At 69.6% G+C, this 230686-nt stretch carries 192 protein-coding genes, 1 tRNA gene and 2 pseudogenes (2 of these 195 only partly in view); 104 read left to right on the top strand and 91 right to left on the bottom strand.

Annotated features, from left to right (window positions below; translation table 11 throughout):
- The 6 genes from Ssi02_RS16625 to Ssi02_RS16600 form a co-directional block, all read right to left on the bottom strand.
- A protein-coding gene (locus Ssi02_RS16625; protein WP_204026430.1) for a helix-turn-helix domain-containing protein crosses the window boundary here: on the bottom strand, window positions 1-1809 show its 5' portion. The gene continues 120 nt to the left of window position 1, outside the view; the window shows 1809 of its 1929 coding nt (coding positions 1-1809); the start codon lies at window positions 1807-1809; the stop codon falls past the left edge of the window.
- A gap of 26 nt (window positions 1810-1835) precedes the next feature.
- Window positions 1836-3227 (bottom strand): class II fumarate hydratase, encoded by a 1392-nt coding sequence (locus Ssi02_RS16620; RefSeq protein ID WP_204026429.1) that lies wholly within the window; start codon window positions 3225-3227, stop codon window positions 1836-1838.
- Between the two features lie 158 nt (window positions 3228-3385).
- Complete coding sequence (locus tag Ssi02_RS39325) at window positions 3386-4990, bottom strand: serine/threonine-protein kinase (RefSeq protein WP_204026428.1); 1605 nt, start codon at window positions 4988-4990, stop codon at window positions 3386-3388.
- A gap of 34 nt (window positions 4991-5024) precedes the next feature.
- Window positions 5025-6194 carry a serine/threonine-protein kinase gene (locus Ssi02_RS16610; RefSeq protein WP_204026426.1) on the bottom strand — a complete coding sequence of 390 codons (1170 nt, stop codon included), beginning with the start codon at window positions 6192-6194 and terminating at the stop codon, window positions 5025-5027.
- Between the two features lie 70 nt (window positions 6195-6264).
- On the bottom strand, window positions 6265-6873 hold the full coding sequence (locus Ssi02_RS16605; RefSeq protein WP_204026425.1) for a superoxide dismutase: 609 nt from the start codon (window positions 6871-6873) through the stop codon (window positions 6265-6267).
- A gap of 630 nt (window positions 6874-7503) precedes the next feature.
- Complete coding sequence (locus Ssi02_RS16600; protein ID WP_204026424.1) at window positions 7504-9162, bottom strand: fumarate hydratase; 1659 nt, start codon at window positions 9160-9162, stop codon at window positions 7504-7506.
- Window positions 9163-9405: 243 nt separating this feature from the next.
- Here Ssi02_RS16600 and Ssi02_RS39320 point away from each other — a divergent pair, with 243 nt between their 5' ends.
- On the top strand, window positions 9406-9531 hold the full coding sequence (locus Ssi02_RS39320; RefSeq protein ID WP_275410692.1) for a hypothetical protein: 126 nt from the start codon (window positions 9406-9408) through the stop codon (window positions 9529-9531).
- Window positions 9532-9537: 6 nt separating this feature from the next.
- Here the strand turns inward: Ssi02_RS39320 and Ssi02_RS16595 are convergent, their stop codons facing one another.
- On the bottom strand, window positions 9538-10551 hold the full coding sequence (locus Ssi02_RS16595; RefSeq protein WP_204026423.1) for a DMT family transporter: 1014 nt from the start codon (window positions 10549-10551) through the stop codon (window positions 9538-9540).
- A gap of 55 nt (window positions 10552-10606) precedes the next feature.
- Between Ssi02_RS16595 and pdxR the strand changes: the two genes are divergently transcribed.
- Window positions 10607-11986 (top strand): MocR-like pyridoxine biosynthesis transcription factor PdxR, encoded by a 1380-nt coding sequence (pdxR, locus tag Ssi02_RS16590; RefSeq protein ID WP_239128968.1) that lies wholly within the window; start codon window positions 10607-10609, stop codon window positions 11984-11986.
- A 307-nt stretch (window positions 11987-12293) separates the two neighbouring features.
- Here the strand turns inward: pdxR and Ssi02_RS16585 are convergent, their stop codons facing one another.
- On the bottom strand, window positions 12294-13127 hold the full coding sequence (locus Ssi02_RS16585; protein WP_204026422.1) for an ABC transporter permease: 834 nt from the start codon (window positions 13125-13127) through the stop codon (window positions 12294-12296).
- Complete coding sequence (locus Ssi02_RS16580) at window positions 13124-14041, bottom strand: ABC transporter ATP-binding protein (protein WP_204026421.1); 918 nt, start codon at window positions 14039-14041, stop codon at window positions 13124-13126. Before Ssi02_RS16580 ends, Ssi02_RS16585 begins: the two co-directional genes overlap by 4 nt.
- Before the next feature lie 103 nt (window positions 14042-14144).
- On the opposite strand from Ssi02_RS16580, the gene Ssi02_RS16575 reads away from it, so the two are divergent.
- Complete coding sequence (locus Ssi02_RS16575) at window positions 14145-14750, top strand: DUF1707 SHOCT-like domain-containing protein (RefSeq protein WP_239128967.1); 606 nt, start codon at window positions 14145-14147, stop codon at window positions 14748-14750.
- Between the two features lie 56 nt (window positions 14751-14806).
- Here Ssi02_RS16575 and glpX read toward each other — a convergent pair whose 3' ends face one another.
- Window positions 14807-15841 (bottom strand): class II fructose-bisphosphatase, encoded by a 1035-nt coding sequence (glpX, locus tag Ssi02_RS16570; RefSeq protein ID WP_204026647.1) that lies wholly within the window; start codon window positions 15839-15841, stop codon window positions 14807-14809.
- Window positions 15842-15936: 95 nt separating this feature from the next.
- On the opposite strand from glpX, the gene Ssi02_RS16565 reads away from it, so the two are divergent.
- Complete coding sequence (locus tag Ssi02_RS16565) at window positions 15937-16548, top strand: TetR/AcrR family transcriptional regulator (protein WP_204026420.1); 612 nt, start codon at window positions 15937-15939, stop codon at window positions 16546-16548.
- Window positions 16549-16678: 130 nt separating this feature from the next.
- Window positions 16679-17212 carry a DUF4245 domain-containing protein gene (locus tag Ssi02_RS16560; RefSeq protein ID WP_204026419.1) on the top strand — a complete coding sequence of 178 codons (534 nt, stop codon included), beginning with the start codon at window positions 16679-16681 and terminating at the stop codon, window positions 17210-17212.
- A 94-nt stretch (window positions 17213-17306) separates the two neighbouring features.
- On the opposite strand, the gene Ssi02_RS16555 is transcribed toward Ssi02_RS16560, so the two are convergent.
- From Ssi02_RS16555 to Ssi02_RS16545, 3 genes are all read right to left on the bottom strand, one after another.
- Complete coding sequence (locus Ssi02_RS16555; RefSeq protein WP_204026418.1) at window positions 17307-17555, bottom strand: exodeoxyribonuclease VII small subunit; 249 nt, start codon at window positions 17553-17555, stop codon at window positions 17307-17309.
- A gap of 323 nt (window positions 17556-17878) precedes the next feature.
- The gene (xseA, locus tag Ssi02_RS16550; protein ID WP_204026416.1) at window positions 17879-19099 is read right to left on the bottom strand and encodes an exodeoxyribonuclease VII large subunit; all 1221 of its coding nucleotides are present in this window, start codon (window positions 19097-19099) and stop codon (window positions 17879-17881) included.
- Between the two features lie 26 nt (window positions 19100-19125).
- Entirely contained in the window at window positions 19126-20676 is a 1551-nt protein-coding gene (locus Ssi02_RS16545) for a DUF8129 domain-containing protein (RefSeq protein ID WP_204026415.1), read from the bottom strand.
- Window positions 20677-20788: 112 nt separating this feature from the next.
- On the opposite strand from Ssi02_RS16545, the gene Ssi02_RS16540 reads away from it, so the two are divergent.
- A complete protein-coding gene (locus Ssi02_RS16540; RefSeq protein ID WP_204026414.1) occupies window positions 20789-21754 on the top strand; it encodes a 4-hydroxy-3-methylbut-2-enyl diphosphate reductase in 966 nt (321 codons plus the stop codon).
- A 429-nt stretch (window positions 21755-22183) separates the two neighbouring features.
- Here the strand turns inward: Ssi02_RS16540 and Ssi02_RS16535 are convergent, their stop codons facing one another.
- The gene (locus Ssi02_RS16535; protein WP_204026413.1) at window positions 22184-22846 is read right to left on the bottom strand and encodes a DUF6542 domain-containing protein; all 663 of its coding nucleotides are present in this window, start codon (window positions 22844-22846) and stop codon (window positions 22184-22186) included.
- A gap of 61 nt (window positions 22847-22907) precedes the next feature.
- Window positions 22908-24209: a DNA recombination protein RmuC gene (locus tag Ssi02_RS16530; protein WP_204026412.1), complete on the bottom strand. Its 1302-nt coding sequence runs from the start codon at window positions 24207-24209 to the stop codon at window positions 22908-22910.
- Window positions 24210-24325: 116 nt separating this feature from the next.
- Here Ssi02_RS16530 and Ssi02_RS16525 point away from each other — a divergent pair, with 116 nt between their 5' ends.
- Together Ssi02_RS16525 and ychF are read left to right on the top strand one after the other, a co-directional pair.
- Window positions 24326-25108: a hypothetical protein gene (locus tag Ssi02_RS16525; protein ID WP_204026411.1), complete on the top strand. Its 783-nt coding sequence runs from the start codon at window positions 24326-24328 to the stop codon at window positions 25106-25108.
- Between the two features lie 51 nt (window positions 25109-25159).
- Window positions 25160-26248 (top strand): redox-regulated ATPase YchF, encoded by a 1089-nt coding sequence (gene ychF, locus Ssi02_RS16520; protein ID WP_204026410.1) that lies wholly within the window; start codon window positions 25160-25162, stop codon window positions 26246-26248.
- Window positions 26249-26350: 102 nt separating this feature from the next.
- Here ychF and Ssi02_RS16515 read toward each other — a convergent pair whose 3' ends face one another.
- Window positions 26351-27319, bottom strand: coding sequence for a zinc-dependent alcohol dehydrogenase family protein (locus Ssi02_RS16515; RefSeq protein WP_239128965.1), 969 nt, complete (start codon window positions 27317-27319; stop codon window positions 26351-26353).
- A 241-nt stretch (window positions 27320-27560) separates the two neighbouring features.
- Between Ssi02_RS16515 and Ssi02_RS16510 the strand changes: the two genes are divergently transcribed.
- From Ssi02_RS16510 to Ssi02_RS16470, 9 genes are all read left to right on the top strand, one after another.
- On the top strand, window positions 27561-28649 hold the full coding sequence (locus tag Ssi02_RS16510) for a helix-turn-helix domain-containing protein (RefSeq protein ID WP_239128964.1): 1089 nt from the start codon (window positions 27561-27563) through the stop codon (window positions 28647-28649).
- A 975-nt stretch (window positions 28650-29624) separates the two neighbouring features.
- Complete coding sequence (locus tag Ssi02_RS16505; protein ID WP_239128963.1) at window positions 29625-30443, top strand: conjugal transfer protein; 819 nt, start codon at window positions 29625-29627, stop codon at window positions 30441-30443.
- 211 nt (window positions 30444-30654) lie between these two features.
- Window positions 30655-30957, top strand: coding sequence for a hypothetical protein (locus Ssi02_RS16500; RefSeq protein WP_239128962.1), 303 nt, complete (start codon window positions 30655-30657; stop codon window positions 30955-30957).
- A gap of 53 nt (window positions 30958-31010) precedes the next feature.
- Window positions 31011-34355, top strand: coding sequence for a TcpE family conjugal transfer membrane protein (locus Ssi02_RS39315; RefSeq protein WP_204026404.1), 3345 nt, complete (start codon window positions 31011-31013; stop codon window positions 34353-34355).
- Between the two features lie 61 nt (window positions 34356-34416).
- The gene (locus Ssi02_RS16490) at window positions 34417-36906 is read left to right on the top strand and encodes an ATP-binding protein (protein WP_204026403.1); all 2490 of its coding nucleotides are present in this window, start codon (window positions 34417-34419) and stop codon (window positions 36904-36906) included.
- The gene (locus Ssi02_RS39310; RefSeq protein ID WP_204026402.1) at window positions 36906-39392 is read left to right on the top strand and encodes a type IV secretion system protein; all 2487 of its coding nucleotides are present in this window, start codon (window positions 36906-36908) and stop codon (window positions 39390-39392) included. Before Ssi02_RS16490 ends, Ssi02_RS39310 begins: the two co-directional genes overlap by 1 nt.
- Window positions 39393-39395: 3 nt before the next feature.
- Window positions 39396-40049, top strand: coding sequence for a hypothetical protein (locus Ssi02_RS16480; protein ID WP_204026401.1), 654 nt, complete (start codon window positions 39396-39398; stop codon window positions 40047-40049).
- The gene (locus tag Ssi02_RS16475; protein WP_239128961.1) at window positions 40046-41131 is read left to right on the top strand and encodes a C40 family peptidase; all 1086 of its coding nucleotides are present in this window, start codon (window positions 40046-40048) and stop codon (window positions 41129-41131) included. The genes Ssi02_RS16480 and Ssi02_RS16475 overlap by 4 nt, the downstream gene beginning before the upstream one ends.
- A gap of 75 nt (window positions 41132-41206) precedes the next feature.
- Window positions 41207-41623, top strand: a complete 417-nt coding sequence (locus tag Ssi02_RS16470; protein ID WP_204026399.1) for a (deoxy)nucleoside triphosphate pyrophosphohydrolase — start codon at window positions 41207-41209, stop codon at window positions 41621-41623.
- Between the two features lie 281 nt (window positions 41624-41904).
- Here the strand turns inward: Ssi02_RS16470 and Ssi02_RS16465 are convergent, their stop codons facing one another.
- Window positions 41905-42432 (bottom strand): hypothetical protein, encoded by a 528-nt coding sequence (locus tag Ssi02_RS16465; protein ID WP_204026398.1) that lies wholly within the window; start codon window positions 42430-42432, stop codon window positions 41905-41907.
- Between the two features lie 739 nt (window positions 42433-43171).
- On the opposite strand from Ssi02_RS16465, the gene Ssi02_RS16460 reads away from it, so the two are divergent.
- On the top strand, window positions 43172-44377 hold the full coding sequence (locus Ssi02_RS16460; RefSeq protein WP_204026397.1) for a hypothetical protein: 1206 nt from the start codon (window positions 43172-43174) through the stop codon (window positions 44375-44377).
- Between the two features lie 91 nt (window positions 44378-44468).
- Here Ssi02_RS16460 and Ssi02_RS16455 read toward each other — a convergent pair whose 3' ends face one another.
- The 4 genes from Ssi02_RS16455 to Ssi02_RS16440 form a co-directional block, all read right to left on the bottom strand.
- Window positions 44469-45233 carry a succinate dehydrogenase/fumarate reductase iron-sulfur subunit gene (locus tag Ssi02_RS16455; protein WP_204026395.1) on the bottom strand — a complete coding sequence of 255 codons (765 nt, stop codon included), beginning with the start codon at window positions 45231-45233 and terminating at the stop codon, window positions 44469-44471.
- Complete coding sequence (locus Ssi02_RS16450) at window positions 45230-47128, bottom strand: fumarate reductase/succinate dehydrogenase flavoprotein subunit (protein ID WP_204026393.1); 1899 nt, start codon at window positions 47126-47128, stop codon at window positions 45230-45232. Before Ssi02_RS16450 ends, Ssi02_RS16455 begins: the two co-directional genes overlap by 4 nt.
- A 28-nt stretch (window positions 47129-47156) precedes the next feature.
- Window positions 47157-47960: a succinate dehydrogenase subunit SdhC gene (sdhC, locus tag Ssi02_RS16445; protein ID WP_204026391.1), complete on the bottom strand. Its 804-nt coding sequence runs from the start codon at window positions 47958-47960 to the stop codon at window positions 47157-47159.
- Window positions 47961-48342: 382 nt separating this feature from the next.
- A complete protein-coding gene (locus Ssi02_RS16440; RefSeq protein WP_204026643.1) occupies window positions 48343-49290 on the bottom strand; it encodes a LysR family transcriptional regulator in 948 nt (315 codons plus the stop codon).
- A gap of 252 nt (window positions 49291-49542) precedes the next feature.
- On the opposite strand from Ssi02_RS16440, the gene Ssi02_RS16435 reads away from it, so the two are divergent.
- The 5 genes from Ssi02_RS16435 to Ssi02_RS16415 all read left to right on the top strand — a co-directional run bounded on the left by Ssi02_RS16435 (window position 49543) and on the right by Ssi02_RS16415 (window position 56725).
- The gene (locus Ssi02_RS16435) at window positions 49543-50301 is read left to right on the top strand and encodes a succinate dehydrogenase cytochrome b subunit (protein ID WP_239128960.1); all 759 of its coding nucleotides are present in this window, start codon (window positions 49543-49545) and stop codon (window positions 50299-50301) included.
- Complete coding sequence (locus Ssi02_RS16430; RefSeq protein ID WP_204026638.1) at window positions 50301-52229, top strand: fumarate reductase/succinate dehydrogenase flavoprotein subunit; 1929 nt, start codon at window positions 50301-50303, stop codon at window positions 52227-52229. The genes Ssi02_RS16435 and Ssi02_RS16430 overlap by 1 nt, the downstream gene beginning before the upstream one ends.
- Before the next feature lie 5 nt (window positions 52230-52234).
- On the top strand, window positions 52235-52969 hold the full coding sequence (locus tag Ssi02_RS16425; protein WP_204026636.1) for a succinate dehydrogenase/fumarate reductase iron-sulfur subunit: 735 nt from the start codon (window positions 52235-52237) through the stop codon (window positions 52967-52969).
- Window positions 52970-53252: 283 nt separating this feature from the next.
- The gene (locus Ssi02_RS16420; RefSeq protein WP_204026389.1) at window positions 53253-54941 is read left to right on the top strand and encodes an ABC transporter ATP-binding protein; all 1689 of its coding nucleotides are present in this window, start codon (window positions 53253-53255) and stop codon (window positions 54939-54941) included.
- Window positions 54942-54943: 2 nt separating this feature from the next.
- Window positions 54944-56725: an ABC transporter ATP-binding protein gene (locus Ssi02_RS16415; RefSeq protein ID WP_204026388.1), complete on the top strand. Its 1782-nt coding sequence runs from the start codon at window positions 54944-54946 to the stop codon at window positions 56723-56725.
- Here Ssi02_RS16415 and Ssi02_RS16410 read toward each other — a convergent pair.
- Entirely contained in the window at window positions 56722-58791 is a 2070-nt protein-coding gene (locus tag Ssi02_RS16410; RefSeq protein WP_204026387.1) for a S9 family peptidase, read from the bottom strand. The two genes, Ssi02_RS16415 and Ssi02_RS16410, sit on opposite strands and share 4 nt — an antisense overlap.
- Window positions 58792-58838: 47 nt before the next feature.
- On the opposite strand from Ssi02_RS16410, the gene mshB reads away from it, so the two are divergent.
- The 3 genes from mshB to Ssi02_RS16395 are packed head-to-tail and all read left to right on the top strand — an operon-like array spanning window position 58839 to window position 60832.
- Window positions 58839-59738: an N-acetyl-1-D-myo-inositol-2-amino-2-deoxy-alpha-D-glucopyranoside deacetylase gene (gene mshB, locus Ssi02_RS16405; protein WP_204026386.1), complete on the top strand. Its 900-nt coding sequence runs from the start codon at window positions 58839-58841 to the stop codon at window positions 59736-59738.
- 11 nt (window positions 59739-59749) lie between these two features.
- Window positions 59750-60217, top strand: coding sequence for a DUF6113 family protein (locus Ssi02_RS16400; protein ID WP_204026385.1), 468 nt, complete (start codon window positions 59750-59752; stop codon window positions 60215-60217).
- A gap of 12 nt (window positions 60218-60229) precedes the next feature.
- Window positions 60230-60832, top strand: coding sequence for a flavin reductase family protein (locus tag Ssi02_RS16395; RefSeq protein WP_239128959.1), 603 nt, complete (start codon window positions 60230-60232; stop codon window positions 60830-60832).
- A gap of 7 nt (window positions 60833-60839) precedes the next feature.
- Here Ssi02_RS16395 and Ssi02_RS16390 read toward each other — a convergent pair whose 3' ends face one another.
- Window positions 60840-61769 carry a hypothetical protein gene (locus Ssi02_RS16390; RefSeq protein WP_204026384.1) on the bottom strand — a complete coding sequence of 310 codons (930 nt, stop codon included), beginning with the start codon at window positions 61767-61769 and terminating at the stop codon, window positions 60840-60842.
- A gap of 177 nt (window positions 61770-61946) precedes the next feature.
- Here Ssi02_RS16390 and Ssi02_RS16385 point away from each other — a divergent pair, with 177 nt between their 5' ends.
- Entirely contained in the window at window positions 61947-62408 is a 462-nt protein-coding gene (locus Ssi02_RS16385) for a hypothetical protein (RefSeq protein ID WP_204026382.1), read from the top strand.
- Between the two features lie 240 nt (window positions 62409-62648).
- Here the strand turns inward: Ssi02_RS16385 and Ssi02_RS16380 are convergent, their stop codons facing one another.
- The 4 genes from Ssi02_RS16380 to Ssi02_RS16365 form a co-directional block, all read right to left on the bottom strand.
- Window positions 62649-65510 carry a penicillin acylase family protein gene (locus Ssi02_RS16380; RefSeq protein ID WP_204026381.1) on the bottom strand — a complete coding sequence of 954 codons (2862 nt, stop codon included), beginning with the start codon at window positions 65508-65510 and terminating at the stop codon, window positions 62649-62651.
- Window positions 65511-65844: 334 nt separating this feature from the next.
- Entirely contained in the window at window positions 65845-68229 is a 2385-nt protein-coding gene (locus Ssi02_RS16375; RefSeq protein WP_204026380.1) for an ATP-binding protein, read from the bottom strand.
- Between the two features lie 36 nt (window positions 68230-68265).
- On the bottom strand, window positions 68266-68877 hold the full coding sequence (locus Ssi02_RS16370) for a DUF6879 family protein (protein ID WP_204026379.1): 612 nt from the start codon (window positions 68875-68877) through the stop codon (window positions 68266-68268).
- Window positions 68870-69139: a hypothetical protein gene (locus Ssi02_RS16365; protein WP_204026378.1), complete on the bottom strand. Its 270-nt coding sequence runs from the start codon at window positions 69137-69139 to the stop codon at window positions 68870-68872. Before Ssi02_RS16365 ends, Ssi02_RS16370 begins: the two co-directional genes overlap by 8 nt.
- 386 nt (window positions 69140-69525) lie before the next feature.
- Between Ssi02_RS16365 and rraA the strand changes: the two genes are divergently transcribed.
- The 4 genes from rraA to Ssi02_RS16345 all read left to right on the top strand — a co-directional run bounded on the left by rraA (window position 69526) and on the right by Ssi02_RS16345 (window position 73498).
- Window positions 69526-70008, top strand: a complete 483-nt coding sequence (rraA, locus tag Ssi02_RS16360; protein WP_204026377.1) for a ribonuclease E activity regulator RraA — start codon at window positions 69526-69528, stop codon at window positions 70006-70008.
- A 143-nt stretch (window positions 70009-70151) separates the two neighbouring features.
- Window positions 70152-70421, top strand: a complete 270-nt coding sequence (locus Ssi02_RS16355; RefSeq protein WP_204026376.1) for a hypothetical protein — start codon at window positions 70152-70154, stop codon at window positions 70419-70421.
- Entirely contained in the window at window positions 70414-71028 is a 615-nt protein-coding gene (locus Ssi02_RS16350; protein WP_204026374.1) for a DUF6879 family protein, read from the top strand. The genes Ssi02_RS16355 and Ssi02_RS16350 overlap by 8 nt, the downstream gene beginning before the upstream one ends.
- Before the next feature lie 28 nt (window positions 71029-71056).
- Window positions 71057-73498 (top strand): ATP-binding protein, encoded by a 2442-nt coding sequence (locus Ssi02_RS16345; protein WP_204026373.1) that lies wholly within the window; start codon window positions 71057-71059, stop codon window positions 73496-73498.
- Window positions 73499-73517: 19 nt separating this feature from the next.
- On the opposite strand, the gene Ssi02_RS16340 is transcribed toward Ssi02_RS16345, so the two are convergent.
- From Ssi02_RS16340 to Ssi02_RS16310, 7 genes are all read right to left on the bottom strand, one after another.
- The gene (locus Ssi02_RS16340) at window positions 73518-74864 is read right to left on the bottom strand and encodes a Fic family protein (protein WP_204026372.1); all 1347 of its coding nucleotides are present in this window, start codon (window positions 74862-74864) and stop codon (window positions 73518-73520) included.
- 392 nt (window positions 74865-75256) lie between these two features.
- Complete coding sequence (locus tag Ssi02_RS16335; RefSeq protein WP_204026371.1) at window positions 75257-77101, bottom strand: sigma factor-like helix-turn-helix DNA-binding protein; 1845 nt, start codon at window positions 77099-77101, stop codon at window positions 75257-75259.
- 49 nt (window positions 77102-77150) lie between these two features.
- Window positions 77151-79226, bottom strand: a complete 2076-nt coding sequence (locus tag Ssi02_RS16330; RefSeq protein ID WP_204026370.1) for a UvrD-helicase domain-containing protein — start codon at window positions 79224-79226, stop codon at window positions 77151-77153.
- A 14-nt stretch (window positions 79227-79240) separates the two neighbouring features.
- Window positions 79241-82105 carry a hypothetical protein gene (locus Ssi02_RS16325; RefSeq protein WP_204026369.1) on the bottom strand — a complete coding sequence of 955 codons (2865 nt, stop codon included), beginning with the start codon at window positions 82103-82105 and terminating at the stop codon, window positions 79241-79243.
- 147 nt (window positions 82106-82252) lie between these two features.
- Complete coding sequence (locus Ssi02_RS16320; protein WP_204026368.1) at window positions 82253-83035, bottom strand: class I SAM-dependent methyltransferase; 783 nt, start codon at window positions 83033-83035, stop codon at window positions 82253-82255.
- Between the two features lie 152 nt (window positions 83036-83187).
- Window positions 83188-84264, bottom strand: coding sequence for an ABC transporter substrate-binding protein (locus Ssi02_RS16315; protein WP_239128958.1), 1077 nt, complete (start codon window positions 84262-84264; stop codon window positions 83188-83190).
- Between the two features lie 70 nt (window positions 84265-84334).
- The gene (locus Ssi02_RS16310) at window positions 84335-84556 is read right to left on the bottom strand and encodes a hypothetical protein (RefSeq protein WP_239128957.1); all 222 of its coding nucleotides are present in this window, start codon (window positions 84554-84556) and stop codon (window positions 84335-84337) included.
- A gap of 107 nt (window positions 84557-84663) precedes the next feature.
- Between Ssi02_RS16310 and fdxA the strand changes: the two genes are divergently transcribed.
- The 3 genes from fdxA (at window position 84664) to Ssi02_RS16295 (ending at window position 86978) form a co-directional block, all read left to right on the top strand.
- Window positions 84664-84987, top strand: coding sequence for a ferredoxin (fdxA, locus tag Ssi02_RS16305; protein ID WP_204026367.1), 324 nt, complete (start codon window positions 84664-84666; stop codon window positions 84985-84987).
- A 228-nt stretch (window positions 84988-85215) separates the two neighbouring features.
- Window positions 85216-86298, top strand: coding sequence for a succinyldiaminopimelate transaminase (gene dapC / locus Ssi02_RS16300; RefSeq protein ID WP_204026621.1), 1083 nt, complete (start codon window positions 85216-85218; stop codon window positions 86296-86298).
- Window positions 86299-86309: 11 nt separating this feature from the next.
- Window positions 86310-86978, top strand: coding sequence for a DUF4178 domain-containing protein (locus Ssi02_RS16295; RefSeq protein ID WP_204026365.1), 669 nt, complete (start codon window positions 86310-86312; stop codon window positions 86976-86978).
- A 75-nt stretch (window positions 86979-87053) separates the two neighbouring features.
- On the opposite strand, the gene Ssi02_RS16290 is transcribed toward Ssi02_RS16295, so the two are convergent.
- Complete coding sequence (locus Ssi02_RS16290) at window positions 87054-87884, bottom strand: hypothetical protein (protein WP_239128956.1); 831 nt, start codon at window positions 87882-87884, stop codon at window positions 87054-87056.
- Between the two features lie 142 nt (window positions 87885-88026).
- Between Ssi02_RS16290 and Ssi02_RS16285 the strand changes: the two genes are divergently transcribed.
- From Ssi02_RS16285 to Ssi02_RS16270, 4 genes are all read left to right on the top strand, one after another.
- A complete protein-coding gene (locus Ssi02_RS16285) occupies window positions 88027-88863 on the top strand; it encodes a 2,3,4,5-tetrahydropyridine-2,6-dicarboxylate N-succinyltransferase (RefSeq protein ID WP_204026619.1) in 837 nt (278 codons plus the stop codon).
- 292 nt (window positions 88864-89155) lie between these two features.
- Window positions 89156-90211 (top strand): succinyl-diaminopimelate desuccinylase, encoded by a 1056-nt coding sequence (gene dapE / locus Ssi02_RS16280; RefSeq protein WP_204026361.1) that lies wholly within the window; start codon window positions 89156-89158, stop codon window positions 90209-90211.
- Between the two features lie 307 nt (window positions 90212-90518).
- Window positions 90519-91295: an LOG family protein gene (locus Ssi02_RS16275; protein WP_204026359.1), complete on the top strand. Its 777-nt coding sequence runs from the start codon at window positions 90519-90521 to the stop codon at window positions 91293-91295.
- 122 nt (window positions 91296-91417) lie between these two features.
- Window positions 91418-92002, top strand: a complete 585-nt coding sequence (locus Ssi02_RS16270; RefSeq protein ID WP_204026356.1) for an LOG family protein — start codon at window positions 91418-91420, stop codon at window positions 92000-92002.
- Window positions 92003-92363: 361 nt separating this feature from the next.
- Here Ssi02_RS16270 and Ssi02_RS16265 read toward each other — a convergent pair whose 3' ends face one another.
- Window positions 92364-92669, bottom strand: coding sequence for a hypothetical protein (locus tag Ssi02_RS16265; RefSeq protein ID WP_204026354.1), 306 nt, complete (start codon window positions 92667-92669; stop codon window positions 92364-92366).
- 102 nt (window positions 92670-92771) lie between these two features.
- Between Ssi02_RS16265 and Ssi02_RS16260 the strand changes: the two genes are divergently transcribed.
- Both Ssi02_RS16260 and Ssi02_RS16255 read left to right on the top strand, forming a co-directional pair.
- The gene (locus Ssi02_RS16260; protein ID WP_204026352.1) at window positions 92772-93578 is read left to right on the top strand and encodes a prolipoprotein diacylglyceryl transferase; all 807 of its coding nucleotides are present in this window, start codon (window positions 92772-92774) and stop codon (window positions 93576-93578) included.
- Window positions 93575-94147, top strand: coding sequence for a DNA-3-methyladenine glycosylase I (locus Ssi02_RS16255; protein ID WP_204026350.1), 573 nt, complete (start codon window positions 93575-93577; stop codon window positions 94145-94147). The genes Ssi02_RS16260 and Ssi02_RS16255 overlap by 4 nt, the downstream gene beginning before the upstream one ends.
- Window positions 94148-94235: 88 nt before the next feature.
- Here the strand turns inward: Ssi02_RS16255 and Ssi02_RS16250 are convergent, their stop codons facing one another.
- Window positions 94236-94775 carry a dihydrofolate reductase family protein gene (locus Ssi02_RS16250; RefSeq protein WP_204026348.1) on the bottom strand — a complete coding sequence of 180 codons (540 nt, stop codon included), beginning with the start codon at window positions 94773-94775 and terminating at the stop codon, window positions 94236-94238.
- 21 nt (window positions 94776-94796) lie between these two features.
- Entirely contained in the window at window positions 94797-95543 is a 747-nt protein-coding gene (locus Ssi02_RS16245; protein ID WP_204026346.1) for an SRPBCC family protein, read from the bottom strand.
- Window positions 95544-96541: 998 nt separating this feature from the next.
- Between Ssi02_RS16245 and Ssi02_RS16240 the strand changes: the two genes are divergently transcribed.
- Both Ssi02_RS16240 and Ssi02_RS16235 read left to right on the top strand, forming a co-directional pair.
- The gene (locus Ssi02_RS16240; protein WP_204026344.1) at window positions 96542-96709 is read left to right on the top strand and encodes a DUF3117 domain-containing protein; all 168 of its coding nucleotides are present in this window, start codon (window positions 96542-96544) and stop codon (window positions 96707-96709) included.
- A 267-nt stretch (window positions 96710-96976) separates the two neighbouring features.
- The gene (locus Ssi02_RS16235; RefSeq protein WP_204026342.1) at window positions 96977-98443 is read left to right on the top strand and encodes a leucyl aminopeptidase family protein; all 1467 of its coding nucleotides are present in this window, start codon (window positions 96977-96979) and stop codon (window positions 98441-98443) included.
- 544 nt (window positions 98444-98987) lie between these two features.
- Here the strand turns inward: Ssi02_RS16235 and Ssi02_RS16230 are convergent.
- Window positions 98988-99635 carry an O-methyltransferase gene (locus Ssi02_RS16230; protein ID WP_204026340.1) on the bottom strand — a complete coding sequence of 216 codons (648 nt, stop codon included), beginning with the start codon at window positions 99633-99635 and terminating at the stop codon, window positions 98988-98990.
- 163 nt (window positions 99636-99798) lie between these two features.
- Between Ssi02_RS16230 and sigE the strand changes: the two genes are divergently transcribed.
- From sigE to Ssi02_RS16205, 5 genes are all read left to right on the top strand, one after another.
- Window positions 99799-100428 carry an RNA polymerase sigma factor SigE gene (gene sigE / locus Ssi02_RS16225; protein ID WP_204026338.1) on the top strand — a complete coding sequence of 210 codons (630 nt, stop codon included), beginning with the start codon at window positions 99799-99801 and terminating at the stop codon, window positions 100426-100428.
- 2 nt (window positions 100429-100430) lie between these two features.
- Window positions 100431-101003 (top strand): anti-sigma factor family protein, encoded by a 573-nt coding sequence (locus Ssi02_RS16220; protein WP_204026336.1) that lies wholly within the window; start codon window positions 100431-100433, stop codon window positions 101001-101003.
- The gene (locus Ssi02_RS16215) at window positions 101000-102034 is read left to right on the top strand and encodes a sigma-E factor regulatory protein RseB domain-containing protein (protein WP_204026335.1); all 1035 of its coding nucleotides are present in this window, start codon (window positions 101000-101002) and stop codon (window positions 102032-102034) included. The genes Ssi02_RS16220 and Ssi02_RS16215 overlap by 4 nt, the downstream gene beginning before the upstream one ends.
- Window positions 102035-102151: 117 nt before the next feature.
- Window positions 102152-103678, top strand: coding sequence for a S1C family serine protease (locus Ssi02_RS16210; RefSeq protein WP_204026334.1), 1527 nt, complete (start codon window positions 102152-102154; stop codon window positions 103676-103678).
- 1009 nt (window positions 103679-104687) lie between these two features.
- Window positions 104688-105059, top strand: coding sequence for a sec-independent translocase (locus tag Ssi02_RS16205; RefSeq protein WP_239128955.1), 372 nt, complete (start codon window positions 104688-104690; stop codon window positions 105057-105059).
- 120 nt (window positions 105060-105179) lie between these two features.
- Here the strand turns inward: Ssi02_RS16205 and Ssi02_RS16200 are convergent, their stop codons facing one another.
- The 4 genes from Ssi02_RS16200 to Ssi02_RS16185 all read right to left on the bottom strand — a co-directional run bounded on the left by Ssi02_RS16200 (window position 105180) and on the right by Ssi02_RS16185 (window position 108568).
- A complete protein-coding gene (locus Ssi02_RS16200; protein WP_204026333.1) occupies window positions 105180-106322 on the bottom strand; it encodes an Mrp/NBP35 family ATP-binding protein in 1143 nt (380 codons plus the stop codon).
- Between the two features lie 147 nt (window positions 106323-106469).
- Window positions 106470-106871 carry a hypothetical protein gene (locus Ssi02_RS16195; RefSeq protein ID WP_204026332.1) on the bottom strand — a complete coding sequence of 134 codons (402 nt, stop codon included), beginning with the start codon at window positions 106869-106871 and terminating at the stop codon, window positions 106470-106472.
- A 13-nt stretch (window positions 106872-106884) separates the two neighbouring features.
- Window positions 106885-107355 (bottom strand): DUF1003 domain-containing protein, encoded by a 471-nt coding sequence (locus Ssi02_RS16190; protein WP_204026331.1) that lies wholly within the window; start codon window positions 107353-107355, stop codon window positions 106885-106887.
- A complete protein-coding gene (locus Ssi02_RS16185) occupies window positions 107348-108568 on the bottom strand; it encodes a magnesium transporter MgtE N-terminal domain-containing protein (protein WP_239128954.1) in 1221 nt (406 codons plus the stop codon). Before Ssi02_RS16185 ends, Ssi02_RS16190 begins: the two co-directional genes overlap by 8 nt.
- Before the next feature lie 158 nt (window positions 108569-108726).
- Here Ssi02_RS16185 and Ssi02_RS16180 point away from each other — a divergent pair, with 158 nt between their 5' ends.
- Both Ssi02_RS16180 and Ssi02_RS16175 read left to right on the top strand, forming a co-directional pair.
- Window positions 108727-109689, top strand: coding sequence for an EamA family transporter (locus tag Ssi02_RS16180; protein WP_204026330.1), 963 nt, complete (start codon window positions 108727-108729; stop codon window positions 109687-109689).
- Between the two features lie 460 nt (window positions 109690-110149).
- Window positions 110150-110479 (top strand): hypothetical protein, encoded by a 330-nt coding sequence (locus Ssi02_RS16175; protein WP_204026328.1) that lies wholly within the window; start codon window positions 110150-110152, stop codon window positions 110477-110479.
- A 16-nt stretch (window positions 110480-110495) separates the two neighbouring features.
- Here the strand turns inward: Ssi02_RS16175 and Ssi02_RS16170 are convergent, their stop codons facing one another.
- Together Ssi02_RS16170 and Ssi02_RS16165 are read right to left on the bottom strand one after the other, a co-directional pair.
- Complete coding sequence (locus Ssi02_RS16170) at window positions 110496-110939, bottom strand: hypothetical protein (protein WP_239128953.1); 444 nt, start codon at window positions 110937-110939, stop codon at window positions 110496-110498.
- Window positions 110915-111484: a biotin transporter BioY gene (locus tag Ssi02_RS16165; RefSeq protein WP_204026326.1), complete on the bottom strand. Its 570-nt coding sequence runs from the start codon at window positions 111482-111484 to the stop codon at window positions 110915-110917. The genes Ssi02_RS16170 and Ssi02_RS16165 overlap by 25 nt, the downstream gene beginning before the upstream one ends.
- A gap of 142 nt (window positions 111485-111626) precedes the next feature.
- On the opposite strand from Ssi02_RS16165, the gene Ssi02_RS16160 reads away from it, so the two are divergent.
- The 3 genes from Ssi02_RS16160 (at window position 111627) to Ssi02_RS16150 (ending at window position 116985) form a co-directional block, all read left to right on the top strand.
- The gene (locus tag Ssi02_RS16160) at window positions 111627-112568 is read left to right on the top strand and encodes an HpcH/HpaI aldolase/citrate lyase family protein (protein WP_204026324.1); all 942 of its coding nucleotides are present in this window, start codon (window positions 111627-111629) and stop codon (window positions 112566-112568) included.
- 48 nt (window positions 112569-112616) lie between these two features.
- Window positions 112617-113675, top strand: a complete 1059-nt coding sequence (locus Ssi02_RS16155) for a CPBP family intramembrane glutamic endopeptidase (protein WP_204026322.1) — start codon at window positions 112617-112619, stop codon at window positions 113673-113675.
- Between the two features lie 559 nt (window positions 113676-114234).
- Window positions 114235-116985 carry a hypothetical protein gene (locus Ssi02_RS16150; protein ID WP_204026320.1) on the top strand — a complete coding sequence of 917 codons (2751 nt, stop codon included), beginning with the start codon at window positions 114235-114237 and terminating at the stop codon, window positions 116983-116985.
- On the opposite strand, the gene Ssi02_RS16145 is transcribed toward Ssi02_RS16150, so the two are convergent.
- The gene (locus tag Ssi02_RS16145; RefSeq protein WP_204026318.1) at window positions 116949-117377 is read right to left on the bottom strand and encodes an NUDIX hydrolase; all 429 of its coding nucleotides are present in this window, start codon (window positions 117375-117377) and stop codon (window positions 116949-116951) included. The two genes, Ssi02_RS16150 and Ssi02_RS16145, sit on opposite strands and share 37 nt — an antisense overlap.
- A gap of 72 nt (window positions 117378-117449) precedes the next feature.
- Between Ssi02_RS16145 and Ssi02_RS16140 the strand changes: the two genes are divergently transcribed.
- Both Ssi02_RS16140 and Ssi02_RS16135 read left to right on the top strand, forming a co-directional pair.
- Window positions 117450-118091: a DUF6758 family protein gene (locus Ssi02_RS16140; RefSeq protein WP_204026316.1), complete on the top strand. Its 642-nt coding sequence runs from the start codon at window positions 117450-117452 to the stop codon at window positions 118089-118091.
- Window positions 118092-118157: 66 nt separating this feature from the next.
- Entirely contained in the window at window positions 118158-118871 is a 714-nt protein-coding gene (locus Ssi02_RS16135) for an MBL fold metallo-hydrolase (protein ID WP_204026314.1), read from the top strand.
- Between the two features lie 96 nt (window positions 118872-118967).
- Here the strand turns inward: Ssi02_RS16135 and Ssi02_RS16130 are convergent, their stop codons facing one another.
- Both Ssi02_RS16130 and Ssi02_RS16125 read right to left on the bottom strand, forming a co-directional pair.
- Window positions 118968-119840, bottom strand: a complete 873-nt coding sequence (locus tag Ssi02_RS16130; RefSeq protein ID WP_204026312.1) for an alpha/beta fold hydrolase — start codon at window positions 119838-119840, stop codon at window positions 118968-118970.
- 245 nt (window positions 119841-120085) lie between these two features.
- Window positions 120086-121795, bottom strand: a complete 1710-nt coding sequence (locus Ssi02_RS16125) for a DEAD/DEAH box helicase (RefSeq protein ID WP_239128952.1) — start codon at window positions 121793-121795, stop codon at window positions 120086-120088.
- 402 nt (window positions 121796-122197) lie between these two features.
- Here Ssi02_RS16125 and Ssi02_RS16120 point away from each other — a divergent pair, with 402 nt between their 5' ends.
- Both Ssi02_RS16120 and Ssi02_RS16115 read left to right on the top strand, forming a co-directional pair.
- Window positions 122198-122863 (top strand): ferritin-like fold-containing protein, encoded by a 666-nt coding sequence (locus Ssi02_RS16120; RefSeq protein WP_204026308.1) that lies wholly within the window; start codon window positions 122198-122200, stop codon window positions 122861-122863.
- A 383-nt stretch (window positions 122864-123246) separates the two neighbouring features.
- A complete protein-coding gene (locus tag Ssi02_RS16115; RefSeq protein WP_204026306.1) occupies window positions 123247-123507 on the top strand; it encodes a hypothetical protein in 261 nt (86 codons plus the stop codon).
- A gap of 12 nt (window positions 123508-123519) precedes the next feature.
- Here Ssi02_RS16115 and Ssi02_RS16110 read toward each other — a convergent pair whose 3' ends face one another.
- The 5 genes from Ssi02_RS16110 to ligD (Ssi02_RS16090) form a co-directional block, all read right to left on the bottom strand.
- Complete coding sequence (locus tag Ssi02_RS16110) at window positions 123520-123750, bottom strand: DUF3107 domain-containing protein (RefSeq protein ID WP_204026305.1); 231 nt, start codon at window positions 123748-123750, stop codon at window positions 123520-123522.
- A gap of 300 nt (window positions 123751-124050) precedes the next feature.
- Complete coding sequence (locus Ssi02_RS16105) at window positions 124051-124677, bottom strand: TetR/AcrR family transcriptional regulator (protein ID WP_239128951.1); 627 nt, start codon at window positions 124675-124677, stop codon at window positions 124051-124053.
- A gap of 64 nt (window positions 124678-124741) precedes the next feature.
- Window positions 124742-124957 (bottom strand): Rv3202a family protein, encoded by a 216-nt coding sequence (locus tag Ssi02_RS16100; RefSeq protein ID WP_239128950.1) that lies wholly within the window; start codon window positions 124955-124957, stop codon window positions 124742-124744.
- Between the two features lie 154 nt (window positions 124958-125111).
- Window positions 125112-125981 (bottom strand): non-homologous end-joining DNA ligase, encoded by an 870-nt coding sequence (gene ligD / locus Ssi02_RS16095; protein WP_204026675.1) that lies wholly within the window; start codon window positions 125979-125981, stop codon window positions 125112-125114.
- Between the two features lie 20 nt (window positions 125982-126001).
- The gene (gene ligD, locus Ssi02_RS16090) at window positions 126002-126952 is read right to left on the bottom strand and encodes a non-homologous end-joining DNA ligase (protein ID WP_239128949.1); all 951 of its coding nucleotides are present in this window, start codon (window positions 126950-126952) and stop codon (window positions 126002-126004) included.
- Window positions 126953-127180: 228 nt separating this feature from the next.
- Between ligD (Ssi02_RS16090) and ku the strand changes: the two genes are divergently transcribed.
- From ku to Ssi02_RS16020, 14 genes are all read left to right on the top strand, one after another.
- A complete protein-coding gene (ku, locus tag Ssi02_RS16085; protein ID WP_204026303.1) occupies window positions 127181-128101 on the top strand; it encodes a non-homologous end joining protein Ku in 921 nt (306 codons plus the stop codon).
- A 486-nt stretch (window positions 128102-128587) separates the two neighbouring features.
- Window positions 128588-129127: a hypothetical protein gene (locus tag Ssi02_RS16080; RefSeq protein ID WP_204026302.1), complete on the top strand. Its 540-nt coding sequence runs from the start codon at window positions 128588-128590 to the stop codon at window positions 129125-129127.
- A gap of 443 nt (window positions 129128-129570) precedes the next feature.
- Window positions 129571-130476, top strand: coding sequence for an alpha/beta fold hydrolase (locus tag Ssi02_RS16075; RefSeq protein WP_239128948.1), 906 nt, complete (start codon window positions 129571-129573; stop codon window positions 130474-130476).
- A gap of 207 nt (window positions 130477-130683) precedes the next feature.
- Window positions 130684-131865, top strand: coding sequence for an adenylyltransferase/sulfurtransferase MoeZ (gene moeZ, locus Ssi02_RS16070; RefSeq protein ID WP_204026300.1), 1182 nt, complete (start codon window positions 130684-130686; stop codon window positions 131863-131865).
- Between the two features lie 148 nt (window positions 131866-132013).
- A complete protein-coding gene (locus Ssi02_RS16065) occupies window positions 132014-132754 on the top strand; it encodes a hypothetical protein (protein ID WP_239128947.1) in 741 nt (246 codons plus the stop codon).
- A 32-nt stretch (window positions 132755-132786) separates the two neighbouring features.
- Window positions 132787-134070 carry a S8 family serine peptidase gene (locus Ssi02_RS16060; protein ID WP_204026299.1) on the top strand — a complete coding sequence of 428 codons (1284 nt, stop codon included), beginning with the start codon at window positions 132787-132789 and terminating at the stop codon, window positions 134068-134070.
- 67 nt (window positions 134071-134137) lie between these two features.
- Window positions 134138-135112 (top strand): hypothetical protein, encoded by a 975-nt coding sequence (locus tag Ssi02_RS16055; RefSeq protein ID WP_204026298.1) that lies wholly within the window; start codon window positions 134138-134140, stop codon window positions 135110-135112.
- Window positions 135106-136293: a S8 family serine peptidase gene (locus tag Ssi02_RS16050; RefSeq protein WP_204026296.1), complete on the top strand. Its 1188-nt coding sequence runs from the start codon at window positions 135106-135108 to the stop codon at window positions 136291-136293. Before Ssi02_RS16055 ends, Ssi02_RS16050 begins: the two co-directional genes overlap by 7 nt.
- Before the next feature lie 289 nt (window positions 136294-136582).
- Window positions 136583-136954 carry a hypothetical protein gene (locus Ssi02_RS16045; RefSeq protein ID WP_204026294.1) on the top strand — a complete coding sequence of 124 codons (372 nt, stop codon included), beginning with the start codon at window positions 136583-136585 and terminating at the stop codon, window positions 136952-136954.
- A gap of 12 nt (window positions 136955-136966) precedes the next feature.
- A complete protein-coding gene (locus Ssi02_RS16040; RefSeq protein WP_204026292.1) occupies window positions 136967-137266 on the top strand; it encodes an MGMT family protein in 300 nt (99 codons plus the stop codon).
- A 302-nt stretch (window positions 137267-137568) separates the two neighbouring features.
- Window positions 137569-140526 (top strand): CDP-glycerol glycerophosphotransferase family protein, encoded by a 2958-nt coding sequence (locus Ssi02_RS16035; protein ID WP_239128946.1) that lies wholly within the window; start codon window positions 137569-137571, stop codon window positions 140524-140526.
- Between the two features lie 219 nt (window positions 140527-140745).
- Window positions 140746-142191 carry a beta-N-acetylhexosaminidase gene (locus tag Ssi02_RS16030; protein WP_204026290.1) on the top strand — a complete coding sequence of 482 codons (1446 nt, stop codon included), beginning with the start codon at window positions 140746-140748 and terminating at the stop codon, window positions 142189-142191.
- An 85-nt stretch (window positions 142192-142276) separates the two neighbouring features.
- The gene (locus tag Ssi02_RS16025; protein WP_239128945.1) at window positions 142277-145426 is read left to right on the top strand and encodes an ATP-dependent helicase; all 3150 of its coding nucleotides are present in this window, start codon (window positions 142277-142279) and stop codon (window positions 145424-145426) included.
- Window positions 145427-145508: 82 nt separating this feature from the next.
- Entirely contained in the window at window positions 145509-148790 is a 3282-nt protein-coding gene (locus tag Ssi02_RS16020; protein WP_204026288.1) for an ATP-dependent helicase, read from the top strand.
- A gap of 4 nt (window positions 148791-148794) precedes the next feature.
- Here Ssi02_RS16020 and Ssi02_RS16015 read toward each other — a convergent pair whose 3' ends face one another.
- The 4 genes from Ssi02_RS16015 to Ssi02_RS16000 are packed head-to-tail and all read right to left on the bottom strand — an operon-like array spanning window position 148795 to window position 154350.
- Window positions 148795-149892, bottom strand: a complete 1098-nt coding sequence (locus Ssi02_RS16015) for an alanine racemase (RefSeq protein ID WP_239128944.1) — start codon at window positions 149890-149892, stop codon at window positions 148795-148797.
- Window positions 149889-151487 carry an IucA/IucC family protein gene (locus Ssi02_RS16010; protein WP_204026287.1) on the bottom strand — a complete coding sequence of 533 codons (1599 nt, stop codon included), beginning with the start codon at window positions 151485-151487 and terminating at the stop codon, window positions 149889-149891. Before Ssi02_RS16010 ends, Ssi02_RS16015 begins: the two co-directional genes overlap by 4 nt.
- Before the next feature lie 47 nt (window positions 151488-151534).
- Entirely contained in the window at window positions 151535-153193 is a 1659-nt protein-coding gene (locus tag Ssi02_RS16005) for an IucA/IucC family protein (RefSeq protein ID WP_204026286.1), read from the bottom strand.
- Window positions 153190-154350, bottom strand: a complete 1161-nt coding sequence (locus Ssi02_RS16000; protein WP_239128986.1) for an ATP-grasp domain-containing protein — start codon at window positions 154348-154350, stop codon at window positions 153190-153192. Before Ssi02_RS16000 ends, Ssi02_RS16005 begins: the two co-directional genes overlap by 4 nt.
- A 130-nt stretch (window positions 154351-154480) precedes the next feature.
- Between Ssi02_RS16000 and nudC the strand changes: the two genes are divergently transcribed.
- Complete coding sequence (nudC, locus tag Ssi02_RS15995; protein WP_239128943.1) at window positions 154481-155461, top strand: NAD(+) diphosphatase; 981 nt, start codon at window positions 154481-154483, stop codon at window positions 155459-155461.
- A gap of 7 nt (window positions 155462-155468) precedes the next feature.
- On the opposite strand, the gene Ssi02_RS15990 is transcribed toward nudC, so the two are convergent.
- Window positions 155469-156329 carry a L,D-transpeptidase family protein gene (locus Ssi02_RS15990; RefSeq protein WP_204026283.1) on the bottom strand — a complete coding sequence of 287 codons (861 nt, stop codon included), beginning with the start codon at window positions 156327-156329 and terminating at the stop codon, window positions 155469-155471.
- Window positions 156330-156654: 325 nt separating this feature from the next.
- On the opposite strand from Ssi02_RS15990, the pseudogene Ssi02_RS39810 reads away from it, so the two are divergent.
- Window positions 156655-157059, top strand: a pseudogene (locus Ssi02_RS39810) (SdrD B-like domain-containing protein); the annotation flags it as partial.
- Window positions 157060-157125: 66 nt separating this feature from the next.
- Here the strand turns inward: Ssi02_RS39810 and Ssi02_RS39305 are convergent.
- From Ssi02_RS39305 to Ssi02_RS15975, 3 genes are all read right to left on the bottom strand, one after another.
- Window positions 157126-157656 (bottom strand): hypothetical protein, encoded by a 531-nt coding sequence (locus Ssi02_RS39305; RefSeq protein WP_275410688.1) that lies wholly within the window; start codon window positions 157654-157656, stop codon window positions 157126-157128.
- Window positions 157657-158033: 377 nt separating this feature from the next.
- The gene (locus Ssi02_RS15980; RefSeq protein WP_204026281.1) at window positions 158034-158285 is read right to left on the bottom strand and encodes a mycoredoxin; all 252 of its coding nucleotides are present in this window, start codon (window positions 158283-158285) and stop codon (window positions 158034-158036) included.
- Window positions 158286-158382: 97 nt separating this feature from the next.
- Window positions 158383-159324: an alpha/beta hydrolase gene (locus tag Ssi02_RS15975; RefSeq protein ID WP_239128941.1), complete on the bottom strand. Its 942-nt coding sequence runs from the start codon at window positions 159322-159324 to the stop codon at window positions 158383-158385.
- A gap of 193 nt (window positions 159325-159517) precedes the next feature.
- Between Ssi02_RS15975 and Ssi02_RS15970 the strand changes: the two genes are divergently transcribed.
- From Ssi02_RS15970 to Ssi02_RS15955, 4 genes are all read left to right on the top strand, one after another.
- Complete coding sequence (locus Ssi02_RS15970) at window positions 159518-161572, top strand: ATP-dependent DNA helicase UvrD2 (protein WP_204026279.1); 2055 nt, start codon at window positions 159518-159520, stop codon at window positions 161570-161572.
- On the top strand, window positions 161569-162441 hold the full coding sequence (locus Ssi02_RS15965; protein WP_239128940.1) for an acyl-CoA thioesterase: 873 nt from the start codon (window positions 161569-161571) through the stop codon (window positions 162439-162441). Before Ssi02_RS15970 ends, Ssi02_RS15965 begins: the two co-directional genes overlap by 4 nt.
- Before the next feature lie 108 nt (window positions 162442-162549).
- Entirely contained in the window at window positions 162550-163074 is a 525-nt protein-coding gene (locus Ssi02_RS15960; RefSeq protein ID WP_204026275.1) for a hypothetical protein, read from the top strand.
- Window positions 163075-163206: 132 nt separating this feature from the next.
- Window positions 163207-163476 carry a WhiB family transcriptional regulator gene (locus Ssi02_RS15955; protein ID WP_204026273.1) on the top strand — a complete coding sequence of 90 codons (270 nt, stop codon included), beginning with the start codon at window positions 163207-163209 and terminating at the stop codon, window positions 163474-163476.
- A gap of 471 nt (window positions 163477-163947) precedes the next feature.
- Here Ssi02_RS15955 and Ssi02_RS15950 read toward each other — a convergent pair whose 3' ends face one another.
- From Ssi02_RS15950 to Ssi02_RS15940, 3 genes are all read right to left on the bottom strand, one after another.
- Window positions 163948-165096 carry a Fic family protein gene (locus tag Ssi02_RS15950; protein WP_204026272.1) on the bottom strand — a complete coding sequence of 383 codons (1149 nt, stop codon included), beginning with the start codon at window positions 165094-165096 and terminating at the stop codon, window positions 163948-163950.
- Between the two features lie 134 nt (window positions 165097-165230).
- Window positions 165231-166547 (bottom strand): ABC1 kinase family protein, encoded by a 1317-nt coding sequence (locus tag Ssi02_RS15945; RefSeq protein WP_445009406.1) that lies wholly within the window; start codon window positions 166545-166547, stop codon window positions 165231-165233.
- A 158-nt stretch (window positions 166548-166705) separates the two neighbouring features.
- Window positions 166706-167761 (bottom strand): ThiF family adenylyltransferase, encoded by a 1056-nt coding sequence (locus Ssi02_RS15940; protein ID WP_204026270.1) that lies wholly within the window; start codon window positions 167759-167761, stop codon window positions 166706-166708.
- A gap of 412 nt (window positions 167762-168173) precedes the next feature.
- Between Ssi02_RS15940 and Ssi02_RS15935 the strand changes: the two genes are divergently transcribed.
- From Ssi02_RS15935 to Ssi02_RS15925, 3 genes are all read left to right on the top strand, one after another.
- Window positions 168174-168695 (top strand): M48 metallopeptidase family protein, encoded by a 522-nt coding sequence (locus tag Ssi02_RS15935; protein ID WP_204026269.1) that lies wholly within the window; start codon window positions 168174-168176, stop codon window positions 168693-168695.
- Window positions 168696-169270: 575 nt separating this feature from the next.
- Window positions 169271-169408 carry a hypothetical protein gene (locus tag Ssi02_RS15930; protein WP_204026268.1) on the top strand — a complete coding sequence of 46 codons (138 nt, stop codon included), beginning with the start codon at window positions 169271-169273 and terminating at the stop codon, window positions 169406-169408.
- A gap of 4 nt (window positions 169409-169412) precedes the next feature.
- Entirely contained in the window at window positions 169413-170162 is a 750-nt protein-coding gene (locus Ssi02_RS15925) for a hypothetical protein (RefSeq protein WP_239128939.1), read from the top strand.
- Between the two features lie 16 nt (window positions 170163-170178).
- On the opposite strand, the gene Ssi02_RS15920 is transcribed toward Ssi02_RS15925, so the two are convergent.
- The 4 genes from Ssi02_RS15920 to Ssi02_RS15905 all read right to left on the bottom strand — a co-directional run bounded on the left by Ssi02_RS15920 (window position 170179) and on the right by Ssi02_RS15905 (window position 173373).
- A complete protein-coding gene (locus Ssi02_RS15920) occupies window positions 170179-170385 on the bottom strand; it encodes a hypothetical protein (RefSeq protein ID WP_204026267.1) in 207 nt (68 codons plus the stop codon).
- A gap of 29 nt (window positions 170386-170414) precedes the next feature.
- Window positions 170415-171407, bottom strand: a complete 993-nt coding sequence (locus Ssi02_RS15915; protein ID WP_239128938.1) for an endonuclease/exonuclease/phosphatase family protein — start codon at window positions 171405-171407, stop codon at window positions 170415-170417.
- 95 nt (window positions 171408-171502) lie between these two features.
- Window positions 171503-172066 (bottom strand): NUDIX hydrolase, encoded by a 564-nt coding sequence (locus Ssi02_RS15910; RefSeq protein ID WP_204026593.1) that lies wholly within the window; start codon window positions 172064-172066, stop codon window positions 171503-171505.
- Window positions 172067-172068: 2 nt separating this feature from the next.
- Window positions 172069-173373 carry a zinc-dependent metalloprotease gene (locus Ssi02_RS15905; protein ID WP_239128937.1) on the bottom strand — a complete coding sequence of 435 codons (1305 nt, stop codon included), beginning with the start codon at window positions 173371-173373 and terminating at the stop codon, window positions 172069-172071.
- Window positions 173374-173452: 79 nt separating this feature from the next.
- Here Ssi02_RS15905 and Ssi02_RS15900 point away from each other — a divergent pair, with 79 nt between their 5' ends.
- The 6 genes from Ssi02_RS15900 (at window position 173453) to Ssi02_RS15875 (ending at window position 179934) form a co-directional block, all read left to right on the top strand.
- The gene (locus Ssi02_RS15900) at window positions 173453-174526 is read left to right on the top strand and encodes an NAD-dependent epimerase/dehydratase family protein (protein WP_204026589.1); all 1074 of its coding nucleotides are present in this window, start codon (window positions 173453-173455) and stop codon (window positions 174524-174526) included.
- A 9-nt stretch (window positions 174527-174535) separates the two neighbouring features.
- Complete coding sequence (locus tag Ssi02_RS15895) at window positions 174536-174961, top strand: molybdenum cofactor biosynthesis protein MoaE (protein WP_204026265.1); 426 nt, start codon at window positions 174536-174538, stop codon at window positions 174959-174961.
- Between the two features lie 29 nt (window positions 174962-174990).
- Window positions 174991-176037 carry a YlbL family protein gene (locus tag Ssi02_RS15890; protein WP_204026263.1) on the top strand — a complete coding sequence of 349 codons (1047 nt, stop codon included), beginning with the start codon at window positions 174991-174993 and terminating at the stop codon, window positions 176035-176037.
- Between the two features lie 252 nt (window positions 176038-176289).
- Complete coding sequence (locus Ssi02_RS15885) at window positions 176290-179184, top strand: UPF0182 family membrane protein (RefSeq protein ID WP_204026261.1); 2895 nt, start codon at window positions 176290-176292, stop codon at window positions 179182-179184.
- A gap of 56 nt (window positions 179185-179240) precedes the next feature.
- Window positions 179241-179317 (top strand) — tRNA-Met (locus Ssi02_RS15880).
- A gap of 314 nt (window positions 179318-179631) precedes the next feature.
- The gene (locus Ssi02_RS15875; RefSeq protein ID WP_204026259.1) at window positions 179632-179934 is read left to right on the top strand and encodes a hypothetical protein; all 303 of its coding nucleotides are present in this window, start codon (window positions 179632-179634) and stop codon (window positions 179932-179934) included.
- Window positions 179935-180226: 292 nt separating this feature from the next.
- Here the strand turns inward: Ssi02_RS15875 and Ssi02_RS15870 are convergent, their stop codons facing one another.
- Entirely contained in the window at window positions 180227-180454 is a 228-nt protein-coding gene (locus Ssi02_RS15870) for an MbtH family protein (protein WP_204026257.1), read from the bottom strand.
- Here Ssi02_RS15870 and Ssi02_RS39805 point away from each other — a divergent pair.
- On the top strand, window positions 180380-180844 hold the full coding sequence (locus Ssi02_RS39805) for an adenylyl-sulfate kinase (protein ID WP_373870143.1): 465 nt from the start codon (window positions 180380-180382) through the stop codon (window positions 180842-180844). The two genes, Ssi02_RS15870 and Ssi02_RS39805, sit on opposite strands and share 75 nt — an antisense overlap.
- Window positions 180802-180894, top strand: a pseudogene (locus Ssi02_RS39800) (adenylyl-sulfate kinase); the annotation flags it as partial. The gene Ssi02_RS39805 and the pseudogene Ssi02_RS39800, both read left to right, overlap by 43 nt.
- A 142-nt stretch (window positions 180895-181036) precedes the next feature.
- Here the strand turns inward: Ssi02_RS39800 and Ssi02_RS39300 are convergent.
- Window positions 181037-181162 carry a hypothetical protein gene (locus Ssi02_RS39300; protein ID WP_275410686.1) on the bottom strand — a complete coding sequence of 42 codons (126 nt, stop codon included), beginning with the start codon at window positions 181160-181162 and terminating at the stop codon, window positions 181037-181039.
- A gap of 74 nt (window positions 181163-181236) precedes the next feature.
- Between Ssi02_RS39300 and Ssi02_RS15855 the strand changes: the two genes are divergently transcribed.
- Entirely contained in the window at window positions 181237-181647 is a 411-nt protein-coding gene (locus Ssi02_RS15855; protein WP_204026251.1) for a DUF6027 family protein, read from the top strand.
- 19 nt (window positions 181648-181666) lie between these two features.
- On the opposite strand, the gene Ssi02_RS15850 is transcribed toward Ssi02_RS15855, so the two are convergent.
- The 7 genes from Ssi02_RS15850 to Ssi02_RS15820 are packed head-to-tail and all read right to left on the bottom strand — an operon-like array spanning window position 181667 to window position 189650.
- Window positions 181667-182557, bottom strand: coding sequence for a dimethylarginine dimethylaminohydrolase family protein (locus tag Ssi02_RS15850; protein ID WP_204026249.1), 891 nt, complete (start codon window positions 182555-182557; stop codon window positions 181667-181669).
- 37 nt (window positions 182558-182594) lie between these two features.
- A complete protein-coding gene (locus Ssi02_RS15845) occupies window positions 182595-183848 on the bottom strand; it encodes a sulfotransferase family protein (RefSeq protein ID WP_204026247.1) in 1254 nt (417 codons plus the stop codon).
- Complete coding sequence (locus Ssi02_RS15840; protein ID WP_204026245.1) at window positions 183841-185772, bottom strand: methyltransferase domain-containing protein; 1932 nt, start codon at window positions 185770-185772, stop codon at window positions 183841-183843. Before Ssi02_RS15840 ends, Ssi02_RS15845 begins: the two co-directional genes overlap by 8 nt.
- The gene (locus Ssi02_RS15835) at window positions 185769-186221 is read right to left on the bottom strand and encodes a rubrerythrin family protein (protein ID WP_204026243.1); all 453 of its coding nucleotides are present in this window, start codon (window positions 186219-186221) and stop codon (window positions 185769-185771) included. Before Ssi02_RS15835 ends, Ssi02_RS15840 begins: the two co-directional genes overlap by 4 nt.
- 1 nt (window position 186222) lies before the next feature.
- Window positions 186223-186966: a class I SAM-dependent methyltransferase gene (locus Ssi02_RS15830; protein WP_204026241.1), complete on the bottom strand. Its 744-nt coding sequence runs from the start codon at window positions 186964-186966 to the stop codon at window positions 186223-186225.
- Window positions 186963-187982, bottom strand: coding sequence for a sulfotransferase family protein (locus Ssi02_RS15825; protein ID WP_204026239.1), 1020 nt, complete (start codon window positions 187980-187982; stop codon window positions 186963-186965). Before Ssi02_RS15825 ends, Ssi02_RS15830 begins: the two co-directional genes overlap by 4 nt.
- A 3-nt stretch (window positions 187983-187985) precedes the next feature.
- Window positions 187986-189650: a B12-binding domain-containing radical SAM protein gene (locus Ssi02_RS15820; RefSeq protein ID WP_204026238.1), complete on the bottom strand. Its 1665-nt coding sequence runs from the start codon at window positions 189648-189650 to the stop codon at window positions 187986-187988.
- 173 nt (window positions 189651-189823) lie between these two features.
- Here Ssi02_RS15820 and Ssi02_RS15815 point away from each other — a divergent pair, with 173 nt between their 5' ends.
- Together Ssi02_RS15815 and Ssi02_RS15810 are read left to right on the top strand one after the other, a co-directional pair.
- Window positions 189824-190978 (top strand): sulfatase, encoded by a 1155-nt coding sequence (locus Ssi02_RS15815; RefSeq protein ID WP_204026237.1) that lies wholly within the window; start codon window positions 189824-189826, stop codon window positions 190976-190978.
- Complete coding sequence (locus tag Ssi02_RS15810; protein WP_204026234.1) at window positions 190975-192330, top strand: MFS transporter; 1356 nt, start codon at window positions 190975-190977, stop codon at window positions 192328-192330. Before Ssi02_RS15815 ends, Ssi02_RS15810 begins: the two co-directional genes overlap by 4 nt.
- Here Ssi02_RS15810 and Ssi02_RS15805 read toward each other — a convergent pair.
- Window positions 192238-193227, bottom strand: a complete 990-nt coding sequence (locus Ssi02_RS15805; RefSeq protein ID WP_204026233.1) for a ParB/RepB/Spo0J family partition protein — start codon at window positions 193225-193227, stop codon at window positions 192238-192240. The genes Ssi02_RS15810 and Ssi02_RS15805 overlap by 93 nt on opposite strands.
- A gap of 288 nt (window positions 193228-193515) precedes the next feature.
- On the opposite strand from Ssi02_RS15805, the gene Ssi02_RS15800 reads away from it, so the two are divergent.
- From Ssi02_RS15800 to Ssi02_RS15770, 7 genes are all read left to right on the top strand, one after another.
- Entirely contained in the window at window positions 193516-195201 is a 1686-nt protein-coding gene (locus Ssi02_RS15800; protein ID WP_204026232.1) for a non-ribosomal peptide synthetase, read from the top strand.
- The gene (locus Ssi02_RS15795; RefSeq protein WP_204026220.1) at window positions 195198-196466 is read left to right on the top strand and encodes an FAD-dependent oxidoreductase; all 1269 of its coding nucleotides are present in this window, start codon (window positions 195198-195200) and stop codon (window positions 196464-196466) included. The genes Ssi02_RS15800 and Ssi02_RS15795 overlap by 4 nt, the downstream gene beginning before the upstream one ends.
- Window positions 196460-197032, top strand: a complete 573-nt coding sequence (locus Ssi02_RS15790) for a DUF6875 domain-containing protein (RefSeq protein ID WP_204026218.1) — start codon at window positions 196460-196462, stop codon at window positions 197030-197032. Before Ssi02_RS15795 ends, Ssi02_RS15790 begins: the two co-directional genes overlap by 7 nt.
- Entirely contained in the window at window positions 197029-204300 is a 7272-nt protein-coding gene (locus Ssi02_RS15785; RefSeq protein WP_204026216.1) for a non-ribosomal peptide synthetase, read from the top strand. The genes Ssi02_RS15790 and Ssi02_RS15785 overlap by 4 nt, the downstream gene beginning before the upstream one ends.
- Before the next feature lie 77 nt (window positions 204301-204377).
- Window positions 204378-205280, top strand: a complete 903-nt coding sequence (locus Ssi02_RS15780) for a methyltransferase (protein WP_204026208.1) — start codon at window positions 204378-204380, stop codon at window positions 205278-205280.
- A complete protein-coding gene (locus tag Ssi02_RS15775; RefSeq protein WP_204026206.1) occupies window positions 205277-206404 on the top strand; it encodes a cytochrome P450 family protein in 1128 nt (375 codons plus the stop codon). The genes Ssi02_RS15780 and Ssi02_RS15775 overlap by 4 nt, the downstream gene beginning before the upstream one ends.
- A 520-nt stretch (window positions 206405-206924) precedes the next feature.
- Window positions 206925-207218 (top strand): hypothetical protein, encoded by a 294-nt coding sequence (locus tag Ssi02_RS15770; RefSeq protein WP_204026204.1) that lies wholly within the window; start codon window positions 206925-206927, stop codon window positions 207216-207218.
- Window positions 207219-207391: 173 nt separating this feature from the next.
- Here Ssi02_RS15770 and Ssi02_RS15765 read toward each other — a convergent pair whose 3' ends face one another.
- The 4 genes from Ssi02_RS15765 to Ssi02_RS15750 all read right to left on the bottom strand — a co-directional run bounded on the left by Ssi02_RS15765 (window position 207392) and on the right by Ssi02_RS15750 (window position 209896).
- Window positions 207392-208066, bottom strand: a complete 675-nt coding sequence (locus tag Ssi02_RS15765) for a FadR/GntR family transcriptional regulator (RefSeq protein WP_204026202.1) — start codon at window positions 208064-208066, stop codon at window positions 207392-207394.
- A 287-nt stretch (window positions 208067-208353) separates the two neighbouring features.
- A complete protein-coding gene (locus Ssi02_RS15760; RefSeq protein WP_204026201.1) occupies window positions 208354-208710 on the bottom strand; it encodes an ArsC/Spx/MgsR family protein in 357 nt (118 codons plus the stop codon).
- Window positions 208711-208899: 189 nt separating this feature from the next.
- Entirely contained in the window at window positions 208900-209322 is a 423-nt protein-coding gene (locus tag Ssi02_RS15755; RefSeq protein WP_204026200.1) for a hypothetical protein, read from the bottom strand.
- A 52-nt stretch (window positions 209323-209374) separates the two neighbouring features.
- Window positions 209375-209896, bottom strand: a complete 522-nt coding sequence (locus tag Ssi02_RS15750; RefSeq protein ID WP_204026198.1) for a DUF2231 domain-containing protein — start codon at window positions 209894-209896, stop codon at window positions 209375-209377.
- A 119-nt stretch (window positions 209897-210015) separates the two neighbouring features.
- On the opposite strand from Ssi02_RS15750, the gene Ssi02_RS15745 reads away from it, so the two are divergent.
- The 3 genes from Ssi02_RS15745 to Ssi02_RS15735 all read left to right on the top strand — a co-directional run bounded on the left by Ssi02_RS15745 (window position 210016) and on the right by Ssi02_RS15735 (window position 212376).
- Complete coding sequence (locus Ssi02_RS15745) at window positions 210016-210759, top strand: helix-turn-helix transcriptional regulator (RefSeq protein WP_204026197.1); 744 nt, start codon at window positions 210016-210018, stop codon at window positions 210757-210759.
- A gap of 142 nt (window positions 210760-210901) precedes the next feature.
- On the top strand, window positions 210902-212167 hold the full coding sequence (locus tag Ssi02_RS15740; protein ID WP_204026196.1) for a hypothetical protein: 1266 nt from the start codon (window positions 210902-210904) through the stop codon (window positions 212165-212167).
- Between the two features lie 8 nt (window positions 212168-212175).
- Window positions 212176-212376, top strand: a complete 201-nt coding sequence (locus Ssi02_RS15735) for a hypothetical protein (RefSeq protein WP_204026195.1) — start codon at window positions 212176-212178, stop codon at window positions 212374-212376.
- Window positions 212377-212435: 59 nt separating this feature from the next.
- Here Ssi02_RS15735 and Ssi02_RS15730 read toward each other — a convergent pair whose 3' ends face one another.
- From Ssi02_RS15730 to Ssi02_RS15700, 7 genes are all read right to left on the bottom strand, one after another.
- Window positions 212436-214445: a ligand-binding sensor domain-containing protein gene (locus tag Ssi02_RS15730; protein WP_204026194.1), complete on the bottom strand. Its 2010-nt coding sequence runs from the start codon at window positions 214443-214445 to the stop codon at window positions 212436-212438.
- A gap of 360 nt (window positions 214446-214805) precedes the next feature.
- On the bottom strand, window positions 214806-215960 hold the full coding sequence (locus Ssi02_RS15725; RefSeq protein ID WP_204026193.1) for a DegT/DnrJ/EryC1/StrS family aminotransferase: 1155 nt from the start codon (window positions 215958-215960) through the stop codon (window positions 214806-214808).
- Window positions 215961-215980: 20 nt separating this feature from the next.
- Window positions 215981-216709, bottom strand: a complete 729-nt coding sequence (locus Ssi02_RS15720; RefSeq protein ID WP_204026192.1) for an amidohydrolase family protein — start codon at window positions 216707-216709, stop codon at window positions 215981-215983.
- Window positions 216706-217383: an amidohydrolase family protein gene (locus Ssi02_RS15715; protein WP_204026191.1), complete on the bottom strand. Its 678-nt coding sequence runs from the start codon at window positions 217381-217383 to the stop codon at window positions 216706-216708. The genes Ssi02_RS15720 and Ssi02_RS15715 overlap by 4 nt, the downstream gene beginning before the upstream one ends.
- Before the next feature lie 8 nt (window positions 217384-217391).
- Window positions 217392-218261 (bottom strand): carbohydrate ABC transporter permease, encoded by an 870-nt coding sequence (locus tag Ssi02_RS15710; protein ID WP_204026190.1) that lies wholly within the window; start codon window positions 218259-218261, stop codon window positions 217392-217394.
- Entirely contained in the window at window positions 218258-219124 is an 867-nt protein-coding gene (locus tag Ssi02_RS15705; RefSeq protein ID WP_204026188.1) for a carbohydrate ABC transporter permease, read from the bottom strand. The genes Ssi02_RS15710 and Ssi02_RS15705 overlap by 4 nt, the downstream gene beginning before the upstream one ends.
- Window positions 219125-219183: 59 nt before the next feature.
- On the bottom strand, window positions 219184-220956 hold the full coding sequence (locus tag Ssi02_RS15700; protein ID WP_204026187.1) for an ABC transporter substrate-binding protein: 1773 nt from the start codon (window positions 220954-220956) through the stop codon (window positions 219184-219186).
- A gap of 47 nt (window positions 220957-221003) precedes the next feature.
- Here Ssi02_RS15700 and Ssi02_RS15695 point away from each other — a divergent pair, with 47 nt between their 5' ends.
- Window positions 221004-222209, top strand: a complete 1206-nt coding sequence (locus tag Ssi02_RS15695) for a response regulator (protein WP_239128936.1) — start codon at window positions 221004-221006, stop codon at window positions 222207-222209.
- Here Ssi02_RS15695 and Ssi02_RS15690 read toward each other — a convergent pair.
- On the bottom strand, window positions 222206-223261 hold the full coding sequence (locus tag Ssi02_RS15690; RefSeq protein ID WP_204026186.1) for a dihydrodipicolinate synthase family protein: 1056 nt from the start codon (window positions 223259-223261) through the stop codon (window positions 222206-222208). The two genes, Ssi02_RS15695 and Ssi02_RS15690, sit on opposite strands and share 4 nt — an antisense overlap.
- Window positions 223262-223283: 22 nt before the next feature.
- Window positions 223284-223568, bottom strand: coding sequence for a hypothetical protein (locus Ssi02_RS15685; protein ID WP_204026185.1), 285 nt, complete (start codon window positions 223566-223568; stop codon window positions 223284-223286).
- Between the two features lie 174 nt (window positions 223569-223742).
- Here Ssi02_RS15685 and Ssi02_RS15680 point away from each other — a divergent pair, with 174 nt between their 5' ends.
- From Ssi02_RS15680 to Ssi02_RS15670, 3 genes are all read left to right on the top strand, one after another.
- Window positions 223743-226520, top strand: coding sequence for a helix-turn-helix transcriptional regulator (locus Ssi02_RS15680; protein WP_239128985.1), 2778 nt, complete (start codon window positions 223743-223745; stop codon window positions 226518-226520).
- A 136-nt stretch (window positions 226521-226656) separates the two neighbouring features.
- On the top strand, window positions 226657-227358 hold the full coding sequence (locus Ssi02_RS15675; RefSeq protein WP_204026183.1) for an alpha/beta hydrolase: 702 nt from the start codon (window positions 226657-226659) through the stop codon (window positions 227356-227358).
- Between the two features lie 44 nt (window positions 227359-227402).
- Window positions 227403-230686, top strand: the 5' portion of a protein-coding gene (locus Ssi02_RS15670; RefSeq protein WP_204026180.1) for an endonuclease/exonuclease/phosphatase family protein. 397 nt of this gene lie beyond the right edge of the window; only the first 3284 of its 3681 coding nucleotides appear in the window; it begins with the start codon at window positions 227403-227405; its stop codon lies off the right edge, out of view.

Here is a 230686-nt window from a genome sequence, read left to right as displayed (position 1 = left end):
CTGGCTGACGGTGTTCACGTGAATGTGGAGGGTTTCGGCGGTTCGGGTCAGTGAGCCGCCGGAGGCGAAATACGCCGACAGTGTGTTCACCAAGGACGTGCCCCGGCGGCGGTCGTAGTCGATCACTGGCCCTAGGAGCCCGGCGATGTACCCTCCCACGTCCCGCTGTTCCCCCATAAGAAGTCCCACGAAGCCGAGGTCGGCGGCTGCGGCGCCGTCGCCGGGGCGGCCGAGGGACAGGAGGGCGTCGGCGCAGCGGCGGGCTTCGCGATATGCCGGGGCGACGTCGGTGGGGGTGTGGACGATCTGTGAGGCGCCTGCGGTGGCCGGCTTGCCGAGGGAGGCGCTCAGATCGGCTGCTAGGCGTTTTGCGGTGAGGGTGCCCTCTGTATGTGGACTTGTGCCGTACGTCGTTCTAGTGGCCCTTTGAGGCGCGGGAAGGAGGAGGATTACCTCTTCGTCACGTGCCGTAGCGAGTCCTCCCGCCACAGTGGCTGTCGAAGCGGCCCAGAACGCCGCCCGTTCCCGGGATCCGTCGTGCCGGGCGACGATCACCAGGTGTGGTGCGCACAGATCGACCCGGAGGCGGCGGGCACGCTCTTGCAGGCCGGCCGAGCCGGGGCGGGAGATCAAGTCGTCGAGCAGTTCGCCGCGCACCCGCCCCTCGGCCTCGGCCACGTTTCGCCGGGACAACAGCAGGAGGGCGGTGACCAGGGCCGCCCTTTCCAAGATCAGCAGGCGGTCGTCGGGCTCGACCCCGCCGGAGCCCGGTTCGGCATCCACCCCCTCAAGCACCAGCGTGCACACCGGATCGCCGTCGACCTCCACGGAAGCCACCAAAAGCCCGCTGTGCCGTACGGCACGGCCAAGGGAACGGGCCTCATGCGCGGCCTGGCCGACCGCCGGGCTCCACGCTTCGTCGCCGTGCAGGGTGACGCCGCCCCCGTCGAAAACGGTGAGACCTCCGCCGAGCACCTGGGTGACCACGGCCGCGACATCCGCGACGCCACCACCTCGCAGCACCAGCGCGGCCATGCGATCGTGGGCCACCCCGGCCCGCTCAACGGCAGCGCTCTGCGACCGTATGCGCTGGTTGGCCGCCTCAAGTTCGGTCAGGGCCGTGCGGGTCTCCGCCAGCAGCCGCGCGTTGTCGATCGCCACCGCGGCGTGGGCGGCGAGGGAGCCGAGCAGCGCGACCTCCTCCGGTGCGAAGGGCCGGGGTGCCCGGTCGGCGGCGAGCAATACGCCGATGACCTCACCGCCGAGCCGGAGCGGCACGCCCAGGATCGCGACAAGACCCTCCTCCCGCACGGCCCGATCGATGTCGGTCGTGTGCAGGAAGCCCCCGTCGGCGAAGTAGTCGGGTGTCGCGTACGGCGTGCCCGCCTGGGCGACCAGGCCGCCGAGGCCGTCGCCCATGGCCAGGCGGAGTGAGCGGAAGCGGGCGGAGACGGAGCCGTCAGTGACCCGGACGTAGGTGTCGCCGCGTTCGGGGTCGCGAAGTGCGAGGGTGGCGGTGTCGGTGGAGAGGAGCCGGCGGGCGCGGCGCACGATGGCCTCAAGCACGTCGTCGAGGTCGCGCAGTCCCGCGAGGTCACCGGCCGAGTCGTAAAGGGCGGAGAGTTCGGCTTCGCGGCGGGCACGGCGGCGTAGCAGGGCCCGCACTTTCAGGGCCTCGACTTTGGCGCGTTCCAGCCGGGCGAGGATGCCGGGGTCGGCGCCGGCGGCGCGGGCGGCGAGCAGCGGTTCCTCGAACTCCACAGCGCCGGCCTCCCTGGCCAGCAGTTCGAGGAACACGTGCTCTGTCACGCCGACATTGTGCCGACACGGTGTCCTTACTTCGGAGGCCGGGTCATGGCCAAGACGTCGAGGAGCTCGTCGAGCTGGGCTTCGGTGAGGGTGCCATTGGCGATGTGGCCGCGTTCGACGACGACGTCGCGGATGGTTTTCCGCTCGGCCAGCGCCTGTTTCGCGATTTTCGCGGCTTCCTCGTAGCCCACGTACCGGTTGAGCGGGGTGACGATGGACGGCGAGGATTCGGCGTACTGCCGCAAACGTTCGACGTTGGCCGTGATGCCGCTGACGCACCGGTCAGCGAGCAGGCGCGAGGCGTTCGCGAGCAGCCGGATGGACTCCAGGATGTTGCGCCCGATGACCGGCAGCATGACGTTGAGCTCGAAGTTGCCCGAGGCGCCGGCGAAGGCGATGGTGGCGTCGTTGCCGATGACCTGGGCGGCGACCATGCCGACGGCTTCGGGCACGACCGGGTTGACCTTGCCCGGCATGATCGACGAACCGGGCTGGAGGTCGGGCAGGTTGATCTCGCCGAGTCCGGCGGTGGGGCCGGAGCCCATCCAGCGCAGGTCGTTGGCGATCTTGTTGAGGGAGACGGCGGCGACGCGGAGTTGCCCTGAGAGTTCGACGATCGCGTCCCGCGCGCTCTGCGCCTCGAAGTGGTCGGCCGCCTCGGTGAAGGGCAGGCCGGTGGCCTCGCGGAGTTTCTCGATGACGGCGGCGGCGAATCCGGGTGGAGTGTTCACGCCCGTGCCGACGGCGGTGCCGCCGAGGGGGAGTACGGTCACCCGGGTCAACGCCGACCTCACCCTGGCCACGGCGTGGTCGATCTGCGTGGCGTAGCCGCCGAACTCCTGCCCCAGCGTCACGGGCGTGGCGTCCATGAGGTGGGTGCGCCCGGCTTTGACGACCTCGGCGAACTCTGCGGACTTCATCCGCAGTTCGTGCGCCAGGTGTTCGAACGAGGGGATCAGGTGGTAGACGGTCTCGGTCGTGGCCGCGATGTGGATGGTCGTGGGGAAGACGTCGTTGGACGACTGGGAGGCGTTGACGTGGTCGTTGGGGTGGACCGGCCGGCCGAGGCGCTCCTCGGCGAGCGTGGCGATCACCTCGTTGGCGTTCATGTTGGACGAGGTGCCCGAACCCGTCTGGAAGACGTCAAGCGGGAACTCCTCGTCGTGTTCGTTCTCGGCCACGTCGGTGGCGGCCTGCGCGATGGCCTCCGCGAGGTCGGGGGCGATCACGCCGAGCTCGCCGTTCACCTCGGCGGCGAGGGCTTTGACCAGGCCGAGCGCGGCTATATGGGCGGGTTCGAGACCACGTCCGGAGATGGGGAAGTTCTCGATGGCCCGTTGCGTCTGGGCACGCCACTTGGCGGACGCGGGGACTTCGACCTCACCCATTGAGTCACGTTCAATTCGGAAGTCCGTCATGTTGTCCACTCTGCATCACGGCGGTTATCCGAGCTCACGGGTGTCTGTGCCTAAGGTGAGGACCTTTTGACTGGGAACCCCAGGTGCCGCTCACCCTCACCGGCCCGGCGGCCTTCATCGGGTCACGAGTGTGGTGAGCGGCGCCGCTCAAAAGAGGTTCACAGGGATGACGCCACCATGATGACGATCAGTGCGAGCGCGAGTATGCCGACGCCCACCAGGAGGATCTTGCCGATCCTGCCGCCCTCCGGCTTCCCGCCGGTGTCCGGGGCGCCGCCGCGCCCCATGCCGAAGAGGTCCGCGTCCAGGCCGTCCTCGTCACGCCGTTCCGGGGTGCCGTACGGCGCAGCCGGGTCGGCCGGATAGCCCGCGCCGCCGCCGGGCGGGCGGTGGTCGCGGGGGACGCGGCCCCTTCGGGGCGGGCCGCCCGGGTTGAGGGGGGCGACCAGGTGGCCCAGGTGTCCGTCATGGCCGGAGGAGCCGTCGTGGTCGTGTGTGTCGGGGCCGTCCGGGTGCCACAAGCCGGGGGCGGAGCCGTTGGGGGAGTGGCTCTCGGGTGGTTCGGGCGGTTCGGGGTGCCGGGACGGAGGGGGGTAGCCGGGCAGGGGACGTCTGGCGGGCCGGGCGACCATCACCGTGCGGTTCGGGTCGATGCCTTCGTCGTCTATCGGGGGTTGTCCCGCCACGGGGATGGGAGGCGCCGGGGGAGGCGGGACATGTCCGGGCCGCCGGGCGCCGGCGGCCGGCGCCTGCGGTGCGCCGGGGTGGGAGGCGGGCCGCTGGGCGGGCACATCGGGGTGCTGCTGCCGGCTCGCGCTGTGCCGTACCTGGTCGTGACGGGCCTGCTCCTGCCACGCGCTTTCGCGGCGTGGTGGTTGCGGCCAGCCGCCCCGGTCGTGGTCGTCCAGGTCGGCCTCGGGGCCGGGGAAGACCGGGATCTCGCTCGTCGGGGTGTCTGCCACCGAGCGCAGCATGGCAGCCGCCCTGCCGGGGCCGATCCGGGCGAGGTGGTCCTTGTCCAGCAGCCCGTCGAGGACCTGGCGCAGGGGGCCGGCCTGGGTGGGCGGATCGGCGTCCTCGGTCATCAGCGCGGTGAGGGTGGCGGCGACGGTGGCGCGCTCGTAGGCGGGGCGGCCCTCGACGGCGAAGTACAACGTCGCGCCGAGGGACCACAGGTCCGATTCGGGGCCGGTGTAGTCACCTCTGGCGCGTTCCGGCGCGGTGTAGCCGGGGGAGCCGATCACCATGCCGGTTTTGGTGAGATTGCTGTCCCCCTCGGCCTTGGCGATGCCGAAGTCGGTGAGGACGACGCGCCCGGTCCGGGTGAGTAGCACGTTGCCGGGTTTGACGTCGCGGTGCAGGATGCCCTGCGCGTGGGCGGCGCGCAGCGCGCTGAGCAGGTCGGAGCCGATCTCGGCCACCAGTCGCGGCGGCAGCGGCCCCTCCTCGTCGATGATGTGCTCCAGGGAGCGGCCCTCGACCAGCTCCATGATGATCCAGGGGCTGCTGAGTTCGACGATCGCGTCATACACCGTGGCGACCGACGGGTGGGTCACCCGGGCGGCGCTGCGACCCTCGCGGATCATGCGCTCCCGGAGTTCGTCCCGTTGGTCTTCGTTGAGACCGGGATCTTGGCGGATCTCTTTGATGGCGACCTCACGCCCGAGCGAATGATCGTGGGCACGCCACACCGTTCCCATCGTTCCTCGGCCGATTGGCGCGATCAGCTCGTAGCGGCCAGCGAGCATGCGCGATTCCGGCATAGTAAAACGATAGCGATTGACCTTGCTTTTTGCTTTACCCGCGCTTGCGAAGTTCACGCGGCCAAAGGCTGCGAGGGAGCAGCGTCTGGATCACGGGTGCCAAAAAACGGATGAAAGGTCGGGCAGCGGGCCGAGGATCCGGTTTGCGGTGAACGCCCTCACTCGGCCGGCGGTGTCCACGGGGAATCCCCGCCGCCGACCGCTCCGCCGCCGGTGGCGGGGGTGGAGTGGCCGGAGCCGTGGGCGCCGGTCTGCCCGCCTGCGGCTTGGCGTCCGCCCGGTGCAGCCCCCGATGGGCGGGGCGGCGCGTGAACGAGGGTACGGAGATCGCGGTCGACGTGCGCACCGACTTGCGCGCGGCCTGCGCCAGCGGCTCCTCCGCCGACCCGCCCGCCGCCACACGCGCCAGCATCAGCGAGGCGCGGGCCCCGTCGACCCGGGTCTCCGGATCGATCCGCAGCAGAGCGCGCAACACCGGAGCCAGCGGGCCGGCCTTGTCCATGGGGATCGGCGCACCACTCGTCAAGGCGGCCAGTGCGGCGGCAGCCGTACGGCGCCCGGACAGGCCCCGGCCCTCGACGGCGGTGTAGAGCGTCGCGCCGAGCGACCACAGGTCGCCGGCGGGGCTTGCTTTGGCGCCGAGCACCCGCTCTGGAGCGATATAACCCGCGGACCCAATAACGATGCCCGCCTGAGTAATGGAAGTGTCACCTTCCAGTGCGGCGAGCCCGAAGTCGGTCAGCACCGCGCGTTCCTCGACGACAAGCACATTGCTGGGCTTCACGTCACGGTGCAGGATGCCTTTCGCGTGCACGGCGCGCAGCGCGCCGATGATCTGCCGCCCGATCTCCGCCACCCGGCGCGGCGGCAGGGCGCCGTCGTCGCGGATCATCTGCTCAAGGGAACGTGCCTGGAGCAGCTCCATCACGATCCACGGCCGGTCGTCCTCGGTCACGACGTCGTAGACGTGGATGACCGAGGGATGGGCGACCATGGTGGTCGCCCGCCCCTCACGCTCGGTCCGAGCACAGAGCTCGGCGCGGAGCTCCTCGTCGAGAACGGCGGGCAGCCGCACTTCCTTGACAGCGACATCGCGGTCGAGACGCTCATCGCGTGCCCGCCACACGGTGCCCATGCCGCCGCGGCCGACCGGCTCGATAAGCCGGTAGCGCGCGGCGAGAAGATATCCGGAGGGCGCACGCATGGGTGGCAGCTTACCGATTTGCGTAATGCGACCTGTAGAGACAGGGCCGATAATTTGTCGAGTTCTTCGGTCAGCGGGGTTGACTGGTGGCGTCAGCAAATCGCCTCTGTACGTCGTTCCAGTTCACGAGACCCCACAGCTTCTCGACGTAGTCCGGGCGCACGTTGCGGTATTGCAGGTAGTAGGCGTGCTCCCAGGCGTCGAACACGAGCAATGGCGTCGTGTTCATGCCGACGTTGCCGTGGTGGTCGTAGACCTGCTCAACGATAAGCCTACGGCCGAGCGGTTCCCACGCCAGGATCCCCCAGCCGGAGCCCTGGACACTCGCTGTGGCGGTGCTCAGTTGCCTCTGGAAAGCCTCGAAGCCGCCGAAGTGATCGTCAATGGCCGCCCGCAACTCCCCGTCGGGGCGGTCTCCGCCGTCTGGGGAGAGGTTCTCCCAGAAGATCGAATGCAGGACGTGCCCCGACAGGTTGAAGGCGAACGTCTTCTCCAGTCCGACCAGGCCACCGAAATCCTGCTTGTCCCGGGCCTCGGCCAGCCGGTCCAGCGTGTCGTTGGCCCCCTTCACGTAGGCGGCGTGGTGCTTGGCGTGGTGGAGCTCCAGGATCTCCCCGGTGATGGCGGGCTCCAGGGCCGCGTAGTCGTAGGGCATGTCAGGGAGTGCGTAGGTACCCATGGGTCAACCTCCTCGTTGATCGCTTCCGACCCTATTGCAACCAGTTTGCAGGTGCATCAGCCTTGCGTCCTAGGACCATCAACGAGTGGTCAGAGATCTACCTGGGGGGTAATTGCGAGTAGTTCGCAACTGCTGCATGATGGCAGGTGTCAGTTTGGTCTCCGGGGCCTCCCGCGCCGCCATCACCACGGGTGAACGACACGGGAGGCCCAGGTGTGCATCTCCTGGTGCCGACTGTCTTCCCTGGCAGTTGCTGTTTTCCTTGGCTTCTGCCGTACGCGGGGGCGCTCTGGGAGAGGACAGGGGACCGCCGGGCGGGTGCGGATCGCGTCGCGTCCGGACCAGGGCTGATCAACGCCCCAAAATGGGGCGGCCCGAGACCTCTAAGGAGGCTCGGGCCAAAGTGAGTGTGCTACGACCGGCTGTCCGCGAGCGGCAGCCTAGGGTGGGCTGTCTGGAACGGGCCGTCTAGGACCGGCGGTCGTAAGACCGGCTGCCTAAGACCGGCTCCCCGGGCCACGCCAACGCCACCACGACCGCTACCAGCACCCGCGACGCCACCCAGCCGGCGAGCGGGCGGCATGTGAAGCCGGCTGAGTGGAGAGGCGAAGATCGCAGGAGCAAGGTCTGCTACGACCGGCGGCGGCCGATGGTCAGGGCGGGGCCGGTCGTGTCGGTGAAGAAGTCGTTGCCCTTGTCGTCGACGACGATGAAGGCGGGGAAGTCCTCGACTTCGATCTTCCAGACGGCTTCCATCCCCAGTTCCTGATATTCGAGGACCTCGACCTTCTTGATGCAGTCCTGCGCGAGCCGGGCGGCCGGGCCGCCGATGGAGCCCAGGTAGAACCCGCCGAACTTCTCACACGCCTCGGTCACCTGGCGGCTGCGGTTGCCCTTGGCCAGCATGACGAGGGAACCGCCCGCCGCCTGGAACCTCTCGACGTAGGAGTCCATGCGTCCCGCCGTGGTGGGCCCGAAGGAGCCGGAGGCGTAGCCTTCGGGGGTCTTGGCGGGGCCGGCGTAGTAAACGGCGTGGTCGCGCAGGTAGCCGGGCAGGTCGCCGCCCTCGTCCAGGAGTTCGGCGATCTTGGCGTGGGCGATGTCGCGGGCGACGACGAGGGGGCCGGTGAGGCTGAGGCGGGTCTTGACCGGATATTTCGTGAGCTCGGCAAGGATCTCGCTCATGGGCCGGTTGAGGTCGACGTTGAGGACGTCGTCCGACAGGTGTTCGTCGGTGGTCTCGGGCAGGAACTGCGCCGGGTCGGTCTCCAGCCTCTCAAGGAACACCCCTTCCGGCGTGATCTTGGCGAGGGCCTGCCGGTCGGCGCTGCAGGAGACCGCGATGGCCACCGGGCAGGACGCGCCGTGCCGGGGCAGCCGGATGACCCGAACGTCGTGGCAGAAGTATTTGCCGCCGAACTGCGCCCCGATGCCAAGCTTCTGCGTCAGCTCGAACACCTTGGCCTCGAACTCGACGTCACGGAAGCCGTGCCCGTTGGGCGACCCTTCGGTGGGGAGCTCGTCCAGGTAGCGGGCCGAGGCGTATTTCGCCGTCTTAAGGGCGAACTCCGCGCTGGTGCCGCCCACGACGACGGCGAGGTGATAGGGCGGGCAGGCGGCGGTGCCGAGGGAGCGGATCTTCTCCTCCAGGAACGCCAGCAGCCGCTTCTCGTTGAGCACCGCCTTGGTCTCCTGGTAGAGGAAGGACTTGTTGGCGCTGCCGCCGCCCTTGGCCATGAAGAGCAGCTTGTATTCGTCCGCGTGCCCCTGGGGGTCCTCGGCGTAAAGCTCGATCTGAGCCGGCAGGTTGTTGCCGGTGTTCTTCTCCTCCCACATGGTCAGCGGCGCCATCTGCGAGTAGCGCAGGTTGAGCCGGGTGTAGGCGTCGTAGACGCCCTGCGAGATGTGCTCGGCGTCCCTGCCGTCGGTCAGCACGTGCCGCCCGCGCTTGCCCATCACGATCGCGGTGCCGGTGTCCTGGCACATGGGCAGCACGCCGCCGGCGGAGATGGAGGCGTTCTTCAGGAGGTCGAGCGCGACGAAGCGGTCGTTGCCGCTCGCCTCCGGGTCGTCAATGATCTTGCGAAGCTGAGCGAGATGCGATGAGCGCAGGAAGTGGGAAATGTCGTGAATTGCGGTCTCGGTCAGCAGCCGCAAGGCTTCGGGGTCGACCTCCAGGAACCTGCGGCCCGCCGCCTCGACGATCCGCACCCCCTCCGAGGTGACCAGGCGATATTCGGTCTCGTCGGGCCCAGTGGGAAGCAGGTCGGTGTAGTCGAACTCGGGCATCGTCATTGATCCTCTGATTCAAGCGCGCGGTCGCCGGCGCCGCCCGCCACTCGACCGGGCAGCATCCAGTAGAGGGTACGACTGAGCCCGATCGATCCCGACTCTTGGGGGAACAGTGACGTCCAGCATCCCCATCGGAGCCGAATTTCCCTGAGTAACCGCGATAGAGCACGAGTAACCGTCATAGAGTGGGACATAAGCCCCAATCCATGACATTCGATTCAGGTCGAGAGAGGGGAAGTCATGGACGCAGGCATGTGGGTCATGATCGGCCTCGGGATAGTCATCATCCTCGCCCTCGGCATAGGCCTGGTGGCGATCGTCCTGAAGGGCATCAGCGGCCCCGACCGACAGTGGCCGGTTCGCTGATCGCCGTCATCGCCGCGAGTCCGCACTCAGGGACGAGGCGGTCGCCGGCACCCGCGGTGGGCGCGTCCCAGCGTCCTCCGCCGGGCTTTCCTGTGCTTTGAGCCCGATCACGATCCCCGCCACGACGAGTACGGCACCGCCCCATTCGCCGATCGTCGGCATCCCAAGCCCGACCACCATGGCCGTGATCATCGTCCCGATCGGGATCAGCCCCGCGAACAATCCCGCTTTCCCCGTACCCAGGCGCTGCAACGCGGAGTACCACAGCAAGAACGCGAACACCGTGACAAGGATGCTGATGTACCCGAACCCCAGTACTTCCGAGACCGTCGGCATCCGCATCATCGCGGTCCCGTGCGCGACCCAGCCGATGATCAGGAACATCGGTACGGCGAGAGCCGTCGCGTAGGCCGAGGTCCGGATCGGCCCCAGCTTGGGCAGCAGTGTCACGGCAAGCAGCGAGAAACTCACCTCGCAGATCAGCGTCGTGACCGCCCAGGCCAGCGCGATCGGGCCACCGGTGCCCAGCCCGGTGGCCACGACCGTGCCCGCCCCCACCGCGCTCGCCCCGAGCAGCAGCCGCGGCGACGGCCTCCTGCCGCTCGCGAGCGCCAGCATGAGCGGTGTGGCCCCGAGGAGCGTGCCGACCAGCGTCGCGCCGCCATACCTGGCCGCCTCCACGATGCTCACGCTGAACAGGACCAGCCCAAGCGTCGTCAACGCCACGAGCAGGCCAAGCTCACGAAGCGTGAGCCGTACGAAAGGCAGGCGCATCACCATGCAGACCACGAACAGCACCGCGGCGCCCGCCGCGTAACGCAGCGCTTGGCCCCCGTAGACGGGAAACTCCTTGATCAGATCGGAGACGGGTGCGAGGGTGCCCACCAGGAACATAGCGGTCGCGGCACCCGCGACGGAAAGACCTCGTCCGCCCGGGACGGCGCGGGCAGGGGCCGGCGCGGCGTCGGGCAGCCTGGAGTCGAGGGCAGCTGTGGTGCACCCCGGTGCGGCTCCGTTCATAAGGGGAATGCTAGGAAGCCAATGGCTCACATATCTGGTCCAATGGGAACGAAGAATGGGGGACCAATTGGCCGATCTCCACCTATTGCTCAACCGCACGGCGGGCAACATGGCCGGGCAGATCGCCCGCGAACTCCGCGACGCGATCCGGCACGGCAGGCTTGTCGCGGATGTGCGGCTGCCCGCCAGCCGTGAGCTCGCCAAGGACCTCGGCGTGTCGCGCGGTGTGGTGGTCGAGGCGTATGAGCAGCTTGTGGCAGAAGGGTTTCTGGTGTCCAAGGTCGGCGCCGGCACCTTTGTCGCGGCGGCCGCCGTCACCGTCGGTGCTCAGCCGGACTTCCCGCAACACACCCGGCTGGCTTCGCCGTACAGACCCACCTCGCCGGAGTTCGCCGCCTTCCCCCGGGAACGGTGGCTTTCCTCGGTCAGACATGTGCTCACCACGATGCCGGCCGAGGCGTTCGACTATCCCGACCCCGCCGGTGTGCTCGAACTCCGCGAGGAGATCGCCGCCTACCTCGGCCGGGTGCGCGCCGCCGACGTCACCCCGATGACCGTCGTCATCGTGGGCGGCGTCGTGCAGGGGCTCAGCCTCACCCTGCGCACCCTCGGCCCCGGCGCGCTCCTCGCCGTCGAGGACCCCTCCAGCGACCGCCAGGGGCTCGTCATCGGCGCCGCCGGGGTCAAAACCGTGCCCGTGCCCGTCGACGACGAGGGCATCGACGTCAACGCCCTCCGCGGCACCGGCGCGGACGCCGTGCTCGTCACCCCCGCCCACCAATATCCGACCGGCGTCGTGTTGTCCCCGGCGCGCCGCACCGCCCTGGCCGCCTGGGCCGCCGACACCGGCGCGATAATCATCGAGGACGACTACAACGCGGAGTTCCGTTTCGACCGCGACCCCGTCGGCTGCCTTCAGGGTCTCGCCCCCGGCAACGTGGTGCTGGCCGGCTCGGTCAGCAAGGCCCTCGCCCCCGGCCTGCGCCTCGGCTGGATCGTGGCGCCGCCCCGCCTGGCCCGCGCCGTGCGCCGCGCCCGCGGCCTGCTCGACCTCGGCTCACCCGTCATCGAGCAATATGCGCTCGCCCACTTCATCGCCACCGGTGCCTACGACAGGCACCTGCGGCGCATGCGCCGCGAATATCGGGCACGCCGCGACGCGCTGATCGCCGCCCTCGGCCGTCACCTGCCGCAGGTGCGGGTGCGCGGCGTGCCGGCCGGCATGCACGTGTGCCTGGAGCTCCCCGCGGACTGGGACGAGGACGCCGCCGTCGAGGCCACCATCGCCGCCGGCCTGCCCGCCGAACGCCTCGCCCCCATGCGCACCCGCCACGGACCCCCGGCCCTGGTCGTCGGCTTCGCCCGGCTGCCGCCGCGCCGCGCCGACGAGGTCGTGTCGGCCCTGGCGCTGCGGCTGCTCCCCGGCCGCGGATAACCCGCAGAACGCGGCCGGGCGGCAGCTCAGCCGATCGAGCCCGCCATCGCCGCCGGGCCCTCCGGTCCCGACCGGACCCCGGCTCAGTCGATCGAGGCCGCCACCGGACCTCTTGCCCCCATCGCACCGGCCACGGCCCTTCGGCCACGGCCGTCGGCTTCGCCTGGCTGCCGCGCCGACGAGGTCGTGTCGGCCTTGGCGCTGCGGCTGCTTCCCGGTTGCGGATAACCCGCGGAGCGGGGCGCGGCCGGGCCGCGGGCTCAGCCGATCGAGGCCGCTACCGCTCCCGGACCCTCCGGCCCCGGCCTCAGTCGATGAGGCGGGCGCGCATCTTCCACACCGCGAGGCCCCACAGGAAGGCCGTGTAGGCGATCAGGACCCCCACATGGGTCAGGTCGTGCACGCCGAGTTTGCCGAAGACCGAGTCGCGCACCAGCTCCACGCAGTGGTAGAGCGGGTTGAACCACGCCGCCGTGGACGCCCACGCGGGAAGCTGGTCGACCGGGAAGAATGTGCCCGCGACCAGGAACAGCGGCGTCATCACCCCGGTGATGATGTAGTCGAACGTGTTGATCGAAGGCACGATCGCCGACACCCAGATGCCGAACAGGCTGAAGAGCAACCCGGTGAGGAAGCCGATGAACGGCACCAGCAGCATGCCCCAGCTCGGGTCCAGCCCGAACGCGATGCCGACGAGCAGCGGCGCGCAGCCGTAGACCCCCGCCTTGGCCGCGAGCCACGACGCCTCGGCGGTCACGAGCTCGCGCACGTCGACGGGGGCGGCGAGCATCGCGTCGTAGGTGCGCTGGAAACTGCGGCGGATGAAGGTGTTGAACATGCCGCCGAAGGCGCCGATGAACAACACCGCCGTGGCTACCACGCCGGTCGCGACGAACTCGCGGTATTCGTAGCCGTAGACGGTGCCGATGATCGAACCGAAGCCATATCCGAAGGCCAAAAGATAGATCGTCGGCTCGACGACGGAGGCGAACGAGGTCGAGGGCCAGTAGCGGCGATAAAGCGCGAGCTCACGCCGCCACACCCCGCGCACGGGCGCCCACTCGAACGCCCTCACCCGCGGCGCGGACTCCTCCCCGCGGGCGGCCCCGGCGGCCTCGGCAATCGTCTCCCCGGTGCTCATTCCACCGTCTCCCCCGTGAGGACCACGAACACGTCTTCCAAAGTGGGCGCCCTGCGCACGTTGGGCGGGCCGAGCCGGGCCCGCTGCTCCTCGGTCAGCTGCTCGGACTTGAGCACCGACACTGAGGGCCCCGTGCGCCGCGTCGACAAGCCGAGGCCCTTGGCCAGCGACTCAAGCTCCGCCAGCCGCTCCGACGGCGCGAAGTGCTCCTGCACCTCCTCACCCGCGTGCTCCTTGATCAGCTCGCCGGGGGTGCCCCTGGCCACCACCTTGCCGTGCGACATCAGCGCGCACTCGTCGGCGAGCCGCTCGGCCTCCTCGATGTAGTGCGTCGACATGAGCGTCGTCACGCCGTCCTCCCGCAGGCGGGAGATCAGCGACCAGAGCTCCTGCCGGATCTGCGGGTCGAGGCCCACGGTCGGCTCGTCGAGCAGCACCAGCCGCGGCGAGTGCACGAGACCCCGGGCGATCAGCAGGCGGCGGCGCATGCCGCCCGACAACTTGCTCACCCGGGTGCCCGCGCGATCGGTGAGCTGCGCGATGCCCATCGCCCGGCGCACCGCCGCCTCACGCTCACCTTTGGCCACGCGGTAGAGGTGCGCGAACACCGCCAGGTTGTCGCGCACCGTCAGATCCTCATCGAGGTTGTCCATCTGCGGCACGACGCCCATCAGCGCACGCACCTGCTTGGATTGGGCGGGCATCGGCAGGCCCAGCATCCGGATCTCACCCGCGTCGGCCCGCGACTGCCCCGTCAGCAGCCGCATCGTCGTCGATTTTCCCGCTCCGTTGGGGCCGAGCAGGCCCAGGCAGATGCCGTCGGGCACCACGAGGTCAAGCCCGTCGACCGCCGTGATCTCGCCATAGCGTTTGACCGCGCCGCGGATGAAGATCGCCGGGGCAAGGTTCGTCATGGCCCAACCATAGGATTCGACACCGACAGAACTCCACGACGTTTTCTCCGCCCCGGCGTTCTACTCTCGTAGAGTGGATGGTTTTCTGCAGGGGCGTGGCTTCGTGCCCTCTTTCTCCGGCGGCGCGCCGCGTCCCGACCAGTTGCGCGCGGCCGACTCCGACCGGGAGCTGATCGTGACCGTCCTCCGCGACTCCACGGCGGACGGGCGGCTCACCATGCGCGAGTTCGAGGAACGCACCGAGCTCGCCTTCCGCGCCCGCACCCTCGGCGAGCTCAACCGGCTCGTCGCCGACCTGCTGCCGCCCGAGTCGCAGCCGCTGCGCACCGACACGCGGCCTGCCATGGCGTTCTTCCGGTCCGAGCGCAAGGAGGGCCGCTGGATCGTCCCGCCGCACTATTCCGCGACCGCCATCTGCGCCAACGTCACCCTCGACCTGCGGGAGGCGGTGCTCCAGACCGACCACATCCGCGTCCAGGTCACGATCCTCGGTGGCTCGCTCACGTTGCTCGTGCCGAAGGGGGTGCGGGTCATCATGCCGGCTTCCGCCGTACTCGGCAGCAAGAAGAGCAACGTCAAGACCGGCGACGCGGGCGACGCGCCGACCATCGAGATCGCGGGGTTCATCGCGATGGGGTCGATCCATGCGAAGACCCCGAAGACCCCGAGGCCGCCGGGAGGTTGGCGGCTGCGCCGCCTGTTGCGGTGATGATCCCGGCGGGGGTGGTTCGCGGCGGACCGGCGGCCTGGGGGAAGCCGGGAACGTCAGATCGCGCTGTCGAAGTTGATCGCGCTGTAGGCCCTTAGCTTGGTGAGCTGATGCTCGCTCTTGATGTGCCGGATCGTGCCCGACCGGCCCCTCATGACCAGCGAATTGGTGACCGCGTTGCCACCGCGGAACCGCACGCCCTCCATCAGCTCGCCCTCGGTGATGCCCGTCGCCGCGAAGAACACGTCGTCGGACGTCACGAGGTCGTCGGTGGTGAGCACCCGGTCCAGCTCAAGCCCGGCGTCGAGGGCGCGGCGGCGCTCGTCGTCGTTCTGCGGCCACAGGCGGCCCTGGATCACACCGCCCAGGCACTTGAGCGCACACGCGGCGATGATGCCCTCCGGCGTGCCGCCGATGCCGAGCATCAGATCCACACCGGTGCCCGCCCGGGCGGCCATGATCGCGCCCGCGACGTCGCCGTCGGTGATGAACTTGATGCGCGCCCCGGTGTTCCTGATCTCCTTCACGATCGACTCGTGGCGCGGCCGGTCGAGGATCACCACCGTCACGTCGGACGGCGAAGCACCCTTGGCCCGCGCCACCGCCCGCACGTTGTCGGCCACCGGCGCCTCGATGTCCACCGCGTCGGCGGCCTCCGGGCCGGTCACCAGCTTCTCCATGTAGAAGACCGCGGACGGGTCGTACATGGAGCCGCGCTCACTCACGGCGATCACAGAAATGGCGTTCGTCATGCCCATCGCCGTCAAGCGGGTGCCGTCGATCGGGTCGACCGCCACATCGCACTCCGGACCACTGCCGTCGCCGATGCGCTCACCGTTGAAGAGCATGGGCGCGTTGTCCTTCTCGCCCTCACCGATCACCACAACGCCGTTCATGGACACCGTGTTGATCAACTGGCGCATGGCGTTGACGGCCGCGCCGTCGGCGCCGTTCTTGTCACCCCGGCCCACCCACCGGGCCGCGGCCATCGCCGCCGCCTCGGTGACACGCACAAGCTCAAGAGCCAGGTTGCGATCGGGCGCGCGGGCGCCTGTAGCGAGGGCGGCTGGAACAGAGGTCTGATCGTACATTTGATCGGACATGGTTACGGACCCCTCTCATGGACTACTGCCACGATCGTAGTCAGCCCCCTTTCACCGATCTGAGGGAGGATAATGTGCCCACCATGAGCAGTGACGCGGGACGGTCGGTGACAGGCGTGACAGTTCGCACCTCTGAGCGGGGCGCGGCTACACGCACCGCGCTCTTGGAAGCGGCGCGGGAGATCTTCGTCACGAACGGTTTCGCCGAGGCTGGAGTGACCGATGTGGTCGCCCGGGCGGGAGCCAGCGTCGGAAGTCTTTACCATCACTTTTCCGGCAAAGCCGATCTCTACTTGACGCTGTTCGAAGAGTTTCAGGCCCGCCAGACCCAGCGCACCAAGCAGGCCGTGCACACCGCACGCGCCGCCGGTGAGAGCGACCCGATGCGGCAGTTCATCGCCGGCGCCCGCGCCTACCTCGAGGGCTGCCTCGCCGAACGCGACCTCGCCGCACTCTTCCTGCGCGGCGACGGTCCCCCTGGCTTCGAGGTCACCATGCGCGACCGCATGCGGCAGTGGGCCAAGCGCAACGCGGCGCTGTTCGAGGGGGACGAGGGGGCGCTGGTGGTCGTCATCACCGGAGCCCTGGCCGCCGCCACCTCGGAGGTGGTGCTGATGGGGGACGAGGAGACGGCGCGCAAGATGGCGGAGGACATCCTCGCCATCATCGGGCAGATCCGGCGCCCAGGGGCGTGATGTCCGTCGGTCATGTTCGATCTACGGCTTTCTGGATCGAATTTGCCGTCGGAGGTCTCGTCGCAGGTGAGGCGCCCGATCCGCCGCCCGGGGGGCCGACCGGGCCTGTGAGCGGGTAATCTCGGCATTCGTGCAGCGCTTCACCCAGGGATTTTACGGATACGTCGTCGCCGTCGCCGTGTGCTTCGGCCTGGTCGGCATTTTCCTGCTCATCGCGCCACAGAGCCGTGAGGAGCACATCCCCCGGGTCGACTACTCGATGGACATCGCCAACCTGGGCCGCGCCGCCCCCTACACCGTGTGGGCCCCGTCGGCGCCCACCGCCAACTGGGTGCCGACCAGCTCCCGGATGACCACCGAGAAGGGCACCCACACCTGGCGCCTCGGCTTCGCCACCGCCAAGAGGGCCCACGCCATGCTGGTGCAGAGCGACGAGAAGCCGGCCGACAAGTTCGCGAGCCGCCTGGCCAACAGCGAGGCCGTCGTCGGCAAACGCGACATCGCCGGTGCCACTTGGGAAGAGCGCTTCCGCAAGGACAAGGACCAGCGCAGCCTCGTGCGTTTCCTGCCCGACGCGACCCTGATTGTCACGGGCACGGCGGACTGGGACGAGCTCAGCACGCTGGCGGCATCCCTCAAGCAGCAACCCAAACCCACTACATAGCCGGCCGTTTGGCCCGCTCAGTGTGAGTCGAACCCGCGAAGACGGGCAGCCACACGGGCGGAAGTGGTCACGTGGGGGCAGAAGGACGGGGGCGTCAGAAGGGGGAGTCGCCCTCTTCCTCGTCCTCTGACAAGTCCGACCTGCGCGCCATGGCCGCCGCCAGCTTCACCCGGGCGCCCTGGAGCCACTCCTCGCACACCGCCGCGAGCCGCTCCCCCCGCTCCCACAGCTCGATCGACTGCTCCAGCGTGAGCCCACCCGCCTCAAGCCGGCGGACCACGTCGGCCAGCTCTTCTCGCGCCTTCTCGTAGGAGGGCGTCGCCGCCTCTTCTGCTGCTGCCACACACCCACCCTAGGCCCTGACGCCCCTCCGGGAGACGCACCCGCCAAGGTCCGGAGCCGGGTCGCACACCCGGGGTACGGCGAAGCACACGCGAGCGGGCGCCCTCACGAGGTGACCTTGGCCGGCGGAGGGGCGGTGCCGGTTTCCGCGACGCTCCTGCGAGGGGGTGCTTGTACGGCGAAGCCCACACGACCTTCGCGGCGGCCGGCTGTGACGAGGCCAATGGTGCGAGGGTGGCGGCGGGTCATATGTGCGACGGCACGCTCGCGAGAAGACCTTGAGCCAGGGCGGCGCGGGCGGGCCATGGGGGCTTCTGCCGTAATTCAGCTGGAAGGTTCGGGGTCGGCTTCGGCGCGGACCGGCAGGCGGCCGTCGGTGAAGCGGAGGGTGAGGGGGTCGCCTGGGGCGACGTCGGCGGCGTGGCGGATGACCTCGCCGTCGGGGCGCTGGGCGATGGCGTAGCCGCGTTCGAGGGTGGCGGCGGGTGACAGGGCGATGAGGCGGGCGCGGATGTGCTGGAGGTCGTCCCCGGCGCGGTCGAGGGAGCCGCTGAGGCAGCGGCGGGCGCGGTCGCGGAGCTGGTCGGTCTGCTCGGCGCGGCGTTCGATCTCGCGGACGGGGTCGGCGAGGGAGGGGCGGGAGCGCATGGAGGCGAGCCAGGCGCGTTCGCGCTCGACCCAGCCGCCGACTACGCGCCGCCCACGATCACGAAGCTGGCGGATCAGCACGAGCTGCTCGCCGACATCGGGGACGACCTTCTTGGCCGCGTCCGTGGGAGTCGAGGCCCGGAGATCGGCCACGAGGTCCAGGATCGGGCTGTCCTGCTCATGGCCGATCGCGCTCACGACCGGGGTGCGGCAGGCCGCGACGGTGCGCACAAGCGACTCGTCCGAGAACGGAAGAAGATCCTCAAGCGACCCCCCACCCCGCGCCACGATGATCACGTCGATGTCGCGGTCGGCGTCGAGCTTGCGGAGCGCCTCGGTGACTTCGCCCACGGCGTATGGCCCCTGTACGGCCACCTGCTCGACCTTGAACCGCACCGCCGGCCAGCGGCGCCGCGCGTTCTCCAGCACGTCGCGCTCGGCCGCCGAGTCGCGGCCGCAGATCAGCCCGATGGCGCCGGGAAGGAACGGCAGCCGCCGCTTGCGATCGGCGTTGAACAACCCTTCGGACGCGAGGAGCCGCCGGAGCCGCTCCAGCCGGGCGAGCAGCTCACCCACCCCGACCGGCCGGATCTCCAACGCCGTGAACGCGAACGACCCACGGTTGACCCAGAAGTCGGGTTTGGCGTGGACCACCACTCTGGCCCCGTCCACCGGACGGGGCACGCTGGCCTCATAGACACCCCGAGGGCATGTGACCCGCGCCGACACGTTGGCGACCGGGTCGCGCAACGTCACGAACACCGTGCCGCCGCGAGCGGTCAGCTCGGTGATCTGCCCTTCCACCCAGACTGTGCCGAGCTTGCCGATCCACCCGGCCACCATCTGAAGCACCGTGCGGACCGGCAACGGCTGTTCCGGCGAGGTTTTCGCGCTCATGGGGGGAGCCTATGGGGCGCGGCGGACTATTCTCCGGCTTCCAGCTTGGCGAGCCGGTTTTCGTACATCTTCACGACGGCCTCCCGATCGGTCGTCGCCCGCTCGTAGGCGAGCAGCGCCTGGATCTGCTCGACCGACTGGCTGCGCAACCGCCCCCGGAGGGAGGCGATCGTCAGGTCGGCGTATCCGGGCATCGGCTCGGCCGGTACGGCGGGAGCCGCGGCGGCGTCCGCCGCCTGGGCGGTGTCGTTCACGGTGTCGGCCGTGGCCTGAGCGGCCGTGCCGGTGGCGCTCACGGCCTCCTCGGCCTGCGTGGGAGCCGCGGCGGGCGTCGCCTCCTCAACCTCGGGAGCTGCGGCCTCGGGAGCGGCGGTGGCGGCCTTCCCGGGGGCACGCGTCTTCGGAGCGGTGTCCGTGGCGGCCTTGCGGGTGCTGGCGCGCTTCTTGGGCGCGGCAGGTGCCTCGGCGGCGGCCTCGACTGTTTCCGCTGCGGGCTTGGCCGTGGTCTTACGGGTGGCGCGCTTCTTGGCCGGGGCCTCGGCGGCGGCCTCAACCGTCTCCTCAGCGGGCTTCGCCGCAGCCTTCCCGGGCGCACGCTTCTTGGGCGCGGCGGGAGCCTCCACGGCGGCCTCAGCGGTCTCCACGGTGGCCTCCGCGGGTGCCGCGGACGTCTCCTCGGCGGTCTTCCTGGGCGCACGCTTCTTGGGCGCCTCGGCGGCGGGCTCGGCGGCCTTGGCCGTGGTCTTGCGGGTGGTGGTGCGCTTCTTGGGCGCGGCCGGTGCCTCCACGGTGGCCTCGGCGGTCTCCACGGTGGCCTCCGCGGGTGCCGCGGCCGTCGTCTCGTCCGCGGGCTTCGTGGAGGTCTTCCTGGTCGCGCGCTTCTTGGTCGCCTCGGCGACGGTCTCGCCGTCCTTGACAGCCTTTTCCGCCTCGTCCGCCTTTTCGGCTTCGCCGTCCTTGGCGGCCTCGGGCGTGCTGGGAATGGTCGTGGCCGTGACGGCGGTGGACACCTCGGCGGCCCCCTTGGTCCCTGCCCCGTTGGCCCCATTAGCGCCGTTGGCTCCGTTGGGCTGTGCCAGCTCGGGCTCGGCTGCGACCGGCTCGGCGGCCTTGGCGGGCTTGAAGATGACCGGCTCGGGGCGGCTCGCCGGAGCGCCGTTGGAGTCGGGGCCGCCGCCCTCCGGCGTGCGCGGAGCGAAGATCACCGGTGCGCGGCGGGCGGGCTCAGAACCCTCCGCCTCCTTGGCGTCGGTCTTGGCGCCTTCGGCGGTGTCCGCGGACGTGTCCTTCTTGGCCTGCTCTTCCTCTTCCTCCTGCCCCGCTATGCGCTTGAGCGTCGAGCGGACGACGCGGTCGCCGAGCAGGATCGCCTCTTCGACTCCGGTCGTGACGGTCTGGATCACCTGGGCGGGCAGGTCGGCGGGGGACTCCTTGGTGTCCTGCGGTGCCTGCGTCGCCGTGGTGTCATCGGGCTTGGCGGCCTTCTCGGCCTCTTTCGTGTCCTTGGACTCCTCTCGACCTGAGAGGGCGTCGCGGAAGGACTTTGCGATGGAACGGACGAAGTCCGTAAGTGACATGCCGACTCCCTGGGAGGTCAGGTATTGGATGTTAAGTCTGGCAAGACTGAATGGCTCCGAGTGCGTGGCCGCGCGCGTGGTGCCCTTCGTCGTTCCACGTAGCATAGGAAACATGACTGCTGCGGTGACCCCGACGACCCGACGCGTTCTCGTCGCGAAGCCTCGAGGCTATTGCGCAGGAGTGGACCGGGCGGTCCTCGCCGTCGAACAGGCGCTCGAACGTTATGGAGCGCCGATCTATGTGCGCAAGCAGATTGTGCACAACACCCACGTGGTCAAGACCCTCGAAGCCAAGGGTGCGATCTTCGTGGAAGAGACCGCTGAAGTGCCAGAAGGCGCGATCGTGGTGTTCTCCGCCCACGGCGTGTCGCCCGCCGTGCACCAGGAGGCGGCCGACCGCAGGCTGCGCACCATCGACGCGACCTGTCCACTCGTCACCAAGGTCCACAAGGAGGCAAAAAGGTTTGCCTCCAATGACTACGACATCCTGCTGATCGGTCACGAAGGCCACGAAGAGGTGGAAGGCACCGCCGGCGAGGCCCCGGAGCACATCCAGCTCGTCGACGGCCTCGAAGGCGTGCAGGGGGTGCAGGTCCGCGACCCCAACCGTGTGGTGTGGTTGTCCCAGACCACCCTGTCCGTCGACGAGACCATCGAAACGGTCGACAGACTGCGGGAGCGTTTCCCCAACCTCATGAACCCGCCCAGCGACGACATCTGCTACGCCACCCAAAACCGGCAGGTCGCCGTGAAGGAGATCGCCCAGGAGTCCGAGCTCTTCCTCGTGGTCGGCTCCGACAACTCCTCCAACTCCAAGCGCATGGTCGAGGTAGCCTTGGCCGCCGGCGCCAAGGCCGCCTACCTGGTCGACGACGCGAGCTTCATCCGCGACGAGTGGTTCGAGGCCGTCACCACCGTCGGCCTCAGCAGCGGCGCCTCAGTCCCCGAGGAACTGGTCCAAGGCGTCCTCACCCACCTGGCCGCCCGCGGCTACACCGACGTGACCGAGGTGGAGTCCATGGCCGAAAAAGTCCACTTCGCCCTCCCCCACGAACTCCGCCGCGACCTCCGCTCCTAACCCCCACACCCCTCCGGCCCGGCGCACCCCGCCGGGCCTCCTCATTTCCCCCACCCTCGCTGGTCGGCCAGAGCGGAGCGGGCCGGCCTGCTTTGCAGGGTCTCTCGCCCGTCGCGGTGCTCGGACAGGACCGGGCAGGATGCTCAGGGCTCGCCGCGAGTCCCCAGCCTCCCCGCTCCCGCCTCCCAGCTATGTCCGTCTATCTCGTGCTCCGTGGGTCTCGTGCCCTCGTCCCCCTGCAGCCGCTGGTGTGGTGTCAGGCGGTTGGAGTCGGCCGGCCTGCTTTGCGGGGCTTCTCCCCGCAGCGGTACTCGGACAGGACCGGGCAGGTGTTCGAGGCTCGCCGTCGGCTTGTCGGTCCCTCGTCGCCGGGCAATCTGGGGTTCCGCTGTGCCGCGGGCCGGCTGTGGCAGCGTGGTGCCTTGGGGGTCAGGGTTTGGGGGAGTCCGTCTCGCGGGTTGTGCCGTACACCCTGGGTTCGAAGTAGCCCTCTGGTTCGGGCATGAACTCGACCTTGTTGCGGCGTTTGCCCTTGTTGCGGGTGTCCTTGGCCTTTGGAGAGGGAGGTTCTTTGCCGGGCTGCGGACCGGACTGCGGACCGGGCTGGGGGTCGGGGTGCGGGCTGGGCTGAGGGGTGAGCTGGGCGGTAGCTGCAGGGGTTGGGCGGGGGGCTTGGAGTTCGTCGCGGAGGGTGCGGACGTTGTCGCGGAGGCCGCGGCGCCAGGCGACCGCGAGGACTACGGCGGAGCCGGCGAACAGCCAAGGGGCGCCGCTCGACAACGTGGTGAACATGCCGAGGGCGAAGGTCTGGAGCACGGAACCGCTGCCGAGGGCGCGGACGGCCTCGGCGGCCACGGCGGCGACGAGGAACACCAGTGGCGGCGTGACGACGAGCGACAGCAGGTCGCGCCGGTTGAGCAGCAGGACGCCGATCAGGCAGGCGGACACGAACGATATCCCGGTGAGGACGGCCACGCCCGTCCACGACGTGAGGGTGTGCCCGGCCAGCGACACCAGCAGGATGAACACGATGGATCCCCGGGCGGTCAGCTTGACGCGGGCAGGCCGTGCCGGCTGAGTGCCCCCGCTCATCCTGGCCCCCTTCGCCTGTGTCTCGCCGCTTCCATCGTCGCGCACGCCGCGGCGGTGCACGTCATGACGGGTCGCCCGCCAATTTACCGTTGACGCGCGACATCAGAGGTGAGCTTGGGTTCTCTTCCTGAATCAGTTCGGGGGAGGCCAGAGCGCGCGGGAGTTCCTCCACGAGGTTCGGCGTGTCCAGTTTGCTGTCAACGACCCCTAGGTCGTGGAGTTTGCGTGCCGTCACCAGGACTCGGCTTTCAAGTGATCCGACTGTCTTGTTGTAGTTTTCGACGGCGCGGTTGAGTGATCTCCCCAGTTGTTCGACATTGCGGCCGAGGCTGCCGAGGCGTTCGTAGAGTTCCCGCCCGAGTTCGAACACCACGCGTGCGTTGTCGCTGAGCGCGGCCTGCTGCCAGGCGTATTGCGCGGTGCGGAGCATGGTGATCAGCGTGGTCGGGGTGGCGATGTGCACACGCCGGCCCATCGCGTGCTCAAGCAGCGCCGGGTCGCGTTCCAGGGCGGGAGCGAGGAACGCCTCGCCGGGGATGAAGAGCACCACGAACTCAGGGGCCGGGGAGAACGCCTGCCAATACGCCTTCGCCGCGAGCCGGTCGACGTGCTCGCGCACGTGCCTGGCGTGTGCGTCGAGGCGGGCGGACTGCACCTCCGGCTCCCCGGCTTCTGCCGCCTCCAGGTAGGCGGCGAGCGAGACCTTGGAGTCCACGACGATGTTCTTGCCTCCGGCGAGCCGTACGACCATGTCGGGCCGTTGCGTGCCCTCCGCGGTCGCCGCCGTCGCCTGCTCGTCGAAGTCGCAGTGGCGCTGCATGCCGGCGATCTCGGCCACGCGGCGCAGTTGGAGCTCACCCCAGCGGCCCCGCGCCTCCGGTCGCTGCAACGCCCGGACCAGGGCGGTGGTCTGGTCTTTCAGTTCTCCTGCGCTGTGCCGTACGAACTCCATCTGCTTGGCGAGCTCGGCCCGCGCGGCGCGCTGGCCCGACTCGGTGTCGCGGAGCTGGTTCTCGATCTTGTCGAGGGCGGTGCGGAGGGGCTCGATCATGTGCTCGACGGCCTGCCGGCGCTGGTCGAGGTCGCCTGCCGCCTCGGCGCGGGTGGCGGCGAGGCGGGATTCGGCGAGTTCCAGGAACCGGAGGTTGTTGACGTCGAGCGCGCGGGTGGAGATCGCCTGGAAACGGTCGGTGAGCTGCTCCTCGACATATGCGAGTTTCTCCTCGGCGGCCTTGGCGCGGGCCTCGGCTTCGGCGACGCGGGCCGCGGCAGCCGCGCCGTGCGACTTGCCGATCGCGTAGCCGATCGCGAGGCCGGCCGCCAGGCCCACGGCGAGCTGGAAAGCGAGTGCCATGACGTCCACAAGGCGCATGATTTCAGGGCCGATGGGCGCTCGCCTCGCCCGACACGCGTCCGGCATCGACCGGGGATATCGCATTCCGCTTGTGTGCAGCAGGCATTGTCACGCAAGGTGTTGATGTGAACACGGGGAGCGGCTTTCATCCTAGGCCGGCGCTGTCCCTCGGGTTGGCGGTGGCGGTGTCCCTCGCCGTGGTGACCGCGGGCGTCGTCGTGATCGTCACGCGGGTCGTGGAGGAGCAGCGGCGCGGCGGCCAGGCCGCGGCCACGGTCCGCCCGAGTGCCACGTCGTGGGAGGCGGGGGCGTGCGTGCGCCGCGAGCCCGGCACGTTCGTCCTCGCCTCGTGCGCCGGCGCCGCGGGCACGGTGACGCGTGTCGTCGAGGGTTCGCCCGCCCAGTGCCCGCCCAACACCGATGAGTTCGCCGCCGTCCGCGGCAGCCGTACGGCGTGCCTGCGCAACCTGAGCCCCCCGCACCCGGGCGATCCCGGCGGCGGGGGCGGGGTGTTGCGGAGCGGCGACTGCGTGGACGCCGGCGGCGGGGAGCGGCCGTGCACAAGCGGCACGTGGTACGGCAAAGCCCTAGCGGTCACGATAAGTCCGGAAAAATGCCCTTCGGCGACGGTGGAGACGATCGCTGTGGGGCGGGACGCCCTGGTCTGCCTCGGTCCGGGCGGCCGGGTGCTCGGCCGCGGCCACTGCCTGGCCAAGCCCAACGTTCGCCTCGTGGCCAGGTCGGCGCTCCGCAAGGTGGCCTGCACCTCCTCGGACGCGTGGGCGCGGGTGGTGGATTTTGCGGTCTCCCATGAGAAATGTCGGCAAGAATCGGACCACTACCTGCGTGTGAGCGATCACCGCACTCTCCGGCCTGTGACCTGTCTACGCCGATTGTCGGCCCGCTGACACGGTGTCCGGGGAGCGGGCAGTGCGCCCGGCCCTCTAAACTCGGCCTACGTGAGCCTGAGCATCGGCATCGTCGGCCTGCCCAACGTTGGCAAGTCCACGCTTTTCAACGCGCTGACCAAGAGCGGCAACGCCCTCGCGGCGAACTACCCGTTCGCCACCATCGAGCCCAACGTGGGCATCGTCGGTGTTCCCGACGCGCGCCTGGACAAGCTCGCTGAGATCTTTGGCTCCGCCCGGATCCTGCCCGCCAAGGTGGAGTTCGTGGACATCGCCGGCCTCGTCCGGGGAGCGTCAGAAGGGCAGGGGCGCGGCAACCAGTTCCTCGCCAACATCCGCGAGACCGACGCGATCTGCCAGGTCATCCGGGTCTTCAACGACCCCGACGTCACCCACGTCGACGGCGACGTGTCGCCCCAGCGCGACATCGAGACGATCAACACCGAGTTGATCCTCGCCGACCTCCAGACCCTGGAGAAGGCCCTCCCGCGCCTCGCCAAGGAAGCCAAGTTCAACAAGGACCGCAAGTTCGCCCTCGACGCGGCCGAAGCCGCCGTCAAGGTGCTCGACGGCGGCACCACGCTTTACGCCGGCGCCAAGGCCGCCGGCATCGACCCCGCCGACCTGCGCGAGCTTCACCTGCTGACGGCCAAGCCGTTCCTCTACGTCTTCAACCTCGACGCCGACGAACTCGTCGACGCCGACCTGCGCGCCAAACTCTCCGCCATCGTCGCCCCCGCGGAGGCCGTCTTCCTCGACGCCAAGATCGAGTCCGAGCTCGTCGAACTGTCCGACGAGGAGGCGCTGGAGCTCCTCCAGTCCGTCGGCCAGGAGGAGTCCGGCCTGTCGCAGCTCGCCCGCGTCGGCTTCGAGACCCTCGGCCTGCAGACCTACCTCACCGCCGGCCCCAAAGAGGCCCGCGCCTGGACCATCCGCAAGTCCGCCACCGCCCCCGAGGCCGCCGGCGTCATCCACACCGACTTCCAGCGCGGCTTCATCAAGGCCGAGGTCGTCTCCTTCACCGACCTCGTCGAAGCCGGCTCCCTCGCCGCCGCCCGCTCCGCGGGCAAGGCCCGCATCGAGGGCAAGGACTACGTCATGCGCGACGGCGACGTGGTGGAGTTCCGCTTCAACGTGTGACCTGGTCGGGCACGGCGTGAGCGGGGCTTTTGCCGTACTCGAGAGGTGGTCGGGTTCTGGTTCGGGTACGGCGTGAGCCGGGCTTTTGCCGTACTCCGGATGTCAGATCTGTGGCGTGATGACGGTGACGCCGGGCACGGTGCCCATCGTGGAGAGCGCCGTGGGAGCGGCGGCCAGCTCGATGGTCGAGGTGATCAGGCGGTCCGGGCGGAGTGTGCCCGCCTCGATCATGGCCATCATGGGCGGGTAGGCGTGGGCCGCCATGCCGTGGCTGCCGAGGATCTCCAGCTCGTGGGCCAGCACCAGCCCCAGTGGCACCTCGGGGTCGCCCAGGGGCAGCAGACCCACCTGCACATGCCGCCCACGCCGCCGGAGACACCTCACCGAGGCCGCCATGGTGACCGGGCTCCCCAGGGCGTCCAGCGACACGTGAGCCCCACCCCCGGTGGCGTCCCGGATCGCCTCGACCGTCGGGGCGTTCAGGCAGACTGCCGCTCCGAGCTCCCCGGCGAGCACCAGCGCCTCCGGGGACACGTCGATCGCCACCACCCTGGCCCCGCACGCGACCGCGATCATCACCGCGGACAACCCCACCCCGCCGCACCCGTGCACGGCGACCCACTCACCCGGCCGGACCCGCCCCTGAACCACCACCGCCCTGAACGCCGTCGCGAACCGGCACCCAAGACTCGCCGCGGTGCCGTAGGCCATGGTGGCCGGGAGAGCGACAAGATTGACGTCCGCGTGATGAAGCAACACATACTCCGCGAACGACCCCCAGTAGGTGAACCCCGGCTGCTCTTGCCGCTCACACACCTGCTGATCGCCCTGCGCACACATCGCACACCGCCCGCAGGCACTCACAAACGGCACGGTCACCCGATCCCCAGGCTCCCAGTTCCGCACCAACGCCCCCGCGGCCACCACCTCCCCGGCCAGCTCATGCCCCGGCACGTGCGGCACCCGGATGTCGGGATCGTGGCCCATCCACCCGTGCCAGTCACTACGACACAGCCCCGTGGCCTCCACCCTGACCACCACCCCGTCCTCGGTAGGCGCGGGATCAGGCACTTCAACAACCTCAGGCACCTGCCCAAACCGCTCAAACATCACCGCACGCATACCAACACCTCTCCTCTCAAACTGAGAGATTCCCGCTAGCGCTGATTCCTGACCTTGTAGTGGAGAAAGCCGATAGCGAGGGCTCAAGCTGGGTCGCTGTCAGCGCGCGCCCAGGAAAGTTGTGCTCCCGGAACCCCGTAGGTGGAGCGAGCTCGGCCTTCTGGTGCTCCGCACCATCAGGGACAGCCCTGTGTCCTCGCAGGAGACGATGTACGACGGGGTCATCTTGGCGGTTGAGCAAAGTTATCCCGGGTGCGCTGACAGTCTGTCCACTCACTGGCGGGTGTGCGATTATCGCACCATGACCACCCTCGACTGGAGTGAGATCGGGGAAAGGGTCCGTGAAGCGCGGTTGACCATGCGGATGTCGCAAGAGCAGCTTGCGCAGAAAACCGATCTTGATCGAACCATGATCAGCAAGATTGAGGCCGGTTCAAGGCGGCTTGATGCGCTGGAGCTTGTCCGACTGTCCCGTGCGCTTGATATGCCTATGGGGCACTTCCTCAACACGCCGCCGGCGGTGATGTCACATCGCACGCCACTGGCTGAGGACACGGTGACGAACTCTGCCCAGATCTCCTATCGCCTCGACAGTTCACTGGCCGCATGGATTCGTGAGATCGGCATGCTCGTATCACTGGGCACACTCGACCTGAAGCCGATTAAGCGATACCCGCACAAGGTCGACGGGCCCTCGGCCGCGGCGGAGGCTGCCAGATGGCTAAGAGGTGACCTTGGTTTGGGGGCCTCTGCCATAGACTCCATGGCCGGGCTCAGCGAGCGGTGCGGTCAATATGTCCTTGTGACCGATCTTCCGGGGGACGGAGCCTCGGCTGTCGACGGTGATATAGCGGCAGCCGTTGTGAGCCTCAGTGGCCTTCCGGGTCGGCGGCGCAGCACTGCGGCTCACGAACTGGGGCACTTAATACTCGGCGATGAATATTCAACAGATGCAGGAGTCAACGCTTCCCGGTCTGAACGAGAAGCGATGATAGATGCTTTCGCGGCGGAGCTCCTCTTGCCTGTGGAAGTCGTTCGCCGGGCCCGAGAGGCGAATGCGTCGAGCCGATCGATTCTCGTCAGGCTCGCAGCTGAATACCGCACTTCTTGGACTCTTGTTCTGCGACAGGCTCGTGCGGCAGGGTTGATAACCGCAGGCGAAGAAAAAAGCTTCGTCCGAATACGCCGACCTATGCAGAGTTCAGAGACTCCCTGGGATGGACCCCTCTGCCCGACCTCGGCGCCATCCGTGTGCCTCCGAGCTTTGCACACGCCGTAATGGAGGCATATCGACAGGGGCGGATCGCGGGTAACCGAGCCCTGGAGTTGATGCACGGTCAGCTTCAGAGTTTGGCGGATCTGCCCAGGATCGAAGAAGACGATGCTCCATGAGTGTGGCCGGGCAGAGCAACTCGTTGCCCCGGCTCATAGCCGATGCCATGGTCATTCATCATTTCGCCAAGGCGGACCGCCTCGATGTCCTTGGGACTAATGTTGCCACGCTGTACACCACGGCTTGCCGAATGTGTTTTTCGGCCTTGCCTTATAAGGGGCTTCGCCGGTCTGGGGCCGTCAATATGATCACCTTGGTCGGGCGTGGTCGCTCTTCCGCGTCGGGGTCCGGCTGCTGCGGGCTCTTGGAGATCGCCTGACGTGACGCATGGGGTCGGCTCCGCTCCGGAGGGGAGTCGGGTGGGCACGCTGTGTGTGGGGTTTTGGTTGGGGGAAATGTCGTAAACGTGCCCATTTGGGCGGTAAATGCGCTATTGGGTGGGTTGTGGGGGGATGGGCAGAATAGTGTGGCTATCCGGTAAGCGCTCAGTGGCTTCTTGGTAATGGCGACACGGGTTGGCCTGCGGTAATGCGAGCCTGCCGGATGCTGCTCGGAGGTGGGTGGTTCGCTATGTGGACGGTGTTTGCCCCTAGGAGAGGATGCCTGCAGCATGGGCGTGGCTTTCCTGGAACAATTGGCAGGGCCGATAGGGTGATTACTTCACCACGGATCAGCCGGGTCAAGGTGTAGGGCGAGGTCGCGCCAAGCCGGGGGATCGGCGCGAGCGGAGGCGTGATGGCTCGAAGGTCAACTGTCCAGCACGACTCTCGGGTGGCTGGGGACTCTGACCTACCAGCATTTTCAGACTTGTCGGACCTCGACCGGTCGTCCAAGCGAGGCAGAGGCGCCTCGCGCAGGGGCGGTTGGTCCGGTGGCGGCGGGCGATGGTTCGTGTGGGCCGGGCGGGCCGTGTTGTGGGCGTTGATCATCGTAGTGGTGGTCAACGGGGTCCGCGCACCGTTCGAGCGGCTGACCCAGGGGAGCGCCCCCGCCGGGGTGGTGCCAGAGGCGCAGCCGAAGTTCCCGGTGGCGAAGGCCGAGGCGTTCGCCGTTCAGTTCGCTCAGGTCTATCTGAACTTCGATGGGGCAAAGCCCGACGTGCGGGCCGGCCGCCTCGCGGCCTATCTTCCCGATGGGGCTCCGACGCAGTTCGGCTGGGACGGCCTCGGCAAAATGGAGGCCGGTGCCATTCAGCCTTACGAAACGAAGGTTACCGACGACCGCAATGCAGTGGTGGTTCTGCTCTTCCAGTCAGGCAATCGACGCATGATGCTTTCCGTGCCGGTTTTCGCCTCGGGTGGCGGGCTGGTGGTGCCGGAATATCCGGCCGTGCTCCCGGCCCCCGCCAAGGCTGCGTTCCCCTCGCCGCCTGAGGAGAGCAGGGATGAGGCGACGGAAGTAGAGCTGCGTCCTCAGCTTCAAGGCTTCTTCGAGAAATACGCGGAGGGTGATCCTGTCGATCTGCAGCGCTTCGTCGCGGCGGATGTGAGGTTGGAGAGCTTTGACAGTGCCTTCGACTTCGTCTCGCTCGACAAGGTGCATGTGCCCCCGGGAGGCAATGTCCGTAAGGTCCGGGTGGAGGTGACCTGGAGTGTGCCGTCGGCGGGTGCTCAGACGAATCCGGAGGCTCCCGCGGCATCGGAGGGCAAGCTCGAGCAGGCTTACGACCTGATCGTCGAGAAGCAAAGTGACAAGTGGTACATCAAGGAGATCAGCGGTGCTAGCCGGACCCTGGGGTGAGCTGTGAGCCATCGAGCTGTGAGCCACCACTGCCCGGTCGAGTTTTTCCCTCCTTTTCCACGGCGGCACTCGGTTGAGGCGGGCCGGTGCGGCATCCGGCTCTCCTCACCGGAAGGCGATCACCGGGTTCCCCGCCAGGGTGACCGTGTTTCCCGCCGGGGTGAAAGGCGCTCACCGTGGCTGATCGAACCCCCCAGGAGGAGCTGATTTCATGCTGAAGACCGTCTTGATGCAGTCGGTTGACGTGGTCAACGCCGCTGCGGCAGCCGCCTCGCCGACCCCTGTGCCGACGGGCATCAACACCGAGGGGCTGGCCAACCTGCTCCGCAGTGTCTTCGCTCCGCTCTTCCTTGTGATCGTGTCGCTGGTCGCCCTCTTCTTCCTCTTCACACGGGAGATCACGAGATTTGTCCAGTTCATCCTTTTGGCCATCGCGATCGGTGTGATCTTTTATGCGCCCAACATCATCGAGGTGACCGCCAGGGCCATCGCGGGCGCGCTGGGGATCAGGTGATGGTTGAGATCTTCCCAGAGCGGTGATTGAACGAGGGGTGGAGAGGAGGGCGAGTGGATCTCCCCACATATACCAACATCTGGCGAATCGAGAAGCGTCTCTACAAGCTGTACGACCTGCGGCTTCCCATGCCCCTTCCGATCGTCTGGATCGGCGTGTTCGTGGGTGTGCTGGCCCCGTGGTCACTCCTGCTCTGGCTGATCGGCATCAGCTTTGAGGCCCCCTGGCATGTGCTCTACCTTGTGCCGCCGGGAGTCGTCACCTGGCTTTCCACCCGGCCGGTCATCGAAAGCAAGCGCCTCACCGAGCTCATCCAGTCCTACGTCCGCTACTTGAGCGAACCCCGCACCTGGTGCCGCATGACCCCGCTCTCCGAGCCGTCGGAGATCACGCTGACCGGCCGCGTGTGGCGCACCGAGCCGGCCCGCGTGAAGGCCCGTCACGCTCTGGCCAAGGACAAAGCCAAGGACAAGGCCAAGTCGAAGGCCAAGGCCAAGGACAAGGCGAAGACGCCCAAGCGGGAGGCCGCCCCCGCTCCGGGCCGGGTCCGTCCCGCTGTGGCCGCCGCGGCAGCCGCCGCGACCCGGGCCCCCCTGACGGACACGACCTCGTGGACGGCCCCCGCACTGCCGCCCACCTCCGCCAAGGGCAAGGACACCTCCCAGGCCACCGGCGACCTGGTCGCCCACGGCATGCCCCCGGCCACGACCGGCTCCGAGCCCGCACGAGGCGGCCGTAGAAGGCGCGACCCGTGGGCGACACCCGAGAGGACCCGCCGCCCGGCGGACGACCGCACACGGGCACCACGCCACGCGGGAAGCCTCCCGGGCCCGTCGGCGCCACCCGCGCCGGCGACCCCCCAGGGTGTGTACGGCGAAGCCGTGCAAAACCCGGCCCCCGCACTTGAGACGCCGACCCCTGTCGTGCCGGCCGCGAGCCCGGAGACAGTCTCCCTCCCACCGGTCACGGAGATCTCCAAGGCGTCCACGCCATCCGTGCGGCCTGTTGTCCCGGAGGCCTCCTCCCCTCCCACCGCCGTCCCGGTCCTTCCCGAGGCGCTCGCGCCGTCTGCGCTCCCGTCTGTTTCCGAGACGCCCACTCTGTCTGCGCTCCCGTCTGTTTCCGAAGCGCCCGGTCCGTCCGTGCTTCCGACTGTCTCCAAGGTGCCGCCGTCCTCGTCGGCCCCGGACGCGATCCCCGTCCTCCCGACGATCACCCCCGTCGCGGCGGAGGCGACGCCCGGGACGGCGGACGAGTCACAGGCGAACACCGACGCGCCATCACCATCCCCCGCACCCGCCACACGCAAGAGCCCCGGCAAGGGGACATCCGGCGCGCGCAAGCCGACCTTCTCCGACCTGTCCCGAGCACTGGACGCGACACCGAAGGCGACCCCCGCCGAGCCGGCCTCGCCCTCCGGCGAACCCGCCGACGAACCTGCGCACCTCCAAGCGGCGGCAGCCGACGCACCGGTGGCGGCGCGGGCGGCGACGCCTGAAGATCCGGCAGCCGAGTCCCGGCAGACAACCGAGTCCCTGCGGGAAGCCAAGCCGGAAGCCACGCAAGTGGTGACACCCGACAAGCCGGTGGAGGTGGCGGCGTCAGCCGAGGCCGAGCCCCCGGCCGCGGACGTCGCCGTTCCGCACGAGAGCCGCCCGCACAAGGACCGCCCGCACAAGGACCGCCCGCACAAGGACCGCCCGGAGAAGGAGCACCCGACCGACGAGCACCCGACCGACGAGCACCCGACCGACGAGCACTCGGCCGACGAACCCCCGGCCGAGGTCAAGGCGGTCACGGCAACGCACGAGGAGCACCCGGCCGACGAACCTCCGGCCGGGGCTGTCGAAGTGACGCCCGAGGCGCCCACCGCCCCCACGCGACCGGATGCCCCGACCCCCCACGAAGTGCCCGGCACCTTCTCCTACCGCTTCACCGAGCCGGCGGCCTCGCCCGCCGTGGTGGAACCCTTCACCCCCTCCACCGACGCCCAAGGCACCAACACCCCCGAAACCCCCAAACCCGAGACCCCCCACCACCCCACCCCCGCCGCCGCAAGCCACGAGCCCCCCACCAAAGCCGAGCCCCCCGTAAAAACCGAGGCCTCCGGCCAGGCCCCAATAGGAGCCGAAGCCCTGCGAAGGCTCCGACGCCTGGCCGCCACCGCGGACCCCGCCACCCCGGTAGAGGCGGAACGGGCCCCGGTGCCAGTGGAGCTGCCAAGAGCGGTCACCGACAGGTGGACACAGTCCCGCGAAAAGGGCCCGGAGAGTCCACACTCCAACGACCCCAAGGCAACCCGCCGAAACGACCCCGACGAACCCCAAGAGCGGACCGACACACCCGCACTGCCCCCGGTGTCGATCCGGGCCGTCCCGTCGGCCCAGGCCCGCCAGGAGGGCGCCGTGTTGCCCCCGGTCCCGGGGCCGCGGGCGTCGGACGGCGAAGAGGAGCCGCGTACGACGCGTGTCCGCCGGGTCGAGTCCGTGGTGGGCCGCGACCCCTCGGGTGGCTGGCGCCGGTTGGCGCAGGTGGTCATCGGGACCGGCGGCAGCCGTACGGACGGCTCGGAGGTCGACGAGGCGCGGACGCGGGGCGCGTTCGCGGGCAGCCGCCGGATCGTGGTGCTCGGGTGCACGGGCGGTGCGGGGCAGACGACGACGGCGCTCATGCTGGGGCACACGTTCGCCCGTTTCCGGGACGAGCGCATCCTGGCGGTCGACGCGAACACCGGCGCCAACAGCCTCTCCACCAAGATCAAGCCGGAGTCGCCTGAGACGTTGTCGTCGTTGCTGAGCGGCATCGACCAGGTCGGCGGCTACCTGAGTGTGCGCAACTACACCAGCCGGTGCCCTTCGGGGCTTGAGGTGGTGGGGGCGGACACCGACGCGGCCGCGGCGCAGCGCCTGGCGGACCGCACGTTGTTCTCCGATCAGCGCCTGGGCCAGGCGATGGGCGTGCTGGACAACCACTTCAAGCTGATGATCGTGGATCCGGCGGCGGCCCTCGCGGCGCGGGTCCTGCCGTACGCCGATCAGTTGGTGCTGGTCGTGCCGGCGAACGAGGACGCGGCGGAGGCCGTGGCGATGACCTACGAGTGGCTGGACGGCCACGGCAGCGGGGATCTGCGGCGCAGAGCGGTCTTGGTGGTGAACGGCGTGAGTCGCCGCAGCATGCCGGACGTCGAGCAGGCGGAGGCGGTGGCGAGTGGACGCTGCCGGGCGATCGTGCGGGTGCCCTGGGAGGATGACCTTGCCCCGGGTGGCGCGCCGGTGGTCGATCCGGCACGTTTGCGGGCCGCGAGCCGCAGGGCCTATCTCGCGCTCGCGGGCGTCGTGACGGCCGGCTTCGGCGGCCCGCAGAGGGTACGGCACAGCGAGGAGGAAGTGGCGCAGTGAGCCTTATTCGTCCCGTGCACCTCTCCCCAGGTGCAAGTGCGGGAGACACGGTGAATTCTCGGTGAGCAGGGCGTCGCGGGCGCGGAGTCGTCTGGCGGTGCGGTACTTCGACGACCGTGTTCTCCTCACCGACTCCGCAGCATGGGCATATTTCAGACTTCCCACGGTCAGCTATGAGTTTGTCACCCCGGAGGAGAGAGAGGCCCTCGCCACCAATGTGACGATCGCGCTCGCCGCGATCCGCATGACGGACGCGGAGGTGCACCTGCGGGTGGCGCACCGCACCTACCCGGCGGCCGACTGGGCGCTCGCGCTCAACGCGACCTCCGACGAGGGGGCGGGCTGGCGCGACTACCTGGAGGAGATGTACAGCCACGTCTGGGCGAAGGACTTCTGGAGCAAGGAGGTCTACCTCGGCGTGCGCCTAGGCCCGCGCGGCGCGAGAGCCCAGCTCGGCAACGGCGTGTTGTCGCAGTTGTTTGGCTTCTACCAGCGCAGCGAGAAGGCCCTCGGCATCGAGGACGACCACGTGCCGGACAGCGAGATCAGCCGCTGGACCGAGCACGCGGAGCGCCTCGGCCGCGCACTGGCGGGGAGCGCGCTATACGCACGCCACGCGACCTCCAATGAGATCGCCTGGTTGTTCCAGCACGCCGCCACCGGTTCGCTCAGCGATCCGCCGTCGTCGGCGAGCCCGAAGCGCCGGTGGGGCAAGGGCGAGATCGAGACCCTGGTCGAGGGCACGATCCACAACGGCAGGTCGCTGCTCAAGATCGAGCAGCCGGCGGGTGACTCCTTCGTGGCGCACATGTCGTTCGCGCGTTTCCCCGACCTGATGCCGTTCCCCGACGGCGAACCCTGGGTGCACTTCGCCGACCAGCTCCCCTTCCCGGTCGAGCTGTCCTCGCGGATGCGCCTGATCCCCCCGGTGAAGGCCAGCAAGGACGTCGCACGCAAACTCGCCCACGCCCGCGACATGGACATCCACATCCGCGAGGCCGGGGCCGAGGCCCCGATCGCGCTGGCCGAGCAGATCGACGCGGCCCGCATGCTCGAGCACGGCATCACCAAGGAGCGCCTGCCGTTCGTGTACGGCTGGCATCGGCTGAGCGTGACCGCGCCCACGGAGGAGATCTGCATCCAGCGGGTCGAGGCCGTGGTGGAGCACTACCGCGACATCGGCATCGACATCGTGAACTCGACCGGCGACCAGTTCTCGCTGTTCTGCGAGGCGCTGCCGGGCGAGGGGCTGCGCGTCAACGCCTACGCGCAGCGCCAGCCGCTCCGCACGATCGCCGGCGGCATGTCGACGGCCACGGTGGACCTCGGCGACCGCACCGAGGACGGCGGCTCGGGCTGGCTCGGGCCGTACATCGGGGAGACCCTGGGGCGTGCCCGCAGCATCGTGCACTTCGACCCGCTGGTGGCGGCGGCGCGCAACCGGCCGACCGCCATCGCGATCACCGGCGAGCCCGGCGGCGGCAAGACGACGCTGGCGCTGCTGCTGATGTACCAAATGGCCATGCGCGGCGTCACGATCGCGGTGATCGACCCGAAGGGCGACGCGGAGTCCCTGGTCAAGCTCTTGCAGAGCCGGAACCGCAGGGCGCGCATCATCCCGCTGGGGTCGGCCGCGCCGGGGTTGCTAGACCCGTTCTCCTTCGGTGACGACATCGCGACGAAGAAGACGATGGCCACCGAGACACTCCGCCTGCTGCTGCCGCGCATGTCGGAGGAGCGCGAGTCGGCCATGATCCAGGCGGTGGCCGCCGTGTCCAACGGCACCGACCCGTCGCTCGGCAAGGTGGTCGACCACCTGGAGCAGACCGAGGATCCCGCGTCGAAGAACCTCGGCGCGGTGCTGCGTTCGATGTCGGAGATGCATCTCGCCCGGCTCTGCTTCGACGCCTCGGGCGGCGACCAGATCGACACCGAGGGGTGGACGACGGTGTTCACGCTCGGCGGGCTCACGCTGCCCGACGTGTCGACGGGGCGCGACGACTATTCATACGAGCAGCGGCTTTCGGTGGCGCTGCTCTATCTCGTCTCGCAGTTCGCGCGGCGACTCATGAACGGCCTCGACCGGAGGGCGCCGAAGGCGATCTTCCTGGACGAGGCGTGGGCGATCACTTCCACCCCTGAGGGGGCGAAGCTCGTCCCGGAGGTCAGCCGGATGGGCCGTTCGCGGAACACCGCGCTGGTGCTTGTGTCACAGAACGCGGGGGACCTGCTCAACGAGCAGGTGACGAACTGTCTGTCATCGGTGTTCGCGTTCCGGTCGACCGAGCGTGTCGAGGTCGACCACGTGATGTCGCTGCTCGGTGTCGATGCCTCGGAGGAGCACAAAGCGGTGCTCCGTTCCCTGGGTAACGGCGAGTGCATATTTAGGGATCTGGACGGCAGAGCTGGCCGAATTGGCGTAGATCTCATATCGCCTGAGCTGCTCGATTGGCTCGACACGAACCCGACGCACGACAAACCCAGCGACAGCGGGCATGATCTTCACAGGGGTGTGGGTAGGACGGGGTCGGCGGCGCAGGAGGTGCGGTAATGACGGTCCCTCCGCAGGGACGGCGGCGCAAACGCGGACGACTCCGCAAGCGCATCGCTCTCATACTCGTGGCATTTGTCGGCGTTCTGGCGCTGCCGTTGATCCTCGGATCGACGCCCGCAGCCGCCGGACCATGTGATCTTTCCCCTGAGCTCGCTCCAGAGGTCGTGGGCAACAGCATGGACGGTCTGATCCGTCCACCGCTGCCCGACGAATCCAGAGTGCGGGTGGCCGGTGAGGGGCTACCCGCCAACACGGGCACCGGCACAGTCGGTGGCAACCTGCCCGTGCCGGAACCCGCGACCAACTACGAGCGGTACGGCATGAGCGGCATGTTCTGGCACACCTACGAGCTAGGGTGCAGCGACATAGCCGCCGTGATCGGCAACTCGTGGGCCAACGCCATCTTCGAGGGCGCCAAGGCCATCGACCGGCTCACCATCACGACCTATCAGGCGGCCACCACCGAAGGGCCGCTCCAGTCCATCAAGGACATGGTTGACGGTGTCATCACCAACCTCGCCTCGGCGTTGTATTGGCCGTATCTCCGGCCCGTCATCATCCTCGGCGCGGTCTGGCTGGCGTGGTACGGCCTGATCCGCAAACGCGCCACCACAACGACCGAGGGTGTCGTGTGGATGGTGCTCGCGGTGACGGTGGCGGTGTGGTTCCTCAGCCGGCCCGGCGACTTCACCGGCATGGGCAAGGTCGTCACTGACAAGACCGGCGAGGTCATCAACTCGGCCTTCGCCAACCTGCCCGGCGCGAGCGGCACCGCCTGCATGCCCCTGAAGGGGGGCAAGGAGCCCACCGAGGGATACGGCAAAGCCGGCACGTCGGCCGTCGAGCAGAACGCCGACGCGTTGTGGTGCACCCTGGTGGCCAAGCCGTGGCTCGCCGGGTTGCTCGGCACCGCCGACTCCGACTCCAGACTGGTGCAGGAGTTCGGCCACCGGGTGCTCGACGCCCAGGCCATCGACCGGCAGGAGCAAGGGCAGCAGAGTCCCAACAGCAGTGCCCACCAGGCCCGCTACGAGGACGAGGTCGCCAGCAAGCTGCGGGACACGCCGGCCTTCTTCATCTTCCAGGGCAAGGACTGGACCAGCCGGCTCGGCATCTCCATCGGCGCCTTCATGGCCGCGATGGTCGCGGGACTCCTGATCTTCCTGGTGGCGGTGACGCTGCTCGTACTCAAGATCGGATTCCTGCTACTGCTGGTGCTCGGGCCGATCTTCCTGCTCATCGGTGTGCATCCGGGAACCGGGCGCATCATCGCGATGCGCTGGATCGAGATGCTGATCGGCACACTGCTCCGGCAGGCGGTGCTGGCGCTGGTGCTCAGTGTGCTCGTCTACGGCTACATGCTGATCATGTCGACGGCCCTGTCGTGGGGCATGCAGCTGCTGTTCATGGCGCTGATGACGATCGCGGTGTTCTTCTACCGGCGTCCGTTCCAGCACCTGTTCGCCAGGATGGACGGCCACTCGATCGCCACGCGCATGCTGGGTGAGGCGGCCACGTCGCCGATGCTCAGCCGCGCCGCCAACGTGCTGCCTCCCGTCGCGGCGGCCCGCGTCGGGCGCTGGGGCATGCGCAAGGCCGAGCCCCTCGTCCAGGCCGCCGCCATGGGCGGCAGCGCGGGCGCGGCGGCAGGGGCGGTGGCGCAGGGCAGGGTCCGCGGCGAGGACGCCCAGGGCACGACGCCTTCCGGCGCCCGTGTGCCCGTCGGGGTGCAGCCGGCCCCGCTCGACACCGACGCCACAGGCGGCGCCAAGCGTAAGCTCGGCGCGCGGGGCGCGGCGCCCGCCCGCACGGGAGCGGCGCCGCCGCTCAACCTGTCGGGCACACGCCCCGGCCCGGCCAGGTCGGCGGGAGCGTCCGGCCCCTCGGTCGGCACTCCCGGCGGCGGTGGCGGCTCGGGCAGCCCGTCGGGCGGCGCTCTGGGCGGGTGGTTCGGCGGCAGGTCGGCAGGCGGATGGGCGCCCGTGGGCGGCTCGTCGGGCACCTCCTCCCGCGCTCCCCGGTCGGGCTCCTCCGGCTCCAGCGGAGGCGGCGGGGGTGGGGGCCGCGGCGGCGGCCTGTTCGGCGGCTCGGGCGGATCGCGCGCCTCGGGTGGTTCCCGCGGCTCCGGCGGTTCTGGCGGCTCCGGCGGGGCGAGGGTGCCCCGGGCTCGGGGTGAGCGCACGAGCGGCGGTGGCGCGTTGTTCGGCGGTGGATCCTCCGGTTCCTCGTCGGGTTCGCGCGGCTCCGGCGGCGGCAGCCTGTTCGGCGGCGGTTCCAGCCGATCCGGTGGAGGCGGCCGTTCCGGCGGGTCCGGTGGCGGGTCGAACGGGTCACGCCGTTCGGAGGCGCCGCCACTCTGGCTCGGCCGTACCGAATCGTCGTCCGGGCGTGAGGGCGGCAGTGGTCGCAGTGGTGGCGGCGGTGGCGGCGGCGAGCCGCCGGTGCCGTTCTGGCTTCGCCCGTCGAGCTCTGACAGGGACTGATACGTGTCACAGGTAGGTGGCGGGCGCAGGGGGCTCGCGTTCGCCGGACTGGTCGCGGTGCTCGCGGCGGTGGGCATCTTCCTGACGCTCGGCCCGAGCGACGAGGGAGGCACGGCGGAGCCCGTCGGTGCGAGCCAGGCCGACGGCGAAAGCGACAGGCGTGAGGAGGGCACGGGCGCGCTGCCGCCCGTGCCCCGCCCGACGGGAAGCCTCGCGCCGTTCGACATCTACTCCTATCTGCCGATGAGCAAGGAGGAGCTGGCCGCCGCGGCCGATGTGGCCGAACGTTTCGTTGAGGAGCACGGCACCTACAAGCACGACGAGGACCCGGTGGCGCGGGCCCGCCGCGTGTCCGCCTACGCCACGGGTGAGCTGGGCGGCCTGCTCACCCGCACCATCACCGCGCCGGGCACCGTCGAGCGTGACCGCGCCGACCAGATCGTGGCCAAGGCCGACGCGAAGCTCAAGGAGATCCGCAAGGTCGACCGCACCTCGGTGATCCTCGTGGTGCGCAGCATGCAGAACATCGAGAGCAAGAACGGCCCCGCCGACCGGGCGGAGGAATACGCCGTGACGCTGACCCAGGTCGGCGCCGAATGGCGGGTCTTCGACCTGCAACCCGCAGGCGACGGCCAGGAGGGAGACAACGAGCATTGACCCCCCGGGTGCGCATCGCCCTCCTCGTGGGCCTGGCCGGGTTGCTTCTGCTGACCGTGATCGTCGCCCCGATGATCATGATCACCGTGCCTTCCTTCTTCAACACCACCTCCGGGCCCGACTGCGGCGAGGTCGACCTGAACCCCGGCGACGACGAGTCGGAGGCGGCGGGGACCGACATCCCCTCGGACTACATGGAGCTCTACCGCAAGCACGGCAAGGACATCGGTGTGCCGTGGAATGTGCTGGCCGCGGTGGGCAAACGTGAGACCGACCACGGGCGCTCCACGCTGAGAGGCGTGAGCAGCGGCACGAACTACGCCGGGGCCGCCGGTCCCATGCAGTTCCTCATCAGCACGTGGGGCGGCAAGTCCAAGATCAAGATTCCGTCGACCTTCAACGGCTACGCCTCCGACGGCGACGGCGACGGGTGGGCCGACGTCTACAACCCGGCGGACGCGATCCTCGGCGCGGCCAAGATGCTCAAGCGCAACGGCGCTCCGGAGAATGTGCGGCGGGCCCTGTTCGTCTACAACCGGGCCTGGTGGTACGTCGACCAAGTGCTGGAGATCGCCAAGCGTTACGCGAAGGACGGGCAGATCAAGACGCCGCCCGAGGCCGACGAGAGCTGCGACGACCCGCTGGTGGCGGCGGCGCCGAACGACGTGGTCCGCAAGATCCTCGACTACGCGCTGGCTCAGCGCGGCAAGCCGTACATCTGGGGCGGCACCGGGCCGGACGGCTACGACTGCTCGGGCATCATCTACATGGCCTACCGGCAGGCGGGGTTGTCGATCCCGCGCACGACTTTTGTGCAGTGGCCTTTCGGCATACGTGTTGAGGCCGGTGCGGAACAGCCGGGAGACCTGGTGTTCTTCGACGCCGGGCCGGGCACCGGGCCAAACAATCCCGGCCATGTGGGAATGGTCGTCTCGCCCGGCAAAATGATTGAGGCGCGGTGCACCCTGTGTGGCCCCATCAAGGTGACGACATACAGGAATAGGGCCAAGATTATGGGCTACACCCGGCCGCTCGCTCACCCCGATGTTGTGGAGCAGCTCAAACGGATCCAGCAGGGCTGACACAATCGGGCGCAAGGTCGGCCGCGAGCGGCGCGCTTAGACGCCGCTCGCGCCAATTCCGGGGGAGGATGCTCCATGCTCACCGACGTGCTCGTGGTCGGAGCCGCCATCGTCGAGGACGGACGCCTGCTCGCCGCCCAGCGGGCCGAGCCGCCCGAGCTGGCGGGCGGGTGGGAGTTCCCCGGCGGCAAGGTCGACCCCGGCGAGCACGAGGCCGACGCGCTCGTGCGCGAGTGCGTCGAGGAGCTCGGCGTGCACGTCCGCCTCGGCCGCCGCGTCGGCGGCGACTGGCCTCTCGGCAAGGGCTACATCATGCGGGTGTGGCTGGCCGAGATCGTCTCGGGGGTGCCGGAGGCTAAGGAGCACCTCGACCTTCGCTGGCTCACGGCGGACGAGCTGTACGGCGTGCCGTGGTTGCCGGCCGACCTGCCCATTGTGCGGGCTGTGGAAGATTTCCTCCGCGAGGGTTATTCCCGTCGTGGGGTGACATAACGATTACTGACAGTTGTTGACGCGAGTCCGTATCGGGGGAACGGAGAAGCGTGGTGACCGACTGGTGGGCTCGCGCCCGGCTGGCATCGGTGTGTGGCGTCGGCGTGCTGACCCTCACCTCGGGAGGTGGTGCGGTCCACGCCGTGGCGAACGCGGGGGCGGAGCCGACACCGGGGGTGTTTGTGTATGGCGCTCCGGCGTCTTCGGCCTTTTCGGGGCTGGGCTCTCCGGTGCCTTCCGCCACGGGCTCTTCTGCAGGTGAGCTTCCTGCCGGCGTGCCTTCACGGGAGGCCCGTTCGGGGGAACCCGGGTGTGCGTGGGTGCCGAGGCGTGAGCGGAGGGTCTCGGAGGGTGTCGCCGGGTGGTGCTCGCCGGTCGTCGGCGACCTCGGGGGCGCTGCGGGCGCGCGCCGGGTGCACGGCGGGACGAGTTCGGGTGGCCGGGCGGGGGGCTCCGAGCCGGTCGATCCGGCGGGAGCCGGCGCGGACCTGACCGCGAGCGGGGCGCGTGTGCCGCAGGCGGCCGCCGGGCTTCGCCCGGGTGTGGAGCGGCAGGTGGGCGCGGCACCTCGGCCCACCGCGGTGGACGCCTCGGCCGGGCCGCCGGGGAACGGTCCGCAGGGGAGTGCGCGGGAGCCGGGCGGATCGGTGGGGCCGGCTGGGGAGGCGGGATCTGGAGCGGCTCTCGGGTTCGGGGTCGGCGGCGAGGGCGTCGGGGGCTCCGCCGGTGCGGGGGTCGGCGGGGGAGTGCGGCCGGGTTCGGCGGGGGTGGTGATCGCTCCGGGTGTTGCGGGGGGTGTGCCGGGTCATGTGGGGTCCACGCCGGGGGCGGGGAGTGCGAGCGGCCAGGCAGGGGTGAGGCCGGGAGGCGAGATCGGGGCCACGCGAGACAGCCGGCCGGCCGATCGGGCTCATGCCGTACCTGATGCGGCGTCCAATGCAGCGGCACCTAAGCCAGTGGCACCTAACCCGGCGCCACCTAACCCGGCGCCACCTAATGCGGCGGCACCCAATGCGGCGGCTCCGGCTCCCGCCGCGCAGGTGCCGGGTGCTCTGCCTCCGGGTGCACAAGTGCCGGGTGCCGTTCCGCCGGGGGCAGATATCGGGGCGGGGCTGAGTCCCGAAGGCATGGCCGGCATGTTGGGTTTCGGGGAGCCCGCGGTGCGGTTGCCGGAGGCCACTCCGGGGCCGGATCTCGGTGTGTCCGGCCGGGAGCCGCTGGGGGCGCCCTGGCCGAGGGCGGTCGCGATCGGGAAGAGGCAGGTCAGAGCAGAGCCGGAGAGGCCGTTGACTGGTGTGGTGGGGTGGTTGTTCGCGGTGGGGGCGGTCGGCGGGTTGACCGGGCTTCTGTGGGCGCAGAGTGTGATTCGACGACGTCATACATTGACCAGGATCTGACCCGAAGCGTCAGCCACCTGCACAAAGTTCGCGTTGTCACGTCACAATCAGCCGATGAAACGCCTGGTGTAGTGAATACAGGGGTTTACTGTTACTTTTGCCCGCATAGAATTTCCTCTGACTTACCACGGGGATATCGCGGAGGGCACCGGTGGCGGCACTCGCACGATCCAGGGCCATATCGGCGGCGGCCTTGTCCCTGGGCCTCGCCGGTCTTGTGACGCTCGCGGCCGCGCCGCTGATGAGTGGGGACACGAGCCTCGCCGCCGCGTCGGTGCAGGCGTCAGAGATCCCGGGGGGTGAACCCGGCGCCAGCGGCGACCCCGGTGCCAGCGGTGATCCGGAGCCCGTGGAGACCGTCACCGTCACCCGCACCCCGGGCCAGCCCCCGGAGGAACCGACCGGCACCGCGACCGCCACGGTGACGAAGACCATCACCGCCACGCCCAAGCGTCCGCGGACGACCGCTCCGAGCACGGCACCCACGCCGCAGACGAGTGCCACGCCGCAGGCACCGGCCCCGCAGCCGCCGCAGCAGCAGATCCAGCCTCCGCCTGTCACGACTCCGTCCGCGACCCCGGAGGACTCCGCCCCGCAGTTGGCGTTCCCCACGGCGGGCGACCCGAGCGCCGCCCCGACGACGACTCCAACGGACACATTCCAGGGCATGGAGGAGGCGTCCGACGAGTCGGTGCAGATGGAATTGCGCGAGGCGTCGCCGGAATACAACCAGACGAGGCTCAGCCGCATGCTGGGCATCCCCGCGCTGATCCTGGTGTTGCTCGCGTTGTTCGGTGTGCTCATCTTCGAGGGGCATCTTCGCCGCATGGCGCACGCCGCGGCGGTCCGCAAGGTGGGTCCGCGCAGGCCCGTTCCGCCCATGGGCGGCTATCCGTCCTATCCGGCGGGTCCGGGTTATGCGACCTCCGCCTACCAGGGCGGTCCGGCATATGCCCCGATCATTAGCTTCGTCCCGGTCCAGGCTTACCCGGCCTATCCCCAGCCCGGCGTCTATCCCGGGGATCCGGGCAGGCAGGGGCACGGCATGATGTACGACCCGTCGACCGGCTATCTGATCGACCCCGCCACCGGCCAGGCCTACGACGCCACCACCGGCACCCCTGTCGTCCACCCCGGCGCCCCGCAGACCGCCGCCCCCACCTTCCCGGGCGTCCAGCCACCGCCGGCCCCGCAGACCGTTCCCCAGCCGCCTGTGGGCACAACTGAGCCGCCGGCGAAGAGCCCGGCCCCTCCGGTGGACGACGACACCACAGCGGTCCACCCCACGGTGGAGGAGAAGCGCCGCCGCTTCGGCTTCGGCAAGAAGGACCCGAAGGACCCGAAGGGCAAGAAGTAGTACGCCCCTAGTACGGCGGAGTCCACGTCCGGGCTCCGCCGTACTCATGTCACCACGGGCCGGGATCCCGGCCCGTGCTGGAACGTGAGGCTCAGCCCGTCTTGCTCGACGAGCGCTTGAAGATCTTGTTACCCAGCCACACCAGCGGGTCGTATTTGCGGTCGACGACCCGCTCCTTCATCGGGATCAACGCGTTGTCGGTGATCTTGATGTGCTCTGGGCAGACCTCGGTGCAGCACTTGGTGATGTTGCAGTAACCGAGACCGTGGTCCTCCTGCGCCATGTCCTTGCGGTCGGCCACGTCGTAGGGGTGCATGTCGAGCTCGGCGATCCGCATGAGGAAACGCGGCCCGGCGAACGACTGCTTGTTCTCGTCGTGGTCACGGATGACGTGGCAGACGTTGTTGCACATGAAGCACTCGATGCACTTGCGGAACTCCTGGGACCGCTCTACGTCGATCTGCTGCATGCGGTATTCCCCGGGCTTCACGTCCTTGGGCGGCGTGAAGGAGGGGATCTGCCGCGCCTTCTCGTAGTTGAAGGAAACGTCGGTGACGAGGTCCTTGATGACGGGGAAGGTGCGCATCGGCGTGACCGTGATGACCTCGTCCTCGCTGAAGGTCGACATCCGGGTCATGCAACTGAGGCGCGGCTTGCCGTTGATCTCGACCGAACACGAGCCGCACTTGCCGGCCTTGCAGTTCCATCGGACGGCGAGGTCGGGCGCCTGGGTGGCCTGGAGCCTGTGGATGATGTCGAGCACGACCTCACCCTCGTTCACCTCGACGGTGAAGTCCTCCAGTTTGCCCTCGCCGCTTTCGCCGCGCCAGACGCGGAATTTCGCCTTGTAACTCATGACGCCTCCTTGGCCACCGCGTCGAAGTCGGCCAGCTCTTCCTCGGTCAGATACTTCTTCAGCTCGTCCCGGTCGAACAGCACGATGAGGTCGTCGCGCATGGCCGGCTGAACCTGCTCCTCGACGGTGACGTCCTGGCCGTCCTCCGACGCCGAGCAGACGAGCAGCTTACGCCGCCAGTCCGGCGACATCACCGGGAAGTCGTCGCGGGTGTGGCCGCCCCGGCTCTCCTCGCGGATGAGGGCGGCGCGGGCGACGCACTCGGACACGAGCAGCATGTTGCGCAGGTCGAGGGCGAGGTGCCAGCCGGGGTTGTAGATCCGTCCGCCGGCCGCGCCGACGTTCTTGGCCCGGGCGCGGAGCTTCCCGACCACGCCGAGCGCCTCGGAGACCTCGCGGGAGGTCCGGATGATGCCGACCAGCTCGTTCATGCTGCGCTGGAGCTCCTGGTGGAGCTCGTAGGGGTTCTCGCCGGTGCGCTCCAGCGGCGCGAGGGCCTCCTGGCGGGCCGCCTCCACCGCCTCGTCGGAGATCTTGGGCCGGGTGGCCAGGCGGTCGACGTAGGCCGCGGCTCCGGCTCCGGCGCGGCGGCCGAAGACGAGCAGGTCCGACAGCGAGTTGCCGCCGAGGCGGTTGGAGCCGTGCATGCCGCCGGAGACCTCACCCGCCGCGAACAGGCCGGGGACGGCGGCGGCCCCGGTGTCGGCCTCGACCTCGACGCCGCCCATGATGTAGTGGCAGGTGGGGCCGACCTGCATGGGCTCCTTGGTGATGTCGACGTCGGCCAGCTCCTTGAACTGGTGGTGCATCGACGGCAGCCGCCTGACGATCTCGGCGGCGGGCAGCCGGGTCGAGACGTCGAGGAACACCCCGCCCTGCGGGGATCCGCGGCCGGCCTTCACCTCGGAGTTGATGGCACGCGCCACCTCATCGCGAGGCAGCAGCTCCGGAGGGCGCCGGTTGTTGGCCTGGTCGGTATACCAGCGGTCGCCCTCCTCCTCGGTGGTCGCGTATTTGTCCTTGAACACCTCGGGGATGTAGTCGAACATGAAGCGCTTGCCCTCGGAGTTGCGCAGCACCCCGCCGTCTCCACGCACCGACTCGGTGACGAGGATCCCGCGAACGGACGGGGGCCAGACCATCCCGGTGGGGTGGAACTGGATGAACTCCATGTTGATGAGCTTGGCTCCGGCCAGCAGCGCCAGCGCGTGCCCGTCACCGGTGTATTCCCACGAGTTGGAGGTGACCACGTAGGACTTGCCGATGCCGCCGGTGGCCAGCACGACGGCGGGGGCCTCGAAGACGACCAGGGTGCCGTTCTCCCGCCAGTAGCCGAAGGCGCCCGCGATGGCGTCGCCGTCCTTCAGCAGCCGCGTGACGGTGAACTCCGCGAAGACCTTGATATAGGCCTCGGGGTCGCCCGTGCGCTCGGCGTCCTCCTGCTGGAGCGCGACCACGCGCTGCTGGAGGGTGCGGATCAGCTCCAGGCCGGTGCGGTCGCCGACATGGGCCAGACGGGGATATTCGTGGCCGCCGAAGTTGCGCTGGCTGATCTTGCCGTCTTTGGTGCGGTCGAAGAGCGCGCCCCACGCCTCAAGCTCCCACACGCGGTCGGGTGACTCCTTGGCGTGCAGCTCGGCCATGCGCCAGTTGTTGAGGAACTTGCCGCCGCGCATGGTGTCCCGGAAGTGCACCTTCCAGTTGTCGTCGCTGTTGACGTTGCCCATGGCGGCCGCCGCGCCGCCCTCGGCCATGACCGTGTGGGCCTTGCCGAACAGCGACTTGCACAGGATGGCGGTGCGCTTGCCCTGCTGACGCGCCTCGATGGCGGCTCTGAGGCCGGCGCCGCCCGCGCCGATCACGACTACGTCGAATTGTTGGCGTTCGATTTCCATGACTATCCAGGGTTCCTATGTGGACGGCTTAGAAGAATTGGATGTCGGTGATGACGCCCTTGGCCACGAGCCGCACGTAGAGGTCGGCGATCATGACGGAGAACATCGACACCCAGGCCAGTTGCTGGTGTTTGGCGTTGAGCTTGGACACCCAGGTCCACGCCTTGTAGCGCAGCGGATGGCGCGAGAAGTGGTTAAGCCGCCCGGCGGTGATGTGCCGGCAGGAGTGGCAGGACAGGGTGTAGAGCACGATGAGCACGGCGTTGATCACCAGGATCAGCGTGCCGAGCCCCATGTGACCCCACTCGCCGTGCTTGTCGCGGAAGGCGATGACCGCGTCGTAGCTCAGCACGGCGCCGATGACGATGGCGCCGTAGAAGAAGTAGCGGTGGACGTTCTGGATGATCAGCGGGAAGCGCGTCTCGCCGGAGTACTTCTTGTGCGGCTCGGCCACGGCGCACGCGGGCGGCGAGAGCCAGAACGACCGGTAGTACGACTTGCGGTAGTAGTAACAGGTGAGACGGAAGCCGGCGGGCAGCCCGAGGATGAGGATGCCGGGCGGCAACGTGAACCAGTCGCCGAAGGGGGCGAAGCCCAGGAAGCGTGCGCCTTCAGGGCAGGACGTGGCCAGGCAGGGCGACGAGAAGGGCGCGACGTAGGGTTCGACGAAGTAGCTGGGGTCGAAGATCGCCCAAAAACCGTACACAACGAACAACGCCAGCGCGGCGAAGGTGAAGGCCGGAGCCAGCCACCATCGGTCGGTGCGCAGCGTACGTACCTTGAGTTGTGCTCGTTGTCGCCTGACCGAGTTGTCGGTCGTCATCTGGGACATCAGAGACTTCTCCACCTCCCACGGACCCCGCTCGCCAGAGGGTCCGGGTCGTTAGCGGGTGCCGCGCGGGCTGGATCTGGACGCCTCCAGCAGGCGCGGTCGCGCTCGTCATCCGGTAGCACGTGGAGCCTTGTGCAGGGTGCACGTGTCACTCTGCCCATGGTCGCACTGCGCTCCGTACACGCGATTAGTGGGGGATACGTTACGGTGACGGCACCCCGGTATGTGAGCGCGGTCACTCACTCTTTCCCTCACTGGGTGTGATTCCTATCACGTCAGAGCGTGGACCGGGGCATAACCGGCATTCGCAATGAAACGGAAATCTCACCCCAACCTCGCGCCCCACTGGGAGCGTGGGCGCTTCCCGGCAGCTCAGACGCGGTTACCGGCGCTTCGCCGCCGTGATGAGCTCGACCCCCGCCGGCAGACTCTGCTCATGGGCCGCCTCGGCCAGGTAGAACACCAGCGTCGCCCGGAACGCCTGCGCGGCGCGCGTCGGCTCCACGTCCTTGCGGTGCGCCAGCGCGACCGTGCGCCGCAGCCCCGGCGGCATCAGCGGCGTGCCCGTCAGCCCGGGCCGCCCGTCCAGCACCATCGACGGCACCACCGCCACGCCGAGCCCCGCCTCCACGAAGCGCAGCACCGCGTCCATCTCGCCGCCCTCGACCGCGAACCGCGGCTCGAACCCCGCCTGACGGCACGCACTGAGCGTCGCCTCCCGCAGGTCGTAGCCCCGGCGGAACATCACCATCGGCCGCCCGCGCAACTCGTCGATCCTCATGTACGGCTTGCGCACCCGGCCCCTGGCGTGTGACGGGGAGGCCACCACGAGGTGCTCGCGCAGGATCTCCTCGGTCACCAGGGCCGGGTCGTCCCCCTGGAGCGGCAGGATGATCAGCGCCAGGTCGAGCTGCCCCCGGGCCAGCGCCCGCACCAGGTCGCGCGACCCGCCCTCCTCGACGAGCAACTCGATGCCCGGATAGTCGCGGTGGAACCTCGCCAGCGCGTCGGCCAGCAGCCCCGCGCAGAGCGACGGCGTCGCCCCGAGCCGCACCCGGCCGCGCCGCAGCCCGGCCAGCTCGCCGACCTCGCGGCGCGCGGTGTCGGCGTCGGCCAGCATGCGCCTGGCCAGGGGGAGCAGTGCCTCACCCGCCGGGGTCAGCGTCACGTTGCCCCGCGCCCGGCTGAACAATGGTGCCCCGAGCTCGGTCTCCAGCGCCTTGATCTGCTTGCTCAGCGACGGCTGTGCGACCCGCATACGCTCGGCAGCCTGAGTGAAATGCCGGGTTTCTGCCACGGTGACGAAGTAGGCGAGTTGCTGGAGCTGCACACTTCCATAGCGTACGGCTATCGCCAAGATCAATATCCGGCGCCCCAGGCATGAAGCCATCTGGTCGTGGGACCGGCACCCCAAGGTCGCATACTCGACGAACACGAGGTCAGGGCTGTGAGATTGGTCGCAAAAGCGGCACTTGATGAGGGCTGAGCGCCCGCGAAACCACAGATCATAGCTCGCAGCTATGGAAACGAGACTCGTGATGACTTGGACGGTCAGATTTCCGCATACCTAGCGTTAACCACTGTGACCGCGACGATCGACCGGGGATCGGCCACCAGCCTGGTGCGCCCTCCCGCAGCGTCAAGCCCCAAGCCGGCAACGAAGAAACCCTCCCGATTCACCACCAGCAACGGCAAGAAGGCCGTCATGGCCGTGACCGGGGCCGTCATGGTGCTCTTCCTGGTCGGCCACGTGCTCGGCAACCTGAAGATGTTCTCGGGCCCCCAGGCGTTCAACGACTACGCCGAGTGGCTCCGCACGGTGGGTGAGCCCGCCGTGCCGCGCCGCACGGTGCTGACGCTCGTCGAGGTCGTGCTGGCCGCCGCCGTGATCCTGCACATGTGGTCGGCGATCTCGCTGGCCCGGCGGGCGAACAAGGCGCGGCCCGTTAAGTACGCCGCCAAGCGGAAGAACCAGGCGTCCGGCTACGCCACGCACACCATGCGCTTCGGCGGCCTCATCATCGTGCTGTTCCTCGTCTGGCACCTGCTCGACCTCACCTTCGCGGTGGTCAACCCCGCGGGCCCGGCGGGCCTGCCGTACGACCGCATGGTGCAGGGCTTCGCGCTTGAGCGCTGGTGGGTGACCGTCTTCTACGCCCTGTCTGTGATCATGCTCGGCCTGCACCTCAGGCACGGTCTGTGGAGCGCCTTCCAGACGCTCGGCGTCGGCAACGCACGTGCACGGCAGGGCCTTTCTGCGGGCGCCGCCGTCTTCTCCCTGCTCCTCGTGGCCGGGTTCCTCGCGGTCCCGTTCGCGGTGATGATCGGAGTCTTGAAGTGATGCACTACACCGTCGGCGAGCCGATCCAGGACGCGAAAGCCCCTGAGGGCCCCGTCGAGGAGCGCTGGGACAAGCGGCGTTTCGCCGCCAAGCTCGTCAACCCCGCCAACAAGCGCAAACTCCGCGTCATCGTGATCGGCACCGGCCTCGCGGGCGGTTCGGCCGCCGCGACCCTCGGTGAGCTCGGCTACCAGGTCACGTCCTTCTGCTACCAGGACTCCCCGCGCCGCGCCCACTCCATCGCCGCCCAGGGCGGCATCAACGCGGCCAAGAACTACCGGGGCGACGGCGACTCGATCTACCGGCTGTTCTACGACACGGTCAAGGGCGGCGACTTCCGCTCACGCGAGTCCAACGTCTACCGCCTCGCCCAGGTCAGCGTGAACATCATTGACCAGGCCGTCGCGCAGGGCGTGCCGTTCGCCCGGGAATACGGCGGCCTGCTCGACACCCGCTCCTTCGGCGGCGCCCAGGTGTCCCGCACCTTCTACGCCAGAGGCCAGACGGGCCAGCAGCTCCTGCTCGGCGCCTACCAGGCCCTGGAGCGCCAGATCGCGGCCGGCACGGTCACCATGCACACCCGCCACGAGATGCTCGACGTCATCGTCAGCGGCGGGCGGGCCCGCGGCGTCGTCGTGCGCGACATGGTCACCGGCGAGATCGAGACCCACCTCGCCGACGCCGTCGTGCTCGCCAGCGGCGGCTACGGCAACGTGTTCTTCCTCTCCACCAACGCCAAGGGCTGCAACACCACCGCCATCTGGCGCGCCCACCGCCGCGGCGCCTACTTCGGGAACCCCTGCTACACGCAGATCCACCCGACCTGCATCCCCGTCAGCGGCGAATACCAGTCCAAGCTGACCCTGATGTCGGAGTCGCTACGCAACGACGGCCGCGTATGGGTGCCGAAGACCAAGGGCGACAGCCGTCCGGCCCATGAGATCCCCGAGGTCGAGCGCGACTACTACCTGGAGCGCATCTACCCGTCCTTCGGCAACCTCGTGCCCCGCGACATCGCCTCCCGCGCCGCCAAGAACGTCTGCGACGAGGGCCGCGGCGTCGGCCCCGGCGGCCTCGGCGTCTACCTCGACTTCGCCGACGCGATCCGCCGCCTCGGCCGGGACGCGGTGGAGAAGAAGTACGGCAACCTCTTCGAGATGTATGAGCGCATCACCGGGGAGAACCCCTACGAGCAGCCGATGCGCATCTACCCCGCCGTGCACTACACGATGGGCGGCCTTTGGGTCGACTACGACCTCCAGTCGACCGTCCCCGGCCTGTTCGTGATCGGCGAGGCCAACTTCTCCGACCACGGCGCGAACCGCCTCGGCGCCTCGGCCCTCATGCAGGGCCTGGCCGACGGCTACTTCGTGCTGCCCACCACGGTCGGCGACTACCTCGCGGGCGCCGGCGACTTCGGCGACATCGCGCAGGAGGACATCGAAGAGGCCGTGGGCCAGGTGCAGGACAAGATCGACAGACTGCTGTCCGTGCAGGGTGACCGTACGGCGGACTCCTTCCACCGCGAGCTCGGCAAGATCATGTGGGACTACTGCGGCATGGAGCGCTCCGAGGAGAGCCTGCGCAAAGCCCTGGAGCTGATCCCCGAGCTCAAGAAGGAGTTCTGGGCGCGGGTCAAGGTCTCCGGCGTCAACGAGGAGCTCAACCAGGCGCTGGAGCGTGCCGGGCGGGTGGCCGACTTCTTCGAGCTGGCCGAGCTCATGTGCCTGGACGCCCTGCACCGCACCGAGTCCTGCGGCGGCCACTTCCGCGCCGAGTCCCAGACCGAGGAGGGCGAGGCCCTGCGCGACGACGACGCCTTCGCCTACGTCGCCGCCTGGGAGTGGAACCCTGACGGCACCCCGGTGCTGCACAAGGAAACGCTCGAGTACGAATACGTGAAGATGACCCAGCGGAGCTACAAGTGAGCACCATGAACCTGACGCTGCGCGTCTGGCGCCAGAAGGGCCCGGAGGACAAGGGCCGGATGGTGACCTACAAGGTCGTCGACGTCTCGCCGGACATGTCCTTCCTGGAGATGCTCGACGTGCTGAACGACCGGCTCATCGTCGAGGGCGACGAGCCGATCGCGTTCGACCACGACTGCCGTGAGGGCATCTGCGGCATGTGCGGCATGGTGATCAACGGCGTGCCGCACGGCGAGCAGCGGGCCACCACGACCTGCCAGCTCCACATGCGCCACTTCAACGACGGCGACACCATCACCATCGAGCCCTGGCGCGCCGCGGCCTTCCCGGTCGTCAAGGACCTGGTGGTCGACCGTACGTCGTTCGACCGCATCATCCAGGCCGGCGGCTTCATCTCGGTGCCGGCGGGCTCGGCCCCCGACGCCCACAGCCTGCCCGTGCAGAAGGACGCGGCGGACGCCGCCTTCGACGCCGCCACCTGCATCGGCTGCGGCGCCTGCGTCGCGGCCTGCCCGAACGGCTCGGCCTCGCTGTTCACCGCCGCCAAGATCACCCACCTGGGCCTCCTGCCGCAGGGCCAGCCGGAACGCGACTCCCGCGCCAAGGCCATGGTCGAGCAGATGGACGCCGAGGGCTTCGGCGGCTGCACCAACACCGGCGAATGCACGGCGGTCTGCCCGAAGGGCATCCCGCTGTCCACGATCGCCCGGATGAACCGCGACTACCTGTCGGCCAAGTAGTCCACCACGTGATCCCCAGGCCGGAGGAGCCCACCGCGCGGGGCCCCCTCCGGCCTCGTTTTTCGCGGGAGTTCTACGGCGCCCGTACGGCGGGAGCCCGCCCAGCGCCGTGCCGCGAGCGCCGGCCACGCCGTCCCGCAGGGGCTCCGAGGCTCCCTCCGGCTCCCCGTGGCGCCCTGTCGCCGCGCCGTCACCGCGCCGCAAAGGTGACTCCAAGACGCTGTTTCGCCGCCCCGAAAAGCATTTGCCGGTAAAAGGGGGGATTTGCCAGCCTGGAGAGGCTATGCGCTCCCTACCCGAGGCCGATCCCGGCACCCCAGACCTCAGAAGCCCAAGCAGATATCTCCTGTGGAACGTCCGCCGCCAGGCGAGACCGCTCACAATCGGGATCCTCCTCGCCATCCTGTGGTACCTCGCTCAGGCATTCGTCCCCGCCGTCATCGGCAACGGCATCGACGCGATCACCGCCAAGGACCTCGACGCCCTCCTGATCTGGGGCGCCGTGCTCTTGGCCCTCGGCGTCGTCCAGGCGGTCAGCGGCGTCATACGCCACCGCTACGCGGTCTTCAACTGGCTCGCCGCGGCCTACCGCACCGTCCAGCTGACGACCCGGCACGCCACGAGGCTGGGGGCGACGCTGCCGAAGCGGCTCTCCACGGGGGAGACCGTCAGCGTCGGCACCTCCGACATCGCCTACATCGGCAGCGCCTTCGACATCCTCCTGCGGGCCTCGGGCTCGATCGTGGCGATCATCACCGTCACCGTCATCCTGCTGGTCACCTCGCCCGCCCTCGGCCTGCTGGTGCTGATCGGCGTGCCGATCATGGTGGTCGCCGTCGGCCCGCTGCTCAAACCCCTCCACAAGCGCCAGAACGCCCAGCGGGAGCTTCAAGGCGACCTCGCCACCCGCGCCGCCGACATCGTCGCCGGCCTGCGCGTGCTGCGCGGCGTCGGCGGCGAACCCGTCTTCTCCGCCCGCTACCAAGAGGAGTCCCAGCGGGTGCGGGCGGCGGGCGTCCGGGTCGCCAAGGTGGAGTCGTTCATGGAGGGCGCGCAGGTGCTGCTGCCCGGCCTGCTGATCGCCACCGTGACCGGCGTCGGCGCCACCCTCGCCCTGGGCGGCTCGATCACCGCCGGGCAGCTCGTCGCGTTCTACGGCTACGCGCTCTTCCTCATCGCCCCGCTGCGCACCCTCACCGAGGCCGCCGACGCCATCACCAAGGGCCACGTCGCCGCCCGCCGCATCGTGAACATCCTGTCCATCGAGCCTGAGATCAAGGGCGGCGCCGGGACGGAGGCCGGGGGAGAGCTGGTCGACACCGAGTCGGGCGTCGCCGTACAGCCCGGCATGTTCACCGCGCTCGTGACCGATACGCCCGAGGAGGCCATCGCCGTCGCCGACCGCCTCGGCCGCTACACCGAGGGCGACGTGCGCTTCGGCGGCACGCCCCTCGCCGACCTGGCGCCGGCGGAGGTGCGCCGCCGCATCCTGGTGGCGGACAACAACGCCAGGCTGTTCGCCGGCCGCCTGCGCGACGAGCTCGACATCACCGGTGAGGCCGACGACGAGAAGGTACGGCTGGCGCTGCGCGCGGCCTGCGCCGAGGACATCGTGGACGCCCTCCCCGGCGGACTCGCCTCCCACGTAGCCGAGTCGGGCCGGGAGTTCTCCGGCGGCCAGCAGCAGCGGCTCCGGCTCGCCCGCGCCCTCCTCGCCGACCCCGAGGTGCTGATCCTCGTCGAGCCCACCAGCGCCGTCGACGCCCACAGCGAGGCCCGCATCGCCGAGCGGCTCGCCGCCGCCAGGAAGGGCCGCACCACGCTGGTGTGCACGACCAGTCCACTCGTGCTGGGCCGTACCGACCGTGTGCTTCATCTGGCGGACGGAGTGGTCCGCGCGGAGGGCACCCACCACGAGCTGTTGTCGCGAGACGCCGGATATCGGGCGACCGTGACCCGAGGGGAGAATTGATCATGAGCGGGCGGAGCCTGCCGGTCGCCGACCAGGCCCAGGTGCGTGCCTACGCGCGGCGACTGATGCTCAAATATCCGAAGGAGCTGACCTACGCCCTCGGCATGCACGCCCTGGCCGCCGTGGCGGGGCTCGCCTCGCCGCCGCTGCTCGGGCGGCTCGTCGAGGGCGTGGAGCGGCGTGGCGGCGTCGACGTGCCGCTCATCGTGCTCGCCATCGTCGGCTTCCTCGTGGCGCAGGGCGTGCTGGTGAAGCTCGCGATCTTCGCCTCGTCGCGGCTCGGCGAGAAGGTGCTGGCCGAGCTGCGCGAGGAGTTCGTCGACCGCGTCCTGTCCCTGCCGCTGTCCACCGTCGAGCGCGCGGGCTCGGGCGACCTGATCACCCGCACCTCGCGCGACGTGTCGGCCTTGCAGCGCAGCGTGCGCCAGGCCGTGCCCGAGACCCTGATCGCGATGGTGACCTGCGTCTTCGCCGTCGGTGCCCTGCTGATCGTGGGGCCGCTGCTGGCCCTGCCCAGCCTGATCGCGGTCCCGCTGCTCTGGGTATCGACCCGCTGGTATCTCAAGCGGGCCAGGGACGGCTACCTGAGGGAGAACGCCGCCTACGCCGACATGACCGAGGGGCTCGCCGAGACCGTGGAGGGCGCCCGCACGATCGAGGCCCTCGGCCTCCAGCGGCGCAGGCACCAGCGGGTCGACGACGACATCAGCCGCTCCTACACCGCCGAGCGTTACACCCTGCGCCTGCGCACGGTGTGGTTCCCCAGCATCGAGGTCGGCTACGTCATCCCCGTGGTGGCCACGCTGGTCGCCGGCGGCGTCTTCTACATCCAGGGCTGGGCCGCGCTGTGGCAGGTCACCGCCGCCACCCTCTACATCCAGCTCCTCATCGACCCGCTCGACCGGCTCCTGTCGTGGATCGACGAACTGCAGGTCGGCGGCGCGGCCATGTCCCGGCTCCTCGGCGTGGCCAACGTGCCGGACGACCGGGTGCCGGGCGACGCCGTACCCCGCGGTGAGGAGATCGTGGCGACCGGGGTCAGGTTCGCCTACCGCGAGGGGCACGACGTGCTGCACGACGTGTCGCTGACCATCGCGCCCGGCGAGCGCATCGCGATGGTGGGGCCCTCCGGCGCCGGCAAGTCGACCCTCGGGCGGCTGCTCGCCGGCATCCACGGACCCCGCGAGGGGGCGGTCACCCTGGGCGGGGTGCCCCTCGTCGACCTGCCGCTCGACGAGCTCCGCGGCCACGTCGCCCTCGTCACCCAGGAACACCACGTGTTCCGCGGCACCCTGCGCGACAACGTGCTGATCGCCCGGCCCGAGGCCGACGACGAGGCGGTGATCCGGGCGCTGTCCGCCGTGGAGGCATGGGAGTGGGTCGAGGCGCTGCCCGGCGGGCTCGACACGGTCGTCGGCTCCGGCGGAGAGATCGTCTCACCGGCCCAGGCGCAGCAGCTCGCCCTCGCCCGGCTCGTGCTCGCCGACCCGCACACGCTCGTGCTCGACGAGGCCACCTCGCTCATCGACCCGAAGGCGGCCCGGCACCTGGAGCGTTCGCTCGCGGCGGTGCTGGAGGGCCGCACGGTGATCGCCATCGCGCACCGGCTCTACACGGCCCACGACGCCGACCGCGTCGCCGTCGTCGAGGACGGGCGCATCACCGAGCTCGGCTCCCACGACGAGCTCGTCGCCGCGGGCGGGTCCTACGCGGCCCTCTGGGAGAGCTGGCACGGCGCCGGGACCGAGCGGGCCCCGGCGCCGAGGGAGCCGGCCGCGAGCTAGCTCATGCCCAGCGTGCGCTTCAGGAACTCCACCTGGAGCAGGAGGAGGTTTTCCGCCACGACCTCCTGCGGGGTCATGTGGGTGACGCCCGACAGCGGTAGCACCGTGTGCGGGCGGCCCGCGGCCATGAGCGCCGACGACAACTTCAGGGTGTGGGCGGCCACCACGTTGTCGTCGGCCAGGCCGTGGATCAGCAGCAGCGGCCGGTCGAGCTTGCCGGCGTCGTCGAACAACGACGACTGATCGTAGATGTGCGGCCGGGCCTTGGGGTCGCCGAGGTAGCGCTCGGTGTAAGCCGTGTCGTACAACCGCCACTCGGTCACCGGCGCCCCCGCGACCGCGCTGTGGAAGACGTCGGGCCTGCGGAGCACGGCCAGAGCGGCGAGATAGCCGCCGAACGACCAGCCCCGGATCCCGACCCGCGTGAGGTCCAGGTCGCCCGGGAACTGCTTGGCCACGCCGGCGAGCGCGTCGACCTGGTCGTCGAGGATCGGCCCCGCGAGGTCGTCCAGGATCTCCCGCTCGAACGCCGGGCCCCGGCCCGGGGTGCCCCTGCCGTCCACGACGACCACGGCGAAGCCCTGCTCGGCGAACCACTGGCTGGTCAGGTAGGCGCTGCGCGCCGTCAGCACACGCTGAGCGTGCGGGCCGCCGTACGGATCCATGAGCACCGGCAACCTCGCCGAGCCCGGCTCGTGCCACGAGGGGAACACCACGGCGGTCGACAGATCCCGTGCGCCCGCCCGCAGGAGCGAGACCCGCAGGTCCAGCCCCGGCCGCTCGGCCAGGTTGGGAATGGTGACCGGCGGGTGCCCCGGGCGGACGACCTTGACGGTGGCGCCGTCGCTCTCCATGTCCTGCGAGGTGATCACGGTGACCCCGGCGCAGCGGGTGCCGGAGTAGACGCCGGGCTCCGGCGTGATCGGGCTGATCACGCCGGCGGCCCAGGTCCAGAGCTGGACTGAGGCCGGGTCGCCGCCGCTGGCCCGGAACAACACGGTGTCGTCGTCGATGTCGAGCACGGCGCGCACCTGGAGCGTCGGCGGGGTGACCGGCCGATCGCCGATGAACAGGCGGTGCCCGCCCTCGGCGGGCGCGATCCACACGAGTGTGCCGTCCGACAGGCGCGCCGGAGTGCCGGACCCGAGCTCCACCCAGGCCTCGTCGGTCTCCTCCCGGATCTGCGTCGAGGCCCCCGTCACCGGGTCGACCTCAAGCAGCCGCAGCGAGCGCTGATCCCGGGAGAGCGTCACGATCGCCAGGCCGTGGAGGTCCCACAGCGCCTCCACCAGGTATTCCTGGCTGTACGGCACAGCCACCCTGTCCCCGGCGAGGTTCATGACGAACAGCTCGACCCTGGCGTTGGCGGTGCCGGCCGCCGGATAGTGGTGTTCGACCGGCTCCCGCTCGGGGTGCGTCGGGTCGGCGATGAACCACCGCTGCACCGGCGCCACGTCGACCCGCGCCACCAGCAGCGCGTCGCTCGACGGCGACCACCAAAAGCCGCGTGAGCGGTCGAGTTCCTCGGCCGCGATGAAGTCGGCCAGGCCGTAGGCCACCGTGGTGGTCTCGGGGTGGGCGAGCGCGGTGTCGGCGCCGCTGCCGAGGTCGAGCACACGCAGCGCGCCGCCGCACACATAGGCGATCCGGGTGCCGTCGGGCGACAGGCGCGGCTCAACCGCCGGGCCCGGGGTGGCGATGTGGCGCACCTCGCCCGAGGCGATCTCCGCCACATAGAGCCCGCCGGCCAGCGCGAAGGCCGCCCGTCTCACCGCCCCGTCGACCGAGTAGGCGACAATGCCGCCGGCCCCCTCTCTGGCCCGCTCGCGCCTGGCGCGCTCCTCGGGCGGGAGGTTCTCCTCATCCACGTTGAGGGCGCGCGGGTCGGCGATCAGCCGCTCGGTCGCGGTTATGAGATCGAACTCCCACAGGCAGGTCACCGGATCGGTGCCGCCTCGGGAGCGCAGGAAGACGACGCGGGTGGCGTCGACGATGGTGATACCTCTGGGGACCCCTAGGGAGAATCTGCGGGTCTTGGCCTGTAGACGCGGGAAGCTCTCACCCATAGTCCCCCATCCTGCCAGTGATTTGCGGGAACGTTAGGCTCAGCCGTATGAATGACCGGCGTTTGCTGCTTGTGCATGCTCACCCCGACGACGAGGCCATTGGCACCGGGGCGACCATGGCGAAATATGCGGCGGAAGGTGCCCACGTCACGCTTGTCACCTGCACGCTTGGTGAGGAGGGTGAGGTCATTCCGGAAGACCTCGGCCACCTCGCGGCCGACCGGGAGGACAGGCTCGGCGAATATCGCATCGACGAGCTGGCCAAGGCGTGCGAGGCCCTCGGCGTCACCGACCACCGCTTCCTCGGCGGCCCGGGGCGCTGGCGCGACTCCGGGATGATGGGCGTCGCCTCCAACGAGCACCCGAAGGCGTTCTGGCAGGCCGACCTCGACGAGGCCGCAGGAGAGCTGGTCAAGGTCATTCGCGAGGTGCGGCCCCAGGTGCTCGTGACCTACGACGAGAACGGCTTCTACGGCCACCCCGACCACATCCAGGCCTACCGCGTGGCGTGGCGCGCCGCCGACCTCGCCGCCGACCCCGCCCACGGCGAGGGCGAGCCTTGGCGCGTCGCCAAGTTCTACTTCACCGCCATACCCAAGTCCGTCCTGCGCCGCACCGCCGAGGCCATGCGCGAGGCAGGCACCGAGTTCTTCCCCGGCGACGTCGACGAACTGCCCTTCGGCAGCACCGACGACGAGATCACCACCGAGATCGACGCCCGCCCCTACGTGGGCGCCAAACTCGACGCCATGCGGGCCCACGCGACCCAGATCAGCGTCGACGCCCCGTGGTTCGCCCTGTCCAACAACATCGGGCAGGAGGCGCTCGGGGTCGAGCATTACATACTCAAGACCGGCCGCCGAGGCGGTGCCGTACCCGGCGCCCCCATCGAAGCGGGTGGACTGGGCGAACCTCGTGAATCCGATCTTTTCGCGGGCATCAACTAGCCTCGATGTCTATGAGTGAGACTCCCCTGGTCCCCACCCCCGAGGTGGAGCCCGAGCCCAGGGGCCCCAGGATCCCGCCGCCGATCCTGACCGGCATGCTCCACGGCACCCTCATCGTGCTGGGACTCGTCGTCGGCACGATCGGCGCGTTCGGACAACACTGGTATTTCGGGAACGACCTTCCCGTCGCCGCCGTCGTCTGCCTGATCGTGCTGTTCGCCGTCGTCAACGGCATGGGGCGGCTCGCCCAAAGCCGCGTCGCGGCCATCACGACCGCCCTCGGCTGGGTCGTCGTCACCACGGTCCTGCTCACCGAGCCACCCGGCAGGGACCTGGTCTTCGTCGACGACCTCGCCGGCCGCGTCTACCTTTTCGGGGGCTTCGCGGTTATGGTGCTCGCGGTGCTCCTCGTGCCGTCGAACGCCGCGGCTGCCGGATCCTGGCTGCTGCGCAGCCACCTCCCCGGGTCACCTCGATAGGCGGGTCCGTCCATGCGCAGTTCCGATCAGCGCCCGTCCCCCCGCCGCCCGCACCTGCCCGCCTGGTCGCACGAGCAGCCGCTCGAATGGATGCTCTGGCCCCCGCCCGCCGTCTCCCACGCGCGGGTCGAACAGGAACTCGCCCAGGACGCCTTCCGCCGCGTCGTCGGCCGCTTCGCCACCGGCGTCACCGTGATCACCACCCGCCTCGACGGCGTCGACCATGCGATGACGGTCAACTCGTTCACATCGGTGTCGCTGGACCCGCTGCTTGTGCTCTTCTGCCCCGATCGGCGGTCGAGGTTCCACGACGTGGTGCTCAAGGCGGGGGTGTGGGGGGTGTCGGTGCTCGCCGACACGATGGAGTCGGCGTCGTCGGAGTTCGCCCGGCGCGGGCGTGATCTTTCCCGGCCACTCGAAGGGTATGGCTACCGCCGCGGTTCTCTGGGCGTCGCGCTCTTGGACGGGGCCGTGGCCACACTGGCGTGCCGCACCAGCGCGGTCCACGACGGAGGCGACCATTCGATCGTGGTCGGCTCCGTCGTGGAGATGCACTCGGGGGCTGCGGAGACGAGCCCTTTGCTTTACTACGAGGGCCGCTACCGGAGGCTTTGAGGGGGAATCAGCCCGGCCACTGGGACAGGGGGTCTTCCTCCTCGATCGGCTCCTCGGTGTTGCTCGGGGGCACCCAGCCGTCCCGGACGTCGGCCTTGTTGCCGCCGTGGGAGGAGCAGCTCCCCCCGATCCCGCCCGATTTGCTGAGCTTGCCGTCGCTGCAGACGACGATGTGGCCCGTGCCGTTGTTGAAGTTGGGGATGCACTCGAAGATCCCGCTGTCACACAGACCGGCAGGGGCGGAGGTGACGAGGTTGCCGGGCGATGCGCAGTAGTGCAGGCCCCAGTTGTTGTCCGGCGCGCCGCAGCGGTCCGGGTTGGCCGTGGGGCGGGTCGTGGCGCCCGGCGTGGCCGTCACCGTGACCGTCGCGGTGACCGTCGGGCCGGGGGTGGGGGCCGGGGTGGTCGTGACCGTGACCCTCGGGGTGGCGGTGACCGTGGTGGTCACCGTGGGCGTCGCCGTCACGGTCGCGGTGACCGTGGGCAGCGGCAGCACCGTGACCACGTGCCGCCCGCTCTTGCGGTAGGAGCCCTTGCCCAGCTTGGGGGTCGTGCTGAGGGTCTGGCCGCTCGCCACGATCAGGTCGGCCGACTGGGTGCGGCAGGAGTCGCCGCGGCAGACGCGCTGCCGCACATTGAACTTGGCGCTCGACCGCGTCTTGACCTTGACCTGGAGGTAGGACGAGCCGCTCTTCTTAATAATCTTGGTGGTGGCCGTGTAGGAGGGGGTGGCCGCAGGAGTGGCGGTGGGGGCCGGCGTCGGCGTGGGGGTCTGAAGACGCAGGTCACCCGCCTGGCCGGGTTCGTTGACGATGGATCCGGCGGATCTGAGCGTGAGAGAGTCGGAGTCGCCTGCGGGGGTCTGGAGGAGTATGAGGCCGCCGACAGCACCGAGCGCGATAAAACACACCAGGGCCGCCACGATGATCGATCTCATGAGCAGGGGGATGCCATTCATGATCGGGGGCGTCGAAAGGGACAGTTGTTCCGGTAATTATCTCGGCATGACCGACATGGTCAACCGCGACGTGAGATTTCTGGTCACGACCTGGTATCGCACTACATCCCCGTGGGGATAGGGAAAACGGGGGTATTCCGCCGGTGAGGAGCGCACATGGCACCCGGTGAGAGCACGCGCTGGACGACGGCCCGCCGCGTGATCAACTACGTCAACTTGAGCACCCCGCTGGGTCTGCTCGTCAGCGTGATCGGGGGTGCCCGCCGCACTCCCGGCCCCGACGGGCTGATCCTGGCGGTCGGCTATCGCTACGGCTTTCCCATAGCGAGGGCGTTCACCATCGGCAACGTCGTGCTGACCAAGCACGACCTCGCCCTCCTTTCCCGCAGCGACCTCCTGCGTCACGAGGACAGGCACGCCACGCAATACGCGTTCTGCCTGGGGGTGCTGATGTTGCCGATGTACGTCACCGGGCTCGCGGTGTCCTACGCCGCCTGTGGCGATCACTGGAGCTGGAATCCCTTCGAGCGGCTCGCCGGTCTGGACGACGGCGGCTATGTGCGACGACCTCCTTGGTGGCGTAGACCGCGCAGGAAGGGGCGGCGGGGGCGAGCCTGAGGCCCCAGCCAACCTCGGCCTGCGCCGGCCACCTTTCCCGGTCCTTTGAGGATCTTTCCCGGTCCTTTGAGGATCCCCCCGGCCGGCGCCACTCGTGAGGCGCCGGTTGCGGAGAGGAGACGCGGTGACCAGGCGCCGGCACGGCTGGGGAGCTGTTCCCATGCTCGATGAGCGCAAGTCTTCCGCCCCACCCCGCAACCCGCATTCCGCATGTGCGGTTTCAGGACCGGGGGGTCGTTTTCAGCCCGGGGACAGGGTGAGCGTGTGGGTCGCGGCTGCTCGGATCGACTCCTCTCGGGCGAGCATGGGGGTGGTCTCCCCGTTCGCCCACAAGGGGGCCTGATCCCAGTAGTTGTCGTGGAAAGCGTGGCCTGAGGCGCCTGTGAGGTTGATCCAGCGGGATTTGTCGGCGTCCGCGAGGTCCACCACCATGCGCATCGACGGCACCGCGGTGACCTCGTAGCCCTCCTGCACGTCCCAGCTCACCGCGTTGACCGCGTCCCTGCTGCCGGGGGCGGCGATCGGGCCGCGGTTGAACAGCCACTCGACCGGGGCGATCCCCGACTTGCCCAGGCTCTCGTTGACCAAGGTCAGGGTGTGGAGGTCACTCCAGCGCCACCGTTTGGGATTGTCACCGAGGCGCTCCCGCAGCTCGCCGTAGGCCAGAGCCAGGCTCCGGCGGAGGATGTCATCCCTGCGCTCGACGATGGGGGTGCGCGAGTCATCCCAGAACGGATCCGCCGGCTCGGCCAGCATCCTCCGCACGACCTCGAACCACCGGCTGCCGCCCTCGGGCCGCGCGCCCTCGGGAAGATCGTCGTTGAACGTCTCGACGAGCAGGTGCCGCCACACCGCGTTGAAGTAGGCCGCGGGGGCCGAGTCGGCGTCCTGCGAGAAGTCCCAGGTGCGCAGCAGCTCGCGGGCCTCCTGGCTCGGACCGGCCAGGGGGATCTTCATCAGCTCGGGCCGCAGCACCGCGGCCATGCCGTTGGCGCTGTCCTGCTGGATGCGGCTCATCTCCGCCGCATCGATCTTGCCCGTCTTCACGGACCCCTTCAGGCGGTCGAGGATGCGTTGCGAGCGGTAACCGTACGACCAGTCCTTCGTCAGCAGCGGCGGGTATTTCGCCGGGTCGATGACCGCGTTGTTGGCGGTGACGATGTAGCCCTCGGGGGGATTGAACACGCTGGGGAGGTCGCCAAAGGGGATGGTGCCGGTCCACTCGTATTCACCGGTCCATCCGGGAACGGGCCACCTGCCGTCGCCCTTCGCCCGGACGGGGATCACTCCCGGCGCCTGGTAACCGATGTTGCCCTCGATGTCGGCATAAATCAGGTTTTGTGAGGGGACGGCGAACTGGGACGCCGCCGTGCGGAACTCCGCCCAGTCGCGGGCCGCGTTGAGGGTGAAGATCGCATCCGCCGACGTGCCCGGCTGAAGCGCCGTCCAGCGCATCGACACCGCGTCCGCCGTCTCGCCGGCGGCCTTGCCCCCGCCGTCCTGCGCGCGGCCCGTGGCACGGTGCACCTCGGACATGATCGGCCCGTTGCCCGTCTCCCGCACCGTCACCTTGACCGCGTCGCCCCCCGCGACCTTGATCTCCTCCTCGCGTGTCGTCAGCGGCCGCCACTGCCCGCGATAGAGGTAGGTGTCGTCACGCACCTTCTCCAGGTAGAGGTCCGCGACATCCGGGGCGAGGTTCGTGAACCCCCACGCGATCCGGTCGTTCTGCCCGATCATCACACCGGGCAGACCCGCGAACGAGAACCCCGTCACATCGAACGGGCACGCTCCAGAGCGAGTGCGGCAGTGCAGGCCGACTTGATACCAGACCGAGGGCATCGACGCCCCGAGGTGCGGGTCGTTCGCCAGCAGCGGCTTGCCCGACGCCGTGTGCCGCCCGCTCACCACCCACGAGTTCGACCCGAGCCCCTCCCGTTCGCCGCGGCCGATCAGATCGGGCACCGACCGCATCGCCGCCGCCACCCGCGCCAGCGCCGCCCCGGTCTGTGCCTCCTCCGGCGACGGCGTGGCCTCTTCCGTAGTGGTCTGTGCGCCTGCGTCATCGCTCGGCTCCGCCGTAGCCGGCGACGGCTGGGCCTTCTCGCCCGCCGGCTCCGGGGCCGGCCGCTCGACCTTCGACGCCTCCCCATCGGCAGCCGCCCGCGGAGCCGTGGCTCCGCCGTACGGCGCGCCGGGTCGTGCCCCTCCGGCCACCGCCGTGTCTGGCGACACCTGCCCCGCCCGCGCGTCGCGCGTGCCTCCTTCGCCGCTTTCCCGGCTGCCCCTCATGTCACGCGCCTTGGTGCCCTCCCGGTCCTTGTCCCGCCCCTCGACGTCCCGCGCCTCGGTGTTCTGGTCGAAACCGCCACCGCTGATGCCGCCTCTGGTGACGATCGGCGCGTGCCTGTCGTATGGATAATCCGGCCATAGCGCCTCCACCCGCTCCTTGGACAACCCCGCCGCGGCCGTCGCCCGCTCGACCTCGTCCTCCACATTGGAGCGCAGATCCCAGGCCATCGCCTTCAACCAGGCCAGCGAGTCGACCGCGGTCCAAACGGCGGGCTCGTAATCCGGGACGGTGGCCATCAGCACGGCGTATTCGAGGCCGCGCTCGGTGGCCCCGCCGTTGTCGGCGAGCCAGGCGTTCACACCCTTGGCGTAGGCGTCGAGGTAGCGCCGCGTCGACTCGCTCAACATGGGGAGCTCCTTCTCCGCCACCCTGCGCCAGCCCATCGTCCGGATGACCTTGTCCTCGGTCAGCGTCGCCTTGCCGAACAGCTCGGACAGCCGGCCGGCCGTGACGTGCCGGCGGAAATCCATCTCCCAGAACCGGTCCTGAGCGTGCACATAGCCTTGCGCCATAAACAGGTCTTCCGACGTATCCGCATAAATATGTGGAATGCCGAATTTATCCCGATAAATCGTGACCTTTCCGGTGAGGCCCTTCACCGTAAGCGTGCCGTCCACCTGCGGGAACGATCTCTGCACCGCCCAGACCGCCGCCCCCGCGAAGACCAACGCCAGCACAAGGAGAACGCTGACGATCCGCGCCACCCAGCGCCACGGCCGCGGCAACCGTGCGAACAGCTTGAGCCTCACACAACCTCCCCGGAGAACCCACTCCAGCCCACGCCGCGCCCCTTCGGCCAACCACCCGACAAAGGCGACTCCGGAGCGTGAAGAAGATTCGCTTGATGTACCCGACCAAGTTTGACAGCCCTCAGCAGTCCATCAACTCGGGAAACCCCCACGATTCCCGGCTGCAAGGTACGCATCCCCACTACGCCGAGAGCGGACTCCCCTCTCGCCGGTTCCGGGCAAATCCCCCTTATGGCCTCACGACGAGACCCCACGGTCGCCCAAAGGGCGCACGGATGGGCCCGCTTGACCATCCCCGCGCGTGCCTACCTGGCCGGACGGCCGGCAGGAATTCTCAGAAGAGGCCTGTGGAACGAATCCTGTCCCGGAGCCGATTCGCCCGTGGGTCGTCGAACTCGGCTACCAATGCCATCGCCTCACGCCACAGGGGCTCGGCCTCGCCTTCAGCTCCGATGGCTTGCAGAGCGTCGGCCAGATGGTTCAACACGACGGCCGTATTCCAGCTGTCTCCGAGCTCGCGGAAGACCTTGAGCGCCACCTTGTGAAACCCGGCCGCCTCCTCATGGCGGTCAAGCCGCTGGTAGACCTCACCTGTCGCGTCAAGGGCCCATGCCTCTCGACCGCGGTCGCCGATCCCCCGCTGGTGCGCGGCGGCGCGTTGGCAACAGATCAGGGCCTCGGAAAATTCGCCGAGATCCATGTGCACTCGGCTTTGCTCAAGCAGCCAATGCGCCTCCCACGCGGGATTGCGCTGTTCTTGGTCGATCCGGATCGCCTCTTCGATCAGCACGCTCGCCTTGCGCGGCTCCCGCAGACCGCGATGCGCATGGCTGAGACCTCGCAGGGCGTCGCCCACGTAAGCGGGGAGGTCAAGCCGCCGCAGGATCTCCAGAGCCCGATGAAGCCGGCCGAGGGCCTCATGGAATTGATCCCGTTCAAGGTAGACGTTGGCGGAGTTGTTGCACGACATCGCCACCCAGTAGTCACTGCCGAGCTCAACGGCAATGGCGTGCACCTGCTCGAACAGCAACAATGCCCGGTCGAGTTCACGACCGCGCAGGTGAGCGAGCCCGATGGCATTGGTGGAGGTTATCTCGCCGAGCCGGTCTCCGAGATCGCGATAGATGGCGAGTGCCGCCGTCTGGAAGCCGATCCCCTCACTCCTTCTCGAGGACTGAAGACGGGCTTTGCCGAGACTCTCGAGAATCCTCGCCTCTCCCCGGCGATCGTCTGTGCGACGGACCGCCTCCAGGGCGATGGTGCTGGTCCCGATCCAGTCCTCGAACTGATTGCGGTTGGCGTAAACAGGAAACAACGCCGCGGAAAGGTGCCAGGCCAGCTCATCCATATCTGTGCGTGCCGCTGCGGAGACAGCGGCACGCAGATTGCCTGCCTCCTGCCTGAACCAGTGCTCCGCCTCCTCACGGTCTGCGAAACCGAGCGCTTTATCACTCCCCTCGACACCGTGGAGCGGAAAACTCGCACCCTCCGGCGCCAAGAGCGAAGCGGCGGCCTTGACCGTGTGGAGATACCAGGTCAATATGCGCCGCACTCCGGCCCGGCAGGTTTCAAGGGACTCTTCGGCATGGGCCTGATCTGTGGCGAACAGCCGGAGCAGGTCGTGGAACTGATAGCGGTCGGGCTGGGACTGTTCCAGCAGATGTGCACCGACGAGGTCGTCGAGCAGCCGCCGGGTGCGCCCGACCGGCAGGTCGCCGAGCACCGCGGCCGCACGGGAGCTGAACTCGGAGCCGGGATGCAGGCCAAGAAGTCGGAAGAGCCGGCTGGTGTCATCAGACAACGCACGGTAAGACCACGCGAAAACGGTGCGAACCGCATCGGACTCATCGTCGTCTCCCGCTGTCAGCGCGTCCCAAAGCCCCGATTCATCCCGTAGGTCCTCGACCAGGTTTCGCATCGGGGTCCAGGGACGAGCGAGAGCGCGTTCGGCCGCGATGCGCAGAGCGAGCGGCAGGCGGGCGCAAAGACCGGCCAGCTCTTCGAGCTCGCCGGTCTCGTCCGCCGACCGGTGGCCCGCAGTTGCGCGCCGCAGCAATTCAACGGCTTGCTGGTCGGTCAATAGAGCGAGCGGCAGTCGATATGCACCGTCGCGGGCCACCAGCCCGGACAGCCGGCCGCGACTGGTGATCAAAACCATGCACCCGGCGACGCCCGGTAGCAGCGGTCTGACCTGGCCGACGGTCGCGGCGTTGTCCAGCACAATCAACACGCGCCGCCCCGCCAAACGGGAGCGATAGAGCGCCGCCCTCGGTTCGAGACCGGACGGGATGGAGCCGGCGGGGACGCCTAGTGCACGAAGGAAATAATCCAGCACTTCTCCGGCGGTGGCCGGCTCTCCAGGATCGTAGCCGCGAAGATTCGCATACAGCTGCCCGTCGGGAAAACTCTCCGCCACCCGGTGTGCCCAATGAACCGCGAGCGAGGTCTTGCCCACGCCGGCCGTGCCCGCGATGACACACGTGACGGCTGCCCTCGAACCCGGCTCGCTGCCTGAGAGAATCAGGTCGAGATATTCGATCCCCTCGGTTCGATTGACGAATCCACGCACGTCGGCAGGCAGTTGCCGCGGAGGATCCTGTTTATCCCGGCCTGCCCTATGAAAGTGGACACCGCCGCTTATCCGGCCGGCTTGAACCACCTCATGTGCTTGTCCTGAGAGGTCGTTCTGGGATTCAGCGCCTTTGCCCTGGTCGGACATCTCACTCAATCGTTCCCGTAAGTCACCGCCGTCGCCCTATTCCTCTTCAACGGGACGCAGTCCGGCGACCTCCCGTTGGAAGTAGCTGTCGAGTTCCTCGCCGTCTCCGTATAGCCGCTCAATGAAGTCCGCCCAGAATCGGATGTCCGTTGGATCCGTGGATTTCATCGCACCTTCCGCCAGGCCGCTGCTCCCGTAGATCACTTGATAAACGACCTGGGTTCCCAGAACGACGATCTCGGGAAGAGGGGCGTGCCTCTCGAACCGGCTGATCGCACCTCCGGTTACGACACGGATCCTCTCACCGTATTCATGGCGGATGAGCAGCGAGTTCAGCTCCCATATCAAGTACGCGCTGAAGGGCACCTCCACGATGCGCACACGGCGGAACTCGAATCCGTGCTCCAGGACGCGCCGCTGATAGTCCTTGACCTGAGCACGCCCCTCCTCCAGCAGCTTCAAGGCGCATGGCCAGTCCCCCTGGGAGGAGGCCTCCCAACTGGGATTGTTCAGTTCTCTGAAGGTCTGTCGGCGTTCCAGCTTCCAGCAACCGGTGCTGTCGGTCTGCCAGAAGTAGTGGTAGTAGTCGGCGATGTAATCATCTAGGCCCAGCCGGTGGCCTGGAAAGACAGGCAGAATTTCACTCATCTGATATATCCGGTTTTGCGGCCTTGAGCATGACGCCGGGAATGACGACGAGCCGTTCGTCGAGGCCGACCTTCACCCCGGCAGGTAGCCTGCTGGTGTAGTTTGTCGTCAGATCTCGACCGATGATGGCGATATCGCCGTTGTCCAGCTCCCATATGTCGGGACATGTAGGGCCATCGTTGGTCTGGTCGAGTTCAAGCGCTGATTTTCCTAGTCGACGTTTGAACGACGCCGCCGGATCCGCTTCCCAAAGACTTGGCATCATACACATCCCTTCGTGGGAGAATAGTCCCAGAGGTTCACTAGGTCAATGCTCTCCAAAAGTTTAACCTATATGCGCGAAGGGAAAAGCTCGCTGCCTGATACGATTTCCTTACTCGTAAGGCAGGCCAGGGCAGGCCCCTGACTGAAGTCGCAAGTTCGTGAGGGTGCCGTAACCTTCGGTCAGGGTCGATTAAGTATCCTCCGAAACCGTAGCAAGATCTCAACGTGAGGGCATGGACTTCAGATGATCTCTATTGTCCGCCCCCCGAAAGCAGGAGCCCGAGCTCGGCAGGTCGTGTTTTGTGAGCAGCCGGCACCTGCCACGTTGCTCAAACCGGCGGGGTCAGGGTCACCTTCGCCCTACTCTTGGGCAGAATCCCTCTCATGGACTTCACGACGGCCGACCTCATCGACAAGTACGGTGACGCCCTGTCGAGCTGCGTCACTCAGTTCCGCTCGTTCGGCACACGCGACCGCTTCAGCGGCCAGGTCGCCACCATCCGCTGCCTCGAAGACAACGCCCTGGTCAAACAGATCCTTGCCACCCCCGGCAACGCGCGCGTCCTGGTCGTCGACGGTGGCGCCTCCTTGCGCACCGCCCTCATGGGCGACCTCATCGCCGCCTCCGCCGTCGGGAACAACTGGTCCGGCGTCGTCGTCAACGGCGCCGTCCGCGACACCGTCGCCCTCTCCACCCTCGACCTCGGCATCAAGGCCCTCGGCTCAAACCCCCGCAAAAGCACCAAGACCGGCACCGGCGAAGTAGACATCCCCGTCTCCTTCGGCGACACCACCTTCACCCCCGGCGCCTGGCTCTACAGCGACGAAGACGGCATCGTCGTAAGCCCGGAACCACTGGAGGATTAGTCGATTTATCTACGATTGTCACCGATTGCGGGATCAGGTAGTTATAGCTCACGAGGCGGCAACTTTCTGCTAACCGGGGAAATCCATTCCTCTTTGTCGTGATAGATTGCCGCCACCGAGAAGAGTGGCGAGGGGAGCGCCGCATGAGCATTCCTTGGCGCGCCGATCCAACGGCCTCGCTCTCGAGGCGGCTCGGCGACACTCCTGCCGCGCTTGGACACACCGGCAACGACGATGAGTGCCCCGATATCTGGGAGCTGGATAACGGGGATATCGTTGTTGTCGGTCAAGATCTCACCGGTGCCTATGCCTCCCGCCTCCCCGCGGACCTGAAGATCGCCGAAGGGGAGAGTCTGGTAGTGATCCCACGCTCCACGTTCGTCTCCGCAAAGGCAGACCTCCCCGATGACTGACCTCCTTGAGGGTTTTTCCGGCGAGCGGCTCGAAAGAGCCGTCTACAGGGCGGAGTTCAGGACCGAATACCAGCGGCTCTACGACGACGAGTCATGGAAACTCGAGCGCCGGCAGTCGTTCGCGGAACCGGGAGTGCCGAGTTGGGAGGCGTTCGACGCCGGTGACTGGCAGACCGCGCTCCGGCTCATCGCAGAGGGAAGAAACAGGCTCGAAGAATATTTCGGCGAGCATGCGAATCGAGGCGTGGCGTCCTATCGGGTGCGCGTCGTCGAGTGGCCGTTGACGCCTTACCTCCAGTGGGAACTGCATCTGCTCAACCTCAGGGCGGAGTGCGGAGAGCGCATTCACATTGTGACCGTCGACCAGACGGCTGACCGAGAGACGTCGGGGCCGTTTCCGGAAATCATCACCCTGGGCGCCAAGACGATGTATCGAATTCACTACACCGCACAAGGCGTTGGTGACGGATCCACACGCTTCACCGATCCCCTGCTGATCGAGCGCTGCCGGCATGTCATCAAGTCCCTGCACGAACAAGGCGAGGACATCCGCTCCTACTTCGCTCGCGAAGTAGCCGGACTCGCCCCTCCGGCCGTGAAGTCGTGATCGCTCACCCGGAACCGGAGGGCTGGACGTGCAGGGCCAGGAACCGGCCCCCACGCCGGATCCCCCGTCCGGCGACTCGCAGTCGATCCTGTCCGGCAATGCGTCAGACGTCGTCCAGGCGAGAGATGTCTACGGTGGGGTGCACTTTCAACAGGCCGCCCGCCAGGCACCGCGGATACCCCGCGAGCTTCCCCGAGACGTGCGGGGCTTCGTCAACCGCGGACACGAACTCACGCGCCTGGAGGCGACGCTCGACGATCACGAGCACGAAGGATCCGCGGTTACCATCGCGGTGATCGTCGGCACCGCCGGGGTCGGCAAGACTTCACTCGCACTTCACTGGGCACATCGCGCCAAGGAGCGGTTTCCCGACGGACAGCTCTACGTCAACCTCAGGGGCTATGATCCCGGCCCTCCCCTGGAAGCCGCATACGTGCTCGAACGTTTCCTGCGAGCACTCGGTGTCGAACCGGCCGCGATTCCCAGCGACCTCGACGACAGGTCGGCCCTCTATCGATCCCTGCTGGCCGGCCGCCGCCTGCTGGTGGTCTTGGACAACGCCGTGACCGCAGGCCAGATCCGTCCTCTCCTCCCGGGCGCCGCCGGATGCCTGGTTCTGATCACCAGCCGCAACAGGTTGTCGGCACTTGTCGCCCGCGACGGCGCGGAACGCCTGACACTCGGCATTCTGCCGGAACAAGACGCCATCGCGCTGCTGCGCCGGGTCACCGACGCCTACCGCGGCGGCGACGACCCGGACTCGCTCGCCGAACTCTCCCGGCTTTGTGCGGGCCTGCCGCTCGCCCTGCGGATCGCAGCCGAGCGGGCGGCGAGTCGTCCGTGGATGCCGCTCAGCGAACTGATCGCTGATCTCCGCGACGAATCCGGCCTGTGGGAGGCGTTGACGGTCGTCGACGGCGAGGAAGCCGATGCCGTGCGTGGAGTGTTCGCCTGGTCCTATCGGGCGCTGCCGGAAGAGGCCGCCCGGCTGTTCCGCACGCTCGGAGTCCACCCGGGAGCCGACTTCAGCACAGCTGCCGCAGCCGCCGTGGCCGGAACGGACGAGGTCCGCGTGCGCCCCACTTTGGATCTCCTGGCCGGGGCACACCTCGTTGAGCAGCATCGACCCGGCCGCTATCAGTTCCATGATCTGTTGCGTGCCTATGCCATCGACCAGATCGAGCGCGAGGAGACCGCGGCAAGTCGCCGCGTGATCGAGCAGCGGTTGTATTCCTGGTATACGCTGGGCGCCGCCGCGGCCCGGGCCCACATCGTGCCGGGGCCGGCTCCGATCCGCCTGAGCGATGCCGCCGACGAGCCGAGGCCACCGGCCTTCCCCGACTACGACGCCGCGATGGCCTGGTACGAAGCGGAGCGCAGCAACCTCGTCGACGTCGTGAGATCCGCCTTCGACACCGGGCACCATGCGACGGTGTGGCGACTCTCCGCCGTCCTCAAAGAGATCTACGCGCGCCTCAACGAGTTTCAGCACTGGTTCGAGGTCGGGCAGCGCGGCCTCGACGCCGCACGCCTCCTCGGGGATCGGTACGGCGAAGCCGAGAACCTCGACGGCCTCGCCATGGCCTACACACAGGCTCAGCGTTCAGACAAGGCGATCGAGTACGCCGAAGCAGCCTTGGCCGTCTACCGCGAGCTCGGTGACCGTCAGGGTGAGGCGAGATCCCGCAACCGGCTGGGACTGGTTCACCTCCGTGCACATCGCCTGCGTGAGGCCCAAACGCATTTCACGGCGAGCGCGGCGATATATGCAGAGCTCAACGAGCCAGGACGGGAGGCCGTGGTCTCCGGCAACCTCGGCCAGGTGCACGCCGAACTCGGCGAACACGAACTCGCCGCCACAATGCTGGAGGCCGCCCTCGCTTCCTACCGCTCCCAGGGCAACGCCGGAAGCGAGGGCAACGCCCTACGCCTGATCAGCATGAATCTCCGCAGAGCCGGCCGACCGGCCGAGGCTCTGCCGTACATCGAAGACGCCATCGCCATTGCCCAAGCGCATAGAAACCAGATGTGGGAAGGTTTCTGGCTGATTGAACTCGGAGAGGTCCAGTGCGCAGCAGGCCGGTTCCCCGAGGCTCTGATCTCCTGCCAACGTTCAGCCGTCATCCAGCGCACCATCGGGGACCGCACTCGTGAAGCCCTCGCCTGGAGCGGCACCGGCCGGGCCTATCAGGGAATGGAGCGCCACTCCGAGGCCGCCGACTTCCACCGTCGCGCGGCGGCGGTCCACCGCGACATCGGCCACCAATGGTTCCTCGCCCTCGCACTGGGAGACCTGGCCGCCGCTTTGCATGCCCTGGGAGCAGAGGAGGAAGCGGCGCGGCACGGTCGTGAAGCACTGGGCATCCTCTCGCGTTTCGACGACCCCGAGTCCATGCGCCGACAGGAGGCGATCAAAGCTCTACTGCCTCCGGCTCCTGGCTCTACAGCGACGAGGACGGCATCGTCATAAGCCCGCAATCACCGGAGGATTAACCGATTTCCGGGTGGGTGCCGCTGAACATTCTGACCTTCTCTGCGAGATTCGCTCTGGGGCGGTAGACGAATTTCTTGCCCATGCGGCTTTTCTCCAGGAAACCATTGCCCTCAAGCTCCAAAAGGTCCTGCCGGGCCGTCTCCGCGGACACGCGGTGCGAGGTTCGGTGGGACTGGACGGAGTAGCTCGCGCCGGGGTTCTTGAGGGCGTCGCCGAGCAGTGCGAGCTGCCGGTGATTGAAATGGCCGGCTTCGTTGTGCAGCTTCCCGGTCAGCTCGCGGACCTCGGTGACCTTCCGGGCGAGGTAGGTGTGGAGTTCATCGATTGCGGTGCGCAGGACCCGCAGATGGAAGAGAATGAAATAGGTGAGATCGTTGTCGTCGGTCTCGGTCCGGAGAAAGGCGCGGCCGTATTTCGCGGGCGCTCTGCCGATGATGCTGGATATGGAGATGAACTCCGTTAGCCAATATCCGTGGTGCAGCATCGACCAATAGAAAAGCAGCCGCGCCGTCCGCCCGTTTCCGTCCTCGAAAGGATGTTCATAAGCCAGCATGAAATGGATGACGATCGCCCGGACCGCGCACGGAAGATACGGTCCGCTGTCCATGGTGTTGGCGAATCTGCACAGCTGCTCAATGCGTTCGGGCAGCACCTCGGCCGGCGGCGGCCGGTAAAGGAGGTTTCCCTCGGTGTCGTAGACGCCGACACGCTCCTCGTGCGGGAGTTGGAACCTTCCGGCGCTCGCCGGGTTGTCCAAGGTCCCTTCGGTGGCGATGCGCTGGATCTGGCAGATGATCTCCGGGGTGAGTGGTTCGGAGCGGATCTCGCTTACGAACTCCATGGCCCGGAAGTTGTTCAGGATCATGCGCTCGCTCTTGTCGCGAGGTTCGCGCCCCGACCTGATCATCGCTTGAGCGACACGCTTGTCGGTCCTTGCGCCCTCCAGCTGGCTGGAGGTGACCGCCTCCTCGATCAGTGAGTTGACGAGGTATTGGTCCCGCACGGCGGGGTTGGCCACGTCTTCCCCCAGGCCGATGCCGCCGCCCGTTTGTGTGCTGACGAACTCGTTATCCCGCAGCACCTCGTCGGGGAGACAGTAGAAGAATGGCCTGCCCGCGGTGTCCGCGAGGGGGATGCGCCGGCTGTCGGCGAGCCGGGCCGCCTTGATGACCGCCCACCATTCTTCTCGTGACAACTCCTGTGGAGGTTTCCGATATCGGGTGTCCTCCCAATGGTGATAGGGCGTCCCATGGTCGTGACCCGCCAGAATGGCCAGCACTCGCGGGTCGCTGAGCCGTTGAAGCACCTCGGCGGTCGGGGGTGGCACCTGTGGGGTTCGCATCTGGCCTCGAGTTTCGTGCGCTCGGCGGGGACCACCATCCAGGCGATCTCCCAGTTTGCTCCCAGGTTCTCCCAGTTCTGGGAGTTGGGGCTGTCGACCTAGTAAAACACGAGATGGCGACTGTGGGCTGAGCCTGCTCACAGTTTGCTCCCAGGTTCTCCCAGTTCTGGGAGTTGGAAGATCGCCTTGGGAGGATTCGGTGACACGCCAGGTCAGCGGGGTGGGGCGCCACTGCTCCCAGTCTGTTCCCAGCTTCTCCCAGTTGGGTGATCGCCCCGGAGAAGTGCCAGGTCAGCGTGGGTGGACGCTGGTGCTCCCAGTTTGCTCCCAGATTCTCCCAATCCTGGGAGTTGGGAGTTCGCAGGAGAGGCGAACCGCGGTGACCGTGCCTGTTACACCCCGAGGAAGCCGAGGATGTCTCGGTCGCCGCGTTCGCGGAGTCTGGCGATGATGTCCTCTCGGGGGGCGGTCTCGGGGAGGCCGATGCGGGCGCCGATGAGGCGGTAGCCTTCGGCTTCCGAGGCGACGGGGGCGGTGTAGCCGATGAGGTGGAGGGCGCGGTTGACCGGGGGCATGGCGGGGGGTGCGGCGGGGAGGTAGCGGGTGAGGAGTTCGCCGCCGTCGGAGACGGTGAGGAAGACGTGGTCGCCCTCGGCCGCGTTGGACTCGGAGAGGATGTTGCGGATCGACCCCATGGTGGGCTGGTTATGCCAGCTGATGACCACGTCGCCGGAGGGGGCGGAGCCAGTGAGCTGGCCGCCGGGGGCCATACCGAGGTAGGCGGCGAAGCCGGTGGGCAGGGGGGAGCCGGAGCCGCGGAGGTGTTCGGCGTTGACGTCGACGCGGTGCCACCAGCGGCCGTCGCGGCTGCGGAAGCAGCGCCGGGTCTCCGAGACGTCCTTGCGCGGCTGGTAGGCGCCGTTGCCGTCGGAGCCTGCGACGCGCACCCAGCCGCGCTGGGTGCGTTCGAAGCCGGGGCCGCCGGCGTAGGCGCGCACGGAGCTTTCGCTGACGTCGTAGCGGGAGGTCAGGTTGGCGACGATCGTGGAGACCGACGCCTCGCCGCCGGCCCGCTCGATCTCCCGGACGATCATTTCCCGGATGCCGAGATATTCCTCGCCGCCCCACCGGGTCAGTCCGTACTTGTTCCGGTCGACCCGCAGGAACCGGTCGTCGGCGGTGAGCTGGTTGCGGATGCCGACGAGGCTGTAGTCCTCGCCGATGCGCTCCTGGATCTCCTCGGGGGTCAGGGCGCTCCCGGTGACGGCGAGCACCGCTTCGGCCTTCTCGTTGACGCTGCGCGGCCAGGCGACCACGTGTTCTTCGAGGAGGCGCAGCTGGGGCACGGCGGCGATCCAGCGCTCGGCGACGTCTTCGCGCACGCCGAGCTGGGCGACCACGGTGACGGCTTCCGGGAGGGGCCGGGGCCCGTCGGTGAAGAGCTGCCGGGTCTTCTCCCGCAGCTCGTCGGCGCCGCCGGTGACGAGCCAGCCGTCGACCTGCTCATAGCCGGTCAGCAGCGTGCGCACGAACCGCCACGCGGGGATGGTGAGTGTGGTGAGCTCGGTGCGGTGCCACGGCACGGCGGCGGCGAGGTCGTCGGCCGGTACGGCGGAGCCAAGGCGCCCCCGCAGCCAGGAGACGTGGGCGACGAGCGGGGCGGCGTCGGGCCCGCCGAGCCATTCGTCGACGTGTTCACGCAGGTCACGTTCGATCTGCCGGATGCGTTCCCGGGTGACGGAGAACCTCTGGGCGAGTTCGTCGAGCGTGGCCCGCTGCGAGGCGTACAGTCGGTCTCTCGCGATGGCCCGCTGGCGCTCGTCGAGCCCTTCGAAGACCTCGTCGATGACCTCCGGCAGCGGCCGTTCGGGCCGTGACGGTGGCAGGGGCACGGCCGAGCGTTCCTCGGCGGGGATCAGCAGCCGTTCGATGACGCCGCTGAAGAGCTTGTGCACGGTGTCTCTGCCGAGCCCGTCGGCGGTGCGGGTGCTTTCCACCGGGTCGGTGAACCTGAGGAGCGGAAGCACGTCCCCCAATATCAAGTGGCCCCAGGACGCGAGGGTGAGGTCGGCGAGCCGCGCGGCCACGTCGGATGCGCCGAGGGTGGCGCAGGCGCGGTCGAGCGGGATCGCCTGCCACCACGCCTCGGGGAGGCGTGGATCGTTGGCGATGGGCGCGATCTGGCCGGGGGATGTCCAGCGCAGGGGCGGCGCGATGTCGCTCAGACTCAGGTTCATTGGGGTCCAACCGGCAAAAGGGAAGATATCCGCAGTTCAGACTATGTGATCAGGGTGGCAGGAAGGGGCTCGCCCTCCCTGAGTAGGACACGTAAAGCAGTTCGTAGGCACGTGTGCACGCCACGTAAAGCAACCCACGCTCACGCTGGAGATCGTGGGCGCGTGCCGTGGGGTCCTCGCCCGCGGGGGTGAGCGCGCCGGGGGCGGGCACCACACCGTCCGCCACGCCGATCACCGCCACCCGCCGGAACTCCAGCCCCTTCATACCGTGCAGTGTGGTCACCCTAACCGCGAGCCCCGCGGTGCGCAGTGCCGTACGCGCGTCACGCACCAGGTCGGTCGTGCGAGCCGCGACTGCGATCTGGTCGGGTTCCACGTCTTCACCCAGCCAGGTGGTGATGTGGGTGACAAGTCCGTTGAGCTCGGATTCAAGGGAGTCGTACGCCCGCACCACGGGCCGGGCACCCGGCCGCGTGGCGCGATAGCCGTACATCTCCTGCACGCCCTCCACCAGGCCGTCCACCGGCCCCCCGCCGCGCAGCCGCACCCCGAACGACAGGATCTCCTGCGGCAGCCGGTGGGACGCGTGCAGCCGGCGCGGCACCGCGCTGATGCCCACCGCGCTCAGCGTCACCCGCGTGTCGAAGATCCGCTGGTGCGGGTCGCCCACGATGAACAGGTCGTTGGAGGCCCTCGGCACCGCGGCCCGCAGCAGCCGCCACTGCGCCGGGTGCAAATCCTGCGCCTCGTCCACCACGATGTGCCGGTACGGCTCCCGCCTCGGCCCCGTCTCGTCAAGCAGATCGCCGGTCGACCGGCCGAGCAGCGCAGACGCCTCCGCGGCCAGTTGCAGCAGGGTGCGTCGGCCCGACTCCCGCAGCCTGGTCATCACGTAGGTGATGGCCTTCCACACCGCCTCACGTTCGGCCCCGGAAAGCTCCACGCTGCGCCCGAACCGCTCGGCGTTGCGATATTCATCCAAGGTCTGGAGGTTCTGGGCGAGAACCACCTGCTCCCACTCGCGCATCAGGAACGCCGCGCCGTGGGACGTGCCCGACAGCTCGCCGGCCTCCTGCCACAACTCGGCCAGTTCGGCGTTGCCCGCCAGCGTCGGCTGCCGGCCCTCGGCCTCGGCGACGATCCGCTGCGCCAGCCGGTCGACGTTGCCGACCTCCACCCGCTTGCGCACCACGTCGTCGTCGATCAGCAGGTCGAGCCGGGCGGACAGGTCGCTGCTGAGCCGCTGCGAGAACGACACCAGCAACACCGCCCCGGCCCCCTGCCGCGCCAGATGCGCGGCCCGGTGCAGCGCGACGAGCGTCTTGCCCGTGCCGGCGCCGCCCGTGACGAGCACCGGCCGGTCGTAGCGGTCGGTGCGGGCCAGACGATGTTGCTGCGGATACAGGAACGTGCACCAAAGCGGGCGGGTCAGCACCCGGTCCAGCTCGTGCCGGTCGGGGGTGAACATCGCCCGGTCGGGGCTGCGGCGCAGCGCCGCGTGCAGATCGTCGGGGGCGATCGGCCCCGGCACGACCGCCGCGGTGCGGCACGACGCCAGCTCACGCCAGGCGTCGGCCAGCGTGCCGCCCCGCGCCAGCACCGCCAGCGGCAGGAACTGCGTGCGCGGGATCAGCGGCTCGATCGCCTCCAGCGCGATCTCGGTGGCGACCAGCCGTACCAGCGGCAGGAACTGCGGGTCGATCCCCACCGACAGCAGATCGGCGTCGCAGACATGCGACAGCAGCCGCGACTCGGTCGTCTCGGCGGCGCGGTGCAAAGCGGGCTCGATGCGTTCCAGCGCCTCGGCGTCCCACAGCTCCACCACGCCGATCTCCAGGTTCACCCCCACCCGGAACCTCTGCGCGAACAACCACGCCTCGGCGTCGGGAAGCACCGCGAGCAACCAGTACACATCCCGCTGCCGCACCACCACACCGCGGTGCCGGTCCGCCAGGCGCAGGGTGGCCATACGGTCGTCCCTGGCGCCCCGCACACGTTCGGCGTGCGGGGCGGCCGCCATCGACGCGAGAAACCGTCTCACCGCCACGACCACGTCGCGGCGCACGGAATCGGCCAGGGTCGCGAGGTCCCTGGGGAACTCCGGTGCGATGGCTAAACGTGGCACGTGGGCGACCTCGCTCAGGCCAGTAGGGACAGCAGGTCGCGGTCCCCACGTTCACGCAGCCGGGACATGAGGTCGGGCACGGTCACCTGACCCGACATGCCGATTCTGGTCGCTATCACCCTTGCCGCCTGCTCAATCGTGCCACCCGGAGCCGTATACCCCACCAGGCGCAGTGCCTTTGTCAGCGGGTCCACCCCCGGTCCCGCCGCCGCCAGATGCCGGGCGCGCAACACGCCCTCCTCCGACAACGTCAGGAACAGGTGACCCCCCTCCTTCGCGCCGACGTCCGTCAGCAGCGGCAGCACCGACTCGATCGCCGGACCCGAGATCCAGCTCAACGTGACGTCGCCCGCCGCGCTCCGCACCGTCCTCCGCTCATCCGGTGCAAGCCCCAGATAAGCCGCGAAACCACTCGGCAGCGAACACTCAGCGTTCTTCAGGTGGTCCACCGTCACATCCACCCGCAACCACCAGCGTCCGTCCGGCTGCCGGAAACACCGCCTGGTCGCCGACACGTCCTTCAACGCCCGCACCGGCGCCGCCGCGGGAGCCGGGGACTGCGGCGTCTGCTCAGCCTCGCCCTGGCCGCCCTCGTCCCGTCCCTCCTGCTGCTGCGGAGGAGTGCCGTTGCGATCCGGCGGCGTGATCCGCAGCTGCGGAACGTTCTCCAGCCACTCCTTCGCCAGATCGGGGTGGATGCCGAGCGACACCACAAGCTCCAGCGCCTTGCTCACCGTGGGCGGCCGCTCCGAGCCGATGATCAGCTCCCGGGTGCGCTCCTGCAACTCCGCCAGATCGCCGTCCACCACCCAGCCGTCGATCAGGCGATAACCAGGCAGCGTCGCCAGCACGAACTGCCACGCCGGCACATCCAGCGCGTGCAACTCCTTGCCGTGCCACTCCGCCAGCGCCAGCAACCGCGCCTTCGGCGCCGCCTTCCCCAGCTGCTTCTGCGTCTCGGCCGCATGCGCCCGGTACGGCGTGGCCTCGTCACTGACGAGCCACTTCTTCAACCGCACCCGCATGTCGGCTTCGATTTCCTCTATGTCGGCCGCCGACACCGCGAACAACTTCGCCAGCTCATCGGACGACGACGGCGCGTCGGTGAACACCCGGTTCTGCGCCACCGCCCAGCTCTTGTCGTCCAGCCCCGCGAAAGACGCCTCGATCAGAGCGTGCAGGTCGATCTTCAACCCGCCCTGATCACCCGTCGTCGAGGCGAAACCGTCCTCCCGCCGTTTCGGCGCCGGCGTGAACGGCAGGAACGGCGTCCCCGCCTTCGCCGCCGGCTCCGGGACGGGCGGCCCCGCAGGCATCGGCGCCGCGGGCCCACTCGCCCGCTCCGCCTCCTGCCCGGCGGCGTCCTGTCCCGCAGCCGGCTCGGCGGGCGGCAACGGCTCCAACGGCTCCGCCAGCGGCACACCACCGTGCGGCCCGTTCTCCTCGGCCTCCGCGTCGCCGTCCTTGCCGTCCTTGCTGTTCTTGCTTTCCTCGGTCCCGCTGCCGCCGCCCTTGGCGTCGTTCTCCTCCGCCTTGCCCGCGCTCTCCGCAGAGGCTTCTGCGGCGCTGCCCTCGGCGTTGTTTTCCGCGGCACTGTTCTCTACGGCACTGCCTTCTTCGGCCTTGCCGTCTGCCGCGCTGCCTGTTGCGGGGTTGGTCTCTTCGGCGCTGCCGTCTGCGGCGCTGCTTTCCGCAGCACCGCCCTTTGCAGCACCGCCCTTTGCAGCACCGTCCTTTGCGGCACCGTCCTTTATGGCACTGTCTTTTACGGCACTGTCTTTTACGGCGCTGCCTTCAAGCGCGCCCGCCCGCTCCGCCGGAGGTTCGCCGGCGGTTTCCGCGGGTGGGGTGGCCGGGCTCCGCTCGGAGGCATCGTCGGCCTGGTCGGCATTCGGCGGGGTGCCCTGGGCGGAATCAGCAGCCCGCTCCTCACCCTCCGCTTCGGCGCTGCCCTTTCCGTCACTGCGCTTTCCGTCACTGCCCTTTTCGGCGCCGCTCGCTTCCGTGCCGCTCGCTTCCGTGCCGCTCGCTTCTGTGCCGCTCGCTTTTGTGCCGCCCGATTCGGTGTCACCCGATGTGGCGTCGTCCGGCTCAAGGATGTCCTGCTTCTGGGCGGCCTGACCCGGCTCCGGCTCGTCGGCACCCGCTGAAGCGGGCTCCGCCGCACCCTGCTCGGATGCCTTGTCCTTCCTCCCGACCTCCGAGGGGGAAGGTGTGTCCTGCGCCGGCTCGGCCGAGTCTTTGGCGGGGGAGTCGGCCTCGGCCTCTGCCGCGTCCGGTTGCCCCAGCGCGGCCTGGGCGGAGGCGGCGAGCGCCGAAGTGGCCTGGGCCAGCACGGCCTGCGCCGGCGAGCTCCGCACCTCGGCGCCCGGTTTGTCGGACTCCTGCTTGTCGGTCCCCTGCACCTCTTCCCGGGACGCGGCCTGCTCCTCCGCCTCACGCGCCGGCGGGGCCGAGGCCGGGGTGCCCGCCTGAGCCGGCGCCAGCCGTGCGAGAACCCCGGTGAACAAGGCTCGCAGCACCGGGCGGGCGTGGACAAACGGCTGGTCGAGGAGTTCGCGGCCGGTGAGGGCGAGCAGGCCCGGGAACGAGCCGGCGCGGTCGAGGGCGATCGAGACCTGTGGGTTGTCCAGGTCGTCGGGGTCCAGCACGTGTAGCGCGGGCAGGATGTCGCCGACGGCGGCGGCGGGCCACTGATCGACGGCGAGGTCGGTCAGCAGGTCGCCGAGGGCCTCCGGGCCGACCGTGTGGAGCAGCCGGGAGATCGGTGTGCTGCGCCACCAGGCCGGGGGCAGGTCGGGCCACTCCCTGAGCCGGGGGATGACGGCCGCGTCGCTCCATCGGAGCGGCGGTACGAGGTCACTGAGGCAGAAGTTCATCTCTCTGTTCCCTCTCCGGCTGAGTCACCGTTCACCAGCCTTTCGCCTCTCATGGCCCAAGCCTCGCCATACTGTCCTGTGCTGCTACAGACGGGAACCACGGAACAGACCATAGTCTGGCAAATCGCCCCCATGTGTTGGGCCCTGTTAGCGGCGAACGGCAGCGAATCGCAGCCGAACGTAGTCGGCCATCCAGCCGTTCTCCGTGCGGAGCGCGGGGGCGGCCAGTTCGTTGACCCGGCGCAGCAGCGGCTCGACCTGGTCGGCCGGCGCCTTGGTGAGCTGCTCCGCGGCGAACATCCGCACCCAGTCTGCGGCGCCTCCGGGGCACTCGTTCAAAGGTGTCGGACGTTCGAAGTGTTCGAGGAGTCGCACCACAAAGCCCTCCTTCTCCAGCCGGAGCGAATATTCGGCCGGGGTGGGGAAGTACCACGGGAACTCCGGTTCGCCGAGGCCGTGTTCCCGCCAGGCGGTCGCCAGGGCGGCCCGGAGTTCGGCGCAGTTGCCCGCTCCGCCCATCTCGGCGATGAAACGCCCGCCGGGCCTGAGCGCCTCGCGCACGTTGGCGATCACCATGTCGGGGTCGCGGCTCATCCAGTGAAGGGCGGCGTTGGAGAAGACCGCGTCGTACTGCTGGGCCACGCTGAAGTCGTGCCCGTCGCCCACGATGAAGTCCAGCCCGGGGTAATGCGCTAGGGCCTTCTCGATCATCATGGCGGAGCCGTCGATGCCGAGCACCTCCGCGCCCCGCGAGTGGATCTCGGCGGTGAGCACCCCGGTGCCGCAGCCGAGATCCAGGATGCGTTCGCCGGGTTGGGGGTCGAGCAGGTCGACCAGCGGGGCGCCGAGGGCGGAGACATAGCCGAACGAGCTGTCGTAGGTCCTTGCGTTCCACCGCGTCGTTGTCGGGGTGACGTAGCGCAAGACCATCAGCTCACAATCTTCGGCAAGGTGCCTCAAGACTCCATGGAGATGACACTTTAGAGCCTGGATGTGCCCATGACATATCTATCCCACTCCCCGCATCACCTGCCCAAGCGCATGGTAGGTGTACTAATAGCCAGGATTCTCACAGATTCGCCTCAACCCAGGGTCTTGGCCCAGGAGCGGTGCAAGTAGGACTTGGCCTCGTCCGTCTGCGGAACGGTGAGGATCACCGGCTTGCCCAGAGCCGCCGGGAGCCTGTCCGCGGCCTCCTGGTCGACCGTGCCCTTCATCAGCAGCGCCTCCATCCTCGCCGGACGTGCGAAGCCCTTGAGGAACAGGTTCTGCCCCCGGTCGGAGAACAGGAACTCCTGCCACAGCCGGGCCGCCGCCGGATGCGGCGCCTTGCGGTTGACGGCCTGCACGTAATAAGACCCGAGCACCGCGTCGCGCGGAATCGTCACCTTCCACGCCCCGGGCTCCTTGGCCGCCCGCGCGGAGTTCAGATAATCCCAGTCGAGCACGGCGGTGGCCTGGCCCTTCGGGTCGGCGAGGTTGCCGGCCTGCTTCAGTTTGCCGAAGAACTCCACCCCGCGGGCCGCCTCCGGCCGTCCGGCCGACAACGACGTGGCCATCACCCCGCTGAACGCCGCCACGGTCTCCCGCGGATCTCCGGGCAAGGCGACGGTGTAACCGGGTTTGAGCAGGTCGGCGAAGGTCGTCGGCGGCTGCACCTTGCGCGAGTCATAGCCGATCGAGATGTAGCCCCCGTAAGCCGCATACCAGGCGCCGCCCGGCTCTTTGAGGTCGTCCGGGATGTCCTGCCACCCGAGCACCTTGTAAGGCGCGAAGAGCTCAGAATTGGCCACCGCCGCGTCCAGCGTCAGGTCGAGCACGTCGGGCGCCTGAGCGCCGCCCCGCTTGACGGCCTCGATCTCTCTCTGGCTGTTGCCGCCCGGATCCAGCTGGCTGACCTTGATGCCGTATTCGTTGGCGAAGATGTCGATGATCTCGCCGTAGTTGACCCAGTCGCGCGGCAGCGCCGCGACGTTGAGCACACCCTCCTTCTTGGCCGCCTCGATGAGGCGATCCATCGTGGAGAAGCCCGCGGCGAGCGACGCCCCCTGCGGATTGGGCGGCGGATAGACCCGCTCATCGGCCGAGCCGCACCCGGAGAGCACGCCGGACAGGACCACGCAGCCTAGGGTCGTTGCGAGAATGTTACGTACGGTCACCCTAAGAATACTGCGCGCAGTCAATCCTCGCGTCGAGGAGGCGCGGCCGTCGCCCGCGCCGCAGATTGTCTCAGCGCGGGACCACGACCTTGGCCGCCACCAGGGATTTTTCCGAGATTTCCGCGACGGTGCCGTCACGGCGGACAATGGTGAGTGTGCCGTCCGTCCACGAGATCAGAGTGCCCACGACGTCGCGGAAACCGCCCTGGTCGGCGCGTCGCACGGTCACTCGTTTGCCGACGTCGGAGGGTGTGATGGCCACCGCCAGGCGCGCTCCGAACCGAGGAGTCACCGACTTCGCCCCCCTGCTGTTTCAGACATTTGCTTGGCACGGCAATACTAGGCATAGCAACCCGCGATCGAAGTCGTGCCAAGGTGCGGAGAAAGAAGGAGCCCGAGGTGACCTACGTCATCGCGCAGCCTTGCGTTGATGTCCTAGACAAGGCATGCATCGAAGAATGCCCCGTCGATTGCATCTACGAGGGCAACCGCATGCTCTACATCCACCCCGACGAGTGCGTGGACTGCGGTGCGTGCGAGCCGGTCTGCCCGGTAGAGGCGATCTTCTATGAGGACGATCTACCCGACCAGTGGAAGGACTACTACAAGGCGAACGTCGAGTTCTTCGACGAGCTCGGCTCACCCGGTGGTGCCTCCAAGGTTGGCAAGATCGAGAGCGACCACCCCGTGGTCGCCGCAGCGCCGCCGGGTGGGGAACACTGACCCCGATTTCACCATCCCGTGACCCTCGGGTGGGCCGAGCCGGGAGTCGCCTCCCCTGGCCGGGCTGTCCACTTCCATAGGGACGCGTAGACGGTTGAGAATGTCCGAGCCTGCCCTCACCCCGGGCAGGGAGCCCCTTCACCGGGGTCTCGGGGCCGGCCATGTCGACGTGCCTGAAGCCTGAGGCGGCCAAGCCCTCGACCACATGACGATCACGTGAGGACGCAGATGGTAAGCGCGCTGCCCGACTTCCCCTGGGACCGGCTTGTGCCGTACAAGAAGCTCGCGGAGTCGCATCCCGACGGGATCGTGGACCTCTCGGTGGGCACTCCGGTCGATCCGGTGCCCGATGTGGTCAGGAAGGCGCTCGCCAACGCGTCGAACAGTCCCGGTTATCCGACGACCCACGGCACCGACACGGTGCGGCGGGCCGCGGCGGGGTGGCTGCACAGGCAGCATGGGGTTGCTGTGGACCCGGTCGACGTTCTGCCGACGATCGGGTCCAAGGAACTGGTCGCCTGGTTGCCCACGCTGCTCGGCGTGGGCTCAGGCGACCGGGTCGTCTTTCCCGAGCTGGCCTACCCGACCTACGACGTCGGGGCGAGGCTCGCCGGGGCTTCGCCGTACGCGACGGACGGCCTCGTGAGCCTCGGGCCGGAGCGGGTGCCGCTCGTGTGGGTCAACTCGCCGTCCAACCCGACCGGCCGGGTGCTCGGCGTGCCCCACCTGCGCAAGGTCGTGGACTGGGCGCGGGAGCACGGGGCGGTCGTGGCGTCCGACGAGTGCTACATCGGGCTCGGGTTCGAGGAGCAGCCGGTGTCGGTGCTCCACCCGGAGGTGTGCGGCGGCTCCCACGATGGCCTGCTCGCCGTGCATTCCCTGTCGAAGAGGTCCAACCTCGCCGGATATCGCGCGGCGTTCGTCACCGGCGATCCGGCGCTGATCCGCCGGCTCCTGGAGGTCCGCAAGCACGCCGGCATGATGGTGCCGGCGCCCGTCCAGGCCGCCATGGCCGCGGCGCTCGGCGACGACGAGCACGCCGACCGCCAGCGCGATCTATACGCAGCGCGGCGGGCCGCGCTTCGGCCGCTGCTGGAGGCCGCCGGCTGGACGATCGAGCACTCCACCGCCGGGCTCTATCTCTGGGCCACCAACGGCACCGGCTGCTGGGACCAGGTGCGGTGGCTCGCCGAACGCGGCATCCTCGTCGCACCGGGCGATTTCTACGGCGAAGCCGGGAAGAACCACGTCCGGATCGGCGTCACCGCCACGGACGAGCGCATCGCCGCTGCTGCCGGCCGGCTCCAGTAAGGTGCCGCGCCATGACCTCGGCGGTCGTCCTCGCTCTCAGCATCGCTCTGCTCCTGCTTCTCCTCATCGCGTTCTTCGCGACGAGACAGAGAGACCGGCGTAAGCCGCCGCTTCCCACGGCGCCGGGCCCGCCAGACCCACCCGCTCCCGACACGCCCGCCCCTCCGCTCGCCGCGCCCACCGGGCGCGCCGGGCAGGTCGGCACCGACTATTTCGACCCCCGCACCATCAAGGTGGGGGACACCATCGACTGCCAGGGCATCCGCGCGCGGGTGCCCGGCGCCATGCACCTGTCCTGGCAGGGGCGGCAGTGGACCGAGTTGCTGCTCGACGACGGCACGCCGAGGTCCCAGTGGTTGTCCATCGAGGTGCGGCCGGGTTTATTGGAGGCGGACCCTCCTCACCTGGAGGTCCTCCTGTGGACGTCCGTGCCCACCCAGGGCATGATCCCCGCCAAGAGCACATTGGTCATGGAGGGGGTTGAGTTCTCCCCGGCCGACCGGGGGACGATCGCCTTCAAATCCGAGGGCAGGACGGGCTACCCGGATCGGGGGCTGCTCGACTTCGCCGACTACCGCGCCGCCGACGGGCGGCTGTTGTCGTTTGACCGGGTTCAGGGGGAGGCGTGGGCGGCGGCCTATGCCGAGCCGCTGCCTCCCGGGTCGATCGAACGTGTCTGAGGGCTTCCGGCACACCTCGTTCCAGGGCGCTGGGGCCCTTTGGTGTGCCGGGGGTTTTGGTCTGGCCCGGCGGTGTCAGGCCGCAGGGGCCGGGCGGTTAAGGATCACATGCCGTGTCGTGGCGCCGTCGTCTTCCTGCCACCCCTCGAAGCCGGCGTCCGCCGCCCAGGCGCGGCCGTCGTAACGCACGCCCCGCAACCCGTAGTCACGAGCATGGGCCACCGACCAGGCCGCCACGAGCCACCCGCGCCGGGTGGAGGAGGCCGTGATCTTGTCGCCGCTCACCGGAGTGTCGCCGAGCGCGCGCCGCAGCTCGCGGCTCGCCGCCTCCACCCGGGGCTTTTTGACCTTGCTCTCGTCCTTGGGCGGGGGAGTCCAGCACTGCAGCGCCGCCGGCACCCGGCCGGTGAAGGCCGCGGCCATGATCTTGGCGTCGTTCTCGTGCTGGGCGTAAAGCGAACCGTCGGCCGACCGCTGCACCTCCTGCGCGGCGATGTGGAGCGGGATCCGCTGGTAGTTCTTCACCTTGACGAGGCCCTCGAAGAACTTGTCCGTCGAGTAGACGACGTCGAGGAGCTGCTTTTGCGTGCCCCACCCCATCGAGGGGCGCTGCTGGAAGACCCCGACGGAGTCCCGGTCGCCGAACGGGATGTTCAGCAGCTTCGACTCCTGGATCCCGGTCGCGTATGCGATCACCACCGCCCGCTCGGGCAGCCGGCGGCGCTCGGCAACCGCGGCGATCGTCGCCGCCACGACGGCCTGGTCGACGTCCATTTCCAGGTCACCTTGTGGAGTGGCAATCTTGCAGTGTGCTCCCTGCGCTAGTGGAGTCGCCCGCTTGAGCAGCGAGTAGACCCCCCATGTGATGGCCACCCCCAGCACCAAGACGACGATCGCAATTGTCAAAACCCCTTTGGAGAAGTGCCTTCGCACGACAGAGAACCTACCCGCCCACACCCCCAGCACGTGCATTCTGGAACGTTCCTCTGGTCGGTATGCGCCGACGCGGGGCATGAAGATCATCCCCGTACGGCTAAGCTCCCAGGCCATGACCCAGAGCTATTCCAGCCCGCTGCCCGCCGTCATCGACGAGCTGTGGGAGCGCCGCGCGGAGCTGTCGCCTGCCGACGCGGAAGCACGGGGCGCCATCGTCGGCGCCGTCGACCTTCTCGACACCGGGAAGGGCAGGGTCGCCTTCGTCGACGAGGCCACCGATGAGGTCGTCGTGGACGAGCGCGCCAAGCGTGCCATCCTGCTCGGCTTCCGCGTCCTCGGCATGTCGCGGTCCCAGGTCGGGGACTTCCAGCACAACGACCGCATCCCGCTCAAGACCACCTTCGAGGGTGTGCGCGTCGTGCCCGGCGCCATCGCCCGCTGGGGCTCCTACCTCGCCCCCGGCGTGGTGCTCATGCCCTCGTACACCAACATCGGCGCCTACGTGGACTCCGGCACCATGGTCGACACCTGGGCGACCGTCGGCTCCTGCGCCCAGATCGGGAAGAACGTCCACCTGTCGGGCGGCGTCGGCATCGGCGGCGTGCTCGAACCCCCGAACGCCGTGCCCGTCGTCGTCGAGGACGACGCCTTCATCGGCTCCCGCTGCATGGTCGTCGACGGCGCCCGCGTGCGCAAGGGCGCCAAACTGGGCGCCGGCGTGGTGCTGACCGCCAGCACCCGCGTCTACGACGTGCAGACCGGCGAGGAACTCCCGCGCGGCGAGGCCCCCGCCTGGTCGGTGTGCGTCGAGGGCACCAAGGTCAAGTCCTTCCCGGGCGGCGACTTCGGCATGCGCTGCATGCTGGTCCTCAAGCGCCTCGAAGAGGGCGAGCAGCACGACAAGCTCAAACTCAACGAGATCCTCCGCGAACACGGCGCCAACGCCTGACCCACCCGGTCCTGCGGCTCCCACGGCTTCACGGCTTTCACGGCGCCGCCTGGCATCCTGTGCGGCGACGCCTTGCCCATGGGCCTGTACGGCGGCGCCATGCCGTGGCCTGTACGGCGAAGCCCCCGCCCTGCAGTCGCTCCTCAGGCATAAGGCGGGCCTTCGGGGCGACACGTCTCGGTGGATGTTCCGTACGTGCAAGGGGGTTTGGCCGGGGGGACAAAAGGAGCAGGTGGAGGGTGTTGGGCGCGTTCGAAGGGCTGTGGGGAGTGGGGGGATAGGCTCGTGTTCCATGTGGTTGGATCTCACGCAGGACGTCGGCGAGTTGACGGCCCGCATCGTGGACATCGAGTCGGTCAGTGGTGACGAGCGTGCGCTGGCCGACGCCGTTGAGGGAGCGCTTCGCCCGCTGGCGCATCTGACTGTGCGGCGTGACGGTGACGCCATCGTGGCGAGCACATACGCGGGCAGGGCCGAGCGTGTGGTGATCGCGGGCCATCTGGACACGGTGCCGATCGCCGGCAATCTGCCGAGCCGGGTGGAGGGCGACCTGCTCTACGGCTGCGGCACCGCCGACATGAAGAGCGGTGTCGCCGTGGCGCTGAAGCTCGCCGCCGCCGTCACCTCGCCTCGTGTCGACGTGACCTATGTCTTCTACGACTGCGAGGAGGTCGAGGCCGAGCGCAACGGTCTCGGCCGGCTCAGCCGCAACCACCCGGAGTGGCTGGTGGCCGACTTCGCGGTGCTCATGGAGCCGACCGACGGCGTCATCGAGGGCGGGTGCCAGGGCACCCTGCGGGCCGAGGTGAGGACCGGCGGCAAGCGTGCCCACAGTGCCCGGTCGTGGTTCGGGGTGAACGCCATCCACGGCATCCAGCCGATCCTTGAGACGCTCAACTCCTACGAGCCGCGCCGCCCGATCGTCGACGGACTGGAGTTCCGTGAGGGGCTCTCCGCCGTCGGGGTGCGCGGCGGGGTGGCGGGCAATGTGATCCCCGATGAGTGTGTGGTCACGGTGAACTATCGTTTCGCCCCCGACCGCGACCTCGGCGACGCCCAGGAGCACGTGCGCAAGATCTTCGACGGGTTCGACGTGGTCTTCACCGACGGATCGCCGGGTGCCCGCCCGGGGCTCACGCATCCGGCGGCCTCGGCCTTCACCGCCGCCGTGGGCGGCACTCCCCGCGCGAAGTACGGATGGACGGACGTGTCGCGGTTTTCGGCGGTCGGTGTGCCTGCCGTCAACTATGGCCCCGGCGACCCGAACTTCGCCCACCAGCGGGACGAGCACGTGCGGCTGAGCCAGATCGCCGAGTGTGAGCAGGCGATGCTGGCCTGGCTTGCCTGAGGCGAGACCTGCCTGAGGCGAGACCTGCCTGAGGCGAGACCTCCTGTTGCGCAAGCGCTGTTGCGAAAGCACTGTTGTCTCAGCGCTGTTGTGTCAGCACGGTTGTGTCAGCGCTGTTGCGTCAGCACCGCAGACAAACGAAAGTGGCTTTCCTCGCCGGCCATTTGGCGGGGAAAGCCACTTTCAGTCCCGAGCAGCACCCTCGTCTCTTAGACGCGGCCCTGTTCACTAGTGGTTCCCCTGGTCCACCGAGTTTTTCAAGATTCTTTTTGTCGTCGGTATGCCAAAGGGGGCTACCGTGTGCCCCATGAGACAGAGTCGTCCAGAACGCCGCCAAGGTCCTTCACTACGCAGAGGTGACCTGGTTCCCGAATCCACCTATGACCAGCGGCTACTCGACCGCCGGGGCCCGGCCGACTGGTTGCACATGGACCCGTGGCGGGTCATGCGGATTCAGGCGGAGTTCGTCGAAGGCTTCGGGCAGCTCGCCGAGTTGCCGCAGGCCGTCACCGTGTTCGGCTCGGCCCGCAGCCGTGAGGGCACCCCCGGCTACGCGCTCGGCGTCCGGCTGGGCCGGGCCCTGGCCGAGGCGGGTTACGCGGTCATCACCGGCGGCGGCCCCGGCTGCATGGAGGCCGCCAACCGCGGTGCCAGGGAGGCCGGCGGAGTCTCGGTGGGGCTCGGCATCGAGTTGCCGTTCGAGCAGGGCATCAACGACTACGTGGACCTCGGGATCGAGTTCCGCTACTTCTTCGTGCGGAAGACCATGTTCGTCAAGTACGCCTCCGGCTTCGTCAGCCTGCCAGGGGGGTTCGGCACGCTGGACGAGCTGTTCGAGGCGCTGACGCTTGTGCAGACCGGCAAGGTCACCTCGTTCCCCGTGGTGCTGATGGGGACGGAATACTGGGGCGGCCTGCTCGGCTGGATCCGCTCCACGCTGCTGTCCGAGGGCATGATCTCCGAGAAGGACCTGGACCTGATCCAGATGACCGACGACGTGGACGAGGCGGTCGCCATGATCGCCCGAGCCGACGGCACGCGCGACGTGCGCGAGCTCGCCGAGGAGGGCGCCGTCGACATCTAGCCGTCGGCTTCGCGCACCCTGTCCTCCCTCCTCGATCAGGCTTGGCGGCCCTTCCTCCTTGATCGGGCTAAGCGGCTAAGTATGGTGAATCCACTCCATCGGCCTGACTTGGGAGCGTGCCCGTGTTCATCTGCGTCTACTGTGCCTCCAGCCAGCGGATCGACCAGCGTTATCTGGACCTCGCCACGCAGACCGGCACCGAGATCGCACGACGCGGGCACCATCTGGTGAGCGGGGGCGCCAAGATCTCGTGCATGGGCGCCGTGGCCCGTGCCGTACGCGCCGCCGGCGGGCGCACGGTCGGGGTGATCCCCGAGGTCCTACGCGACGTGGAGATCGCAGACGAGGACTCCGACGAGCTCATCATCACCGCCGACATGCGGGAACGTAAGGGTGTCATGGATGCCAGGTCCGACGCCTTCCTCGTGCTGCCCGGCGGCATCGGCACGCTGGAGGAGCTGTTTGAGATCTGGACGGCGCGCGTGCTCGGCCTGCACGCACGCCCTCTGGTGGTGCTGGACCCGTGGGGGCTCTACCGGCCGCTGCGGGAGCTCATCGAGGGGATGTACGACCAGGGCTTCACCCGGCCGCACGTCTTTGACGCGATCTCGTGGACGACAAGTGTCGCCGAGGCCCTCGACCACATCGAAAGCCGGCCCCAGGCGGTCAGCCCCAGCACGGAAGAGCTGGCCGAGCGCGTCGACTGACGGCCCCGGGCTCGCGGCCCCAGGTTTGGGGGCTCAGGCGAGGCCGCGGCGGGTCATCGACGGCGGTTCGCCGCCCGGCCAGGGCGTGACTGACGGCCCCGGGCGCCCGGCCCCAGGCGCGCGGGCTCAGGCTCGCGGCCCCAGGCTTGCGGGCTCAGGTTTGCGGGCTCAGGCTCGCGGCCCCGGGGTTCGCGGGCTCAGGCGAGGCCGCGGCGGGTCATCGACGGCGGTTCGCCGCCCGGCCAGGGCGTGACTGACGGCCCCGGGTGCCCGGCCCCAGGCGCGCGGGCTCAGGTTCGCGGCCCCAGGCTTGCGGGCTCAGGTTTGCGGGCTCAGGCTCGCGGCCCCGGGGTTCGCGGGCTCAGGCGAGGCCGCGGCGGGTCACCGCCGGCGGGCGCCGCCCGGCCAGGGAGTCGGTCATGTCGAGCGCCTGGCGCACCGCGTCCGGCCGTGCCGTACGGAAAATCCTCGCGCCCAGCCACGCGCACACCGAGGCGGCGGCGAGCTCGGCGGCCTCACCTGCCGTGTCGCCCCCGCCGAGCAGCGCAGCAGGGGTGACGAGGACGGTGTGACCGTCGCGCACCAAGGTCTCGATCTCGTCGACGGAACGCGCCTCGACCCACGCCGGGTCACGGGGGGCATCCAGAGTGAGCACCACGGGCGTCATAGCCCTCGATGTTATGCCTTGCTCTCCGCGATGCGTCCGGTGCGGTAGGTGATCTGACGGGGTCCGAGACCGGCTGAGTCTGAATTGTGGCACGATGCCCTTGTGGTCGTTGTCCTCGTACTCGCCGCCTTGGCCGTGCTGGCCTGTGTCGTGCTCGTCGCGCAGGGCCGAGCCGGGGAGCTGACCGAGTTCGCCCCGGACGTGCCGCCGGTCGACCTGCCCGAGGCCAAGCGCCTCGCCCCCGTCGACTTCATGGCACTGCGTCTGCCGGTCAGTCTGGTGGGCTATCACACCCAGAGTGTGGACGAGACGCTGCACCGCGCCGCCGCCGCCATCGGCGAGCGAGACACCAAGATCGCGGTGCTGGAGCAGCGCATCGCCGAGCTTCTGTCGACTCGGCTGCGCAACCGCCAGGAGATCCACGCCCGGCCCGGAACCGACCCCCGCACCATGCACGAGCCCACGATCCCGGCCCGCGAGAACGGGACCCTGCGCGAGCTCGGCGGGCCCGTGGGAGCGGAGAAGCCGAAGGACGCGGTCACTACTGAGGTGACGGAGGAGCTGGCGGGCCCGGCTGCCGTCCCTGCGGACAAGAAGGTCGCGGGCTCGGAGGACGCGGTCACTGTCGAGGGGACGAAAGAGCCGGCGGCTCCGGCAGCCGTCCCCGTGGACAAGAAGGACGCGGTCACTTCTGAGGTGACGGAGGAGTTGGCGGCTCCGGCCGCCCTTCCTGCGGACAAAAAGATCGCAGGCTCCGCGGACAAGCCGATCGAGGACAAGCCGGCCGCCGTCCCTGCGGAGGAGAAGGCAGCCGAGCCGGTCGAAAAGGACGCTTCCTCAGAGGACAAGGACCCGGAGGCCAAGGCCCCGGAGGACGACAAGCCAGGCGATTCGGAGCCGAAGCGGTGACCGAGCTTCGCCGTTGCGGATGGGTGACCTCGGCTCCCGACTACCTGGCCTATCACGACGACGAATGGGGACGCCCGGTCCGCGGAGACGACCGGGTGTTCGAACGGCTCACCCTGGAGGCGTTCCAATCAGGTCTGTCCTGGTTGACTATCCTCCGCAAGCGGGAGAACTTCCGTAAGGCCTTCGACGGCTTCTCCATCGCGGCGGTCGCGGAGTACGGCGAAGCCGACGTGGAGCGCCTGCTGACCGACACCGGCATCGTGCGCAACCGAGCCAAGATCGAAGCAGCTGTGGCCAACGCCAGGGTGGCTCTTGAGGTGTCCGGCGGTCTGTCGGCGCTGGTGTGGGCGCACGCCGACCTCACCGCGCCGATGCCGAAGACCCTCGCCGACGTGCCCGCCGTCACCCCCGGATCCAAGGCGCTGGCCAAGGAGCTCAAGAGGCACGGGTTCAGGTTCGTCGGCCCCACCACGGCCTACGCCCTCATGCAGGCGATCGGCCTCGTCAACGACCACCTGGCCGACTGCTGGGTGCGGGAGACGGTCGACGGGCTCCGCCTGCCCACGTGAACGCCGGGGCGGTCGACGGGCTTCGCCTGGTCATGTGAACGCCCTGTGTGATGCGGCCGGGCGACCGCACCACATGCGGCGCTCCACGTTATGAATCCGCCCGCTGATACGTCAGGTAGAGCACACCGCTGCCGAAGATCTGCGAGTCGGTCAGGCGCAGCGGCACCTGTGAGCCTTCCTCGAAGAGCCGCTTGCCGGTGCCGACCACGATCGGGTGCACCAGCAGGTGCAGCTCGTCGAGCAGCCCCTCCCGCAGCAACGAGGCGACGAGTGTGCCGCTGCCGGTCGCGCTGATGTTCTGGCCGGGCTGCTCCTTGAGCCGGGTCAGCTCCTTGGCGACGTCGCCGCTGATCAGCGTCGAGTTCTGCCAGTCGAGCGAATTGAGGGTGTTGGACACGACGTATTTCTGGGTGCCGTTCATGTGGCCGGCGATCTCGTCGGTCGAGGTGGGCCAGTATGCCGCGAACTCCTCATATGTGTGACGTCCCAGGAGCATGGCGTCGCTGTCCTTCATCATGTTCTGGACGGCGTTGCCCATGTCATCGTCGAAGTAGGGGAAGTGCCACTGGTCAGGGGCCTCCACCACGCCGTCGAGCGAGATGAAGAGTCCACTCACGATCTTTCTCATCTGACTTTCTCCTTTTACCTCTCAAGCGGACAGACGGGCCAGCCATGCCCGCCATGCCTGCTCGGCTTCCTTGCGGTCCACGCTCTCGGCGAAGACATGGTGCGTGACGACCATCGGGCCGTCGAACCCCCGCACAAAGCGGTACAGCGCATCGTGCGTCCGGATCCCGATCGCATCCCGGTTGACGAAGTCCACGACGCCGTCGATCTCCGGCAGGCCGTCCGGCGCGACCCGCGTCCGGTCACCGACCGCCGGCTCGGCGGCCAGCCCAAGCGCCTCCGGCAGCCGCTCGAACACCGCCACGGCGTACGGCACAGCCGGAGCCGACACCGTGATCGGCGTGGCGGTGCGCCCGGCGAAGTGGGTGAGATACGCGACGAGCGTGGCGAAGTACATCGCGCCGCCTATGCGCATCGCCTCGAACTCGGCCTCCCAGTCGTCGCCGGGGAGGAACCCGTTGGTCACCAGCCGCAGCGTCGTGCCGGACCGCTCGCGCCCCTCGATGAAGAACTGGAAGGCGATGAACCGCCCGTCAGGACTCTCGTCACCGCGGAAGGCGAACCGCCGCAGCGGCTCCCACTCGGTGATCGTCGACTCCATGACGTAACCCCCCAGGTCTGTGCGGACGGCACCGCCCTCGCCCGGGTCCAGCTCGGTGCGTCCCATGAACCAGGAGTCATAGCCCGGTCCGGTGGCGATGGCCTCCCATACCTGCTCCGGGGTCGCGTCGACCTCGACCTCGTCGTATTGCTCCCACTCGCGACCCACGTTGGGCACCCCTTCGTCTCAGGCGCGTGGATCCGCACAACCGGGTGGACGGCGACTGTGATCCGATGCGGCGTCGAACATGCGGCCTAGCCTCTCACCGACAATTTCAGTTGTCAAGAAAATCGAAGTTGTCGGAGGCTTGGTGCGGATGACGTGCGCTTATGTCGTGGTGAGGGGGTTCTGCCCCCTCCTGTCTCCCGGTGTTCTCCTGTGTCCCCGAGCACCCGCTCGGCGGGTCGGTGAGGGTGTTCAGGGCGGTTGCCGGGTTCCGGACAGGAGGTCGCCATCCCCGGGCGCAGGCCTCCTGCCGTACCCGCTCGACGAGGGTGCGATACAGGTCCAGCGCCCCCTCGGCAGCACGTACCTGTGGGACTCCTGTGAAAGCTGGGGAATAGGTGGCGGTGCCGACTGTGTTGGACGTTCGAAACATCCGTGGGCGTGGTGGGGCCGGCCTGGCGGCTCCTGCGGACCCGGTCTTGCGTGGCTGTGCCCTACCCCGGAAAGGCGGGTTCCTCCGGCGTGATCCTGCCGCCGCGCTCGCGGGCTTTGGAGGGGCAATGTGAGGTCAAATCATCCTTATGAAAGGGTAAATTCTTTCCCCGCTCACCCTTGCTTCCCGTCGTGCTCGGGAAGGCGGCTCTTGGTCTCGTTCGCGCTCAATGACCCCCTCGCGGTGAGTCCGGGTCATGCGCCTCAGGCGAACTCCGGACACGTGCCGAACGCCTTTGCGAAGCGGGACGGGCCCGCGTGGGCATGCGCTCGCCTGGATGAGTTTGCGCTGATCAGAGCCGGGTTCCGGGTCGTTGACGCGGGACGGTCAAGTGCCGGGTCAGGGCCGGGGCGAGCGGGTCGTGTCCGCATTCCGGGAGGAGATCGTTACCCGGAAGTGGCTCCGAGGCGGGATAATAGGACATCACAGAAGACGTGAATGCGTCGGCCACCCGTTGGGGCGGTCGGGGATCGCAACCGCGGAGTCCAATGCAGGAAGGGATACACGCATGGCGGCGATGAAGCCACGGACCGGCGATGGTCCGCTGGAGGTCACCAAGGAAGGCCGAGGCATTGTCATGCGGGTCCCTCTGGAAGGTGGCGGCCGGCTCGTCGTCGAGTTGTCCGCCGACGAGGCTCGCGACCTCGGAGACGCGTTGAAGAACGTAGTGGGCTGACGGGGGACGTCCCCGCGAGGTCGGTCCTGCAAACGCAGGCTTCAGACGGCCCCGGACGCATGTCGCCGTAGGAGCGGCATTTGCGCCGGGGCCATCGCGTTGCCAGGGCAAGCCCACGGAACGATTCCGCTCCGACGTCGATCGTTCGTTAAAGGCGAAGTAGGTCCTTGACTGGGGGAACTGGCCAGAGTCAGCGCGGTACGCCAGACTCGCGAACCGGACGAATTGCGCTCATGCCGCGCCCCCCGGAATACGCAAGGAGAAGACGTGCCACTGGACACCTCGGTCACCGTACGCTCTCACGCGAGTGACGGCGCACAGTTGCTGGCCATACCCTTCGGCCGCGACCTGTTGCCCGACGCCCCCGACCTACCCGTGCCCGTGGCCGGGTTGCTGGCCTACCACGAGGCCAAAGGCGAGGCGGGAGAGATTGTCGAGGTGCCCGTGGTGCGCGGCGAGAGCGTGGGGCGCGTGTTGCTCTACGGGGTCGGCGACGCCGGGGCCGCCGCGTTGCGCCGCGCCGGGGCGGCGGTCGCGCGGGCGGCCAAGGGCCGTCCCTCCTTGAGCGTGGTGCTGCCCGACGGGGAGGTCGCGGCCTTCGTCGAAGGTGTCCTTCTCGCCAGTTACACGTTCACTATGGGGTCCGCGCCGTCCAAGGCCGTCGCCGCGGTCGAGTTCGCCGTGTCCGCGGGCGAGGCGCCCGCCGGGGAGGAGGCCAAGGTCTCCGGCTCGATCGAGTCTGCCGTGCGCAGGGGGGAGATCCTCGCCCGCGCCGTCGCCGTGGCCAGGGACCTCGCCAACACGCCAGGCTCCGTGAAAAGCCCCGTCTGGCTCGCCGAGCGCGCCGCCGAACAAGGGCTCCCCACCGTCGTCTGGGACGTGGAGAGGCTGCGTGACGAGGGCTTCGGCGGCATTCTCGCCGTGGGCGGGGGATCGGCATATGAGCCGCGGCTGATCCAGATGACCTACGAGCCCGACGACCACGACGGCACGGCGCTCCGGCACATCGTGCTCGTCGGCAAGGGCATCACCTTCGACAGTGGTGGCCTGTCACTCAAGCCCACAGACGCCATGAAGCTCCAGAAGACCGACATGGCGGGCGGCGGAGTCGTGATCGCGGTCATGGGCGCGCTGCGCGAGCTGGGCGTCAAGGCCAAGGTCACCGGCCTGGTCGCCGCCGCGGAGAACATGCCGTCCGGCAGCGCCATGCGGCCAGGCGACATCATCACCCACTACGGCGGACGCACCGTCGAGGTGCGCAACACCGACGCCGAAGGCCGCCTCGTCCTGGCCGACGCCCTCGCCTACGCCGACGCCGCCCTCGACCCCGACGTGGTGATCGACCTCGCCACTCTCACCGGCGCCGTGACCGTCGCCCTGGGCCGCGACGTCTGCGCCTACTTCTCCTCCGACGACACCCTCGCCGACGATCTCGCCGCCGCCGGCCGCACCGCCGGCGACCCCCTGTGGCTCATGCCGCTCGTCGAGGACTATCGGCCCGCGCTCAAATCCGACGTCGCCGACCTCGCCAACCTGGAGACCGCCAACACCTACGGCGCCCAGGTGGTGACCGCCGCCCTGTTCCTCCGCGAGTTCGTCGGTCAGCGCCCCTGGGCCCACCTCGACATCGCCGGCGTCGGCCGCAGCACCGTCGACGCGGGCCTTAACGCCAAGGGCGCGACCGGCTTCGGAGTGCGTCTCCTTCTCCAATGGCTGACCACCGACCCCTCCTGACCCCGCCGTCCGGGAGAAGGGCCTGAGACGACCCTGGGAGAAGCAAGCAGGGCCTGGCCACCGGGTGACCCCACCGGCCAGGCCTTCCGCTTTCCTGCGGCACTCGGGGCTCGACGGTCATGCTTTCCGATCGGCTGCTCTCCAGGCCACTGCCGTACCTGCGGATGTGGCGGGTTCCAGGGCCGACCTCGGTGACGCCGGTACGGCAAAGCCGATCTCGGCCCGGGAGCAAAGCTTTTCGGGGACCGGCCTGAGGCGCCGTGGCCCCGTTGGGGCGTCAAGGCACGGAAAGCGGCGCGCAAGGCACGGGAAATGGCGTTCACAGCCATGGGGTCTCGTGATGGGAGGCGTGCGCGGCGCTAGGCGTCGGTGCCGGGGAAAGTGTGTCCGCGGCCGGCCGCGGGCCGGCGGCTCGCGATCAGATTTCCGGCCAGATGTCCGGACGCCCACGGGGCTTCGCGATCAGGAACCCGGTCGCGAGGGTTCGCGATCGGGCGCCAGGAGCGGCGCCCGATCGGTGGGGGCCTCAGGTTCGGTGGGGGCCTCAGGCGAGTTTGATGGCCGCCAGGAGGCCGTCGCCGAGAGGGATGAGGAGTGGCCGGAGGCGCTCCTCGCTCTGCACGAGGCGGCCGACCTCGCGGAGGGCGACGGTGTCGGGGTCGCGCTGGGTGGGGTCGGGCACGCGGTGGCGCCAGAGGGCGTTGTCGAAGGCGACAATGCCCCCGACGCGCAGGAGGCGCACGGCCTCGGCCAGATAGTCGGCGTATTCCAGCTTGGCGCCGTCGCAGAAGACGAGGTCGTAGCTGCCGTCGGCGAGGCGGGGCAGCACGTCCAGGGCGCGGCCGGCGATGAGGCGGGTGCGGCCGCCGGAGAATCCTGCGGCGCCGAAGACCTGGCGGGCCATGCGCTGGTGCTCGGGCTCGACGTCGACGCTGGTGAGCTGGCCGTCGGGGCGCATGCCGCGCAGGAGCCAGAGGCCGGAGACACCGCAGCCGGTGCCGATCTCCACGACCGCCTTGGCGTTGATCGCGGTGGCGAGGAAGCAGAGTGCGGCTCCGCCGCCGGGCCGGATGGGCATCGCGCCGAGTTCCTCCCCTCGGGCGCGAGCGGTTATGAGGATCTCGTCCTCATGGTGAAAATCCTCGGCATAGGCCAGAGTGGCCTCCACCGGACTGGTCGGCGTCGCGGTCATCGGCCTCTCCTCCCACCCTTGTGCTGACCGGTCACTGGCTCGAAGCCTAGGGGAGTCAACCAGGATCGGGAACTCATGTCACCCCCGGTGCGTTGCACGGTTTAAGCGGCCTTTGCCGCCCCAGTGGGTAGTGAGTACGCACGGAGGGACGAAACCAGGCACTATGGCGGTAGCGGTGGTCCCGGAGAGAGGAGTGCTGGTGGACGAGCCCGACCACCAGGCGGATGCTCCCTTGTCTGAATGGACGCCTCCCAGTTGGGAGGATGTCGTTCGGACGCATTCGGCTCGTGTGTATCGGCTGGCCTATCGGCTGACCGGCAACGTGCACGACGCCGAAGACCTCACACAAGAGGTGTTTGTCCGGGTTTTCCGGTCGTTGTCGAACTACCAGCCCGGCACGTTCGAGGGTTGGCTGCACCGGATCACCACCAACCTTTTCCTCGACATGGCGCGGCGCAGGCAGCGCATCCGTTTCGAGGGACTCGCGGACGACGCGGCCGAGCGGCTGCGCGGGCGCGAGCCGTCTCCCGCCCAGGTCTATGACGACGCTCATCTTGAGGCCGATATTCAAGCGGCGCTCGATGCTCTGGCGCCTGAATTCCGAGCGGCTGTTGTGCTGTGTGACATCGAGGGCCTCTCCTACGAGGAGATCGCGGCCACGCTCGGTGTCAAGCTGGGCACGGTCCGCAGCCGGATCCACCGTGGCCGCGCGCAGCTCAGGGAGGCGCTGGACCACCGGGCACCCCGGAGCGAGCCACTCCCCCCGACCATGACACGTGGGGAGGAAGTGTAGATATGAGCCATCTTGGAGAGCGCGTTTCCGCGCTCGTCGACGGCGAACTGAACCACCACGAGCGCGAGCGCGCGCTCGCCCACCTGACTTTCTGCGCCGACTGCAGGTCGGAGGTCGAGGCCATGCGCGCCCTCAAGGGGCGGCTGCGCGCCTTGCCGGGGCCGTCGATGCCGACCGACCTGACCATGTCGCTTCTTCGTATGGGTGAGCCGGGTGGCCCATTGCCGCCCAGGATGCGTCCCTTTCCAGATGGGAGCTCCCAAGAGAAGTCCGCACCTGCCTTTGGCGGGGTTTCGCTACCGGGGCCCTATAGTTTCGCGCCCGTGGACAACCGGCCGCGGCGGGGCGTCGGGTTCGGACTGACCGGTCCGGGGCGTGGGCAGCGAAGCAGCACTAGACGCAAAGTGGGATATGTCGCGGCAGGTGTCGCTTCAGCGGCCGTCGCGATCGGCACGCTCTTCGTTGTCGGAGGTTCCGACCCGAAGCCCGTGGTCCCGCCGGTTGAGATGTTCAAGCAGCAGCACAACACCACGGTTCCCTACGGAACGCCTGCTTCTGCCGTTCCTCGGCCGTGAGCCGCCTGCCCACCGCCGCCGTCGCCTCGGCGGCGGTCCTGCTCCTGGTGCTCGCGGTGACGGGTGGTTCCGCCCACGCGGCCGCGCCCGACGACAATGAGACCGACGACAGCGGCCTGGCCCTGCTCCGCCAGGCCGCAGGCGCGGCACGCGCCGAGTCCTACTACGGCACGCAGTTCGTGACCTCGTGGAGCCCGCACGGGTCGGTCTCGTCGCTGATCGAGATCACGAGCACGCCGGGGCTCGGCATGACCGTCCGGCCGACGGTGACCGACCCCGAGGCCTCCGGCACCCTCGAACGCGTCGATCCGGCCTCTCCTGCGGGCGGCCTGGTCGCCCCGCAGGACGAGATGATCGACGTTATGGCCCGCAACTACCAGGTGGTGGCGGCGGGCGGCGGCCAGGTCTGCGGGCGGCCCAGCAGCGTCGTGCATGTGGTGCGCCCCGGCGGCGCCGACGCCGCGCGCTACTGGATCGACGATGCCAGCGGCGTCATCCTGCGCCGCGAGATCCTCGACGGCCGGGGGCGCCTGGCCAGCGCGAGCGCTTTCATCGACTTCCGGTCCACGGCCGCCGCGCCCAAGATCGCCGCGGCCACGGACACCTCCGTCTACGCGGCCCCCGACGTTCTCGCGCTCCAGGCGAAAGGCTGGACCTTCCCCAGCGTGCTCCCCGGCAGGCTTGAGCTCTTCTCCGCGTCCGAAGCCGAGGGCGGCTACCTCCGCCTCGGCTACTCCGACGGATTGTCGGTCATCTCGGTCTTCGTCCAGCCCGGCACCCTCGACGAGGAGGGACTGGGGGGCTGGCGCTCCGAACGCCGCGGTGGGCATACGATCTGGGTTCGAGACTCGGTCGAGCAGGAGTTGATCTGGGCGAGTGGAGGTCATGTCTACACCGTCTTCACCGACGCGCCGGCGGACATGGTCGACGCCGCGGTCGCCGCGCTGCCTCATGATCCCGAGCCCGGGGTGTGGGAGAGGCTCGGGCGCGGAGCCCAAGCCGTTTTCGCCTGGGTCAACCCCTTCGAGTAAGTCGGCCCCCTCGCCTCGGGGCGGGCTCTCGGCTTTACATCTCTCGTATGGCCAAGCCGAGAAAATAGCATCGCTCCGACAGGAGCTGCCGCGCGTGAGACAAGGGGTGATCTATACATGACCGACGACAGGCGTGCCCAAGAGCCCGAGCAGGGGCAGGGCCGCACTCCGTCGGCCCCCGAGGAGACGTCGCCTCCCGACGCGCGGCCGGATTTCCTGCCCGCCGACGAGACCTTCCAGACGCGCCCGCAGGAGGGCGCACAGCGGCCCGCCGACCCTTGGGAGACGACCACCGTCGAGGAGGCCGGCCCGCCCGCGCCCGCGCGTGACACGGCGGCGTTCGCCTCCCCTTCGGGACCTTACGGCCCGCCCGCCGGCGGCTATCCGCAGCCCTCGCCGCCGCCCGGCTCTCCGCCGCCTCCCGCGCAGGCATACGGCATGGGGCCCGGCTGGGCGCCGCCGCCTCCGCCCGCCGCCACCCCCATCGGGGCCCGGCCGCCGGAGCAGCCGCGGGGGCCGCGCACCGGATTCATCGTGGTGCTGACCCTCGTCGTCGCGCTCCTGTCCTCGATCGCCGGCAGCGTCGGCACCCACCTGCTGTCGCGTGGCAGCGGCGGCGCGAGCGGCTCCGACCCGGCCTACCGGCTCGACCCGCCCCCCTCGGGCGCCACCGGCCGCGCCCCCGACTCCGTCGCGGGCATCGCGGCCCGGGTGCTGCCGAGCGTGGTCTCCCTCCAGGTGAAGGGCGCCAGTGAGGCCGGCACCGGCTCCGGCCTGGTGATCAAGGGTGGTTATGTCCTGACCAACAACCACGTGGTCGCCTCCGCCCAGGGGGGCGGCGAGATTCAGGTGGTGTTCCACAACCGCAAGACGACGGGCGCCCGCATCGTCGGGTTCGACGCCGGCTCCGACCTCGCCGTGGTCAAGCCCGACGAGGTGTTCGGCGTGCCCGAGCTGACCCTAGGCAACTCCGACCAGGTCGTCGTCGGCGACCCCGTGATCGCAGTCGGCTCGCCCCTCGGCCTCACCGGCACCGTCACCCAGGGCATCGTCAGCTCCCTCAACCGCCCGGTCACCGCGGGCGAGGACTCCGGCTCCGCCGACCCCAGCTACATCAACGCCATCCAGACCGACGCCGCGATCAACCCCGGCAACTCGGGCGGGCCGCTCGTCAACGCCGGCGGGCAGGTGATCGGCGTCAACTCCGCCATCGCCACCCTCGGCCGCTCCGTCACCGGCCAGGGCGGCAGCATCGGCCTCGGCTTCGCCATCCCCGCCAACCACGCCCGCCGGGTCGCCGAAGAGCTGATCACCACGGGCGTCGCCAAGCGGTCCCGCATCGGCGTCGTGCTCGACCCCGAATACCGCGGCCAGGGCGTGCGCATCGACTCCGAGCCCCGCGCCGGCACCCAGCCGATCACCCCCGGCGGCCCCGCCGACAAGGCTGGCCTCAAGCCCGGCGACGTCATCCTTGAGATCAACAGCCTGACCCTGCAGAGCAGCGACGAACTCATCGCCCTGATCCGCAGCAAGGCCCCCGGCGAGAAGCTCACCGTCAAATACCGCCGCGCCGGCCAGGAAGGCAACACAACAATCACCGTAGAGGCAGGCACGGTCCCCACCCCCCGCCCCCGCCCCTCCTGAACAATCCCCACCCGACGGGCCCCGCCTTCCAACCCCCACGGTTGAAAGCCGGGGCCCAACACGTTGTACGGCAGGCGCCCGACCGGCCTCCCGGCGGCTCGGTGGCCTGCGGCTCACGGGTCTTGCGGTTCCGGGAGCCTGCAGCCTCCGCCAGGCGCATGCCCGCCCGCCTTGCGGGTCGGAGGGGACCGGTCTCGGGTTGTACGGCTTGCGCCCACTTGGCCTGTCGAAGGCTTCGGAGGCCCGCGGCCTCCGCCAGGAGCATGCCCGCCCGCCTCCCGGCCTGGCTCCTCCATCGAGCGCATGTCCGCCTGCCCTCTGGTCCGGCTCCGCCATCAGGCGCATCCCGCCGCCCCGTGGCCTGGGGGGGACCGGTTTGGGGCGTACAGCTTGCGCCCGGTGGGCGCACCGGCGTCCCAGGGCCTCCGCCAGGCCCATATCCGCCTGCCCTCTGGTCCGGCTTCGCCATCAGGCGCATCCCGCCGCTCTGCGGCCCGGAGGGGACCGGTCTCGGGGTTCGGGGACCTACGCCTCCGCCAAGCGCATCCCGTCCGGCGCCTGGCCCGGAGGGGACCGGTCTCGGGTTGTACAGCTTGCGTCCGGTGGGTGCACCCGGCGGTGCGGTAGGGGGCTCCGAGCTACCCAGCGACCGGTCCTGCAAGGTTTGTGTGGCACACGCTCGACTGGTCCTAGGCGACTGGGCGGAGGTGGCCAAGAGCGTCAGGCGGGCCGTTTCATCCCCGGTGGGCGCCGCCGGGTTTTACCTGGTTGGAGATCGGGAGTTCGGCGTGTGCCTGGGGTGACGAGGGGGGGTGGGAGGGGCTCCCGGTTGGACGGTGCTGCCTCAGGGGACCGTGCCGTACCGGGTGTTCGCGGCGGGCTGAGGGGCCGGGGTGGGGTGGCGGGTTTGCGTGGGTGCGTCTGTCCTGTTGGGGCGTTAGTCTGAATCCGATGGGGGGGCTGTGTGTCCTCAGGCCACCTCGGCGACTAGTGGCGGTAGGAGAACGCGGTGTTGAACCTCGGTTTGTTGGAGATCGGGGCGCTGGTGATCATCGCGCTCTTGGTCTTCGGGCCGGAGAAGCTGCCCGAGGCCGCCGCGCAGGCGGGGAAGGGTCTGCGCAAGCTGCGGCGTATGGCGATGTCGGCCAAGGACGACCTGCGGTCCGGCCTGGGGCCGGAGTTCGCGGATTTCGACCCTTCCGACCTCAACCCCAAGAACTTCGTGCGCAAGCACCTGCTGACCGACATTGAGGACGACTTCCGCACCACGTCCACGTCGACTCCTCCGTACGATCCGCCCTATACGCCGTCATATGCCCTCTCAGGCGCTGATGACCTCGACTATGGGCAAGTGCCTCCCTACGACCCTGAGGCCACCTGAGCGGCGCTCTGAGCCGCGCCACAAGCGTCAAAGCACGAAGCGCGAAGCACGAAGCAAGGCCCGAGCCGGACGGCTCGGGCCTTGCTTCATGACAGGGCTTGATAGGCGCGGCGGAGGGGATCAGCCCCGGCCGGTGGGGGCCAGGCCGAGCTGCATGCCCTTGAGGCTGCTGGACCGCCTGCTCAGCCCCTCGGCGATGCGGCGCAACTCGGCCGCCGCGGGAGCGTCGGGGTCGGTCAGCACGAGCGGTTTGCCCTCGTCGCCGCCTTCGCGCAGGCGCATGTCGATCGGCACCTGGCCGAGCAGCGGCACCCGGGTGCCTAGCGTGCGGGTCAGCGCGTCGGCGACCGTCTGGCCGCCGCCCTCGCCGAAGACCGAGATGCGCTCGTCGCAGTGGGGGCAGGGGAGCCAGGCCATGTTCTCGATCACGCCGGCGATCTGCTGGTGGGTCTGCGCCGCGATCGAGCCCGCCCGCTCCGCCACCTCGGCGGATGCCATCTGCGGCGTCGTCACGACCAGGATCTCCGCCGTCGGCATGCGCTGCGCCACGGAGATCGCGATGTCGCCGGTGCCCGGCGGCAGGTCCATCAGCAGGATGTCCAGATCGCCCCAGTAGACGTCAGCGAGGAACTGGTGCAGCGCACGGTCCAGCATCGGGCCACGCCACACCACGGCGCTGTTGCCCTCCGGCTTGAACATGCCCACCGAGATGACCTTGATGTCGTGCGCCACCGGCGGCATGATCATGTCTTCGACCTTGGTCGGCCGCTCCGACACGCCGAGCATGCGGGGCACCGAGTGGCCGTAGATGTCGGCGTCGACCACACCGACCTTGAGGCCGTCGGCGGCCATCGCCGCGGCCAGGTTGACCGTGACCGACGACTTGCCGACGCCGCCCTTGCCGCTCGCCACCGCGAACACGCGGGTCAGCGAGCCGGGCTTGGCGAACGGGATCTCCTTCTCGGGGCCGCGGTTGCCACGCAGCTTCGTCTGGAGGGTCTTGCGTTGCTCGGTGCTCATGACGTCGAGCTCGACCTGCACGCCCGCCACACCGCCGACTCTGGTGACGGCTTCGGTGACGTCGCGGGTGATCCTGTCACGCATCGGACAGCCGGCGACCGTGAGGTAGATCCCTACACGCACCAACCCGTCGGGGGTGATGTCAACGCTCTTGACCATGTCAAGCTCAGTGATCGGCCGACGGATCTCGGGGTCATTGACCGTTGCGAGCGCGGCTGTCACCTGTTCCGGGGAAGGTGCCATGAGTCCATGGTATGAACCCAGAGGAGGTATGCCGAATCCGCATCCGGTCCATGCTCTCGGAAACCGTACGGCGGAAGCCGTCCCCGTGGCCTGTGCCCCCGCATCGGCCCCCAGGTGGCGGGGCGGGAACCGATACGGTACGGCTTGTTACAGATTGTCGGCGTAGACGTAAAGATCCCAGCCGAACTCGTCAAAGTACGGACTTGCCCAGCGTGTCGCGTCCCGGCCGATCGAGGTGCCGTTGATGTAGCCGGTGCCCCTGCCGCTGTTGAACTCGGTCACCCCAGAGCCACCGTTCAAGCCCGCCGTGAGCCGGCAGTTGACGACGATCCGGTCGTCGTTGAAGACCGAGGTGCGGCCTCGGCAGGAATGCCGGCGATTGCCGGGGTAAGGGCTCAGGGCGGGATATCCGATTACGGTTATGTCCTGAGCCGGAGGCCGCCCGGTCCGGAATCCGTTACCGCCCACGACGTCGACCAGTCGACGTCCTGCCGCATTGTTGTCGGTCTTGGCGAAGCCAACATTCCGCAGCGGATCGGAGTTGTCCACAGCGCGTCGGGCGTCACGGGGTGCGGTCTTCGCGTTCCTCGGTGAGGCGTTGGAGTTCGGAGCGGATGAAGTCGCGGGTGGCGACCTCGCTCAGGGCCAGGCGGAGGCCGGCGATCTCCCGGGTGAGGTATTCGATCTCGGCCCGGTTGCGGTCGGCCGCCGTGCGGTCCTGTTCGTAGGTAACGCGGTCGCGGTCGGCCTGGCGGTTCTGGGCCAGGAGGATCAGGGGGGCCGCGTAGGAGGCCTGGAGGGACAGGACCAGGGTCAGGAAGATGAACGGATACGGGTCGAAGCGCAGGAGCTCGGGGGCGAGGCTGTTCCACACGACCCACAGGAAGATCATCCCGGTCATATAGACGAGGAACCGCGCCGTGCCGAGGAAGCGTGCGATGCGTTCGGAGAGCTGGCCGAAGGCTTCGGGGTCGTAGTGGGGGCCGACGAGGGTGCGGCGGGCGGCGCGGGGTTGGTCGAGACGTTCAGCCACGGTGGATGCCTCCGCCGCGTTCGCGCCAGTCGGCGGGGAGCAGGTGGTCGAGCACGTCGTCGACGGTGACGGCGCCGAGGAGGCGGCCGAGTTCGTCGACCACGGGGACGGCCATGAGGTTGTAGTTCGCGAGCGCGACGGCGACTTCGGAGAGGACGAACTCCGGGCGGATGGGGTCGACGGATTCGTCGAGGACGCGCCCGAGAAGTGTGGAGGGAGGGTCGCGCAGGAGGCGCTGGAAGTGGGCGACGCCGAGGTAGGTGCCGCTGGGGGTCTCGGTGGGCGGCCTGGTGACGTAGACCTGGGCGGCGATGGAGGGGGTGAGGTCGCGCTGGCGGATGTGGGCGAGGGCGTCGGCGACGGTGGCGGTGGGCGGGAAGATGACGGGTTCGCTGGTCATCATGCCGCCCGCGGTGTTCTCGTCGTAGGTGAGGAGGCGGCGCAGGGGGGCGGCCTCGCTGGGCTCCATCAGGGCCAGGAGGGCTTCGGCCTGGTGACCGGGGAGGTCCTGGAGGAGGTCGGCGGCGTCGTCGGGGTCCATGGCCTCGAGGACGTCCGCGGCGCGTTCGGGGGAGAGCCGGCCGACGATGTCGATCTGGTCGCGCTCCGGCATCTCCTCGAGGACGTCGGCGAGGCGCTCGTCGTCGAGGGCGAGAGCGACCTCGGAGCGGCGTTTGTCGGGCAGGGAGTGCAGGGCGCTGGCGAGGTCGGCGGCGCGCAGGGACTCGAAGGCGGCGATGAGGGCGGCGGCGTCCTGGTCGGCCTGGATTACGCCGAAGCCGGCGACCTCGTGCCAGTCGAGCACGCGTGTCTCGCCGCGGCGCCGGAAGCCGCGCCCGGCCTTGATCACGGCGACCTTGGTGAGTTGCCAGTCGGACGGGCGGACCTGCTCCATGGCCAGGTCGTGCACTCTCATCCGCTTGCCCCCTGTTTCTCCGGACACCTCGACCTCCAGGTCGAGCATTTCCCCGATCACGAGTGTCTCGGTGGCGCGTAGCTCGAACCTTCGCATGTTGATCGCGCCGCTGAAGATGAGTGAACCGGCTTCGATGCTCCGTACCCGGGTGATCGGAAGGAACACCCTTCTGCGAGGTTGCACCTCGACGACGAAGCCGTGAACAGGTGGGGGCACCCTGCCGCGCAGGGCGACGACGACGTCGCGGACACGCCCGATCTGGTCTCCGGCCGGGTCGAAGACCGGAGTCCCGGGCAACCGAGCTACGAAGATCCTCACATTCGCAGGGTAATCGGACAGCCGCTCCAGGCCACCCCCTGGCCCCCGATCTCACCGGCTGATACCGCATTGCTGGCATTCGACCACCTGTGACAGCATCAAAGCTGATAAATGCTCATTACGGGAGACGTGGGTTGATGCTTGGTGTCGCCGGCCGGAGGGGCGGGCTCGCCGTCGCCCTCGTGTCCGTGGTCTGCTTCTCGTTGTCCGGCCCGACGGCGAAGTTCCTCGGCGCGGCGGGCTTCGCCCCGCTGGAAGCCGTGTGGATGCGCATGGCGGCGGCCGGGCTGATCCTCATGGCGGCCCTGGCGGTCTTCCGGCCGCGCGCACTCCGCATACCCCGCAAGAGCCTCCCGCATTTCGCCCTCTACGCCGCCGTGGCGGTGGCCGGCATGCAGGCGCTCTTCTTCCTCGCCCTCACCCGGCTTCCGGTCGGGGTGACACTCCTGATCGAGTACACCTCGCCGGTGGCCGTCGTGTTCTGGGTGCGTTTCGTGAGGAAGGTACGGCTACCGCTCGCCGCGTTCGCCGGGGCCCTCATCGCCGTGGCAGGGCTCGCGATCGTGGTGGAGGTGTGGGCCGGGCTGAAGATCGACGCCCTGGGATTGTTGCTCGCGCTGGGGGCCGCCGCCTGCTGCGCCGGATATTTCCTGCTCAGCGATAGCTTCGCGGATGAGATCGACCCCTTCGGCCTCGTCGCCTGGGGCCTGATCGGGGCGGCGACGGTCCTGATCCCGATCTCCCAGCCGTGGAACATCCCCTGGGAGCGGCTCGGCGGCACCGCCACCGTGGGCACCACGACCCTGCCGGCGCTCGTCCCCTTCGCGGCGCTGGTGCTCGGCGCGACCGTCATCGCCTACCTGACCAGCATCGTCGCCCTCCGCCGCCTCTCGGCCGCGGTCGGCTCCACGGTCGCCTCCCTCGAGGTGATCGCGGGCTCCCTCGCCGCCTTCGTCCTCCTCGGCGAGGCCCTCGGCCTCCACCAGATCCTCGGCGGTCTCATCGTCCTGGCCGGCGCCCTCATCGCCCAGACCGCCGTCGTACGGCCGAGCCCGGTGACGGCGCCCCCCGTGCCGGAGATGGCCGGCGCCCCCACCTGAGAAGGCCCCGCCCCGCTGGAGACGGCCGTGCCTTCACCTGAGAGCGCCCCGCCGTGCCGGACCACGCCCCTGAACGACACCTCCTGAAAGCACGCCATAGTTTTCGGCAATGGGCTCCGTCTCAACGGGGGAGACACGAGGAGCCCATTTGTGAGACCCGACGACGAGACCGCGTTCACGGAGTTCGTGGTGGCGCGGTCCGACAGCCTCTTAAGGCTGGCCTACGTGCTGACCGGTGATCAGCACGAGGCCGAGGACCTGCTGCAGACGGCGCTGGCCAAGACGGCCACCCGCTGGAGAGGAATCCGCGGCAACCCCGAGGCGTCGCGGCGCGCGCCCGGCCCGCCGACCCGCTGGTGCTGGCCAGAGGGGCGATCCGCCGAGGGAGAACACGCCGCCGTGCGACATGGCTGGCCGCCGTGCTGCCGCCGCGTCAGTGGCGGTCGCGGTGCCGGTCGGCTTGTCGGAGGCGCCAACCGACGCCGTGACCACGCGGGACCCGCTCTCCACGATCGTGCTGCCGGACAACACACCCGAACAGGAGGCGTTCATCAAGGAGTGCATGCCGCGTGGCGGGCCGGAACACAGCATGGAGTCCAAATGGGTGCGAGAGCACGGCAAGCGGGAGGACTTCCGGGAACTGGTCAGCATCGGTGAAGGACACCTCAAACTGGCGCTGGCGGGCAGCGTGAAGGGGTTCGTCTTCTGCTCGGGGTGGGATCCCAGGCAGCGTGAGCGGCCGACGTTCTCCGTGTGGGGGGCACAGCCGGAGGGCCGGGCCGAGACCTGAACGGTCCGGCGACGCGCTAAGAGGCGGGCGTCAGCCGTACCACCGTGACGGTCGCCGCCCAGCGATCGGTCAGGGTGGCGGCGTCTGGGGCGTTGAGGCGGTCCTTGGCGAGGGCGGCGACGGCCTCGGGGGCCGTGGCCTGGTCGACCACCTCGACGGCGGCGTCGAACTCGGTGAGCGCCGAGCCGTTGTCCTTGCTGCGCAGGGTCACCCGCACCCTGGCCGCCTCGGCGAGGCCGGGCAGGGGCTGCTCGGCGCCGCCGCACACGACGTAGATCGCGCCGTCGTGCCACGTGTGCCAGGCGAGCCTGGGCCGGGTGGAGCCCGGCAGGGAGATCCACAGGACGCTCGACTTCTTGGCGCCCTCTTCGATCACGATCACAAGACAAATGTACGGCTCGCGCCACGGGGGCACGAGCCGTACATCGGCCGGCGTCAGCGCCGGCCGGCGAGCTTCCACGCGAGGGGGAGCACTCCCGCGGCGACAAGGATCTTGAGGGTGTCGGCCAGGAGGAAGGGCACCATGCCGTCCGCGATGGCGCCGCCGAGGTCGGATCCGGTGGCGACCATCAGCCACGGCACACCCGCGGCGTAGATGAGCAGGGTGCCGAGCGCCATCGTGGCGATGGTGCGCAGCGGGGTGCGGTCGCCTCCGCGCTGGGAAAGCGCTCCCACGACGCTGGCGGCCAGGATGAAGCCGACGACGTATCCGAGGGTGGCGTTGCCGCCCTCGGGGGCGAGCCACGGCACGCCGAGCTGGCCGAGGACGAGGTAGAGCGACATGCCGAGGAAGGCCCGGGGGAAACCGAGGGCGGCGCCGGCGAACAGGGCGGCGAAGGTCTGGAGTGTGACCGGGACGGGGGTTCCCGGGATGAGGAAGCTGACCTGCGCGGCCGCGCCGGTGAGGAGGGCGGCGCCGACGACGAGGATCGCGTCGCGGACGCGGCTCCCGGGCAGGAGGTCGGACAGTACGGCGGTTTTGCCGACTGCGGAGATGTTGGCCATGGTGTTCTCCATTCGTACTTCGTGTCCATTCTCCGGATGGGGTCGAGACGAGTCGTAAGAGGTCGACGCCAACAACGGAGGCCTTGCTTTGTGGGGGATCCCCATAGAGGCCGAGCCGGTAGGGGGCCAGTAGCGTGGGGGCATGCGTTCCCGACGGTCGTGTCTCGCGGTGCCCGGCAGCAATCCCCGTTTCCTCGCCAAGGCCCAGGGCCTGGCCGCCGACGAGGTCTTTCTGGATCTTGAGGACTCGGTTGCCCCCCTCGCCAAGGAGGACGCGCGCAAGAACGTCGTGGCAGCCCTGCGCGAGGGCGACTGGTCGGGCAAGACTGTGGTGGTGCGGGTCAACGACGTGACCACGCCGTGGGCCTACCGCGATGTGATCGAGGTCGTGGAGGGCGCGGGCGACCGGCTGCACTGCGTCATGCTGCCCAAGGTGCAGGACCCCTCCGCGGTGACGTGGCTCGACACTCTGCTCACGCAGATCGAGCGGGCCGTGGGCCTGCCGGTGGGCCGCATCGGGATCGAGGCGCAGATCGAGAACGCCAAGGGCCTGGTGCGCATCGACGACATCGCGGCCTCGTCGCCGCGCTTGGAGACGCTGGTGTTCGGCCCGGCCGACTTCATGGCGTCGATCAACATGCGCACGCTGGTCGTGGGGGAGCAGCCGCCCGGATACACCGAGGGCGACGCCTATCACTACATCCTGATGCGCATTCTCATGGCCGCCCGCAGTCACGACCTGCAGGCCGTCGACGGACCTTACCTCCAGATCCACGACGTCGACGGCTTCAGGCGGGTGGCGGGCCGGGCGGCGGCGCTGGGGTTCGACGGCAAGTGGGTGCTGCATCCGGGGCAGATCGAGGCCGCCAACGAGGTGTTCTCCCCGTCGCAGGAGGACTACGATCACGCCGAGCTGGTGCTCGACGCTTACGACTACTACACGACGATCGAACGGCGAGGCGCCGTCATGCTGGGCGACGAGATGATCGACGAGGCGTCGCGCAAGATGGCTCTCGTCGTCGCCGCCAAGGGGCGGGCCGCGGGGCTCGCCAGGACCGGTTCCTTTACGCCGCCCACCGCCTGACCTGCGGGTACGGCATGAGCATGAGGGGCAAAGCTGGACAATAGGGGCATGGACGGGTCGAATCAGCACTGGCAGCCCCCCGGGACGGACCCCGCCCAGCCGCCGCAGGCGCACGGGCAGAGTCCCGCACAAGGGCACTATGTGTACGGCGGGCCACACGGGCCCGTGCCGTACCCGAACTATCCGCCCGCGACGCGCGGTCCGTGGGCTCTGGCGCCGGCCTCGGGCACGCGGTTCGATCACATGGCGCGAAACGCCGTGAACACCTGGTGGCGGCCGCTGGTGGGCTCGCTGCTCGTGGCGGTCGGGTTCCTGGCCGTCGGGGTGTCGGTGATCATGGTGGGCAGCGTGGTGGCCGTGATAGCCGGGGTGCCGGTGGCCGCGACCTCCGGCCGGCTCTTCGGGGACCCCCTGTTCGAGCTCACCGTGAGCCTGCTCTCGCTGGCGCTGGTGCTCCCCGTGGTCTATCTGGTGGCGTGGGCCGTGCAGCGCCGGCCACCGGGCACATTGTCGTCGGTGGCCGGCCGGGTGCGCTGGCGCTGGCTGGGCATCTGCGTGCTGATCGCGGTGGTGGCCCAGGTCCTGGGGCAGGTGGCGTCGGTGGCCGCGCTCGCCCTGTCCGGGCACAGCACATCGGGCGTTTTCGGCTGGGTGGGATGGGAGAGCTTCCTGCCGGCCATCCTCGTGGTGCTGCTGATCGTGCCGTTCCAGGCCGCCGCCGAGGAATACGCGTTGCGCGGGTGGCTGATTCAGGCCTTCGGGGCGGTGTTGCGCACCCCGTGGCCGGGCATCCTGGTGGGGGCGGTCATTTTCGCCTCGCTGCACGGCTACACCGACTGGGGTGTGGTGGACGTGCTGCTGTTCGGTGCGCTGATGGGGTGGCTCGCGGTCCGCACGGGTGGCCTGGAGGCTCCAATCGCGTTGCACGTGGTGAACAATGTGATGGCCTTCGGGGTGAGTGCGGCGGCCGGCACGCTGGAGAACGCCCTGATCCAGGGTTCTGTGCCCTGGCAGTACTTTGTCGGGACATTTGTGCAGCTCAGTGTGTTTGCACTGCTCGTCTGCCGGTTCGCGGTCCGTAGGGGCGTTCCCACGCTTTCTGGGTAAATACAGCAAATCTCCCTAGAGAGGTCTCGCCAATATCCGCTCGGGCATGCTGCTCTGGATGCAGGACAGTTACGCCCCCTCGTTACGTTCCCGGTGCCGACACCCCGCTTTGAGTACTGTCCCCCAGGGGAGAGGAGATGTGATCGTTTCCAGCACTTGGGGTACTCGTGAGCCGATTTCATGCCATCTCGCTAGCCGTCGACGGACGGCCTAGGGTGGGAGGAATCCTTGTCTGGCCTACGGCAGTGAGCATGAAAGATGCTGAATGCCACCGGTTATCTGACATGCCGGGAAAAATTGCACAAATAACACGGCTTGGGGCTGACTCCCCCGAGCCGGGCAAGCTCCCGATGAGGAGGTGCTGAGCGTGGCCTCGGGCTCCCACGACCCGCGCTCACGATGGAGCCCGCCGCACGGCGGCGGCACAGACCGCGCGACACCGCACGGCACATCACCGTCATCCCGGGAGGAACGACCACCTCCGACACTCCAGCACGCCCCCCCAGGACCCGCAGCGGGCGAAGCCGCCAGAGGTGTTCCGCTCGCGTCCCCGTGGGGCATGCCCCCGTTCGCGGCGCCGCACCACGACGACGGCGCGCCCCACAGGGAGGACCCCCTGACGGATTCGCCGAGCCCCCGCCGCAGGCCGTACGACTCGCCCGCCACGGGCGGCAGGACCCCCACCGGCGACGGGGCCGGCACCGAGGAGTCCGCGCCCGGCGGTCCGCCGGGGCGGGTCCGCAACCGGCCGGACAAGCTGGTGGCCTCCGGCCCGCCGCGCAAGCCGTACTCCATGCCCATGTCGCCCCGGCGCTCACGCGACATCTCCCCGGCGCCCGAACCCCCAAAGACCACTGAACCCCCTGAAGACCCCGTGCACCGCGTGGGCGGACCGCCGACCGGGCGTCCGACCCGGCCCGACCTGCTCGCCCCGAACGCGCCGCCGGACGGCCAGGGGCCGGGCTCTCACCGGGCCGTGCCCCCGTCCGCGTTACGCCGCTCGACGCCCACCCGCAGGCGCCGGCGCGGCTTCACGCCGCTCTCGCCGATCGTGCTGGTCGCCGTCGCGATCGTGCTGGCCGGCGTCGGTGTGATCGTCTGGCAGGGCGTAGGGCCCTTCGCCACAGGGTTGCGGCTGGCCGCCGGCGAGGGGCGGCCGGGCGACGGGCTCTTCGCGGTGCCCTCCGGCGGGGGCGGCTCCAACCAGGTGCTCAACGCCGTCACCTCCGACGGCGCCACGATCGTGGCCGTGGGCAGCGACACCACGAGCCCCGTGCCGAGGCCCCTGTTCCTGACCTCCGACGACAACGGCGCCACCTGGCGGCTCGGCAAGGTGAAAGGTCCGGCGGGCACGGCGACCACGGTCGGCCGGGTCGTCGGCGGCGACGGCAAATGGCTGGCCGTCAGCAGCGAGAGCCCCACCGACTCGGCCCCCGCGGCACGCGGGTTCTGGAGCAGCGACGACGGCAGGGAGTGGGTCGCCGCCGACTCCCGCGGACTCTCCGTCTTCCAGCCCGTCGACCAGGTCACCGACATCGCGAGGACCGAGGCGGGCTTCGTCGCGGTGGGCGGCACCCCGCACGGCGGCGGGATGGCCCCCGTGGCCTGGGTGTCCGCCGACGGGCGCGAATGGGACCGGATCGACAGCAAGAAGATCGGCGGCCCCGACAAGGTCCAGACCATCAAGGCCGTGGTGGCCAGAGGCAAGTCGGTGGTCGCCCTCGCCGAGCCCGGCCAGGGCGACTCGGCGTCAATCATCCTGCGCTCCTCCGACGGCGGGCGCACCTGGAAGCGCACCGGCGCCTCCCTGGCGGACGTCGCCCCGAGGCCGGGGGCGCTGGCCGCGCTCCGCGACGCCTTCGTGCTGGTGCCGATCAGGCAGCGCACCGACGACGGCGACGTGCGCGTCTACTGCTCGCCCTCCGGGGCCGAGTGGCGATCGTGCGGCTCCATCAAGGGCTTCTCCCGCGACGGCGGCGGCGTCAACCGGCTGACCTCCTTCGGGTCGGGCGTGGCGGCCATCGCCGAGAAGAGCTGGGAGCGATATGTCATCCACACCAGCACGAACGGCAAGAGCTGGTCCAAACACACCGACCTCGGAAAGTTGCCCAAGGCGACCCTGCGCGACCTGACCATCTCGGGCGGCGGAACCCTCGTGGTCGGCGGCGACCGAGCCGGCGAAAAGGACAACCAGCTCGTCCTGATGACGGCGGCCAAGGGCGGCCCCGTGGCCTCTGTGCCCCTCAAGGAGATCTCCGGGCTCACCCGCGTCGCCCGCGAGATCAACCGGGTGGCCGTCGGCGAGGGCCGCTACGTCACGGTCGGTTCGGCGGCGGGGGAGGCCGGCATCTGGACCGGCACCGGCGGGGACGACTGGGCGGCTGCGGGACCCGCGCAGATCCTGTCCGGCCCCGGCAAGCAGACCCTGACCGACGTCGCCTACGGCCCGCAGGGCTGGCTTGCCGTCGGCAGCACCATGAGCGGCGCCGCCTACACCCGCGTGCTGGCCGTCAGCTCGGCCGACGGCAGGACCTGGCGCGGCATCCCCGCAGAGGGGCCGCTCGCCGCCAAGCCCGACCTCCCCTACCTCGCCGCGCACGCCGTGGCCGCAGGGGAGACGGGCTACGTGCTCGCCGGGGAGGAGGGAGGGCTCGGGGGCCGCAAGTCGGCGGCCCTGTGGTTCACCTCCGACCTGCGGCAGTTCACCCGTGCGGGCAAGCTCCCCGCGGGCGGCACGAACATCCGCATCCACGACGTCGCCGCCACCTCCGAGGGCTTCGTCGCGGTCGGCGGGGCGGGCGGCAACGCCCATGAGGACAGCGTGGTCTGGCTCTCCGCAGGCGGCACCGAGTGGACCCAGCGCAAGGGGGTGCTGCCGCCCGAGGCGTCCTCGGCCGGTCTGCGCCACGTCGCGGTGCGCGACGGCCGGATCGTCGCGATCGGCACCGCCCAGGTGCAGGGGGTGCGGCGCACCTTCTCGGCCGCCTCCGGCGACAACGGCTCCACGTGGGAATATGCGTGGATCCCGGCCGACGAGGCCTCCGCCGTACAGGACGTCGCCGGCGCGCCCGACGGGTTCGTCGCCGTCGGGTGGCACGGCGCGGCGGGAGACGGCGACAGTGCCGCGTGGATCTCCGAGGACGGCCTCGCCTGGCAGCGGCAGATGCCGGAAGGCGACGGCCTCGCCGGGGCGGGCACACAATATCTCGGCGCGGTCGTGGAGTCGGAGGGCGAGGTGATCGCACTCGGCCGGTCGACGACCTACAGCGCCGATCACTTGTTGGTCTGGCGCACCTCGTTCGACGGCTGATCAAGGATCCCCCACTCGGTGAGGGCGTCGGCCAGGCCGGGGCTCAGCGGCAGCCGTACGGCTTGCGCCCGCGTGAACCACCTCGCGTCGGCGGCGTCGTCACCGGGTGTGGGGGAGGAGCCGTCCGCGGCGACGGCGAGGTAGTCGCGGATCACGTAGACCACCCCGCCGGGACCGGGGCGCTCCACCGTGCCCGCGAGTTCGCCGACCGCCACCCGCAGGCCGGTCTCCTCGAAGATCTCCCGGCGCACGGCCTCGGCGTCGCTCTCGCCCGCCTCGACCCGGCCGCCCGGCAACGACCAGAGGCCCGCGGACGGAGGCCGGCCGCGCTTGATCAGAAGGAGGCGTCCGAATCGGTCGCTGATGATGGCCCCGACGCAATTTACCCGCACATGGCTAATATTACGGCTGGATAACGGCAGTGGTCTTGACGTATGGGATTTGGCGACGCAGCGTAGGTAGGCGTGAGATCCGTGCCCATCTGCCCGCGATGTTTCGGACCGCTTCAAGCTCCTAACTCATGGTCGAGCGCGTGGCGATGTGCCGAACACGGCGACGTCCTCCCCCTCCAGCCCCCCCTCAGGCCCACCCCCGAGGCGCTCCAGCACTTGCGGGAGCGCTCCGAGGTGCCGCTGTGGTTGCCCTGGCCACTTCCGGCCGACTGGATGATCTCCGGCTTCGCCGAGGTGGCGAACGAGCAGGGTGCCGCCCGCGCCTCCGTCGTGGCCCTCAGCGGCCCGTCGGTGACCTACGGGCCCGGGGACCTGCTCGTCGTGGCCGAGGAACCCGGAGTGGGGCTCGGAGCCGCCTACGCGGGCCTCTCAGGGCCCGATCCGGGGCCTGGCTTCGGTCAGGGCACAACCCACGCCAAAGTCCACGCGATGGGGCATCCAGTCGCCCTGTGGTGGGTGGAATCCGCGGCCGACCGCGCCGTCTACGCGGGAGAGGCCCTCGGCAACTGGCTCTGGATGGTCGCCTGGCCCGCCGACGCCGGCTGCCTCATCGCCCTCGGCCAGCTCTCCCTCCTCGACCTCCGCGACAACGGACACGAGTTCGACCTGCCCTTCGGTGCCCTCACAACCCGCCTGGAAACCGACGGCACGTGAGGTGTACGGCACGGGCCGGGAAAGGCTCAGTTCATCCGGGGCGCGGCAGCGGTAATGTCTAGTGGCGTGACAGCGCGTATCGAGCGAGTGGTGACCGAGGGTGTGGTCGACGTCGACGGCGTCGAGCACAAGGTCGAAAACAACACGTGGATCGTCGGCGACGACAACGAGGTCATCGTCATCGACGCCCCCAGGGACGCCGAGGAGATCCTGGAAAAGATCGGCGAGCGTGAGGCGCTCGCCGTCATCTGCACTCACGGCCTGCCCGACCACGTGGGAGCGGCGATCGAGGTGGCCGCGCGCGACGAGGCCGTGATCGCCTTGCATCCCAAGGACAAGCGCCTGTGGCGCGAGACCTGGTCGGAGACCTGGCCCGACATCGACATGGACGACGAGGGACTGTTCGGCGTCGCCGGCGTCGAGCTTGAGGTCCTCGCCACCCCCGGCGTGACCGCCGGCGGCGTGTCGCTCTATAGCGAGGCGCTGGGCGTGGTCTTCACCGGCAAGACGCTGCAGGCCGACGGCCCCGGCCGCCTCGGCGGCGAATATCCCGCCCTGGCCGACCAGCTCACCGCCATCGGGGCCCGGTTGTTCACCTTGCCCCACGCCACGCGGGTGTTGCCGACCCACGGCGAGGAGACCACGATCGGCGACCTTGAGCGCCACTTCGACGACTGGATCGGCGGCTCCCTGACCCGCGTGGCCGAGGACAAGCCGGAGGGCCCCCTGACCGACGGCACCCGGGCGGCGGGCATCAAACTCAACATCAACGACGACTGACGGCGCTCTTCCGCCGGCGATGAACGTCCCCCAGGCGAGGACCGGTCCGGGGGACGCTCAATCGTGTCGTGCTCAATGCTCAGAGGGTCTCGATGCTCAGAGGGTGCGGTAGCGGCTCTCCGCAGCGTTCCAGAAGCGGGTGAGGGCCGCCGCCGTCGTCTCCGGCGCCTCGACGGCGGGGGAGTGCATGGCACCCGGCACCACGATGCATTCGGCGTTGAGGCGGCCCGCCATGTCCGCCTGGATGTGGGGCGGCCAGCCGTCGTCCCCCTCACCGTAGATCACCAGTGTGGGCACGGCGATCTCGGCCAGCTCGTCGGTGCGGTCGCGGGCGGTGAGCACCTCTTCCGCCATGACCGTCAACCCGGTCACGGAGTTGGACATCAGCCGTTTGCGGAGAAAGCAGACGATCTCCTCGGGCACCCCCGCCGCCACCGCGTCGGCCTCCAGCCGGCTGGACCAGATGTGCTCCACTCCCAGCGGCAGCTCATTGATGATCGTGCGCCCGGTCTCCTGACGCCTGCCCACGATCGCCGCCGGCCCGGCGTCCATGAGCGTGAACGACGCGAACTTCGTGCGCCCGTCGATCACCGCCTCGCGGCTGACGAGCCCTCCGAAGGAGTGGCCCACGAGATGCACCGGTCCACCCTCGCCGAGCACGGCGGCCAGCTCGTCGACGTCGTCGCCGAGGGCCGCGCAGGTGTAGGCCCCGGGGTCGTCGGGGCCGGGCGTCTCAAACTGTCCTCGCATGTCGATCGCGATGATGCGGCGCCCGGACAGGGCCAGGGACTGCATGATCGCGATGAAGTCTTCCTTGCTGCCGGTCAACCCCGGGACCAGTAGCGCGGGCCATCGCTCGGGAATGCCGGACACCGGAAGCGCCTCAAGGGCGGCGAACTTTCCCACCGAAGTCTCGACCTGCGTTTGGCAGACTCCGTCTGGCAGGGTAAGGAAGCGTGGCGTGCTCACGTAGGACCACAATACCTAGCGCTTGCCCCGAAGACACCGCCAAAAGTCACACATTGGTGTCGCTCCGTACACCTCTCGTGACACAGCCTTCATGCCGGCCCCCGTCCGCCGCGGATTACGTGTTGTCCCGGCGCTCAACGGCGCAGGCCGGCGCATAAGCCTGGCGCTCGCCGGGCTTCGGCGTATACCGGCGTGACACAGACGTGCGGGCCCCGCCGCGGTAGGCGGCGGGGCCGTGGGGTGGGTCAGCTGCGGCGGGGCCGCCGCGGGTGCTGCGGGGGGCGGCGGCGCTGGGCGGCGCGCTCCGTGGCAGCGGAAGGGGCGATCTCGTCGTCGTCGGTCGCGAGGTCCGGCGACTGGAAGATCACCATGAACGGCGAAGCCGGAACGATGCGTTCGGCCTCCGGTCTGGGCTCGGCGTGCTCCACCTCGGGCAGCTGCGGCTGGAACGTAGCGGCCTCCGGCAGAGCCGTGGACACGGCGTCCACGGCGGCTCCCGTCGTGCGGCGGGTGCGTGCGCGCCGGGTGGGGGCGGCGCCGTCGGCCGAGCCGGGCTGGGTGGCCTCGGGCTGGTCGAGAAGCGTGGCGTCGTCCGATGCGCGGGTGCGGCGCTTGTCCAACGAGACCTCCGGCTCTGGAGCGGGGGATGCCGGCGTGCTGAGAACCTCCGTGGCCGGTGTGCCGGCCGCGGTCTCATCGAGCCTGCCGCCGCGGGTGCGCCGGCGCTGGCGGTCGCGGCGCGGGCGCGTCTCACGCTCTTCGCGTTCGTCGCGCCGGCGTCCGCGGGAGCGGCCGGTCTCGCCGAGGTCCTCGATCCTCTCCGCGGCCAGACCGGCCCGGGAGCGCTGGGCGTGCGGAAGCACACCCTTGGTGCCCTCGGGGATGGACAGCTCGGTGAAGACGTGCGGCGAGGTCGAGTAGGTTTCCACCGGCTCGGCGAAGGCGAGGTTCAGCGCGCCGTTGATGACCTTCCAGCGGGTGAGTTCCTCCCACTCCACGAAGGTCACCGCGATGCCGGTGCGCCCGGCCCGCCCGGTGCGCCCGATGCGGTGGACGTAGGCCTTCTCGTCCTGGGGGCAGTCGTAGTTGACGACGTGCGTGACGTCGTCGATGTCGATGCCCCGCGCCGCCACGTCGGTGGCGACGAGCACGTCGATCTTGCCGTTCTTGAACGCGCGGAGCGCCTGCTCCCGCTGCCCCTGACCGAGGTCGCCGTGGACCGGCGCCGCGGCGAAGCCGCGGGTTTCGAGCTGCTCGGCGACCATGTCGCAGGCACGCTTGGTCTCGCAGAAGACCATCGTGAGCCCGCGGCCGTCCGCTTGGAGCATCCGGCCCACGATCTCGATCTTGTCCATGCGGTGCACCCGCCAGACATGCTGTGCGATGTCCGGCTTGGCCTCACCCTCGCTCTGCGTGCTCTCGGCCCGCACGTGGGTGGGACGGTTGAGATACTTCCTGGCAAGGGAGACGATCTCCCCCGGCATGGTCGCGGAGAACAGCATGGTCTGCCGCTCCGCGGGGATGAGCTTGATGATCCGCTCGATGTCGGGCAGGAAGCCCAGATCGAGCATGCGGTCGGCCTCGTCGAGCACCAGCATGGCCGTCTGGCCAAGGTCGAGGTGCTTTTGCTTCACGAGGTCGAGCAGCCGGCCCGGGGTGCCGACGACGACGTCGACACCGGTCTTGAGCGCTTCGACCTGGGGCTCGTAGGCCCGCCCGCCATACACAGAAAGCACGCGCGAGCCGAGCTTGCCACCCGCGGCCACGAGATCCTCCGTGACCTGGAGCGCTAGCTCACGCGTGGGCACGACCACGAGGCCGCGCGGCTTTTTGCGGTTTTTGCGGGGCTTGCCGATGCGTTGCAGCATCGGGATGCCGAAGGCGTAGGTCTTGCCCGTGCCTGTGCGCGCCTGGCCGATCACGTCCTGGCTGCTCAGTGCGAGCGGTAGGGCCATCTCCTGAATCGGAAACGGCGTCGTGATGCCCTCGGTCTCGAGGGCATCGGCGATCTCTGGTATGACTCCGAGGTCTCGGAAAGTCGTCAGCGTGGCCTGCCTCAGTCTCCAGTGAAGGCGGGCCCGCCGGGACCACGGGTTCGAACGATCCCCCGTCCGGGGTCCTCGCGGAGAAGCCAGCCCTCTCACGTCATCGCGACCGCAGTGGCGAACGCCAAACATGGGGGTCCAGGAGACAATCCTCCTGGATTTACACAGTGCGGTCGCACTTTCACAGAGCAGTGTACTCGATACCACAACGGAGAACCGATTTCTTGGCGTTCGACATGTTTTTCCACCGAGACAGCCCCTGTGGCGTGGCTGAAGTGGGGGGTTGCGAGGGGATCCTCGTACGCTGCATCCATGAGTGATTCCCCTCAGGCGCCGGGTGTCGTCGATCTCCTAGGTGTCCTGGCCTACGCCGAGCTGACCGGGTTCCTGCGCATGGCGGAGGACGCCACCAGGTTCGCCCCCACGCTGACCGACAGGGCTGCGCTCAGTGACCTCGCGGCCACCGAATATGCCCACTTCCGGCTGCTCAGCCAGTGGCTGGAGTCCCTCGGCGTGGACCCTGAGGCCGCGATGGAGCCGTTCGTCACCGCCCTCGACGACTGGCACACCCAAACCCAGCCGTCGGACTGGCTGGAGGCCCTGGTCAAGGCTTACGCCGGCAACGGGATCGCTCTCGACTTCTACCGCGAGGCCGCCCGCCACCTCGACTCCGCCACGAAGAACCTCGTGGACGAGGCGGTCGCCGACGAGGGCAGATCCGAATTCGCCGTCGAGCGTGTGCGCGCCGCCATCGAGGCCGACCCCAAGGTCAGCGGCCGCCTCGCCCTATGGGCCAGGCGCCTCGTGGGCGAGGCCCTCAGCCAGGGCCAGCGTGTGGCCGCCGCCCGGCCGAGCCTCGCCCAGATGCTGGTCGACGCTCACGGCGAGGACCTCGCCGAGATCTCCCGCATGTTCGCCCGTCTCACCGAGGCCCACGGCAAACGCATGTCCGCCCTGGGCCTCACCCCGGGCCCCTAAGTCCGTATACGGCGCCGCCGGCTTGGACGCTCACAAGAATTCCTTGGCCGAGTCCGTGGACAAAAACCGCACCGTCGGCGGTAGCGTGCCTGATATGAGGGCCTCGCGGCGCTATGACACTTCCCTGATGAGATGTGGGCCGAATCGCTGGACATCGCGTCCGGTGTTGCGACGAGAGAACGCGATCTGTCCCAGCAGCGACAACATCCTCCACGAAACGCCACGACAACGCCGCCCGCGCTGCTGCCACCTGGCAACACGCAGGATGTGTGCGGGAGAGGGCAGGTCCTAGAAACCCGGCCGATCCGCGCTGCCGGCCCCGCAGGGGCCGGCAGCGCGCCACCATTGGGGAGGGCGGGGGCGATCGGCGGGGGTCTCCGGGCATGCCGGGCGCCTGGATCGCCCTTGTGCCGCGCCACCTTCGGGACGGCCGGGACGGCATCCTGCGGGACGGCCGGGACGGTGTCCTGCGGGACGGCCGGGACGGTGTCCTTTGGGACGGCCGGGACGGTGTCGCCGGGCGCGCCGAGCACCCGGGCACGCCGGCCTTCGGGACCGCCCGGGTGCGGCTGTCGAACCACGGCTGTGGACCACGGCTGTGGAGCCCGTGGCGGTGGAAACCCGCAGGGGAGCCGCTGCAGTGAGCCGTGAAACCGCTAGAGGGTGCCGCCGAAGCCGACGGGGCGGAGCTCGTCGCCGCCGATCTCGACGAAACCGAGAGAGGCGACCGGGACGATGATGCGGCGGCCCTTGACGTCTTCGATCGCGAAGACGCCGCGGTCGGCGGCCATCGCCATGCGGACCTCCTCTTCGACCTGCTCAGCGGTGAGATCGGTCTCGACGACGATCTCCCGGTGCACCGACCGCACGCTGATCTTGATTTCCATCAGGTTCCCTTTCGCCGAGGGAGACGTGACCGCCGCCCATGGACCATCGTCACCCCGGAAGGCGGCCCGATGGGGCCCTGATCGCGCCAAGCGAACAGGGGCAAGTGCCAGGGCCACGTGAACAGGGCCAAACCAACGGGGTTAAACCAACGGGGCCAAATCAGCAGCGCCGGATCAGCAGCGCCAAGTCAGCAGGGCCGGATCAGCAGCGCCAAATCAACAACGCCGGATCAGCAGCGCCAAGTCAGCAGGGCCGTACGACCAGGCCCGGTGCCGGAAGACCAGGATCAGGTGAACAGGTCAGTGGTCGCTGGTGCGGGGAAAGCCGCTGATGCCGCGCCAGGCGAGGCGGGCGACCAGTTGCTCGGCGGCGTCCTGCGGGATGGCCCCGTGGGTGGTCACCCAGTAACGCGCGCTGACCTCGGCCATGCCGACGAGGGCGACGCCGAGGAGATGGGCCTCCTCGCTGGAGCAGCCGGTGTCCTCCTGGATGACCTGGCTGATCATCTCGGCGCAGTCGCGGAGGGAACGCTCGACACGCTGGCGGACGGGGGCGACGTTGCGCAGGTCGGACTCGAAGACCAGGCGGAACGCCTCTCCCTGGCCGGACACGAAGTCGAAGAACGCCCCGAACGTGGCCCGGACCCGCTGCTTGTTCTCCGTGGTGGAGTCGAGCGCGTCGCGGCACCTCTTCACCATGTCCTCGACGTGCAGGTCGAGCAGGGCGAGGTAGAGCTCAAGCTTGCCCGGGAAATGCTGGTAAAGGACCGGCTTGCTGACCCCGGCGCGCTCGGCGATCTCGTCCATCGCCGCCGCGTGATAGCCGTTCTCGACGAAGACTTCCTGGGCGGCGCTGAGCAGCTGGCGGCGGCGGGCCATCCGGGGCAGCCGGGTGCCCCGGGGCTTGGCGTCCGGGGTAGCGGTCACGGCGTTCTCCTTGGGTGGCTCCATGTCTCCAGGGTCTCGCACATCCTACGTGTGGGTAATCCGCTCAGCGATAGTCGTCTTCGTCGAGGTTGACGCCGCGGGCCTGATCGGCCGCGTCGGCCGGATCGGCCTCCAGAGGCGTGCCGTGGTCCGGCCATTGGTTGCCGTCGTCTCGGAGGGTGAGGTGCTGCTCGACGGCGTCGGCCTCGGCGGCCTCGGCCGCGATCTCCTCCTCCGCGACCAGGACGGGCTCGTCGCCGTGTTGATCCATCTCCGACATCTGCGTAACTCCCTCCAGTTCGCCATTGAAACCGGCCCCGCGAGTATGCAGGTGAGCGCGGCTCCGTCCAGGCAGCCCGCCGCTCAATCCCACACTACTTTTCGATTTTGATTTCGCGAGGAGGTAACCCGCATCGGGGCGTCGCGGCCACCCCCTATTTCGCCACCTCCGAGAACAGGTCCCCTTGGTGTTCCACCCGGGACAGGACGTCGGATGAGGTGAGGACGAGGTCGCCCGGGTCCGTGCAGTCCTCCACCTCCTGCCAGGTCAGCGGGGTCGAGGCGGTGGGTCGTTCACGGGCTCTGAGCGAGTAGGGGGCGACTGTGGTCTTGGCGGGGTTGTTCTGGCTCCAGTCGATGAACACCTTGCCGGGTCTGGCCTTGCGGGCCATCACGCTGACGACGGCGTCCGGGTGGGCCTTTTCCAGCCTGCGGGCGATGGCTTTGGCGTAGTCGGAGGGGTGGCCGCCCTCCCACGGCGCGTAAAGCTGGAGCCCCTTGCCGCCGCTGGTCTTCGGCCACGAGGTGATGCCTTCGGCCTCGAGCTCCCCGCGGATCAGCTGCGCCACCAGGCAGCACTCCACGATCGTGGCCGGCTCGCCGGGGTCGAGGTCGAACACGAGGGTGTCGGGCGGCTGCGCGGCGCCGTCGTCGTCGACGCGCCACATGGGCACGTGGAGTTCGAGCGCGGCGAGGTTGGCGAAGTAGACGAGGGTCGGCAGATCCTCCACGACGGGGAAGTCGATCGTCTCCCGGCCTTTGGAGCTGCCGGGCACGGGAAGCGTCACCGTGCGTATCCAGCCGGGGGTGTGCGCGGGGGCGTTCTTCTCGAAGAAGAAGGCCCCGTCGACCCCGTTGGGGTAGCGCTTCACGGTCAGGGGCCGTCCCCGCAGGTGGGGAAGCATCACCGGGGCGATCCGCGTGTAATAGTCGATCACCTCGGCCTTCGTGAAGCCGGTCTCGGGGTAGAGGACCTTGCCGAGGTTGCTCAAGGACAGGTCGCGACCGCCCACATGCACGGTCACCCGGTTATCCTTCGCCGCACTCACAGCCGCACCTCCCCCGGAGCCTTGTCCGGCCGCAGCCCCCTCCAGGCGGGGTTGCGCAGCCGCACGTCGCGTGTCCACATCGTGTAGGCCACTTCCCCCACCACCTCCGGCCGAACCCATTTCGCGTTTTTGGCGATGTCCCAGGGGGGCCGCTCGGCGAAGGGGCTGTCCGGGATCTCCAGCGGTGTGAGCAGGGAGTACAGGGCGTCGAGCGCCGCGTCGGAAAAGCCCGTGCCGACGTGTCCGATGTAGACGAGCCCGCTCTCCCCGAACGCCCCCATCAGCAGCGACCCGATCCCTCCGGCTCGCCGCCCGGCCCCGGGCCGCCACCCGGCGATCACCACCTCCCGCGTCGACAGGTGCTTCACCTTGATCCACCAGTCCACCCTGCGCCCCGGCCGGTACGGAGAGTCCAGCCTCTTGGCCACCACCCCCTCCAGCCCCTGTTCGCGGGTGGCCGTGAGCAGATCCCCGCCTTCGCCGGGAAAGGCGGGCGGCACGTCCAGGCCGAGCGAGCCCAGCAGCTCCCTGCGCTCGGTGTACGGCAGAGCCAGCAAAGTGTGGCCGTCGAGGTAGAGCAGATCGAAGGGCAGATAACGCACCGGAACCTCGGCCAGCAGGCCCGCCGCGCCGGGGTTCTCCACGTGCATACGACGCTGGAGCAGCTCGAAGCTGGGACGCCCGGTCTCGTCGAGCGCCACGACCTCCCCGTCGAGCACGGCCCGGTGCCCGGCGTGGCCCTGTCCGCCGAGGACGTCGACGGCGTCGGCGACCTCCGGGTAGCGGCGGGTGAAGTCCGTCCCCCTACGACCGGTAACGCGTATCCCGTCCTCCCGGACGTACACCACGGCCCGGATGCCATCCCACTTGACCTCTAGGGCGTAGTTCGCCAGATCCGCAGGTAGCCGGCCGGATACGGCCAGCATCGGCGCGATCGGATATGGCATTGGATCCCCCATGAGGGGTATGTGCCTCATGGCGAGTAATCCGGGATTAAGGGTTCTGCCTCGTCATGGACTCAATCGTCTCGGCCCGGCTCACGCCACGTCGCCGGGTGCGTGACCTGCGTGGATCCGGCTTCGCCGTACAAAGCGGTCTGAGGGCAGAAAAGGTGCACTGTTCGAACGTGTGGTCGGAAATTAGTATCGAATGAGGTCGACCTCGGGAGGACGGCTATGCGCAGCATTTGGAAGGGTGCGATCTCCTTCGGGCTGGTTATGATCCCCGTGAAGGTCTATTCGGCCACCGAGCAGAAGGACGTGTCCTTCAACCAGGTGCACCGCACCGACGGCGGGCGCATCAAGTATCGCCGCGTGTGCAGCGTGTGCGGGCAAGAGGTGTCCTTCGGCGACATCGCCAAGGGATATGAGCTCGCCACGGGCGAGATGGTGGTGCTGACCGACGAGGACTTCGAGGACCTGCCGCTGTCCACCTCCCGCCGCATCGACGTGCTCCAGTTCACCCCTGCCGAGCAGATCGACCCGATCTACTTCGCCAAGTCCTACTTCCTGGAGCCCGACGCCCAGGGCGCCCGGCCGTACGTGCTCCTCCGGGACGCCCTGGAGCGCTCCGGCCAGGTCGCGGTCGTCAAGGTCGCGCTCCGCCAGCGCGAGTCGCTCGCGACCCTGCGGGTGCGCGACGGGGTGTTCGTGCTGGAGACCATGCTCTGGCCGGACGAGATCCGCGTCGCCTCCTTCCCCTTCCTGGAGGAGGACATCGAGGTACGGCAGGCCGAGGTAAGCATGGCCGAGTCGCTGATCACGACCATGGTGGCCGACTTCGACCCCGCGGAATACCGCGACGCCTACCGCGAGGCGCTCCAGGAGGTCATCGAGGCCAAGGTGGCGGGCCGCGAGGTGGTCGCCCCCGCCGCCCCCGCCGAGGAGGCCGGTCCCTCCGTCGACCTCATGGCCGCCCTGCGCGCCAGCGTCGAAGCCGCCAAACGCGAACGCGAAGCCGCCGGTCCCAAGGCCCCCCGTACGGCAGAAGCCAAGGAGGCCAAACCCAAACGCCCGGCCCGAGCCGCGAGCAAGACGGAAAAGGAACCCAGGGAAGCCAAGGCCCCGGCCCGGCGCAAGCCCCGCAAAACCGCCTGACCGCACGGAGGGTGACCGCCGGACACGCGGTAAGCGCCCCACCCGCCTGACCGCCACGCTTACGCAGCGTAGCCACCGGGTCCGCCGTGAGCGCCCCGGGGCACTTCCGGCGCTCGTCCCCACCAGGCCGCCGCCCGCGGCCTCACGCCCGGCTGCGCCGACGACTCCCGGCGCCCGCGCCGGCCGCCCGTGGTGCTCGGCGCCCGGCCGGTCGGTATGCCGGGGTGCCGGGTGCCTTCGGGTAGCGCATGCCGCGCCGGGACCTGCCGTATCGGGCGGTTCCTGCGTCCGTCCGCACCTCGCCGGCCCAAGCGGTGCACGCCGCCGGCAAGGCCGGACTCTGTCCGATGGGTCCTGCACGCGTGAGCGTCGTGGCACCTGGGAGGTGCCACGACGCCGACGTCACGCTTGACGTCTTAGGGCAAGCAGGTCATCGCGACCTGGCATGTCCGTCTCGTTCGGCTGGGACTATCGACGCCATCTGCGGTGGTGACTGGCCCCGGCCTTCACGATCTTGATCTTCTTCTTGTAGAAGAGGAAGTGCTCTCCGGCCCGGCTGCAGTGGCCGTGGGAGCAGTTGTGGTGGTGGTGCCGGTGGTGACGGTGGTGACGGTGTCCGTCACGGAAGTCGCCGCCGCCGCCCTCGCCGTCACCGTCCCAGTGGTCACCGTCATGCCCGTGATGCCCATGATGCCCGTCGTGGTGGTGGTGATGCGGGCGGTGGTGGTGGTGACGGTGGTGGTGGAACCGGTTGAAGTGGTGGTGGTGGTCGTGGTGGTCGAACGTCCTGAATCGACGCACCTTCACGACGTGGACCTTGTAGAGGCAGAAGTGCTTGCCACAACGCGCGCCGTGCGAGCTGGCGGCGGCGGGCGAAGCAGTGATTGCAGTGGCTGCGCCGACTGTGACCACGCCGCCACCGGCGATGGCCGCAGCGACGAGCACGTTCGAGAGTCGCTTCAGGTTCATCTTCTACTTCCCTTTCCGAATGATCGGCCCGAGGGGCTATTGGCCTTGATGTCCTGATTCGTGACCATGAAACTGATTACGGATAGTTATCTACTGAATACGGAGAGTCTTTGCTAAGTGTGGTGAGTTGGACTGGATAAAAGCGATGTATTAAGTGGATGCCCTATGACCTTTCTGAGGCGTGTGGGCTGATCAGAGGGTGTGTGGGGGAGTCTGGTAGAGATCGCGAAGCGGGACGGGCGGAGGTGGGGCCCAAAAGTTCAGACGGAGAAGGGCTTCCAGAGATCAACTGGAAGCCCTTTATGCTGCTTTGCGTGTCCTAATTTGTGTTGATATATGTGGAATTGCGGTTATTTGTGTGGGGGTGAAATAATTAAATGGGGTTATCGGTTGTACATTGTGGGTATATAAAGACATCCGACTCAATAACCGTCCTGCGCCAAGGGCGGCTATCGTCGGAAGCCGTAAGGCTGAGCGGAGGCGCTGACAGAGGAGGCGCGGTGAACGAGCCGATCCCGGTGTGGCCCGGACAACTGGTCGACCTCGGAGAACAAGAGGTCTTCGTGCGTTCGACCCCGCAGACCGCGACGGAGACCGCAGTGTTCGTCCACGGACTCGCGGGCTCGGCCACCAACTGGACCGACCTGATGAACGAGTTGCGCGACGTCGTCGCCGGGCACGCCGTCGACCTGCCGGGGGCGGGCTACTCGCCGGCCCCGCCGAGCGGCGACTACTCCGTGGACGCCCACACGCAGTCGGTGATCCGCCTGATCGAGAATCTCGACCGCGGTCCCGTGCACCTGTTCGGCAACTCGCTCGGCGGAGCCGTCTCGGTCCGCCTCGCCGCCACCCGGCCCGACCTGGTGCGGTCGCTGATCCTCGTCTCGCCGGCGCTGCCCGATCTGCTCCCGAGGTACGGCCCGGCCCGAGTCGTGGTGTCCGCCGCCCCCCGCATCGGGGAGTGGGCCGTCGAGCACCTCCGCGTGCTGCCGGCGGAGAAGCGGATCAACGCGACGCTCGCCATGTGCTACGCCGACCTCGCCCGGGTGCACCCTGAGCGCTTGCGGGAGGCCATAGAGGAGCTGCGCCGCCGCGACGCCCTCGCCTACGCCGGTCAGGCGCTGGCCGCCTCGGCCCGCGGCATCGTGTCGGAGTACTTCCGGCGGGGGGAGGATAATCTCTGGCGGCAGGCCGCGAAGATCATCGCCCCGACGCTCGTGATCCACGGGCGCAAGGACCGGCTCGTGGACCCGCGCATGGCCGCCCGCGCCGGCCGTACCTTCCCCAAGGTGCGGCTCGTGCTGCTGCCCAACGCGGGGCACGTGGCGCAGATGGAGTTCCCCGACCTGGTCGCCCGGGAGGCCAGAGAGCTGATCGCACACGCGGTGGCGGCCCAAGCGGCCTGAGGCGCCTGGGAGGCCGTGGAGCCGGCGGCGCGACCCCGGTCGGCGGGCGCCTTAGCTTGATCCACAACTCCGCCCGGCTCATGTTCCGGTAGTCGGGGCCGGTGGTTGGGAATGCCCGGCGGCCGGGCTAGGTTTGCATGTGCGGGGCGCACGGTGCGGTGCGCCGTAGACCCCTGATCATTCCCCTGAAAACGGGAGCGGAGAAAAGTGTCGTTGCCACCGCTGGTAGAGCCGGCAGCCGAGCTGACAGTTGACGAGGTGCGCCGCTACTCGCGCCATCTGATCATTCCCGATGTGGGGATGGCGGGGCAGAAGCGGCTGAAGAACGCCAAGGTGCTGTGTGTGGGTGCCGGTGGCCTCGGGTCCCCCGCGCTCATGTATCTCGCGGCGGCCGGGGTCGGCACGCTGGGAGTGATCGACTTCGACATCGTCGACGAGTCCAACCTGCAGCGCCAGATCATCCACGGCCAGTCCGACGTGGGCCGTCTCAAGGCCGAGAGCGCCGCGGCCAGCGTCAAGGAGATCAACCCGCTGGTCGACGTCGTGGTGCACAACGTGGCGCTCAGCACCGACAACGTCATGGAGATCTTCTCCGGCTACGACCTGATCGTGGACGGGACCGACAACTTCGCGACGCGCTACATGGTCAACGACGCGGCCGTGCTGCTCGGCAAGCCCTATGTCTGGGGCTCGATCTATCGGTTCGACGGCCAGGCGAGCGTCTTCTGGGCCGAGCACGGCCCTTGCTACCGCTGCCTCTACCCCGAGCCCCCGCCGCCCGGCATGGTGCCCTCCTGCGCCGAGGGCGGTGTGCTCGGCGTGCTGTGCGCCTCGGTCGGCTCGATCCAGGTCAACGAGGCGATCAAGCTGCTCACCGGCATCGGCGATCCGCTCGTGGGCCGTCTGATGATCTACGACGCGCTGGAGATGCAATATCGCGCGGTCAAGGTCCGCAAGGACCCCGAGTGCCCGCTGTGCGGGAAGAACCCGACGATCACCCAGCTCCTTGAGGACTATGAGGCCTTCTGCGGCACGGTGTCCGACGAGGCCCAGCAGGCGGCCTCCGGCGCGACGATCACCGCGCTGGAGCTCAAGGAGATGCAGGACCGCGGCGACGACATCTACGTCGTGGACGTCCGCGAGCCCAACGAGTATGAGATCGTCAACATCCCCGGCGCTGTGCTCATCCCGAAGGGCGAGTTCATCAGCGGCGCGGCGCTCGAGGGTCTCCCGCAGGACCGCAAGATCGTCCTGCACTGCAAGTCGGGCGCACGTTCGGCCGAGGTGCTCGCGATCTTGAAGAACGCCGGCTTCTCCGACGCCGTCCACGTCGGCGGCGGCGTGCTGAGCTGGGTCAAGTCGATCGACCCCAGCCTGCCGACCTACTGAGGTCCGGCATATCGACGATTGCACGCCCCGCCGGCTCAGGTCGGCGGGGCGTCGCCGTACGCGCCGGTCACCTTCCGGATTGCCGAAGCCGTGGCGGTATGGCGGAGAAGTGCGGCTGTTACCCGGTCTTCAGCATTAAAGTCGAGCCGTGACTGATGTCCCTGGCCGGAGTGCGCGCCCGGTCTGGCCGGCCCTCGTCGTGGCGTCGGCGCTGACATTGATCTGCGCGGTCGTCGCCGGGGTGGCCGCGGGAGCGGCTGGGACCGAGTTGACCAGGGGCCCCAGCACCGACGAACTGCGCCGCGCCTCCGCCGAGGAGGTGGCGCGCCGATGGTGGGTCTGGCCCGCCGGGCGCATCTTCCCTGAGACCCTCGCCTACTCCGCCGAACAGGGCGGAGAGGAGCAGGCAGCCCGGGTCGGCATATCTCCTGACACCAGATGCGCGTCCGCCTTGGATCGTGCCCTCCGCACGGCCCTCGCGAAGGCCGGATGCCAAGGTGTGCTGCGCGCGACCTACCTCGACGCCCTCCAAGGCGTCCTCGTCACCGTCGGCGTGGTGGCCTTCCCCAACGAGCATGCCGCCGTCCGGGCCAGAGCCGCGCTCCCGCACTCCGGCAAACCTTCCCCGGGCCTGCGGGCCCTGGCGTTTCCCGGCACCGTGAGCGACCGCTTCACCTCCCAAGGCCGCCAGGCGGGATCTGTACGGCAGGCCGGGCCGTACGTCGTGCTGACGACGGCGGGGCAGATCGACGGGCGCCCCGCCAGAGCGGTGGGGCAGCAGCGGCCGGGCATGTTTGCGTTCGCCCCGGATCTGGGGGAGCGGGTGCTGGCCGTCCTGAGCCGGCCGCAGATGCCCGACTGCGGCGAGGCCCGGGAGTGGCGTTGCTGAGCGGCAGGCCGGGGCGCGCACGGAAGCTCCTCATGCGCCTGACCGCCGTCGGCCTGGCCGCCGGGCCCGTCGTGCTCGGCCCCGCCGCTCTGGCCGCGTGGGCGCGCACGGACAACGACGGCGTCAGGGGCGGCCAGGCCCGGGTGCTCGACACGCTCGACCTGCCGGAGGCGTGGCGCGTCACCAAAGGCGAGGGCGTCATGGTCGCCGTGCTGGACTCCGGCGTCGACCCCGGCCACCGCGACCTTGAGGGCTCGGTGATCGTCGGCAGGGACTTCACCGAAGGGGCGAACCCGCCAGGCATCCCGCCCCGGCAACTCCACGGCACCTACATGGCGTCCCTGATCGCCGGGCATGGGCACGGACCCGGCGGGCTGTCCGGGGTGATCGGGGTCGCGCCGCGGGCGAAGGTGCTGTCGGTGCGGGTGATCCTGGAGGACGAGGAGCCCGGGTTCCGCGACTTCAACACCGAGGCCCGCTTCGAGAACGTCGTCGCCAAAGGCATCCGCTACGCCGTCGACCGGGGCGCCGACGTGATCAACATGTCCATCTCCAAGGAGCTCGCGACCGAGGAGGAGCGCTCGGCCATCCGCTACGCGATCTCCAAGGGCACCGTACTGGTCGCCGCGGCGGGCAACGAGGGGGCGGTCGACCCCGGCGGCGCGGGATTCGCGCCCTACTCCTATCCGGCGGCCTTCCCCGGCGTCGTCTCGGTCGCCGCCGCCGATCAGGGACTGCGCCGCGCGTCGTTCTCGAACTGGAACCCCTCGGTCCTGCTGGCCGCCCCCGGTGTCGACATCCTCGGCGCCGGGCCGGGCGACGAGTACTGGGTGGGGAAAGGCACCTCCCAGGCGACCGCGCTCGTCTCGGGCGTGGCCGCGCTGATCCGGGCCAAGCACCCCGATCTGCCCCCCGCCCTGGTGATCCAGGCGCTCACGGCGGGCGCCACCCGGCGCCCCTCCGGGGGCTACGACACCGATCTGGGCTTCGGCGTGGTCAACGCCGACCGCGCGCTCGCCGAGGCGGGCCGCATCGCCCGGCACAGCTTCACGGCGGTGGGCGCCCGCGCTCACGATCCCGGCAAATCCCTTCGCCCCGGACGGGGAAGCCCGGCGGCCCGCGCGCCGCGCGGGCCGGTTGTGGTGGTGCGCCGCGACAGCGGCCGGATCACGATCTACGGTGGTGTCGCCGTGGTCGCCGCCGTGGCGGCCCTCGTCTCGGTGGGAGTGATGGCGGTTCTGGTCGGCAGGGCGCGGCGCCATCCTCCGGAGTCGATCACGTACTTCGCATCCGCCCACCCAGGGGGCGGTGAGTAGGAAAGGCCACTTCAGGGGATGACAGCGACAAGATGGGGTGCCAGCTCGCCCATGGAGCATTGAGGACATGTCACAGCACGGGAGGCCGGACGAACCTGACGGACGCCCGGAGTTCGCTCCGGCGCCCCAGGGGGATCCGCCGCGCCGCACGCGCCCAGCAAGCCGTAAAGCGTCGGTTAAATCCTGGCCTGCCGCCCCTCTCACCCGCCGCCCCGGCACAGGCACCGGCCGCCCGCTCACAAGGCCGGCTTACGGCGGCAAGCCATACGGCAAAAGCCAGAACGACCACGTGCTCGCCGCCCGGCGGGAGCTGGAACGCGGCATCCGGCTCCGGACGGCGTTCCTGCTGCTGATGGGCACCATCCTGGCCGTCGCCGCAAGCAACGTGCTGCTCGGGCTGGTGGGCGGCATCGCCGAGTCCCGCGCCAGGCCCCTCACCTCCGCCGAACGTGAGGAATATGTCAGGCAGGACATCGCCCGCCGCTGGCGCGCCTGGCCCGCGGCACTCGTCTTCCCCGAGGAGGTCGAATACATCGGCCTCGAACGCGCCCAGCAATACGCCCGCCGGATCGGCATCGCCCCCGAGACCGCCTGCACCAACGCGGTCGACCCGCAAGTGGCGACCGCCTTCGAAGAGCACGGATGCCGCACGATGCTGCGCGCCACCTACGTCGACCAAAGCGGCACGTTCGTCATGACGGTCGGCGTGGCCGTCATGGAGGACGAGGAGGCCAGGACCTCCGCCTCGGCCCTCCTGCCCGTCGACGACCGCGTCGGCGTGCGGCCCGTGGCCTTCCCCGGCACCGTGGCCGACCTCTTCGGCGCCGCCCAGCGGCAACGCACCGGGTGGGTCGGGGCCGGGCCGTACCTCGTGTTCTCCACCGCCGGATACACCGACGGGCGCACCCGCGAAGCCGTCCCGCCCCACGAATCGCTCCACAGCGAACTCTGGCCCACGGCCCAATCGGTCGCCGCGCGCATCGCCCGCTCCCTCGGGCAGCCACCGGACGTCCCACGCTGCACCCAGGGAAACGAATGCTGACCGTGCGCCCCGCCCTCACCGCCGTCGCGGCCCTGTGCGCCGCCGTCACCCTCACCGGCGCCGCCGCCCCCACCCCCTCCATACGCGAACGCCAGCGCTGGGTCCTGTCCGCCCTCAACATGGAGCGCGCCTGGGCCGTCACCAAAGGTGCCGGCGTCACCGTCGCCGTCATCGACAGCGGCGTCGACCCCAACGTGCGCGAGCTCAAGGGCAAGGTCGTCAGCGGCCCCAACATGGTCAGCCAGGTGGTCGAACGCACCGCCGTCCCTCCGGGGCAGCACGGCACCGCCATGGCCTCCCTCATCGCCGGCACCGGCGCCGGGGGCGGCATCGTCGGCACCGCGCCCGAAGCCCGCGTGCTCTCCCTGCGGCTGACCCAGGACGCCCCCGACCGGCCCGGCAACCTGCGCGACGAACCCGGCCGCCGCGACAGCCCGCTCGCCCGCGCCATCCGCTACGCCGCCGACCACGGCGCCCAGGTCATCAACCTGTCCATCGGCGTCTACACCCCCCACAGGTCCGAACGCGAGGCGCTCTCCCACGCCCTCACCAAAGGCGCCGTCGTCGTGGCCGCCGTCGGCAACGACGGCAAACCCGGCCGCGCCGACACCCCCCACAGCTCCATCTGGAGCTACCCCGCGGGCTACACCGGCGTCATCGGCGTCGGCTCCGTCGGCCGCGACGGCCTCCCCGCGCCCTTCGCGACAAGCAACCTGTCCGTCCTCGTCGCCGCCCCCGGCGTGGACGTCCCCATAGCCGTCCCCGGCGGAAAGTACGGCACAGCCCGCGGCACGAGCGCCTCGGCCGCACTCGTCGCCGGTGTGGCCGCCCTGGTGAAGTCCCGCCACCCGAAGCTGCGCCCCGAACTCGTCGCGCGCGCCATGGCCACCGGAACCCACAATCGCCCCGATCGCGGCTACGACGACCGCGTCGGCTTCGGCACCGTCGACGCCGCCGCGGTGCTCGCCAAGGCCGGGGAACTCTCCGGCTATCGCACCTCCACCGACGTCCCCGGCACCACTCACTTCGGCGGCGGCCCTCCCCAGGCTGTCGGGGCGCCGGGGCCCGACCCGGTGAAGATGTGGTTGTACATCTCGGGCATCCTGGCCGGGCTCCTGACCTTCACCGGCGTGATCGTCGTGCTCACCCGCCGCTCCGAGCACACCTCCGGCCCGACCTAGAGCCCGGCACAGCGGCCGACGTCACGGTCGCCTGGCTCCGCAGTACAGGAAGGCATGAGAACGGCCTTGCATGCCGGACGAGTTGATCACGATTCGGATGCGGTTTTGGTGACTTTTCGGACGTGGGGTATCCGCCGTGCATGTCGCTGCGCCGCGCATTCCGAGCATGTCAGGCACATAGCCGACCCAAGTCCCGGAACGGGTGAACAACCTCAAGTTCGGACAATGGTCAAAATCCTCATCCTTTCCCGGCATCGGCACCGGCAAACCTTCGCTAAGGTCGCGCCTCATGGGTTACGAGTTGCGGGTGGAGCGTGAGTCTCCGCTCCCCTACGCCGAGCTCGCCGGTGCGGTCTTGGCGGTTGGCTTCGAGCTGCACGGGTCGGCGGAGGCGGGCGAGGTCGTGGCGCGCCACGGCCAGGCCGCCCACGTGGTGGGAAGCTGGAACGGCGCGCTCCGCGGGCAGCCGGGGTCGGACTGGCAGGTCGCCCAGCTCGCGCGGCTGGCCAAGGCCCTCGGAGGGCGCCTGACGGGGGAGGACGGCGAGCTCTACGTGGTCCGCGACGGCATTGTGGAGCAGGTCAGCGGGAATTCGGTGTTCGCGCTCGGCAAACTGGATGAGATCCTCGGCGAAGGTCCTACGGCCTGGCCGAACGTCTGACCCGGGGGTCGCATGGAGCCCACACCCTTCGCCGAACGTGTGCTTGATCTGGTGGAACGTATCCCGCCCGGTCTGGTCATGACATATGGAGACATAGCCGAATATCTCGGCGAGGGTGGCCCCCGGCAGGTGGGACGCGTGATGTCCCATTGGGGCGGGGGAGTGCCATGGTGGCGTGTGGTGCGGGCGAGCGGACTGCCGGTGCAGGGGCACGAGGCCGAGTGTTTGGTGATGTGGCGTGACGAAGGGACTCCGCTCCGTGGTCAAAGAGCGGATATGCGGCAGGCGCGCTGGGATGGAACAACCCTCTAAATTTCCTATCATCGACCGCTGACCAGGGCGTACGCACTCTCGGTGTCAGATGGGCGATTGCTCCCCCTGTGGTGCGCATTACCATTGGCCGAGACAGCAAGCCTTCTTCATCCCACACCGCGGGTCCGGATGAGGGTGCCCCCCTTTGGTCGCCTTTTCGGCGTCGCCGGCTCCGGCGTCCCCGCTCAGGTTCCGCGCACCTGGCGGTCACGGCTTCCGGGGCAGACCCGCGACACGGGTGAAGGATGCTCGCAACCAATGCTCTGGGGCCCGCGACCTGTCCCGAAAGGCGGTGCCGTCTCATGGCCACCGGCGTCACAGCAACGCAGTCCAGCGGTGACCTCGCCGCCGACCGCCTGCGGGCTGTCCAGGATCTCTGCGACAGGGGCGAGCCCCTCGACGAGATCATGAAGATCGTGCGCGCCGGCGGCCTTCCCCCCGCCGAGCGTAAGACCTTCGACAGCCAGGTGCTCGGCGGCCCCCTCGGCACGCGCTTCGACACGGCGGTCAAGCGCGGACCCGCCCGCCGCCGCGAGTTCCTCGGCCACCTCAAGCCCTACCTCGCGACCGTCGACCCCAAGGTCAAGCTCGACCTGCCGGTGGAACGCCGCCTCGCCTACCACCTCGTCGAGACCCGCCCCGAGGCCGCGCTCGTCGACGGCGACATGCTCCTGGAGCTCGTCACCGCCGCCGCCGAGCCCCAGCGGCGCGTACGGCACGGCCTGCGCTGGTATGCCGACCTCCCCTTCCAGGACCAGCTCCCGAAGAGCCTCTACCGCCTCCGCGCCGCCGACCTCGTGCCGATCACCCAGATCGACGACATCTCCTGGGTGAACGGCCGCCTGCGCATCACGGGACACGCCTACCTCGCCGGACTCTCCGTACGCGGCAGGCGCTTCAACCGCGCCACCGTCGTGCTGCGCGGCCCGCGCTGGCTGCCCCCCGTGCGGCTGCGCACCCGCAGGATCCACCGGCCAGAGGCCACCCACGGCGCGCGGGAGCTCGGCTGCAACTACGACTGGTCCGGCTTCACCGCGGAGCTCCGCCCGGGAGCGCTTCGCTGGCGGGCCGCTGTGCGCGCCCTGGTGCGCGGCGGGCGGCGGCTGCTGCGCCGCCGGCCCGTGGTCCGCGACACCACCACGTGGCGCGCCGAGATCGTCATCTGGAGCCGCGCGGCCAGAGCCACCGGCCTGCTCCGCGGTCCCGTGCCGGGCCGTACGGAACGTCCCACGGGCCTCGAACTCGGCGCCAACCGCTGGGTGCGCCCGGTGTGGACCTCAGACCGCGCCGTCCAGGTGGTGCTCCAGCCGACCCGCGCCGAGTTGTCTTCGGTGCGCCTGGTGGACGAGCGGCTCGAACTCACCGTCTTCCTCCCCGGCCGCACGATCGCCCGCGGCCACGCCCGCCTCGGCGGCCACCGCATGTCGGCCGACTTCAGCCCCGCCGAGGGCGGCACCAACGTCGTCGTGTCCCTCGCCGTGGCCTCGCTCCTCGCCGAGAAGGACGGCCGCCGCCTGTGGATCGAGCCCAAGGGCGACCCGGCGGCCCCCGTCATGCTCGGCCGGGCCGCGGAGACGCGTCTGCTCGAAGGCGACCGTGAGGTCACCGTACTCGCCGACCGCCGCGACCGGGTCGTGGTGTCCGCGCACCGCGTGCGCCCAGTGATCACCTCCGTGGAGTGGAACGGCTCCGCCCGCCTCACACTCAGCGGCTCCTACCCCGACCCGGACGCGGGGCCGCGTTCTTTGACGCTGCGCAGCCGCACCGGGCTCAGCTACGAGGTGCCGATCGAGCGGGACGGGGACCGGTTCACCGCGGTCCTCTCCCCGGCCGCGATGCCGAGGTTCGGCGAGACGGTGCCGCTGGCGTCGGGCAACTGGGCTCTCACGGTCCGCCACCCCGCAGGAGAGGTTGTGCCGGTGCGCGTCGCCCACGACCTGCTGCCCTCGCTGGACGAGGAGCCGCGTGTGGTGAACGGCCGCGAGTATCGCCTGGTCTCCACCCGGTTCGACATCCCGGTGCTGGCGGTGGCCGAGGACAAGCCCGCCGACGAGAAGGGCGCGGGAGGGCTGTTCGCCCTGCGGCGCTCGGTATATCCCGCCGAGCGTTCCGCGCCGCTGCGCGAGGCCACGGTCTACGTCGTCAACGACGGGCGGCACTACGCCGACAGCGTGCGCGCGGTCTACGAGGAGCGGCTGCGCCGTGGCGACGACCGGGAGCACATCTGGGTCGTCAAGGACGGCGCCTTCGTCCCGCCGGGCTCCGCCGAACTCGGCCTCGGCCAGGGCGTCGTCCCCACCGTGGTGCGCGCCGGGGGGCGGGAGCACTACGCCGCCCTCGCCAGGGCGCGGTTCGTGGTGGCCAACGGGCTGCTGCCGCAGTGGTTCAAGGCCCGCGACGACCAGAAGGTCGTGCAGGTGTGGAACGGCACGCCGGCCAAGCACATCGGCAACGACCTGCCGCACATGTCCCGGGACCCCAAGCCGCCCGTGTGGTATCGCCAGGCGGCCGACGTGCGGGGCTGGGACCTGCTGGTCACGCAGAGCCCCTGGGCCACCTCGGTGTTGCGCCGCGCCTTCGGCTATCAGGGCGAGGTGCTGGAGAGCGGGCTGCCCCGCAACGACGTGCTCGCTCTCGAAGGTCGCGACGAGCTCGCGGAGAGAATCCGGCGCAGACTCGGGGTGCCCGCCGGTCGGAAGATCGTGCTCTACGCACCGACGTGGCGGGACTATGACCGCAAGAACAGCACGGTGAAGCTCGACCTCAAGCTCGCCAGGAAGGTTCTGGGCGCCGACCATCACCTGCTGGTGCGTGCCCATCCGATGCAGGCGATCCCGGTCGTCCCCACCTTCCCCAAGCCGGGCGCGACCCCCGTTCCGGGCATCACCCGTCAGGACGACTTCGTCACCGACGTCACGACTTATCCGGATATCACTGACTTGTTCTTGGTGGCCGATGTCCTGGTCACCGACTACTCCTCGGCCATGTTCGACTTCGTCGCCACGGGCCGCCCGGTCGTCACCTTCGCCTACGATCTGGACCGCTACGCCACCAGGCGCGGCCTCTACCTCGACCTGAAGGACCAGGCCCCCGGCCCCGTGGCCGCCACCGCCGCCCAGGCCGTCGACGCCGTCCGGGACATCGACGCCCTCACCCCCAAGCACGCCGATCGCTACGCGGGCTTCCGCGCGACATACGCCCCCAAGGACGACGGCAAGGCCACGGCCCGCCTGGTCGAGCACATCTTCGACCCGGCCTGAGCAACCGCGCTCCGCCCCGGCTCCCGCCAGTGAAGCGGGAGCCGGGGCGGAGCCGTGCGCGGCTCACGAATAGGAAACAAACTTTCTTATTTTCTTGATCGACGTCCCGGGCGGTGGTGCAATCGGGGCATGAGGTTATGGGCTGTCCTGGTGCTCTTTGCGGGATTCCTAGGAATTTCGGGGTGCTCGGTTGACTCGAGTGCACTCCAGCCCGCCACCATGAAGCACGTGGTCATCCCGCAGCCCTCCTCGCTGAGCTACGAGGGAAGACCTTTTACGCTCACGCCGGACGTCGCCATCAGTGCCGGCGCCCATATCGATACGGCGATCGTGCACAACCTCGCCAAGGCCGTCGAGGAGGTAACCGGGAAGCCTCCGCGCCTGGGTGAGGGGGGCGCGATCACCCTCGAGCTGCCGGGGGATACCTACGACCTGGGAGTTGAGGGTTATGAGCTGACCGTGGCGGAGGGCGGGGTGAAGTTGGGGGCCGTCAGCCCCCGGGGGCTGTTCTATGCGGTGCAGACCCTCCGTCAGCTCCTCCCCGAGCCTGGTACGGCGAAGCCCATCACCCTGCCCGGCATGAAAATTCGCGATAAACCGCGATATGGCTGGCGGGGAGCGATGCTCGATGTGGCGCGGCACTTCTTCCCCGTGCAGGACGTGAAGCGCTACATCGACCACATCGCCGCCTACAAGATGAACATCCTCCACCTCCACCTGACCGACGACCAGGGATGGCGGCTGGAGATCGAAGGATGGCCCAGGCTCACCGAGGTCGGCGGGCGCACCGCTGTGGGGGGCGGCGAGGGCGGCTTCTACACGGCGGAGGACTACCGGGAGATCGTCGCCTACGCCCGGGAGCGGTTCGTCGAGGTCGTCCCCGAGATCGACGTGCCCGGGCACACGAACGCGGCCCTCGCGGCCTATGCCGAGCTCAACTGCGACGGCAAGCCGCGCGAGCCGTACACCGGGATCGAGGTGGGGTTCAGCTCGCTCTGCCTCGGGAGCCCGGCGACCGACAGATTCCTCGCCGATGTCGTGAGGACGGTCGCCGGGCTCACCCCCGGGCCCTACATCCACATCGGCGGCGACGAGGCGGACGCGACCCCGCCGGACGACTACCGGAAGTTCATCGAGAAGGTGCAGAAGCTCGTCAGGGCGAACGGCAAGAGCATGGTCGGCTGGCAGGAGATCGCCGCCGTGCCCCCGGCTGAGGACACGCTCACGCAATACTGGCGGTCGAACGTCGCCCCCGACGACCCGCTGGCCACGGTGCGCAACGGCGGCAAGCTCATCATGTCGCCGGCTGACAAGACCTACATCGCCATGAAATACGACCCGAGCACCAGGCTCGGCTTCACGTGGGCGGGCTACATCGAGGTGCGCGACGCCTACGACTGGGACCCGGCGGCCACCATCGACGGCGTCACCGACAAGAACATCGTCGGCGTCGAGTCCGCCCTGTGGACGGAAACCCTGTCCACCATGGACGAACTCGAACTTTTCACCTTCCCCCGCCTCCCCGCTCTCGCGGAGGTGGCCTGGTCGCCGCAGGCGTCACGTGACTTCGCCGGCTTCGCCGTACGCCTGGCCGCGCACGGCCCCCGGTGGACCCGGCTCGGCATCGACTTTCATCGCTCACCGCAGATTCCTTGGGCAAGCTGAGATACCCCGGAGACGTCAAGTGGGCACGATCTGTCCCTGGGGTCTGATGGAATGCTGAACTGTGAGTGCTCAGACGTGGCGATTGGTGCGTTCGAGTGATGATTTGCGCCGTGAGGCGCCGGTGCTGGACGCGCATCAACGGGCGGTTGTGGCTCATGAGAGCGGACCGCTGCTGGTGCTGGCAGGACCGGGCACGGGCAAGACCACCACGATCGTCGAGACCGTGGTCGACCGCGTCGAGCGGCGCGGGGTCGACCCGGAGCGGGTGCTGATCCTCACCTTCAGCCGCAAGGCCGCAGGTGAGCTGCGCGAACGCATTACCGGCCGGTTGCGCCGCACCACACGCACGCCGCTCGCGCTCACCTTCCACAGTTATGCCTACACGCTGCTCAGGCGGGAGGCGGTGCTCGCGGGCGAGCCGCCGCCGCGCCTGCTGACCGGCCCCGAGCAGCTGCTTGAGGTGCGCCGCCTGCTCGCGGGCGAGTTGTCCGACGGGGCCCTTGAGTGGCCGGAGCGCATGCGTGAGGCGCTCAAGACGCGCGGGTTCGCCGAGGAGCTGCGCGACTTCCTGGCCCGCGCCGCCGAGCGCGGCCTCGACGGCGACGACCTCGTCCACTACGGCAGGAGCCACGGTCGCGACGACTGGGCGGCGGTCGGCCGGTTCGCCCACCGCTACTACGCGCGGTTCGACCTGGAGCCGGTGCCGGTGCTCGATTACTCGGAGCTGATCCGCGCCGCGGCGGGGCTGCTCGCCGGCAGCGAGGTGCGGCGGCGGGAACGCGCGGCCTACGACGTCGTCTTCGTCGACGAATATCAGGACACCGACCCAGCGCAGGAGTTCCTGCTCCAGCAGCTCGCCGGCGACGGCCGCGACCTCATCGCGGTCGGCGACCCCGACCAGTCGATCTACGGCTTCCGCGGCGCGGACGTGCGCGGCATCCAGGAGTTCCCGCACAGGTTCCGCACCGCGGGCGGCGACGAGGCGCCCGTGGTGGCGCTGCGGGTGTGCCGCCGCAGTTCCGGCGCGCTGCTGCGCGCGTCGCGCCGGGTCGCCGAGAGGCTCCCCGCGGGCCAGGGCGCCCACCGTGAGCTACTCTCACCGACCGGCGGCGAGCCGGGCGAGGTGAAGGCGCTGCTCACCGACAGCGCCGGCCAGGAGGCCGCGGTCGTCGCCGACACGCTGCGCCGGGCGCACCTGCTCGACGGGGTGCCCTGGTCGCGCATGGCGGTGCTGGTGCGGTCGGCCGAGCGCCAGGTGCCGGCGCTGCGCCGGGCGCTCATCGGCGCGGGCGTGCCGGTGGTCGTCGCCGGCGACGAGGTGCCGCTCGTGCAGGAGCCGGGGGTGCGGCCCCTGGTGACGCTGCTGCGCGTCGCCATCGACCCGGCAAGGCTCGACGAGGGCACCGCCGAGGAGCTGCTGACGGGCGCGCTCGGCGGCACCGACACCATCGGCGTGCGCCGCCTCAAGCGTGCGCTCCGCGTCGCCGAGCACGAGGCGCAGGAGGGCGGGCTGCTCCCGCCGCGCTCGTCGGCCGAGCTGCTGGTCGCCGCCCTGCGCGACGCGCGCGAGCTGGTGCGCGTCGAGGGCTACGTGGCCGCACCGGCGGAACGCGTCGCGAAGCTCATCGCCACGGCACGCGACGCCATACGCCAGGGCGGCTCGGCCGAGGACGTGCTCTGGACCGTGTGGCAGGCGTCTGGGCTGGCCGAGAAATGGACCGACGCGGGGCTCGCCGGGGGCGCCCGCGGGGCCAGGGCCGACCGCGACCTCGACGCGGTCGTCACGCTGTTCGACCGGGCGGCGAGGTTCGTCGACCGGTTGCCGAAGGCCGGGCCCGAGGTGTTCCTGGAGGACCTCGCCTCCCAGGAGATCGCGGGCGACTCGCTGGCCGAGCGCGCACCCGACGGCGAGGCGGTGCGCATCCTCACCGCCCACCGCTCCAAGGGCCTGGAGTGGGACGTCGTGGTCGTCGCGGGCGTGCAGGAGGGCGTCTGGCCCGACCTGCGGCTGCGCGGGACGATGCTCGGCATCGAGAACCTCGTCGGCCTCGTCGAGGGCGACGAGCGCATCGAGGGCACCGTCGCCGCCGCGGCGCTGTCGTCCAAACTGCTGGCCGAGGAGCGCCGCCTGTTCTACGTCGCCGCCACCCGGGCCAGGCGGCGGCTCGTCGTCACCGCCGTCGGCGGCGAGGACACCGACGAGCGCCCCTCACGGTTCCTCGCCGAGCTCGTGCAGGGCGGCGGCGAGGAGGCCGGCGCCCTCGACCGCGCCCGCTGGCTCAGCATGCCGGCGCTGGTGGCCGACCTGCGGTCCGCCGTGTGCGACCCGACGCGGCCCGAGGAGATGCGCCGCGTGGCCGCAGGGCACCTCGCGAAGCTCGCCGCGGCGGGGGTGCGCGGCGCCCACCCCGACGACTGGTACGCCCTCACCGACCTGTCCGACGAGCGCCCGATCGGCTGGCCGGACGGCGTCGTGCGCATCTCGCCGTCGGCCGTGGAGAGCTTCACCCGCTGCGGCCTGCGGTGGCTGCTTGAGACGGCGGTCGGCGGCGGCGGCACTGACGCCGCCCGCGGCCTCGGCACGGTCGTGCACGCCATTGCGGTGCTCGCCGCCACCGGCATGCCGAGCGAGGAGCACCTCGGGCGGCGGCTCGACGAGATCTGGGGCGAGCTCGACTTCGGCGGGGTGTGGTTCAACCGCAAACAGCGCGCCGTGGCCGAGAAGATGATCGCCAGATTCGTGCGCTGGCACCACGAGAACCCCCGCAAGCTCGTCGCACTCGAACGCGACCTGACCGCGCGGGTGTCGGCCGACGTCGAGATCAAGGGGCGGGTCGACCGGGTCGAGCAGGACGAGCTCGGCCGGGCGGTGATCATCGACCTCAAGACCGGCTCATCGCCCCCCAAGGGCGACCTGCAGCGCAACCCCCAGCTCGGCGTCTATCAGCTCGCCACGCTGCTCGGGGCGTTCGCCAAACACGGTCTCACCGAGCCGGGCGGCGCCGCCCTCGTGCAGGTCGGCGGGGCGGCGGGCAAGGACGCCCCGACGGCCAAGGAGCAGACGCAGCGGGCGCTCGCCGACGACCCCGATCCGGGCTGGGCGGCCGCCCTCGTGGAGGAAGTCGCCGACGGCATGTCGGCCACGACGTTCTCCGCCACGGTCAACGACGGGTGCCGCACGTGTGCGGTCAAGGGCAGCTGCCCGGTCAACGACCAAGGGGGCCAGGTGTGCTGACCCCGCGATCCCCCGCAGTGCCGTACTTCGAGAGTGCTGTGCCGTTCTTCGAGAGTGCTGTGCCGTACGGCGGGAGCCTCGTGTGCTGACCCCGGAGGAGCTGGCGCTCAAGCTCGGCCTGCCCACGCCCACCGAGGAGCAGAGCGCGGTCATCAGCGCCCCCCTCGGCCCCATGGTGGTGATGGCGGGCGCGGGCTCCGGCAAGAGCGAGACCATGGCCGGGCGTGTCGTGTGGCTGGTCGCCAACGGCCTGGTGCGGCCGGAGCGTGTGCTCGGCCTGACCTTCACCCGCAAGGCCGCCGCGGAGCTGGCCGCGCGTGTGCGCAAGCGCCTGGCCGCCCTGGTCGAGCACGGTCTGGTGTCCGCCGGCCAGCTTGAGGAAGACCCGACCATCTCGACCTACCACGCCTACGCCTCGCGCCTGTTCACCGACCACGCGCTGCGCGAGGGCCTGGAGCCCACCATGCGGCTCATCACGCCCGCCGTGTCGTGGCAGCTCGCCTCGCGGGTCGTCGCGGGCTACGACGGGCCGATGGACAAGGTCGAGCTGAGCCCGCCGTCGGTCACCGCCGCCGTGCTCGACCTCGCGGGGGAGCTGGCCGAGCATCTGCGCGGCCCCGGCGACGTGCGCGAGGTCGGCGAGTGGCTGGCGGCCCGCTTCGGCGACCTCACCGGCAAGACCGTGCTCGCCCAGCGCAGGCCGCTCGCCGTCCAGGAGGTCAGGGAGCAGATGCTTCCGCTAGTCGAGGCATATCAGCGGCTCAAGCGCTCCCGGGAGGTCATCGACTTCGGCGACCAGATGGCCCTGGCCGCCCGCATCGCCATGCGGCACCCGGAGGTCGGGGAGATCGAGCGCGGCCGGTTCCCCGTGGTGCTGCTCGACGAATATCAGGACACGAGCCACGCCCAGCTCGCGCTCCTGCGGTCCTTGTTCTCCGGCGGGCACGCGGTGACCGCCGTGGGCGACCCCTGCCAGTCGATCTACGGCTGGCGCGGCGCGTCGGCCGGCAACCTCACCCGCTTCCCCCGCGACTTCCCCGGCGTCGCGGGCGAACCCGCCCCCGTCACCAAGTTGTCGGTCAGCTTCCGCAACGGCGACCACGTGCTCGGCGTGGCGGCCCGGGTTCAGCTGCCGCTCCGCGTCGAGGTGGGCGAGGTCCCCGTGCTCACCCCCGGGCCGAGCCGCAGGGAGCGCGGCCGGGTCGTGTGCGCCTTCCACGAGACCGCCGAGGACGAGGCCCTGTGGGTGGCCGAGCAGGTGCAGTGGGTCCTCGGCGAGGAGACCGCCCCCGACGGCCTGCCCTGGGGCGCCGGCGAGCGCGACAAGGCCCCGCAGAGCTCCTGGGGCGGGCCGGCGGCGGTGCAGCCGGGCGACGTCGCGGTGCTCGCCAGGAAACGCGCCCAGTTCCCGGCGCTGCGCCGCGCGCTGGAGGCCCGCGGCATCCCCGTCGAGGTGGTCGGCCTCGGCGGCCTGCTCACCGTCCCCGAGGTGGCCGACATCGTCGCCACCCTGCGCGTGCTCTACGACCCGACCGCCGGCGACGCCCTGCTGCGCCTCCTCGGCGGCGCCAGGTGGCGCATCGGCCCCGCCGACCTGCGTGTCCTCGGCGACCAGGCGCGGGAGCTGACCCGGGAGAGCAGAAGCGGCGCCAGGCGGCCCGACGACCCCGTCGAGCAGGTCGCCGCCGAAATGAGCGAGGAGCGCGGCAGCCTCGTCGACGCACTCGACGAGTTGCCGGAACGGCCCGCCTGGCTTGAGCCGTACTCCCCGGTGGCGCGGGTGCGGCTGCTCGCACTCGCCCACGAGCTGCGCACCATGCGCGCCCACACCGGGCAGCCGCTGCCCGACCTCATCACCGAGGTCGAGCGCCGCATGGGCCTCGACATCGAGGTGGCGGCCCGCGGGGGCACGGCGGGGGCCTTCGCGGCCCGCGCCGACCTCGACGCCTTCCTCGACGCGGCGGCGAGGTTCGCCGGCGACGCCGAGGATCCGACGCTCGGCGCGTTCCTCGCCTATCTGAAGGCCGCGGAAAGCGAGGAGTTCGGGCTGGAGGCCGGGCGGGTCGGCGAGACCAACAGCGTCAAGCTCATGACCGTGCACGCCGCCAAGGGCCTGGAGTGGCCCGTCGTCATCGTGCCGGGCCTGTCGCAGGCGACCACGGCCAAGGGCGCCCTCGGCAAGGGCAGCCTGTTCCCCGCGACGCCCCGCACGAACTCCCGCTGGACGGAGAACTTCCGCAAACTGCCCTATCCGCTGCGGGGCGACGCGGGCGACCTGCCCCGGCTCACCGGCCTCTCCAAGGACGAGCTGGCCCGGTTCGACGAGCACAGCCGCGACCGCGACCTCATGGAGGAGCGCCGCCTCGCCTACGTCGCCGTCACGCGGGCGCACTATCTGCTCATCGCCTCCGGCTACCGGTGGGGGACCGCCACCAAGCCCCTCGAACCCTCTGATTTCCTGCTGGAGATCCGCGCCGCCTGCCGCCGCGTCGCCGTCTGGGCCGCCGACCTTGAGGAGGGCGCCGCCAACCCGCTGCTCGCCGAGCCGGCCTCCGCCGAGTGGCCGGTCGTCCCCGACGGGCCCCGCCAGGCCGCCGTCCTCGACGGCGCCGAGCTCGTGCAGGAGGCCCTCGCCGGGCTCGCCCGCCCTGTGGCTGAGACCGCCCCTGTGCACACCTTCGACCGGGTCCGCGCCTGGGAACGCGACATCGAGCTCCTGCTCCGCGAACGCGACACGGAGCGCGCGGGCGGCAGGCGCGCCGTCGAGCTGCCGCCCACCCTGACGGTGTCGAACCTCGTCACCCTGGCCGCCGACGCCGGCGAGCTCGCCCGCCGCATCCGCCGTCCTGTGCCGGTCAAACCCGCGCCTCTCGCCCGGCGCGGCACCAGTTTCCACAAGTGGCTGGAGACCCGCTGGGGGCAGCAGCGCCTCATCGACGACTACGAGATGCCCGGCGCGGTCGACGAACCGGCGGACAGCGAGATCCAGCTCGCCGAACTCCAGGAGCGTTTCGAAGAGAGCGAATGGGCCGGGCGTGTCCCCTTGGACATGGAGGTCCCCTTCGAGACGATGATCGCCGATCGTCTGATCCGGGGTCGCATGGACGCCGTCTTCCGCAGCCCCGACGGCGGCTACGAGGTCGTCGACTGGAAGACCGGCGACCGCCCCCACGGCCGCGCCGAGCGGGCCGTCGCCGTGCAGCTCGCGGCTTATCGCCTCGCCTGGGCCGATCTCGCCCAGGTGCCGGTCGAAAAGGTGCGCGCCGCTTTCCATTATGTCCGCCGGGGAGAGACAATTCGCCCCGTCAACCTGCTGGACGCCGCCGGCCTGGTCGCCCTTATCGAATCGGTCCCTCGGAAATAGCTCCTCACACGTAAAAGAACTTGGGTTTGGGGTGCAGCAAGAACTCGTGGTGGGAGATATTCCAGGCATAAGCCCCCGCCATCCCGAATGCCAGCACATCGCCCACACGAACCGATGTCCCGGCCCTTCTCGCGAGCACGTCCTTCGGCGTGCACAGCTGGCCGACGACCGTGACCGGCTCCCCGGGCCCGCCGGCTCCGTCCAGCACCGCGAACGGCTGGTCGTGGCCCTTGGTCACCGGTGTGCGGAGGTGGTGGGTGCCGCCCGCCACGACGGCGAAGAGCTCGCCGTGCACCCGCTTCACGTCGATCACCCGGGTGAGATACCACCCGCAATAGACCGTGAGCGCCCGCCCCGGCTCGATCCGCACCCGCTCGCCGTCCGCGATCAGGCCTGTCAGGCCCTTGCCGTACGCCTCCCAGTCGAACCTCCGGGACGGCTCGGTATACGCCACGGCCATGCCGCCCCCCACGTTGACCTCCCGCACGCCGAGCCCCCGCGCGTAGCCGAGCACGGCGCCCGCCAGGTCGACCAGCGGCCCGGCCTCAAGGCCGCTCGCCAGGTGGGCGTGCACACCGCGCAGGCGCACCCCCGGGTGGCCGGAGAGCAGGGTGAGGCATTCGTCGATGCCCGCGGGGTCCATCCCGAAGGGTGTGGCTCCGCCGCCCATGGCCAGAGACGCCCCGGCGACGGGGATGTCTAGGTTGACGCGGAGCAGCACGTCTGCCTCCACCCCCATCGCGAGGAGGCGGCGCAGCTCGCCGGGGCTCTCCACATGCACCCGGTGGGCGCCCGCGGCGGCGGCGAGCTCGTCGTCGGTCTTGCCAGGCCCGCCGAACGCGAGGCGGGCGCCGGGTACGGCGGAGCGCACATGGGCCAGCTCACCGCCGGAGGAGACCTCGAACCCGTCGACGTGCGGCGCGAGCGTGGTCAGCAGCGCCGGGTCGGGGTTGGCCTTGGCCGCGTAATAGAGCTCGACGCCGGGAAGCGCCGAGCGCACGGCACGCATATGGGTGGACAGGGCGGCCAGGTCATAGACATAAGCCGGGAAGTCGCGCAGCCGCCCGGCCGCCGCACGCACCGACGAGGGAACCGCGATCACCGGGAACCTCCGGGGAAGGGGCCGGGCACGGTGACGTATCCGGCGGTCTTGTCCGCGGCGCGGGCCCAGCGAACCGCCAGGTTCGCCTTGGCGGGCAGGGGCGAGCCGTCGAGCAGGGACGCGAGAGGGGCGGGCCGGCCGCGGGCGTCGGCGTAGACGGAGAGGACCTTCCACGCCGACGCCCACAGGTCGGCCAGAAGGGCGTGCGGGTCGTGCGGGCGGGCGGCTTCCACGACGGTGGCCGCGATCTCCGTCAGATGGTTGACCATCAGGCAGTAGACGACCCGGCTCCACCCCGCCTCGGCGCTGTAGGTGAGGGCGGCGGCCACCCGGTCCGGCACCCCAGTGAGATCGTGGCGGCCGGCGACCAGCTTGGTGCCCTCCAGATCGCGGAAGACAGCCTCGATCGGCATGCCCGACCTGTCCACCCCGATGAGGACGTTCTGCAGGTGTGGCTCCAGCACCACACCGTGCCGCAGATAGGCGTCCAGCACCGGCGGCGCGACCCGCTCGACATAGGCCGTCCACCAGGCGAGCGGATCGGCGGCGCGCCGCTCCCCGCAGGGGTGCGGCACCTCGTGGCCGGCGAGCGCCCCGGCGAGCAGCGGCGTCACCTCCGGCCCGCACACCCGCCACGGCCCTTCCCGCACGATGACACCGAGGCCCTCCAGCAGCGGCAGACCGAGGGCCACCGAGCGGAACCCCGGCTCGCGCAGCCGCGACGTGCCGGGATGGGCCGCCGCCAGGTCGGCGAAGACCGGGTCGAGCCGGGAGTTCAACTCGACTGCCCCCTCCAGCTCATACCACGCGTTCTTCCGCACACAGTTGGTGATGCGGACGTCCAGCGAGAACTTCAGGCAGATCTCCGCGTTCGGCTCGTAGACCGTGCGCACCGACGAGGTGGGCACGACGGGTTCACGGCCGGGACCGAGGTCCAGGAGCAGCCCTTCGGCCAGGGGACCGGCCAGATGCGGCTTCAGCAGGTCGGCCTGCCACGGATGGGCGGGGAGCAGGGCATAACCCGGCGGTGCCGTACCAAGGGCGTCGAGTGCCCGCGTGTCACCGCCCTCGTGGAGCACGTCGTCGCGTACGGCGAACATCCGCAGCGGGAACCGCGCGTGTGCCTCCGGCGCATATTGCAGCCGCTCGGCGCCCCCTCCGGCCTTGGGCGACGGGTGGAAGGGATGGCCGAACACCAGCGCCTGCTCCGAGGCGAGCCACGGGTCGCCGGGAGGCTCGGCCTCGCGGCGCGCCTCGACCAGGCGGCCCGTGACCTCCCGGCTGGCCGACACCTGGGCGGCGAACTCCTCGTTGCCGCCGCCGAGCTCACCCGCGACCAGCTCCACCAGCTCGTCCACCGTGAGCGGGCGCCACTCGCCGCCGCATCGCAGCTCGGCCGTGCCGTCGAACCGCAGCGCCGCCCCGCCGGCGGACCGCACCCGCAGGAGCGCTCCCGCCAGATGCACCATCAGGTATGGCCCGGCCCGCCACACCTGCCCCCTCGGACCTGCCACCTCGCGCACACAGCACCGCAGCAGCGCGTCCAGCGTCGCCCGTTCGGCGAGCGCGCCGACGGCATCGAGCACTTGGATCATGTTGAAGACGTGCCCCTCGTCAAATGGAAGTGACTTGTGCGGGGGTGCTAACCCCGCTCGGAAACCATCGCCTGGGTGGTGGAGCGCCCGATCTTGGACCCGCCGCGAGGCCGCCGCAGATAGTTGGGGCCGCTCGTGCCGTAGAACTTGTTGACGTCCCGCGCCCCGGTGCGCGCCTTGTCGACCAGGGTGCCCGCGGTGACCATCGACTTGCCCACCAGCCGCGCCGCGTCCAGCGTGCGTGCCCGCAGCAGCCGCGCCATCGGATGCTCCCCGTGCTCGTCGAGCGCCTCGGTCAGCGCCCCCCGCAGCAGCGTCACGGCGCGCCGCTCCGGCAACGCGCCGAAGACCACCGCGGCCGCCGCCAGATGCAGCGTGATCGTCACGAACACATCCGCCAGGGCGTGCGGGTCGTCGGTCAGCATGCGCGTGTCGGCGAAGCGGGGCGGGGTGACGCCGGCCTGGCGCAGCCGCTCCGGCGAGGCGAGCAGCCCGTCGTTGTCCTTGACCAGCAGGCGCGGCGGGCCGTGGCCGCCGAAGACCAGCGACAGGTTCTGCTGGTGGGCCTCCAGCGCCACGCCGTATCTCACGAACAGCGTCACGTTGCACCGCAGCAGCTGACGCACATAGCTCTCCAGCAGCGCCGCCACGTCGCCGCCCGTATGCCGCGCGGCGAGCTCGGCCACCACCGTGCCGCCGCGCGGCGACGGGGCGAGCAGCGAGGCCACAGGGACGATCTCCCCCTCGGGGAAGCCGCGCAGCATCCAGCCCAGGTATTCGTGGCCGGCGTGCGCATAGGTCTGTTCGTCGGCGAGCATCACCGGCAGGTCCGGCTCGGCCGCGAGCACCTCGCGCAGCAGGCGTTCGGCCCGCGCGCCGTCCGCCAGGGTGTCCGGCTTGATCGAGCGGCGGTTGCGCAACCCGAGGGTGCTGGTGGTGAGCGGCAGCTTGAGGTGCAGCCGGGGCGCCACCTCGACGGTGCGCATCGACAACGTGGGGCGCACGGTGAGGAACGGCAGCGGCGCCACGTTCACCTCGGTCAGCACGTTCACCCCGGTCAGGGCGGGCGCGGTCAGCGGGTGCACCGGGAAGAGCTCGTGGGTGGCCGCGAGCTCCGGCGGCAGCCCCACCGCGGGGAAGGACGGCCACCATTCCGGCTGCCCGCCCCCTTCCTGGCGGCGCACGCGCGAACGGGGGACCGCGGCCCAGCGCAGGCCGAAGCGCGGCCCGAACTCGGGGGCGTAGGCGATCAGCTCCTCGGCGCCGAGCCCCGCACGGGCCCGCGCGGTCGGGTAGACCGGGTGGTCGACGAAGGCCGCCACCACCTCTCTGGCGATCATCGAGTCCGGCGGGTCGTCGCGCAGCGCCGCGAGCACCCGTCCGCTGTGGGCGTCGTGCAGCGTCAGGCTCGCCAGCGCCACCCGGCACTCCTCGGCGAACGCCCGCACCCCCTCGGCGTCCTCCGGGGCGGCAAGGTGGCCGAGGGTCGCGAGCACCTCGCCGAGCGTCAGCGGCTCGCCGGGGGAGACGGTGAAGTCCTGGTAGAGCGAGCCCGGCGTGAGGCGCACCGCCCGGCCCGAGGCCAGCAGCAGTTCCACGCCCTCCTTGTCGCGGGTGACCCACCGCCCGAGCTCGCCGTAGTCCTCCCGCAGCAGCGCGTCGAGCACCCGCGCGGCGAGATAGCCCTCCCGCTCGCGCGGCGTCATGCGATCACCCAGGGGCGTTCGGCCCTGAAGGCGGTGACGGCGGCCTCCACCTCGGCGTGGTCGGCCCCGATCACACGCAGCAGCCCGAGGTAGTCGCGGTTGGTGTGGGTGTGCTCGACGCGGTCGCCGACCGCGCGCAGCGGGCGGTGCCAGAGCCGCACCCGTCCGTCGTGCCCTCCGTCGAGCGGGGGCGGCGCCGAGGTCACATGGCCGGCGCGGTCGGCGACCAGGCTCACGGCGGAGCCGTACACCGAGGGCGCCGGCGGCGCGGTGGGCAGCTCCTCGCCGAGGTGCACCCGCAGGATCCACTCGAACAACGGCACTCCCAGCAGGTCGGCCAGCAGGAACTCGCAGTCGTCCCCGATCACCCGATAGTTGATCTCGATGATCCTGGGCCCGCTCTCGGTCACCACGTATTCGGTGTGGCACGCCCCGAACCCCACCCCGAGCGCCCGCAGCGCCGCCAGCACGTGCTCGTGCGGCCCCTCGGGATGCCAGTCGAGCCGCTCCTCCACGAAGTACGGCAGAGGCCCGAGTGTCGTTCTGAACCCCCCGAGCACCCTCGGCGCACCGGTGCGGCTGTCGCCGAGCGTCTCCAGGGTGTGCAGCGGCCCCGAGAGGTATTGCTCCACGACCAGGGCCTCGCCCGGCCGCTCCGCGCGGATGGTGCGCACGGCCTCGGCCAGCTCGCGCTGCGTCTCGACGTAGACCACGTGCTCGCTGGCGACCCCTTCGCGGGGTTTGACCACGGCGGGCAGGGGGGTGTCGGCGGGGACGGGGTCGCCGGGGGACAACCTCGCCGACCAGACCGACTCGACCCCGGCACGGGCGAGTGCCCGCCGCATGAGCGCCTTGTTCTTGGCCGTCGCGCAGGCCCGCCAGTCCTTGCCCGGCAGGCCGAAGTAGTCGGCCACCATCGCGGTCTCCGCCTGGATGTGGTCGGAGTTGGTGAACACCGCCTCGGGCGGCTCGTGGTGGGCGATGGTGTCGATCACGGCGCGGGGGTCGCGCACGTCGCAGCCGAAGACCTCGACACCGCAGGCGGCGTAGTCGCCGGGCCGGTCGGTGAGGATCGTCACCTCGCGGCCGAGCGCCTTGGCCGCGGGGAGGAATCCGTCGGTGACGGCGCCGGTCGTTTTCAGCGAGGTGAAGTACACCCGCAACTGACACCCCCGGGGGATTCAGGTAAGGCTTACCTAACTCACGGCCATCATAGCCTGAAGCGGGATCATGATGAGCGCCGCGCGAGACCTTTTAGGATGGTCAGGGCTCCTGGAAGGAAACTGTGTGGAACGATCGGCACAAGATGGACTTATCGGGCCGCTGCTTCTCGCGCGCAGTGCCATAGACAGATCGTCGCCACTACGCGGCGACGACGAGTGGCTGAAGAAGGCCTGGGCCGACGACCGCAGCAAAGTCCTCGTGATCCACGAGGGCCGCACCCTGGTTCGCAGAAGCGGCACCGAACTCGCCATCGAACTGTTCTCCCCGGCCGAGGCACCGCCCGGCCGGCACTACCTCCTCGGTGTGGACGACGGAGGTGTGTCTTACTTCGCGGTGTCCGCGCCGCTGCCCGGCGCTCGCGGCGCCGAGGGAAGGTCCGAGGGCAGGGTAGTCGCCCCCCTCACCGCCGAGACCGTGCCGGAGGGCCGGCCCGTCGCCATGGGGCTGCGCCAGATCGGCGCACTCCTCGGCGACCGGGACGCCGGGCTCCTCGTCTACGCCGTCGCGCTGGAGGCGTGGCACACCAGTCACGAGTTCTGCCCACGCTGCGGCAGCCGTACGGAGGTCGCGGGAGGCGGCAACACGCGCGTGTGCCCGCGGGACGCCAGCGTGCACTTCCCCCGCGTTGACCCGGCGGTCATCATGCTGGTGCACGACGACGCCGACCGGGTGCTGCTCGCCCGGGGGCCGAGCTGGCCGAAGGACCGCTACTCGATCCTCGCCGGCTTCGTCGAGCCCGGCGAGTCGCTGGAGCGGGCCGTGATCCGCGAGGTCGCCGAGGAGGTCGGCGTCACCGTCACCGCCCCCCGCTACCTCGGCAGCCAGCCCTGGCCCTTCCCACGCAGCCTGATGCTGGGCTTCTTCACCCGCGCCCTCACCACCGAGCTGCGCTGCGATCCCCACGAGATCGCCGAGGCGCGGTGGTATACGCGGGCCGAGCTCACCGAGGCTCTCGCGGCGGGGAGTGTACGGCTGCCGCCCGAGGTCTCGATCGCCCGCAGGTTGATCGAGACCTGGTTCGGCGGGCACCTCTCCGGAGACTGATCGCCGCTCAGCGACGTGGCGGCCGGCGCACGTAGACCGGCTGCCCCTTGCTCACCAGATGGCGCAGGTTGTGGGCCACGTTGAGCGGTAGCCGTACACATCCATGTGAGGCGGGATAGAGCGGCACCGAGGTCGAGCCGTGCATGGCGATGCCGCCGCGGAAGTACATCGGTTTGTACATGCTGCCCAGCGGGCCCGTGCGCCAGCCGTTGTTCTGGCGGTAGACGCGGAAGTTCCCGGTCGGCGTGATGGCGAAGCCGCAGCGGCCCTTGTGGCAGTATCTCCGCTGCGCGCCCGTGGAGATGTGGGTGGTCAGGGCCAGCCGGTTCCTACGGTAGACGTGCATGAGCTGGCGGGTCAGATTGATCTCCACCCGTTTCGGGGCCGCGCCCTGGCGCACGAGCGGGCGGGGCACACGCCCCCGGTCCAGCGCCCGCCAGGTGCGCGGCCCGACGGCCGAGGCCGGCCGGAGCCGGTTCGCCTTCTGCAGGGCCCACACGGCCATGATGGTCGGCCTGTTCACACAGCCCGTGGCGGGGCCGGGCGCGTAGCGCAGGTGGGCCAGGCGTCGCTGGAGGTGGCGCACCACCGGGCCGCAGGCGCCGGGCGTGAGCGTGGGGCGCGAGTCGGCCGCGGCGGAGGCCGCGGGGCTCTCCGTGATCACGGGCAGGGCGGTCACGACGGTGGAGATCGTGGTCGAGATGAGAAGGAGCGACCAGCGGCGCAACCGGCGTGCGGCGGTCCGGTGCGCCGGGGCGGCCGGGCTGAGGGCGGTGGTCTCGGCCGGCTCGGGGGCCGGGCTCGTTGGCTTCGCCGGCCTCGCTGGCTCTGTCGGGCCCGTCGCGCCAAGGGAATCCTGTCTGCACATAGTTCCTCGATCCGGATAAGTCGCCTTGTGCCGACTCGTGGCCGTTTATATCCGTGGCGATGATGATCAACGGCCATTGAGTGGACTGGAAGGGGTTATTCCGCATTCGGGCAGTCTTAAATCCTTGTCGTGGATTATCCGATTTGATCTGTCCGGATTGTGCAGATAAATCAGCTTTTCATGCGAAGTATGCTCCTCAATCATTTTACAGTGTGCTTGGGGGAGGAATGTGGTTCCCGAATATTGCTCGGGGGAGCATAAATCGAATAAGGGGTGTTTTGTTGACCTTGCCCCGGGCACAGAAGCGATTAATGACGCCCTATCCATGCTGATCGGGGGAACAGCAATTATGGGTATAACCGCTATATTCGCGGACGGCGGCGGCAAGAGGGTGCTCGCGACCCTGTCCACCGCTGCATTCGCAGGAATCGTCGCACTGGCGGGTGGCGGCACAACCGCTCTCGCCGCGGCCGCTCCCGCGAAAACGAACGCCGCGAGTAGCCAGATGGCCGCGGCACGCGCCGACGACTCGCACATCGAGGGAATCGTCTGGTTCGACCGGAACCGGAACGGTGAGCGCGACCAAGGCGAGCCCGGCATCGAAAACGTCAAGGTCGAGGCCAATGACAAAGAAGACGACACCGTCGCTGAGACGACGACCGACGAACAGGGCCGTTTCCGGCTCGCGGTTCGCCACTCCGGACATGTCGAGGTCTGCTTCGAGCCGCGCGACGCGCGCGGTTTGACGTCCCCGGTCAGGGGTGACCAGCTGCACCCGGTCTCACAAAGCAGGCACTCACACGTCAACAAGTGCAAGTGCATCTGGGTGAAACTGCGGCCGCACCACACCGCTTACGTGGACGCGGGCTTCCACCACGACCCGCACGGTGTCCACCACGAGGACTGCTGGAGAAAGCACTGCAAGGGGGTGCGTTGCCACCGTGACCGCCACCACGCTCACCATCGGCATCACCACCACAACCACCACAATCACCACCACAACTGCAACCGGCACCACTGCCACCATGAGTTCGTAGTGCGCGACGAGATCAAGCGCGGGCACATCAACTACGGTGGACACGTCCGTTCCCACCGCGGTGAGAAGCCCTCGCTGCGCGGCGGACGCGGATATGCCAGCTCCGGTTCCCACCACGGCGGCTCCAGGACGTGGCACATCCGTCGTCACGAGCGGTTCCGTGAGAACGACCACCACAGCCGGCACCACCACCACAACCGCCATCACAGGCGCCACCACGGTCATCCCCATCATCACCACCATCACGGGGATCACGACCACGACGGGCATCACCACCACCACGGCTGCCACGGCTGCCACTGAGCCGACGTCCCGCCCAGACGGCGACCCGGACCCGCCGGTCCGGTCACCGGATGAGATGACGACAGCTCACGGAGCCTGACCGGCTCCACGCATCATCGACCCGGCGCGGTCAGCTTGACGCTGACCGCGCCGGGCGCGTTGGCAGGCGTTGCAAGACGTCCCGTACGGCGAAAGCCTCGCCGGCAGGACACCGAGCGCGCGACCGGGGCCACGGAGGGCACGTGCCGCCCCCGCTCGGCCTCGTCTTTCCGGCTTCGCCGTAGCGGACGGTGTGGCCGAACACCGCGATCATGGAGCGGCCGGCAGGGATTCTGCGGGCCCGCCGGCCGATCGCCGGAGGTGCGCGGTCGCGCGTTTGGGCGGGGTCAGACCGTGAGGGCCTTTTTCACCTGTGCCACACTCGGGTTCGTCATCACGATGTTGTCGCCCCCGCCCGGCGGCACCACAAGGACGGTCGGGACGGCCTGGTTGCCGTTGTTGACGCTCATCACGAACTCGGCCGCCGTGGGGTCGGCCTCAATGTCGATCTCGCGGTAGGAGATTCCCTCGCGGGTGAGCTGGCTCTTGAGCCTCTTGCAAGGACCGCACCAACTCGTGGTGTAGACCGTGAGCGCCATGAAGACCTATCCCTTCCATCCGGCGTTAGCGCTCACTGCTAACAAAGCGACACCCCATCATCTTCCCGGCACCCGGGGCGATCGCCCCCACAGGTGTCTAACGGTCGGAGTCGCGCGAGTCGCTCGACTGGTCGGCCAACCGGCGGCCGACCCAGCGCTGCACCTCGTCGGCTACGCCGAAGGCGCGGTAGAGCGGCGCGCTGTGGTCGGTGCCGGGGATCGAGCGGACCGTCATCGAGACGCCGACCTGCTTCAGCGCCGCCTTGAGCGCCAGGCTGTGCTGCGGCGGCACGAACTCGTCCTCGGAGTGCACGGCGAACATCGGCACGTCGCCGCGGCTGGCGTGCCACGGCACCTCCATGCTCGCCCAGACGCGGGCGCATCTGCCCTTCGGCTCGCAGCCCCCGGCCAGCCGGATCGCCGCGTTCCGCAGGCGGATCTTGAGCGGGTCGAGGGTGTCGGCGCCGTCGTTGTAGGCCTTGAGCGGCGACGCGACCGGGGAAACGCCGACGACGCCCCGGAGGCCGGGCACGCCGTTGCCGTACGTCCCGGTCGAGAACGCCAGGTGGCCACCGGCAGAGAAGCCGATGATCACATAGTTGCCCGGGTCGAACGACCAGCGCGCCGCGTGGCGGCGGGCCGTCGAGATGGCGTCGAACATGTCCACACGCTGCGCCGGCCACGCAGCGTCACCCGACAGCCGGTAGTTGAGGTTGAAGACGGTGTAACCGAGTTCGGCGTAGCTGCGGGTGATCTCGGCCATGTACTTCTTGTCGCCGCTCGACCACCAGCCGCCGTGGACCAGGAACACGCCGGGTCGTTTGGCGCCTTCCGTCTGCCACCAGACGTCCATTTTCTGCCTGCGGTGGGGACCGTACGCGACCTCGGCGACGGAGGTGCCGAGCGGGGGCTCGACGGTCGAGGAGACGACCGGAGCGGGGGTCGGTTCACCGCGGGGACCGACGACCGCATGAGCCGACGCGGGCACGACAGCACCGGCGGCAAGTGCCAAAGCACTCACAAACACCGCAGATCGCACGGACGTCTTCCTTCCCCCGGGCCAATCGACACGACCCCATTGTGGAGTACGTGACCAAGCTTTTGCATCTCGACAACCGGGCAGGATGTAGTGGCTTGTTCAGACGCCTTATGGTGCGCCACAGCGCACGCCCGAGTGATCTGCTGGGAAGATAGTGGCCGAATAGCTGTTACGTGACCGTAAGGAGCCTCGCGTGGACCACGACGACGCGCTTTCCGGTCTCGACCCCGAGCAACTCCAGGTCGCCGAGGCCGTCAGCGGGCCCGTCTGCGTGCTCGCCGGGGCGGGCACCGGCAAGACGCGGGCCATCACCCACCGCATCGCGCACGCGGTGCGCACCGGCGTGGTCGAGCCGCAGAGTGTGCTCGCGGTGACCTTCACGACCCGCGCCGCCGGCGAGCTGCGCCAGCGGCTGCGCGAGCTCGGCGCACCCGGCGTGCAGGCGCGCACCTTCCACGCGGCGGCCCTGCGCCAGCTCACCTACTTCTGGCCACGCGTCATCGGCGGCGACACCCCGTCGGTCATCGAGTCCAAACTCCCGCTGCTCGCCGAGGCGTGCCGCGTCCTCAGGCGCACCCCCGAGCGCACCGAGCTGCGCGACATCGCCTCGGAGATCGAGTGGGCGAAGGTCACCCAGCTCGGCCCCGACGACTACCAGGCCGGCGCCGCCAAGTCCGGCCGCACGCCGCCCCTGCCCGCCGCCGAGATGGCCCGTGTCTACGAGACCTACGAACGGCTGCGCCGCGAGCGCCACCTGGTCGACTTCGAGACCATCCTCGAGCTCACCGCCGCCGTCATGACCGAGCACGCGGAGGTAGCCGCGCAGATCCGCGGGCAATACCGCTATTTCGTGGTCGACGAATACCAGGACGTCAACCCGCTGCAGAAGCTGCTCCTCGACACCTGGCTCGGCGGGCGCGACGACCTGTGCGTCGTCGGCGACCCCAACCAGACGATTTACTCCTTCACCGGCGCCACCCCCCGCTATCTCACCGGGTTCGCCGTCGAGCACCCCGGCGCCGCCGTCGTGCGGCTCGTGCGCGATTACCGCTCCACGCCGCAGGTCGTCGGCCTGGCCAACAAGGTGCTCGCCGCCGCCCGCACCCCCCACCGCCTCGAACTCGTCGCCCAGCGGGCCGACGGCCCGCCCCCCGCCTTCGTCGAATACGACGACGAGCAGGCCGAGGCCGCCGGCACCGCGCGGGTCGTGCGCGACCTGATCGCCAAAGGCGTGCCGTCCCGCGAGATCGCCGTGCTGTTCCGCGTCAACGCCCAGTCGGAGAACTACGAGCAGGCCCTGGCCAAGCTCGGCATCCCCTACCTCGTGCGCGGCGCCGACCGGTTCTTCGAGCGCCCCGAGGTGCGCCAGGCGGTCGTCCTGCTGCGCGGCGCCGCCCGCGCCGACGACGGCGACGCCCTGGCTCCCACCGTGCACCACATCCTGTCCGGCATCGGCCTCACCCCCGAGCCGCCCGCCGGCGGCGTCGCCCGCGAACGCTGGGGCTCGCTCAAAGCCCTCGCCGACCTCGCGGAAGACCTCGCCGCCGAAGGCGCGGGCCTGCGGGCCTACGTCGCCGAGCTGGAACGCCGGGCCGCCGAGCAGCACGTCCCCCCGGTCGAAGGCGTCACCCTCGCCTCCCTCCACGCCGCCAAGGGCCTCGAATGGGACGCCGTCTTCATCGTCGGCCTCACCGAGGGCATGCTCCCGATCGTCTACGCCGAGACCACCGACCAGCTCGAAGAGGAACGCCGCCTCCTCTACGTCGGCGTCACCCGCGCCCGCGCCCACCTCACCCTGTCGTGGGCCCTCGCCCGCGCCCCCGGCGGCGGCAGGCGCCGCCGCCCCTCGCGGTTCCTCACCGGGCTCACCTCCCGCGCGCCCCGCGCCCCCCGCGCCGAGTCCGCCCCGGTCCGCGAGCGCCGCCAGGTGGCCGTGCCCATGCACTGCCGGGTGTGCGCCAAGACCCTCGTCGCCGCGCAGGAGCAAAAGCTCGGCCGGTGCGCCGGCTGCCCCGCCGAGTTCGACGAGCGGCTGCTCGAAGACCTCAAGAACTGGCGTACGGCGGTCGCCAAGGAGGCCAAGATCCCGCCCTATGTGGTCTTCACCGACGTCACCCTCCAGGCCATCGCCGAGCGTGCCCCGACCACAGAGACCGACCTGCTGAGCATCACGGGCATCGGACGCGTCAAACTTGACCGGTACGGCGACGCCGTACTCGCCATATGCCGCGATCGGGAGGCTTCGTGAACGACGCGCTCAAAGAACTCCTGGACCTGCTCGATCTGGAGCAGATCGAGCTCGACATCTTCCGGGGGCGCAGCCCGAAGGAGCACATCCAGCGTGTCTTCGGCGGGCAGGTCGCCGCGCAGGCGCTCGTCGCCGCCGGGCGCACCGTGTCGTCCGAGCGTTTCGTGCACTCCCTCCACGCCTACTTCATCCGGCCGGGCGACCCGTCCATCCCCATCGTCTACAACGTCGAGCGGGTGCGGGACGGCCGCTCCTTCACCACGCGCCGCGTCGTCGCCGTGCAACACGGCAAGAGCATCTTCACGATGTCGGCGTCGTTCCACCACGTCGAGCCGGGCGTCGAGCACCAGGCGGCCACCATGCCCGACGTGCCGGCGCCGGAGACGCTCGCGACATTCAGCGAGCGGGCCTCCGCCGTGCTCGGCGACAACCCCGACGCGCTTGAGTGGATCGCGCGTGAGCGGCCGGTCGACATGCGCTACGTCTCCCCGCTGATCTGGGAGGCCAACACCGACCCGGCGCTGCGGTCGGCGTCGACGAACGTGTGGTTCAAATACGACGCGGACCTTCCCGACGACCCACTCCTGCATGTCGTCCTGGCCGCCTATGCCTCCGACTACACGCTCGTGGACACCGTTCTGTCGGCCCACGGACTCGCCTGGGGCTCCTCGCGGATCATCGGCGCCTCGCTCGACCACGCCATGTGGTTCCACCGGCCGCTGCGGGCCGACGACTGGTTCCTCTACGCCCAGGAATCGCCGTGGGCCGGAGGGGCACGGGGACTTGCCAGAGGAGAGATGTTCACCCCCTCCGGAGAGCTCGCCGTGTCGGTGGTCCAGGAGTGCATGATCCGAGTGGCGCGAACGTAAAACAGCAGGTAGAAAATATGTTGCCCTCTTTCGGAGAGGGGAATAGGGTCTTCAACAAGCGAGTCGGGTGTCGGCACTCGACGATCTTCAGATGGAGGTGAGCAGTCGGTGATCAAGCACACGCTTTCCGTGAAGCCGTTGCTCACTTCCGCATGCCCGAGTGCTCCGGCCAACGCCAAGCCGGTCTTCGTCAACGCTCGGATGCTCGGCCTTGCCGCGCATTCGGCCATGGAGGCACCGCCTTCCCTCACGATCGCTCTGCCCGCCTCCTGCGATGGCAGGTGGCAAGCCGGCCTCGGCAAACTCCGCCACGTGGAGTTTGTCGCGCTGGGCGGCGAGGTCGTGTCGACGGGAGCAGTGTCAACCGGTTTGGGCGCCACGTCTGAGCTTGGCATGTCCGTCGCAGGACTGCGTCGTCGCGATGCGCAAGCGTTCGCCGAAGCCGCCTACGAAGCAGCGCCCACTCAGACCGAGGGGCCCGCCGACGTCGACGCCCTCCTGGGCGATGACATCGAGGCCATGCCCGCCCTTGCTGAAGCATTCGGCAACCTGACCCAGCAGACCGCCAACGGTGGGCTGCGTCTCACGCAGCAGTGTGATCCAAACACCTGGAGACAACCGGTCATAACCTGACCGGCGCAGAGCCTCCAGGCCGCGGATCCACAGACAGGATCCGCGGCCTTCTTGTTTGTCCGCGTCCCTTGACCACCCGCGAGGTTGTGAAAAAGCAAGATCATTTTCTCTCTTACCAGAAAGGTGACGCAGATGGGGGCCAAGACGATCATGGACCTGATCGACGAAGCCGAAATCCCCTGTCGTACCGACCCAGACCTGTGGTTCGCCGAGTCTCCCGACGACGTGGAGTTCGCCAAGGCGCTCTGCGGCGGGTGCCCGATCCGGAAATCCTGCCTCGCCCGCGCCCTTGAGCGCGAGGAGCCGTGGGGTGTCTGGGGCGGGGAACTCATCCTCCGCGGCGTCGTCGTCCCGCGGAAGCGCCCCCGCGGCCGCCCCCGCAAGACTCCTGTAGCGGCCTGACCGGTCAACCGTCTCCAATACCGACAAGGATCACACCGATGATCGACCACATTCCCGGCCATTCCCGCACCCGCTCGCCCGGAGCCCCTATGTATGAAGAGCTCGTGTGGGAGCGAATACGGACGCTTCACCGTGAGGCTGAGAAACAACGCCTCATAGCCCGCGTCCGCGCCGTCAACCGAGCACGCCGCAACGTGGAACGCGCTTCTCTCCGGCTACGCAACGCCCTGCAAAGGCTCGTATAAGGGCACTGAGCTTGCTGCTCCGTTGGTTGCAGGCTGCTCCTATAGGAGCATTGGCCCCTTTCTACGGCTTTTCATGGCTAACCCACCAGGCCCCCTTCTTTGAAGGGGGCCTGTTCCGTGTTGCTTAAGGCTCGCCCCGCGATGGCACCTCTGGCGACGCAGTGCACCACCTCGACGCTCTAGGAAGCGATGCCCAAGGTGGCTCCGGTCCCACATCGCAGCACCATCAGGACGCCGCGGACTCCCGATATGGGTCGACGTAGGGTTTCGTGGACTGCTGCACGGAGGAAAACACCGGCTGCATGGCCGCACCCGCCACGTAGTAGCGCCCCCGCGCCTTCCCCACGGGCACAAGCCATGCCAAGCGACACAATTCTCTGATGTCTCTGACGGCTTGCTGAGAGCTCAGCTCGGCATCCAGCTGGTAAACAGTACGCCGTACGCGCGACCCCCAGAAGGCAGGCAGAAGTGCGAACACGGTTCGTTCGTCGAGCCCCGCCGCAGCCGTAGCATCGGACAACTCAGCCCAGGCACGGCTCAATAGCGCGACCCGGCGCCTCGCCTGCTGCGCCTGAATATGATGAGCGCGCAAGCAGAATCTGATCCATGGCCGGGTGTCCCGATCCGGGCTCCACTCGGACCCGCCCACTTCCTTCAGCACCTGGTAGTAGGCGTACGTATTCTGCCCTCTACCGAGCCACTCCTCGATCGAGGAGAACTCGGGAGGAATCAAGGCCTCGCGTGCGAACACCAGTGTGGACAGTGCTCTGGACATGCGACCGTTGCCGTCGGCCCATGGGTGGATGTTCACCAGGTTCAGATGCGCCATCGAGGCACGAACATGCGCCGGACAGTCCAGATCTCCGTTGTTGAGCCAGTCCACCAGCTCGGCCATGAGTCCCGGGACCGTTTCCGAATTTGGCCCGGTGTAGGCGGCGACGGCAGGATCATCAGGGCTGGTGACATAAACAGGCCCAGTCCGGAGCCGGCCCGGACGCTTGTCCGGGTGATGTTCTTGGATCATGAAGTGGAGCCCGTTCAGCAGGCCTGCGTCAAAACGGAACCCAGGACCGGCATCGGAAAGGCTTTGGCTGTATGTCATCGCACGCTGGTAGCCCTCCAACTCCCTGCGCGTGCGCTCACTGGATTCCAGCGGCTCTTCGCCGGCCATGAGCGCCTCGACGTCATCCACAGACGCCGCATAGCCCTCGATTGTGTTGGAACCGACAATCGCCCTGGCGGTAAGGCTGCGCTGCAACTGCTTTGTCCAGCGAGCCTGGGGGCGAATATGGATGCCTATGTCGTGGCGCATCCGCTCGATCCCCTCAAGCGTTCGATGATCGGCCTCATCAAGCTCCGGCGTGCGATACAGCATGACTTGATGACACCATCATCAGCGTCAACTGTGCCTTAGATCGGGCATTCTGCTCTATGCGTCTGGGCATGACGCCGTGCCTGAGATCCCTGTGGTCCCGTCCTGGTCTGTCTGATCCGCGGTTTCTAAGGGGTTTAAGCCAGGGCGGCTAGGGGGCTGTCTTTTCCGTCTTCGTCGGCGAAGCCGGGGACCCAGCGGATGACTTCGTCGCGGAAGCGGGCGGTGGTGCCGAGTTGGCATAGGACGCCCACGCCTGCCGCGTGGACGCGGTGGATCAGCACGTAGGTCGGGGGCAGGTTGAGCTGGCGGACGACGTTGGTGGGGCGGAGGTCGGCGGCGGAGGCGGCCTGGGCGCGGAGCCATTCGCGGCTAAAGGTGAACTCCTCGACCTGGGTCGGCTCCACGTAGGGGGCGAGGAAGCTGCGCAGGGCGTCGGGGGCGATCTCGATGTGGGGGCGGATGAACCCCTCATCGCGCAGGCCCTGCATCACGGTTTCCATGTCGCCGGTGTTGAAAAGGCGGGTGAGGGTGCCAAATGCCGTGGGATAGCCCTGGGGGAGGCGGCTGACCGCGCCGAAGTCGAGGATGCACATGCGGCCGTCGGACATCATGCGGAAATTGCCGGGGTGGGGGTCGGCGTGGAGCATGCCCACGCGGGCGGGTGAGCTGAAGAGGAAACGCACCAGCAGCAGCCCGGCGCGGTCGCGCTGCGCCTTGGTGCCGCGGGTAATGACGCGGGACAGCGGGGTGCCGTCGACCCACTCGCTGACGATGATCTGCTCGTTGGCGGCGACGACGTCGGGCACGTGGAAGTCGGGGTCGCCCGCGAACTCCCCGGCGAAGGCGTGCTGGGCTTCGGCCTCGCGAAGATAGTCGAGCTCTTCGGCGACGCGCTCACGCAACTCGCCGAGGACGGCCTTGATGTCGAGCCCCGGCAGCAACACACCGAAAAGCTTGCCCAGTCGGGCAAGCTGATTGAAATCGGAGAGCAGCGCTTTGCCCGCGCCGGGATATTGGATTTTCACCGCCACTTCGCGCCCGTCGTGCCACACGGCCTTATGCACCTGGCCGATGGAGGCCGCGGCGGCGGGGGAGTCGTCGAACGACAGGAAGTAATCGGACCAGTCGTCCCCGAGCTGCTCGGTCAGCACGCGGTGGACTGCGGCGGTGGGCAGCGGGGGAGCGGAGTCCTGGAGTTTGGTGAGCGTGGCGCGGTAGGGGCCGGCGACCTCGGCGGGGAGGGCGGCTTCGAAGATGGAGAGGGCCTGACCGAGTTTCATGGCGCCGCCTTTGAGCTCACCCAGCACCCTGAAGATCTGCTCGGCCGTGCGCTGCTGGATCTCCTGAGCGACGATCTCCGCTGACTTGCCCCCGATCCTTTTGCCAAGGCCGAGGGCCGTGCGGCTGGCGAACCCGATGGGGAGGGCGGCCAGTTTCGCGGAACGAGTCATGGCGCGGCGTGGAAGGTCACTCACCTTGTCCGCGGCGTGGCTGCCTGGTCGGCCGGAACGCCGCTCCCTCCTTTCGGTCGTTCATATGAGCGCGTAGCGCCCGGTGGGGGTCACCGAGGTCGCATACCGCTCAGGCGGGGGTCTTGATATCACCATTCTTAGTGACCGGGATGGATTTGAGTACATCGGCAACTCTGGTGGGGATTCCAAGTACGCCGCCTCCACCGCCAATCAGGCAAGACATCGACTGTGCCGTTCGTCACAACTTGGGGTCGCCCGTCGAGAAACGCCAGCACATGGCCGGCGGCTTCAGCCGCCACCAAAGTGGACAGCACCGCATCGCATGCGATCTCCCCGGGAGGGAAGCCGCCCAGGCGGGTGGTCACGGTGGGCCACGTCGGGTCGCGGTCTCTTCGGGTCAGTTCCATGCAGTGTATGCAGGCCGTGCGACCAGGGAGAACAAGCGGACCTACCGCCCCATAACCCTCGTATGCCGAGGTGAGCAGGTGGGGAACGCCCTGCCCGTGAAGCGCGGCCACCAAGCGCCGGTCGAGTGGCCCCACCGTCGCCAGCACCACCAGGTCGGGCCGGGACCCCCCCGCGCGCTCGCCCGCGCACGCGTCGACGGACGGCGCGAGCCTGCGGGCGAGCGCCACAGCGCCGTCCTGCCGCGGCAGGGCGACCTCCGACCAGCTCAGCCCGCCGGGAACCACGTCGCGCCGCCGCGCGGGCGCCGGATCGATCACGTCCAGTGCCCCGACCCCGGACGTCGCCAGCAGCGCGCAGACCTGCGCGCCGACCCGGCCCGCGCCGTATACCCGGACGCGGGCGGCTCTGCGCCGGGCCAGCACTCCGAGGCCCCCGTCGCGGACCTGAGGGGAGATCGCCAGCGCGTCGAGCTCGGGTTGTAACCGCTCGGACTCGGCGAGGGGCATGTGGCGCAGCGGCGCCGGGCTCACGCCGGCGTCGTCGAGCAGACCGCGGATGTCGAGCAGTGTGATCAGCTCCTCCACCTGCCGCCGGTCGAACCCCTTGTCCGCCGCGTCGTCGAGCACACGCCCGAGGTCGCGTGTGCCGTCGAGGCCGTCGATCAGCTCGCCCACGTCGAGCGACACCTCGTTCAACGTGATCGCCCGCAGCGGGTGCACCCCGAACTGGACCGTCCGCGTGTCGCGTTTCACCCGGCGCAGCACGGGCTTGACCCTCGGTCTCATCGCGCCCCGCCCCTCGCTCGTGTCCGTCTCATCCGGTTGTGCGGCATGCCCCTACCCCCGTACGGTGTGTTCTGCGTCACACTTCTCTGTGCGACCGCGTCAGGGTCCCACATCCGTGCGCCCGCCCCCACCCGATCTCCGCGACCTGTGGATAACCTCCGCCCGCATCGCTCGCCTGTGGATAGAGAACCCCGTGTCTAACGCACTTCCCGACTCCGCACCTAACACCCGACGTCGGTGACGATCATCATGATTGGGGTGTCCAGGGGACCGGTGTTACCTACTGTGAATTTCGGAAATGGCAGGTCCCATACCGGTCAGGACCGACCATGCAATAGTCGAACCTTGATTGACCAGGGAAAACGGCGCGCACCCCCTGTGGATTTCGCCGAGTCTCGGCTACCGTGCATATGTGCCCCCCGAGACAGTCGAGGTTCGTCGAAGTTCTCGTCGTCGGCGGACCGTTTCCGCATACCGCGACGGCGACAAGACAATCGTGCTGCTCCCCGCCGGGCTGAGCAGGGTCGATGAGGAGCAGTGGGTGCGCCGCATGCTCGATCGACTCGCCGCCAAGGAGCAACGCCGGCGCCCCTCCGACACGGAGCTGCTCGAACGGGCCATGGAGCTGTCCGTGCGCTACCTCGACGGCAAGGCCCGGCCCGCGAGCGTGCGCTGGGTGGACAACCAGCAGCACCGGTGGGGGTCCTGCACACCCGACCACGGCACCATCCGCATTTCCACCCGTCTACGTGGAATGCCCGCATGGGTGGTCGATTATGTGATCATGCACGAGCTTGTCCACCTGCTTGTCCCCAGCCACGGCCCCCGCTTTTGGGAACTTGTCGATCACTATCCGAGGGCCGAGCGGGCCAGGGGGTTCCTCGAAGGCTTCTCGATGGCGATGGCATGTCAGATGGAGACTAATGCCGAGTAGTGAAGAAATACGCGGCAGGCCCCATTCGTTCCCAGCACCTCGGCGCTAATGATCCACTGACCAATGAATCCATTCCTGCCCACCGCTGCCATTTCCCACCTCCGCCGCCCTCCGTGACAGGCAAGCGGTATCGGTAATCACGGGCAACGCACTCCGGGACCGTACGGAGATCCCATGTGATCAACAACCCGACCTAAGCCGCGATCCCCGAGAAGCACCCCACCGGCCGACATGGGGGGTATGGGTAACCAAGCCACTCACTCCGCCGGCCAACGCGTGACGGATGGGTGCCGGTCTGCGTGGCTGGCACGGATATCTGCTGGAAGAGCCTGGGGACGGCAAAGGCGGGCCGAATCGGCCCAGGCAGACGCACATGGCCGACACAGACAGGGTGCTCGTCGTGTGGCGGCCATGATCGAGGCGCTTGGGTGCATCGTGAGCGAGGTGTTCGGGGCGACGGGATCGAGGTGCTCGGGTGCATCGTGAGCGAGGTGTTCGCGGCATCGTGAGCGAGGTGTTCGGGGCAACGTGAGCGAGGTGTTCGGGGCGACGGGATCGAGGCGCTTGGGTGCATCGTGAGCGAGGTGCTCGGGTGCATCGTGAGCGAGGTGTTCGGGGCGACGGGATCGAGGGGCTCCGACGAGGAGACCGAAACCGAAGAAGCGCTGGAAGACCCGATCTCCCTACTGGATGCCTTCAACGTGGCAGCATGACCATGTGCCCGAGCCCGACACCCCCAACCACGACGCTCCCGAGCCCGACACCCCCAAGCACGACGCCCCCGAGCCCGACGCCCTCAAGCACGAGGCTCCCGAGCCCAACCCCCTCCCCGGCCAAGGCGCGACACCCCCCAAACGACTGGTGGCCGTTCTGGTGACCAATGCCGCCGGCGCCGCCACCCCACCCGGCCTGGACAGGGACTCCTTCCTCCGAGCCGTCGCCGAGGACACCTACGAAGTCGTCGCCGGCCTGGAGCTGGTGTCCCCCTTCCTGATCACCACCGTGCCGGATCTTGACGACCTCGTATGGCCCGGCACCCCCGTGATCACCATCCCCGAGCGGAACGGCGCGGCCACCGTAAGAGACGCCTTCGAGGCGATGGCCACAGCCCGCCCGGACGCGACCCAGGCCGTGGTGGTCTGCGCCGACGCACCCGACCTGCCGCCCCTCCTCATCGGCAAACTCTTCCGAGAGCTCGGCCGCGCCCAGATCACGGTGTGCCAGGCCGCCGGAGGCGGAGCGGTCGCCGTGGCGGCCCACCTCCCGCTGCCCGCATGGGCCTCCGTCGACCTGGACGCACCCGACGTGGTCGCCGACCTGCGCGCCGCCGCCCCGGGCCGCCGGATGGTCGCCACAGGCCCTGGCTGGCACCGTCTGCGCGCTCCGGGGGACCTGGCCGCCCTGGACCCCGGCCTGGAGGGCTGGGAGGCCACCAGGGCGCTGCTGTCGGGCCGGGCACTACGGTGACCGTCCCCCGCGAAGGCTACGGCGGCTTCGCCGTACCGAAGCCGTCCTGGAGCCGTTCCGAAGCCCTGCCGAAGTCGTGCGGGAGCCGTACCGAAGCCCTGCCGAAGCTGTCCTGGAGCCGTTCCGAAGCCCTGCCGAAGTCGTGCGGGAGCCGTACCGAAGCCCTGCCGAAGCTGTCCTGGAGCCGCACCGAAGCCCTGCCGAAGCCGTGCCGGAGCCGCACCGAAGCCGTACCCGAAGCCCTGCCGAACGTCAGGGCACCCGGAGGTCCGTGAAGATGGCGCGATGGTCGGTGTCCGGAATGTCGTGAACGTTGACCCCCAGCACATTCACCCGCTCAGGCACAAGAACATGATCGATCGTGATGAAGGCCCCACGTGACCCACCAGCCGGCCACGTGGGCACGAGACCCACGCCCACCTGATCGGCCGCCGAGACATAGCCACGGGACAAAACCGCGCGCAAGGCCGCGTGGTCGAGGCTGGCGTTGAAGTCACCCGCGAGGATCCTCACCACATCAGGCGACGAAGGAGGAAGCGCCGCAAGCCCCCTCTTCCAAGCGGTCACCTGCCGCCCCAGCGGCGTGTACGTATGCACCGCGACGATCTCCACCGGCGGCCCGCCGGGCAACTCCATGGACGCCGCCGGCATGTGGTGCCCGATCCGGGTGAACAGGTCAGGCAGCGCCTTCATCGGATATCGACCGTATAACCCGGTGCCGGACGCCCCCGCCCCCGGCTCAAGCACGTTGTACGGCAGAAGCTCGCTCAGCCCCGCCTCTTCGAGACGTTCGACCATGCCGGGGGTCAGTTCCTGCGCGCTCAGCACATCGGGCCGCAGACGACGTACGAGGTCCATCAGGTGGTCCACATCGGCCCGCCCGAACAACATGTTGGTGGTCAGAATCCGCAACGGGCGTCCGACGGCGGGATCGGGACTGCCGAACGCCCGTGGCAGCACGCTGAACCCCAACATGATCGTGGAGGCGACCGCGACGGCGAGAGCCGCACGCGCTCGCAGAAAGGCGGCCAGGACCAGCGGGAGCAGCGACGCGGCGGCGACGAAAGGCGTGGCGGTCATGATCGACGTGCCGAACGAACCGGTTTCCAGGCCCGTGACCCGTGTGACCGCCCACAGGGCGACTGGGATCACCATCAGCCACAGCACGATATGGCCGTATCGCCGCCTTTTACGGTTGGGAGTGACGATGGTACCGCCGACGGACTGCTCAGCGATGGTGTCCAACAACTGCCTCGCTCGTATGCCGGTGTCAACCCCTGTCCCCTGCAGGTGCCGCAGCCGTTGTGCCTACTCAATGCTCAGGGATATCACCCAAAACATCACCCCCGCGTAAAAGGAGCCTGCGAGCGGAGCACCTCCCGCGCTCGCCGTGCCAGTCGCCGCGTCGCCTCGTCACTGGGGTCGGGCACCGCGTCGACGGGGAACCAGCGCAGGTCAAGCGACTCGTCGCTGATCACCGCCTCCGCCCCGGGAGGCGCGACCGCCCCGAACTCCACATCGAGGTGGAAAGAGTGCGGAGGATGACACCACACCTTGTGCTTGTCCAAGGCCAGCGGCCCCGGCAACAGGCGCAGACCGGCGATGCCGGACTCCTCGGTCGCCTCCCGCAGTGCCACGCCGGCCAGCGTCGTGTCGCCGTTCTCGCAGTGGCCGCCCATGGGCAGCCACATGTGCGCCTTGGTGTGCAGGGTCAGCAGCACCCGCTCACCGTCGTGGGAGATCACCGCGGTCGTCGCGGTCAGGTGGCCGGGCACACACTCGCGCCACATCGCGCTGTCGTGGGCGCGCAGATGCGCGAGGAACTCCTCACGCAGGCTCTCCTCCTCGGGAGTGGGCGCGGTGAAACCGATCAGCGCCTCCACCGCGTCCCGATGGAGATCCATTCTCATGCGGTGCCGTCTCCGGACCCCTCACCTGAGTCTTCGGGCTTCCCGGGCTTTTCATCGCCCTTCGCGGGAGGGGTGTCGTCGAGCATGGACAGGTCGAAGTCCACCCCGCCCCGCACAAAGGTGTCGGGATCGTCGAGGTCCTCGGCCCGCGGCATCAGGTCGGGGTGCGACCAGACCGCGTCACGCCCGTCGATGCCCCGCTCGGCCGCGAGGGCCTGCCACAGCGCCGCGGCCTCGCGCAGCCGCCTCGGCCGCAACTCCAGCCCCACCAGCGTGGCGAACGTGCGCTCGGCCGGACCACCCGTCGCCCGGCGCCGCCGCACGGTCTCGGTCAGGGCGGAGGCGGAGGGCAGCTTGCCGGTGGCAGCCGCGTCCACGACCGTGCCCACCCACCCCTCGACGAGCGCCAGCATGGTCTCAAGGCGGGCCAGAGCGGCCTTCTGCCGTTCGGTCTCCTCGGGCTTGAGCAGCGGGCCACCGCTCAAGATCTCCTGGAGCTGCTGCGGGTTGTTGATGTCGACGCCGCGGAACTGCTCCTCCAGCGCGGACATGTCCACCGTGATGCCCCTGGCGTATTCCTCGACGGCACCGAGCAGGTGCGCGCGCAGCCAGGGCACATGCTGGAAGAGCCGGTGGTGGGCGGCCTCGCGCAGCGCCAGATAGAGCCGGATCTCGTCGGCGGGCAGCTCAAGGCCCTTGCTGAAGGCGGCGACACCGCCCGGCAGCAGCGCCGCGGTGGGGGAGAGCGGCAGGCCGATGTCGGTCGAGCCGACGACCTCGCGGGCCAGCGAGCCGAGGGCCTGGCCGATCTGGCTGCCGACCATCATGCCGCCCATTTGCTTGAGCATGCCCATCAGCGGCCCGGCCATCGACTGGGCCTCAGAGGGCAGCCCGGCCGCGCCGAGGGAGCCGCTCATGGTGTCGACCATGCGGGCCGCGATCGGGTCGCAGAGCTGCTTCCAGACCGGGACCGTCTTCTCGATCCACTCTGACCGGCTCCACGCCTCGGGCGAGTTGAGCCCGCTGGGTAGCGTTGTGACCTCGTTCAGCCAAAGATCGGCGAGTTGTAGCGCGTCGACGATCTGCCGACGTTCACCCTCCATCACACTGGGGTCACTGTGGGCGACGACGGTCTGTCTGGCGATGGTCTTCGCCGTGTCCCAGTTGACGGGCCCGGCACTCTGCGGTCCCGACAGCATGTCGGCAAACTGCCGCATCGCCGCCGCGATCTGCTCAGGGTTGCCGAACATGGCGAAGGGATTGTCGTTGGGGTCGTTTTCACGACCTGGCAGGTCAGTCACCGCTCTACCTCGTGCAGGATGGAGGAGTCCACATCCGCCACGTTAGCCGCCCTGCGGCGGGTCAGTGCAAAGTGAGGATCTGGTGCCTACCTCGAAACGCCACCGCCCACCGGTCATCGCCGTCACCGGCGCGGCCTCCGGGCTAGGTGCGGAGTTCCTCGCCCATATAGCCACATCCTCGGATTTCCGCAGGGTGGTGGCCATTGACGAGCGTCGTGGAGACGTTCAGGACGTCACTTGGCGAGTGATCGACGTACGGGATCCGCTCTTGGCGAACCGGATCTCGGATATTGACGTACTCGTCCATTTGGCAGCCGACTACGCCTTGGACGCGGACCCCGCCGAGCGCCGGTTTTACAACCTTCGTGCCGCGCAGACCGTCTTGACCGCTTCGGCGGCCGCGCGGGTGCGCCGTGTTGTTCTCGTCACAAGTGCGATGGTCTACGGCGCCGACCCCGAGAACCCCGTGCCCCTCCCCGAGGACGCCGAGGTGGCCGCCGAGCCCGACACCGGCGTGGTCGGCGACTACCTGGAGATCGAGGCCCTCGTACGGCGAAGCTCCCGCAGCCACCCCGGCCTGGATGTGACCGTGCTCCGGCCCGCCGCCATCGTCGGGCCCGGCATCGACACCGTCGTCACCAGGCATTTCGAGGCCCCCCGCCTGCTCACCGTCAAGGGGTGCAACCCCCGCTGGCAGTTCTGCCACATCGACGACCTCGTGTCGGCGCTGGAGTGCGCCGCGCTCGGCCTGGTCACAGGGGCCGTCGCCGTAGGCTCCGACGGCTGGCTCGAGCAGGATCGCGTCGAGGAGATCTCGGGCCTGCGCCGCTTCGAGCTGCCCGCGGCCCTCACCTTCGGCACGGCTCAGCGCCTCCACCGCCTGGGCATCACCCCCGCGCCCGCCACAGACCTGCGCTACGTGGTCTATCCGTGGGTCGCCGACTGCGCCGCCCTGCGTCACGCCGGCTGGAAGCCGGCATGGAGCAACGAGGCGGCCCTCGAACTGCTGCTTGAGCTGCGGGCCGGCAAACACGCCGTGGTCGGCAGGCGGTTGTCGGGCAAGGACGCGACGATCACGGCGGCGGGTGCGACGGTCGCCGTGATAGGAACAGCGGCAATTGTGCGCAGAGCCCGGCGTAAGCGCCGCCTGTAGGCTGCCAAAGTGGATGTAATTCGCCTCCTGGGCGTCCGTGACACCCCCCTGTCGGTCGACGAGGTGCTCAACGCAGTGGGTGACAGGTCGGCCGGGGGGACGACGCTGTTCGTGGGCACCGTACGCGATCATGACCACGGCAAGTCCGTCACCGGTCTGTCCTACTCCGCCCACCCCAGCGCCGAGGGGGAGCTGCGCAAGGTCGCCGAGAAGGTCGCCACGGACTTCCCGCTGCGGGCGCTGGCCGCCGTGCACAGGGTCGGAGACCTCAAGCTCGGCGACATCGCGGTCATCGTCGCCGTCTCCTCCGCTCATCGGGCGGAGGCGTTCGAGGCGTCGCGGAGACTGATCGACGACCTCAAACGTGAGGTGCCCATCTGGAAGCATCAACTCTTCGAGGACGGGACGACCGAGTGGGTCGGAGCGTGCGAATGACGCGCCCCCGCAACGCATAGGCTTCGTCCATGTCCCGACGAGCGCTGACCTTGATGGTCGCGGGCTTGCTCAGCCTCATGCTGGGGATCACCGGAGCCCTGCTGCCCGTGCCATACGTCGTGCTGAGCCCCGGGCCGACGGAGAACACGATCGGCGAGGTCAAAGGCAAGCCGGTCATCTCCGTGACGGGCCGCGAGACCTTTCCCACCCAGGGCAGCCTCAGCCTCGTCACCGTGGCCTACCAAGGTGGGCCTCCGTCCAGGATCAGCCTGCTCACGGCACTAAGGGGCTGGGTCGACCCGAATGTGGCGGTTGTGCCGGAGGAGTCCATCTTCCCGCGCACCAGCACCGCCGAGCAGGTCGAGCGGCAGAACTCCATCGAGATGACCAACTCCCAGGACGACGCCACCGCCGCCGCCCTGACCGCCTTGAAGATCCCCTATGAGTCGGTCGTGGCCGTCGGCTCGGTCGAGAAGGGCAAGCCCGCCGACGGCAAGCTCAAGCCAGGCGACGAGATAGTCTCCGTGGGCGCCACTCCGGCCGACAACACGACCAAGGTGGTCGACGCCGTGCGCGCGGTCAATCCCGGCGCATCCCTCAACTTCCTCGTGAACAGGGGCGGCAAGTCGGTCAACGTGGAGGTGCCCACCGTCGAGGGGCCCGAGGGCAAACCCATGGTCGGCGTGAACATGCAGACCAAGTTCAAGTTCCCGTTCAAGGTCAACATCAACGTCGGCGACGTCGGCGGGCCGAGCGCGGGGCTCATGTTCACCCTCGGCATCATCGACAAGCTGACCCCCGGCGCCATGACCGGCGGCAAGGCCATCGCGGGCACCGGCACGATCACGCCCAACGGCGAGGTGGGGCCAATCGGGGGCATCCCCCAGAAGATGATCGGCGCCAAAGAGAAGGGCGCCACGGCGTTCCTGACCCCCGCCGACAACTGCGCCGAGGCCCTGGCCACCGCGCCCACGGGGCTCGTGCTGGTCAAGGTCACGAAGTTGGACGACGCGCTCAAGGCCATCGAGTCCCTGCGCACCGGCAAGGGCGCGGTCCCGGCCTGCACCCCGAAGTGACGCGCGTAGGGTGACCCGCACCTTGACCTGGCTGGTCACGCCTATGTCACATTTGGCCAGGTTCGGCACTTTATTCGCCTTGTAGGCGTTAGCCGTACGTAACCGCTGTGCATGGGTGAGCCGCGGCCCGACCGTATCCGGGCGGCGTGGCCCGACTGTCCCCATGCCGGTGTAGGTTGCCAGACACGGATCGTCGCTCTATAAGACAAGGGGTTGGCCTTGAGCTTCCGGAGCCCCGGAGCCGGTAGGGCGATGCGCTTGCCTCGCCGGCCACGCTTGCTTCTCCCCGTTGCGATCGCGCTCGTCGCGATTGTGGCATTTTTCTTGTTGTTCTCGGGTGTCTATACGGACTACCTCTGGTTCGCCTCGGTCGACTACACCGCGGTGTTCTCGGGAGTGCTCTGGACGCAGAGCCTGCTCTTCCTGCTCGGCGCCGCCCTGATGATCGCGATCGTCGGCGGCAACATGCTGCTGGCCTATCGCACCAGGCCGATGTTCGGCCCGGCGATGTTCGGCGGCGCCAGCGGCGCCGACCGCTATCGCATGGCGCTCGATCCACATAGGAAGTTGATCTTCCTGGTCGGCATGGGCCTGCTGGCGCTCTTCGCCGGCTCGTCGACCGCGTCGCAGTGGAAGACCTGGCTGCAGTTCGTCAACGCCGAACCCTTCGGCAAGAACGACCCGCAGTTCAACATGGACATCGCCTTCTTCATGTTCACCTATCCGTTCCTGCGGATGGTGCTGAACTTCCTGTTCACCGCCATCGTCATCGCGATCGTCCTGGCCGCGATCACCCACTACCTCTACGGCGGGTTCAGGCTCCAGTCGCCCGGAGTGCACGCCTCGCGCGCGGCGCGCGTGCACCTCTCGGTGCTCCTGGGAGTGTTCGTGCTGCTGAAGGCGGTCGCCTACTGGATCGACCGCTTCGGGCTCGTCTTCTCCGAACGAGGCAGGGTCTTCGGCGCTACATATACCGACGTCAACGCGGTTCTTCCCGCCAAGACCATCCTCGCGATCATCGCGCTGATCTGCGCCCTGCTGTTCTTCGCCGGCATCGTCCGCTCCGGCGGCATGCTGCCCGGCGTCGCCTTCGGCCTCCTCGTGCTCTCCGCCGTCCTCATCGGCGGCGTCTACCCCGCCCTGGTCGAGCAGTTCCAGGTCAAGCCCAACGAGCAGAGCCGCGAGCGCCCCTACATCCAGCGCAACATCAACGCGACCCGCGACGCCTACAACGTGACCGACACCAAGGTCACCAACTACAGCGCCAAGACCGACGCGAGCACCGCCGAGCAGCAGACCGAGGCCAACACCATCCCCGGCGTCCGCCTGCTCGACCCGAGCCTCATGTCGCCCACCTTCCAGCAGTTGCAGCAGATCAGGGGCTACTACCAGTTCCCCGACCAGCTCGACATCGACCGCTACAAGGGTGAGGACGGCGTAAGCCGCGACACCATCGTCGCGACCCGCGAAATCGGTCAGCCGCCGCAGAGCCAGCAAAACTGGATCAACAACCACCTGGTCTACACGCACGGATACGGATTCGTGGCCGCGCCCGGTAACGGCACCGACGCGAACGGCCGCCCCGACTTCGTCGAGCGGGACATTCCGCCGACGGGCAGTCTCGGGCCGTTTGAACCGCGGATCTACTTCGGCGAGAAGTCTCCGGAATACTCGATCGTGGGCGCCCCGGCCGGCACGGCGCCACTCGAACTCGACTACCCCGACGATCGCGCACCCAACGGGCAGAAGAACTACACCTACCAGGGCAAGGGTGGTGTGCCGATCGGCAACTTCTTCACCCGCATGCTCTACGCGGTCAAGTACGGCGAGCCCAACCTGCTCCTGTCGAGCGACGTCAACTCGGACTCCCGCATCATGTACGTCCGCAAGCCGCTTGAGCGTGTCCAGCGCGTCGCGCCTTACCTGACCCTGGACCAGGACCCCTACCCGGCCATCGCCAACGGGCGGGTCGTCTGGATCGTGGACGGTTACACCACCTCCGACCACTACCCCTACTCCGAACGGCGCAGCCTGCGCACCCTGACCACCGACGTGATCAGCGAGCGCCTCGGCCAGCCCCTCCCGCGCGACGACGTCAACTACATGCGCAACTCCGTCAAGGCGACGGTCGACGCCTACGACGGCACCGTGACGCTCTACGCCTGGGACGAGAACGACCCCGTCCTCAAGACCTGGACCAAGGCCTTCGGCAACACCATCAAGCCGCGAGCGGAGCTCGACAAGACCGAGGTCCGCCAGCACGTGCGCTACCCCGAGGACATGTTCAAGGTGCAGCGTGAGATCCTCGCGCAATACCACGTGACCGACGCCGGCGCCTTCTACGGTGGTCAGGACTTCTGGAAGGTTCCCGCCGACCCGGCGACCGGCAAGAGCAAGCAGCCGCCGTACTACCTCACCATGAAGATGCCCGGCGAAGCGCAGCCGCGTTTCTCCCTGACCACCACGTTCGTGCCCAACAACCGGCAGAACATGGCGGCCTTCATGGCGGTAGACGCCACCGGCGACCCCAACGCCAAACTCCAGGTGCTCCAACTGCCAAGCAACACCGGCATCCAAGGCCCTGAACAGGCACAGAACACCTTCTTCTCCGATCCCCGGGTGTCGACGGAACTCAACCTGCTCCGCGGCACCGGCGGCGCCACCGAGGTCATCAACGGCAACCTCCTGACCCTGCCCTTCGCCGGCGGCCTCCTGTACGTCGAACCCGTCTACGTCCAGCCCAAGGCAGCCACCTCGGCCCGCTACCCAACCCTTCAGCGAGTCCTGGTCCTCTACGGCGACAAGGTCGGCTTCGGCCCCACCCTGAAAGACGCCCTAGCCCAGGTCTTCGGCGAAAGCACTGTCCCCGAAGTCAAACCCCCCGCCCAACCAGGCCAACCCCAACCCGAGCCGCCCAAGGCCGCCACCGGCGACCTGGCCAAGGCCATCGGGGACGCCCAAAAGGCCTACGAGGAGGCCGAGAAGGCCCTCGCCGCCAACCCCCCCAACTGGGCGGAATACGGCGAAGCCCAGAAGCGCCTCCAGTCGGCCTTGGACAAACTGAAGTCCGCCGCCCCCCAGGCCACCCCCAGCTCCACCCCGAGCCCAACCCCACCACCCTCACCAACACCAACACCTAGCCCATAGCTCACCGATTTGCCTCCACCCCTGATCGCGGATACGCTTTCAGAGCACAACAGCGACGCGGGGTGGAGCAGTTCGGTAGCTCGCTGGGCTCATAACCCAGAGGTCGCAGGTTCAAATCCTGCCCCCGCTACCAAGAGAGCCCTGGTCACCGAAATATCGGCGACCAGGGCTTTGGTCTTTCCCAAGATCATGACCGTACGGTGACCGCAGGGCCATCCCTCATCCCTCGGCACGACCGGGCATACAGGTAGTCCACTAAGTAGATCTTTTCCATGCCGTGCCATGGGTCGATTGTGTCTCCAGGGTTGCACTCCCCACCTTTTCCGGGAACGCCTGGTTCCGCGCGGGAGAACACCTCGAAGGCGTGGAAACCGCTGCCGAAGGACCATGGCAGGCTGTCGGAGCTGGAGTACTCGTATACGTATCCGCGGCCGTTCACCCCCGAACGTGCTGGCCGTCATTGACTTCCAGGGTGGGCCGGGCACCGGCGAGCTGATGGAGGGGGTGGCCAGCTTGAAGGGGATGAACCGGCTCGGCGGCCGTAAGGTGCCCGTCGGCGCACCGACCTCCTTCGTCCCGGCCCGATATGCCGACTACCTGGATCGTGCGCGTGTGAGCCAGGGCGGCAGGTCGGGGCCGGTCAGGTCACCGGCGAACAGCCGGCGGCGGATCGGGCGCGCCGACGCCGAACCACATCTTCGTGTGCACCGGCGGCACATGGCTCGCCGTACCGGCGCTGAACGCGGATGAGATCGGTCAGGCCGTCGCGGCTAAGGTCGGCGAGGAGAATCAGCCGGCGACTGTCGGACCCCCGCCTGATGCACCCGCGGGCCTTCAAGCTGTCAGCAGGCTTTCTATACAAGCGGGTGGTCCGCCCGCATGAGCCGCTTCCGCCCGAGTACGTCACGGTGCCGTTGACCGGCACGGGCGACGCGCGTAGGACAAGGCCGGTTGTCGCTCACCGTCGAGGCGTCTTTCGACGGCGGGCGGACGTGGAGTGCGATGCAGGTGACGAAGCGGTCCACCACCGCCATCCGGTAGTTCACCCGGTCGAGTCGTCCATGGCGTGGCGCAGGGAGGCCGGACGCAGGTCGGTCCAGTTCTCCTCGACGTGGGCCAGGCACGCCGCCCGGCCGTCCGGGCCGTGCACCACTTGCCACCCGGCGGGCACCGGAGCGAACTCCGGCCACAGCGAGTGCTGGTCCTCGTCGTTGCGCAGCACCCAGAACACACCGTTCTCGTCGTCGAACGGGTTGGTCGTCTCAGCCATTCCGCCTCCCAGTCGCCGCACCTTACAACGCGCCGCCGGGTGGTCAACACTCATGCCCTCCAGCACGTTGATCGCCCACGAAAGGGGGTGGCCATCCGCGTGGCGAGAGGGCCGGCCTGTCCGGGCAGCCGCGGCGCCGGCATCGCGGCTGCCCGGGCCGGCGCAGGTGCTGGACGGGGAAGCGACGCGACCTGTTCCCCGGAGCCGGGTTCCGGCGCACGCGACCGGAGCGAGAACGTCCGGCGGGACGGGGCGTCGGCGATGGTGCCGGCCCGGCACGGCGTCATCGTGCTGGTACCGGTGATCGCGCCATACCGGGCCGCCCACGACGAGGTGAACGGGGAAGCGTGGGTGAACCGCCGCTGGAGGTGTGCGTGCGGCGCGACGTGAAGGGACTGCACGCCAAGGCGAACGCCGGTCAGATCACCGGGATGACCGGAATGACCGAGACGACTGGGCACGAGCCACCCGAGGGGCACCCCGGCTGCGGCTGCGTACCGACCGCCACGGCCTCGGCGAGTGCTCGGCCTCTTCAGCGGGGACGCCCCGGCCCTCCCGTGTGGGAGGGCCGGGGCGGTTCGGTCAGATGCGGTAGCCGAGGCTGCGCAGCTGCTGACGGATCGCCTCGTCGTCGGCCGTGGCGGTGCCGCTGGTCACGGCGCCCGAGTCGGTCGGAACGAGCGCGACTTGCTCCAGGTTCGCGTTCACTGGTTCTCCTTTCCTGACTTCGGTGTTCATCCTTGCCCGGTCGGACAAGCTCGGTGCCCCCTTAGGGTGGCGATATGGACGGCGACATGGATGACCTCACCTACGACGCGACCGGTACGCCGACGGTTCGGCTGCGCCAGTGGGAACGGTGCTGGCCACCGGACGACCCGCATGCCAACTTCAAGGCCGAGGTGGTCGACTACGGGCTCCTCGATCCGCTGGAGACCGTGCGCGGCATGTCCCGGAACCTGGACATCCCGGTCGGCGCGATCGCCCGGTACGTGCTGGCGAAGTGGGCCACCGGCGGCAGCGGCGGCCTGCTCGAACTCGGGCCGGTGATGGTGCCGCGCCTGTGGCAGCCGATCGCGGCCGCGGAGGAGGCCGGTTCCGACGAGCAGCGGCTCGCGGCCTACCACCAGCTCCGGCAGATGATCTCTTGGCTGAAGGTGCCGCTGGACGACCCCACGGTGTACCCGCCCCAGTGATCGGCCGAGTGACCGGCTCTCAGTGCTCACGGCGCACCACCCCGGTCACGCAGCCGATCCCGCCGGCCGCCCGCAGGTACTCGCCGATGTCGATCTCGTCGACGGTCACACCCGCCCGCTCCAGCGTCCGCCGGATTCCCGGGCAGCCCGCGGGCATCAGCACCCGCCCCGGCGCGAGCACCAGCAGGTTCATCCCACGCCGCACCAGCAATTCCTCGTCCGGCGGCAGCGCGATCACCCGATAGCCGTACTCCGCGAGCAGCGCCGCCAACTCCGGTGGGCTCGCCGCCCGGTGGATGACGGCGGTGGACGAGTCGAGGAACACCACCGTCCCCAGCAGGTGTTGTACGCCCGGTGCCAGCGGCACCGTCACCACCCGCGCCCCCAGTTCCGCGACCGCCGAGGCGACCTCGGCCGCGCCGGCCGCGTTCGTGCGGAACCCGGTACCGACGATCACCGTCGACGGGTCGATCCACAGCGCGTCGGCGCCCTCAAACAGGGCGGTGCCGGACACCGTGCGCAGGATGGGGAACCCGGCCTCGGCCAGCGCGAGCGCGGCATGCCGTTCCTCGCCGGCCCGCTGCGCCGACGCCATCCGCGCCAGCACCGCCCCGGCCGGGGTCATCCAGAACAGGTCTCGCGCGAACACCACGTTGGGCGTCGCCGCGGGAGACGTCAGGTGTACCTCGACCCCGTTGTCCCGCAGGCGGTCCGCCAGCGCGTCGCACTGCGCCCGCATCGTCGGGAGATCCACCCGCCCGAGCATGAGCGAGTCCCCCGGCCGTCGCACCGCGGCGATGCTGTCCGGCGGGCGGACCAGCAGCACCGACCGCAGCGCGGCCGTCTCCGACCGGTACCCGCACGGCGCCCACACATCCCCGGCCGCGACTTCGTCCACATGCGTCGCCACCCGGGGGACCCACCCCGGGCCGCCGTGGGTGCTCAGCTCAGATCCAGTCGTCTTCACGGGCATAGCCAAGCCTCTCCGCCATCGCGAGTACGTCGGTGCTCAGCGCAGACCGGATTTCCTCCTCCCGCGCCCGCCACCGGCCGGGGCGTGGTGCGGCGGTAGCCATGGTGGCGGCGATGCCGTCGGTCGCGGCCCGCTTCAGCGGCCCGTCAAACGGGATCCCCAGCCAGTCCGCGATCCGCTCGACGACGTCCGCGCGGGCGTGCGGACCGCTGATCAGGTCCTCGAATCGCACCGTGTGATCCGTCCCGTGCGCGAGCGCCGCACGGTGACTCGACAACCACTGGTGGGCGCAGACCCGGGGCAGGGCGGCGGCGGTGTACGCGGGCCAGCAGGGTGGCAGGTCGAACTTCCACCAGTGCCGGTCGGCCGGCCGCACGTCGGCGTATCCGGCGATGCGCAGCGGTTCGTCCAGCTGGTACGCGTGGAACCCGTGGTGCAGCCACCCGTCGACCAGACCGTTGATCGACGCGGCCGGGTTCCTGGTCAGGTGCAGCACCCGCAGGCGCGCGTTGGGGAACGCCGCCCGCAGGAAGCCGAGCCGGTAGGCGTTGCCCGGCGTCTTGATCACCAGTGGCTTCGTGGCGAGATCGTGTTCGTCCGCGGGCCGCCACGGGCGGGGGAGGGCGAAGGGCGGCTCTTCGAGCAGCACGTCACCGGGCGGCCCGGCCGGTCGTGGTCCCGGTGACCGCCCGGGAAGGTCGTAGTACCACGGGTTCACGCCGGCCATACCGATCAGCGCCCGCGCGAACCGGGGGAGATCACGGTCCAGTACCGCCTCGGCGGTCCGCACCAGGTCGACGGGATCGAGGCCCAGCCCCGGCCACTGCACGACCAGCCGCCACGCCGCGTCCACCGCCAGGTTCTCCACGCCGGTGCCGGGAGAGCCCGCGTCCAGTGCCAGTTCCGCCTCGAACAACGCCCGGGACCGTGGCTGAAGCCCGTGCCAGTGCGCCGCGTCCAGCACGTCGGATCCGGTGCCGCTGTGCGGGTGGTCGAGGCCGACCAGCCGCAGCAGCGGATTCAGCTCACCGCGCAGGTGCAGCAGGTGCGGCGAGGACCGCAGCAGCTCGGCGAGCATGCTCGACCCGCCCCGCGAACTCGACGCGACGACGACGAGATCGCGCACCTTCGCGCGGAAGTGCGGCACCGGCGTGCCCCGCAGCGGCCGCAGCACCGCAAGGCAGCGCACGACCTCGGCGACCGGGCGATCCACGGTGCGGCTAGGCATGGTCGGGTTTCCGCACCGAGTACACGCACCACCGCCACCGGTCGCGCACCGAGCCGTCCGGCAGCACCTCGAACGGGTGTACGGCACGCACCTCGCGTGGCGCGTCGTAGTAGAGGCGGTAGATCTCCTGCCGGTTCGCCGGTGTCGTCTCGTGGGTGTCGATCCACCGGTCGATCGACTCCCACAGGAAGTACTCCTCCATCCGCACGTCGGTGAACCCGCCGCCGGTGAGCAACGCCCGGAAGTCCTCCTCGCGGAACATCTGGTACAGCAGTGGCTGCTTCTTTTTGAACACGCGGAACATCCAGAACGCGTCCACGTCCGCATACGGCACGATCTGCCCGACGATGAACTGCCCGCCCGGCCGCAGCACACGGAAGATCTCCGACACCGGCCGCTCCGGCTGGGGCAGCAGATGCAGCACCTCCCGGGTGACCACGAGGTCGAAACTGGCGTCGGGGAACGGCAGGTCGTAGACGGTGCCCTGGTGCACGACGTCCAGCCGGGTGGCGGCGAGCGCGGCCATCTCCGGGGTGAGGTCCAGCCCGACCATCTCGCCGACCCTGCCGCGGAACGCGCCGCCGACGACACCGCTACCGCAGCACACGTCCAGCATCCGCGCGTCCGGCGGCACCGCGCACAGCTCCGCGTGCTTGCCGAGCAGGTCCTCGTCGGTGAGCCAGGCGCACGAGTCGTGCCAGTCCTTCGAGCGGATCCCGAACTGTCGCTGGTAGACCGCGTAGTCGACCTCGACGGCCCGGGTCCGGGAGCGGGCCGTCCGCCCGGCCAGCCGCGCGGCGAGCCGGGCCCGGCTCGCGTCGATGGCCCGTTCGGCGATGCGGCGGGCCAGCTCCGGGTCGGCCGCCAGCGCCCGCCGCGCATGCTCGGTGACGACGTCGAACACGCGGGCGCCCGCGTCGTCGTTGCGCAGGGTGCGTTTGGTCTGGCCGTCGAACCGCGCGTCCGGGATCCGGATCGCGATCACCGCGGTCAGCCCCTCCAGGATGTCGACCACGGTCATCTTGTCCGCGGACGGGCCGAGGTGGTCGGCCACCACCCCGGCCAGCGCGGCGCGCAGGGCGTCCACATGCGACCCGCCCAGGTCGGTGCGGATGGTGTTGACGTAGCTGAAGATCTGCTCCGCGTACCCTTCGGTCCACTGGACGGCGGCGTCGATCACGCACCCGTCCCCGGCCCAGGTGATGGTGGTCGGCTCGGCGTGCACCTTCTCTGCGTCGCGGGCGCGGTATGCGAGCAGGCCCCGCACCCCGGTCGTCTCGCACAGCGACTCGTGCCGCCCGGTGCGATGGTCGGTGAGCTCGACCCGCAGGCCCGGGTGCAGGTACGCGATGTCGAGCAGCCTGGCGTGCACCAGGTCCGCGTCGAGCACGCATGAGGAGAAGATCTCCGGGTCCGGGCGGAACCACACCCGGGTGCCGCGGCGGCCGCTGTCGCCGACCCGCTTGAGCGGGGTCTCGATCGAGCCTCGGGCGAACGACTCGCTGTGGTGAGCGCCGTCGCGCCACACGTCCAGCCGCAACCACTCCGACAACGCGTTCACGCAGGCCAGGCCGACGCCGTGCAGCCCGGCCGAGGTCGCGTACGAGGAGTGGTCGAACTTGCCTCCCGAGTGCAGCGTGGTGAGCACGAGCTCACACGCCGGGATCCCGGCCTCCGGGTGCGGGTCGGTGGGGATGCCCCGGCCGTCGTCGGTGACCGAGCAGGAGCCGTCGCCGTGCAGCTCCACGGAGATCGCGCCGCAGTGCCCGGCGGCGGCCTCGTCCACGGCGTTGTCGACCAGTTCGAGCACCAGGTGGTGGGCGCCGTCCGAGCCGGTCGACCCGACGTACATCGACGGGTTGCGGCGCACCGCCTCCAGCCCGGAGTAGACGATGATCGCCTCGGCGGTGTAGTCGGTGGTCATGGCGCTCCGTTCCCGGTGAACCGCGGCTCGGTCAGCCCGGTGAGGGCCTGCTCCAGCCGGTCCACGTGCGTCTTCTTCAACGCGCACAGTGTCTCCAGCCAGCTCGCCAGATCGGCCACGCCGTCCATGTGGGCCCGCGCCGCCAGGCCGGGGTAGCGTTCGGTGGCCTCCCCGAGGTCGCCGCTGATCGCCGCGCCGAGGTTGCGGCGGGTGTCGCCGAGCGCGCGGCCGGCGCCCGGATCGTCGCCGTCCAGCAGGTCGCGCAGCACATCCAGGTGCCCGTGGGCGGCGCAGGCCACACTCTCGGCGAGCTCGCCGAACACCCGGGCCGCCTCGGTGTGACCCTCGATCTCGGCGACCTGTGCGAAGTAGGTGTACCGCGCCGCGGTGGCCGCCTCGGCGAGGAACGCGGCCCGCACGCCGTCGGCAAGGGACTGGTCCGGTTCCACGTCAGACCCTCGTTCCCGAGGCGACGACGAACAGCATGTGGTCGGTGATCCGCCCGTCCGCCTCGGCCACCGAGTGCCGTGCGCGGAACGCGGGTGACGCCCTCCCGTAGCGGTCCCGGATGGCCTCCCGCGCGTCTTCGCCGATCGCGCCGTTGTCCGACCACACGTCCACGTCCTCCACCGACACGTACCGCTGGGACCGCACCGGGTCGCACCCCGCGCCGGCGAGCAGGGCCTCGACATCGCCGGGCAGGAAGAAGTTCCGCCGGGCCGGGTTGCGCAGCCGCAGGATCTCGAAGTACTCATCGCGGTCGTCGTCCCCGTAGGCGCACAGGTGGGCCAGCACGACCCGGCCACCCGGCCGGGTCACCCGCACCATCTCCCGCACCGCGTCCGGCAGCGTCATGAACTGGATCCCCTGACGGCACACCACGATGTCGAACGTGCCGTCACCGAACGGCAGCTCCTCCGCCGGGGCGATCACCAGTTCGTCGAGCATGTCGCGCGCCTGCTCGGCCATCTCCGGCGTGATGTCCACGCCGACCAGCCGCCGCACCCGCCCGGCGAACAGCCTTGACACCAGTCCGGTGCCGCAGGCCACGTCCAGGACCGCGTCGCCCGGCTGGGGCGCGGCCGTGGACAGCATCAGCTCGCCGAGTGCGTCGTCGGTGCACCACGAACTGGACCGGTCGTAGGTGCTCGCGCGGTCGGCGAAGTGCGTGCGGACGCTTCCCGTTTCGTTCATCTGCTCTCTCCTGCCAGAACCAGGGCGCGGGCCGGCGTCGCACGGCGGCGCATCCAGCGGACGGTGGCATCGCGCCGCCAGCGCCGGAAGTGGTTGCGGTCGGTGCACAGCGATCGCGCCTCCACCGCCAGCCGCACCGCGAACCCGCGCAGCGCGACGCCGAGCGGATCGGGGGCCGGTTCGTCCAGCGAGGCCCCGTCGAACGGGTAGCGAAGCGTCTCCATCGCCCGCGCGGTCACGCTCTCCACCTGCCGCCGTTCCCGATCGGACAGCCCCCGCCGGTAGGCGCCGATCCGGGCCGTGGTGATCGGGTCGCCCGCCGTTCGCCAGGACGCCGACAGCGACGCGGTCACCCGGGCGTTGCCGCTGAGGTGGTGCGCCAGCATCGCGGGCTCGACCGCCTCACCGATGAAGTCGCAGATCGCCCGGATCTCCCGGTCGGGCGCTGACACCAGGTCCTCGTACCGCACCAGGTGCACCACTCCCGGCCCCCACCGCGCAAGGGCCGCGCGGGCGAGTTCCTGTTCGGCCGTCCACCGCAGCGCCATTCGGTACGGGTGGCAGTAGCCGAACACGGCCCGCTTCGCCGACGCGGCCACATCGCGGGGATCGCGCACCAGCCACAGGAACCGCGCGTCCGGGAGTTCGGCGAGCACCTCGTCGACGTGCTCGACCATGAACGTGCTCTTGCACCCCCACCGGGCCGCGCCCTCCGCGACGCGGTACTGGTCGTAGATCGCCGACACGACCCCGAACAGCGACGGGCCGGCCGCCTCGGTCACCGCGGCCCGGTCGATCACGTGCCGCCACGGGTGGATGTGGTTGCGCAGCAACCACATCGCGTCGCCCACCATCGCGTCGACATCACCGTTGTACGGGATGCCGGACAGGTATCGCATGAAGTGCGGCGGGTGCGGGACCGCGATCCGCGAGTGCGCGTCAAGCACCAGCCGCAGCAGGTTCGACCCGGAGCGCTCGGTCCCGATGATCAGGATCGGGCCGTCCTGAGTGGACACCGGTCAGCTCCCGACCACGAGCTTCTTCGCGCCGCAGTCCATCAGAGTGCTCCCGACCGCGGCCACCTCCGCGTCGGCCACCTTATCCAAGGTGTACCGTTCGGAACCGGGAACCAGTGGCGCGGCGGCGGAACTCCACTCCGCGCGCCAGCCGGTCCCGGCGTACGACGTCGACCGCTCGGTGCCGTCGGCCGACTGCGGGTGGAAGTACTGGAAGTGCTCCGGCCAGTGCCGGAAGTCCATCACCGGGCCGGGCTGATAGGCGTCGTACACACGCTTGTACGCGTCCCGGCAGACTCGCTCGGGCAGCCCGCTCACGTTCAGGAACTCGTCCTCGTGCAGCGCCTGTTCGATCGACAGCCAGTTCAGGTGGTCGATCTCGCTGCGAATCACCTTGTTCCGCACCGCGTCCTGGTACACCGTCGTACCGGGCATGGCCGACAGGTACTTCACCCGGGTCACATGGTTGTACTGCTCGGCGAACTGCACCATGTGCGACAGGGACTCCTCGGTCTCGTTCGGCAGACCGACGATGAGCAGCGAGCCGAACCGCACGCCGCCTTCGAACGTGGTGCGCATCGCGCGGACGGTCAGGTTCTCGCTGCTGCCCTTGCGGGCCTCGCGCAACACCTCGGAGCCCAGCGACTCGACGCCGTACAGGATGATGTCCGCACCCGCCTCCCGCATCGCGTCGATGCGCGGTACGTCCATGTCGGCGCACCGGGTCAGACAGGTCCACCGCAGATCGTGCTGGGAGATCACGTCGCACATCTCGATGGTCTGGCCGCGGTGCGAGCTGAACGTGAGGTCGACGAAGAAGCAGAACTCCACGCCGTACTGGGTTTTCAGCCAGTCGAGGTCGCGGTCCATCTTCTCCGGCGACTTCGCCCGCACCTGCGGGGTGGTGCGGTAGCAGAACGAGCAGTCCATCTTGCAGCCGCGGCTGTAGGACGAGATCACCTGCGGCTGCAGGCCGAGCGGCGACCGCGACTGAGGCCACAGGTCGAGCCGCATCCTGGGCAGCGCGTCGAGATCCATCATCTGGCCGCGCGGCGGCGTGCGGCGCGCTTTTCCGTTCTCGTCCCGGTAGCAGATGCCCTTGACGTTCGGGAGATCCTGCTGCCATGAGCCGCGGGCGTAACTCTCCATCAGCTCCAGGATGGTGATCTCGCCCTCGCTGATCACTGCGATGTCGCAGTCGGTCTCCGACATGAACACCGACGGAACGGAAGTGACCAGCGAGCCGCCGCAGATGATCGGTATGTCCGGGTGCGACTCGCGGACCATCGCCATCAGCGCGCGGCAGAACGGGAAGTTGTCCTCGAACGTGCACACACCGAGCACGTCGGTGCCTTCGATGATCTGATCGTACGCCGCCTGCAGCGGGTTCGGGGTGTAGCGGACATCGACGATGCGCACCGGGTACCCGGCGTTGTGCAGCACGGTCGAGATGTACGTCGCACCCTCGTAGGGCGAGGTGAGGAAGAACTCCCAACCGCGCGGCATGGTGAACGGCGAAGGCCCGACGACGAGGGTGAACCTCGGCAGCGCGGGATCGGTCGGCACCGGTTCGGCGTCCTGGTTGCGCATCTGCTCGATATAGCGCTGGTCGACGGTGCCGTTCGCGTCGGCATAAAGCTCCAGGGCCAGGGATAACTTGCGCGCCATGTGAATTCTCCCTCGCGTCATGATCGTGGACGCTCCGCCAGGCAACAGTATTCGCGGGATGTGCTGTTCGGCACTGGTGTTCATGCCGCACTGTCCGTCGTTGTCGTACGAGGGGAGCCCGTTGCTAGCCTTCGGTGCCGCTGGCGTCGACAGAGGAATGCAGAGGGATCCCGGTGACCACACAACCGAACATCCTGTTCATCTCCCTGGACACCGTGCGCGCCGACGTGGCCTACTCGGGGAAGTACCCCGGCGTGGAGCGGCTGCGCGCGAGCGGGGTCAGCTTCACGCAGGCGATCTCGTCGTGCCCCCTGACTCCGGTCAGCCACGCCACTGTGTTCACCGGGCTCCAGCCGCCCCGCCACGGGGTCAGGCACCTGTTCCGCGAAGCGCTGGACAAGCGGGTGCCGACGCTGGCGGAGTGCCTGTCGGCGGCCGGGTACACGACTGGCGCGGTGGTGTCCTGCCCCGGCCTGAACCAGTGGTACGGGATCGACCGCGGGTTCGACTTCTACGACGACGAGATCCCGCTGCTGCCGGACGGCCGGGACCCGCTGTCGGTCGGCGACGTGAAGCTGCGCGGGCTGGCGCTCAAGCGCGCGCCGCTGGTGGTCGAACGCGCCACCCGCTGGCTTCAGTCGCTGGACGGCGCCGGCCCGTTCTTCCTGTTCGCGCACTTCTTCGACGCGCACTGGCCGTACGAGCCGCCGGAGGATGTCGGCGTCGAGGTGGCGAACCCGTACGAAGGCGAGATCGCCTACACCGACCACTACGTCCAGCTCCTGCTGCGCCGCATCGCCGAGATGGGCCACGACATCGAATCGATGCTGGTGGTGTGTTTCTCCGATCACGGCGAGGACCTGGCCGGGTGGTATCCCAACGACCACGCCGGCGACCTCGGCCACCCGTACGAGGAGGGCCATGGCTGCCTGCTGTTCGATGCGACCCAGCACGTGCCGCTGGTCATCAGCGGCCCCGGGGTGCCGGTGGGGATGAGGGTGGACAGCCAGGTGCGGCTGGTCGACATCATGCCGACGGTGCTCGACCTTCTCGGGCTGGACCCGCGGTCGTCGGACGGTGCCTCGCTGACCGAGTTCTTCGCGGACGGCACCGGGGCGTCCCGCGAGGCGTACTCGGAGACCTACTTCCCGCAGGAGCGGGCCGCCGCCTCGGACGACTACCCGGACCTGAAGGCGCTGCACGCGGTGCGGGCGGACGGGCGGAAGGTGATCTGGGAGGCGGACGGGCGGCAGGTGTGGGCCTACGATCTCGCCGCCGATCCCAACGAGCTCGGCGGGCGGGTGCTCGTGTCCGGTGAGGACGCATGACACCTGGGGTGACCTCGAAGCCCCGTTCGGTCCGCCGGGTGCTGATCGCGAGCACGGTCGGCACCGCCATCGAGTGGTACGACTTCTACCTGTACGCGACGGCGTCCGCGCTGGTGTTCGGCCCGCTGTTCTTCCCGGGATCGTCGGCTGCCGGCGGTGTGCTCGCGTCGTTCGCCACCTACGCGGCCGGGTTCGTCGCCCGCCCGCTGGGCGGCCTGCTGTTCGGCCACTTCGGCGACCGGGTGGGCCGCAAGTCGATGATGGTGTGGACGTTGCTCATCATGGGTTTCGCCACGTTCGGCATCGGCCTGCTGCCCACCTATGACACGGCCGGTGTCCTCGCGCCGGTCCTGTTGGTGACGTTGCGCGTCGCGCAGGGCATCGGCATCGGCGGCGAATGGGGAAGCGCGGTACTGCTCAGCACCGAACACGGCCCGCCCGAACGTCGGGGCTTTTTCAGCAGCTGGCCCGCGATGGGCTTCGCGGCGGCGTTGTTCGGCAGCAACCTGACCTTCGTGCTGATCTCCAAGCTGCCCGAGGAGGACTTCCTGACCTGGGGGTGGCGGCTGCCGTTCCTGGCATCGAGCGTCCTGGTCGGCATCGGGGTCTGGGTCCGGCTCGGGGTCGAGGAGACCCCGGAGTTCGTGCGTGGCCGGGCGGAGAACCGCGCCGCCCGGGTGCCGGTGATCACGGTGCTGCGGCGGTGGCCGCGCCGCGTGGTGATCGGCATTCTCGCTTCGCTCGGCACCGGGTCGGTGATCGCGATGTTCACCGTGTTCCTGGTGGCGCACGCGGCGAAGGCCGGGCCGGAGGTGCGGTCGACCGTGCTGACCGGGCTGATGATCGCGGCCCTGGCAGAGTGCGTGACACTGCCGGTGTTCGGCGCGCTGTCCGACCGGTTCGGCCGCGGGCGGGTCATGATCTTCGGCTACGTGGTCGCGGTGGTGGCGATGATCCCGGCGGGCGCCTGGCTGTCCTCGGGTGATCCGACGCTGGTCGCCCTGGTGTTCGTCCCCGCGCTGACCATCGCGCACGGCGCGATCTACGGTGGGCTGGCGGCGTTCCTGGTGGACCTGTTCCCGACCATGGTGCGGTTCTCCGCGATCGCCGTGACTTACCAGGTGGGCGTCACGATCTCCAGCTTCGTTCCGCTGGTCGCGGTCGCGATCACCGGCGGCTCGTCGGCGCTGCTTCCGGTGGTCGCGCTGTTCGCGGTGGTCGAGGTGGCGGCGGCGGTCGCCGTGGCGTGCGCGCCGGACTCACGCGCTGACGTGGATCTGGCCGCGGACCCGGCAGGCGAGCGCCGACCAGTCAGCCGCGCAGTCCATGGCGAGGTCGGCAACGACCGGTGACCAGCGCTGAGGGACGGCGGCGGCGAGGCGGTCCCACTGCGCGGCGTCGAGGGTGTTGGCGTCGAGCAGCCGCAGGAGCGCGCGGCCGATCTCGGAGAACCGCAACGACGGATCGGTGCGCAGCGAGAGCAGGAATCGGTCTCGTTGGGCGCGAGGCGTGCCGTTGGTGCCGTTGTCACCGCCGGTGTTGTTGACCGGTGCGTTTTTTTCCGCGGGATATCCCGCTGAAATGCGATGACGCCGAGGAATAGGATCCTCGCCGCGGCGCATTCTTTCCCGAACATCCCGTGCGGTGCCGACTGATATTCCGGCGATTCGAGCGATCTCCCGCAATGACAGATCTGGATTGTTGGAAATCGCCCGGCTCGCAATCGTGCGTCCGTGGGAGGCGTCTAGTGGCCGCACTTTCCCGTCGCGGCCGAGGCGGGAGTTCAACTGAGTCGTTTCCCCGGTTGAACACTGCCGGATCGCGGCCACCGTCTTGGTGGACAACCCGGCCGTCGACGCGATCAGGCGGTCCGATAAGTGCGGATGCGACGAGAGGATCCGGGCGGCGGCGGCGGTGCGGTCAGCCAGCGTCAGCGGCAACCCCTGGGTCACGTTGGCGCTCACGGCCAGCATGAACGCGTCCTCCTCGGTGCCGTCGACGAACCGCACACCGATGGTGGCGTCCCCGCGCAGCTTGGCCGCGCGCAGGCGGTGCACGCCATCGATCACCTGCATGGTCGGCCGGTGCACGAGGATCGGCGGGAGGTCGTCCAGGCACTGCGCGAGCGCGCTGACGTGGTCGGGGCTGGAGCCGGCGACCCGCACAAGACGCGTTTCGGTTACCTGGTCGACCGGCACGAACGTCGGTGGCGTGTCCCTCAGTCGCGTACCTGTTGATGTCCCGCTCATCCGAGCTCCTCCAGATGGCCCAACCCATTTCCGAGCACGACTTGGTCACGCTCGGCAGCGCGTAACTGATCAGCTCTCGGGAAGCGGCTACAAGATACTGGCCAGGTTGTCGCACCGAAAAGACCCAGCGGGACTAAATTTCCGGCGCATCGGGTGAGCCCCGAGATAAGCACTTCTTCGACCTCGTTGACATTGATCCGCGTCATGAGACAGAGTTCCCCTCGTTCCCTTAATGGATTTCCGTGGGTCACGGAGTGTGAAACCGCAGTGGACGCGCGATTAGATAGGGTGAATCCCTTACCGGCCGAGACGATGGTGGGGATGTTCCGGCGCCAGGTCGCCCGGGCCCCGGAGTCGGTCGCGGTTGTCGCCGCTGACGGCACGCTCTCCTACGGTGAGCTCGACGCCCGCGCCTCCGTGGTGGCGGCCGGGCTGCGAGACCGTGGGGTCGGGCCGGACGACATCGTCGCCGTCGCGATCCCGCGCGGCGCGGACATGGTGGTGGCCGTCGTCGCCGTGCTCGCCGCGGGAGCCGCGTACCTGCCGGTCGACTCCGCCCAACCGCCGGACCGGGTGGCCGCCGTGCTCGCCGACGCCCGTCCCGCCCTGGTGCTGACGCCGGGGGAGCTGCGGGCGCTGGATGCCGCGGCGGTGTCCGCCGCTCCGGTGGCGGATCCCGATCCCGCGTGCGCCGCCTACGTCATCTACACCTCCGGCTCGACCGGAGACCCCAAGGGCGTGGTCGTTCCCCACGCGGGGATCGCTCATCTCGTCGCGGCGCAACGGGAACGCTTCGGTGCCGGGCCGGGTGCCCGGGTGTTGCAGTACGCGTCGGTCGGCTTCGACGTGGCCGTCGCCGACCTGTGCATGGCGCTGCTCACCGGGGCCACGCTCGTTCTCGCGCCGCCCGAGGGCCTTCCGCCCGGCGAACCGTTCGCCCGATTCATCGCCGAGCACGGCGTCACCCACGTGTGCATGCCACCGAGCGCACTCGCCACCCAGCCGGACATGGCGCTGCCCTCGGTCGCCTGCCTGATCGTCGCGGGGGAGGCGCCGGGCCCGGACCTCGTCGCCCGATGGTCTGCCGGCCGCCGGATGATCAATGCCTACGGCCCGACCGAGACGACCGCGTGCGCCACCATGAGCGCGCCGCTCACCGGCGGCCCGGTGGTGCCGATCGGGGCGGCGATCCCCGGCACAGAACTACGGGTGCTGGACGAGAAGTGCGCCCCGGCCACCGAGGGCGAACTGTACATCGGCGGCGCCGGGGTCGCGCGCGGCTATCTGGGCCGCCCCGGGCCGACCGCGCAGCGGTTCGTCGCCGACCCGTGGGGTCCGCCCGGGTCGCGCATGTTCCGCACCGGCGACCTGGTCCGCGTGCTGCCCAACGGTGACCTGCTGTTCCTCGGCCGGGCCGACGATCAGGTGAAGATCCGCGGCCACCGGGTCGAACCGGCCGAGGTGGAGGCCGCGCTCGGCGCTCACCCGGCGGTGGCGCGGGCGGCGGTCGTCGCCCACTCCGGACCGCTCGGCGCCTACCTGGTGGGTTACGTGGTGCCGCGCGGGGCGAGCGTGCCGGACCTGCGCGCGCACCTCGCCGAGCGGCTGCCGGCCCACCTCGTCCCGGACATGATCGAGGTGGTCGGGCACTTCCCGTTGACCCCCAACGGAAAACTGGACCGGGCCGCGTTCGCCGAGCCCGCGCCGCGGGCGTCGGGCGCGCTCGCCGACGACCTCGCCCGGTTGTTCGCCGAGGTGCTGTCGGTGGATTCGGCCGCGCCGGACGACGACTTCTTCGCTCTCGGCGGCACCTCGCTCATGGCCACCGCGCTGGCCAGCCGGATCCGGGTCGAACTGGCCGTGGACGCGTCCGTGGCCACCGTGTTCGACGCCTCCACACCTGCCGATCTCGCCAAAGTCCTGTCCGCGATGGACCCGGTGGCCTCGGTGGACTCGGTCAGGGTCCGGACATGAACATCGTCGTCGTCGGGGCGGGTATGGCCGGAACCATGCTGGCGATCCGGCTGGCCCGCCGCGGCCACCGGGTGGACGTGGTGGAGCGGCGCGGCGACCCGCGCGGCACGAACGGCCCGGACGCCGCGTCGATCAGCGTCGGGCTGTCCGAACGCGGGCGGGCGGCGCTGCGCGACATCGGCCTCCTCGATGAGGCCCTGGCCAAAGCGGTTCCCATGCGCGGGCGGATCGTCCACCACAGCGGACGGGTCACCTACCAGCCCTACGGCGCGGACGACACCGAGGTGCTGCACTCGGTCCGCCGCCACGACCTCAACATCGCCCTGCTCGACGCCGCCGAATCGGTTCCCCGGGTGCGGCTGTGGTTCGGGCACCGCGTCACCGGCCTGGCCGGTACGGAGGTGCGGACCCCGGCCCGGACGTTCTCGGCGGATCTCGTCGTGGGCGCGGACGGCGCGTACTCGACCGTGCGCACGCACCTGCACCGCCGGGTGCGCGCCGAGTTCCACCAGACGCACCTGGACTGGGGCTACCGGGAGTTCACCATCCCGGCCGTCGACCGACCGGAGGCGTTGCATGTGTGGCCGAGCAGGCGGGGACTGGTGGTGGCACACCCCAACCCGGACGGATCGCTGACCGGCACCGTGTTCCTGCCGTTCGACGGCGACACCGGGTTCTCGGGGCTGCGCGACCCGGCGCGGGCCGGGGCGTTCCTGGCCGAGGAGTTCGGCGACCTGACCGATCTGGTGCCGGACCTGGTCAAGCAGTTCCTCGCGCACGAGCCGGGCAGCCTGGTGTCGGTGCGCACCGCGCCGTGGCAGCACGACCGTGTCGTCCTCATCGGCGACGCCGCGCACGCCGTGTTCCCGTTCTACGGCCAGGGGATGAACGCCGCGTTCGAGGACTGCGCGGTGCTCGACGCGTGTCTCGCCGAGCATGCCTTGGGCGACGCGCTCGCCGCGTTCGAGGCCCGCCGCCGCCCGCACACCGACGTGCTCGCCGAGTTGTCCGCGCGCAACTTCGTGGAGCTGCGCGACCGGGTGCGGTCACCGGTGTTCCTGGCCCGCAAGCGGATCGACTTCGCGCTCGGCCGCCTGTTACCGGGCTGGCGGACGCTGTACGAGATGATCAGCCACAGCAGCCTCCCGTACGGCGACGCGCTCGCCCGGGCCCGTCGCCAGGACCGCGTCCTCGGTGGACTCGCCGGGCTCGGCGGAGTCGCGTTGCTCGCTGCGGCGTGGCGGAAGCGGAGCGGGAGATGCTGAGCCACCCGGCGGGTGACGTCGCGCTGTTCGAGCCGGATCACCCGGACCTGCCTGCCGCCGCCGAGGTGGTGCTGGCGTGGGCGCGGTCCTACCTGTGCCGACCGCACCCCGATCTGGGGCGGGGCGGCGACGTTTGCCCGTACACGGCCGTCTCGCTGGAACGGGGCGGGCTCTTCCTCGCCGTACACCCCGGACGGCCGGACCTGCGGGCGGTGATGACCGCTTACCGCGACTGGTTCCCCGACCTGCCGCCACGCGTGGGGCCGCAGGCCAGATACCGGGCGATCCTGGTGGTGCTGCCGGACGTCACGCCCGGGGAGATCGACCGCACGCAGCGGGAGCTGAAGCCCGGGTTTGTGGAACGGGGCCTGATGATCGGTGAGTTCCACCCGGGACCGCCGCCCGCGCCCGGTCTGTGGAACGCGGACTTCCGGCCGATGCGCAGCCCGCTGCCGTTGCTGGCGGTGCGGCACATGGTGGCCGCCGACGCGCCGTTCCTGCGGGCGGACCCGGAGCATCTGGCGGCGTACCGGCGCCTGTTCGGAGATCGGGGAGCGCGCCGATGACGGTCCCGCTCACGCCCGGGGCTCGGCGACTGTGGTTCCTCGAGGCGTTCGCCGATGGCGCGCCCCTGCACAACAACCCGGCGGTGTTCCGGTTGGCCGGCCCCGTGTCGGTGGACGCGCTCCAGCGTGCGGCGGATCTGGTGGTGGCCCGGCACCCGGTGCTGCGCACCACATTCGACGAAGTCGACGGCGAGCCGGTCGGACGGGTGGGTCCGGTGGGCGCCGCGGATGTCGTGGTGCGGACGGTGCCGGACGCGGAGGCGTTCGCGGCGCAGGCCGCACGGGAGCCGTTCGACCTGCGCACCGGGCCGTTGTTCCGGATCCGTCTGGGCCGGATCACGCCGACCGACCACGTACTGGTGATCAACACGCATCACGCGGTCGTCGACGGTACGTCACTGTCGGTGCTGTGCAAGGAGATCAGCGTCCTGTACGCCGACCCGGCCCGGCCACTGCCGGATCCTGGAGCGCCGCCGGACATTATCGACCACGACCCCTCCCGACGGGTGTCCGATCTGGACGGTGTGCCGGACCTGCTCACCCTGCCCACCGACCGGCCACGCCCAAGGATGCGCGCCTTCCGGGGGGAGTTGCGCCGCCACGCCGTCCCCGAGGGTTTCACCGCGCGGGTCGACGCGCTCGCCCGCGCCACGCGCGCCACCCGGTTCGTCGTGCTGCAGGCCGCGTACGCCGCCACGTTGGGCACGACGGCGGGTCAGGACGACGTAGTGGTCGCCACCCTGGTGTCCGGGCGGCCGGGGCCGGAGTTCGCCGGCGTCGTCGGAATGTTCGTGAACCCGGTGCCGTTGCGGGTGGGGATCGGCGGTGATCCGACGTTCCGCGAGCTGGTGGCCAGGGTCCGCCGCGCGGTCGCGGCGGGACTAGGCAGCGCGGCGGTCCCGTTCGACCGGATCGTCGAGGCGGTCGGCGCCTCCCGCGACCTGAGCCACGCGCCACTGTGCCAGGCGCACCTCGTGATGCAGGACCCACCCGAGGTGGTGCTCCCCGGCGTGCGGGCCGACCGGATGCTGCCGGACACGGGCACGGCCGACGTCGACCTCACCGTGATGGTGGAGTCCGGCGGCGCGGAGATGGCCGTGGTCACCGAGCACGACACGGACCTGTTCGACGGTGCGACGGTCGACGGTCTCGCCGGGCGGCTGCTGGCCTTGCTGGACCGTGCGTGCGCCGACCCCGATCGCCGGTTGTCGGCGTTGACGGCACGGTCTTCGGTGATGGCCGGGCCCGCCGGTGCCCCGGCGCCGTCGACCGTGCTGGAGCTGATCCGGTTCGGCGCGGACGGCCGCGCGGTGGGTGAGTTGTCCTACGCCGAGCTGGAGCGCCGTTCGGCGGCGCTGGCCTCGGTGCTGCGGGCGAAGGGCGCCGGGCCGGAGGCGTGGGTCGCGGTGGACCTGCCGCGCGGCCCGGACCTGGTGGTGGCCGTCCTCGGGATCTGGCGGGCGGGCGCGGTGTACGTGCCGGTGGAACCGTTGTGGCCCGAGCCGAGGCGCCGGGCCGTCACCGAGGCCGCCCGCGTCGTGCTGACCGAGATCCCGGACCTGCCGGAGGAGTTCGAGCGCGTCGATCCCGGAATCGCACCCGAGTCACTGGCATACGTGTTCCACACGTCCGGGTCGACCGGCCGCCCGAAGGCGGTGGGCGTGCCGCACCGCGCGGTGGCCGGGATGCTGGCCCGGTCGACGGCCTTGGTGGGGCTGGACGCCGGGGACGTGGTGGCGGCCGTTATCTCCCCGGCGTTCGACATCTCGGTGTGGGAACTGGTGGGGCCGCTGACGGTGGGCGCCCGGGTGGTGCCGGTACCGCCGGAGATCGTGGTGGACGGTCCCGCGCTGGCGCGGCGTCTGACGGCCGAGGCGGTCACGGTCGTCCAGGTCACCCCGTCGGTGTGGGCGGTGCTGGTGGCGGCCGGGGGCGTGCCGGAGTGCGTGCGGGTCCGGGTGTCGATCGGGGAGGTGCTGACGCCGGAGCTGGCCGCGTCGCTGGGCGGGGCCGAGCTGTGGAACGCGTACGGCCCGACCGAGACGACGATCTGGTCGACCGCCGAGCGGGTGCGCCAAGACAGCCGGTTCGGCATCGGCGACCCGCTCGACGGCGTGGCCGTGTATCTGCTGAACGCGGGCCTGCGACCGGTTGACGACGACGTGGTCGGCGAGGTGTACCTGGGTGGTTTCCCGCTGGCGCGCGGCTATCTCGGCGCGCCCGGCCGGACGGCGACGAGGTTCGTCGCCGACCCGTTCTCGCCGGTCCCCGGCGCGCGCATGTACGCGACCGGCGACCTGGCGCGCCGTCGGCCGGGCGGTGTCGTGGAGTTCGTCGGGCGGGTGGACGCGCAGCTCAAGGTGCGTGGTCACCGGGTGGAACCGGCCGAGGTGGAGGCGGCGCTGCGGGCGGACCCGGAGGTCGCCGACGCCCGCGTGACCGGTGACGGTGACCGCCTGGTGGCCTACGTGATCCCGGCCGCCGGGCGGCCCCGCTGGCCGAGGGTGCGGGAGCGGCTGAGCCGTGTCCTTCCCGCCTACCTGGTGCCGTCGGCGATGGTGTCCGTGGACGCGTTCCCGCTGACCAGCTCCGGAAAGCTGAACGTACGCGCTCTGCCCCCACTGGCGGAGGACGTCGCCGCCCCTGATCCCCACCCGGGTCTGGAGACCACGATCGCGGAGATCTTCGCGCGCCTGCTGGCTCGCCCGGTAAGCCGCGACGACGATTTCTTCCTGTCCGGCGGCCATTCCCTGGCGGCGGTGAAGGCCGTCGCCAGGATCCGGGCGTCGGTTGGCGTGGAGGTGACGACCAGAACCCTGTTCGCCAACCCCACCGTCGCCGCCCTGGCCGCCGCGATCGATGCGGGACACGGCAATCCCGATAATCCGGAGATCCCGGACGTCCCGGGGCCGGTGCCCGCTCCATTAGGACGGCTGTCCGGCCCGCAGCACGGACTGTGGATCATCCACCAGGCGGGCCAGGACGACGGCGCCTACGTCGTGCACGCCGCGTTCCGGTTGGAGGGTGCGCTGGACGAGGCGGACCTGCGCGCCAGGTTCGCCCATACCCTGGCCACCCATCCCGTCCTGCGATCGGCGATCGTCGTCCATGACGACACCCCGCGGCTGAGCGCGGCGCCTTACACGGACGAGTTGCCGGCGAGGGCCTGGCGCACCACCGACCTGAGCGCTCACGCGGACCCGTGGCCAGAGGCCGAACGCCTGGCCGCCCGGGACGCCGACCACCCCTTCGACCTGACCCGGCGCCCGTTGGTGCGAGCCCACCTGATCAGAACCGCCCCCAAGACCCATCTCCTGACGATCACCGCTCACCACGTCATCTGCGACGACACATCGATGTCGATCCTGCTGACGACCCTGACCACCGTGGATCCGATCTCCTCGCCCCTGTCCGGCGCCACGGATGTCCAGGGGCCGAGGGCCGCGCTCAGCGCGGAGACCAGCGCACCTGGACTACCGATCCCCACGCCGGCAGCCGTGGGTCCACGGCAAGAAACCACCGAATTCTGGGCTGAAACACTCCGCGACGCCCCGCCTGCCTCCGGACCCTCGCCGGACCACCCGTACGGCACGGCCCCAACCCCCACGTCGGGCGGATCGCCGCACCCGGAATCCGGCCCGGGTCACCCCCGCCGCGCGGGCGCTGTCCCCGGTGCCACCCACCGGTTCACCGTCCCGGCCGGGCTCGCCCACCGCTTCGCCACCTGGTGCCGGGGCGAACGGGCCACCACCTTCGCCGGTCTCCTCGCCGTCTTCGCAATCGTCTCCTCCACCCGGGACGGTGGTGACGACCTCGTCGTCGGCGCCCCGGTCAGCACCCGCCCGGCCGGGTGGGACGACGTGATCGGCATGTTCGTCACCACCCTCCCGCTCCGGCTCCGCACGAACCGTCGAGCCACCCCCCGCGACCTGCTCGCCGACGCCACCGGGGTGGTGGCCGACGCGATGGACCACGCCGACATCTCCCTGACCGACATCCTCACCACGGTCCCCACCCCACGGGAGGACCACCCCCTGTTCCGGACGATGCTGGTCCTCAACCGCGAGACGGCCCCCGTCACCTTCACCGGCCTGACCACCACCCCGCTGCCGATCGACCGCGCCACCAGCCGTTTCGACCTCACCCTCCACATCAGGGAACGCGAGGGCGACTGGCCCGCCCTCATCGACTACCGCACCGACCGGTACGAGGCGGACACGATCACCAGGATCGCCGACCAGGTGCTGGCGGTCATGGAGGCCGTGGCCCGCCACCCCGGCCTTCCCCTGTCCCACCTGGACCTGTTGTCCCCGGCCGACAGCGCCGTCCACACCGCCCTCGACACCCGGTCCGATCCGGCCTTCCCCGGTGGACCGGACACGCCGTCCACCGGCCCGGCCGTCCACACCCGACCGGCCGCCACGACCGTTGTCGACCTGATCGCGGCCCACACCGCCCGGACCCCTGACGCCACCGCCGTCCTCGACCTCGCCGCCGCTCCCCTCACCTATCGCGACCTGGACCGCAGATCCTCAGCCGTCGCCCGCCACCTGCGCGAGGCCGGCATCCGGAGCGAGGACCCGGTCGCGATCACCATCCCGTCCAGCGCCGACGCGATCATCGCGATCCTCGGCGTGCTCAAGGCGGGCGGATGCTTCGTCCCCATCGACCCCGCCCAGCCGCCCTCCCGCCAACACGCCCTGATCGCCGCCAGCGGTGCGAGGACCGTCCTGACCCGCGACGCCATCCCCTCCACCGGCCACCACCAACCCACGTCCATCCACCCGTCCCAGCTCGCCTACGTTGTCCACACCTCCGGCTCCACCGGCGAACCCAAGGGCGTCGAAGTACAGCACGACACTCTCCTCAACCTCACCACCGCGTTCATCGCCGAACACGGCCTCACCGCCGCGCACCGCCTCCTCATGGTCCCGCCCCCGTACTTCGACGCCGCGTTCGGCGACATCTTCCCAGTCCTCGCGGCCGGGGCCACCCTGGTCGTCCACCCCGACCCGGGCGGCCTCACCGGACCGGACCTCCTCAAGCTCTGCGTCGAGCACCGGCTGACCGCGGTGGACACGGCGGCTCCCCTCTGGCAGCGCTGGGTGGCTGATCTCGCCGGGGAACGCCTCCCGTTGGAGATCATGATGATCGGGGGCGACATCGTCCCGGCGGCGACCGTCCGCGCGTGGGCGAAGCACGGCATTCCCCTCTACAACCACTACGGCCCGACGGAAGCCACCGTCTGCGCGACCAGCCATCGCACCGTCGACGGCCGCGAGCACCCCACCCGGCTGCCGATCGGCCGCCCGCTGCCGAACGTCCGCGTCCACCTCCTCGACCGGGCTCTGCGCCGAGTGCCCGTCGGCGTGGTCGGTGAGGTCTACATCGGAGGGACGGCGCCCGCCCGGGGGTATCGGGGAAACCCGGCCGCGACCGCCGCGGCATTCCTCGCCGACCCGTACGGCGCCCACCCCGGCGCCCGCATGTACCGGACCGGCGACCTCGCGAGGCTGAACCCGCACGGCACGCTCGAGTTCGTCGGCCGGGCCGACGACCAGGTCAAGATCCGCGGCAACCGGGTGGAGCCGGGGGAGGTGGCGGCCGTGCTCGCCGCGCACCCGGCCGTCGCGGAGGCCGTGGTGGTGGCCAGGGGCGACCGCCTCATCGGCTACGTCGGCGCCCCGACCTCGACCACACCCACCCGGAACGCATCCGATCCGGCCACCCCCGGCCCGCGGGTCGCCGTCCCGGATGTTTCCGGCCTGCGCGCCTTCTGCGCCGACCGCCTGCCCGCGCATCTCGTGCCGGACACCGTGGTCGTCCTCGACGCCCTTCCCACCACAAGCACCGGTAAGGTCGACAACACCGCCCTCCCCGAACCCCCCACCAACCCCTCCGCCCCGGCGGATCCGCCTCGGACCGCCACCGAGCGAGCCGTCGCCGCCATCTGGGCCACCGTTCTCGACCAGTCCGACGTGGACCGCACTGCGGATTTCTTCGCCATCGGCGGGCACTCGCTCATCGCCGCCCACGTCCTCGCCGCCGTCCGCGACCGCCTCGGCGTCACGGTGCCGATGCGCACACTATTCACCGCCCCCACCGTGGCGGCGTTCGCGGCAGCCATCGATGACGGTGCCTCGGCGGACCTGCCCACGATCGACCGATTGCGCGCCGACGCTGTCCCCCCACCCGAAATCCGTCTCCGCACCGTCCACCCACCCGGCGTCCCCCCGGCCGGCACGCCGCGCCGGATCCTGCTCACTGGCGCCACCGGCTTCCTCGGCCGCCACCTGCTCGACCAGCTCCTGGCCCGGACCGACGCCCGGATCCACTGCCTCGTCCGCCAGAGCTCGATCGATCGGCTGCCGGTCACCGACCGCGTGATCCCGGTCCCCGGCGACCTGTCCGCGCCCGGCCTCGGTCTGTCCACAGAGGATCACGACACCCTCACGACCGTGGACGCGATCTACCACAACGCCGCCGTGCCGCATTTCGCCGCGCCCTACCATGCCCTCAAACCCGCCCACGTCGACGCCACCGCCGCGATCCTGCGCCTGGCCGGCGACAGCGGCGCCCCGCTGCACCTGATCTCCACCCTCGGCGTTTTCCTCGGTGACGCCTACGACGGCCGCGTCGTCACCGAGGCCGACGCTCCCACCGACCCGAGCGGCCTCACCAGCGGCTACGACCTCAGCAAATGGGTGGCCGACGCCATGGCCGTAGCCGCCCGCGGCCACGGCCTGCCCGTCTCGATCCACCGCATCGCGGCCATCGTCGGCGACACCGCCACCGGCGCCGCCGACACGCGCTCCGCGTTCAGCCGATGGCTCACCGGATGCGTCGCCGCGGGCGCCGTCCCGGACACCGCCGAGGTGCTGGACATGGTGCCCGTGGACACGGTGGCCGCGGCAATCGTCGCGCTCTCACAGGCCCCGGACCACCTCTGCCGGGACCACCACTACCACGGCGACGGCGGCCTCACCCGTGCCGCCCTCGCCGCCGCCCTCACCTCGGCCGGTCACCCGACCGAGGTGGTGCCGTACCACCGATGGCGGGAGCGGATGCTCGCCGACCCGGCCGGGCCTTTCGCCCCGCTCGCCTTCTCCCTGCCCGAACGCCCCCGCCCGCACCCGCGGTTCGACTGCTCCCGCACCTGGGCCGCCGCGGCCGAGGTGGGGGTGGGGTTCCCCCCGGCCAACGAGCGAATGCTGCGCAGGCACCTGGACTTCCTCACCGGTGCCGGCGCGTTTTCCGGAAGTGGATGATCATGCCATTGCCCGAAGGATCCTTTGGTGTCCCGGCTCCGGTACTGGACCGGCTCGGCGCGGCCGGGTACCGGGCCATGATCGCCGGCGTCCGGCTCGGGGTGTTCACCGCGCTGGAAGCCGGCCCGCTGTCCGTCGAGAAGCTGGCCACCACGATCGGCGGTGATCCGGCCGGGGTGCGCAGCCTGGTGAACGTCCTGGTGACCTTCGGCTACCTGCGGCACGACGAGGACGGGGTCACGACCGCCGCGACGCCCGGCCCGGGGGACGCCGAACTGTTCTGGCACGAGGTCCTGTTCGAGTACTGGGCCGACATCGAGGACACCATCCGCACCGGCACGCCCCGCCGCGGCTTCTACCCCTGGCTGCACGAGCGCCCCGCCACCGCGGCCCGCCTGCGCCGGATGTTCGCCGGTGCCGCCGCGGACCTGGCCGACGACATCGCCGCCGCACTGCCTCCCGCGGCGACCGTCCTGGACATCGGGGGTGGCCACGGCGACCACACCGTCGAACTGTGCCGCCGTCGCCCCGACCTGAGGGCCACCGTCTTCGACCTGCCCGAGACGATCACGGCCCTCCGCGAAGACGCCCCGCCGGACCGGGTGACGGCGCGGGCAGGCGACTACCTCACCGACGACCTGGGTTCCGGGCACGACCTGGTGCTGCTGTTCAACGTCCTGCACGGCCACCGCCCCGAGGAATGCCGCGAGCTGCTCCAGCGCGCGGCGAAATCGTTGTCCCCCACGGGAAGCATCGCCATCCTCGACCATGACCGGGAACCACCGGCCGGGCTGGGCCCGGCCGCCGCCGGGTTCCTCGGCATGTTCGACCTGACCCTGTGGCAGGGCCAAGGCGGCGGCATGCACCGCTACGCCGACCTCGCGGCGTGGCTGGGCGAGGCCGGGCTCACCGAGACGCGGGTCGTGCCGCTCGCCGCGTCCCCGCTGGAGAAGCTGCTGATCGCCGGTCGGCCGTCGTGACCGCCGACCCGTACCCGGGCTACGCCTGGTTGCGCGAGCACGACCCGGTCTGCCCCGTCGGCGGCCCGCACGTCCCGGGCCGGATGTGGCTGGTGACCCGGTACGACGACGTCCGCGCCTGCCTGGCGGACCGCCGCCTGGGCAGCGGCGCCCCGGTCAACCCCGACCCGCACCCGCCCGGTCTGTCCAATCTAAACGATCCCGGACACGCCAGGCTGCGCCGGCTCGTCGCCGCGGCGTTCACCCCCGCCGCAGTGTCCCGCCTGCGCGATCGCATCGCCCGGACCTGCGCGCACGCCGTCGAGTCGTTCGCCGGGCGGGGGCGCGCTGACCTTGTCGCCGAGTACACCCGGGAGATCCCGGTCGCCGTCATGCACGACCTGCTCGGCGTCCCGGAAGCCGAACGCGCGCCCGCCGCCGACGTGCTGGACATGTGGTATCGCGCGAAGTTCCAGCAGCCGCGTGACGAGGCGAAGCTGGCCGAGGTGCTGGCTTACGTCCGGAAGCTGGTGGCCTACAAACGATCGCACCCGGGGGACGACCTGCCGACGCGGTTGATCGAGTCGGGCGCGCTGACCGAGGACGAGCTGGAGGTGATGGTCATGACGTTGATCGGCGCCGGTCACATCACCACGATCCAGTTCCTCGGTACGACCATCCTGCGCTTGCTCGACCACCCCGGCCGGCGAGCTGCCCTGCTCGGCGGCGACATCGACTGGTCCCAGGCGATCAACGAGCTGCTGCGCCTGGACTCGCCGTCGCACGTGGCGGAGTACCGGTATGCGGGCGAGGACATGACGATCGCGGACGCCCGCGTGGGAGAAGGCGACGTGGTGCTGCTGTCGCTGGCGGCGGCGAACCGCGACCCGAACCGGTTCCCCGACCCCGGCGCCCTGGACCTCACCCGTGATGCCCGCCCGCACCTGGCGTTCGGCCACGGCGCGCACACCTGCCTGGGCAGCCATCTGGTGAAGCTGGAGACGGAGATCGCGATCACCACGTTGTTCGGCCGCCTGCCTGACCTGACCCTGGACATCCCGAGCGGCGAGGTCGTCTGGGGCTACGCCCCGACGTTCCGCGGCCCCCGGGCCCTTCCGGTCACCTTCACCCCCAGGAGCCGATGACCTCGTCTCCGCTGGGGGACGTGACGGATCGCAGGAACTTGACCGGGTAGCAGGTCTCTCAAGGTCTATCCGGAACTGGGCCGACCGCGATTCAGCGCTCCTGCAACCTCATGCCAACCTGGGTGGAGAAGTTCGATCAGGTGCCGGTCGAGCTCGGAGCGACGCATTTGCAGTGTCCGACCCGGTGCCACCTTCTGGAGTTCGTGCCAGACCCAGTTTTCACTTGTCGTCGACACCGCCGACGCCAGAACGGCCAGTCACGATAAGACGAGCCCGCCAGGCGCCTTAATGGCTGGCCGTTCGGTTACTCAAGCCCCCGGCCCATACCATAAGCGAACCGAAACCTCGGTCATAGAGCCCGGCTCTCCTGCAGGTCAGGGGCAACTTCGTGGGAAATTTCTTCATTACTACTGGGGTCCTAAAATCGTCATCCTCAATGCCCCGGCCAGAGTTGGGGCTTTTCAAGACCGGTAGTCGGTGCTTATCTGAAGGTGCCCTTCCCTGACATGAGGAGCCCCCCATGAAAATCCGCAGATTACACTCCGCTTTACTCGCCGTGGCGCTGGGCGCCAGTGTCCTGGCTGGTGCCGCACCCGCCGTCGCCTCCACCCAGATCAGCGCGGCCGGGGCCAGCGGAGGCTGGCCGGCACCGGACTGGTATCTGCAAGGCCCCTACCCGACCCTGGCCGCCTGCGATCTCGCCTACGAGGACGCTGCGGCGACCGGTTACTACAACGGGCTCGTCCCCTGTTACTGGTTCCGCGGGGGTGGCCCTTGGATGCCGGGCTTCTACTTCCAGGTATACATTCCCTGAGCTTCAACGGGTGTGAGTGGCGAGCGCGTCCAGCGTCTGCCGGGCTCCGACGACTTCCGGCGAACGTGCGGTGCCGGGGGCCGGCGGTGTTCCAGGGCCCCTAGGAGGATGGCCTGCCAGGTCTCGCGCGGTGTCTCGTCCTTGACTCCGCCGGTTCCCTATCCCGGTGACTGCTACTGGAGCAGCTCTCGCAGAAACTGCCGGTTGTCCTCGTAGAGCAACCGCGACGTGTTGACGGCCGTGTCCAGGTCGTCGTTGATGATCGCGTCCGCCAGCCGCTGATGCAGGTCGAGGATGTCCTGACTCATGGTCCGCCCGTGTGGCGATATCCGGATGGTCTCCACAACCTGCTGGTCGATGCTCTGCCAGATGGACGCGAGCAGACTGCTGCCAGACGCTTGCACGATCGCGGCGTGCAGGGCGCGATCGGGCTCGACGGTGTCTTCTCGATCGCGCGCTGCCTGCTGCAAACGCTCCGCGGCCGCACGCACACCCTCCAAAGCGGGCGCTTCCTTCTTCAGCGTGAGCTGGATTGCCCCCACCTCGAGGATCTCACGCACGTTGACCACGTCCTGGAGCTTGAGGCCGCCGCTGGCGATGGGGTCGGCCGGCGCAGCGATGACATAAGCGCCGCGACCCATCTGGATATCCAAGATGTCCATCGCGCCGACCGTGGAGAGCGCCTCCCGAATCACCGGACGAGAGACACCGAACTCGGTGGCGAGCTGCCGTTCACTAGGGATCTTCTGCCCGATGGGATAACTGCCGTCCTTGACGCGGTCCACCAGGATGCGGGCGATCCGGCTGGCCTGTGAGTCGCGTCGCTGAACAACACTGGGGTCGATCATGGCGCCTCCCGAAAGCACGAACCCGGGTCGACCAGCTGGTTGGCCAATCTGACCACTGGAGCCACTAGTATGCCGCCCGATGAGGGGCCTCGGAGATCCGGACAGCGTCTGGTGGCTTTGACCTACGCTGCGGACTCAGACCCCGCACAATGTCAACGTCAGCGACCCCTCGTCCGGGCTCCAGGCCAAGGCGCCGTGGAGGGTGCCTTCGGCAACCTGCTGCTCGGCATTGGGGGAGGGGCCCTCCCGGTGGGCCCTGGCGCTGCACGCGAGCTGACAGGGCGCCGTTACGGCAGGAGGGATCTTACGGAGTCGGGTGAACGGCCGATCACCGCCGTGCCGTCGTCCGCGGTGATGATGGGCCGTTGGATCAGGATCGGGTGGGCGGCCAGCGCCGCGATCCACTGCCGGCGGTGGCTCTCGTCACGCGGCCACGCGGTGAGGCCCAGCTCGGCCGCCGCGGGTTCGGTGAGGCGGGCGATGTGCCAGGGCTGCATGCCGAGGCGTTGCAGTACGTCTTCGATGTCCTCCGCGGACGGCGGTTCTTCCAGGTAGCGCCGCACGGTGTAGGTGGCGCCCGCGTCGTCCAGCAGCGAGAGCGCGGAAGCGCATTTGCTGCACGCGGGGTTGATCCAGATTTCCACGACGGTGGTCCTTCGAGCTGTGCTGGGGCGCGCCGGTCATCCGGGCAGGCCGGTCAGGGCGCAGAACTCGCTACCTTAGCGGGCGCCGAGGAGGGGGGAGGTGAAGGTGGTCGTTCCCGTGGCCTTAACTCCACGCGAGGTCATACAGGTTTGCTCGGCGTGGAGCCGGCGGTGGAACGCCGAGTCATGTCAGCTGCCGCCGATGTCCAGGGCGGAGAGCAGGACCAGGATCACGGTCGCGACGGCGAACAGCCCGTGTCCGGCTACGACGGCGACCGGGAAGTGCCGCTCGGCGGGGGTGGTGAGCTCGCCCGCCGCCAGAGCGGCGGTGCGGGATCGATATACCGGGATCCACCGGCTGAGCATGACGAACCCGAGCACGGCGACAAGCACCAGTAGGCCGAGGGCGATCCAGGCCAGCACGTTCATGTCGATGATGAGGTAGATGATCCAGATGATCAGGCCGGTGGCGGCAAGCGCGAAATGGCCGAAGATCACCGGGACCGGTAGGTGGCTGCCACCGCGGGCGCCACCGCGTGCGAGCCAGGTGCCGAGCATGTAGAAGCCGCCGAGAGCGGTGATTATCCAGGTGATCAGTGCGGCGATGTTCATGAGAACTCCAGATAGTTGGTGGCCGCACAAGGACCGTGCGGCAGCCGATGTGTCAGTTGGTGCGGCCGGCGGACACGAACCCTTCGGCCTGGGTCGCCTCGTCTGCCACGCGGACGCCGTAGCGGAAGGAGAGCCTGCCGCCCAGCCATCCCGACACGGCCAAGGTCAGGAAGGCGGCCACATTGAGTGCCAGCGGCCCGGCGGGGACACCGCCGGTGACGGTCTCGGAGTGCCGCCACAGGAAATTGCCGAGGTAGGCGGCGATCACCAGCAGGTTCAGCGTCATGTGGGTCAGCGCCAGCCGGAACGCGCGCGTGCCCCCGGGGATGGCGAACAGGTCCAGGAACCCGGCCATCGCCGCGCCCAGGGCGCCGATCACGCCGATCGCGATCAGCCACATCGCCCCCTCGGACAGGAAGCGCGGATCTGCAGCGAATTGTGAGGCGATGTCGAAGACCAGGCCGGCCACCCAGGCGCCGATCGGGATCGTGACCAGCATGGGGTGGAACGGGTGCCCGTACGGGCCGGCGAACGCGGCGCTGACCGGCTGCTTGGCCTGGTGCGGCTGGATCATCACAACCACCTCCTTTTCGCCAATCGATTTTGGTCTTATTGCGGATGATGGTCAAGCAAGGCCGATAGGCAAGCCGTCCCCCATCTTCAGGCAATGCATACTGGCGTTATCGTGAAGATATGACCAATGACATGAGCCGGGAGGCATCTCCGGCGGACGCCGCACTCGACTCCCTCGGCGTGCTCGGTGAAGGCACCCGGCGGCAGATCTTCGCCTTCGTCCGCCGTGCCCGCCGGCCCGTCACGCGCGAGGAGGCAGCCGCCGACGCCGGCATTTCCCGAAAGCTCGCGGCGTTCCATCTGGACAAGCTGGTCGACGCCGGCCTGCTCCGCGCCCGGTACGCGTCCCCCACCGGACTGCGTAAAGTCGGTCGGCAACCCAAGGTCTACGAGCCGGCCGGCGGCGCCATCCAGGTCAGCATCCCCGACCGCCGCCATGAACTGCTGGCAGGCCTCCTCCTCCAAGCCGTCTTGACCGAAGGCGACAACGAGACCGCCGCGACCGCCGCCATGCGCACCGCCGGGCAGCACGGCCGCGAACTCGGCGGGCAGGATCGCGCACGTCTGCGCCCGGGCCGGCTCGGCGCCGAACGGGGCCTGACCTTGTGCGAACACATGCTCGACCAGCACGGTTTCGAACCTGCACGGGAAGCCCCTGACCGGTTACGGTTGCGCAACTGTCCCTTTCATCCCCTCGCCGCCCGGGCCCCCGACCTCGTTTGCGGCATGAACCACGCCTTCCTCGCCGGATATCTGCAAGGACTGCAGGCGACGGCCGTTCAAGCGATCCTCGCCCCGCGCTCCGGTGAATGCTGCGTCCAACTGCAGCACGCGCAGCCCCAGGACCCGCCCAAGGCCGGCTGACACCCCCTGCCCGCCCGCCTCCGGGCGCGAAGATCCCCGCCGAGTCATTTCTTCCGCCCGATGCAGCCGCAGGATCTTGCCAGGAGGCCTGTCCAACAATTACGGTCGAGGCCGTTATTGTGCACAAAGGTGGAGGGCATCCGTGCGAACGCGCCTCCTGACATTAGCCGCCGCCGTTCTACTCATTCCCGTCGCCGCTCCGGCACAGGCCGAAACCCTTGCCCCTCCTTCGGGGTGCGGTTTCCAGAACCTCGGACAACTTCCCCTGGTCGGCACCACCATCGCCGGCACCGCCCTCGACGAGGACCACCCGGACGGCCCGCGGGTGTACTCCGTGACTTCCAGTGCCTCGGGGCCCGCGCTTCTGTCCATCCGCGACGCCCTCACCGGCTCGATGATCGCCGAGCATCCCCTCCAGCTGGGGCTCGGGTCGTGGGCGGTGACCGTGGCACCCGATCATTCCGTCTACGTAGGGACCTACAACGGGATCTCAGGCCAGGCGGGCGGCCGGCTGTTCCGGTATACGCCCTCGACCGACAAGGTCACCGAAGGGGGCATCGCGATCCCCGGCGAGTCGTTCGTGTGGACGGTGGCGGCGAGCCCCGACGGCAAGGCCGTTTACGGCGGGACCTCTCCCGGCGGCAAGCTGTTCAGATATGACACGGCGACCGGCCAGATCACAGACCTCGGCAGCCCCGTTCCCGGAGAGCAGTTCGTCCGCGACCTTGCGGTCGCCCGGGACGGCACGGTCTACGCGGGTGTGGGGGCCGAAAGCATGAAGGTCGCGGTGGTCGACCCTCAGGGCGCGGTCAAACGCATCATCGAGCCGCCGATCCAGGGCAAAGGTTACGCCTACGACGTGGACGTGGTCGGCGGCAACCTGCTGGTGCGGTATTCCACCTCCGGCGGCGAGAACCCGATGGGGATCTGCACCCCGAAGCTCCTGCTGAACCTGACCGCGCAGGAGCAGGAGCGGCCGTTCGCGATGGTCTCCGCGGGCGACTGGCTGGCGTTCGGCACGGTCCCCAAATCGGGCACCGTGGGAGGGGCGCTCGGGCTGCTCGACCCCGCCACCGGCCGTAGCGTGCTCAAGCGGAACATCGTGCCGGGGCACAGCATCGTCGGACTCGCCTACCGCGACGGCGTCGTCTACGGCGCGACCTCGGCCTTCGGCGGCATTCTCACCCCGCAGGGCGACGCGGCCCAGGTCTTCGCCTACGACATCGCCACCGACAAGATCCTGTGGCAGACGGCCCCAGTCCCCGGCGATCTCACCCTCGGGTCGATCACCTTCGACGGCGCCGGAAAGCTGTGGGGCCTGACCCCCGACGCGCTGTACGAGATGGACCCGGCGACCGGCCAGACCCTCCGCATCACGAAGCACCAGACCTGCCGTGGCCGACGCTGACGCAGCCGGTGTGGCTCGACACCAACATCGAGCTCGGGAAGGACGGCAAGCTGTACGGCAAGACCCAAGGCAAGGCCTACCGCATCGACCCCGCGACGATGACCCTGACGCAAATCGTCCGGCCGGTCTCCATCCTCCTCAAGGGCGCTGACGACCACATGTATCTGTCACGCTCGGAGAACTTCTACACCTACCGCCTCTGCTCCTAGCAGCCTGCCGCACCGAGTGAAGCCGCCGGACCTGCAGGTCCGGCTTCACTCGCCAACGCCTACCTGCTATAGCGGTAGAGCTTCGTCCCCTCCGCGAAATAGACGTCCCCGGACCTGTGCACCGCCATCTGGTGCACGGGCCCCTCCTTGAGCACGGTGTGCCGCCCCGTCAACGGGCTGAGTGCGAACAGCGACGTCCCGGCGTGCGCGCCGTACAGGATGGCGTGGCGCGGGCTGTAGATGAGTTTGCCGCTGCTGCTCTTGCTGTCCGACAGTGTCACCCGCTTGACCACCTTGCGGTGGCGGGTGTCGAAGGCGAAGACCTCGCCTCCGGCGATCCCCCAGAGCCTGCCGGACATGCCGAAGGTGAGGCCGGACACAGCGGGTTTGCCGGGCGCGGGCACAGCCTCCCACAGCAGCTTCTTCTCCCGCACCGACCAGGCGAAGATCTTGCCCTCCGGCTGGGTGGGCGGGGTGGCGGTCTGCCCGCTGTAGATCGAGGTGCCGCCGTACAAGATTCCGTTCCGGTAGGCGAGCGCCACGATGCTCTGGTCCTTGACGACATGGCGCTGGGAGTGCTGGAGGACACCCTTCTCGGGATCCCACACCGCGAGGGAACCACCGAGGTGCCCGAGGTCGGGCATGGTGCCGACGGCGAGGTAGCGGCCCGCCGACACCATCGCGCGCGGCCTGATCTGCTTGTCGGCATTGAGGTCGAACAGCCTCGCGGGATTGGGCGCCGCGCCGAGACTCGGCGAGTATTCCGGGCTGTTCCACGGGAGTTTCGGGTCGTAGGAGTAGACCCGCGCCTCCGGATAGGCACCGATGTACAGCTTGCCGTCGTGCGCGACCATGCCCTCGGTCTGGGAGAAGCTGTGGAACTCCTCGCGTTCGCCGGTGCGCGGGTCGATCGCGGCGAATCCGCCGTTGAGGAAGCCTCCGGCGTAGACACGCCGGTCCGGCCCCTCGGAGAGCGTCGTCACATCGATGGGATCGCCCGGGATGTCGGTCGGGACGATCGACTTCGCGCCGGTCTGCGGGTTGTATCGGAACATGAGCCCACGCCAGAGCAGCCCGACCACGCTTTTGCCCGGATAGTCGGGCAAGCCGAGTTCGGCCCAGCCGATGCCTCTGGTGTTCGCGACCCGGCCGGTGATCGGGAGTCCGGTGGGGGTGACCGTACGGCTGCGCGGGTCGTAGCGGACGAGTTCGTCGGACTTGATGAGATAGACCTCGCCGTTCTCCCCCGCCGGGGAGACGTCCAGGCCGTGCGCGGTGTCGAGCTTGTCGACCCACGCCCCGGCCGCGATGTCCCACACGTGCAGCTCGCTGGGCGATGCTCCGCCGTACCTCACGTAGAGGAAGCCGCCTACGACGTTCACGTCGTAGGCCCATTTGCCGGCCGGGTTGAGGCCGCCCGGGACGGGGAGCTGCTTGGACATGCCGGTGGCGGTGTCGATCTCGAAGACGGCGGCCGGGCCCTCGGTGCCGGCGTAGAGCTTGCCGTCGGCGTAATCGACACTGCGGACGTAGGCGTGTGACGGCGACGGTTTCCCGAGGTCGCGCATTCCGGTCGCGGGGTTGTAGGAGAACAACCGCCCACCGGGGGAGGTGCCGCCGTAGACGGTTCCGCCCTCGCCCATGGCCACCGACCAGATGAAGTTCTCTGAGGCGATGGGACGGCCGAGGTCTTTGACGCCGCCCTGTTCCGTCCAGTGGTAGAGGCGGCCGTCGCCGTACGTGCCGACGTAGATGCCGCCGCCCGGTGCCGCGGCGAGCTCGTAGGAGCCGGCTGAGCCCGGCAGCGCGAACCTCCCGACGGTGGTGCCGGTGGCCGGGTCGACGGCGTTCAGGTGGGCGGGGCTACCGGAGGAGGCGCTCCAGATCACGGTCTTGCCGCCGCGGCCGGGGGCGACCAGGCCGCCGATGAGGAGCACGTCTTTGAGGGGTACGCCGAGGTCTTCGATCCGGCCTCTGCCCCGATCGTCGTCGGCCGAGGCAGGGGCGGCCCCGGCCAGCATCGTGGCGGCCACTATCGCGCCCGCGAGGAACTTCCTAATTAACGCCAAGACCGAAACCTAAGAAAGGTCGCAATCTACGTCAATGGGGGAGATTTCGGTGTGGCCCGAAATTTATCGAGAGTGGCCCGGAGCCGGTTACGCAGAAGTGATGACACGCTGACGAGCGGCGAGGTCGCGGGCCGGCTTCGCCAAGGCCAAGGGCATGCTCGGGGCCGGGCACGCGGCATGGGAACGCCGTGCCGCACCGGCAGCCCTCGGCGTGCGAGCCGCCGCCCTTCGCTCGTAGCTCGGGCGGCGTGCGAGCCGCCGCCCGAGCTACGAGCGAAGGGGCGCACACCTGGCCGTCCCACGTGGGCAGGCGTCACATGGGACGGCCCGCGCCGCGCCGGCGGGAAACCCGGGCGGCGGTCAGCCGCGTCCGCCGATCACCTTGCCGAGGGCCTCGGTGATGTCCCGGGCGCGGGAAGGGTCGTCCATGAGCATCGACTGGCGCACCCAGACCACGTGCTTCGCCGCCTCGTCGGCCGCGGGTGCCGGCTCGACCCGGGCGCCCGCGTCGGTCAGCGTCTTCATGGTGCCGAGCGGCGGGTAGCCGGCGTCGAGCGGCACCCCTTCCGCGGCCATCGCGGCAAGCACGAAATCCTTATCGACGGAAGGGTCGAGCCGCAGCATGAGCAGGTGGCGGGAGTCCACGGTGGTGCCTTCTGGCTGCGGGACCGCGGTGACCGGCAGGCCTTCGAGGTCCAGCGCGGCGCAGAACCTCTCGCGCCGGGCGATCTCGTCGGGCAGGCGGTCCAGCCAGGGGAGAAGCAGGGCGGCCTGGATCTCGGTGAGGCGGAGGTTCCAGCCGACACCGGGGTGCTCGTACCACCGGCCACCAAGCGTGCGCCCGACGTTGCAGACCGACCAGATGGAACCGTGGACCGCCTCGTCCCGGCAGACGACGACCCCGCCCTCGCCCGCCGTCATCGCCTTGCTCGACTGGAAACTGTAGACACCCGCGTGGCCCAGCCCCCCGACCGGCCTGCCGCGGTAAACGGCGCCGTGCGCCTGGGCGGCGTCCTCCACCACGGCGAGACCCGCACGGGAGGCGACGGCGCCGAGCGCGTCCATGTCGGCGGGGCTGCCCGCCAGGTGGACCGGCATGACCGCCACCGTGCGGGGGCTCATCGCGGCCTCGACCGCGCCGGGCGAAAGGTGCAGGTGCACCGGGTCCACATCGGCGATCACGGGAGTGGCGCCGGTGAGCAGCACCGCGGTGGCGGAGGCGACGAACGTGTACGCGGGCACGATCACCTCGTCCCCCGGCCCCACCCCGAGGCCCTTCAACGCCGCGAACAAGCCGAGGGTCGCGTTGCCCACGGCCACGCCGTACGTCACGCCGGACATGGCGGCGACGGCCGCCGTCAGATCCGCGCAGACCGAACCGCCCTGGGTGGCACCCCACAACCCGCTCTCCAGCACGTCGTGGACGAGCCTGCGCTGAGCGTCGTCGAGCGGCGGCGGCCAGGCGGGCCACGGGTCGGTGCGTACGGGGGCGCCGCCGTCAATCGCGAGGGTCATGCTCTCAAGGCTCCTGTCTCTTAGATACGGGGGGTGAGGCGGTGCCCGAGGATCCGGGCGAGGTTGCCGCCTTGGATCAGGGCGCGGTCGGGCTCGGCGAGCGGCGCCAGCGCGACGCGGCCGAAGCCGACACGCAGGTCGAGGAAGCACGCGTCGGAGCCGAACACGACGCGGTCGGCCCCGGCCATGGCGGCCAGGCGGGCGATCCAGCGGCCCGTCGTCTTCGAACCGCACGTCTCCAGCAGCACGTTCGCGTGGTTGGCGACCAGCCGGGCCGCACGGGCGAAGCCGTACGGCCAGAGCCCGCTGTGCCCCATCAGCAGCGGCACGTCGGGGTGCCGCGCGGCGACGACCGCGAACCTCGAAGGGTCGCTCCACGGCGAGTCGGTCTGGCCGTGGGCCAGCACGGGGAGGCCGAGCTCCCACACCGGGTCGTAGCGGGGATCGTCCAGTGGGCATTCGTGCACGTCGGGGTGGAGTTTCACACCCCAGACGCCCTCGGTGACGAGCGGGTTGCGCTGGTGGGGGTTGTAGACCTGCCACACGCCGAACCTGCCGGGGTGACTGCGGGCGGCCTCGAAGGCCAGCCTGTTGCCGGCGGCGGCGTCCGGTCCGACGGCGAGCAGGTGGCTGATGCCCATCGCCGAGACGCCGATCCGGTCCATGGTGGCGATGAGGCCGTCGGCGGTGGGGTCGGGAATGAGAAAGTCGGGCCAGGTCCCCACGTGGCCGTGGGCGTCGAGGATCACAGCAGCGCCTCCAGTGAGCCGGCCCGGATGAGGTCGATGTCGTGCTGCGGCAGGTCCAGGTGGTCGAGCAGGAACCGCGGGCCGCAGTCGTCGAGTACGGGGGCTCCGGTGCCGAAGACGAGGCGTCGCGCGCCGAAGCGCCGCGCCAGCCATTCGACACCGCCCTGGGTGTTGACCGTTCCGATCTCCAGGACCACGCGGGGTGCCGCGTCCATGAGCTCGGCGACGGCGCGCAGCCGGCGGTAGCCGGGGTTGAGCAGGAGGATGCGCAGGTCGGGAAGGTGCGCGGCCAGGGCGCGGAGCTGGGCCGGGTCTGTGTCGTCGAGCTCGACGGCGACGGGCACGGTCAGTGCCGACAGGTAGCGCAAGGAGGTGGGGCCGTTGAGGTCGAAGCCATGGCGTCTCGGGCAGAGCCTGACAAGGGGGACATCCCACTCAAGGACCTCGTCGAGTGCGATGTCCCCCGGCAGCACAGCCGGGACGGGGATCAGCCTGGGGTCGTCCAGGGCGAACAACGCCTCGTTGCCTGCCTGCGCGCCCGAGTAGAGGCTCAGCGTGTGGGTGACGCAGGCCCGGTCGATCCCCAGCCGGTCCATCTCCGGGCGGGGGTCCGCGGGCAGGTCGTCGAAGGGCACGGGTCCGATCAATCGGTGCGCGTCCATAAGTTTCGGCACAGTGCCCTCTACTTCATGCCGGTCATCGCGATGCTGTTGACCAGGTAGCGCTGCAGCAGGAAGAACACCAGCAGGCACGGGACGACCGAGATCGCCGCGGACGCCATCAGCATGGAGAGCTGGACCTCCTCGGTGCGCAGTGTGGTGAGCCCCACCGTGAGGGTGCGGGTGGCGTTGCTCTGCGATGCGACCAGTGGCCACAGGAAGTCGTTCCAATGCCACAGGAACACGAACACGCCGAGAGTGGCGAGGATGGGCCGGGTGAGCGGCAGCACGATCTGCCAGAAGACACGCAGCTCGGAGGCTCCGTCGACCTTGGCGGCCTCGAACAGTTCGTCGGGGAGGCCCATGATGAACTGCCGCATGAGGAACACGGCCTGTGAGTTGGCCAGTGTCGGCATGATGAGCCCCCAGAAGGTGTCGACGCCGCCGAGGTTGGCGACGAGGACGAAGGTGGGGATCAGCGTGGCCTGGAAGGGCACCATCATGGTGGCGAGGAAGGTCCACAGCATGGTGTCCCTGCCGGGGAAGCGCTTCTTGGCGAAGGCATATCCGGCCATGGACGCGGTGAGCAGGATGATCACCACGGAGACCAGCGAGTAGACCAGTGAGTTGAAGGTCCAGCCGATGAAGCCGGAGGCCGAGAACACCCGCGAGATGTTGTCCAGCGTGAGGGACTCCGGCCACTGCGCCGGCACGGTGGGTTTGCCGACGGGTGACAGCGCCACGATGATCATGGCGATGAAGGGGCTGATCGTGAGCAGGGACAGCAGCGCGAGGAGGGCCACCAGCGGCCAGCGGCGGCGGCGCCGGGCCCGTGCTCCGCGGATCTGCGCGGCACGGGTGGCGGGTTTCGGCCGCGAAGCGGTGATGGTCATGTGTTACCCCGGTCCATCAGGCGGCGCTGGATCAGCGAGATGACGAGGACGACGGCGAACAGCACCATGCCGAGGGTGGCCGCGTAGCCGAAGTCGAAGAAGCGGAAGCCCTGCTCGTAGATGCCGTAGATGAGCGTGTAGCTCGCACGGGCGGGACCGCCGCCGGTCATCACGTAGATGGTGTCGAACACCTGGAAGGCGGTGATGGTCTCGATGATGAGGACGAAGAAGAGGGCGGGTTTGAGCAGCGGGAGTGTGATGCGCCGGAACCGCTGGAACGGCCCGGCGCCGTCGACGCGGGCGGCTTCGAGGTAGGAGCCGGGGATGGCCTTGAGGCCGGCGAGCAGGATCAGCATGGAATAGCCGAAGCCTTTCCACACTGACACGAGGGCCAAGGCGGGAAGCACCAGTGCCGACTCTTCCATGAAGGCCACCGGGCCGACGTCGATCCGGGCCAGCAGGCCGTTCAGCAGCCCGTCGAACTCATAGATCCACCGCCAGATGATGCCGGCGAATACGAAGCTGGTCACGTAGGGCAGGAAGAGCATTCCGCGGAAGAGGCCGCGCATGAAGATCACGGAGTTGAGCAGCAGCGCGGTGCCCAGCGCCACGAGCACGGTCAGCGGCACATAGATCGCCGAGTAGACCAGAGTGACCTGGAGGCTGGTCAAGAAGTTCGGATCGTCGAATAGGCGGGCGTAGTTGTCGCCCCCGACGAAACTCCACTCACCGCTGATCTTCCAGTCGGTCAGGCTCATCCCCGCCACGCCGAGCGTGGGGAAGATCCGGAAGACCAGGAAGAGCACGAGCACCGGCAGGACGAACAGGAGACCTGTAACCGGGTCGCGTAGACGATGACGCACCTTGCTGCACACCCTTTCCACAAACAGGGCCTTCCCCGCGCGGGAAGGCCCGGATCATCTCATCCGCCGCCGAGCAGCGCGTTGGCCTCCTTGGCTGCCGCGTCGAGGGCCGCCTTGGCGTCGGCCTTGCCGAGCAGGGCCGACTGGATGTGCGGGGCGAGGGCCGCCATGACCTGCCGGGCCTGCGGGTGCGTGTCACCGGGGAAGGCGAACTCCAGCGACTTGGCGAACTCCTTGGCGATCTCCGACTGCTCGGCCACCGCCGCGTCGGTGCGGGCGGGGAAGAACCCGGATTCCTTGGCCAGGTCGGCGGAGACCTCGGCGGAGGACAGGTAGTTCACGAACTTCTTGGCCGCTTCCTTGTTCGGAGAGTGCTTGGCCAGGACGAGCCCGCCGGGGATGCCGAACGCCACCCGCTTCTTGCCTTCCAGCGGCAGGCCGACCCCGACGTTCTCCTCGCCGATGGCCGCGCCGAGCTGAGTGGCCTGGAGGGCGGTGGCGGCGTGGTAGAGCGCCGACTTGCCGCTCGCCAGGGGGCCGCCTTCGATCTCGTTGCCCTTGCTGGCGGCGTCGGCGGGCAGGCCGCCTGCCTTCTTCAGGTCGACGAGGAGCTGCAGGGCCTCGACGCCCTCGGGGCCGTTGAAGGCCACGCTCTTGCCGTCCGCGGCGAACACGGAGCCGCCGTTGGCCCAGAGCAGGGGGTAGAAGCTCTGGTTGAGGCTGACTTCGGGCTTGCCCGGGTAGTCGAGGACCGCGACCTTCTTGGCGGCCAGCTTGGGTGCGGCGGCCTTGAGCTCTTCCAGCGTGTCGGGGATCTCCGTGACGCCTGCGTCGGCGAACGCCTTCTTGTTGAAGATGGGCGCCGTGATCGTCTGGTAGATCGGCACGCCGTACAGGGTGCCGTTGACGGTCAGCGCGGTGAGCGAGTTGGGCAGGTAGGACGCCTTGGCGGGGGCCACCACGTCGTCCAGTGCCTCGATGGTGCCCTGCTGGGCATACTGCGGAACCTGGTCGGGGCCCAGCACGACCAGGTCGAAACCGGTCTTGGAGACCAGCGCCGTGGTCACCTTCTCCTGCCGCCCTTCCCATGGCTGCAGGTCGATCTTGAGGTCGACGTCGGCATTCTTGGCTTCGAAGTCCTTTTCGATCTTCTGCCAGAACGCCTGATTCTTCGCTGTGTCTTGAATGACCGGGTACATCCACAACGTCACCGTGGACTTACCCGACTCGGAACCCGTGCCTCCGCCGGATCCGCATCCGGCGAGCACGAGCCCCGCGGCTGCCGCGAGGCTAGCCTTCGCTAGCTTCCCCATCGGCCTTTCCTTTCTCACAAACCAATACCGGTCCCGACCGAAACCTAGTTTCCCGGGAATCGCCCGGTCAATGGCCGAGATGCGAACGTAACTCCGGAAGTCACCTGGAAGCCGCCTCCATTGCCCGCCCTCGGCCCGCAACGCCGCCGCGACGGCGTCCACGTGCTCGTCTGTGTAGTTCTCGTTCCAGTCGATGACGAGCGGCGTCTCGGACGCCATGCGCTCGGCCCCGGGGCACGCTGCCGGCCTGCCCCGGAGCGGGTGGCGCGAGGTGCCGTGCACCGTCGCGTCCCGGACGGGCACCCGGTGGAGTGGTTGATTCGGATATCCGGCCCGCGCCGGTATGACCCGTCGCCCGCCGGGCGGCTCCGGCGGAGTCGTGCGGTAGCTCAGCCCGAAGGTTACATGCGAGCGCCCGGTGGCACGGTCCCACCCCTTGCCGGCGAAGAGGCGCATGTGGCGGGCCCGCTCCGAGGGGCGGCCGTCGGGCTCGGCCGTGCTTGGAAACTTCAGCGCCACCGGTTAGCCTTTCGGTCTTGACCGTAATCAGGGTGAGGGAGACTCGGGTGGGAATCGTCGTCGGGGTCGTCGGCCCGCATGACCTGGTCGACGACGTCGCCGCGATCTGCGAGGAGCAGCCCGGAGTCAGCGCTCTGCGCCTCGACTACGACCACGAGTCGCAGGCACCGGCGATCATCGAGGCCCACGCGGCCGCGGTCGAGGGATGGCTTTTCACCGGCGTGGTGCCTTACACCCTGGCCCGCGACGCCGACGTGCTGACCAGCCCCTGCGCCTTCGTCGACTATTCCGGCGCGACACTGCTGACCGCCCTCGTACGGCTCAAGCACGAGGGCCTCGACATCACCAGGCTGTCCATCGACACGCTCCCGGCCTCCGACGTGACGGACACGTTCGCCGAGGCCGGGCTCCCCACCGAGCACCTGCGCATGCTGCCGCACCGGCCCGAGATGACCTCCAAGAAGGCCGTCGCCTTCCACCGCCGCGGCCCGAAACACCCCGTCATCACCTGCCTCAGCTCGGTGCACGAGGCATTGCGCGACCATACGCACGTGCTGCGGCTGGCCCCCTCGGTGCACTCCTCGCGCATCGCGCTCCGCCAACTGCTGCTGACCGCCGAAGGCCAGGCGCAGGAGGACGCGCAGATCGCGCTCGGCCTGATCGAGGTGGACAACCCCGAAGGTCTGCTGCGGGAGGCGACCGCCCTCGGCGGCACCCTGGCGGCCTTCCGGGGCGGCACGCACCTGCTCGTCACCACCCGCGGACCGCTCCACGACGCGACGGGCGGCTTCTCCGGCCTGGCCATGCTCGGCCGGCTCGCCGCCCACAACCGCGTGGTCCGCGTCGGATTCGGCCTCGGACGCAGCGCGGCGGAGGCGGAGAGCCTCGCGCGGCGGGCGCTGAGCCGCGCCCGCCGTATCGGCGAGGTGGCGGCGGTGCTGTCGCTGCGCGCCGACACCGACATCGTGCTCGACTCGGTCGCCTCCGCCCCGGCGGGCGAGCGGAACCTCTCGGCGCTGGCCCGCCGCGTCGGCCTGTCGGTGTCCACCCTGGAGAAGCTCCTGGCCGCCCGTGCCGCCGCCGGCGGGGAGCCCCTCACGACCAGGGAGATCGCCGAGCGGCTCGCGGTCCAGCAGCGTACGGCACGGCGCATGCTTCACCGGCTCGAACTCGCCGACCTGGCCGAGCGGACCGGCAGCCTCACCAGCGGGACGAGCGGCCGGCCGCTCACCCTCTACCGGCTGATGCTCTAGGACAGCCACCGGTCGAGGCCCTCGGCCACGAAGTCGTCGTCGCGCAGCCAGGGGTAGGCGGCCCAGATGCGGTCGATCTCGGCGAGCTGTCCGGGCGACAACTCCTCCTGCGGGTCCAGGCACCAGCGTCCGGCGAGCAGCCCTTGGCGGCGCAGCACCTCGTGGATCCCCGGGATGCACCCGTGGAACCCGTGCTGGACGTCGAAGATCGCCGCGTTGGCGTCGGTGAGGTGCCCGTCGAGGATGAGCAGCCGGCGCACCGCGGCGTCATCCCCGGCGCGGGCGCGGGCCGCCTCCTCCAGCAGCTCCACCGCCCGGCGCACCCACACGGCCCACTGGCCGAGAAGCCCGCCGACGAACTCCACCTCGACCTGCCGCCCGTCCACCACGACGCGGTGCGGGGCGATGAGGTCGGCCAGGATGTGGTCGTCGTTGCCGGTGTAGAGCGCGACCTCGTGCTCCCGGCCGGCCCGGCAGACGCCGTGCAGCACGTCGAGTGTGCGATAGCGGTTGAACGGCGCGACCTTGATGCCCGCGACGGACTCGATGGAGGCCAGCCTCGTCCAGAAGTCGCGCGAAAGTGTGCGCCCGCCGACCGCCGGCTGCAGATAGAAGCCGATCACCGGCAGCACCTCGCCGACGGCGCGGGCCCGCTCGATCAGCGCGTCCTCCGTCAGCTCCCGGTGCGGGCTCAGCAGCACCATGTGATAGCCGAGGGAGGCGGCCAGCTCGGCTTCGGCCACGGCTTGAGCCGTCGGCCCGGTCACACCCGCGACCATCACGACCTCGCGGTCGTAGCCGCGGGCCGTCTCGGCCGCGAGCTCCAGCACCGGAGCCAGCATGTCGGTGCTGTGGATGGCGAACTGCGTGGTGTGCACGCCGACCGCCAGGCCGCCGGCGCCCGCCTCGACGTAATAGCGGGTCAGTGCCCGCTGCCGCCGCTCGTCGAGCCGCCGTTCGGCGGTCAGCGCCAGCGGATGAGCCGGGATGACCAGGCCGCGCCGGAACAGGTCGCGGATCGAGGTCGTGTCCACCACTTCAGGGCTCAGCACGCGAGGCCCTCCTTCAAAGATGTCAGAATCGGCCGTCACGGCGTTCAAACTTGGTTGGCTTGCCCAGCGGCGGCCCGCCGTCCGCCATCCAGCGCGCGGCCTGCCACGCCGAGATCGGCTCCGGTCCGGTGACGTTGAGCACGTACGGCGGAGCCGTGGTGAGCAGCGGCGTGACCTCGTTGGCGCAGCCCTGCCACACCACATCGACCTGCCTGGTGGCGAGGTCGATCGGAGGATCGTTGAGGTCGTGGACGAGTCCGTCGGTGCGCCCGGCCGGCCACTTCTCCGGTTCCGCTTCCGTCCGCACTCAGCCTCCAAGCTTCACAGGTTTACGGTCCAGACCGTAATCTGGCGATGACTCGGCTGTCAACACAGCGCAAACAACGAGACGGCCCCGTGACCGCGCCACGCGCAAAACAACGGCGGGCGGCTCGCCCTGATCGCGTGATGGGGCCCGGCGTAGGATCAGGCCGTGGGTTCGATGACGGGAGGGGCACCTCCCTCGGGTGACTTTTCGTTTGCCGCCGATCCGGCCGCGTCGCTGATAGGGCGCGAACAGGCCGTAGCCCGGATCGACGCCTTCGCCGAGCGGGCCGCAGTGCACGGTGGCGCGCTCATCCTGCTGGGCGAGGCCGGGGTCGGTAAGTCCGCGCTGCTGGATGTCGCCGCGGCACGTGGGGTGGCGGCCGGCCGCAGGGTGTTGCGCGCCTCCGGCTCGCAGTTCGAGGCCAAGGTGAGCTTCGCCGGGCTCCACCATGTTCTCCACACGCTGCTCGCCGACCTGCCGAACCTGAGCCCGGCACACGAGCGGGCGCTGAGCGTCGCCTTGGGGCTGAGGGAAGGGGCGCCGCCGGGTCGGCTCCTGGTGGCCAACGCGGCTCTCTCCCTCCTGAGCAGGGCCGCTGTCGCCCGGCCGCTGCTGGTGATCGTCGACGACATCGCCTGGCTGGACCGGGCCAGCGCCGTCGTTCTCAGCTTCGTCGCACGCCGCCTCACCGGCAGCGGAGTCGGGCTGCTCGCGGCGTCCCGCTCAGGTGAGGAGAGCTTCTTCGACCACGTGGGACTGCCCTGCCACGACCTGCGGCCCCTGGAGGAGCGGGACGCCTCCGCCCTGCTGAGGGCCCACTTTCCTGCGCTGGCCCCCCGCGCTCACCGGCGGCTGCTGGCCGACGCGCAGGGCAACCCGCTGGCCCTGCTGGAGTTGCCGGTGGCGCTCGGCGACTTCCAGCGGGTCTCGGGCAGGGCACTGCCCCCGGTCCTGCCGCTCAGCCGGCGCCTGCAGACAGTGTTCGCCTCACGGATCAGGGACCTGCCCTCCGCGACCTACGACCTGCTGCTGCTCGCCGTACTCGACGGGACCGGGGACCTGAACATCCTGCGCGCCGGAGACGGGCTGGCCCCCGCGGAACGGGCGCGGCTGGTCCGGGTCGAGCACGGCGGGCGGCTCCTCTTCCGCCATCCGCTGATCGGCTCGGCGGTGGTGGAGTTGTCCGCGGGTGAGCAGCGCCGCCGCGCCCATCGGCTGCTCGCGGAACGCCTCGCCGACCAGCAGGAACGGCGGGCCTGGCACGTGGCCGAGGCCGCCGGCGGGCCCGATGAGGAGGTCGCCGAGCTGCTGCACGCCGTGGCATACGCCAACCTGTGCCGCGGCGACGGCGTCATGGCCGTCACGCTGTTCATACGCGCGGCCGAACTGAGCCCGGCGGGCACCGACCGGGCCGCGCGGCTGGGGACGGCCGCGTACATCGGCGCGATCGCCAACGGCGACCTGCGTGACGCACCGCACCTGCTGGAGCAGGCCCGCCGCGCGGACCTGCACGGCGGGTCGCTGCTTACGGCGGTCGCCGCCGCCTACCACCTCCTCAACGGCGACGGCGACGTGGACAGCGCCCACCGCCTGCTCGTCGGTGCGATCGAGACGGCGGCCGACCCCGCCGACGTGCGCGACAAGTCGCTGATTCAGAGCCTGTACACACTGATCATGGTGTGCTTCTTCGGCGGACGTGCCGAACTGTGGAAGCCCTTTCACGCCGCGATCGGCCGCCTCAGGCCGCGGCCGCCCGCGCTGCTGGACGTCATCGGCAAGGCGTTCTCCGACCCTGCCCGCCTGGCGCCGCCGGTGCTCGACCGGCTGGACACCGTCATCGCGCGCCTGGACCGGGAGCTCATCCCTGAGCGCATCTCCCGCGTCGGCATGGCAGCCGCCTACGTCGACCGGCTGGGACAGTGCCGCGATGGCTTGTGGCGGGCCGTCGGACACGGCCGCGACGGCGGAGCGGTCACCGCGGCGATCGAGGCGCTGTTCCTTCTGGGCAATGACGCCTTTCACACCGGTCGGTGGGAGGAGATGGAACAGGTCGTCGACGAGGGGCTGGCGCTGTGCGACAAGCACGGCTACCAAATGCCGGCCTGGTCCGGGGTCTACTTGCGGGCGATGCTGGCTGCGGCGCGCGGTCAGGAGGAGGCCGCCACAGAGTCGGCCGATCGGCTGACCCGATGGGCGACGCCGCGAGGGGCGCGCGCTCTCCTGGCCTACGCCTCGCAGATCAGAGCGCTGGCGGCACTCGGCAGGGGCGACTTCGAGGAGGCCTACCGGCAGTCCGCCGCCATCAGCCCGGCGGGTGTGCTGGCCTCGCACGTCCCGCACGCGCTGTGGAGCATCGCGGACCTGGTCGAGGCATGCGTTCGGGCCGGACGCCACGCCGAGGCGGCCTCTCACGCCGCCGCCGTGGACCGGGCCGGTGTGGCGGTGATCTCGCCGCGGCTCGCGATGGTCAGCGGCGCTTCGGCGGCAATGGTCGCCCCAGGCGGGCGCTATCCCCGGTTGTTCGAGGCTGCGCTCGCCACCGCCGGTGCCGAGCGCTGGCCGTTCGAGCGGGCGCGCCTGCAACTCGTGTACGGCGAACGCCTGCGGCGCGACAGGGCCACCACCGAGGCCCGCACCCAGTTGTCCGCAGCGCTCGACACCTTCCGCAGCCTCGACGCCCGGCCGTGGGTGGCCAGAGCCGGCACGGAACTGCGGGCGACCGGGCTGTCCATAGGGCAGGGGGAGGCCACGGGGATGGCCTCGCTCACCCCCCAGCAGCGGGAGATCGCCATGCTCGCTGCCGAAGGGCTCACCAACAAGCAAATCGGCGAGCGGCTCTTCCTGTCTCCTCGCACCGTCGCGAACCACCTATACCAGCTGTTCCCGAAGCTCGGTGTCGTCTCCCGGGCCGCGCTCCGCGACGCGCTGACCGAATCGGCCGAGGAACGCTGAGCAGCGGGCAAGCTCACTAACTGGGCTTTCCGTACGGATTCATGTTGATCCGAGTCAAATGACTCAATCGATCCTTCATGCCGCGATCTAGCTTGAGTGCCGTGTCCAAGGTGTCTTATCGGCGAAGGAGTGCGGCATGAGTACAGATTCGGCGTCCCCGAGGATCGTCCTGGTTCACGGCGGGTTCGTGGACGGGTCCGGTTGGCAGGGTGTCTACCACCTGCTGAAGAACGACGGCCACAACGTCTCCGTCGTACAGAACCCGACGCTGTCGCTGGCAGGCGACGTGGCCGCGACCCGGCAGGTCATCGACGCCCAGGAAGGGCCGGTGATCCTGGTGGGCCACTCCTACGGCGGGGTGGTCGTCACCGAGGCGGGCAACCACGACGACGTCGTTTCCCTGGTCTACATCGCGGCCTTCGCGCCCGACAAGGGCGAGTCGGTGAACTCGCTCATCGCCGACCCGCCGCCAGGAGCGCCGGTCCCGCCGATCCTGCCGCCCGTGGACGGATTCCTGCTCCTGGACCGTGAGAGGTTCCCCGCCTCGTTCGCCGGGGATCTGCCGGTCGAGCAGGCCGAGTTCATGGCCGACTCCCAGGTCCCCTGGGGAGTGGAGGCGCTGCGCGGAGCGGTCGCCCAGCCCGCGTGGCGGATCAAGCCCAGCTGGTATCTGGTCGCGACCGAGGACCGGATGATCCCTCCGCCGACCCAGCGCGCCATGGCCGAGCGGGCCGGCTCCACCGTCGTCGAGACCCCCGGCAGCCACGCCGTCTACGTGTCCGACCCGGCGGCGGTGGCCGCCGTCGTCGCCGAGGCGGCCGCGGCGGCCACCCCGTGACAAACCCGGCGCGGAATCGAGGTCGTGGGAGACGTACCCCACGTGTGGCCGCCGCCCTGGCCGGCATGCTCATCCTGTTCTCATCCGCGATCCAGGCCGTATCCGCAGTGGAGGCGCCCGCGCTCGCGTCCTCGGATCCGGATCTCGGTTTCGCCAACCGCATCACAGCACCCGCGGGCATGCCCGACTGGTCACGGGTGGGATATCTCGGCGGCCAAGGGCTCCCGGGTGACGGAGAGATCACCGGCAACGCGTCCTGCCGGATCACCCCGCAGCAGCTCGCGTCCGGCTTCGGGGTGGTCCCCGACGACGGGGTGGACGACACCACCGGACTGCAGAACGCCATCGACCAGATCAAGAGTCAGTGCTCGGGGCAGGCCAACTTCCACCGCCTGTCGCTCATCACACTGCCGGCAGGGCGGATCGACGTGTCCAGGCAGATCTACGCCGACGCCAGCTTCCTGATCCTGCGCGGCCAGGGCTCCGGCGCCGGCGGCACACAGCTGGTGTTCCGGCCCGACGTCAACACCCGGTACGACACGGTGACCCCGGATGGCAGCCGCTGGGACCAGGACGGCATGGAGTACGGCACCGGCAACGACATCGGTAAGGGCGGCTGGATCTGGCCGGGACGCGCCCTGTTCCGGGTGCAGACCCGCGACGTGGCGACCAGATACCAGAACGAGTGGCAGTCGGCGCCGGCCAACCGCAAGGACCTGTTCGAGGGGAGCGTCAACCAGCACTGGGCCTCCGGCATCCGGCTGCTCGCCCGCGACGGTGCTCCGGGCTTCTCCGCCAAGGAGGGCGAGAGCGTCATCCGGCTCGTCGCGAACGCCGACATGAACAAGTTCCACCTCGGCGGTTACGTCTGGGTCGGCGCGGCCAACAGCCGCAACTTCTACGCGCAGCAGGGCGTCACCGACCAGAGCCTGATGGAAAACCTGCACATGCGCCAGCAGATGTTCAGGGTCGTCCGCAAGGACACCACGGCCAAGACCATCACGCTGGACCGCCCACTGGAGTACGACCTGCCTGTCGACTCCACCTCCGACGGTTCGCCGCCGATGATCGTGGAGACTCCGTACGCCAGCAAGGTGACCCCGTTGAAGGTGGTCGAGGGCGTCGGATTCGAGAACTTCGCGATGACCCAGGACATGGCCGGGCTGCCCAAGGTGGGCGGTGGCACGTATGCGCTGTCGGCGACCGACGCCGTCAACAACTACGGCAACATGGCGCCGGAGTACGCCATGCACGGCATCCTGTTCAAATGGGCGGCGCACAGCTGGGCGCGCGGGCTCAACGCCACGATGATCGGCTCGCATCCGATCGTCACGGAGGTGGCGCGCAACCTGCAGATCGAGCGCAACACCTTCGACGGGGCGTGGAACAAGGGCAAGGGCGGCAACGGCTACCTGCGGGGAAGCCGGGTGTGGGACTCGCTGTACGCCTACAACACCAGCAGGAACCTGCGCCACTTCACCTTCCAGTGGTCGGCGAGCGGCAACGTGGTCTTCCGCAACGACCTCGACTCCGACCTGAACCTGCACGGCGGCTGGGAGCGTTACAACCTGTTCGAGGGGAACACGGTACGGACCCCGTTCGCGCACCGGTCGGGCAACTGCGCGGCCAACTGCGGCGGGGAGGGCGGCGAGACCGACGTCGGAACCTGGTATCCGATCTGGTGGGCGGCCGGCCCCAAGGCGGCCAAGTGGTCCGGCTCCTCGGGACCGCAGAACGTCTTCTTCAACAACACCCTGATCAAGCAGGCCACAGCGGGCGGGCCGTTCGAGACGTACACGCCGTACTCCGCGGGCAGTCCCGGCGTGCAGTCCGACACCGTCTTCCAGTTCGGCTCCGACAACGACAACCCGCGCCGGTTCCGGGCACTGGGCCAAGGCGGGCAGGGCATCCCCGACTGGTCGGGCCGGGAGACCCTCGACTACAGCGGGCAGGGCGTGGTGGCCGACGCGAGCGTCCGCAGGACGTCGCTGTTCCTGCGCGACGTCGGCCAGGTCGACCCCCGCCAGGGCGACACGCGCAGGGTCGCGACCTGGAACATGCAGGGCGGGGGGTCGAACGCCGCGGGCACGTACGACACCAAGTATCTCAGCGGCGTGATCCAGATAGCGAGGCAATCGCACGCCGAGGTCATCCTCCTGCAGGAGGCCGGCTCCCCGCCCGGAGGCGCCAGGCACATCACCGACATCCCGCAGAACAACTTCGCCCGTGCGGACGGCTCGCATCCCCCGGTCCGGGAGTACCGCTACGGCGGGACGGCCAGCCGGCCGCAAGGATATCTCTACTGGCTGCACACCGACACCTCTACGACCAACCCTCCAAACCGGGTCAACCTGGCCATCGCGACACACAATCAGATCGCCCCCGCCGACATCTTCGTTGTCGAGTCCCCCATGCCGGGCGGACGGCCTGCGCTCGGTGTGAACGTCAACGGCATGGTCCACTTCACCGTGCACGGCTTCTCGCCCAACGGAAACGACATGGCAGGGCTGGTGGACCGGATCCGGCTCAGGATGAGCGCCGCGGGCCCCAACGGGGCGGCGATGGACTGGGTCGTCATGGGCGACTTCAACCGCGACCCCGACTTGCTGCGAAGCGCCTTGAACAACTACGGCGCCGGGCAGTTCACCGTGGCCGACCCGCCGGCGGCGACCTACCCGACGCGCGAGCCGGCGAGCAGGTTGGACTACGCCGTCCTGCCGACCAACCGCGACCCGCGCGTCACCGCCTCAAGCGTCATGCACAACCTGCGGTTCTCCGACCACCTTCCCGTCATGTACGAGATCGGGGGACTGCCGGACGGCAACCAGCCCCCGCCGCCAGCGGTGGCCGTCCCGTCCTCGTCGAGCGCGGTCGTGCTGCGCAACGCGGGCACCACCAACGTCGCCAGTAACCAAAGCGGCAGCTCCAACGCGGTCACCGACTCGTCGTACTCTCAGAGCCAGTCGCAGTCGCAGTCCTGGCACCTCTGGCCCGAACCCGAGTACCCCGGCTACTACCGGCTGAGGAACCGGCACACCGGGGACTACATGGGCCAGGAGGGCGGCGCACCGGGCGCACGGATCGTGCAGTGGGCGCACTACGCGACCGACCAGCTCTGGCAGCCGATCTACCAGGGCGACGGCACCTGGACCCTGGAGAACATGGTCACCGGCCAGATGCTGACGGCCGACAACGGCGGTGCCGTACTGCGCGGCCGCGACGCCGACGGCTCGGCCACCCAGCGCTGGTTCCTCCAGAGCCCGGAGGAGATGTCGGACGTCGCCGAGCTGGGGCTGGTCGACCCCACGCCGGTGCGATTGGTGGCCAA

The sequence above is a fragment of the Sinosporangium siamense genome (assembly GCF_016863435.1).
In the GTDB taxonomy this organism is placed as follows: Bacteria; Actinomycetota; Actinomycetes; order Streptosporangiales; family Streptosporangiaceae; genus Sinosporangium; species Sinosporangium siamense.
Note: the sequence above shows the minus strand (reverse complement) of the source record. Positions and strands in the feature narration are given on the sequence as shown.

Coding starts and splice junctions, on each gene's coding strand:
- Ssi02_RS16620 (WP_204026429.1), bottom strand. CDS start 3,227: ATGACGGACTTCCGAATTGAACGTGACTCAATGGGTGAGGTCGAAGTC.
- Ssi02_RS39325 (WP_204026428.1), bottom strand. CDS start 4,990: ATGCCGGAATCGCGCATGCTCGCTGGCCGCTACGAGCTGATCGCGCCA.
- Ssi02_RS16610 (WP_204026426.1), bottom strand. CDS start 6,194: ATGCGTGCGCCCTCCGGATATCTTCTCGCCGCGCGCTACCGGCTTATC.
- Ssi02_RS16605 (WP_204026425.1), bottom strand. CDS start 6,873: ATGGGTACCTACGCACTCCCTGACATGCCCTACGACTACGCGGCCCTG.
- Ssi02_RS16600 (WP_204026424.1), bottom strand. CDS start 9,162: ATGCCCGAGTTCGACTACACCGACCTGCTTCCCACTGGGCCCGACGAG.
- Ssi02_RS39320 (WP_275410692.1), top strand. CDS start 9,406: ATGGACGCAGGCATGTGGGTCATGATCGGCCTCGGGATAGTCATCATC.
- Ssi02_RS16595 (WP_204026423.1), bottom strand. CDS start 10,551: ATGAACGGAGCCGCACCGGGGTGCACCACAGCTGCCCTCGACTCCAGG.
- pdxR (WP_239128968.1), top strand. CDS start 10,607: ATGGGGGACCAATTGGCCGATCTCCACCTATTGCTCAACCGCACGGCG.
- Ssi02_RS16585 (WP_204026422.1), bottom strand. CDS start 13,127: ATGAGCACCGGGGAGACGATTGCCGAGGCCGCCGGGGCCGCCCGCGGG.
- Ssi02_RS16580 (WP_204026421.1), bottom strand. CDS start 14,041: ATGACGAACCTTGCCCCGGCGATCTTCATCCGCGGCGCGGTCAAACGC.
- glpX (WP_204026647.1), bottom strand. CDS start 15,841: ATGTACGATCAGACCTCTGTTCCAGCCGCCCTCGCTACAGGCGCCCGC.
- Ssi02_RS16565 (WP_204026420.1), top strand. CDS start 15,937: ATGAGCAGTGACGCGGGACGGTCGGTGACAGGCGTGACAGTTCGCACC.
- xseA (WP_204026416.1), bottom strand. CDS start 19,099: ATGAGCGCGAAAACCTCGCCGGAACAGCCGTTGCCGGTCCGCACGGTG.
- Ssi02_RS16545 (WP_204026415.1), bottom strand. CDS start 20,676: ATGTCACTTACGGACTTCGTCCGTTCCATCGCAAAGTCCTTCCGCGAC.
- Ssi02_RS16540 (WP_204026414.1), top strand. CDS start 20,789: ATGACTGCTGCGGTGACCCCGACGACCCGACGCGTTCTCGTCGCGAAG.
- Ssi02_RS16535 (WP_204026413.1), bottom strand. CDS start 22,846: ATGAGCGGGGGCACTCAGCCGGCACGGCCTGCCCGCGTCAAGCTGACC.
- Ssi02_RS16500 (WP_239128962.1), top strand. CDS start 30,655: ATGCTGAAGACCGTCTTGATGCAGTCGGTTGACGTGGTCAACGCCGCT.
- Ssi02_RS39310 (WP_204026402.1), top strand. CDS start 36,906: ATGACGGTCCCTCCGCAGGGACGGCGGCGCAAACGCGGACGACTCCGC.
- Ssi02_RS16470 (WP_204026399.1), top strand. CDS start 41,207: ATGCTCACCGACGTGCTCGTGGTCGGAGCCGCCATCGTCGAGGACGGA.
- Ssi02_RS16465 (WP_204026398.1), bottom strand. CDS start 42,432: ATGACCCGGCACACCCCCCGCAACACCCGGAGCGATCACCACCCCCGC.
- Ssi02_RS16455 (WP_204026395.1), bottom strand. CDS start 45,233: ATGAGTTACAAGGCGAAATTCCGCGTCTGGCGCGGCGAAAGCGGCGAG.
- Ssi02_RS16450 (WP_204026393.1), bottom strand. CDS start 47,128: ATGGAAATCGAACGCCAACAATTCGACGTAGTCGTGATCGGCGCGGGC.
- sdhC (WP_204026391.1), bottom strand. CDS start 47,960: ATGTCCCAGATGACGACCGACAACTCGGTCAGGCGACAACGAGCACAA.
- Ssi02_RS16430 (WP_204026638.1), top strand. CDS start 50,301: ATGCACTACACCGTCGGCGAGCCGATCCAGGACGCGAAAGCCCCTGAG.
- Ssi02_RS16425 (WP_204026636.1), top strand. CDS start 52,235: ATGAACCTGACGCTGCGCGTCTGGCGCCAGAAGGGCCCGGAGGACAAG.
- Ssi02_RS16420 (WP_204026389.1), top strand. CDS start 53,253: ATGCGCTCCCTACCCGAGGCCGATCCCGGCACCCCAGACCTCAGAAGC.
- Ssi02_RS16415 (WP_204026388.1), top strand. CDS start 54,944: ATGAGCGGGCGGAGCCTGCCGGTCGCCGACCAGGCCCAGGTGCGTGCC.
- Ssi02_RS16410 (WP_204026387.1), bottom strand. CDS start 58,791: ATGGGTGAGAGCTTCCCGCGTCTACAGGCCAAGACCCGCAGATTCTCC.
- mshB (WP_204026386.1), top strand. CDS start 58,839: ATGAATGACCGGCGTTTGCTGCTTGTGCATGCTCACCCCGACGACGAG.
- Ssi02_RS16400 (WP_204026385.1), top strand. CDS start 59,750: ATGAGTGAGACTCCCCTGGTCCCCACCCCCGAGGTGGAGCCCGAGCCC.
- Ssi02_RS16395 (WP_239128959.1), top strand. CDS start 60,230: ATGCGCAGTTCCGATCAGCGCCCGTCCCCCCGCCGCCCGCACCTGCCC.
- Ssi02_RS16390 (WP_204026384.1), bottom strand. CDS start 61,769: ATGAGATCGATCATCGTGGCGGCCCTGGTGTGTTTTATCGCGCTCGGT.
- Ssi02_RS16385 (WP_204026382.1), top strand. CDS start 61,947: ATGGCACCCGGTGAGAGCACGCGCTGGACGACGGCCCGCCGCGTGATC.
- Ssi02_RS16375 (WP_204026380.1), bottom strand. CDS start 68,229: ATGTCCGACCAGGGCAAAGGCGCTGAATCCCAGAACGACCTCTCAGGA.
- Ssi02_RS16370 (WP_204026379.1), bottom strand. CDS start 68,877: ATGAGTGAAATTCTGCCTGTCTTTCCAGGCCACCGGCTGGGCCTAGAT.
- Ssi02_RS16365 (WP_204026378.1), bottom strand. CDS start 69,139: ATGCCAAGTCTTTGGGAAGCGGATCCGGCGGCGTCGTTCAAACGTCGA.
- rraA (WP_204026377.1), top strand. CDS start 69,526: ATGGACTTCACGACGGCCGACCTCATCGACAAGTACGGTGACGCCCTG.
- Ssi02_RS16355 (WP_204026376.1), top strand. CDS start 70,152: ATGAGCATTCCTTGGCGCGCCGATCCAACGGCCTCGCTCTCGAGGCGG.
- Ssi02_RS16350 (WP_204026374.1), top strand. CDS start 70,414: ATGACTGACCTCCTTGAGGGTTTTTCCGGCGAGCGGCTCGAAAGAGCC.
- Ssi02_RS16340 (WP_204026372.1), bottom strand. CDS start 74,864: ATGCGAACCCCACAGGTGCCACCCCCGACCGCCGAGGTGCTTCAACGG.
- Ssi02_RS16335 (WP_204026371.1), bottom strand. CDS start 77,101: ATGAACCTGAGTCTGAGCGACATCGCGCCGCCCCTGCGCTGGACATCC.
- Ssi02_RS16325 (WP_204026369.1), bottom strand. CDS start 82,105: ATGAACTTCTGCCTCAGTGACCTCGTACCGCCGCTCCGATGGAGCGAC.
- Ssi02_RS16320 (WP_204026368.1), bottom strand. CDS start 83,035: ATGGTCTTGCGCTACGTCACCCCGACAACGACGCGGTGGAACGCAAGG.
- dapC (WP_204026621.1), top strand. CDS start 85,216: ATGGTAAGCGCGCTGCCCGACTTCCCCTGGGACCGGCTTGTGCCGTAC.
- Ssi02_RS16295 (WP_204026365.1), top strand. CDS start 86,310: ATGACCTCGGCGGTCGTCCTCGCTCTCAGCATCGCTCTGCTCCTGCTT.
- Ssi02_RS16285 (WP_204026619.1), top strand. CDS start 88,027: ATGACCCAGAGCTATTCCAGCCCGCTGCCCGCCGTCATCGACGAGCTG.
- dapE (WP_204026361.1), top strand. CDS start 89,156: ATGTGGTTGGATCTCACGCAGGACGTCGGCGAGTTGACGGCCCGCATC.
- Ssi02_RS16275 (WP_204026359.1), top strand. CDS start 90,519: ATGAGACAGAGTCGTCCAGAACGCCGCCAAGGTCCTTCACTACGCAGA.
- Ssi02_RS16265 (WP_204026354.1), bottom strand. CDS start 92,669: ATGACGCCCGTGGTGCTCACTCTGGATGCCCCCCGTGACCCGGCGTGG.
- Ssi02_RS16250 (WP_204026348.1), bottom strand. CDS start 94,775: ATGAGAAAGATCGTGAGTGGACTCTTCATCTCGCTCGACGGCGTGGTG.
- Ssi02_RS16240 (WP_204026344.1), top strand. CDS start 96,542: ATGGCGGCGATGAAGCCACGGACCGGCGATGGTCCGCTGGAGGTCACC.
- Ssi02_RS16230 (WP_204026340.1), bottom strand. CDS start 99,635: ATGACCGCGACGCCGACCAGTCCGGTGGAGGCCACTCTGGCCTATGCC.
- sigE (WP_204026338.1), top strand. CDS start 99,799: ATGGCGGTAGCGGTGGTCCCGGAGAGAGGAGTGCTGGTGGACGAGCCC.
- Ssi02_RS16220 (WP_204026336.1), top strand. CDS start 100,431: ATGAGCCATCTTGGAGAGCGCGTTTCCGCGCTCGTCGACGGCGAACTG.
- Ssi02_RS16210 (WP_204026334.1), top strand. CDS start 102,152: ATGACCGACGACAGGCGTGCCCAAGAGCCCGAGCAGGGGCAGGGCCGC.
- Ssi02_RS16200 (WP_204026333.1), bottom strand. CDS start 106,322: ATGGCACCTTCCCCGGAACAGGTGACAGCCGCGCTCGCAACGGTCAAT.
- Ssi02_RS16180 (WP_204026330.1), top strand. CDS start 108,727: ATGCTTGGTGTCGCCGGCCGGAGGGGCGGGCTCGCCGTCGCCCTCGTG.
- Ssi02_RS16165 (WP_204026326.1), bottom strand. CDS start 111,484: ATGGCCAACATCTCCGCAGTCGGCAAAACCGCCGTACTGTCCGACCTC.
- Ssi02_RS16160 (WP_204026324.1), top strand. CDS start 111,627: ATGCGTTCCCGACGGTCGTGTCTCGCGGTGCCCGGCAGCAATCCCCGT.
- Ssi02_RS16155 (WP_204026322.1), top strand. CDS start 112,617: ATGGACGGGTCGAATCAGCACTGGCAGCCCCCCGGGACGGACCCCGCC.
- Ssi02_RS16150 (WP_204026320.1), top strand. CDS start 114,235: ATGCCCCCGTTCGCGGCGCCGCACCACGACGACGGCGCGCCCCACAGG.
- Ssi02_RS16125 (WP_239128952.1), bottom strand. CDS start 121,795: ATGGCCCTACCGCTCGCACTGAGCAGCCAGGACGTGATCGGCCAGGCG.
- Ssi02_RS16120 (WP_204026308.1), top strand. CDS start 122,198: ATGAGTGATTCCCCTCAGGCGCCGGGTGTCGTCGATCTCCTAGGTGTC.
- Ssi02_RS16115 (WP_204026306.1), top strand. CDS start 123,247: ATGCCGGGCGCCTGGATCGCCCTTGTGCCGCGCCACCTTCGGGACGGC.
- Ssi02_RS16110 (WP_204026305.1), bottom strand. CDS start 123,750: ATGGAAATCAAGATCAGCGTGCGGTCGGTGCACCGGGAGATCGTCGTC.
- Ssi02_RS16100 (WP_239128950.1), bottom strand. CDS start 124,957: ATGTCGGAGATGGATCAACACGGCGACGAGCCCGTCCTGGTCGCGGAG.
- ligD (WP_239128949.1), bottom strand. CDS start 126,952: ATGCCATATCCGATCGCGCCGATGCTGGCCGTATCCGGCCGGCTACCT.
- ku (WP_204026303.1), top strand. CDS start 127,181: ATGCGCAGCATTTGGAAGGGTGCGATCTCCTTCGGGCTGGTTATGATC.
- Ssi02_RS16060 (WP_204026299.1), top strand. CDS start 132,787: ATGCGCCTGACCGCCGTCGGCCTGGCCGCCGGGCCCGTCGTGCTCGGC.
- Ssi02_RS16055 (WP_204026298.1), top strand. CDS start 134,138: ATGTCACAGCACGGGAGGCCGGACGAACCTGACGGACGCCCGGAGTTC.
- Ssi02_RS16050 (WP_204026296.1), top strand. CDS start 135,106: ATGCTGACCGTGCGCCCCGCCCTCACCGCCGTCGCGGCCCTGTGCGCC.
- Ssi02_RS16045 (WP_204026294.1), top strand. CDS start 136,583: ATGGGTTACGAGTTGCGGGTGGAGCGTGAGTCTCCGCTCCCCTACGCC.
- Ssi02_RS16040 (WP_204026292.1), top strand. CDS start 136,967: ATGGAGCCCACACCCTTCGCCGAACGTGTGCTTGATCTGGTGGAACGT.
- Ssi02_RS16035 (WP_239128946.1), top strand. CDS start 137,569: ATGGCCACCGGCGTCACAGCAACGCAGTCCAGCGGTGACCTCGCCGCC.
- Ssi02_RS16030 (WP_204026290.1), top strand. CDS start 140,746: ATGAAGCACGTGGTCATCCCGCAGCCCTCCTCGCTGAGCTACGAGGGA.
- Ssi02_RS16010 (WP_204026287.1), bottom strand. CDS start 151,487: ATGATCCAAGTGCTCGATGCCGTCGGCGCGCTCGCCGAACGGGCGACG.
- Ssi02_RS16005 (WP_204026286.1), bottom strand. CDS start 153,193: ATGACGCCGCGCGAGCGGGAGGGCTATCTCGCCGCGCGGGTGCTCGAC.
- Ssi02_RS15990 (WP_204026283.1), bottom strand. CDS start 156,329: ATGTGCAGACAGGATTCCCTTGGCGCGACGGGCCCGACAGAGCCAGCG.
- Ssi02_RS15980 (WP_204026281.1), bottom strand. CDS start 158,285: ATGGCGCTCACGGTCTACACCACGAGTTGGTGCGGTCCTTGCAAGAGG.
- Ssi02_RS15955 (WP_204026273.1), top strand. CDS start 163,207: ATGGGGGCCAAGACGATCATGGACCTGATCGACGAAGCCGAAATCCCC.
- Ssi02_RS15950 (WP_204026272.1), bottom strand. CDS start 165,096: ATGCTGTATCGCACGCCGGAGCTTGATGAGGCCGATCATCGAACGCTT.
- Ssi02_RS15945 (WP_445009406.1), bottom strand. CDS start 166,547: ATGACTCGTTCCGCGAAACTGGCCGCCCTCCCCATCGGGTTCGCCAGC.
- Ssi02_RS15940 (WP_204026270.1), bottom strand. CDS start 167,761: ATGAGACCGAGGGTCAAGCCCGTGCTGCGCCGGGTGAAACGCGACACG.
- Ssi02_RS15910 (WP_204026593.1), bottom strand. CDS start 172,066: ATGGATCTCCATCGGGACGCGGTGGAGGCGCTGATCGGTTTCACCGCG.
- Ssi02_RS15890 (WP_204026263.1), top strand. CDS start 174,991: ATGTCCCGACGAGCGCTGACCTTGATGGTCGCGGGCTTGCTCAGCCTC.
- Ssi02_RS15885 (WP_204026261.1), top strand. CDS start 176,290: ATGCGCTTGCCTCGCCGGCCACGCTTGCTTCTCCCCGTTGCGATCGCG.
- Ssi02_RS15870 (WP_204026257.1), bottom strand. CDS start 180,454: ATGGCTGAGACGACCAACCCGTTCGACGACGAGAACGGTGTGTTCTGG.
- Ssi02_RS15855 (WP_204026251.1), top strand. CDS start 181,237: ATGGACGGCGACATGGATGACCTCACCTACGACGCGACCGGTACGCCG.
- Ssi02_RS15845 (WP_204026247.1), bottom strand. CDS start 183,848: ATGCCTAGCCGCACCGTGGATCGCCCGGTCGCCGAGGTCGTGCGCTGC.
- Ssi02_RS15840 (WP_204026245.1), bottom strand. CDS start 185,772: ATGACCACCGACTACACCGCCGAGGCGATCATCGTCTACTCCGGGCTG.
- Ssi02_RS15830 (WP_204026241.1), bottom strand. CDS start 186,966: ATGAACGAAACGGGAAGCGTCCGCACGCACTTCGCCGACCGCGCGAGC.
- Ssi02_RS15820 (WP_204026238.1), bottom strand. CDS start 189,650: ATGGCGCGCAAGTTATCCCTGGCCCTGGAGCTTTATGCCGACGCGAAC.
- Ssi02_RS15810 (WP_204026234.1), top strand. CDS start 190,975: ATGACACCTGGGGTGACCTCGAAGCCCCGTTCGGTCCGCCGGGTGCTG.
- Ssi02_RS15805 (WP_204026233.1), bottom strand. CDS start 193,227: ATGAGCGGGACATCAACAGGTACGCGACTGAGGGACACGCCACCGACG.
- Ssi02_RS15795 (WP_204026220.1), top strand. CDS start 195,198: ATGAACATCGTCGTCGTCGGGGCGGGTATGGCCGGAACCATGCTGGCG.
- Ssi02_RS15790 (WP_204026218.1), top strand. CDS start 196,460: ATGCTGAGCCACCCGGCGGGTGACGTCGCGCTGTTCGAGCCGGATCAC.
- Ssi02_RS15785 (WP_204026216.1), top strand. CDS start 197,029: ATGACGGTCCCGCTCACGCCCGGGGCTCGGCGACTGTGGTTCCTCGAG.
- Ssi02_RS15780 (WP_204026208.1), top strand. CDS start 204,378: ATGATCGCCGGCGTCCGGCTCGGGGTGTTCACCGCGCTGGAAGCCGGC.
- Ssi02_RS15770 (WP_204026204.1), top strand. CDS start 206,925: ATGAAAATCCGCAGATTACACTCCGCTTTACTCGCCGTGGCGCTGGGC.
- Ssi02_RS15765 (WP_204026202.1), bottom strand. CDS start 208,066: ATGATCGACCCCAGTGTTGTTCAGCGACGCGACTCACAGGCCAGCCGG.
- Ssi02_RS15755 (WP_204026200.1), bottom strand. CDS start 209,322: ATGAACATCGCCGCACTGATCACCTGGATAATCACCGCTCTCGGCGGC.
- Ssi02_RS15750 (WP_204026198.1), bottom strand. CDS start 209,896: ATGATCCAGCCGCACCAGGCCAAGCAGCCGGTCAGCGCCGCGTTCGCC.
- Ssi02_RS15745 (WP_204026197.1), top strand. CDS start 210,016: ATGACCAATGACATGAGCCGGGAGGCATCTCCGGCGGACGCCGCACTC.
- Ssi02_RS15725 (WP_204026193.1), bottom strand. CDS start 215,960: ATGACCCTCGCGATTGACGGCGGCGCCCCCGTACGCACCGACCCGTGG.
- Ssi02_RS15710 (WP_204026190.1), bottom strand. CDS start 218,261: ATGACCATCACCGCTTCGCGGCCGAAACCCGCCACCCGTGCCGCGCAG.
- Ssi02_RS15680 (WP_239128985.1), top strand. CDS start 223,743: ATGACGGGAGGGGCACCTCCCTCGGGTGACTTTTCGTTTGCCGCCGAT.
- Ssi02_RS15675 (WP_204026183.1), top strand. CDS start 226,657: ATGAGTACAGATTCGGCGTCCCCGAGGATCGTCCTGGTTCACGGCGGG.